The organism is Pantoea sp. X-Soil-ISGK-421, from assembly GCF_059730785.1.
In genome coordinates this window covers 1,893,237-2,123,922 of sequence record NZ_AP035979.1, presented here as the reverse complement: position 1 = coordinate 2,123,922, position 230,686 = coordinate 1,893,237, and the positions used below count along the sequence as shown (strand labels likewise).

Here is a 230,686-nt window from a genome sequence, read left to right as displayed (position 1 = left end):
GCGGCAATAGGCCAGCGGACGAATCACGATATGTTTACCGTCATCGCTCATCAGTTTTGGTGGCATGCCTTTCATCTTGCCGCCGTAGAACATGTTTAAGAACATGGTCTGCAGGATATCGTCGCGATGGTGACCTAACGCGATTTTGGTACAACTCAACTCTGTGGCGGTACGGTACAGAATACCGCGGCGCAGGCGCGAACACAGCGAGCAGGTGGTTTTACCTTCAGGAATCTTATCTTTAACGATGGAGTAGGTGTCTTCGTTAACGATGTGGTATTCAACGCCTTGTTCATCCAGGTAGGCCGGCAGAATATGCTCCGGGAAGCCGGGCTGTTTCTGGTCGAGATTCACCGCCACCAATGAGAAGTTCACCGGCGCGCTCTGCTGCAAATTACGCAGGATTTCCAGCATGGTGTAGCTGTCTTTACCGCCAGACAGACAAACCATGATGCGATCGCCTTCTTCAATCATGTTGAAGTCAGCAATAGCTTCGCCCACATTGCGACGCAAACGCTTTTGCAGCTTGTTGAGGTTGTACTGCTCTTTTTTCGTTACTTCTTGATTTTCTGACATTATTTTCACACTTGAGAGTGAAGGCGAGGGCCGTTAGCGGCTGAAGCAATCTTCAACGGCAATAAACCCTATAAACATGACTGCGTATGGTACGGATTGCGGGCGCGAATGCTAGCCTGAAGTGATCTCTTTTCTGATGATAACTCAATGCGCTTGAGACAAAAGCGCACACTTTGCCAGAACAATCTGGGGATTTATTGATCTGGGCAAATATTTTTCTCACTCGGCCCTGACAGGATGGCGGAAGTGCTTTTTTTACTTTCTTAAGGTGAGGAGTGGCAAATGCAAACGTACGATATGGTTTTTGAAGAGGCATGCCGGCTGGTGGGGCAATGTTATCTGGAGCTCGCTCAGCGTGGTGCCGCACCCGAAAAAGAAGTGTTAGCCAGTGAGTTACGCAATTTGCAGCTGCGCTACCGCGAACTCACCGGAGCACCGAATCGGGCGGTCGAGATGGCCATCGTCCAACTCAAACCCTGTTAAGCCATTAAACAAGCCCGGCCGTTGCGCCGGGCTTGTTCATTTACTCACTCTTCTCGGTTTTTCCCGCTAACTCCGCCAGCCGCTGATAGCGCTGACTGGCGGCTTCAGTCGCATCACGCCATAACTGCGAAGCCTCTTCGGGACGTTGGGTTTGTAATTGGCGGAAACGCTGCTCGTTCAGTAATGCCTGTTCCAGTTCTGAGGTCGGTGGACGTGAATCCAGTGCCAGCGCCGCTTTACCTTGCTCAGCACGCCGAGGATCAAAGCGATAAAGCGGCCAGAAACCGCTGGTGGTCAGCAGGCGCATCTGCTCGTGGCTGTACGCCAAATCGTAGCCATGCTCTTCGCAGGGACTGTAAGCAATAATCAGCGACGGTCCCGGCCAGGCTTCCGCTTCCTGAATCGCTTTCACCGTTTGATTGAGCTGCGCACCCAGCGATATCTGCGCCACATACACATGCCCGTACAGCAGGGTCGACATGCCGAGATCTTTACGCGCCTTGCGTTTCCCTTGTTCGCCAAACTTGGTTACCGCCCCGAGCGGTGTCGCTTTTGAAGCCTGGCCACCGGTATTGGAGTAGCACTGCGTATCCAGCACCAGCACGTTGACGTTTTCACTCAGGCTCATCACGTGATCGAGTCCGCCATAGCCAATGTCATAAGCCCAGCCATCGCCACCAATCAGCCAGACCGACTTCTCCACTAATGCATCGGCCGCCTCGGTTAATGCTTTGGCTTCGGGCTGTGATAACGCTGAGAGCAGGGCGCGCAGCTGTTCAATTTGCTCACGTCGCCGAGAAACAGTGACGCTGTCACTTTTCAATTCATCAACTAACGCCGCCGGTAACTGCGCCGCGCATTGATCCAGCAGTCTGAGCGCGCGCTGTTTATGTTGATCAACACTTAAGCGAAATCCCAAACCAAATTCGGCATTATCTTCAAACAGTGAATTTGCCCATGCCGGACCGCGTCCGTCGGCATTGGTGGTGTAGGGTGTGGAAGGCAAATTGCCGCCGTAAATGGAGGAGCATCCGGTGGCATTCGCAATCAGCAGACGATCGCCATACAGTTGCGTCAGCAATTTGATATACGGCGTTTCCCCGCAGCCCGAGCAGGCACCGGAATATTCAAACAGTGGCGTAATTAGCTGCGAGGTGCGGATATCAATACGTTCCAACTGTTCGACATTGATCTCCGGCAGCGCGAGAAAGGCGGTGTAATTGACCTTTTCAGTCTCCACATGCTCCAGTCGCGATTTCATGTTGATAGCTTTAATTTCCGGATGCTGGCGATCGCTGGCCGGGCACACTTCCACACACAGGTTACAGCCGGTGCAATCTTCCGGCGCCACCTGCAACACGTATTTCTGGCCGCGCATATCGCGCGATTTCACATCCAGTGAGGCGAGCGTAGATGGCGCATCCTCCAGCGCTTCAGGAGCAACTACTTTGGCGCGAATTGCCGAATGCGGACAGGCGGCGACACAATGATTGCACTGCGTACAGAGATCGGGCTGCCAAATAGGCACAGCCTCGGCAATATTGCGCTTTTCCCACTGCGTGGTGCCAACCGGCCAGGTGCCATCTGGGGGCAGCGCCGACACCGGCAGTTTGTCGCCCAAACCAGCCAGCATGGCTGCAGTGACGGTTTTAACGAAATCTGGCGCACAGTCGGAAACTACCGGCGGGCGATACGGACTGTGATCGTCTATCGCCTGGAGCGGTACCTTTTGCAATGCTTGTTGCGCCATCGCCAGCGCTTGCCAGTTCCGCTGCACCAGTTCTTCGCCTTTGCTGCTGTAGCTGCGTGCAATGGCGTTTTGCAGTTCAGTTAGCGCACTGTCACCCGGCAGAATTTGTGTCAGCTGGAAAAAAGCCATTTGCATCACCGTGTTGATGCGTGCGCCCAGCTGACATTCTCGGGCGATACGCGTAGCGTTGATCACATAAAATCGCGCCTGTTTATCGTTGAGCTGGCTCTGCACTTCCTGCGGGAGGCGTGACCACACGATCCCAGCGCTGTAAGGCGTATTGAGCAGAAAAATCCCGCCCGGTTTAAGCTGATCGAGTAGGGAATACTTATCGATGAACTGCAGCTGATGGCAGCCAATAAAATCGGCTTGCTGAATCAAATAGGCAGAATGGATCGGATATTCACTAACGCGCAGATGGGATACCGTCAGGCCACCGGCTTTCTTCGAGTCGTAGACGAAATAGCCCTGCACCTGCCACGGCGTAGCGTTGCCAATAATCTTCAGGTTGTTTTTGCTGGCGCTGACGCTGCCATCGCTGCCTAAACCATAAAACAGTGCCTCGAGCCGCGCGCGATTAGGCACGATATTCGCTTCCAGTGGCAGCGAAAGATGGGTGACATCGTCGTAGATGCCGACGGTGAAACGCGCCGGGGGTTGATCGCGTAGCAATGCGCGAAATACCGCTAATACCGCATCGGGCGCGAACTCTTTCGACGACAAACCGTAGCGACCGCCCATCACCTTCGGCAGCGTTGCACGCTCGCCGCGACTGTAGGCTTCAGCCAGTGCGGTCATCACATCAAGGAACAGCGGTTCGCCGAGCGCGCCGGGCTCTTTGGTGCGATCGAGTACTGCGATACGCCGTGCGGAAGCGGGGATCATTTGCAACAAATGCGCTGCCGAAAAGGGACGATATAAGCGCACTTTCACCAGACCGACTTTTTCACCGTGCTGCAGCATCTCATCAATCGCTTCTTCCGCAGTACCGCAACCCGAGCCCATCATCACTATCACGCGTTCGGCCTGTGGATGACCATAAAACTCAAACGGCTGATAATGGCGTCCGGTATGTTCGCCAAACGCGGTCATCGCTGCTTCAACATGTTGGGTGCAATTGTCGTACCAGCGGTTGGTGGCTTCGCGTGACTGGAAATAAGTATCGGGATTAGCGGATGTGCCGCGAATCGTCGGACGATCTGGCGTTAACGCCCGGGCGCGATGCGCGTTGATCGCCTCGGCGGGCATCAATGCCTGCAAGGTTTCATCGCTAATCGGCACGATCTTATTGATCTCGTGTGAGGTGCGAAAACCATCAAAGAAGTGGATAAAAGGGATGCGGCTGTTGAGAGAGGCGATTTGCGCAATCAACGCAAAATCCTGCGCCTCCTGCACGCTGGAGGCGCAAAGTTGCGCGCAGCCGGTTTGTCTCACCGCCATAACATCGGAGTGATCGCCAAAAATCGATAGCGCGTGCGTCGCCACGGTACGTGCCGCAACGTGCAGAACAAAAGGCGTAAGCTGACCAGCCAGTTTGTACAGCGTAGGGATCATTAATAACAATCCCTGCGAAGAGGTGAACGTGGTCGAAAGTGCGCCGGTTTGCAACGCACCGTGCACCGTAGCAATGGCACCACCTTCAGATTGCATTTCGATCACACGCGGCACATCGCCCCAAATGTTGCGGCGGCCTTCGCCTGACCAGCTATCCGCCAGTTCGGCCATGGTAGAACTGGGCGTGATGGGATAAATGGCAATCACTTCGCTGGTGCGGAAGGCGACAGAAGCCACTGCACCGTTACCGTCGACGGTAATCATAAATCGTCCTTTGCTACGCTGAGAGCCCGTAAAATTTACGGGGGTTATCATTTCAGTTTAGCAAAGCGTTATGATGCGACTTTTTCGTTCGTGTGCTTGCGGGTCTTTAGCGCACCGGTAACTAACATTGGTGATTGTTACATCATCTCAAGTGACTGAACGCCCTTGATTTCCATCACTTTATCATAAATATTGTGCATGGGCGTGCGTCGTGACAATGTCACTTCAACGCTTAACTCACACAGACCAATCTCTTCATCACGATTCACCACCGCGATATGACCGTAGCGCACATTTTCACGCTGCAACACCAGCAGCACCAGCGGTACGCTTTTCGGTTTAAGGTGAACCAGTAGCGTATGGTGCCGCCCAATCAGCCAGTGACTGATGCGACGAAAGGTTTCCAGTACCACCAGCGCTAGCACGGTGCCGTAAATGCCAATTTCATACATGCCGCTACCGATCACCAGACCTATAGCCGCAGTGACCCACAAGCCCGCAGCGGTGGTCAAACCTTTCACCACTTGCTTCTGAATAATGATGGTGCCTGCACCGAGGAAGCCCATGCCGCTCACCACCTGCGCCGCGATACGGCTGGGATCGAGCGCCACATGATCGCTGACTAACATGTCGGCAAAGCCATATTTCGATACCAGCATAAACATCGCGCTGCCGATCCCGACCAAAATATGCGTACGTAAACCGGCTTCTTTGGCGCGTAACTGCCGTTCGAGGCCAATCAGTCCGCCGAGAATGCCGGCCAGTGCGATTCTGATGAGCATATCCGTCAACATCGTTCTCTCCTTAGTGGTTGAAAAACAACTGTTCCGCCGGGCGAAAAGGGCGGAAATATTTCAAACAGGATAATTCTGCTTGCAAACAATGAAATTAAATTTTGTAAAAAGCTGTGTCGCCTATCGATCCCTCACGGCACCTGACATATGCTGGTGCGACTTTTTCGCTCAATCCCCGGAGCCCCATCGATGAAAGCCGCTCTCTTCCTGCTGGCTGGCGCCACGTTGTTACTTTCTGCCTGCAGCAGCAACAGTGATAACGAACCGCCGCAACAAGCTACCGCCGCCCACGTACAACCGCGCGTGGTGATGTCATCAATGGCTGAAGTGAATTGCAGTAATGCTGGGGGATCGTTGGCGTTCTCACGTCAGTTGGACGGTTCGCGCATTGGCATGTGTCAGTTGGCCAATGGTCGTCGTTGTGACGAACAGGCACTGATGGGTGGAAGCTGCGCCCGCTAAGGCAGGCGCAGAAGGGTTAAGCGGTCACCTGATTCGGGCTGTTTTCACCGCGTTCAAGCTGCTGTAAGTTGCTCAGCGTGGTTTCTGCAATCGCGGTGAGCGCTTCGGCGGTCAGGAAAGCCTGATGGCCGGTGAACAGCACGTTGTGACAGGCGGACAGACGACGGAACACATCGTCCTGAATCACGTCATTCGATTTGTCTTCAAAGAACAGATCGCGCTCGTTTTCATAGACATCCATGCCCAATGAACCAATCTTTTGCTGTTTAAGCGCATCAATGGCCGCCTGCGAGTCAATTAAACCGCCGCGGCTGGTGTTAATGATCATCACGCCGTCTTTCATTTGGCTAAACGCTTGCGCGTTGAGCAGATGGTGGTTTTCCGGCGTGAGCGGACAGTGCAGCGTAATCACATCGGATTCGGCGAACAGCGTTTTAAGATCAACATATTCTGCGCCCAGCTCCAGTGCCGCCTGGCTTGGATATGGATCGAATGCCAGCAGGCGCATGCCAAACCCTTTCAGAATGCGCATCGCCGCGATACCGATTTTACCGGTGCCGACCACGCCCACCGTTTTGTTGTGCATGTTAAAGCCGGTTAAGCCATCCAGTGAAAAGTTGGCATCCCGCGTGCGTTGATAGGCACGGTGAATGCGGCGATTAAGCGTCATCATCAGACCAACCGCATGCTCGGCCACCGCTTCCGGGGAATAAGCCGGCACGCGTACCACGTTTAAACCCAGCTCTTTCGCCCTGGCAAGATCGACATTATTAAAGCCGGCGCAACGCAACGCGATGTGTTTAACGCCTAACGCCGCCAACTCTTCCAGCACCTCTTTGCTGGCATCATCATTGACGAAAATGCACACCGCATCGCAGCCCGCCGCGTTCTTTGCCGTGGCGGGCGTGAGCAGGAAGTCAAAAAACTGCAGCTCAAATCCAAAGCTCTCATTGACGTGTTCGAGGTATTTCTGGTCGTAATGCTTGGTGCTATAAACCGCAACTTTCATTGTTTCGCTCCTGAAAAATGCAACGTCGGTATCTCAATAGGATAACGTTTTCCGCGTCATTTTGCTGTTCTTCAGCCAGACTAAGAAGCTAACGCCTTCATTTGCCAGGCATAACATGCCATCATTTGGCTCCTCGTCAGGATTGTGTAAAGAACAGGAACGTTAATTGCCATGACGCGTGGCCTTCGCCGAACACTTGCTGCGCTGCTGGCGCTGATACTGCTGCTATTAGGGTTGCTGCTGACGCTCACGCAGTGGTTACCGCGCCTGGCCGGTATCTGGCTGCCGGAAAATACTCGCGTGGAGCTCAAGGGGACGCCACGCTGGCATCAGGGCGCGCTGCATTTCCCGGCGGTGCGCTATCTGGCGGGCGATTGCGAACTGGCGAATGTCAGCGATGCGGCGCTGGGCTGGCAGCAAAAGCGCTGGCAGCTCAGCGCAGGGGAAGTTCAACTCAACAGCGACTGCCTGCAATCATTGCCACAAACCGAAGCAAGCGGCACACCGCGCAGCCTGGCCGACTGGCAGAAAATGTTGCCCGGCGCCGATGTGCAGCTTAAAAAAATCATCATCCTGCCGTGGCAGCAATATGCCGGCCGTTTAGACCTCACTTTAGATAACGATGCGCAGCGGCTGCATTATCAGGGCGACAATCTCAACGTCGATGCCCGTTTACAGGGCCAGATGCTGCACATTGCCCAATTGCAACTCAGTCATCCTTTACTGCCCAAACCGCTCAATCTGCACGGCGATGTGACGTTGCCAACCTTTGCCGATGGCTTGCCCGTTGCGGGTGAACTCAGCGCCGACCTCAATGTTGCGCAGTGGCCGCAGCCGTTGGCGCTGGCGCTCAACTGGCAGCAACAGCAAGGTACGCTGACGGTTAAACAGCAGGAGGACGATCAGCCGCTGCTGCAACTGCCGTGGCAGGTTGACGATCGGCAAATTCGCATCACGCAAGGCCAGTGGCGCTGGCCGCAGGCCGGTCAGCCGCTGTCGGGTGGCATGGCATTAACGCTGGAAAACTGGCAGCAAGGGCTGGAAAACACGCTGGTCAGCGGGCGATTCAATCTGCTGACCCAGGGGCGCGGTGGCAAGGGCAACCTGGTGTTGAGCGTGGGTCCCGGCAAACTGAGTTTGATCGACAGCGCCTTGCCGTTCCAGTTGACCGGCGAGAGCAAATTTGCCGATCTGCAGCTGTTTGGCAGCATGCCCGGCTTGCTGCACGGCATGCTGACCGATCCGCAATTGATCATGAAGCCGGGCGCGCTACTGCGTTTGCGTGGTCGTTTACTCTCGACGCTGGAAGTGGATGAGGCTCGTTGGCCTTTGGCGGGCGTGACGGTGGCCTCGCGTGGGATTCAGGGGCGCCTGCAGGCGATACTTAAAGCACACGATCCGAGTTTTGGCCGTTTCACACTGCATCTTGATGGACGCGCCACGGACTTCTGGCCGGACAGCGGCGTGTGGAACTGGCGCTATTGGGGTGACGGCATGATCGCGCCGTTAACCGCCAAATGGGATGTGAAGGGCACCGGAAGCTGGCAGGATACCTTGTTAAGCCTTGATACCCTGAATACCGGTTTCGATCAGCTGGCTTATGGCAATGTGCAAGTCGCTAAGCCGCGCCTGACGTTAAATGCGCCGGTGCGCTGGCAGCGCGATGCTCAGCATCCCGCTTTTAACGGCGGCTTCACGTTAAAATCCGGTCAAACGCAGTTCAGCTACGGTGGCTGGCTGCCACCGTCAGAGCTCAACGTTGAAGCCAAAGGCAGCGATCCCAGCCAGTTTATCTGGCGCGGTCAGCTGACGGCGCAGGACATTGGCCCGGTGCGCGTGCACGGCCGCTGGGATGGCGAACGGCTGCGCGGCGAAGCCTGGTGGCCAGCGCAGTCGTTGACGGTGTTCCAGCCGCTGCTGAGCAGCGATTTGAAGATGCGCATTCAGTCGGGCGAACTGCGCGCGCAGGTAGCATTCTCAGCGGCCAGCGAGCAGGGCTTTGAAGCTGGCGGTCACTGGACGGTGAAAAACGGCAGTCTGTGGATGCCGGACAGCGAAATCAATGGCATCGATTTCTCGCTGCCGTTCCGCCTGAAAGATCATCAATGGCAGTTGGGCCGGCGCGGTCCTGTATCCCTGCGCATCGCCGAAGTGAAAAATCAATTCTCATTGCAAAACATCACTGCCGATTTGCAGGGGCATTATCCGTGGCAGGAACGGCAGCCGTTAACACTGAGCAACGTGAATCTTGATCTGCTCGGTGGACACGTCAGCATGCCCGAGTTACGCATGCCGCAGCACGAAGCGGCGCGCGTCTCACTGAAGGAGATCAATCTCAGCAAGCTGGTCACCGCAATTAAACCCAAGCAGTTTGCCATGTCCGGTAAGGTGAATGGTGAGTTGCCGTTGTGGGTGAATAATCCGCGCTGGCTGATTGAAAAGGGCTGGATCGCCAACAGTGGCCCGCTGACGTTCCGTCTCGATAAAGACATGGCGGACGCAATTGTCAGCAATAACTTTGCCGCCGGCGCAGCGCTGGATTGGCTGCGCTATATGGAAATTTCGCGTTCATGGGCCACGCTCGATCTGGATAACGTCGGTAATCTGGTCATGCAATCGGAAGTGAAAGGCGTCAGCCAGTTCAGTAATCGCCGACAGACCGTCAACCTGAACTACCGGCATCAGGAAAATCTGTTCCAGCTGTGGCGCAGCCTGCGCTTTGGCGATAATTTGCAATCCTGGGTGGAGCAAAATGCCACCTTACCCACGAACAAGGATCCCCAACCATGAGCCTCAGGGCATTACTGGTGCTGGCAGCCTGGCTGCCACTGATCGGCTGCGTGCCACGCATTGAAGTTGCCGCACCGAAAGAGCCGATCACTATCAATATGAACGTCAAGATTGAACATGAGATTCACATCAAGGTGGATAAAGATGTGGAAGCGCTGCTGAAGAACCAGAGCGGTCTGTTTTGAGGATAAGCATGATGAAACGCAAGGGGATCGCGCTGATTGTGGCGCTGCTGCTCATGCCCTCGGCTTGGGCACTCACGCTGGATGATGCGCGTCAACAGGGGCGCGTTGGCGAAACGCTTAGCGGCTATGTGGCGGCGCGGCAGCAGGATGATGAAACACTGGCGCTGGTGAAGCGCATCAACGAAGGGCGCCTGCAGCAGTATCAGCGTGTGGCGCAGCAAAACAACCTTACTGCCAGCGAAGTGGCACGCATTGCCGGCGAGAAGCTGGTGAATCGCGCGGGCAGCGGCGAGTATGTTCGCGGCATTAATGGGCTGTGGCTGAAAAAATAATGTGCATAAAAAAGCCGGGCGCTCAGGCCCGGCAAAAGATGGCGTCATGCCCATTATGGGTGGGCATTCATCACGTTCAAAAATGATTACGCAGCAACAATTTGTTTGATGGCATCTTTCGCATCGTTAGCCGCTTTGGTCGCCACTTCTGGGCCATAAGCGATGCCTTCCGCGAACACGAAGTTCACGTCAGTAATACCAATGAAGCCCAGGAACAGTTTCACGTATGGCGTCAGCAGATCGCTGGCCGTATCTTTATGGATGCCGCCACGGCTGGAGAGGATCACCGCGCGCTTGCCGGTCACCAGACCTTCTGGGCCTGCTTCGGTGTAACGGAAGGTCACGCCAGCACGGGCAATCAAGTCAAAGTAGTTTTTCAACTGCGTTGGAATGTTGAAATTGTACATGGGTGCGGCGATAACCACGGTGTCATGGGCTTGCAGTTCAGCAATCAGTTCGTCGGACAGGGACAGCGCTTCCTGCTGACGTGGCGACAGCGGCGCGTCAGACGGACGCAGTGCGCCAACCAGCTCACCATCCAGCACTGGAACTGGCTGAGCGGCTAAATCACGCACGGTAACCGAATCACCTTTAGCGCGTGCCTGGTCAGCGTAGAAGTCAGCCAGTTGATTTGACTGAGAGTAACCAGCGAGGATGCTTGATTTAAGAACTAAAACGTTGCTCATGATATTTTCCTGTGCGTTACGCGGTTGGCTTACCGCTCAATGCTTTACACTGTACGGAGTTAGCCCGCGAGGTAAAAGCGCAATATTTCGAGATCTATGTTCGAAATAATTGAATAACCTCGCACGTGCCGTTCAGGCAGGTGTTCCAATTTGTGCTATGATGCCGACCATTAATTGCTTGAATCCGCCGGAAAATCATCCGGCCGCTGCAACAACAGGTAACGCATCGCTATGTCATCATCCGTCTCTTCACCTTTAGCCTCCCTTTGGCCGCGGCTCGATAATCTGATGCTGCGCGACAGTCAACGTCTGCGACGTCGATTACTGGGCGCAGCGAAGGTGAAAAATCCTGCGGCGCAGCAGGGCATTGTGGCTGAACTGGAGCCGGAATTTGTCGCGGCGGAGCAGCGCATTGCTCAGCGTACGGCGGCGACACCGCGCATTACTTTCCCGGAAAACCTGCCGGTGAGTCAGAAGCAGCAGGACATTGCCGATGCCATCAGTCAGCATCAGGTGGTGATCGTGGCGGGTGAAACCGGATCGGGTAAAACCACACAGCTACCGAAAATTTGCCTGGCGCTGGGACGCGGGGTAAAAGGGCTGATTGGTCATACTCAGCCGCGTCGTCTGGCGGCGCGCACGGTGGCGAACCGCATTGCGGATGAGCTGGAAACCTCGTTAGGCGGTACCATCGGCTACAAGGTACGCTTTAACGATCAGGTAAGTGAAACCACCCAGGTCAAACTGATGACCGACGGTATTCTGCTGGCAGAAATCCAGCAGGATCGCCTGTTGCTGCAGTACGACACCATCATTATCGATGAAGCGCATGAACGCAGCCTGAACATCGATTTCCTGCTTGGCTATCTGCGCGAACTGTTGCCGCGTCGTCCTGATTTAAAAGTCATCATCACTTCAGCGACCATCGATCCGCAACGCTTCTCCCGCCATTTCCATAACGCGCCGGTGATTGAAGTTTCTGGTCGCACTTATCCAGTGGAAGTGCGTTATCGCCCGATGGTGGAAGACGCTGATGACAGCGATCGCGACCAGCTGCAGGCGATTTTTGATGCGGTTGATGAGTTGGGGCATGAGAGTCGCGGCGATATTCTGATTTTCATGAGCGGCGAGCGTGAAATTCGCGATACCGCTGATGCACTGATGAAGCGTGATATCCCACACACCGAAATTTTGCCGTTGTATGCGCGCCTGTCGAATGCCGAGCAAAACCGCGTGTTCCAATCGCACAGCGGACGCCGCATCGTGCTGGCGACCAACGTAGCGGAAACCTCGCTGACCGTGCCTGGCATTAAATACGTGATTGATCCCGGCACCGCGCGTATCAGCCGCTACAGCTTCCGTACCAAAGTGCAGCGTCTGCCGATTGAGCCGATTTCGCAGGCCTCAGCCAATCAGCGAAAAGGGCGTTGCGGACGTGTATCGGAAGGTATCTGTATTCGCCTCTATGCCGAAGATGACTTCCTGAGCCGCCCGGAATTTACCGATCCCGAAATTTTGCGCACCAACCTCGCATCGGTCATTCTGCAGATGACGGCGCTGGGACTGGGCGATATTGCCGCCTTCCCGTTCGTGGAAGCGCCGGACAAGCGCAACATTCAGGATGGCGTGCGCCTGCTGGAAGAGCTCGGTGCTATTACGCTCAGCGAAGACGAAACTTACAAGCTGACGCCTTCGGGCCGCCAGCTCGCCCAGCTACCCGTCGATCCGCGTATGGCGCGCATGGTGTTGGAAGCGCAAAAATTTGGCTGCGTGCGTGAAGCGATGATCATTACCGCTGCACTGTCGATACAGGATCCGCGCGAGCGTCCATCCGACAAACAGCAGGCTTCTGATGAGAAACATCGCCGTTTTGCGGATAAAGAGTCTGATTTTCTTGCCTTCGTGAACCTGTGGAATTACCTGCAGGAGCAGCAAAAAGCGCTCTCCAGCAATCACTTCCGCCGCCTGTGTAAAACCGAATTCCTCAACTATCTGCGCGTGCGTGAATGGCAGGATATCTATACTCAGCTGCGTCAGGTGGTGCGGGAACAAGGTATGCCCGTTAACAGCGAACCTGCGCCGTATCGTGAAGTGCATTGTGCATTGCTGACTGGCTTGCTGTCGCATATTGGTCAGAAAGACAATGAGAAGCAGGAATTTACCGGTGCTCGCAACGCGCGTTTCTCCATCTTCCCGGGTTCCGGTCTGTTTAAAAAACCGCCGAAGTGGACCATGGTGGCGGAGCTGGTGGAAACCAGCCGCTTGTGGGGCCGCGTCGCCGCGCGTATTGATCCGGAATGGATTGAACCGCTCGCGCAGCACCTGATTAAACGCAGCTACAGTGAACCGCATTGGGAAAAAGCGCAGGGCGCGGTGATGGCAACGGAAAAAGTGACGCTTTACGGCCTGGCCATTGTGCAGGCGCGTAAGGTTAACTATAGCCGCATCGATCCCCAACTGAGCCGCGAACTGTTTATCCGTCATGCGCTGGTGGAAGGCGATTGGCAGACGCGTCACGCTTTCTTCCGCAATAACCTGAAACTGCGCAACGAAATCGAGGATCTGGAGCATAAATCGCGGCGTCGCGACATTCTGGTCGATGACGAAACGCTGTTCGCATTCTACGATCGCCGCATCGGCAGCGATATCGTATCGGCGCGCCATTTCGATACGTGGTGGAAACAGGCCAGCAAAGAGAATCCGGATCTGCTGAGCTTCGATAAGCAGATGCTGATCAAAGATGGCGCGGATAAAGTCAGCCAGCTCGATTACCCCAACTTCTGGCAGCAGGGCAACCTGAAACTCAAACTGAGTTATCAGTTTGAACCGGGCGCGGATGCTGACGGTGTAACGGTTCACATTCCACTGCCGTTGCTCAACCAAATCGAAGAGACCGGATTTGAGTGGCAGATTCCTGGCGTGCGTCGCGAACTGGTCATCGCGCTGATCAAATCGCTGCCAAAGCCGGTGCGCCGCAATCTGGTGCCTGCGCCTAACTACGCTGAAGCGTTTCTTGGCCGCGTCAACGCACTGGAATTGCCGTTGCTGGATGCGCTGGAACGCGAATTCCGCCGCATGACCGGCGTCACCATTGACCGTGAAGCCTGGCAGTGGGATCAGGTGCCCGATCACCTCAAAATGACCTTCCGCGTGGTTGACGAGCACAATCGTAAGCTGCAGGAAGGGAAAAACCTGCATCAGCTCAAACTGTTGCTTAAGGGCAAGGTGCAGGAAACACTGTCGAAAGTGGCCGACGATGGTTTAGAGCAGAGCGGGTTGCACATCTGGAGTTTTGGCGATTTACCACAAAGCTATGAGCAAAAACGTGGCAGCTATCAGGTTAAAGCCTGGCCTGCGTTGGTCGATGAGAAAGATAGCGTAGCGATCCGCCTGTTTGATAACGAAGTGGAACAGCAGAAGATGATGTGGCGCGGCCAGCGTCGCTTGCTGCTGCTCAACATCCCATCGCCGACCAAGTATTTGCACGAGAAGTTACCTAACAAAGCCAAGCTTGGTTTGTACTTCAATCCGTATGGCAAAGTATTGGAACTGATAGATGACTGCATCGCCTGCGGTGTGGATAAGCTGATGGCGGAGGCGGGCGGTCCGGCGTGGCAGCAGGAGAATTTCGAACAGCTGCGCGATAAAGTGCGTGCCGATTTGAATGAAACCGTGGTCACCATTGCCAAACAGGTCGAACAGATTCTGACCTGTGTGTTCAACATCAATAAGTTCCTGAAGGGACGCGTGGATATGTCGCTGGCGCTGGCGTTAGGCGATATCAAAGCGCAAATGAATGGCTTAGTGTATCGCGGTTTCGTGACAGGCAACGGTTGGTCGCGTCTCGGTGATACGCTGCGCTACCTGCAAGGGATTGAGCGCCGCCTGGAGAAACTGCCAGTGGATCCTCACAGCGACCGTGCGCGCATGCTGAAGGTGCAGGCGGTAGAGCAGGCATGGCAAGCGTGGCGCAACAAATTGCCGCCGCAGCGTCAGGATGATGCTGACGTACAGGCGATTCGCTGGATGCTGGAGGAGCTAAGGATTAGCTATTTCGCACAGCAGTTGGGTACGCCTTATCCGATTTCGGATAAACGTATTTTGCAGGCGATGGAGCAGTTGAGTTAGGCGATTCGCCTGTTAGCGGGTCGCCATGAATGGCGACCCTACGAAAGCGGGCATCAATATCACATTAAGGAGAAAAAGGTGGGCAGTGGAGTAAAGCGTCCGCCGCAGGGACAAAAACGCCGGGAGAGTTTTTGAACAACGCATAGCGTTGGCCCACAAAGTGGGCGATCCTCAGGGACGAGGCGAGTAACCGGCGGTCGAGGCTACAGGGATGTATTCACGCCGTCTTTACGCAACGCCCGCCTTTTTCGACTGAAACGCACGTTTGAAGACTGCATCTTACTGCGCCAACTCTTCCAGCTTATCTTTAAACGACGGCACCGCAATCGCGCGGTTATCGGCGCGGTAACGATCGGCCGGTGCCGGTGCTGAGCTTTGCACCGCAATTAACTGCCACTCATCGCCGTTCTTCAACAGCAGCGGTGAACCGCTGTCGCCCGGCAGCGTATCGCACTGGTGCGATAACACCGCACGCTGTGCCCAGCCGGTAACCACACAATCGCTGTGCGAATAGAGCGTATCCAGATGATCGGCAGGATACCCCGCCTGTGTCACTTTGCGCTCTGTGGTTTTTAACGCTGCGGTCAAATCGCCACGCGAACCCTCAAACAGCGGAATCGGCACAATGCCGGACGGCGGATTATGCAAAATAACCAGCCCATAATCGTACGGTGCGGCACCCGGTGGCACAATCCAGCCTTCGCCGTCCGCCTGCAACCTGCGCGCTAAAGAGGGTTCAACGCGCGCATCAATATCATGAATCTCGTAGCGCCAGCCTTTCGCGCTGGCCATAAAACGCAGTGCCACCGGTTTATCAAACTTGCCGGGTGGAGCCAGTAAACAGTGTCCGGCGGTCAACGCCAGATGGGCAGAAATCAGCGTGGCAGTGCAGAGATTACCGCTTTCGGTCTCTAACTGACCAATAGCATCCCAGGGCGCGGCGCTTACGTCGCTGATCGCCTGACGGTGATCTTTGCCAAAGAACAACGTTTTGATGTCTTCCGGGCTTGGCCCGTCTTCATCATCGGCATGTGCTGTGTGGTTAAAACTGAAAAGACCAACAAGTAACAGGATAGCCAGGCGCATAGTTCTCTCAATGGCGAGAATAAGTAGAGGTTATTGTCATCACGCTTGAGCGATAACTATAGTCGGTGAGCGGTGAAAAAGGGAGAAATATTGGAGTAATCAGCGCGCTACAACGACTAGATAAAAAAGCTGGCAGCAACTATGCCACAGAGGATCATCACAATCAGAATAATTTCGAAGCGATAGCGACGCACCATTTTTCGCTACTCCAGTAAATAAACACCCGGCATAACCGGGTGTTTTCAATCATCAATACGGTGTTGGCGCTAAAGGAGTGTCTTATTTAGCCGCTTTTTTCACTTTGTGATGCTTTTTAGCAGCCTGGGCTTTCTGTGCAGCTGGCTTGGTTACTTTGTGATGCTTTTTAGCAGCCTGGGCTTTCTGCGCAGCTGGCTTGGTTGCTTTGTGGTGCTTTTTAGCCGCCTGGGCTTTCTGTGCAGCTGGCTTGGTTGCTTTGTGGTGTTTTTTAGCAGCCTGGGCTTTCTGTGCAGCTGGCTTGGTTGCTTTTTTGTGGTGCTTTTTAGCGGCCTGGGCTTTCTGTGCAGCTGGCGCTTTCTTCTCTACTTTCTTGTGCTTTTTAGCCGCCTGCGCTTTTTGAGCAGCAGGTTTCTTATGATGTACTGCTTTGTGTTTCGCTGGAGCAGCAGTAGTTGCTGCAGTGGCAGGAGCAGCTGTAGTTTCAGCAGCGAAAGCAACAGAAGACATACCCATAGCAGCGGCGATCACCAGTGCAAATAATTTTTTCATTGCAAAATCCTCGAACTATTTTTTCATGTGTAGCCCACTGCGGGGCCGGTGAAAACACTATATGAAAAACAATCCAGGCTTTCCGTGAGGCATTGGTATCGGCGTGTAACGGATTGTACAAAGCGGCGGAAAGGAAGTGAAAAGGGCGGCCGCATGGGCCGCCGCGCAGTTTACTCAGACAGATAACGTTGTTCAAGGTGCTGACGGAAATAGTGCGGATTCAGCGCTTCGCCAGTGGCATTGATCAGCAGCTGCTGCGTTGGGAAACGGCTGCCGTGCTGCCAGATGTTCTGCTGTAACCAATCAAACACCGGCTGGAGCTCACCTTGCTGGATCAGCGTCTCGACCTGCGGAATCGCACGTTTCACCGCCTGGAACAGCTGCGCTGCGTACATCGCGCCCAGGGTATAAGTCGGGAAATAGCCAAACGCACCGTCGGTCCAGTGAATATCCTGCATGCATCCGTCGCGATAGTTACCGCGTGTATCAATGCCCAAAGATTGCTGCATCTTCTCGTCCCACAGCGCCGGGATATCATCCACTTCAATCTTGCCCTCAATCAGCGCGCGCTCGATCTCGTAACGTAAAATCACGTGCGCCGGATAGCTCAACTCATCTGCATCGACGCGAATAAAGCCCGGCTTCACGCGCTGCGTCTGACGGATAAAGTTGTTTAACGCCAGCGCAGGCTGATCGCCCATCAGCGCCACCACCTGCGGATGAATATGCTGCAGGAAAGCATTACTGCGTCCCAATTGCATCTCCATAAACAGGCTTTGCGACTCATGAATCGCGGTAGAACGCGCTTGCGCGACCGGCTGTCCGCGCCACTGTTGCGGCAGATTTTGTTCGTAGCGCGCATGACCGGTTTCATGGATCACGCCCATCATGGCGCTGAGGAAGTCGTTCTCGTTGTAACGCGTGGTAATGCGCACATCTTCCGGCACGCCGCCGCAGAACGGATGCGCACTGACATCTAAACGACCGTGATTGAAATCGAAGCCCAGCGTTTTCATCACGCTCAGACCCAATTGTTTTTGTGATTCGATGGCGAACGGACCCACTGGCTGAGCGATAGGCGTTTGCTGCTGCTTCGCCACGGCTTGTTGCAATAGATCGGGCAACCAGGTTTTCAACTCGCCAAAGGTTTGATCCAGCTGCGCGCTGGTCATGCCAGGCTCAAACACATCCAGCAGTGCATCGTAGCGGGAAACGCCCAGCGCATCGGCACGCAGCTGCGCCTCTTCACGACTCAGCTTTACCACGTCTTTCAGATTGGCGGAAAAACCTTGCCAGTCGTTAGCCGGACGCTGCTGACGCCACGCGTGTTCACAGCGCGAACCCGCCAGCGATTTTGCTTCCACCAATGAAGCAGGCAGCAGCGTCGCTTGCTGCCATGCGCGCTGCATTTCGCTTAGGTTAACCTGCTCGACATCATTCAGCGATTCCTGCTGTGCCGCATCAAATAATCCGCCAAGGCGTTTATCGGTCAGCACTTCGTGCATGAATACGCTCAGTTCGGCCATTGCTTCACCGCGTGCCTGGCTGCCGCCCGGCGGCATGGTAGTTTGCATATCGACACCGGCAATGGCGCCTAAATGGCCAAAGCGGGAGAGACGCTGAAAAGTGCGGCTAAGTTCTTGATAAGCTGAAGTCACGTAAAAAGCTCCTTATGACGGTTAGCGTGGCGCAATGTCCCGCAAGGGTAGATCAACCGGCCAGCAAAAGCGAACGCTGGCGCCGCCTAACGGGCTGCTCTCAATGGAGACACTTCCCTGCATGGCCAGCGCAATAGAGTGCACGATCGCCAGACCTAAACCACACCCGCCGGTGGCACGATCGCGGCTGGGATCGAGGCGAACAAAAGGTTCAAACACGCGGGCGCGCTCTTCCTGCGGAATGCCCGGGCCGTCGTCTTCCACCTGCAAACAGCCCAGCGCGCCATCAAACCATAAGCTGACGCGCAGCCGCTGTTGCGCATAACGCAGCGCGTTATTCACCAGATTATCCAGCACGCGTTCCATCAAACGTGTATCAGCGCTGCCAACGTTCTCCAACTGCGGAATATCGAGTGTAATCTGTGTCTGCGGGTTCATGGTTTGCACATCTTCAATATGCACACGCAACCATTGCGCCAGATCGAAGGATTGCAGATGGAGATCAACGCGTGGCCGGTCGAGTCGCGCATAGGTCAGCAGTTCTTCAATCAAACTTTCCAGCTGGCCGACATCGCGGTTCAGTGCAGCGGATTCGGCTTCGGTGAGGTTATCACTCATCTCCAGCCGGTAACGCAGGCGCACCAGCGGCGTGCGCAACTCGTGGGCGATGCCGTCAATCAGCTGTTTTTTGCTGGCAACCAGCGTATTGATGTTTTCGGCCATCTGATTAAAGGCCACACCGAGACTGTGCAGACTGGAGGTGCTTTCAAAATGGGTGCGCACGTCCAGTTCGCCACGGCCAAAGCGCTGCGCGGCTTTTTCTAATCGCTGCATCTCTTGCCAGTGCGGACGCAGCCAGATAAACACCGGCAGCGCCAGCGACATGCCGATAAACGCCAGCAGCGCGATATCCAGAATGCGCATCTGGTGCAGGTAAAAAAGGTAGGGGATCGGGCCAACGGAAAGCACATAATGGCTGCGCGGGATGTGCTGCAAGAAGGTGTATTGATCGTCAATCGCGACAATTTCACCGGCGCGCAGGCGCTTCATGTCCGCGTCACCCAGCTGATATTTGCTCATCGGTTCAATATTCAGATCGAACGACAAATCGAGATCGAGGCTGCGAATGGTTTTGCTCCAGTCGCGCGGTGGGATCTCGCGCAGTTCGCTACGCATCAGGAACAGCGAGCTGGCCATCAAATCGTTCATCGACTGGCGTCCGGCGCGTTCGGCGGTGAATTTGTACACCAGCCCAACCAGCAGCGTCATCACCAAAAAACAGACGAACAGCAGCAAATAGAACTGAATAAAGAGCTTTCTCATGCGGAGCGGGTATCCCAGGCTTGCGGCGCGAACAGATAACCTTTGTTACGAATGGTTTTAATGCGGAAGGGCTCGGTGGCGCTGTCGTAAAGCTTTTTGCGCAGACGTGAAATCGCCACGTCGATACTGCGATCCATGCCATCGTACGTTACGCCGCGCAGGGTTTTAAGCAGTGCGTCACGGTTGAGGATTTGTCCGGCATGATTGGCCAGTTCCCACAGCAGATCGAAATCAGCAGTCGACAGCACAATATTCTCCTCAAACAGCGTCACCTGACGATTGAGCGAGTCAATGGTCAATGAGCCAAAACGCAGCACGCGCTGGGAGCTTTGCATGGCGGGCGCGACGTCTGGTTGGCCGACATGCGCCTGGCGCAGATGCAAACGCAGGCGCGCCAGCAATACAGCGGGTGGCGTGGTTTTGAGGATGTAATCGTTAGCGCCCATTTCCAGCGACAGAATGTGGTTCATGTCGCTGTCGAGCGAGGTGAGCAGCACTATCGGACCTTGCCAGCTGGCTCGCAGATCGCGGCACAATGTCATGCCATCTTTGCCGGGTAACATGATATCCAGCATCACTAAATCGGGGTCGTGAAGGGCGATGGTGGCTTCGGCGCGGTCACCGCGCGTTTCAACAATAACTTCAATATCGTGGCGGCCAAGGTAAGCGGCGATCAGTTCACCCACTTCTGGCTCATCTTCCACATAGACGATTTTGTTCATAATTCACTGTGACGGGTGAGAATCTCAGCAGCATAGCTTTTCCTGGTCCTGAGCTCTACGCTACCGCACGAAATATCCCTGCGTTACTGGTATGTATACCGTGAAATGTGCCATTATTAGCGGCGCGTTGTAGCGCAAGGTTCGGAACCGTAACGAAAAACAGGAGGAGTGCGAGGGTGACTGATAAAGAGCTGGCTTCAGCCGGATACAGTGATCGCATCTGCTTCAATTACAGTGATTTTCTTTCCGCTTCCTGTAAAAAACGCTGGAGTTTTGTCGACGCCATCTACGGCGTAATGCCTATTTTTGGCATGGTGACGCGTAAATCAGCGCACAACCTCCAGGCCAGCGACGATCATCTTAAAGATTTAGCATTACAAATCATTTCAACGCAGGTGAGCGACGAGATTAATATTGCGCGTCTCATCACCTTAGCCGAGCAACAACACATCAGTCGCTTTGATATTCAGCTGCCGTATCCGTTGTCAGCGGAGCAGCTTGACGCTATTCATCAGGAATACCGTAAGCCGCTAAATCTGACACAGCAGGATGACCTGCTGTGCGTTTCTATTCCTGTCCAACCGCATTAATTAGCCAGCTGCCACAACGCAGGCAGTGACGCTGCAATCAAAAACACAATCGCAACGCGTTCCAGTTGTGACAACAATTTGTCGCCACGGCCGCCGCGTCGTGCGTATAAAAACAACAGCAAACCCGGCGCGTACAGCACCACCGAAAGCAGCAGATGCAGCGGGCCGGACGCATACAACAGCCAGATGCCATATGCGCTGGCGCCGATGCCGGTAAACATCGCCCAGGGTTTGTTTTGTCCGCGCACCACCTTAATCAGATACAGACCGACCAGCAGATAAGGCACCAAAATCATTTCTGAGGCGATGGTCAGCAGCGTATTGTAATCCGCACCGGTGACGGCGATTAAAATCAGGCAAACCTGGACGCTTCCATTCGTCAGCCACAACGAGGCTGAAGGTGAATTGTGCCGATTCTGGCGCGCGATGCTGCGCGGAAACGCACCTTGCTGTGCTGCAAGGAACGGTACTTCAGCGGCCATAATTGTCCAACTCAGATAAGCGCCGCACACCGAGATAATCAAGCCGACCGCAATCACCGCATCGCCCCAATCGCCCATCAGGTGTTTCATTAAACCCGCCATGGAAGGATTGCGCATCTGCGCCAGCTCAGCACGCGGTATCACGCCTAATGAGAGCAGCGTCACCAGTAAATAGACCAGTAGCGCGGCAAGCACGGCCATCAGCGTGGCGCGCCCGACATCTCTCTTATTGCGCGCACGTGCAGAAACCACCACCGCGCCCTCTACACCAATAAACACCCATAAGGTGATCAGCATGGTCTGCTTAACCTGCTGCCACAGCGGCTGACCGAGCTCGACGCCGCTGAAATCAAAGCGGAAGCGATCGTAATTGAACGCCAGCAGCGCCAGCACCACAAACAGCAGCAGCGGCACCAACTTGCCCAAGGTTGCCAGCAAATTAATGCTGGCCGCGGTTTGTACCCCGCGCAGCACCAGACAATGCACCATCCACAGCAGCACGGATGCGCCAAGCATCGCTTGCCAGGTATTGCCATCGCCAAATACCACGCGATCCGGCGTGTCGGTAAAGAAACTCAGCGCGGAGAAAACAATCACCAGATAAGAGACGTTGGCAATGACTGCGCAGAGCCAGTATCCCCATGCTGAGCAGAAGCCCATCAGTTCACCAAATCCGGCGCGCGCGTAAGTGAAGATGCCGCCATCCAACTCCGGTTTCAGCCGCGTCAGTAACAGCATGGCAAGAGAAAGGAAGATGATGCCCACGCCCGTGATCAGCCAGCCGATCAGCAGCGCTGCCGGGCCGGCAACCGCCGCCATATTTTGCGGCAGACTGAAGACGCCAGCGCCGAGCATCGAGCTGAGTACTAACGCGGTGAGCGCACTAAGACCTAATTTTTTATCCAAAACGCCCATCCTGAGCAGCAGAGTATGCTGGGTGGTAACGATTCCGCTAGCGTGTCGCGTGGCAATGAGCCAACTTTGAAACGGAATCCCCTAAAACAGGCGGCAGATTTTACGGAGTGCGATACGGGAAGGCAATGCAAGACTATGCAAAATTGTGCAGAGATTATGCAAACAACAGAAGAGGGCGACGGACGCCGCCCTTAATGAGGATTACTTAAACAGATCGGCGGTGACGGTCAGATTGCCGCCGCTCTGGTTCTGCCATTGACGCGTGATGTGATAGTACTTAGCCCCTTTTGCCACTGCGCGTTTGCCGACTGCTTCAGAGATTTCAGTTGGCGTACCGAAGTGGTCGGAGAAGGTAATGGTATCGAACGGCTGCATCTGCGCCGCGGTAATCGCATTCACTTCCTGTACGCTGCGGCCATCAGCGGTTTTCACGGTATAACGCTCACCGGTTGAACTTTGGGTTTCGAAGAAACGACCCACGTTGCGGCTTGGTGTATCCGAAGAGGCTACGCCAGGAATGGCCACTTTCGTTGCAGCTGTACCGCCTGCGGCGAGCGCTGCTTTGCCGGCTTCGGAATCTGCTGGGATCGAATCAGAGGTGTTCTGCACCTTACGCTCTGGTGCATCAGCTTTATAAACGTAAGCGGTAACATATTGGTTGCCGCCGTTGTTCGCATCAACCTGACGAACAATAAAGAACGATGCAGCACCTTTATTTTTGGCAGCCTTCGCAATCGCTTCATTAACGTCTGGCTGGCTTGAGAAGAAACCGTTTACCGACACGGTATCATAAGGCTCAAGGCGATAAGCTTCTGCTTTCGGCAGCTCTCTCACACCGGAGAAGGTACGGTATTTAGTGGCATCATCGGCTTTTGGTGCATTGGCTTTGTACAAATCAGCCGTTACGCGCCAGTTGCCGCCGTTGCCGTTGCTGTCATTAATACCCTGAACATAGAAAGAGTCAGCGCCTTTAGCATCGGCTTGTTTAGAGATGGCATCTGTTGCATCGCCAATGGCATTGAAACGGCCGCTGATATTAATACGTTCGAATGGTTTCAACGCGGCCGCTTGCTCTGGCGTTAACTCTTTAGCAGCGAACGCATTTGCTGCCAGCAGTGATAACAAGGTTGACGCCAGAATGGTGTTCTTCAGCTTCATAAAAATGATCCTTCGCCTTACGCAAAATGAGTACGAAAACGTGCTGGACTCTTGATGTATAACAGATTAGCCGCTGATTATTGCATGTAATAATCAGCCTGTCTCAGCCAATTTAAGCGCATAAGATTGACAATCTCTGCAGTTTATTCATCAGCCTGTCATTTACTTCTGTTACGGCTCTTTTTTGCACAGATAACCGGTTAATCTGGTAACACATAGTGCCATAATAGTTAACGCGTTGTTAATTAAAGGTTTTTAAAAATACTTAATTCGACATGACACGATTTTGCGCAGCAGAATATTTTTTAATTTGTTCCAAATGCAGTTGCAAACCGCGGCATTCAATCGTAGCGCCTGAATATTTGCGTGAATGTCATAAGTAGGCGTTATCGCTGTGGATCGCTGTTCATATTTTCAGTAGGTTATAAAGACTTTGTTACATTGTGCATTTTGCTCATAAAAAGCTGAAACTCTGTTTCAGCTTTTAAGTTTTATGCCTCTTACACAACCTCGTCCTTTAATTGTTGAAAGGAAACAGTATGTTAATTGGGATACCCAAAGAACGGTTAGCCAATGAGTCGCGCGTGGCTGCCACGCCTAAGACCGTTGAGCAACTGATCAAGCTGGGATTCAGCGTAACCGTTGAACAGAGCGCAGGACTTCGCGCCAGCTTTGATGATGAAAGCTTTATCGCCGTGGGCGCCACCATTACCCATACCCATGATGTGTGGCAATCAGACATCGTTTTAAAAGTGAATGCGCCTGACGACCAGGAAATCGAATTAACGCGTGCCGGTAGCACGCTGGTGAGCTTTATCTGGCCTGCGCAGAATCCTGCATTGTTGGAGAAGTTGGCTGCGCGCAACGTCACCGTGATGGCGATGGATTCGGTACCGCGTATTTCACGTGCGCAGGCGCTTGATGCGTTGAGCTCAATGGCGAACATCGCCGGTTATCGTGCCATCGTTGAAGCCGCTCACGAATTCGGTCGCTTCTTCACCGGCCAAATTACCGCTGCCGGTAAAGTGCCGCCGGCAAAAGTGATGGTTATTGGTGCAGGCGTCGCAGGATTGGCGGCAATCGGTGCGGCAGGCAGTTTGGGTGCCATCGTGCGTGCTTTCGATACGCGTCCAGAAGTGAAAGAGCAGGTGCAAAGTATGGGCGCCGAGTTTCTGGAACTGGATTTCGAAGAAGAAGCGGGCAGTGGCGATGGCTATGCCAAAGTAATGTCTGAAGCCTTTATTAAGGCAGAGATGGAACTGTTTGCCGCTCAGGCGAAAGACGTCGACATTATTGTGACTACCGCGCTGATTCCTGGCCGTCCCGCACCGAAGCTAATCACCGCTGAGATGGTGGCTAGCATGAAGCCGGGCAGCGTGATTGTCGACCTGGCCGCACAAACCGGCGGTAACTGCGAATTAACGGTTGCCGATCAGGTGACCCTAACCAGCAACGGCGTGAAGATTATCGGTTACACCGATTTGCCAAGCCGCCTGCCAACGCAGTCCTCACAGTTATACGGCACCAACCTCGTCAACCTGCTGAAGCTGCTGTGCAAAGAGAAAAACGGTGAAATCACCGTAGATTTTGAAGACGTCGTGGTGCGAGGCGTGACGGTGATTCGTGATGGCGAAGTGACATGGCCGGCACCGCCGATTCAGGTTTCCGCCGCACCGAAAGCGCAACCTGCTGCACAGCCGCTGCCGAAGGCCGAAGCGAAACCGGTTTCGCCGTGGCGTAAGTCTCTGCTGCTGGCGTTGGCGGTCGTGCTGTTTGCCTGCCTGGCCAATGTGGCGCCGCCTGACTTCCTGTCGCACTTCACCGTCTTCGCACTCTCTTGTGTCGTCGGCTATTACGTAGTGTGGAACGTGAGTCACGCCTTACACACGCCGTTGATGGCTGTCACTAACGCCATTTCCGGCATTATTGTGGTGGGCGCGGTGCTGCAGATGGGCCACGGCGGTTGGGTAACGATGCTGTCGTTTATCGCTGTACTGATTGCCAGCATCAATATCTTCGGTGGTTTCACCGTCACCCAGCGCATGCTGAAAATGTTTCGTAAGAATTAAGGGGTAGCAACATGTCTGGCGGATTAGTTACTGCAGCATATATTGTTGCCGCGATTCTGTTTATTTGCAGCCTTGCCGGTCTCTCGAAACACGAGAGCTCTAAGCAGGGTAATATTTTTGGCATGAGTGGCATGGCGATTGCGCTGCTCGCAACTATTTTTGGCCCAAATACCGGAAACGTTGCCTGGATTCTTGTGGCGATGGTGATCGGCGGTGCGATTGGCTTGCGCCTGGCGAAGAAAGTTGAAATGACCGAAATGCCGGAGCTGGTGGCCATTCTGCACAGCTTCGTGGGGTTGGCGGCGGTATTAGTGGGCTTTAACAGCTTCATCGATCACGCTCCAGGCCTTACGCCGGTCATGGAAAATATCCATCTCACCGAAGTGTTCCTCGGCATCTTCATTGGTGCAGTAACCTTCACCGGGTCCCTGGTGGCGTTTGGTAAATTGCGCGGCAAGATCTCTTCTTCTGCGCTGATGCTGCCCCATCGTCATAAAATGAACCTCGCTGCGTTGGTGGTCTCCTTCCTGCTGATGCTGTGGTTCGTGCAAACCGAGAGTACTGGCGCGCAGGTGTTTGCGCTGCTGTTGATGACCATCATTGCATTGGTGTTCGGCTGGCATCTGGTGGCGTCTATCGGCGGTGCGGATATGCCGGTGGTGGTCTCGATGCTGAACTCTTACTCCGGTTGGGCAGCGGCGGCAGCGGGCTTCATGCTGAGCAATGACTTGCTGATCGTCACTGGCGCGCTGGTCGGTTCTTCCGGTGCCATCCTCTCCTACATCATGTGTAAAGCGATGAACCGCTCCTTCATCAGCGTAATCGCCGGTGGTTTTGGTACCGACGTGAGCGTGGGTAGCGAGAGCGATGAAGTGGGTGAACATCGTGAAATCACCGCTGAAGAGACTGCAGAGCTGCTGAAAGCCTCTTCTTCTGTGGTGATCACGCCGGGCTATGGCATGGCGGTAGCTCAGGCGCAGTATCCGGTTGCCGAAATTACCGAAAAACTGCGTGCGCGTGGTATCAAGGTTCGTTTTGGTATTCATCCGGTTGCGGGACGTCTGCCTGGCCACATGAACGTACTGCTGGCGGAAGCGAAAGTACCTTACGATGTGGTGCTGGAAATGGACGAGATTAACGATGACTTCAGCGATACCGATACCGTTCTGGTCATCGGCGCGAATGACACCGTTAACCCAGCCGCGCTGGAAGATCCACGCAGCCCCATCGCTGGTATGCCAGTATTGGAAGTGTGGAAAGCGCAGAACGTGATTGTGTTTAAACGTTCGATGAATACCGGATACGCAGGCGTACAGAATCCGCTGTTCTTTAAAGACAACACGCAAATGCTATTTGGCGATGCGAAGGCGAGCGTTGAAGGTATTCTGCGCGCGCTATGATAAAGCAGGAGGGCGATGTGATTCATCGCCCTGAGTAGCAACAAAAAGGGCGGCCATTGCGAGCCGCCCTTTTTTAATCAATCGTCTTCATCTTCTTCGTCATCATATTCAATCGGCGATTTGAAATCATCCGGCTTGATCGCCAGCAAATCACAACGTAAATGGTCAATCACCTGTTCCGCGGTGTTACCGAGGAACGCCGCTGACAGACCGGTACGACCGATGGTGCCAAGCACCACAATCCCGGCATCCAGATGCGAGGAGATATCTGGAATCACTTCCTCTGGCAAACCTTTCGCCACATGGGTGAACTCTTCGCTGATGGAGAATTTCTGACGCAGCGCTTTCATCGCCACTAAATGTTGGCCGCGAATCGCGTCGTTGTAAACGCTAGGATCAAAGTCGGGAAGTTCAATAGCGATGTTGATGGGCGTAATAGGATAAGCGCCGACTAAATGGACTTCGGTGTGATTTACCATTTCAGCCAGCAGCGTGGTTTCACGAATCAGCTTCTGATTAAGTTCATCATGGTGCGGCTCCTCGCTGGCTAAATTGACCGCAACCACCGCTTTGCCGCCTTCAGGCCAGGCCTGATCTTTCACCATCCAGACCGGACAAGGGCATTTACGCAGCAGATGCCAATCCGTCGGGGTGAATATCACCGCTTCCAGACGATCGTGCTGGTGCGCCATTTTCAACACTAAATCATGCTGATGCGCCAGAATTTCCTGGATGATGGCTTCATATGGCCGATTATGCCAAACCACTTTGATTTCAATCTCAACGCCGGCTTCAATATACGCCTGTGCTTGCTGGCGGATCCATTCGGTACGTTGGCTGATTACGCCTTTACGCATGTTGGAGCGCTCATCGGGCGACAACAGCGTGGTCATTTCATATGAGAAGTCGTAGATAGGCAGGAAAGCTTTGATTTTTCCGCCGATACGTTGATTGAGATAAACCGCACGCCGCAGCGCAGGCTGATCGTCCTGCTGGGCATCAATAGCCACCAGAATATTTTGGTACCGGGACATAAGCCGATCTCCTAAAACCAAAGCAAGTTGGAATAAAGATAGCCTAAGTTTGGACAGGGCAGAAGGGGAAAAGTTGTTGCCGGATCAATAAAATAACTTTTATCAACCCGGCAAAGAATTACGCGGCTTGTTCGGTCTGGCCAGCTAATTCTGCCAGCAGAGCATGGTTCTCGATGGTGATATATTTGCCTTTAACCGCCAACATGCCACTTTTCTGGAAGCGGCCCAGCAAACGGCTAATCGTTTCTACGGTTAGTCCCAAATAGTTACCAATGTCGCCACGCGTCATGGTCAGACGGAATTCACGCTGCGAGAAACCGCGCTGGCCGAAACGACGCGACAGATTCCAGACAAACGCCGCCAAACGCTCTTCAGCATTTTTCTTCGACAGCAGCAAAATCATATCCTGATCGCCTTTAATTTCGCCGCTCATTAAACGCATCATCTGCTGGCGCAGCGCGGGCATTTTACCGGAGAGATCGTCAAGCGTTTCAAACGGAATCTCGCACACCATTGCGGTTTCCAGCGCCTGGGCAAAGCTAGGATGTTTTGCCCCCACAATCGCGTCAAAACCGACCAAATCACCTGCCAGGTGGAAGCCGGTAATTTGCTCGTCGCCTTGCTCAGTGATGGTATAGCTTTTGATGGTGCCGGAGCGGATAGCGTAAAGGGATTTCAGTTCATCACCGGCTTTGAACAGCGTCTGGCCTTTCTGGATCGGCTTTTTGCGCTCAATGATGTTATCAAGCTGATCCAGTTCGTGCTCGTTCAGCGTGAAGGGAATACACAATTGACTGATGCTGCAATCCTGGCAATGGATGGCACAACCGCCAGACTGAATACGTCGTATGCTGCGTTTTTCCTGGATCATATAGTTACGCTCGATGATTATTGACTGCGGTCAATTTTAACATTTTTCCCGACGAAGTGAACTCATCCGAGCAGTAAATGTCCTTAAAACCCCACAAATGTCAGGTATTACGCGGTCTGCGACGAATTAACGAAGGGGCATTTATTGATCTGGAACGTTTTGTTGCCAGGTTTACAGCTCCTTACGACTTATTTCAGCGCAAAAAGTGACAGATGTTTTGCCAATAATCCTTTGCTACTATTTTGCTTCAGCGTCGAAAAGGACGCTTAGGCAAACACCAGGCGAGAGGAAACACCATGAACCTTGATGATGAAAACCTTTTCCGTGATGCCATGGGTGACGTAACCCCCTTAAAAAATTGCGCTAACACCCAGTGGCTGCCTGCGCCTTCGCCCAAAGCGTTGCGCTTGCCGCAGGAAAGTGATGAGCAGGAAAATTATCTTACGCGTGGTTTTCTCGACATCATTCCGCTGAGCACGGCGCTGGAACATAAGGTCGATGGCGTTCAGCAGGGCGTGCTGGATAAACTTCGTTTGGGTAAATATCCGCCCGAAGCCAGCCTCAATTTGCTGCGTCAACCCGTAGAGACTTGTCGTCAGGCGCTATTTAGCTTTATGCAGCAGGCTACCAAACATGGATTGCGCAATTTACTGATTATTCACGGCAAAGGACGCGACGATGAGTCGCATGCCAATATTGTGCGCAGCTACGTGGCGCGCTGGCTGCAGGAGTTTGAACAGGTTCAGACTTTTTGTACCGCGCAACCGAAAGACGGCGGCTCTGGCGCGCTCTATGTTGGCCTGCGTAAAACCGAACAGGCGCGCCTCGAAAACCGTGAACGTCATGCTAAGCACAGTCGCTAACTGTGGAATTTTCGAATAGTCGCCATCAAAACTTCGGCGCTCAGACTTAACGGGCTACCGCTGCGGGTAATAATGCCAACCGGCTCGCCGGGGCCCGGCGAGGCAATCGGCAGCGCGCACAACGCATCGTGATTCAAATCTTCCTTAATGGCGCCAGAAGGCACGAACCACACATAGTCGTAGCGCAGTGCCAGCTGACGTGCCAACGATGTTGACGAGGTTTCGATGCAATTTGCCGGTAACGAACAACCTTGTTCATCCAGCATGTGCTGCGCAATGCGGCGCGGTGCGGTGCCTTCCGGCGAAATCACCACCGGCCACTGCATCGCGCGCGACAACATGACGTTGTCACTTAATAGTGGGTGGTCGGGACGCACCACCAGTTTAAGTGATTCGAGAAACAACAATTCATAGGTCAATCCGGCCATCATGTCGCTGTCCGCCATGCGCCCAATCCCGACATCAAATTCCCCCGCACGTAAACCGGCCAACAGCACGTTGTTGTGCAGCGTGGCGACCTGCACCGTGGTATTGGGTTGTTGCTCATGGAAGCGATCGAGAATTTGCGGCAGCATGCCCATCGCAGCCGTAGTCAGCGCACCGAGTCGAATGACCACCGGTCGTCCCGGCTGCACTGCGTTAAAGCTCTGACCAGCATGATTGAGGGCATCCAGCACTTTCACCGCATGAATCAGGAACTGTTCGCCCAGCGTAGTGAGTTGTGCGCCAAGCCGTCCGCGCTCAAACAGCCGTGCGCCCGCCAGCTCCTCCAGTTCATTAAGCGTCTTCGACAGGGCAGGCTGGCTCAGATTGAGTGTTTCTGCGGCACGGCCTAACGTGCCTTGCTGCGCCACCGCCACAAAGGTATGTAAATGACGCAAGCGAATGCGCTGATTGAAAAGGATATTTTTGTCCATACGCTCAACATAATGAGTTGCGCCGAGTGGCGGCAATGGGAAAACATGAATTATGTTAACTTGCCTGCAAAATTATATTAACAAAATCGCGGCAATGCTACGTTTGTGGCTAACACGCTGTATTGATTGGTAATGCTGAAAACAACATTGTTTGTCGTGTCTTCACAGTTATAAGAATCAACTGCTTAAGATGCTAAAAGTTGAATAGTTCTCAATTACAATCAAAAAACCTGCCAGTTATTGTTAACGATGAGCTATGATAAGCGCCGTTTTTTTTACTAAAACTGATGCCCTAAACGGTTAAAAGTGCAGGAGTCGTTACGTGACCAGCGTTGAAGCAGTAGACGTTCGCCAGCTTATCAATAAGAGTGCGCTTAGCAGCTGGCAGAAGCGCTTAATCGCGCTGTGCTTCGTGGTTGTTGCGCTGGACGGCATGGACATTGCACTGATGGGTTTTATTGCGCCCACGCTGAAAGCCAGTTGGGGCGTCACTAATCATCAACTCGGCATGGTGATCAGCGCCGCACTGATTGGGCTGGCGCTGGGAGCGATAGTTGCCGGACCGCTGGCCGATCGTTACGGTCGCCGCGTGATGATCCTCATCAGCGTGCTGTTTTTTGGCCTCTGGACGCTGGCAACAGCGATGGCGCAGAACATTGAACAGATGATGCTTTTCCGTTTTCTTACCGGTTTAGGGCTCGGTGCAGCCATGCCCAACGTTGGCACGTTGGTGGCCGAATATGCGCCGGAACGCCGCCGCTCTTTCATTATTACTGTCGTATTCTGTGGCTTTACGTTCGGCGCCGCCACAGGCGGTTTTGCCGCTTCCTGGCTGCTACCGCGCTATGACTGGCACTCTGTAATGCTGATGGGCGGCGTATTGCCGCTGCTGGTGCTGCCATTTCTCGTGCGCGGCTTACCTGAATCGGTACGTTTTCTGATTAGCCGCCACGCGCCCGCCGCACGTATTCATGCCATCCTCGAGCAGATGTTGCCGGGCAGCGTGCAGCCGGGTAGCCATTATCAAAGTACTGAGCTGCCCACCGCTCGCAAAGGTTCTGTTGCGACGGTGGTGTCGCGCCGCTATTTGTTCGGTAGTTTGATGCTGTGGGGCGGCTACTTTATGGGGCTGTTCCTGGTCTATTTGATTGGCAGCTGGATGCCTTCGCTGATCAGCACGCTGGGCATGTCGGTGACAGAAGCGGCGATTGTCACGGCGATGTACCAAGCCGGCGGCACAATTGGCTCGCTGTTTGCCGGTTGGCTGATGGATCGCATCAACGCCAATCTGGCGCTGGCGCTGATTTACTTCTGCGGCGGCATTGCCATTGTGGCACTCGGTTTTTCACCTGCGCAGGTCGGCCTAATGAGCGCCATCGCTTTCTTCAGCGGCTTCTGCTTCAACGGTGCCAATACCGGTATGAATGCGCTCTCTGCGAGTTATTATCCTACACATGCGCGAGCAACGGGTTCCAGCTGGATGCATGGCGTAGGGCGCATCGGTGCCATCCTCAGTGCATTTGTGGGGGCAGAACTATTAACGCTCGGCTGGTCATTCAGTCAAATCTTCCTGCTGCTGGCCATTCCTGCCGTATTAACCACCCTCATGCTGGTGCTGAAATGCCGCTTTGGTGACCCGTCAAACCTCGCTGAGTGACAAGGCGATCACAGTTCCGCGAAATTGTTACCCGCGGCAAAAGGGTTGATCTACAGTAGCAACAACCCGTTAGCCCAAGGTGATGATAATGCCAAATTTTCTCAGCAGTGATGCGATTCGTACGCTGTTCTCTCAGGCGATGTCGGCGATGTATCAGCAGGAAGTGCCGCAATATGGCACGCTGACGCAGCTGGTTACCGCCGTTAATGAACGTACGCTGGAAGCCAATCCCGAGTTAAAAAATCGTCTCTCAGCGGCAGATGAGCTAAGTCGCCTGAGCGTCGAGCGGCACGGCGCCATTCGCGTCGGCAAGGCCGATGAACTCAGCACGTTACGCCAGATGTTTGCCGTCATGGGCATGGAAGCGGTGGGCTATTACGATCTGTCGCAAGCGGGAGTACCGGTGCACTCCACGGCGTTTCGTCCCATCAACGACCGCGCTTTGCGCATCAATCCGTTCCGCGTATTCACCTCTCTACTGCGCCTTGAACTGATCGATGATACGGCGCTGCGCGAGAAGGCCGCTGCGATTCTCGCCGCGCGCGATATCTTTACACCGGGTTGCCGCGCATTAATCGCTAAATATCAAGAGCAAGGCGGCTTAAACGCTGTAGATGCCGCCACTTTCGTGCAGGAGGCGCTAGAAACGTTCCGCTGGCATGCGCACACCACCGTAGACAGCGCCACCTATCGCGCACTGAGCCAGCAGCATCGTCTGATAGCCGATGTGGTGTGTTTTCGCGGTTGCCACATTAACCATTTGACGCCGCGCACGCTGGATATTGACCGGGTGCAATCGCTGATGCCTTCACGCGGCATCGATCCCAAAACCCTGATTGAAGGCCCGCCGCAGCGTAAGGTGCCCATTCTGCTGCGTCAGACCAGTTTCAAAGCATTAGAAGAAGCGGTGCATTTTAACGATGGCACGCCGGGCACGCACACCGCGCGCTTTGGTGAGATTGAGCAACGCGGCGCAGCGCTGACGCCGAAAGGGCGTGAACGCTACGATCGACTGTTGGCCGAAGCCGGAACCGGCAGTGATAATCAGCATCACCAGCAACATCTCAGTGCGGTATTCGGTGAGTTCCCTGACGACGAAGAGACGTTGCGTGAGCAGGAGCTGGCGTGGTTCCGCTATCGCCTGACTGATAAAGGTGAACATTTGCCGCCTCGCGCGGGCGAAAGCGTCACGCAGTTACTGGCAGAAGGGCGATTAACCGCCGAACCGATCGTTTACGAGGATTTTTTGCCGGTCAGCGCCGCGGGGATTTTCCAGTCGAATTTGGGCGATGTCACGCAAACGCGCAGCGCAGGCAATGCCAGTCGGGCGGATTTTGAAAGTGCGTTAGGCGCAGCGGTGCAGGATGAAATGGCTTTGTATCAACAGATGCAGCAGCGCAGTTTGGCACGGTGTGGCGTAGCGTAAAGGGAAGGTGTGAGCCGGCCTGTGAAGTGGCAGTAACACTTCAGCAGACCGGCTGTTTTTCTTGTCGTTATTGCAAGCGCGAATCACGCACCAGCGTGTACTTCCCAGCACCTAAAAACATAATGGCCAGCGCGCCAAGCAGGTAAAGCGCCTCTGTTTCCAGCGCCCAGGCACCGACATCTGTGCGATGCCAGACGGTGCCCATTTTTACCAGCAGTGTCGCGACAAGCATATTCACGGCAATGATGAATGCCGCAGGGCGCGTCATCAGGCCGATAATCACCATTATGGGTGCCGCTATTTCCCCGATGTAAGCACCGTAAGCGATGAAACCTGGCATTCCTTTGACGGCGAGCATATGCGCAATCCAGCCCACGCCATGCACCACCTTGAACGCCCCATGAAACAGCAGGAGTCCGCCAAACGTCAGGCGTAACAGCAGTTTGCCGAAGTCCGGGTGGTCACACATCCGGTTGAACATCTGGTTAATTCCACCAAACATCGTGTTTCTCCGTCGCGCCAGGTTAACGTGTAACCTTAAAACAAATGGTCTCAATGCAGTTAGCCAAAATATTTGATGGAGTTATTCAAAGAATCGCGCCGCGTTTCGGCTTAATCTGCAAATGCTTTCAGAACATGGACATTCGTCCGAGGCCTGCAAATAATGGAACGATGCATTATCAGGGAAGCCGAGATGAAAAATGAACGACGTCTGAGGATCATGACCGCAGAAGGTGAACTCAGAGGTATGATGGACGAAGATCTTTTTGTCTTCAAAGGAATACCCTACGCAGCAGCACCCACTGGCGCTTTACGCTGGCGACCGCCGCAGCCGGTTCAGCCGTGGCAGGATGTGCGTGATGCCACTCAATGGGGCGCAGCAAGCTGGCAGAACCGGCACTACTGCATCGCGGCTGGCGGCGGCGATCCGGGACATATGAGTGAAGATTGCCTCTACCTGAATATCTGGACCCCGGATGTTGAGCCATCGCGGCCCTTACCGGTTATGGTGTGGTTGCACGGCGGAGGTTTTTCCATTGGTGCGGGCAATCTCGATCCCTATCGCGGTAAAGCACTGGCGGCACAAGGCGTGGTGGTGGTGACGCTCAACTATCGGCTCGGTCACTTCGGTTTCTTCTCTCATCCGGCGCTGGATGCGCAATATCCTGCAGGTCGGGTAATCAACAACTTCGCCTTACTCGATCAAATTGCTGCTTTACAGTGGATTCAGCGCAACATTCCTGCGTTTGGTGGCGATCGTCACAACGTCACACTTTTTGGTGAATCCTCCGGCGCACGCAGCGTGCTGTCACTGTGTTGCTCCCCGCTCTCAGAAGGGCTGTTTCACAAAGGCATCGTGCAGAGCGCGTACAGTCTGCCCGATATCCCGCAAAAACAGGCACAGCAGATCGGTTTGCAAGTCGCTGCGCACTTTGATTTGGCGGAAAACGCCAGCCCTGAACAGCTGCGCGAACTGCCCGCCGATCAATTCTGGCCATTAGAACGCCCGCTGGCGCTGGGGCCGGTGCCAATTAGCGGCGATGCGGTACTGCCGAAACCGATGTTGAATACCTTCATGTCCGGCAAGCAGCATCGCATCCCGTTGATGATTGGCAGCAACAGCGATGAAGCCAGCGTGCTGGACTATTTTGGCGTGGATGCCACAGCGGTGTTGCGGCAGATGCGCAGCAAGAATCGCGTCAGTTATCGTCTGATGAAGTGGCTGTACGACATTCATGATGATGCGCTGCTAGGACGTGCGGTGGCGCGCGATATGGCATTCACGGTATTGCCATTGATCGTGGCTCAGGCGCAACACAACATTGGCATGCCCGCATGGCGTTATTGGTTCGATTACGTCTCTGAAAACGCGCGCGATCTCTATCCGCACGGCACCTGGCACGGCAATGAAATTCCCTATGTCTTTAACACGCTCGATACGCTAACGCCGGCGGCGGAACGCAGTTACAGCGCGCAGGATAAAGCATTTGCTAGCGAAGTCAGTGCCTATTGGGTCACCTTCGCGCGAGAAGCGAGCGAATTCAGCTCGCACCTACCCGCAAAGGTTAATTGGCCAGTCTGGCGACCGGCGGAAGATCTGACATTGGCGTTAGGCGATCAGGGCAAAGCGCAAGCGATCGTGAAGGCGCGATTTATGCGTGGACGGCTGCGGTTATTCCGTTTAATGATGCGCAGCCACGTGAAGCTTTGATAAGCCTGCTAATGGTTCAATTAGGCAAATGAATTTTTAAGCCAAATTCGCGACTATCTTACTGATTAATCATCAAAGTGCTTTTTGCTCACCTGCGCCAGTAAGCAATTATTTAGCTTACAAAACCGTTACATTTTCCCCATCCAATGCCGATAAACGCAATATGCCCGATTTTATCGGGCCTCCTTCGCGTTTCACACCAAGGGATTATGTATGGGTATCTTAAAAAATTTCACCATCCGCACCGTATTGCTCACCATTCTAGGGCTGTTTTGCCTGCTGTGGTGCGCCGTTGGGCTGTTTAGCGTCCACTCCTTAAACGCCCTCGGCGAGGGCAACGAGATTGACCGCCAGCTGGTTAATCAAATGACGGTTTTGAGTAAAGGAAATGACCAATATTTTCGTGTGGTTACGCGTCTTTCACGCGTAATGGAAGGTCGTGCGTCAGGTGCAACAGTTACGGCTGATGCTTTTGCACCGGTGCAGCAAGCGCTAGACAATATGAAAAGTCTACTGGCGCAGTTTAAAACCATGGCGCCAGGCCCGATGGACGCGGAGACCGCTGATAACGTGATTGGTAACTGGCAAAAACTGCTGGATGAAGGTATCGCCCCACAGGTTTCACTGGCGCAGCAGGGCACCGTGGAGGCCTATCGCGCGCAGGCTAATAACGTCACACCACCGCTTAGCCGTGCGTTTGGTGCTAGCGCAGAAGCTTTCAATAAAGCCGCAGGCAGCAAGCTGGATGAGACGCGCGTAACCGTCGATAAGCTCACCAGCATCACTAAAGTGATCATTTTGGTGGCTGTGGTAATCGGTTTGTTTATCCTGCTGTTTACCGATCGCTATCTGGTGGCGATGCTGGTGAAACCGCTCGAGCGCATTCGCAACCATTTCGCCATTATTGCGCAAGGCGATCTCAGCCAGCCGGTGGAAGATTTTGGACGTAACTGCGTGGGTAAACTGGTACCGCTGCTACGTGCCATGCAGGACAGCCTGCGTGAGGCGGTTAGTGCGATTCGCAGCGGAACCGAAAACATCTATCGCGGTGCCGCGGAGATCTCCTCCGGCAACAACGATCTCTCTTCGCGCACCGAAGAGCAGGCGGCCGCGCTGGAGCAAACGGCGGCCAGCATGGAACAGTTAACCGCCACGGTGAAATTTAACGCCGACAATGCGCGTCAGGCCAGTACGCTGGCAGAAACCGCCACCGGCACCGCCCAGCAAGGTGGTCGTCTGGTGGGTGAAGTGGTCACCACTATGCAAGGCATCTCCGGCAGTTCGAAGAAGATAGCCGAAATCACCAGTGTGATTAACAGTATCGCATTCCAGACCAACATCCTGGCGCTGAACGCCGCAGTTGAAGCCGCGCGCGCCGGTGAACAAGGCCGTGGTTTTGCCGTCGTCGCCAGCGAAGTGCGCAATCTGGCGCAGCGCAGTGCAGGCGCAGCGAAAGAGATCGCCACCTTGATCGAAGATTCCGTACAGCGTGTAGAAAAAGGCTCTGAACTGGTGAGCAGCGCGGGCAGCACCATGCACGATATTCTTAAATCGGTGCAGGATGTGAATGAAATTATGAAGCACATCGCCGCAGCATCGGAAGAGCAGAGCAAAGGCATTTCACAGGTTGGCACTGCAGTTACCGAGATGGACAGCGTCACCCAGCAGAACGCCTCGCTGGTTGAGGAAGTTTCCGCCGCGGCCAGCGCGCTGGAGCGCCAAACCCAGGATTTGCAGGCATCGGTGGCGAAATTCCGGCTGTCAGACAGCGCGCCCGTCAGCAAAAATGTTGTCTCTCCAGCAGCCACGGCGCTGCGTCGTCCGGTGTTGGCAGGCGCGGGTAACACGCAGCCAAAAGCCGCAACTGACGAATGGGTCTCTTTCTAAACCTCAGATAACCACGCCACCAGTTCAGGCAGGAACGGTGGGGCATCTTTTTCCGCTCGCTGTAACAGGCTATACGTTGCGCCGGTGACCACACTGGCGGCAAACGGCGCGATCAGTCGCCCATGCGCCAGATCATTCTGGACCAATGTGACATCCGCCACCGTGACACCAAATCCCTGAATCGCTGCGCTAATGGCTAGGTCCATGGTAGCGAAATGCTGGTTACGTGCCATTGGCAGCACCGCAGCACGTTCAGCCAGCCACAACTGCCAGTCGCGGGAATCCTGCGTGGGATGTAGAAAGGTAAACTTTGCTAATTCGCTAATCTGGCTGGGTGGCGTGACGCTGCTGGCCATCACCGGCGTTAAACGCTCTTCAAATAGGCAAATTGAACCCGCTGGCGAAGGGCCAAATACAATCGCCGCATCAAAATTGTCGAGCTGCGAGCCATGATCAAGCGTGGTGGTTAACGTCACATGGATGTCAGGTCGCTGCTGCTCCAGCGCCACTAATCGCGGTACCAGCCAGCGCATCGCGCAGGTTGGCGCCTTCAGGCGAATCGAGGCATTACTGCGACTGGCTTTTTCCGTGGCATTAACCAGCAGCGTAAAGCCCTGCTGCAGCTCGGGCAGCAGCGCCGCACCTTGCTCGGTAAGATGCAACCCACGCGCGTGCCGGGTAAACAGCGCGAAGCCCAGCCAGCTCTCCAGCGTAGCGATTTTACGACTCACCGCGCCTTGAGTGATGCACAGTTCACTGGCGGCACGCGTCAGGTTGAGATGGCGAGCGGTCACCAGAAACGCGTGGATGGCATTGAGCGGCAGAGCAGAGCGGGACATAACAACCTCAAGCTATGATTTTTAATCATGGCTATTATGACAACAATTCGCTTGTCGACTCAAGCGTCACACCGTTGAATAGAAATCTACTTTCGCTACGTGGTTATGCAACCGCAAGAGGCACCGATGACCCTGAATAGCAGTGTAAACATCTCTTCCAAACAGCCCGATGTCGGCACGACGATTTTTAGCGTCATCGGCCAGCTGTCGGCGCAACATAAAGCCATCAATCTGTCGCAAGGCGCACCGAACTTCCCCTGCGACCCGCAACTGGTTGAGCTGGTTAGCCAGGCGATGCGTGACGGTCATAACCAATACGCCTCGATGACTGGCTTACCGGCGCTGCGTGAAGCGCTGGCGCAGAAAGTCCACACGCTGTATGGCCTGCAATATGATGCCGGCAGCGAAGTGTTGATCACTGGCAGCGCCAGCCAGGGCCTTTATATGGCGATTTCCGCGCTGGTTCATGCGGGCGATGAAGTGATCTTTTTTGAACCGGCTTTTGACAGCTACGCGCCAGTGGTGCGTCTGCAAGGCGCCACGCCAATTGGCCTGAAACTGCAGGTGCCTGATTTCGCCATTAATTGGGACGAACTGCGTGCCACGATTACGCCGCGTACCCGCATGATCATCATCAACACGCCGCACAACCCGAGCGCGCAAGTGCTGTCAGCCGCCGATCTGGAACAGTTAGCCGCGTTAACGCGCAACACCGACATTGTGGTGCTGTCTGATGAAGTCTATGAACATATTCTGTTTGATGGCCGCCAGCACTGCGGTATGGCAACACATCCGGAACTGGCGCAGCGCAGCGTGGTGGTTTCTTCCTTCGGAAAAACCTTCCACGTCACCGGCTGGCGCGTCGGTTATGCGCTGGCGCCGGCGGCGCTAATGGCAGAAATCGTTAAAGTGCATCAGTTCATGATGTACGCGGCCGATACGCCGATGCAGGTGGGGTTTGCTCACTATCTGCAAAACCCGCAGAACTATCTGCAGCTGTCGCCGTTTTATCAGGAGAAACGCGATCGCCTGCTGACGTTGATGCAGGATTCGCCATTTAAGCTGCTGCCGAGCGCCGGTTCCTTCTTTATGTTGGCCAGCTACGGACATTTCAGTGACGAAAGTGATAGCGAAATGGTAAAACGTCTCATCGTCGATCACGGTGTGGCCACCATTCCGTTGTCGGCGTTTTATATGGACGGTACTGACAATAAATTAATTCGCCTGTCATTCGCAAAAGACGACGCAACACTTCAGGCCGGTGCAGAAGCGCTCTGCCTGGTCAAAGGGTAACTTAGGGGTAAATATAATGAAAAAATTGAACGCACTGTTTGTCGCTCTCGGCATGCTGACCTCGGCGCACGCGCTGGCGCAGGAAACCTTACGTTATGGTCTGGAATCGCAGTATCCGCCATTTGAGAGCCGCAACGCGCAGGGCGAACTGGAAGGTTTCGATATCGAACTCGGTAAAGCAATTTGTCAGGTGGGCAACTTCGACTGCAAATGGGTGGAGAGCAGCTTTGATGCGCTGATTCCGGCGCTGCAGGCGAAAAAATTCGATGCCATCAACTCCGCAATGAACATTACCGAAGCGCGTGCGAAAAGCATCGACTTCACCAAGCCGATTTACCGCATTCCGACCATGCTGATCGTGAAAGAGGGCGAGAAGCTGTTGCCAACCGCTGAATCATTGAAAGGCAAAAACATCGGTGTGCTGCAGGGTTCTATTCAGGAAACCTATGCTAAGAAGCACTGGGAAGCGCAGGGCGTAACCGTGACCTCTTACCAGGATCAAAACCAGGTTTACAACGACATGGTCGCCGGTCGTCTTGACGGCACGCTGGTGATGTCTGCTGCGGGTCAATCGGGCTTCCTCGAAAAGCCGCAGGGTAAAGGTTTCGCCTTTGCGGGCAAGCCGGTTGAAGATGACACCATTCTCGGCACCGGGATCGGTTTTGGCCTGCGTAAAGGCGATGCCAAACTGAAACAAGAGCTGGATGCGGCCATCACCAAGGTGCAAACCGATGGCACCGTCACTAAACTGGCGGCGAAGTTCTTCCCGGGAATTGATGTTTCAGCCAGCAAATAACATTAAAAAGGTCGTCAGTTATGACGACCTTTTTGGTTTATTTCGCTGCTAAATAACACAACGCTTCGGCCACCTGATATGACTTCACAAATGATGGAATCGGCAAGAACTCAAAGCGTGAATGGAAATTGTGCGCGCCAGTGAAGAAATTCGGCGTCAGTAATCCCTTCGCTGATAGCGCTGCACCATCGGTGCCACCCCGCATCGGGATCACTTTGGGTTCCACGCCAACCTGCTCCAGCGCGGCAAAAATCAAATCAATGGCGCGACGATCTTCACCAATCGCATTACTGATATTGCTGTACGTATCGTTGATGGTGAGCGCTACGTGGCCGGTGGGATAACGCGCGGCAATCTCATCAGCCACTTCCACCAATTGTTGTTTTTTGGCATCAAAACCCTGCAAATCGAAATCACGAATCGAGGCTTTTAATACCGCGCGGCTAGCGTTGGCCTGCATATCGTTAAACCAGATATAGCCTTCGCGACCTTCAGTATGCTCAGGGGTTTTTAAACGATCAAAGCGGGAGATGAAGTCATGCGCCATCAGCAGCGGATTGACCAACACCCCTTTGCCCGACATGGGGTGCGCGGGCACACCGGTAAACACCAACTCAGCAGCGGCAGCGTTAAAGTTTTCATACACCACTTCACCCAGCTCGCAGCAGTCAATTGTCCAGGCGAAATCGACGTTAAAGCGCTGCTCCAAATCAAGCGCTTTGGCGCCGCGCAGGCCAATTTCCTCATCAGGCACAAACGCCACCACGATATCACCGTGATCACCTCGCAGGTTCTCCAGCAGCGTCATCACCACCGTGACCGCGGCTTTGTTGTCCGCGCCGAGCACGCTGGTGCCGTCGCTAAAGATAATCTCCTGACCGAGATAGGGTTTAATTTCTGGGTGTTCCGCCACGCGCAGCCAGATATCTTGCGTGCTGTTGAGGCAGAGATCTTCACCGCGGAACGTCAGGGTTTGTGGGCGGATATCCGGCGACAGGCCGACATCAACGGTATCAATGTGGGTAATAAAGCCGATACGCGGCGCATCAGGGCGATTACCGGGTTTCACCGCGGTGACCGTGGCGTGCTGGTCAATCACAATATCCTGCAATCCCAATTCGCCCAGTTCCTTAGCCAGTAACTCCGCCATCGCATGTTGGGACGGCGTACTCGGCAGCGTGGTTGATTTGGCATCGCTCTGGCTGGAAACCGCCAGATAACGATAGAAACGCTGGGTCAATTGGCTGGCAAGTTGGTCTGTCATCACAATTCCTTATTAGCATTGCGGCGTCTGTAGTACGCGTGATGGTTAAATCATGTTATTTATTAGTCAGATGAACACTAAATAACGAAGCTGGCTCATGGAAGTCAATAAAAAGCGAGGATCATGATGAAAAAAATGATGGCAAATCTCACTCTCACTGCAATCGGATTGGCGGTCGCGGGCGGGGTGTCAGCAAAAACGCTGGTCTACTGTTCTGAAGGATCGCCGGAGAACTTTAATCCCCAGTTGTACACGTCAGGGACCAGCGTGGATGCCAGCGCGGTGCCGATTTTCAATCGTTTGGTTGATTTCACCCCCGGCACCACCGAACTGGTGCCCAGCCTTGCAGAAAGCTGGGATATCAGCCCGGATGGCAAGGTCTATACCTTCCATCTGCGTAAAGGCGTGAAATTCCAGAGCAACAAGCTGTTTAAGCCGTCGCGCGATTTTAATGCCGATGATGTGATTTTCTCATTTATGCGCCAGATGGATGCGAAAAATCCGTACCACAATGTCTCCGGCGGTAACTACGCCAACTTCGAAAGCCTCGAACTGGCGAAGCTGATCACCCACATTGAGAAGGTCGATGACCATACGGTACGCATCACCTTAGCCCACGCTGAAGCGCCTTTCCTCGCCGACTTAGCCTGGTATTTTGCGTCGATTCATTCGGAAGAATACGCCGACCAGATGCTGAAGGCCGGCACGCCGGAGAAGGTCGATATGGAGCCGATCGGTACCGGACCGTTTGAGCTGGTGCAGTACCAAAAAGATTCGCGCATCCTCTACAAAGCCTTCCCGGAATATTGGCAGGGCAAGGCGAAACTCGATCGTATTGTCTTCTCCATCACGCCGGACGCGTCGGTGCGTTACGCCAAGCTGGAGAAGAACGAATGCCAGATTATGCCGTTCCCTAATCCGGCCGATCTGGAGAAGATGCGCACCAATCCAGATTTAACGCTGGAACAGAAATCGGGACTGAATACCGGCTTCCTGTCGTTCAACACCACCAAGGCGCCGCTGGATAACGTTAAAGTGCGTCAGGCGCTGGCGCTGGCCATTAACAAGCAGGCGATCATCGATGCCATTTTTAAAGGCACCGGCACGGTGGCAAAAAACATCCTGCCACCGGACGTGTGGAGTGCGGATAAAGCGTTGAAAGATTACGACTACGATCCGGAGAAAGCCAAAGCGCTGCTGCAGGAAGCGGGGATTAAGACCGGCACCGAAATCGCGCTATGGGCGATGCCGGTACAGCGACCGTATAATCCGAATGCGCGACGTATGGCGGAGATGATTCAGGCGGACTGGGCCAAAGTGGGCATCAAAGCCAATATCGTCAGCTATGAGTGGGGCGAATACCTGAAGCGCGTGAAAGGCGGCGAACATCAAGCGGCGCTGATGGGCTGGACCACGGCGACCGGCGATCCGGATAACTTCTTCGGCCCGCTCTACAGCTGCACCTCGGCGAATGGCGGTTCCAACTCGTCGAAATGGTGTTATCAGCCGTTTGAGAAGATCATTACCGAAGCACGCGCTGAGCAGAATCATGACAAACGCGTCGCGCTTTATCAGCAAGCCCAGCAGATCATGCATGACCAAATGCCCGCGGTCATGATTGCTCACTCAACTATCTTTGAGCCGGTGCGCAAATCGGTGAGTGGTTATCAGGTTGATCCGTTCGGTAAACACATCTTCTATCCGGTGGATATCAAGAACTGAGTTACGGCTTCCAGCGCTGGCGCAGAGGTTCCTCGAGCGCATCCAGCTGCTGCAGCAAATAGGTAAGAAACACATTCAGGGCGGCACTGCGAGGCCGCCCTGATTGCGTCTGTAGCTGCAACGTACGCTGGCTCAGCTGATCAATGCCCACCGAGCGCAAGATCAAACCGTGGGTTTCAGCCTCTTGCAGCACGGTAAACGCGCTACAGATTGTCACTGCCTGCGGCGTGCGCAGTAGAAATTGAAACAGCATCGAGAAGGTATCGCAGGTCATCACCGGTTCAACCAGGCTGCCATTCATATGACTGGCCAGCTCAAACAGTTGTCGCACGGTGGTGTTTTGCTGCGGTAAGGCCAGCGGATAGTGACTCAAATCGGCGAGCGTGACCTGCGGCGCGGTTGCTAACGGATGCGTTTGATGCATGACGATTAATACCGGTGCTGGCCACGAACCCATGACGTCCACGCCACGTTCAGCGTGCAGACTAAACTGCAGCGCCACGTCACACTCACCGTTGCGCAGTGCTTCCGCCACGCCTTGCGTACTCGCTACCTTCACATCAAACAGCACACCCGGATTGTCATGGCGAAAATCAGCGATCAAGCGAGGCATGAGGGTAAACGCCAGCCCATCGGTACAGGCCACGCGGATCAGCGTGCGGCGCACCGCTTTCAGTCCCTTAATCTCTGCCAGCGCGTACTCCATATCCAGCAGATTCTTGCGCACGTGATGCGCGAAGATCTCGCCAGCTTCATTCAACACCATGCCGCGCGCGTGCCGCGCAAACAACGGTACGCCAACGTGGTTCTCCAGCCGCTGAATTTGCCGACTGATAGCCGATACCGCCACAAACAGCTGCTCACTGGCGGCGCTGAGCGAGCCTGTATTAGCCACGGCGAGAAAATAGCGAATTTCACTGCTTAACATGCGAATGCCTCATGGTGGTGCATGCCTCGAAATCGGGCAGGTTAGCTTTGCTTTAAAAGCAAATCTTACTCGATAAATTGATAATTGTGGCAAAGCATTGTTTCCGCAAAGATGCGTTAACGACATAACAATAAAAGACAGGGCAAACATGACAGCACAACAGGCGGTTCAACAGGCCACCGCTTATTTTGACAGCGGGGAGTTTCAGCGTATTTTGGCGCGTCGCGTGGCACAACGCACCGAAAGCCAGCGCGAGGATCGTGACAGCGAATTACAGCGCTATTTGCAGGATGAAATCGGTCCGCAGCTGATTGCGCTTGGCTTCACGTTGCATTTCATCGCCAACCCGGAAGCCGCTCATCGACCGTTCCTCGTGGCGATACGCATTGAAGATCCGGCGCTGCCCACCTTGCTCAGCTATGGCCATGGCGACGTGGTATTTGGCGATGATGAGAACTGGCGCGACGGCTTATCGCCGTGGCAGATGGTTGAAGAGGACGATCGCTGGTATGCGCGCGGCAGCGCCGATAATAAGGGCCAGCACTCTGTCAATCTGGCGGCATTGGAGCAGGTGTTTAGTGCGCGCGGCGGCAGTCTGGGCTTTAACTGCAAAATGCTGTTCGAGATGGGCGAAGAGATTAGCTCACCAGGACTGGCGCAGCTGTGCCAGCAGCATGGCGATCTGTTGCAAGCCGATCTGTTTATTGCCTCTGACGGCCCACGTCTCAACGCGATCCGCCCCACGCTGTTCCTGGGTTCACGCGGTGCGGTTAATTTCAGGTTGACCGTCAATGCGCGTGATAACGCCTATCACTCTGGCAATTGGGGCGGGTTGTTGAGCAATCCGGGGACGCAGTTGGCTAACGCGCTCGCGTCGCTGGTTAATGCACAGGGCGTGTTGCAGGTTGATGCGCTGAAACCCAACTCTTTAACGCCGCAGGTGCGCGACATTCTTGGCGATATCGAGGTGGGCGGCATGCCAGGCGATCCCGATATTGACGTCAACTGGGGCGAGCCAGGATTGACGCCAACTGAACGTCTGTATGGCTGGAACACGCTGGAAGTGTTGTCATTCCTCACCGGCAATCCGGCGCGTCCGATGAATGCCATTCCGGGCAGCGCCACCGCCGTGTGTCAGCTGCGCTTTGTGGTCGGTACCGATTGGGAAAACCTCGCTCAACATGTGCGCGCGCATCTGCAACAGCACGGTTTTGGCTATGTGCAGGTGGAGTTTATGCGCGGATCGCCAGCGACCCGGCTCGATCCCACCGATCCGCTGGTCAATTGGGTGCTGAGCAGCATGGCAGAAACCAGTGGCAAGAAACCGGCGCTGCTGCCTAATCTCGGCGGTTCACTGCCCAATGACGTGTTCTCTGACATCCTCGGCTTGCCAACCTTGTGGGTGCCGCACTCGTATCCGGCCTGCGGCCAGCACGGTGTTAACGAACATATGCTGAAATCGATTGCCCGCGAAGGCCTGCAGATCATGACGCGCCTACTGTGGGATCTCGGTGAGCAGGGCACGGAACTGGTGGCGCAGCATCGGGCGCACATTGGGGGTGGCCAATGAGTACATTGAATACGGCAATGCCACTGAATACGACCAAACCGAACCTTCATAAAACGCTGTTCGCGACCTGTATCGGTAACGCGCTGGAGTGGTTCGATATTGCCGTGTACGGCTTTTTTGCCAGTTACATTGCGCATGCCTTCTTTCCCACCAGCGATCCGTCGGTCTCGATGTTGCTGACCTTTGGCAGTTTTGGCGTATCGTTCCTGATTCGTCCGCTGGGCGCCATTGTGCTGGGCAACTATGCTGACCGCCACGGCCGAAAAAAAGCGCTGCTGCTGTCGATTAACCTGATGATGCTCGGCGGCGCGGTCATCACTTTTATGCCGAGCTATAGCAGCATTGGCCTGATGGCACCGCTGCTGATTTTGCTGGCGCGTCTGGTGCAGGGTTTTTCTGCCGGTGGCGAATTTGGCAGCTCAACGGCATTCCTGGTTGAGCACTTCCCTGAGCGTAAAGCCTTTATTGCCAGCTGGCAGTTCGCCACGCAAGGGGCCAGTACCTTAATGGCGTCGGCGTTTGGTCTGGGATTGACGCAGATTCTTACCGAAAGCCAGATTCAGGATTGGGGCTGGCGTATTCCGTTCGCGTTCGGCCTGCTGATTGGTCCGCTGGGAATTTACATTCGACGTCACGTCCATGAGCCAGCGAGCTTTGCTGAGCACAAACCGGAAGCGGCGCCGCTGAAGAGCCTGTTTGGTCGCCAGAAGGAACTGATGCTACTGGCTATCGGCTTGATGGTGATCTCGACGGCGGTTAACTACATGCTCAACTATGTGCCAACCTATGCCACCAAAAATCTGCACCTGTCGGGCAGCGTGGCGTTTACCGCGACATTGTTGGCGGGCGTGATTTTGACGGTGGTAACGCCAATGATGGGTCTATGGGCCGAGCGCGTGGGGCGCGTGCCGCTGATGTGGGGCTCATTGATCCTGCTGATCGTCACTATTTATCCGGCATTCAAGCTGGTGGTTGAACACACCACGCCAACTACGCTGATTCTACTGGTGTGCTGGATGGCGCTGCTCAAGTCGATCTACTTCTCAACCGTGCCGTCGGTGATGGCGGATTTGTTCCCGATTGGCACGCGAGCCAGCGGGATGGCGATCAGTTATAACGTGGCGGTCACAGTATTTGGTGGCTTCGCACCGCTGATTTGTACGCTGCTGATTAGCGCAACCGGTACCAGTCTGGCGCCGGGGTATTATCTGATGGCGATGTCGGTGTTAAGCGGCCTGGCGCTGCTGCGCAGCCAGAAGCGCATCTCCTGATAACCACCAGGTCGCCTTTAACGGCGACCTGGATTTTCCACCTTACGAAAACTGCAAGTAGGCCACGTGCGTCTGTAAGAACTCGTCTAAACCGTGACGGCCGTCGGCACCACCAATGCCTGATTTTCGCCAGCCAGCATGGAAACCTTGCATCGCCTCGAAGTTCTCGCGATTAATGTAGGTTTCGCCAAACTTCAACTTGCGCAGTGCCACCATCGCGGTGTTGAGGTTCTGGGTGTAAATCGATGAGGTCAGACCGTATTCGCAGTCATTTGCCAGCGCTACGGCTTCATCAAGGGTTTTAAACGTCATCACCGGCAGAACCGGGCCAAAAATCTCCTGCTGCATGATCTCCATATCCTGACGCACGCCCGTGATGATCGTTGGCTCAAAATAGAAGCCTTTGCCGCCAGCACGCTTGCCGCCCAATACCACTTTTCCGCCATCCGCGACGGCGTTCGCCACTTTCTGCTCAACGCGTTCCAATGCGGCCGCAGTGATCAACGGGCCCATATCGATATCATTCTGTTCTGCCGGATTACCAAACTTCACCTGCTGCATGGCGGTGGTCAGCGCGCTGATAAAACGATCGTAAATGCCTTCCTGCACGTAAACGCGCTCAGCACAGTTACACACTTGTCCAGTGTTGATCACACGGGAGCTGACGATGGCTTTGACCGCCAGATCAAGATCGGCGTCATCCATCACGATAGCCGGCGCTTTGCCGCCTAGCTCCAGTGACACTTTGGTCACATTTTTCGCAGCGGCTTCCATGGTGGCAATACCGGCGTTGACGCTGCCGGTGAGGCTCACCAGACCGACCTTCGGGTTGCCTGCCAGCTCCTGACCAATCTCAGGACCATAACCATAAACAATGTTGATCACGCCCTTAGGCAGGCCAATGTCATCAATAATTTGTGCGAATATCGCTGCATTGTTGGGCGTCAGTTCACTGGGTTTAATGACGATGGTATTGCCGGTTACCAGCGCTGGTGCGGCTTTGCGCGCAATCAGGAAGAAGGGGAAGTTCCACGGCAGAATACCGGTGGTAACGCCAATCGCTTTCCTGAACACGAAGATATTTTCGTTGGGACGATCGCTGTTCACGATTTCGCCATCGTAGCGGCGTGCCCATTCGGCCATGTATTCGAGATAATCGGCGGTAAACATGACTTCGGTTTGCGCCAGGCCCTGAGTTTTGCCTCCTTCAGCAACGATCGTGGCGGTTAATTCCGGTTCACGCTGACGAATAGCGACAGCAATTTTGCGCAGCCAGTTGCCGCGTTCAACCGCAGGTAAGGCCTCCCATTCCGGCTGCGCCACCTCTGCGGCATCAATCGCCAGCGCGGCATCGCGTTTACTGCCTTCCGGCACGCGTGACAGTAACGCTTCGGTCGCCGGGTTAATCACTTCTATCCACTTGTCATTGTGATCGGCAACAAACGCGCCATTTATATAATGTTGATGGTGTGTTGTCATATGCAGGTTCTCCGCGATCGGTTTCGTTAAAGATTTGTGAAGTGCAGAGTGAAACAGATCAGGGTGTTGCACCTTTTTGCTATTGCCAAAGCGGTCGGAGGGATGGCAAAGAAGGGAAGAACAGCACGATAGACGCAGCATTCCTGGCGAAATGCCGCGCTTTCAGCGGGTTAACCAAAAAAAAGTGATTGTTAATTTCTTGTCAGGAACCTGGCATCGCCGCGCCGCTGGCAATAAACCACACCAGAAAACTGACGCCAGCGATGATGATGGCAATAGGGAAAAGCAGTCCGATTTTCATAGTCATCCCGAGAGTTAAGCGATCTGCACGATCGCGCGATGGGTTTTCATCATACTGAACAATTGGAATTGGGTTGCATCGTCAACCTGACGGAGATGCTCACCTTTCTGATAATGAATGGCGTGGACATGACCCAGCTGTCGCCAGACCACAATCACCGAAGCGAGCAGAGCGCAATTCTCTTCGCTCTGCACGCAATCCAGCGTGGCGTAATGTGCCTCATCTAATCCATTGATAAAGACGTTCAGCGCGTGCGCTGGCACGATAGCGCGGATGTCATCCAGCATCACACGGCTCACCGATTGTGACAGCAAAAGCCGCAATCTTTTGGTATTCATCTCAATCCTTCGTCCTGATGATTTTCCCAACGTTATACGGATTTAATGCCTGCGGGGAAAGGCTGACAGACGGCTTTGTGTAACTGCCATGTTAACTGTTGCAGTGGCAGTGAATCAAAAACTGTGCTGATCGACACAACATATTAGAAAAATAGGCTGAATAATAAGACACTTATAAAAATTAACGTGTGACCTGCCTGCAAATGCGATTTTGTGATCCTTATGTTGATGACCCACCGAATTTTGCCAGCAACCTCCGCTTTCCGGCAGCCATTCAAAGGCTGATGAAAAGCTGCCCACCGTAGACTGCCGGTAATCGGGAAACCGCCGGTTTCCTGTTGGCCTCAACCTTACGAAGGAATAACAATGAACAGTGCCATTATTGCAGGTATTTTCTGGCATCTGGTGGGTGCCGCCAGTGCCGCCTGTTTTTATGCTCCATTTAAGCAGGTGAAAAAGTGGTCTTGGGAAACGATGTGGTCGGTGGGCGGCGTCATGTCGTGGCTGATTTTGCCTTGGGCCGTCAGTGCGGTGTTACTGCCTAACTTCTGGGCGTATTACGGCAGCTTTAGCTTCTCTCAACTGATGCCGGTGTTTCTGTTTGGTGCCATGTGGGGCATCGGTAACATTAACTATGGTTTGACCATGCGCTACCTGGGCATGTCGATGGGGATTGGTATCGCCATTGGTATCACCTTGGTGGTGGGAACCTTAATGACACCGCTGCTGCAGGGCCGCTTTGTTGAGCTGTTCAGCTCGCCAGGCGGACGTATGACACTGCTCGGCGTATTTGTCGCGTTGATTGGTGTGGGAATTGTTTCGCGTGCCGGTTTGCTCAAAGAGCGCGCGCTCGGCATCAATGCCGAAGAGTTCAACCTAAAGAAGGGGCTGATATTAGCCGTAATGTGCGGCATCTTCTCAGCGGGCATGTCGTTTGCGATGGATGCTGCAAAGCCCATGCATGAAGCCGCCGCGAATCTCGGTATCAATTCACTTTATGTCGCCTTACCAAGCTATGTGGTGATCATGGGTGGTGGCGCGTTAGTCAATCTGGCTTATTGCTTTATCCGCCTGGCAGTGAAAAGCGACCTCTCTGTACGTCGTGATTTCTCGGTTGCCAAACCGATGTTACTCGCCAATATCGCCTTTGCCGTGCTAGGCGGCACCATGTGGTATTTGCAGTTCTTCTTCTATGCCTGGGGACACGCCAAAATCCCGGCACAGTATGATTTCATCAGCTGGATGCTGCATATGAGCCTTTACGTGCTGTGCGGTGGTTTGGTTGGCCTGGTGATGAAAGAGTGGAAGTCGGCGGGTCAACGTCCGGTACGCGTTCTTTCTCTGGGTTGTGTGGTAATCATCATTGCCGCCAATATCGTTGGATTAGGCATGGCGGCCTGATGAAAAGCCTGGCGCTGCTGCTGTGCGTCAGGCTTTGACCTTTTCAGTTGAGGGTTCACGATGCGGCAGGAAACGCTGCCGCCACGCACTGGGTGTCAACCCGGTTTCCCGCGTAAACACCACCGAAAAATAGTTACTGTCATCAAAGCCACAACGTGCGGCCACTTCACTGATTAAGCAATCCTGCGTGCGTAGTAAATACTTAGCCTGGCACAGCTGTAACTGCCGCAAATAATGCCCCACGGTCATGCCGGTTTGCTGGCGAAACAGTTGTTTTAACGCCCGCTCGCTCAACTGATTCTGTTGGCAAAATACGGCCAAATCGAATGGACGGCTGATGGCGCCTTGCAGCGCCGACATCAGCAGATCCAGCTGCTCACCTTCAGGCAATGCCCAGGGTCGATCGGCCGCATAACCGTGACGGCGTAAAATTAGCGCAAGTTGCAAAAACAGCGCTTCGGAGAGTTGGATTGATAACGAATCACTTTTGCGGCTTTCGCGCTCCAACTGGCTAATCACGCCACGCGCCAACGCCATGCCGCGCGTGGTCAAACGCCAGCAGCCTGGCGAATCATCTTCTTGCGGTGGCAATAATTGGCTCCAGTCGAGGCTAAGACGGAAACGATCACGACAGTAAAGAATGTTATCCAGCGCCAAATCGTTGACGCTGTCGTAGCTGTGGCAGTCGTTATCGTGAAGGTAAAAAACGTCGCCGCAGGTAATCAACCATGGACGATCGTTTAATACATGCAGACCGTTGCCACGCCAGACGATAACGATTTCACTAAATTCATGGCGGTGCGGAGGGAAGGAGGGTTGCGGCATACGCTCGGCCACCGCAATCGGCAAATTGGTGGCCGGGAAATAGTCTTCGCGCGTTAAAATCAGCGACATGAGGAAACGCTCCAGTTATAGCATCTGCTGGCGCTCCGCTCTGGGCGCGCAGCCAAATTCTCGCCTGAACAGCGTGGAAAAGTGGTTACTGTCACCAAATCCACACTGATAGGCGATGTCTGTTATGCGCATATCGCTATGGCGCAGTAAATGCCGCGCCTGTAACAGGCGAAGCCGATTAAGGTAACGCTGCGGTGTATTGCCGGTTTGCTGCTTCATCTGGCGGTGCAGGGTGCGCAGCGACAATGAAAAACGATCGGCTAATGCATCCCACACAATCTCTTCACTGTAGTGCTCATTGAGCCAGTCGAGCAACCGATGCAAGCGTGCTTCCTGATCCTGAGATTGATCGTTGTGAGCCGCTTCGCGCAACAACACCAGCAGTTGCAGAAAAAGCTGCTCCTGACGTGCGTGACGTTCCAGTGACCACAACTCATGCTGCTTCATCTGCGTAACGATTTGCAGCGCCTGCGCCATCACTTTGTGATTAATGCGCCAGTGCGAAGCGTAATGGTCCTGTTCTTCGCGCGGCAATAGATCCTGCAAACCCGAAAGAAAACGGAATGCTGACGGACTGCGATACAACACATTGGTCAGACACAAATTTTCCGTTTGTTCATATAGGTGGCGATCGTGATCGCGTACGAAGCACACGCATCCCGCAGATAAGGCTTGCGGCTGACCGTTAAACACATGAATACCTGAACCTTGTTCAACCAACACAATTTCATGGAAATCATGATGGTGCTCGGGGAATGCCTGCTGCGGCACACGCGGTTCAATGGCGATGGCGTAATTCCCTTCAGGGAAGAAATCTGCGCTATGTAGAACGGTCATGATTCGCCTCTTGATTAACTTTACCGTTGCCGAGTCTACGCAGGCGCCAAGCACCTTACCTTGAATTTTCACCTTAGTGACGCAGGAAAATGGCTAATTTTTCAAGATCTCACCAGCGTTTAACGGAAATGCGGCAAGGCTCACAACTCTCTCCTTGTGTGGTTCTGTGAGCTTTCTCACGAACTTCTTTGTCAGTCTGCCAGCGACTATTACGCACTGGCAGTTAGGGGAAGGTGGCTAAAAGCAGAGATTTCTAATCTGTAGCCATCTCATCACAGGAAGAACACGCCATGAGTATGCGTAACATTGTTGCCATTGATTTAGGCGCATCCAGCGGGCGCGTGATGCTCGCACAATGGAGTTCAGCGAATCAGCAGATCAGCCTGCGTGAAGTTCGTCGCTTCACCAATCAGCGCGTGCGCCGTGCAGATTATGATTGTTGGGATTTAGACCGGCTGGAGCAGGAAATTCGTTTGGGGCTGGCCCAGCTAGATGATGAAGGCATTTTGCCGGACAGTATCGGCATCGATACCTGGGGCGTCGATTTGGTCTTACTGGATGCTAACGGCGAGCGTGTCGGCGAAGCGGTGAGCTATCGCGACAAGCGCACAGAAGGACACATGGCTCAGGCCATTAACGACCTCGGCAAAGGTGCTATCTATCAGCGCACCGGCATTCAATTCTTGCCTTTCAACACGCTTTATCAATTGCACGCCCTCCATCAACAGCAACCAGATTGGCAGGCGCAGGTGCAGTATGCGCTGATGATTCCAGACTATCTGCATTATCGCCTTACTGGCCAGATGAACTGGGAATACACCAACGCTACCACCACCCAGCTGCTTAATATCCATAGCGGTGAATGGGACAGTGATTTGCTCGCCTGGGCAGGTGTACCCGCAAAATGGTTCGGCAAACCGACCTCACCGGGCAATACGGTAGGTTACTGGACCAGCGCCAGCGGCAACAACATTCCGGTCATCGCGGTTGCCACGCACGACACCGCGAGCGCCGTTTTAGCAACCCCCTTAATGCAGGATGATGCCGCTTATCTCAGCTCTGGGACCTGGTCGCTAATGGGGATTGAGAGCCTGCAACCCTGCGTCAGCACTGCCGCGCTTAAAGCCAACATTACCAATGAAGGTGGGGCAGAAGGCTATCGCGTTCTCAAAAACATCATGGGATTGTGGCTGCTGCAACGTGTCTGCACCGAGCTGCAAATTACCGATCTCTGCGCGTTGATAGCAGAAGCGGCACAGGAAATTGCCTGTAATGCGCTTATAAACCCGAACCACAGCCGTTTTATCAATCCAGACAGCATGGTTCAGGAGATTCAAAACGCTTGCGCCGAACAGAATATGCCCATTCCGCAGACGCCTGCCGCGCTGGCGCGCACCATTTTTGACAGTTTGGCCTTGCTGTATCGCCAGGTGATGGGTGAACTCGGTCAACTGCGCGCCGCGCCGCTGCGCCAACTGCATGTGGTGGGCGGTGGCAGTCAGAATCCGCTGTTAAATCAATTATGTGCTGATGCCTGTCAACTGCCGGTATTGGCAGGACCGATTGAAGCCTCGACGCTCGGTAACGTCGGCTGCCAGTTAATCGCCTTGGGCGAACTGCGTGACGTTAGCGATCTACGACGCTGCATTAGCCAAAACTTCCCGTTAGAAAAATTTGAACCGTTGAACAACAGCGCCTTTGCTGCCCATCAGGCACGCTTTGCGGCGCTAAGCCAACCTGCTAAGGAACTTGCATATGACTAAGCTGATTGAACAGGCCTTCGAACTGGCCAAACAACGCTACGCCGCAATTGGCGTGGATGTGGAACAGGTAATGGCGCAGCTGGATGGCATTCCGGTCTCGATGCACTGCTGGCAAGGCGATGACGTGCGTGGTTTTGAAAATCCGAACGGAGAACTGACCGGCGGTATTCAGGCCACTGGCAACTATCCGGGACGCGCCCGCAATGCCGATGAGCTGCGCGCTGATGTTGAAAAAGCGATGTCACTCATTCCAGGTGCAAAACGTCTTAACTTGCATGCAATTTATCTGGAGAGCGACAAGCCGGTCGATCGTGATGCGATTGAACCGAAACACTTCAGCAACTGGGTTGAATGGGCCAAAACCCATAAGCTAGGCCTTGATTTCAATCCAAGCTGCTTTTCACACCCGTTGAGCGCGGATGGCTTTACGCTATCACATGCCGACAAAGGCATTCGCCAGTTCTGGATCGATCACTGCAAGGCCAGCCGCCGTATCTCAGCACATTTTGGTGAGCAGTTGGGCACCGCATCCGTCATGAATATCTGGGTGCCGGACGGTATGAAAGACCTCACAGTCGATCGACTGGGACCGCGCCAACGCCTGGCGAGTGCGCTTGATGACGTGATCAGTGAAAAACTCAATCCCGCGCATCATATCGATGCGGTTGAGAGCAAACTGTTTGGCATTGGTGCGGAAAGCTACACCGTGGGTTCCAATGAATTCTGCCTCGGTTATGCCAGCAGCCGCCAGACCGCACTGACTCTGGATGCCGGCCACTTCCACCCAACCGAAGTTATTTCCGACAAAATCTCCACGGCCATGCTCTATGTGCCTCGCCTGCTGCTGCACGTAAGCCGTCCGGTTCGCTGGGACAGCGATCACGTGGTGATTCTCGACGATGAAACACAAGCCATCGCCACCGAGATCGCGCGTCACAAACTGTTCGACAAGGTGCATATCGGCCTGGACTTCTTCGATGCGTCTATTAACCGCATCGCGGCCTGGGTAATTGGTACACGCAATGCCAAAAAAGCGCTGCTGCGTGCGCTGCTGGAACCCACCGATCAGTTACGCAAGCTTGAGAGCGAAGGGGATTACACCGGACGTCTGGCGATGCTGGAAGAACAAAAATCGTTGCCGTGGCAAGCGGTGTGGGAAGCCTGGTGTCTGCGCCACGATGTCCCTGCTGATGCCAGCTGGCTGAGCGAAGTCCGTCATTACGAACAACAAACACTGCGTCAACGTTAAGGGACACACCATGCAAAATATTCTCTCTTCCGCTTTTGTTCAGGGAATGGTTAAAGCGACCAGCGACATGTGGTTGAAGGGCTGGGATGAACGTAATGGCGGCAACGTCAGCCTACGTTTACTGCCGGAAGAAGTTAAAGATTTCACCGGTGATTTCTATGCAGAGCCGCGCTGTATTGAACTGACAAAACCCGCGCCGGCGTTGGCCAATGATTGGTTCCTGGTCACCGGGTCGGGCAAGTTTTTCCGCAATGTACAAATCGACCCGGCCGATTGTCTGGCGCTACTGCAGGTGGATGACAAAGGCTTGTCATATAAAATCCATTGGGGGTTGAGTAACGGTGGCTTGCCAACATCAGAACTGGCAGCCCACTTCCAATCGCACAGCGTGCGCAAACAGATCTCAAATGGCGTTGATCGCGTCATTATGCACTGCCATGCCACCAACTTTATGGCGCTGAGTTATGTGGTGGATCTGGATTCCGCACGCTTCACACGCCTGCTGTGGGAAGGCAGCACTGAATGTCTGGTGGTGTTCCCGGATGGCGTCGGCATTCTGCCATGGATGGTGCCAGGCACTGATGGAATTGGTCAGGCCACGGCTGATGCGATGGCGAACCACAGCATTGTGATGTGGCCGTTCCACGGTATCTTTGGCGCGGGTCCAAACCTCGATGAGACCTTTGGCCTGATCGACACTGCGGAGAAATCCTCCGAAGTGGTGGTGAAAGCACTGTCGATGGGTGGAATCCGTCAAAGCATCACCACAGAGCAGCTGATCGCGTTGGGTGAACGCTTCAACGTCAAGCCGTGGCAAGCGGCTCTGCAGGCGGAACGCAGCGATGTTGCGTAAAGCCTTTGTGATGCAGGTGCATGCACACTGCCACGATGAGTATCTGCGCCGTCATACGCCAATTTGGCCGGAGCTGGCTGAGACGCTGAAGGCGCATGGCGCGCACAATTACGCTATCTGGCTGGATGGTGAACGCAATCTGCTGTTTGCCAGCGTGGAAATTGAGTCTGAAGCGCGTTGGGAAGCAGTAGCAAAAACAGAAGTGTGTCAGCGCTGGTGGGCATCAATGAAGGATTTAATGCCATCTAACCCGGATAACAGCCCGGTGAGCGCGCCATTAACACCGATGTTTTTCCTACCTTAACGCTCGTTCGCCTCACGCGTAGTATTGAGGCCATAAATTCAGGCCGACAGGGAAGTCGGCCTGAATTTTATTGGGTGCTCAATTCACAATATCCCGCGAGAGCGGGCCAGATTGCCATTTGTGTATCCACGATCTGGTCAAGATCGCTGCGATTAGCACCTTCACGAGCACGCACGGACATTCCCTGCAGTAAGCACGCCAGATAGCTGGCTAAGATTGCACTATTGGCACATTGCGGTAACTCGCCGCGCTGCTGCCGGGTATCAAGAAATGCTTTTAACGCGGATTCCTGCGCATGATGCTGCTGCGCCAGCATTTGCGCCACTTCTTGTGAAGCGGAAGAAAGTGCGCTCGAGGTACAAATGAAGAAACAGCCTGCTGGCTTATCACATTCGGTGAAGCACGCGGCAGTTGCACGAAAATAAGCTTCAATAGCCGTTTTCACATCTAATACATCATCATTCAATACTGCGTTACGTTGCGCGCTAAACGTTTCAATATATCGCTGCATCGCCGCACGGAATAAGCCTTCTTTATTTTCAAACTCAGCATAAAGTGTTGGGGCTTTAGCGCCGGTTGCGTTAACCAAATCGGACAACGAAGTGCCTTCATAGCCATGCGCCCAGAACAACATCAATGCCTTGTCCAGGGCATCGTTGCGATCAAACACCTTCGGGCGGCCGCGCGTTTTCCTGTTCACCACATCGTTAACTTCTGTCATTGGGCACCTCAAAGCTAAGTAACACCCAATTAAATTACCGATCATTAAATAAATATGCAAGCGCAGCGCGAAATGAGCCTGTGCGGCTTTATCCGTTCGTGCTTTTGGCTGACGAAAGCACCCAAATGGATAAGTCAAAAAGGGCCGCGAAGCCCATAATCACGCCACTTTCAATTTAAATAACGACCATTAATAAAATGATTGACGCGCGCACCCTTTCGGCAGTAGCATTTAATTAACGGTTGTTAACTTAATTATGACCGACCCCAATTCATCTGTTTAAGAGAGCAAAATTATGAAAAGCATCAAACTGACCCTGGCCGCATTAGCATTGTCTTCAATCGCGTTTGGTAGCATGGCTGCAGACCTGGTAAACGCAGCGCCGCTGAATCAACAACAAGTTGGCGTGATTAGCGCATCAGGCAGCACCAACCTGACCTCGCTGGAGAATCAGCTAGCGGAAAAGGCCAATGCTGCCGGAGCAAAGTCTTTCCGCATCACTTCGACCTCTGGCAACAACAAGCTAAATGGCACAGCAGTAATTTATAACTAAGAGAATGGTGCGGAGTGCGATGAAGCATTCCGTGAGAAGTGATTAAAAGGCTTCAGAAGATACACCTTCTGAAGCCTTTTTTTGTTATCCGTTGGTACGGAGTTGCGGGTAGCGACGGAAGATAGCGATACACCACAACAGTGCGGCAAGGCCAATGATGCCGCCGACGTTACCGACATCAGACATTTGCATATGCAGACTGACCTGGTTGCCCAGCAGCGCACCCGCGCCGATACCGATGTTATAAATACCCGAAAATAGCGACATCGCGACGTCTGTCGCATCCGGTGCCAGCGCTAAAACACGTACCTGCATCGCCAACCCAATCATCATCATTGCCATGCCCCAAACGATGCACAACACGGTGATAGCGGCGGGACGGACTGCGGCAAACACCAGCAAGCCCATACATAGCGTGATCATCGCAATCGCGGCGATCAGCATCGCCGAAGGAAATTTATTCCCCAGCGTACTAAACAACACGCTGCCGATAATTCCCGCCGATCCAAACAGCAGTAAAAGCAGGGTGGTGAAATTATCGTCGGCATTGGCAACAATCTGCATAAAGGGTTCGATGTAGCTGTAAGCGGTGTAATGTGCCGTCACCACTACCGTGACCAAAATGTACATCGCCACCAGCGCTGGGCGGCGGAATAGCATCGGCACGCTGCTCAGTGACCCGGTGTGCTCGCTCGGCAGACGCGGCAGTATGCGCATTAGCAAGATCATCAACACCAGGGCGGAAAGGCCGATCATGCCGAAGGTGGTGCGCCAGCCAAGATATTGACCAACGATACGACCAATCGGCACGCCCAGCACCATCGCCAGCGCGGTACCGGTTGCCAGCATACTCAGTGCCTGCGTTTTTTTCCCCGCCGGCGCCACGCGAATCGCTAGCGAAGCGGTAATTGACCAGAAAACGGCGTGCGCTAAGGCAATACCGATACGTGAGATAACCAGTGAAGTGAAATCCCATGCCACGGAAGAGAGCACATGGCTGGCCACAAACACAATGAAGAGCACCGCTAACAGCAAGCGTCGCTCAATGTTGCGGGTTAGTAACATCAACGGCAGCGACAATAAGGCCACAACCCACGCATAGATAGTCAGCATGATGCCGACGTCAGCAGTTTTCATGTCATAGCTGGCGGCGATATCCGACAGCAGGCCGACCGGTACGAATTCTGTGGTGTTAAATACAAAAGCAGCAATGGCCAGCAATACAACGCGTAGCCAGGCCGTTTTACGGGAAACAGTAGTAGATTGCATGGATTTCAAATCTGTCAGACGGCGAGTGAAAGGGCGAGGTGGCACCCCATAAAGTGACCTGAGTCACAAATTTACGCTATTGTGGAGCATTAATGAGCGGAGGGAAACCGTTTGTCGGGATTTTATTACTGAATATTTTTTATCGCGAAAGTGGTTGTTAATAGCCTGAGGTTATTAGGCTTTCTGCTTACAACGCGAGAGTGACTTAGAGCGATAGCAGTGGGAAAGAGGCGACTGGACCCAACGACGGTTTTGCAGCGTTAAGGTCCAGTCATTATTACATTTAAATTTATTGTTATTGTGTAACGCCTCAGTCGTGCTTAACAAAAGAGCTTAAGCACATGGCCATTCTCAAATCATGATTATCAGAGTCGCACCATGTGTTTTAGTGCCACGCTATTTTGAGTCGTCATGTTTTTTTTTACATTAACCGGACAGCAATGCTCGCAGCCCAGCGCGCTGGCATAAAATTTACGGGCTTGCTGAATGGCGGCATTTGGCGTGTAAAAAGTACCAAGAAAACGGCGTACCTCATCGGCGGGCAAGAACGGGCAACCCGTTGCATGTACTACATGGTTGTCGTTATAGCCGGCGTGCTTATCGACGTAATAATAGCGTTCCATCTAACGTCCTCATTGCTGTGAAATAATAAAAGTCTAACTATTGTTGGAATGGAATGAATTATAGCGATGAATGGACGTTTTGTTTTATCTGGGACTGTGAGATCGGCGCATGGCGTGATTGAGAGAAGAGAACGGGGCACATCAGCCCCGTTTAACAGATGAAAGGTATTACAGTTTTCGGCACTGCAAACGCCAACCGACCAGCAAAGCCATTAATAATAGCAGGCTAATGAATGCGGTTACGCCCATCCAACCGTAACTGTGCCAGAATACGCCGCCCAACGTACCCGCCACGCTGGAGCCAACGTAATAGCTGAACAGATAGAGTGAAGATGCCTGGCCTTTAGCACGACGCGCACGCGGGCCAATCCAGCCGCTGGCAACAGAGTGTGCCGCAAAGAATCCGGCGGTGAACAGCATCATGCCGGGCAAAATTAGCCACAGTGAGTCAAACGCTGTCAGCAGCAATCCCGCTAGCATAATCGCAGTAGCGCCGATCATCACGGGAGCGCGCCCAAAGCGGCTGGTCATCGCACCCGCTTTCGGGGAACTCCATGAACCCGTCAGATAGACCACCGAGAGCAAACCCACCACCGCCTGGCTCAGCGACCACGGCGCGCTTAGCAGGCGATAACCAATATAGTTGAACAGGGTGACGAACGCGCCCATCAGCAGAAAGCCTTCAGCAAACAGCAGCGGCAGACCTTTATCGCGCCAGTGCAGACGGAAATTGATCAGCAAACTGCGCGGACGTAATGAGGCCGGACGGAAATGACGTGACGCGGGCAAAATTTTCCAGAACATCAGCGCGCCCGCCAACGCGAAGCAACCAATGACGCCTACCGCAACGCGCCACGAGAAGAAATCGGTCAATACACCGGTTAACAAGCGTCCGCTCATGCCGCCTATCGAGTTACCGCTAATATACAGTCCCATGGAAAAGGCGATGACGCGCGGATGAATCTCTTCACTTAGATAAGTCATGCCAACGGCCGCAACACCGCTCAGCGATAACCCAATCAGCGCGCGCATCTGCAAAATCCCTTGCCAGCTGCTCATGGTGGCGGAAATCAAGGTACAGATGGCGGCCAGCATTAACGCGGTAACCATTACCGATTTACGCCCAATCGCATCCGACAGCGGACCAGTAAACAGTAAGCCCAGTGCCATTAAGCCGGTCGATAACGAGAGAGAAATGCTGCTTTGCGCCGGGGAAACGCCAAATTGCTGCGAAAGCACCGGCAGAATGGGCTGCACGCAATAGAGCAGGGCGAAAGTAGCAAGGCCGGCGGAAAACAAGGCCAGCGTCACGCGCATAAACTGCGGCGATCCGCGTTCAATCCATTCTGAAGGGGTTGTAGCTGGAGCAGGCTTTACGGATAACTCGTCTTCATCGAGTATCACCGCCTGGGAAGAGCGACTCACGGAACATCCTCGTTTAAGCAATCATGGCGTTACTGTAGGAAAGGGATAATAGGTTGTACAATATATTAATAATCTCAAATAAGACGTTTAAAATATGAATGTAGAGTTGCGCCATTTACGCTATTTCATTGCCGTCGCGGAAGAACTGCATTTTGGGCGGGCCGCGCAGCGACTCAACATTTCGCAGCCGCCGTTAAGCCAGCAAATTCAGCAACTGGAACAGGAAATTGGCGCGCAGCTGTTTACCCGCACCAATCGCAGCGTACAAATCACGCCCGCCGGTGCGCTGTTTTTACAGGACGCGCGAGCCATTTTGCTGCAAGTCGAACAGGCTGCCCGTCGCGCTGCGCGCGTGCATACGGGACAGGAAGGTGAGTTGCGTATTGGCTTTACCTCCTCAGCTCCCTTTACCGGCCTGGTTTCAGATGCGTTGTATCAATTCCGCCAGCGTTGGCCGGAAGTGCACATTCAGATGCAGGAGAACAACACGCGGCAGCAACTGGCGCCTTTGCACGATGATCGACTGGATCTTGGCGTGATGCGCAATACGCCGCTGCCCAACGATTTGCAGCACCGCGTATTACTGCGCGAACCGCTGTGTGCGGTGGTGCATTGGGCGCATCCGCTGGCCGATGCTGAGTCGATTTCTATTCAGGCGTTAACCAATGAGCCATTTGTGTTTTTCGATCCGCAGGGTGGCACCGCGTTATACGGTGAAATCCTGGCGCTGCTGCATCGCTATCAAATTAAACCCTTTATTACTCAGGAAGTGGGCGAGGCGATGACTATTCTGGGCCTGGTGGCAACAGGGCTGGGCGTGTCGATTCTGCCGGCGTCATTCCGTCGGGCGCGTCTGGCCGATGTGGTGTGGATCCCTTTACAGGAGAGTGACGCGATTTCTGAGGTTTGGTTGGTCTGGTCGGCGACGCGAGAACCAACGGCGCAAATGACCAACATGATGTCGTTGATGCTGCAAAACGCGGAGAATTAACCCAACGCATTAAGTTGGGGGCAAAGTTTATGTGCGATAAATCACATTTCTAATCAAATATTTGACGTTCCCAGCCAATCTGCATCACCATAGCTGTTGTTTATTTAGAAGCGCGAAAATAATGGGAGTAGGGCGTGAATCTGTACAGTCAACCTGGTCATATTGATCAGATAAAACAGACCAACGCAGGTGTGGTTTACCGACTGATTGACCTTTACGGCCCGATTTCGCGTATTGAGCTTTCTAAACGTGCCCAGTTAGCACCCGCCAGCATTACCAAAATCGTGCGTGAAATGCTCGATGCTCATCTGGTACAGGAAACCGAATTTCAGGAACCGGGCAGCCGCGGTCGCCCAGCGATTGGTTTGATCCTCGACACTCTCGCCTGGCACTATCTCGCCGTACGCATTCAGCCCGGATTCATTACGCTGACGCTGCGCGATCTCAGCAGCCGTGCATTGCAGGAAGATCGTTTGCCGCTGCATGCCACCGCCGAAAAACCGCTGCTGCAAACCTTGCAGGAGATGGTGAATGACTTCTTTATTCGCCATCAAAGCAAACTGGAACGGTTAACCGCCATCGCCATTACCTTGCCGGGTTTGATCAACGCCGCTTCTGGCATAGTGCATCGTATGCCGGGTTACGACGTTCAGGATATGCCGCTGGCAGAAACCCTGGCGCAGCGCACCGGTTTACCGGTGTTTGTGCAGCATGACATTTCTGCCTGGACGTTAGCCGAAGCGTTGTTTGGCGCATCCAGTGGCGCGCAACACGTGATTCAGATAGTGATTGATGAAACCGTCGGTGCCGGCGTGATCAGCGGCGGACAATTGCTGCATAAAAATGGTCGAACGCTGGTGGAAATAGGCCATACGCAAATCGATCCTTACGGCCAGCAATGCTACTGCGGCAATAACGGCTGTCTGGAAACCGTCGCCAGTATCGGAAGTTTGCTTAATCTCACGGCACAGCGTTTGCCGTCGCAGCCCGACAGTTTATTGCATCACACGCCGTTGACGATCGAAAGCTTATGCGAAGCGGCACAGCAGGGTGATCGCTTGGCTCGCGATGTGATTGCTGGCGTAGGACATCATATTGGCCGCATGCTGGCGATGATGGTAAACATCTTTAATCCTCAACAAATCCTTATCGGTTCGCCGCTAAATAAGGCCGCTGATGTGCTTTTCCCTGCGGTGAGCAGTACCATTCGTCAGCAGGCATTGCCTGCTTACAGCCGTGAAATCCAGCTCACACCAACGGCTTTCAGCGATCCTGGCACCTTTGGTGGCGCTGCACTCATAAAAGATGCGCTCTATAGCGGCCATTTATTGGTAAAACTGTTGCAGGGATAATTAAAGCTCACCTTAAGTTTGTCCTAACGCAATCTGCCCGTGAAAACATTTCCTTAAACTGCCTCCTTCGCACGTTACACATCGCTTTAATGAAGGAGGAAAAGGGTGAAAACGCTTTTTGTCACCGGTACCGACACCGCGGTGGGTAAAACCGTGGTATCTCGCGCGTTATTGCAGTGCTTTGCCAAAGCGAATTTATGCGCTGCAGGTTTCAAACCTGTCGCCAAAAGCGCGCAACTCACACCTGAAGGCTTACGTAATAAAGACGCACTGTTGTTACAACAGGCTTCGGGTCTCACGCTTACTTATCCCGCCGTTAATCCTATCGCTCTGGAAGAGGATGAAATCAGCACCAGCTCGTCGCTAAGCATTGATTATTCATTGCTTAGTCGCAGCCTTAACGATTTGCAGGAGCGCGCCGCTCGCGTGGTGGTGGAAGGCACCGGCGGCTGGCGCAGTTTAATGAATGACTTGCAGCCTTTATCGCATTGGGTGCGTCAGGAGAATTTGCCGGTTGTGTTGGTTGTCGGGATTAAGGAAGGTTGTATCAGCCACGCTTTACTGACCGCCGAAGCTATTGCTCAGGATGGGTTGCAGTTGGTGGGTTGGGTGGCAAACCGTATTAATCCCGGTCTGGCGCATTACGCTGAAATTATTGATGTTCTTAGCAAAAAACTGGGCGCACCTTTATTAGGCGAGTTGCCTTACCTGCCGCGCGCTGAGCAACGAGAATTGAGCGGCTATCTGAATATTGCGCTGCTCAATACGAATGTTTCGCACGACAACAGTGCAAAACCCGCCGCCTGATGAAACAAAAAGCAGCAAATGATCAGTGGCTGAACCTAAGATTTCAGGCTCAGCCATCCTCTTAGCTAAATTATTTCCTTTCATTTTCAATTTATTAACTCGATAATTTTGCTTAAGCCCATCCTCTGGCGTGATTCATGCATCAGCTGCTCTGATGAATATCTTGCCGGAGCACCTGTATGTCGCAATCAGATGAGAAAGGTTTGTTGTATGGGCTGAATGACCGTATTGGTCCATTGCCTGCATTTTGTGCCGCATTGCAACATGTGCTGGCCAGCGTAGTTGGCATCATCACGCCGCCGCTCATTATTGGTTCCGTATTGGGATTACAGGCGTGGATCCCTTATCTGATCAGCATGTCGCTGTTAGTTTCTGGTCTCGGTACGTTCCTGCAGGCACGCCGCTTTATGGGCATTGGCGCAGGCATGATCTGCCTGCAAGGCACCAGCTTTGCTTTTCTGGGCGTGATTCTGTCGGGCGGACTGATGGTAAAAGCGCGTGGCGGATCGCCTGAAGAGATCATGGCGATGATTTTTGGCTGCAACCTGGTCGCGGCGCTGATTCCAATGTTGATTAGTCGTTGCATCGCGCCACTGCGTAAAGTGTTGACGCCGGTCGTCACCGGCACCGTCATCACGTTGATTGGTATTAGCCTGATTAAAGTTAGCATCACCGATTGGGCCGGCGGGCATAACACCACCAATTTCGGTGCGCCTGGCAATCTGGCGCTGGGTGCCTTGACGCTATTGGTCATTATTGTACTTAACCGTTCGCAAAATCGCTGGACGCGGCTGGTTGCCGTCGTGGCCGGTATTGCCGCGGGCTGTATCGCGGCGGCCTTTACCGGTCATCTCAGCCTTAAGCCGATGGCGGATACGCCGTGGCTGGTCTTGCCAGCGCTGTTCCGTTTTGGTTTTGCTTTTGACTGGACCATCTTCATTCCCATCGCACTGGTATCGGTGATTGCCGTGATTGAAGCGGTGGGCGATCTTACCGCGAACTGCATGTTGTCGCGCCAGCCGATTGAAGGCGAAGCATTTGAGCGCCGCATGCAGGGCGGTATTTTCGCCGACGGTATCAGCTGCTTACTCGCCGCCGTTTTCTCCGCATTTCCTAACACCACCTTTGCGCAGAACAATGGCGTTATCCAGATGACGGGTGTCGCCAGTCGTTATGTCGGCATGGTGATCGGCGTGATGCTGGTGCTGCTCGGCATGTTCCCGGCGATTGGTTATTTGCTGCAGCAAATTCCACCGCCGGTGCTGGGCGGCGCCACCATTGTGATGTTTGGTAGTGTGGTCGCGGCCGGTATTCGCGTTATGACGCAAACGCCGCTGGGGCGTCGTGAAATGCTGATTGTTGCCGTATCGTTTGGTATCGGCCTGGGCGTCGAAGCGGTGCCTGAGGTGCTGAAACAGTTCCCCATGCTAGTGAGCAATTTATTTGGTCATGCGGTGACCACCGGCGGACTGCTGGCGATTATGTTGAATATCGTCCTGCCTTCAGAGCGCAGCGAAGCGATAGGGACAGAAACGGCTGAGGAATCGCGTTAACTGAGCGCACGGTATGAATGAGCCGAGGGGCATATGGCAGAGGAGTAAAGCATCCCGCGCCAGGGAAGGCGCGGGCTGAGCCTCAGGGATGATTTATGGCGACTTTACGATCTGCCATATGCCCCTCGGCGACTGCTCGAAGAATTAAGGATTCAACCGCCGGCGCGTACGTCCAGAACTGAGATAGTCCGCAATATAGTCCTGCGATATCTCACCACTGTAGCGGCCTTCTTCATCAACGATTGGCATCCACACCGTGTTGTGTTCATACAGTTTCGATAGCACCACGCGCAGGTTCTCTTCCGCTTTACCCGTCACTTTAAAGGTATGCAGCATCTCTTCGCAGCGGCCAGTGGCTGCACGCGCTTCCCGACGCTTCACAAAACCTAGCGGCTTGCCATCTTCGTCCACTACGGTGACCGAACGCATATCGTTATCATCCATGGTCGCAAAGGCTTCCTGTAATGGCGTATTACGCTGCACGGTAATGGTGGGTTGTTGATCGGTGACATCGCCGGCCTGCACCAGCAACAACCGTTTCAGCGTACGGTCCTGACCAACAAATGAGCCGACAAAATCATTCGCCGGTTTGGCTAACAGCTCATCCGGGCTGGCGCACTGTACAATTTTTCCCTGACCAAATACCGCGATGCGATCGCCGAGTTTTAGCGCCTCATCGATATCATGGCTGACCAGCATCACGGTCTTCTTCAACTGACGCTGCATCTCAAGGAATTCATTCTGAATCACTTCACGGTTAATCGGATCGACCGCGCCAAAAGGTTCATCCATCAGCAATACCGGTGGATCAGCAGCCAGCGCGCGAATCACACCGATACGCTGCTGTTGACCGCCGGACATTTCACGCGGATAGCGATGCAGGAACTTGGTCGGATCGAGCGCCACCATGCTCATCAATTCAGTGGCGCGTTCGCGGCAGCGTTTTTTGTCCCAGCCCAGCATGCGCGGCACCACGGTGATGTTTTCTTCGATGGTCATGTTCGGGAACAGACCAATCTGCTGGATAACATAACCAATATTGCGGCGCAGGGTGACGGTGTCTTGTCCGCTGGTATCTTCACCGTTGATCAATATCCTGCCGCTGGAGGACGGGATCAGGCGGTTAATCATCTTCAACGTCGTGGTTTTGCCACAGCCAGAAGGGCCGAGCAGCACGCACATTTCGCCTGCAGGTACTTCAAGGCTGACGTTATCCACGGCATTGAGTGACGTGCCGTTCTTTTGCGTAAAGGTTTTCGTCAGGTTTTCCAGTTTTATCATTATCGAATCCCCTTAGGAGTCAGCGCCGACTGCAAACGGTGCAGCAGCCAATCAAGCACAATCGCGAGCAAACAAATCATTAAGGCGCCGGCAATTAACATGCGCACATCGCTGCCGCTGATGCCGTCGAGCAGTTGCAGGCCCAAACCGCCGGCACCAATCACTGCAGCAATCGCCATTACACCTACGTTCATCACCACCGCCGTACGAATACCACCGAAAATCACCGGCAGTGCCATTGGAATTTCCACCCAGCGCAAACGTTGCCAAAAGGTCATGCCAATGCCGCGACCCGCTTCACGCAGGCCCGGTGACAAATTCTCCAGCGCGGTGTGGGTGTTACGCACAATCGGCAGCAGCGAGTAGAGAAACACGGCCGTAATCGCGGGAAGGGCACCGATGCCCTGACCGATCATCGAAAACAGCGGAATCATCAAGCCGAACAATGCAATGGTCGGAATGGTGAGTACAATGGTGGCGATGCCGAGCACCGGCGTAGCCAGCCACTTAAAGCGCACAATCAAAATGCCCAGCGGCACGCCAACGATAATGGCGAAACCAACCGCGACCAGCACCAGCCACGTATGTTGCCAGGTCAGCGTCATCAAGGTGTGCCAGTTATTCATGATGTAATGCAAGGTATCCACAGCGCCTCCTTACAGCATGTTCTTAGATTGAAGGAAATCACGCGCCACCTGTTGCGGCGACTGGTGATCAATATCGACACGCTTGTTCATCTCGGTGATCGCTTCGTCGTTAATCAGCGCTGAAAGCTGATTGAGTGCCGCATCTAAACCTGGATGGCTCGCCAGCACATCCTGACGCACCACAGGCGTGACGTTGTAACTCGGGAAGAAGTGCTTATCATCTTCTAACACTTTGAGTTCAAACCCTTTCACCCGTCCATCCGTGGTGTAGATCAAACCCGCATCAACAAAGCCATCGCGAATTGCGTTGTAGACTAAGCCGGGATCCATCTGGCGAATCTGCGGACGATCGAGTGGCATGTTGTAGGCTTTCTGCAACGGCTTCAGGCCATCTGAGCGACCCGAGAACTCCAGATCCAAACCGAGTTTCCAGTTGTGGTCCGGGTCGTTCTTGCGCACCTCTTCCAACTTCGCTACCAGTTGCGACATGGTATTGATGCCTTCTTTGTCCGCACGATCGCGTTGCATGGCAAACGCATAGGTATTGTTCATGGGTGCCGGATTGAGCCAGACCAAGCCTAATTTCGCATCCAGCGCTTTTACCGTTTTATAAGCGTCTTCCGTCGACATCGGCTTATTGATGTGATTAAAGATGATCAACGAGGTGCCGGTATACTCCCACATCATATCAATCTGTTTGTTGATCATGGCGTTACGGCTAATGGTGGTGGCGATATTGGTCTTCGGGATCACCTGAAAACCTTTCTTCTCCAACCAAATTACCGTCATCGCTGACAGAATATGCTGCTCGGTAAAGCTCTTGGTTGCCATGGTAATCGGCGTTGCAGCAGCGACGCTGTGGCTAATTGCCAGCGTCGCGGTCAGTGCCAGCGCAGTATGTTTTACCCAGCGCGCCAGCTTGTTGGCAGTGGCCATCACAAAACTCCTTGTGTTAAGCCGCAGAGTGCGGGCTGAGATAACGTCCCAATGCTGCGAGCAGCATGTCGAGTACCAGCGCAACCAAAGCAGTCGCAACTGCGCCGAGGATTAGCGTAGGGAAGTCGTTAAGGTAAATACCGGGGAAAATCAGCTCGCCAAAGCTACTGGCGCCGATCAGGAATGCCAATGGCGCGGTGCCGACGTTGATCGCGGTGGCAATGCGCACGCCCGCCAGAATCACCGGCAGTGCATTGGGGATTTCCACCTGACGCAAACGCTGAAACTTCGTCATTCCGATACCGTTGGCAGCTTCGATCAGTGACGGCGGTACCGCGCTCAAACCGGCAAACGTATTGCGCACAATCGGCAGCAGCGAGGCGAGGAACAGGGCAATCAGCGCTGGACGATCGCCAATACCGACAATCACCATCGCCAGTGCCAATACCGCCAACGGCGGTAGGGTGTTACCGACGTTAAAGATTTGCATCACATATTCAGCCCAGCGACGGGCGAATGGACGACTTAACAAAATACCGCTGGGAATGCCCACCAGCAGCGCAAAGAGCATTGACCAAAACACTAAAAACAGATGCTGCTGCCCGAGGTAGATCAAATCTTCCCGGCGATCGCGCAGCGTATTCAGCCCCAGCCCCCATACCAGCAGGGCAATCACCGCGACAATCGCGAGCAATGCCAACCCAGCGCGGCGGGCGAGCGATGCATTTTGCATAGCAAGTGTCTCCCTGATTTGAAAAATCGTTCGATATGGTTATGTCATTTCCGGGATGGCGGCGCAGTGCAAAAAAGAACACATACGAAAATCCTTCACCCCTTTAAATTGCAGTTAAAATGACTGTTAGCAGATGCTTTTTTAGTGAATAACTGGAAAGCACCGCTTAGACCTATAGCAATGCTTGACGATAAGCGCCAGTTTTTGCGGCAAAATCAGACAGATAGAAATAATAAAAAACCGCATTCAACCCGCATGGAATAAGGCATCATCTGACAATAAAAAATATTCATCGAAATAAGTGACGGCGTAACATACAGGCGCACGCAGAGGAAACTGGTCCAGTGAATTTTCAGCTAGCCTTGTAATAAATTAGGGAGACGTATGACTGAAACTGCAGAATTGAACACGCAACACCGCCACTGGGTTCTCGTCGGCTGCATGCTCGCTATGTTTATGGCGGCAATTGAAGTCACCATCGTGGCCACCGCGATGCCGACTATCATTGCCGATCTTGGCGGTTTTTCGCAGTTCGGCTGGGTATTTTCCATCTATTTGCTGACGCAAGCAGTGAGCGTACCGTTGTATGGCCGATTGGCTGACATGTGGGGCCGCAAACGGCTGCTGTTTATTGGCGTTTCGCTATTTTTGATCGGATCAATTCTGTGCGGATTCGCCCACAGCATGACGTGGTTGATCCTGTTCCGTGCCTTTCAGGGCTTAGGCGCTGGCGCGATTATGCCGCTCACCTCCACCATCGTGGCTGACGTTTATTCGCCGCGCGAGCGAGCGAATGTACAAGGCTGGCTTTCCAGCGTCTGGGGCGTCGCGGCGATTATCGGTCCGCTGAGCGGCGCGTGGCTGGTGCAGCACTTTAGCTGGTCAGTCATCTTCTGGGTTAACGTGCCGATTGGCGCGATCGCGATGCTGCTGCTGGCGCGTTTTCTTCCCACGCGTGAGCAAAATCAGCAAACCACGCTCAATCTCACCGGCAGCTGCTGGCTGATGATTAGCGTGACCGCGTTGTTAGTCGCGCTGTTGCAGGCAGAGGTGCTCGGCTTCTGGCTGCTGCCGTTCCTGCTGCTGGCGCTGATCGCGGCATGGCGCTTAAAGCATCATGAACAGCGCGCCGATGCACCGCTGTTCCCGCTGGAAATCTGGCGCAGTCGGCTCATCGTTGCTGGCAACGTCGGCAACCTGATTATCGGTGCCAGCATGATGGGTATCAGCGCCTTTCTGCCAACGTGGATTCAGGGCATTACCGGCGGCACGCCGCTACAGGCGGGCAGCGCACTGGCGATGATGTCGATTGGCTGGCCGCTGGCGAGCACCTTAAGCGGCAGATTGATGCTTATCACCTCGTATCGCTTCACCGCACAGATGGGCGCATTGTTGCTGATTACCGGCAGCGCATTACTGCTGTTGCTGCGTAGCGATAGCTCAATCATGCAGGCAGGATTTACCGCGTTTGTGATTGGTACCGGCATGGGCATGACCAGCACGACCTTTCTGGTGTCGGTGCAGAACCATGCGCATTACGATATTCGTGGCATTTGCACCGCATCAATCATGTTTAGCCGCATGATCGGTTCGGCAATTGGCACGGCGTTATTAGGCGCGGTGCTGAACCTGAATCTGTCGCTGCGTCTGCCGCAGGCGGAAGATCCGATGCAAAAGATCATGTCACACGAAAGTCGCCAGGCGCTGCCAGAAGCGACGCTGCATGATTGGACCGGGCAAATCGCCACCTCATTGCATTGGGTATTTGTAGTGTCGTTGCTGATTGCGCTGTTAACACTGTGGGTCGCGTGGATGATGCCGCGGCAAAGGCCGGAAGTAGAGTAAAAGCAGGGCGGCTATCAAGCCGCCCGAAGGGTTACTGCGCTGGCGTATCCTGAGAGCTGCCTGCGCCGTCTGGCACGCTGCTGTCACCATCACGGCCATTTTTCTTGTAGACGATTTTCTGTGTGTCGTTTTCACAATGACCCACCACCTGTCCGCCCACCTGATCGGCCTGATCATTGGCCACGATATCCAGCGTGAAGTCAGATTCGGCGACGCCGTTGTTAATGATTTTTTTGCTGATATCCGCTTTGACACTTTCACAAGAAGCCTGCGCCAATACCGGTAGCGCGAGCATCGCCATCAGCAGAACTGCATTACGTTTTTTCATCATTCACTCCTTTGGTCAGAATTCCTGTAAAAACTATAGCAGTGATGGCGGATTAAGGTGCAAGCGGGCGTCCGGTCCGGCGATCAAGACAACGCAGCGTGTTGGGTTCCCAATAAGCATTCACGTTGTAGCTTTTCTCGCAGGAGTCGCGGGTATCAAAGGCTTTGTCCGCTTTATCGAACTCTTTCTCCACGCGCGTATTCACTTTATTACGCAGGTTTTTGGTATCGTTCCACTGCTCTTTGCTCTGGCGCGCGGCTTCATTGCTCGATGCGCTGCTGCCATCTTCAATGATCAGGCGATCGGTTTTGGCAGAAGCCAGCGGCGCAGCCAAAAACAGACTTGAAGTCAGCACGGTCGCCAGCAGGGCGGAAAACAGTTTTTTCATCGTCATTTCCTTCAGTTAACACCAGCACAGCCGGGATCGCGGCTGTAACAACTATGGGCGCTAGTATATCATCGCTGCTTATTTGCTCACCAGTGGTGAGCGCTTTGTTTAGCTTAGAGAGAGATTTTCTATGCTGGTTAAAACCGCCTTGCTGTTTTTTATCACTGCGATTGCGGAAATTGTTGGCTGTTTCCTGCCGTGGCTGTGGTTAAAGAAGGGCATGACGGCCTGGCTGCTGGTGCCGGCGGCGGCGAGTCTGGCGCTGTTCGTCTGGTTATTGACGCTGCATCCCGCAGCCAGCGGACGCGTCTATGCGGCCTATGGTGGCGTTTATGTGCTAACGGCGCTGATATGGTTACGCGTGGTGGATGGTGTGAAGTTAAGTACGTGGGATTGGGTCGGCGCGTTGGTTGCTTTTAGCGGTATGCTGATCATCGTTGCTGGCTGGAGCCGTGTTTAATGCGTTCCGTGAAATCGTAGGGTCGCCATTTATGGCGATCGGGTGCGCATTACTGCGCACCTTACAAAATCGCATTAACCTTTATGCACCTTCAAACCTGCAGTGGTTTGCGTTACCGGCATAATCTCCAGCGTATTGATGTTGACGTGCTTTGGCAGCGTGGTGACCCAATAGACCGCTTCAGTGACATCGTCTGCTGTCAGCGCGGTAGTGCCTTCATACACCTGTTCCGCTTTGCCATCATCGCCTTTAAAGCGCACATTGGAGAATTCAGTGCCACCCACTAAACCGGGTTCAATATCGGTCACGCGCAGCGCGGTGCCGTGCAGGTCGGTACGCAGGTTCAGGCTAAACTGACGGACAAACGCTTTCGTCGCGCCATACACGTTGCCACCCAAATAAGGCCAGCTGCCCGCAATCGAACCGATATTCACGATGTGGCCGACGTTGCGCTCTACCATGGCAGGCAGCACGGCGCGCGTCATGTACACCAAACCTTTATTGTTGGTGTCGATCATATTTTCCCAATCTTCAATATTGGCTTTGTGCGCAGGTTCCACGCCCAACGCCAGACCGGCATTGTTCACCAGCACATCAATATCGCGCCATTCAGCGGGCAGGGAAGCGATCACTTCATCGATGGCCGCGCGATTACGCACATCCAATTGCACGGTATAGAGATTGTCGCCCAGCTCCTCTTTCAGCTCTTTTAAACGCTCAGCGCGACGGCCGCTGGCGATCACTTTGTGACCTGTAGCAATGAAGCGGCGGGTGATACTTTGACCAAAACCAGCGGTTGCGCCAGTAACAAAAATAATCATCTCACTGTTCCTCAAACGATTTCAGGTTATCAGCCACACCTTAGCATTAACCTCTAACCCGTGCTCATGAAAACCAAATGCAGCTTGTTGCAGGATTTTTCCTGCACGTTAGCAGTGCAACAGCGCACCACAAAGACGCACATCTGCGGGCGATAAACACACTATGCCCGGCAAAAGTTTCCTCGCTATAACATCGCAACCGTTTGCTAATCCAGGCAACCGGTTGCGCATACGATTGCCAGCAAGCTTGACACATAAATCAGCCGAATCAACCTATTATATTGAATTTAAACAGTATTATTTCTTCTTTGCATTGGCATGCACTTTGCAAACTATCTTTAAGGCAATTACCTGCACATAAAAAAGTACCAAGGAACCGTTATGCCTTACGCACCCGAAACGCTGCTGCGCGCCAGCTTCTTTGATTTCACCGATCTGGCCGCGCAGCCGGATGACATCGCTGCCAATGCGCGCTATCTCGAAGATGGGTTATTAACGCTGCGGGACGGCAAAGTGGTCAGCCTCGAAAGCTGGCAGATTGCAGAAGGCCGTGTGGATCCCACGCGCGTCACCGATCTGCGCGGCAAACTGATCGTGCCCGGCTTTATCGATACCCATATTCATTACCCGCAAACCGAAATGATCGGCGCCTTTGGCGAACAGCTGCTTGAATGGCTCAACCAGTACACCTTCCCGGTGGAAAGCCAATATCACTGTCCTCATCATGCGGCTAAGATGTCGGCGTTCTTCCTGCATCAGCTGTTGTCTAACGGCACGACGACTGCGTTGGTGTTTGGCACTGTCCATAAGCAATCGGTCGATTCACTGTTCAGCGCGGCGCAGCAGCTGGATATGCGGCTGATTGCCGGTAAAGTGATGATGGATCGCAACGCGCCTGAAGACCTAACGGAAACGCCAGAAGAGAGCTATCAGCACACGCGAGAACTGATTGAACGCTGGCATCAACGTGGTCGCCTGAGCTATGCACTCACGCCGCGCTTTGCGCCAACGTCCTCGCCGGAACTGCTGGATAAAGTGCGACAGCTACGCGAGGAGTTTCCTGATGTGTGGATGCATACGCATTTAAGTGAAAACCAGCAGGAGATCGCGTGGGTAAAAGCGTTATTTCCAGAGCGCGAAGGCTATCTCGATGTCTATCATCACCACCAACTCACCGGCAAACGCAGCGTGTTCGCGCACTGCCTGCATCTGGAAGACAAAGAGTGGCAATGCCTGCATGACACCGATTCATCGATTGCCTTCTGCCCAACCTCAAACCTGTTCCTTGGCAGCGGCTTATTCAACATCAAACGCTGCTGGCAGCAGGGCGTGCGCATGGGCATTGGCACCGACGTTGGCGCGGGTACCACCTTTAATCTGCTGCAAACGCTGGGCGAAGCCTACAAAGTCGGTCAATTACAGCAATACAAACTCAGCGCCTGCGAAGCGCTCTATCACGCTACGTTAGGCGGGGCGCATGCATTGGATCTCGATGATGTGATTGGCAACTTTAACTGCGGTAAAGAGGCCGACTTTGTGGTGCTCGATCCGGCAGTGTCGCCGCTGCAGAAGCTGCGCAACGCCAACAGCAAAGACATCTGGGAGCGACTATTTGTAATGATGACGCTGGGCGACGACCGCAACATCGCGCAAACCTGGGTGAGCGGCAAGCCGGTCTGGCAGCGTGAAAGTGAGGAGCAAATCGCATGATTCAGTTCTTACTCAACAATCGTTTAATCACCGAACTCGCACTTGATCCCAACCTCACCGTGCTCAACTATCTGCGCGGTCAGTTGCAGCGCCGCGGCACCAAAGAGGGCTGTGCGTCCGGCGATTGCGGTGCCTGCACCGTTACGCTCGGAAAAGTGGTGAATGGCAAGATGCAATATCAAGCGGTCAACAGTTGTTTAACGCTGGTGAGCAGCCTGCAAGGCAAGCAGTTGATCACGGTAGAAGACCTTAAACAGGGCCGCGAGTTGCATGGCGTGCAGCAAGCGATGGTCGATTGCCACGGCTCGCAATGTGGTTACTGCACGCCAGGTTTCGTGATGTCGCTATTTACCTTGCAAAAAAACAGTGATGGCTGGAATCGTCATCAGGCGGAACAGGCATTAGCCGGCAATTTATGCCGCTGCACCGGTTATCGTCCAATCATGGATGCAGCGCAGCAGGTCTGTGAACAACCTCATTCGGATGTATTCAGTACTGATGCAGAATCGTTAGTGCAGCGGTTACAGGCGCTTTGCAGCGAGGAAGTACAGATCATTGAAGCCGATGGCAGTCGTTGCTATGTGCCGAAAACAGTAGCGCAACTCGCCGATCTCTATCAGCAACATCCCGAAGCCCAGCTGGTGGCTGGCGGCACCGATCTGACACTGCAAATTACCCAACAATATAAGCGCCTGCCGCTGCTGATTGCGCTGGAGCAGGTAGATGAGCTGAAGGCTTGTCATGAAGATGAAACGCATCTTTTTCTCGGTGCCGCCGCGTCGTTGCACCATTGTTATCAGTTCCTGGCGCAGCACATCCCGGCATTTAGCACCATGCTAGAGCGTTTTGCCTCACTGCAAATTCGTAACCAAGGCACTATCGGCGGCAATATTGGTAACGCATCACCCATTGGCGATTGTGCGCCCATGTTGCTGGCATTGAACGCCATATTGGTTTTACAGCAGGGCGAAAAACTGCGGGAAGTCCCACTCGATCAATTCTTTACCGCGTATCGTCAAACGGTATTGCTGCCTGGCGAATTTATTCGCACTATCGCCATTCCTAAAGTGACAGTGTCACCAAGCTTCACCGCGTGGAAAGTGGCTAAACGACTGGACGACGATATTTCCGCGGTGTTCGCCGCCATCAATCTGCACCTCAAAGACGAGGTGATAGAAGAAGCACGCCTGGCCTTTGGCGGCATGGCGGCCACACCGAAACGTGCGCTGGCGGCTGAAGCAGAATTGCTCGGCCAGCCACTGAATCTAGCCAGCATCGAAAAAGCCTGTGCTGCGTTGGCTGTTGATTTCCAGCCGCTGAGCGACTTCCGTGCCAGCGCTGATTATCGTTTGCAGGTAGCACGCAATCTGTTGCGACGCTATTACGCCCAGGCGTCTGGCGAGTTGACCATTACGGAGGTGTCGCGCTATGTCTCATAATCGCCCGGAATTGAACGAGACGCTGCTGAAAACCCAGTTCGCCACCGCTATGCAAACGGGCGTGGGCCGCAGCAACAAGCACGAAAGTGCCGATAAACATGTCTCCGGTGAAGCGCTGTATATCGACGACAAGCCCGATTTGCCAGGATTGCTGCATCTCTGTCCGCGCCTCAGCGAGCATGCGCACGCACGCATCACCAAACTGGATGTTCAGCCGTGTTACGCGGTGCCGGGCGTGGTCAGCGTGCTGACCTGGCGCGATGTGCCGGGCCTCAACGATGTTGGTCCTCTTGAGCCAGGCGATCCACTGCTGGCGCAGGAGTACATCGAGTATGTTGGTCAGATCGTGATCGCCGTTGCGGCTGATTCGCCTGATGCGGCGCGTGCTGGCGCAGCGGCGGCAATTATTGAATATGAAGCGCTTCCGGCAGTGCTCGACGTGCGTGACGCGCTGGAACAACGCTTCTTTGTGCAGCAACCGCACATCCATCAACGCGGTGATGCTGAAGCCGCGCTAGCGCGCGCACCGCGCCGCATTCAGGGCGAGTTTCACATTGGTGGGCAGGAACATTTCTATCTGGAAACCCAAACAGCGCTGGTGATCCCTGGTGAAGATGACAGCTTGCAGGTTTTCTCTTCCACGCAAAACCCTACGGAAGTGCAAAAGCTGGTGGCGGAAGTCATGGGCATCACCATGAATAAAGTCACCATTGATATGCGACGCATGGGTGGCGGCTTTGGCGGTAAAGAGACGCAGGCGGCGGGTGTGGCTTGTTTATGTGCGATTGCCGCGCGCCAGCTGCGCAAACCGGTGAAAATGCGCCTGGCGCGCCGCGATGACATGCAGATTACCGGCAAACGTCATCCGTTTTTTGTGCGTTACGATGTCGGCGTCGATGATGATGGCCGCTTCTGCGGGGTGAAAATCGATTTGGCCGGCAACTGCGGCTATTCACTTGATCTTAGTGGATCGATTGTTGATCGCGCGATGTTCCACGCCGATAACGCCTATTACCTCGGCGATGCGCTGATTACCGGCTATCGCTGCCGCACGCATACCGCCTCGAACACCGCTTATCGTGGCTTTGGCGGCCCGCAAGGCATGGTGGCGATAGAGCAGATCATGGATCACGTCGCACGTGAAGTGGGTCTGGATCCGCTTGAACTGCGCAAGCGCAATTATTACGGTAAAACCGAACGCAACATCACCCATTACCATCAGCAGGTGGAAGACAATCTGCTGGATGAGATGACCGAGCAGTTAGAAACCAGCAGTGAATATGCGGCACGCCGCCGCGAAATCAGCACCTTTAACGCCGGTAATCGTTTTATGAAGCGCGGATTGGCGCTGACGCCAGTGAAATTTGGCATCTCCTTTACCTCCAGTTTCCTCAATCAGGCAGGCGCGCTGATTTTGATTTATACCGATGGCACGGTGCAACTCAACCACGGCGGCACCGAAATGGGCCAGGGCTTAAACACCAAAGTGGCGCAGATTGTGGCGGAAGTGCTGCAGATTGATATTAGCCAGATTCAGGTCACCGCCACCGATACCGGGAAAGTGCCGAACACGTCACCCACGGCGGCTTCCAGCGGTGCCGATCTCAACGGAAAAGCGGCGCAAAACGCCGCGCAAATCCTGCGCGATCGCATGACGGAGATGTTGTGTCAGCAACATCAATGCTCAGCAGAAGCGGTGAACTTCAGCAACGGCATTGTGCGCGTTGGCGACAAACATTTCACGTTCGCTGAGGTGGCGCAGCAAGCATGGCTTAATCAGGTACCGCTTTCGGCTACCGGCTTCTACAAAGTACCCGGCATTCATTACGATCGCGTCGCCGGACGCGGTAAGCCGTTCTATTACTTCTCCTACGGCGCGGCCTGCTGTGAAGTTTTGGTGGATACGTTGACCGGCGAATACCGTTTGCTGCGCGCCGATATTTTGCATGACGTCGGCGCGTCGCTGAATCCGGCCATCGATATCGGCCAGGTTGAGGGCGGTTTTGTGCAGGGCATGGGCTGGCTGACCAGTGAAGAGTTGGTGTGGAACGACAAGGGCAAATTGCTCACCGATGGCCCAGCCAGCTACAAAATTCCAGCGATCAGCGATGTACCCCGTGATTTACGCGTCACGCTGGTAGAGAACCGCAAAAATCCGCAGGACACGGTGTTCCACTCCAAAGCGGTGGGCGAACCGCCCTTCATGTTAGGCATCGCCGTGTGGTGCGCGTTGCAGGATGCAGTTGCCAGCGTCGATAACTATCGTCGCCATCCGCAACTCGATGCGCCAGCCACGCCGGAGCGGGTGTTCTGGGGGATTCAGCGCTTATCAGGAGCGGACCATGATTTATCATGACTGGATCAGCGTGTTACACCGCCTGCGCGAAAAGCGCGAAAGCTGTGTGTTAATCACCGTGCTCAGCGAGCGAGGCTCAGTGCCACGCGATCGCGGCAGCAAGATGGTGGTCAGCGCCAACGACACCTTCCTGACCATTGGTGGCGGCCACCTCGAATATCAATGCATCGCGCAGGCGCGTGAGATGCTACAGCAGCGCTGCACACAGCCGCGTAGTGAAGAGTTTGCACTGGCTGCGCGTCTTGGCCAATGCTGCGGTGGTCACGCCACGTTGTTGTTTGAGCCGCTGATGCAGCAGCAGCCTGAAATTCAGGTGTATGGCGCAGGCCACGTTGGTCAGGCGTTAGTGAATGTGCTCGCGACCTTGCCGTGCCACATTACGTGGATTGATAGCCGCGCCGCGCAGTTTCGTGCGGTGCCGCCCGGCGTGACGGTGCGTCAGGTCGAGGATCCCATCGACTGCGTGCAGGAAGCCGCGCCCGACAGCTACTTTGTGGTGATGACCCACGATCATCCGCTCGATCTGGCGCTCAGTGAAGCAATCTTGCGACGGGGGGATTTTCGCTATGCCGGTGTTATCGGCTCCGCCACTAAAGCCCAGCGTTTTCGTTATCGCTTAGAAGGCAAAGGTATTGCAGCAGATTCCCTCGCACGTCTGCGCTGTCCGATTGGATTAGCGGATGTGAAGGGCAAGTTGCCGGCGGAAATTGCCGTGGCGGTAGCGGGGGAAATCATCAGCGTTTATCAGCAGCAGGCGATAAGTTGTTGAGTGACGAGGAAACTGCCAGGATAGAAACATCCCGCCGCCGCCGTGCGGCGTTGCTGATTATCAGGAGCGATAATGAATTCACGAGCCAATCCTTTTTTTACCGCCAGCACCTTGCCGTATCAAACCCCGCCGTTTGACCAGATTCAGGAAGAGGATTTTCTGCTAGCGCTGCAAGCGGGTATTGAAGAGAAACGTCGTGAAGTGGCGGCGATCGCCAGCAATCCTGACGCGCCAACCTTTGCCAATACCTACGAAGCGCTGGAGCGCAGCGGCCAGCTGTTGCAACGCGTTAATCTGGTTTTTGGCGCGATGACCTCCGCCAACACCAGCGACCGTCTGCAGGAAATCGATGAACTGATTACGCCGCAGCTCACCGCGTTAAACGATGAAATCTGCCTTAACAGCCAGCTGTTCGCTCGCCTCGATACGGTTTACCAGCATCGCGGCTCACATTGCCCAGATGCCGAAGCGATGCGTCTGGCGGAAGTGACCTGGCAGCATTTCCAGCTGGCAGGCGCCAGCCTGAGCGAAGCGGATAAAACCCAGCTACGCGCCTGCAATCAGGAGCTGGCGAGCCTCAGCACCCGATTCGGCAATAAGTTGCTGGCCGCCACCAAAGCCGGTGCTTATGCGGTGAGCGATGTTGCGGCGCTGGCCGGATTAAGTGAGGAGGAGTTAGCGCATGCCAAAGCGGCAGCCGAAGCGCGCGGTTTACACGGCGAATGGCTGATTGCGCTGCAAAACACCACGCAGCAACCGGCGCTGCAATCGCTGGAAGTGCGCGCCACGCGTGAAGCGCTGTTCCAGCGGGCGTTGACGCGCAGCGAGCAGGGCGATGATCACGACACGCGCGACATCGTATTACGCATGGCGCAACTGCGCGCGCAGCAGGCGAGTTTGCTCGGCTTCAAAACCTATGCCGAGTGGAGTATGCAGGATCAGATGGCGAAAACGCCGGAGGCCGCCTTTGCCTTCATGCGCAATATCGTGCCTGCCGCGCGGGCACGCGCGGAACGCGAAGCCGCCGATATTCAGCAAGCGATTGAAGCCGCACATCATAGTTTCCCACTGCGCGTCTGGGACTGGAATTTCTATGCCGAACAGGTGCGTAAGGCGCAATACGCGCTGGATGAGAGCCAAATCCGCCCGTACTTTGAGCTGAACAACGTGCTGGAGAAAGGCGTATTCTGGTCGGCCAGCCAGCTGTTTGGTATTCGCTTTAGCCCGCGCCACGATCTGCCGGTTTATCATCCGGACGTCAACGTTTACGAAATTTTCGATGCTGATGACACGCCGCTGGCGCTGTTCTACACCGATTTCTTTAAGCGTGATAACAAAAGCGGCGGCGCGTGGATGAGCAATTTTGTCGACCAAACCACGCTGCTTGGCACCAAACCGGTGATTTACAACGTCTGCAACTACACCAAGCCGCAGGCTGGCCAGCCCGCGCTGCTGAGCTGGGATGAAGTGATCACCCTGTTTCATGAGTTCGGTCATGCGCTGCACGGCTTGTTCGCCACCCAGCGCTATCCGAGCTTGTCGGGTACCGCCACGCCGCGCGACTTTGTCGAATTCCCGTCGCAGATTAATGAGCATTGGGCCAGCAACGAGGCGGTGTTTGCCAACTATGCGCGTCACTATAAAACCGGTGAGGCGATGCCTGCCGAGTTGCGTGACAAGATGGTGCGCGCCTCGAAGTTCAATAAAGGCTACGACATGACCGAGCTTCTGGCGGCGGCGCTGCTGGATCTGCAATGGCATTCGTTAACCACACAGGACAATCCGCAGGACGTCAGCCACTTCGAGTTGCAGGCGCTGGCCGCCGAAAACATTGCGCTGGCGGCGGTTCCACCACGCTATCGTTCAAGCTATTTCCGCCATATCTGGGGCGGCGGCTATGCAGCCGGTTATTACGCCTATATCTGGACGCAAATGTTGGCTGACGATGGCTATCAGGCCTTTGTCGAGCGCGGTGGATTGACGCGTGAAAACGGCCAGCAGTTCCGTGAACATATTCTGTCACGCGGCAACAGCACCGATTTGCAGCACCTGTGGCTGGCGTGGCGCGGCAAAGAGCCGGAAATCGGCCCAATGCTGAAAAACCGTGGTCTGGAGGAAGCGTAACGATTCTTTATAGGGGCGCCATTCATAGCGTAATGCTCGTCAGTTAAGCAGCGCATTGGCTCTGCGGGGGGTTACCTGGTCGCCATGAATGGCGACCCTACAGGCGTTACAGCGATGGTGATTCAGAAATACGCATTGATGCTGCAGCGTGGGTGTTGAGGCGACATCCGAGCCCGCTGAACGAGTGAAGGATTCCAGGGCGAGTCGCAGGGATGCGGCGAGAGGCGGCGCTGAGCAGGAGCGAATCGCCGCCGGTCCGTCAGGAATCGTGAGCGAGTGAAGGAACCGCGTAGCGGCGGGCTGGGCTGGCGCAGGGCCGCGGAGTGCAGAGGGCGCGGCCTGGCGCCCTCTGCTCGGTCGCCGCACGGCATAGCTGAAACTGCCCCAGCCGATAGCGAACGAAAGTCGCTCGGCGCTTAGCTTAACTGATCGGCACTACGCCATTCATGGCGACCCGGTTCACCCGAGCGGCCCGCCTTCAATCGTATCGCACATACCGGCCAGCACGCGCTCGCCGGTTTCGTTTTTCAAGTCCGCATACCACGCCGCCGTCACCGCCGCGTCTTTCGCGTGGGTGACATCGCAGCGTTTGCGCGCTTTTAGCACCAAATCTTTGGTGCGATCGACGCGACGTGTTTCATAGCGCAGTAGCGCATCCTCAATCCCCAGCGAATGCGACGCCAGCGTCTGCGCCAGCACAATCGCATCTTCCATCGCCGCACAACCGCCTTGCCCAATATCCGGCGTGGTGCTGTGCGCCGCATCGCCGAGTAACGCAACGCGACCTTTAACAAAACGGCTAAACGGTTCGATATCGTGGATTTCCACGCGGTTAGTGGTTTCGGGATTGAGGCGTTCAATCAGGCGCTGCACCGGGGCGGCCCAGCCGCTGAAGTAGCCCTTGAGATCGCTTTTCAGCGTCGCGCGATCTTCCGGCAAGCCTTTTGGAAGCGGCACATCGAAGAAGAAGTAGAAGCGATTATCGCTGACCGGCATCAGCGACACGCGTTTGCCTTCGCCGACAAAGGTGGTCCACTGATCGGCGGGCGCAATCGCTTCATCAATCGTCACCAATCCGTTCCAGTTTACGTAACCGGCGTAACGACGCTCTACGGTCTCACCGAGCACATAGTGGCGAATCACTGAGTGCGTACCATCGGCAGCAACCAGGAAATCACCCTCGGCCTGGCTACCATCATCAAACCAGGCGGTGACGCCATGCTCGGTTTGCTCTACCTGCGTAACGCGTTTGCCAAAGCTGATGCGCGAACGTCCGTAGGTATCGATCAGCATCGCCTGCAATTCGGCGCGCGCCACAGGATAGGGGTATTCACCCACCTGTTGCACCAGCGGTTTCATGCTAAAGCGGGTGAGCGTGCTGCCGCTATGCGCATCGTTGTAGGCCATAAATGCCATGTTGCCGCCCAGCGCGCGCAAGGGCTCTTTCATGCCTAATGCATTGAGACATTTCACGCCGTTGGGCCAGATGGAGATTGCGGCACCCACCGGCTTCATCTCTTTCACTGCTTCAAACACCGCCGTATCAAAACCCGCTTTCTCCAGCGCAATCGCAGCACTCATACCGCCAATGCCCGCGCCAATCACAATCGCTTTCATATCCGTCTCCTTTGCTATGCATTGGAGATTGCAACTTTTGTACCAGGTTGTGTGACTGGCCAGAATGCATCTAACTCATTGATAATAATAAATCATGTCAGTATCACAGGCTGTTGCGCTGCACTAACATGGCGCAGCGCACTGCACTGCAGCAGGGCAATTTGTGCGCGCGTGTGAATCGAATGTTTCAACATGGTAATTGGCTACGCAACAGCCATACTCTTTACACCCTTTCTGCGAGGAATCATTCATGAAATGGATAATGGTTTTTGCCTTGCTGTTCAGCGCCAGCGTGCTGGCACAGCCGGAATGGCAGCCCGAGCGAAAAGCGCCGCTGGTGCAATTCACCCCGGTAGCTGCGAAGTGCGATGTGTCGTCGTGTAAGCAAAACTGCTATGTGCAGCAATCACAGTGTAAAAATGATAATAACGGCGGCTGTGGCTCGCTAGCACAAATTTGCGTGCAAAAATGTACCAGCCAGTGTCGTTAAAGGTGATGCCGCGACGCATGCGTCCCGGTCAGCGAAGACTGTTGTCCTCTTTAATGCGGCGGTCGAGTGCGAAGGGCGCAGAGGTGGCTTGTGCAAAAAGGGCAGTGGCAGCGGGATGCCCGGGATTAAGGATGGCGTTGTCTTCGCCGGTGAGAATGCTCGGTACCGTCAACAGCAAAGGAAAGCCACCTTGCAGATTGAGGAACGCGGCACCAATCGCCTGCGTCTCTTCCTGCTGCTGATACGTTTCCCAATTGACCGGCAACTTACTGCTGTCCAGCGCCATGATTTCACGCTCAGGAATCGGCAGGGTAAAAATCACAAAGCGGCTCTTCTCCAGCATGGCTTTACCGGCGTGCACCACCAGTTCTAGCGTGGCGAGCGCCTTCGAGCTGCTGAGATAAACGGTCTTAATGCCCGGCGGATTCCAGCGTCCACCCCATTTTTCAGCGCCAGCGCCGCTAAACGCATCGCTGGCGTACTCTTCTTTCACTAAACGATAAAACAGTCGGTAGGGCGCATCCGGTTCCTTCCGTGGCGTCATTACACAATTACTCCATGTTCCAGGCGGCCAATCAGCGTTAACACCGCATCGCAGCCCGCAGGCGTGCTCAGCATCTCCATGGGCAATGCATCATCCAGTGCCAACGCAGGTTGATACATCCAGTGCATAGCAGCGTCAACGTCACCGGCAAATAATTGCAGCACGGCATCCAGAATTTCGAACACCTGATACACCCGTGCGCCTTGCTCCACGGAGAGCTGCGACCCGGCTTTCTCACGGCGGCGATACGTATTGCGATCGATCGAGACCATTTGGGCAACATCCAGCGGCGTCGCTTTCAGTACCGTTGCCGCGCGCTCAACGATGCCGACGTCCAATCCTTCGGTGATCAGTTGGTGTGCTTTCAGCGGATTACGCGGCAACCCCATTTGATCCATAAAAGAGCGATGGACGTGTTGGATCAGCGTGGGATCGAAGACGCGCGCAGCATTGCCGTGATTGAATGGCGATGCAGTTGTCATAACAACCTCCTGATTAATGTTCATTTGAACATTTTGATAGCTCAAGTGTACATTACCGCGCAGAGGTTGTCATTTTTTGTACGCCCGGAAAACTCACCGGCTGCTAGTCAACAATAAATAATGTTGCCCCGTTCACGGTTGAAGATCGGTGCGCTTCTGCATTGTCCGCAACCTGATAACTGACACCCGGCGTGAGCGTGAAGGAACGACCATCATCCAGTTCGGTCACCATTTCCCCTTCGAGACACAGCAGAATATGGCCTTTGCTGCACCAATGATCCGCCAGATAGCCCGGTGAATACTCCACCATCCTCACCCGAATATCACCAAAGTGCTGAGTGCGCCAAAGTGCAAAGCCTTTATCGCCGGGATGGGTTTCAGGCTCGACGTCATTCCAGGTGGTGATGCCGAAAGGAAGCTGATTGATCTGCATGCGGATATCCTTAAAGAGGTAAGACGTCCATGATTAGCAGCGAGAGGGCAATTAAGCCAGTAAAATCAACTCACTTCTTCGCACAGTTCGCTGATGATCCCTGTAGCGTTATGGGTGACTCACATGACGCGGTTCTTCCGGAAAAACCGTGGGATTAAGACCGGTGAGTCCGTGCAACCGCGCCAGATTGGCGCAGCCGCGTTGCAGTTGCTGCGCGCATTCGCTGTCGCTCCACCCGAGTGTCATTGCCATTATCTGGGCGATCTCCTGCACCAGCGGCGCGCTAAGTTCACCACAAATCGCCAGCGCGGTACGGCGCACCAGCAAATCCTCCAACTGACACACCTGTTCATGCTCAATCAGGTAGCGCAACTCGAGATCGCTGTAAGCGGCGTGATGCCATCCCTGGCTCATGCCGCGCTTTCGCCGATGTCGTGTCGGCTCATCCGGGCCGTCACTCTGCGCTCGGCGCTGCGGATGGTGCCCAACACCGCCGCCTGTGAATGCAATATCTGGTCTGGAATTTCGCTGGCTGAAGGTTTATGCGAACCTGGTCGCCATGAATGGCGACCCTACAGCCGTTACAGCGATGATGATTCAGAAATACGCATTGATGTTGCAGCGTGGGTGTTGAGGCGACATCCGAGCCCGCTGAACGAGTGAAGGATTCCAGGACGAGCCGCAGGGATGCGGCGAGAGGCGGCGCTGAGCAGGAGCGAATCGCCGCCGGTCCGTCAGGAATCGTGAATGAGTGAAGGCACCGCGAAGCGGCGGGCTGGGCTGGCGCAGGGCCCGGAGTGCAGAGGGCGCGGCCAGGCGCTCTCTGCTCGGTCGCCGCACGGCAGTACTGAAACTGCCCCAGCCTGTGGCGAACGAAAGTGGCTCATTGCTTAACTGTTCGGCATTAGAACACATAGTGCGAGGCATTTTTCAGCAGGCGGTCACGCTCGGTAACCGACTCTTTGACCAGCGTAAATTCGCCGGTTTCAAGATAACGCAAACCGCCGTGGATCATGCGCGATAGCGCACCGCTGGCGGCTTGGCACCAGTCACCTTTTTCCACCAAAATCGCCGGAATCCCCTGCAACGCCAGCTCACGAAAAGTACTGATGCCGTTGATGCCGCCCCCGACAATCAACACCGGCGTAGACGACCGCAGGCGCAGGGCGTTCAGCCGGTGTTCGCGGGTTTTAATGTTATCCATGAGATGCTCCAGTTCCAGTACGCCTGCATGAGATCGTAGTCGCTGGAGCAGTATTAGAGGACGGAAGATGAACTAATTGTTATGCAAACCATCCGTGGTTGTGATTGTGTTCACTTAAAGGGTGTTATTGGTCTATAAAACCGAGCTTGAAACGTTGCAGTGCTCAAGCAACTCAGCGCATCGGTAATGTCTTTTGCAAAACAGGAATGAATTCATGCTCATCACTTTTAGCGGATTACCCGGCACCGGCAAAAGCACCATTGCACGGCTATTGGCGCAGCAGCTTGGTGCGGTTTATTTACGCGTGGATACCATCGAACAGGCGCTGCGATCGGGAGAAGAGAGCGAGAATTCTATCGGCCCGGAAGGGTATTTCGTCCTCTACGGATTGGCGCGCGAGAATTTGCTACTCGGTTCCACCGTCATTACCGACTCGGTAAACGACTTGCAACTGATCCGTAATGCTTATCGCGATATCGCATTGTTAAGCGGCTCGCCGCTGCTGGAAGTCGAAGTGATCTGTTCCGATCGCAACAAACATCGCTTTCGCGTCGAAAATCGCGTTTCCGATATTAAAGACTTGAAGCTGCCGGACTGGCAGACGGTTGAGCAGCGAGAGTACCAGCCATGGGAACGCGATCACCTGCAGCTTGATAGCGCAATCCTGTCGGCCCAGCAGTGTGTGGGTGCCATTCTACAAGTGATCCCCCTTTCACTTGAAACTCAACAGCGCGTTTAAATGTGAGCAGCGTCATTGTTTAAGTGTTTCATGATTGTTAAATACTCCGCTTTTGTTATGAATGAATAGTAATTAAGTTTCGAATGAAGCATTCAGGTTAACAAATCGGAGCATCTCATGAATCACACTTTCACTTCATTGCAACAACCCGATGATTTCAAACACAACGTTCGTCAGATGAAAAGAGCGCTGAGAGAGCAGATCGGCGATGTCGAAGGTCTGTTTGAACAAGTCAAAAGCAAAATCGTGAGTGAAATCGCCGCTGCTCGCGCGGAAGAGGCGCGAAACGGCAGCGCGTGGCCACAAATAAGCCAGGATGATATCGCCGCAGGACGCATCAGTGATGAGGTGAAGGATCATATTCGTCGACGCGGATGCGTGGTGGTTAAGCAGACTTTCCCGCGCGATCAGGCGCTGGCCTGGGACGCGTCGATGCTCAAGTATCTTGATGACAATGATTTCGACAACGTCTACAAAGGGCCGGGCGATAACTTCTTCGGCAACCTCGACGCATCACGTCCGGAAATCTATCCGATTTACTGGAGCGATGCGCAGATGTCAGCGCGCCAAAGCGATGCCATGGCCCAAACGCAATCTTTCCTCAATCGCCTGTGGAAGTTTGAATCACGTGGCACGCGCTGGTTCGATCCTGATGTCAGCATCATTTATCCCGATCGTATTCGCCGTCGTTTACCGGGCACCACCTCAAAAGGCCTCGGCGCGCACACCGATTCGGGCGCGCTGGAGCGTTGGTTATTGCCCGCTTATCAGCAGGTGTTCAGTAAAATCTTCACCAACCAGTTTGATCAATACGATCCCTGGGATGCGGCGCATCGCACCGAAGTGAATGAGTATCAATCGGGCACCACCACCAAGTGCTCGGCATTCCGCACTTTTCAGGGCTGGACCGCGCTGTCGGATATGCAGATTGGTCAGGGCTTACTGCATGTGGTGCCGGTGCCAGAAGCGATGGCCTATATGCTGCTGCGTCCGTTGTTGCAAGATGTACCGGAAGATGAGCTGTGCGGCGTTGCGCCGGGTAAAGTGCTGCCCGTTTCCGCGCAATGGCATCCGGAACTGATTGCAGGATTGTGTTCTATTCCCGCGTTGCAAGCGGGGGATTCGGTCTGGTGGCACTGCGATGTGATCCACTCGGTCGCGCCGGTAGAGGATCAGCAAGGCTGGGGCAACGTGATGTACATTCCCGCCGCGCCGCTGTGCGAGAAAAATGCGGCATACGCGACAAAAGTGGCGCAGGCGCTGTCCACGGGTGCGTCGCCAGGCGATTTCCCGCAGGAGGATTACGAAACGCAATGGCGCGATCGTTTCACCCTCGACGCGTTAAATGCCAATGGTCGCCGCAGTCTGGGCTTGGGTTAAATTTCTGGTAAGCTTGGCAAAAATTTCACAACAGCGGGTGTTATGAACGCACGTCATCAGCAGATTATCCACTTGGTTAGCGAGCGCGGCAGCGTCAGCGTCAATGAGCTGGCGCACATCACTGGCGTCTCGGAAGTGACGGTACGCCAGGATCTCAATCACCTGGAGAAAGGTGGCTTTCTGCGCCGCGTGCACGGCTCTGCCGTGGCGCCAGAAAGTGATGACGTGGGCGCGCGAATGCAAACCCGCTTCGCGGTGAAAAAGCGTCTGGCCGAGTACGCGGCATCGTTGGTGAACAGCGGTGAAACGGTATTTATCGAGGGCGGCAGCACCAACGCCTTACTGGCGCGTGAACTGAGTGAACGCAACGATATCACCATTATTACCGTGAGCCATTACATTGCGGGCTTGATGCGCGAAAAGGGCGGCGATGTCATCATCCTTGGCGGTCTGTTTCAGAAAAGCAGCGAGTCGGTAGTGGGGCCGCTGACGCGTTTATGTATTCAGCACCTGAATTTCCACAAGGCGTTTATCGGGATTGACGGCTGGGATGCGATCACCGGCTTTACCGGCCGCGATATGCTGCGCTGTGACGTGGTGAATGCCATCATGGAAAAACCCACGCACACTATCGCATTAACGGATTCTTCTAAGTTTGGCCAGATTCATCCGTTTGCGCTGGCCCCCACGCAGCCATTTAAACAGGTGATCACCGATGCCGGGCTGGCGCTTGTTTATCAAAAGGCGCTGCAGGAGAAGGGCGTGGAAGTGAGTTTGGTGTCGTAAAAAACGTAGGGTCGCCATTTATGGTGTAATGCTTGTCAGTTAAGAGATGAAACCCTATTACCGAGCGCACATATTGTAGCGGCGCAATTCATTGCGCGATAAATCGCGCGGCTACGGAATGTGCGGTGATTAGATACGGTGCTTAACTGTTCGGCATAACGCCGTTTATGGTGACCCATTAATCAGCTCACCATTACCCCACCAGCGCCAGTGCCGTCACTTCATCGGTAATCAACCCCGTTACCAGCCCACTGGCCAGCACCGCGCGAATGGCATCGATTTTACTGCTGCCGCCCGCCAGGGCGACAATCTCAGCGCGATGCGAAAGATCGAGATCCACCGACAAAGTGCGTGCCGTCAGGTTGGTGCGGATCATCTGTCCGTTGGCATCGAAGAAGTGACCCAGCAGTTCGCCGACCGCGCCGGATGAGGAGATATCATTGATCTCCGCTTCATCAATCATGCCCGCTTCAACCAACTGAGCGGCGGGCTCCACGGTACCAATTCCCACCAGTTTGACTTCACTCTGCGCCGCCATGGCAAACACTTCGCTCACGCCGCGCTGCGCCAGTAGCACGTCGCGGTCTTCCTGAGTATTCGCAAAAAAAGGTACCGGCATCATGTAAGCCTGCGCACCGGTTTTCTCAGCAATGCGATGCATTACATCGTGGGGATTGAGCGCGTAGTTGCGGGTTAAACAGCCGAGCAGTGAGACAAAGCGCATATGTGGTGCATCGATACGCGGCAATTGGTGGATGGCGGCGGAAAGGGTGCGGCCATGTCCCAGACCCAGCGTGGTAGAGGGCGACGCGCTGAGCAGGTTACGCAGGTAATCCGCGCCCGCCATGCCCAATGCGCGCACCGGTAAACCTTCTTCACCGAGATCGGGCGCGACATGACAAAAGTTCAGGGCGAATTTCGCACGCAGCCGATCTTCTAACGCGACGCAGGCGACGATATCGCCATCAATCGACACTTTCACCGCGCCTTCTGCCACCATGCGCGCAATCATACGGTGCGTTTTCACCGACGGCAGCCCGAGTCGTTTCGCCACTTCCGCCTGCGTTAAACCGCCGACGTAGTGCAGCCAGGCGGCGCGCAGCGCCAGAGATTCGTCGCGTTCAGTCGAGGTTGGTGCCGGTTTCATTGTTTGTACATCCTGTTAATTAGACAAATGCAGATCCTGCACGCCGGTATCAATATGTCCGGCCCAGAAGGCGACGCTCTCGGCGATCTCGGCCACCACCTTGCTGTCGGTTGGCTCGCGTTCTTTAAAACTCAGTTCAAGGCAGATTTCATTATCCTGCGCACCGCCGCGCGCCAGTGCATCTAACAGCGGCTGCGGCTGAATGCGGCCGCCGGTATTGTACTGCAAGGTAAACGGTCTGTGTCCGCCTTTGTCCAGCATGCTCTGTTTAATATGAATAATCGGCGAGTAACGCGGCACCGCTTCCGCCCACGCGTAGGGATCGTAATCGCGCGGGTCAGCGGACGTGACATCACCGTGATCGATATCCGCCATCATCCACATCGGCAGCGCCAACGAGGCTGCGCTCAAACGCTGCTGCAGCGCTAAGCACGCCGGAATAGTTTCACCAAACTCGCGGCCCACGCTCATCGGTTCCCAAAACAGGTATTTCAATCCGGCGGCTTTGGCATGTTCGGCAACGTCGGCCCAGCAATCCATTGCGATATCGATCAGCGTCTCACGGCGCGCAACATCGTTGAAATCCTGCTGAGTGAAGATGGCAAACTGCGATCCCACCGCGTCACCGCCCAGTTCCGCCGTGATATCCGCGAAGGTTTTAAACCAGTCAACGTAATAACGGCGCACTTCAACGTCAGGATGGCCAAAATGGTTGAGACGGCCATAAGGCCCGGTCATGCCGGACGTCACACGCACGCCGGTTGAACGCAGCGCCTGCTGCATCCGGCGCGTCATGCGCGTGATGGTCGCCGCGGGCCAGCCGGGATTAATGAATTCGTGTGTTAGCTGCAGATCACGAATACGGATTTGCTGCGCCACGGTGGTAATCAAATCGTGCGGATCGGCAAAGCGGTTCACTAGCGGGTTGGTGTTCAGTGATAGCGTTAACGGCATGATTCACCTCTTATCCAGCATGCGCACGCAGCGGCGCGGGAGCAGCAAAGGTGGCGTTGAACCACTGTGTGAAAGCCTGTTGCTGTGCATCATCGAGGTGCAACTTGTGCTTGGTGCGGCGCCACAGTACATCTTCGGCCTGTTGTGCCCACTCGTTTTCTACCAGATAGCGCACCTCGGCTTCGTACAGTTGCCCACCAAAGTGACGGCCAAGATCGTTCAGCGCAGTGGCGTGACCGATCAGCTTATCGATACGCGTGCCGTACAGTCGCGCATAGTGTTTACGCAGCGGCTGCGGCAGCCACGGCCAGCGCGCTTTGACCTGTTCTAAGAAACTGTCGAAATCGGCATGAGGCATATCGCCGCCCGGTAACGTGGCGGCACGCGTCCAGTCCGCGCCCATATTGGGGAAGAATGGTGCCAGTTTCTGTACTGCGTGTTCGGCCAGCTTGCGGAAGGTGGTGATTTTGCCGCCAAAGACATGCAGCAGCGGGGCATTTTGCTGATTGTCGAGATCAAACACGTAATCACGCGTCACCGCCGAAGGATTGCCTTTACCGTCATCAAACAGCGGACGCACGCCGGAGAAGCGCGTGATCACATCGCTGGCGCGCAGTTTCACCTTGAAGTAGCGATTCACCACGTCGATAAGATATTGCTGCTCGCTGTCGTCGGCGGTCACCGCTTCCGCTTTGCCTTGCCACGGAATGTCGGTGGTGCCGATCAGCGCTTTGTCGCCTTCGTACGGGTTAATAAAGATCACGCGCTTATCGGTGTTCTGCACCAGATAAGCCTGCTGACCTTCCCAGAATTTCGGCACGATGATGTGCGAGCCCTTGACCAGCCGCACGTTGCGACTGCTTTTGGTGTGCGTCACCTGATTGACGATATCCAGCACCCACGGCCCGGCGGCGTTCACCAATACTTTGGCAAACACGGTGCGCGGCGTACCGCTGGCATCCTGCAGGGTAATTTCCCACTTGCCGTGATGACGTGTCGCCGCCACGCAGCGCGTGCGCGGCAGAATAGCGGCGCCGCGCTCGGCGGCATCCAGCGCATTCAGCGTCACCAGCCGCGCATCATCAACCCAGCAATCGGAGTATTCGAATCCTTTGCTGTAATTGTCCAGCAGCGGAGCACCTTCGGGATCGCGCTGTAAATCCAGCGAGCGCGTGCCCGGCAGTTTCTGACGGCCGCCGAGGTGGTCATAGAGAAACAGGCCGAGGCGCACGAGCCACGCCGGGCGATCGGTTGGGCTGTGCGGCAAGACAAAACGCATCGGCCAGATAATGTGTGGCGCGGCGTTGAGCAGCACTTCACGCTCGATCAGCGCTTCACGCACCAGACGAAACTCGTAATACTCCAGATAACGTAACCCGCCGTGTACCAGCTTGCCGGAACGCGATGAGGTACCCTGCGCGAGGTCATCTTTCTCACACATCATTACCGATAAGCCGCGGCCGGCCGCATCACGCGCAATACCGGCACCGTTGATACCGCCGCCAATCACAAACAGATCCAGCATGTGTTCACTCATGATTTACTCCTCAAAACTGTTTTAGCGCGTGCCAGGCGGCAGGCAGATCGTTACGCATCTGCTGATAGGTGTGGAAAAGCGGGTCATAGCGCTGCATCAGTTCGCTAGCGGGCGCTTCTGGCGCATCCAGTAGCGGCATAACCCAGGTTTTGACGCAGCTCTCCATCGACGGATAAGCGCCAATCGCCACCGCCGCCATCATCGCGGCACCGGCCGCGCCGGCTTCGTCACGCTGGCTGATGCGCACCGGCGCACCAATGCAGGCAGACAAAATCTGGCGTAACGGCTGCGAACGCACCGCGCCGCCGGTTAAACGGATTTCGCCCGGTAAACTGCCCATCGCCTGATAACAATCGCGTGCCGCAAAACCGATGCCTTCAATGACCGCCCGCACCAGATCGCCAAAATTGTGGGTGTAACTCAGGCCGGTAAAACTGGCGCGCGCCTCGGCATTGACAAACGGCCCGCGCTCACCAGCAATCGAAATATAAGGGTGATAGAGCAGGCTGCCGGGTTGCGCCGCATTGAGCCAACGATCGATATGGCTCACCAAACGGGCATGATCGATTTCGCAACCAAAGCTGTTAAGCAGTTCGCTGGCGAGATTCAGCAACCAGTCGAGATTGAGTGTTGATGCCATGTTGGTTTGCACCTGCGTGACATATCCCGGCCAGGGTAGCGGAATCACGTAGCCGGTTTGCGCCGGATTAAGCCACACGTCGTCAATGGTGACGCTGCGCAGATGCACGCCGGTTGATCCAACAATGGAGCAAGCGGTATTGGCTTCGCCGGTGTGCACACCCGCGCCAAGCGCGGTCATCGCCATATCGACATAGCCGAGGCAGACAGGTGTACCGGCACGTAAACCGGTGGCCTGCGCTGCTTCAGCGGTTAACGCATGGGTGGTTTCGGTGCCTTCAATAATCTCCGGCAGCAGATGGCGACGCTGTTCCAGCCCCAACGCGGCAATCACCTGGTCGTCATAACGCTGGTGGCGGAAGTTACCAAAGGTAAAGCTGGCCTCGGAAGGATCGGTGGCGCGAATGCCAGTGAGGTTGAGGTAGAGCCAATCTTTGCAGTGCAGCGCCACTTCGCTGTTGGCTAACAGCTCGGGATAAAAGTGATCCATGTGCGCCAGCTGCGCTCCCTGCTGGCAGGTGTTGAGCCCGGTGCCGGTGGCGCTGAAGCGTGCGGCGGCTAACGGATGCTGATTGAGTTTTTCTACCGTCGGCGCCGCACGCGCATCCAGCCAGATCCACGCATCGCCAACCGGCTGATTGTGCGCACCTACCAGCCAGCTGCCGTCGCCTTGTGCGGTGACGGCTACCGCCACAACACGCGCGGCGAGGTTGTCGATGCGCTCACTCAGATTGCGAATCGCCGTGACCGCATCCTGCCAGGTTTGACTCATTGACTGCTGCGCTGCGCCGCCTTCGCTGCGGTAATAACGGTTGCGCACCGATGCGCATGCCAGTTGCGTGCCTTCCAGATCAAACGCCACCGCTTTAACCACCGAGGTGCCGGAATCCAGACCCAGAATGATATCGCCACTGTCCACATACACCTCCGAAAGAAGAAGAGTTCAGTTCAGCGTCGCTACCGCCTAAAGCTGTTAACGACCTGTGATGAATTTGCTAAATAATGTCTTACACCACTTCTCACTGAGATAACATATCAGCTGTATTATTTTTCGATAAAACCAATAAATTTCACTCTGGATAGCGAAGGCGATCACGAATTAGGTGTTAAAACCTCACGATGAGAAATGATGAAACAGGTTAAAAAGGCTTGTGGAGCGAGGCTAAATGCAGTTTGTGACGTGACCGACATCATTTAAGCGATCCAGATCGCTGTCCTGAAAAAATTGCGCGACACCTGTTGACAATTTAGTCACATCAGCACAATTCTCATCACACAAGTTATCACACTTATAACATTATCAGCGCGAATATCGCAGCTGATGTCAGTGAGAGGTCATGTTATGTCCGATGTCTCAATCCAGGCCCAGCAAATCTCACGTAAGCGCGTCCGGCGCTATACCGCCATCGGCGTGGTGGTGATCGCGGTAATCGCCGCGATGGCACTCGACACGAAAGTCGTCAAAATGGGCTCCGCCGACGACGTGCAGGAGCAGGGCTTCTCGCCCGACAGTTATGGTCAGAAAACCTTCCCAACGATTCAGCAGGATGTGATGTCACGCGCAGTCGAGGCAAAAATCGTAGCCGACGCGCTGCAAACAAATCAGCAGGAAGCGGTGCAAAAATATGGCGTGGGCGCACCGCTGCCGGTATTCGCCATTAAGTTCGCAGGCGTGGTGCAAGCGGGCCAGATGGGCATCTTTCCGCTGAAAATCGATGGCTTACCGGCAGATATGCAAGTGCGGCTACAAACCGGTCCGGCGATTACCGGCACCGACCTGCGAGACGCCAGCGGCAAGATTCAGTTCGGCGATTTCACTAATCAAATCGACTATCAAAATGCCGGTTCGGCGATCAATCGCGCAATGAAAAGCGCGGTGCTCGACAAGCTGGATCGTGATGCGTTACCGGGCAAAACCGTGCAGGTGGTTGGCGTGTTCCGCTTGCTTAACGCGAAGAACTGGATGGTGACGCCGGTCAGCATGGAGGTGAAATGAAACCGTTCAATGTCAATCCCGCCTTGCTCAAAGGTGAAGTGATCCTGCAGGCGCGCAACATCAGCAAAATCTACGGCTCCACACACGCGCTGAAAGGCGTCAATTTCGAAATTCGCCGCGGCGAAGTGACCACGCTGTTTGGTGAGAACGGCGCGGGTAAATCGACGCTGATGAAAATTTTGTCTGGTGTAATTACGCCAACAACCGGGGAAATCTTATTACACGGCGAGGAGAAAACCTTTCGATCCGCCACCGAAGCGCGTGACTGCGGCATCTCGATTATCCATCAGGAGCTCAATCTCGCGCCGAATATGAACGTGCGCGACAACATCTTTATGGGGCGCGAAATCATGAAGCCGGGCGGCGTCGATTATGCCGAAGAAGCGCGCGTGACGGCGCACCTGATGGCCGCGCTGGAAGAGGAGATCGATCCGCTGACGCCGGTAGAGAACCTGCGTCTTGGCCAGCAGCAGATTGTGGAGATTGCGCGCGCGCTGTCGGTCAATTCGCAGATTCTGATTATGGATGAACCGACCTCGGCACTAAGCGCAGCGGAAGTGGCGGTGCTGTTCCAGGTGATCCGCGATTTAACCAGTCAGGGTGTGGCGATTGTCTATATCTCGCATCATCTGGAAGAGGCGCTGGAAATTACCGATCGGGCAGTGGTGCTGCGCGATGGCGTGATGACCGCTTATGCCAAACGCGATGAGATCGATCTGGAGTGGATCGTGCGCAACATGGTCGGCGATCATTTTGATCTGGGTTCGCCGCCACAGGGTTACGACTTTGGGCTACCGGCGCTCACGGTGCAGGATCTGACGCTGAAAAGTAAAACCGGCATACGGCTGGTGGATAACTTATCGCTGGCGGTACAAGCCGGAGAGATCGTCTGCATTTACGGCCTGATGGGGGCGGGCCGCACCGAGCTGCTGGAGTGCATCGCCGGACGCCTGCATCAAAGTAGCGGCCACATTCTGTTGCAGGACACCGAGATCTCCTCGCTCAACATTTCCCAACGCATTGAAATTGGGCTGGCGCTGGTACCGGAAGATCGGCAGCGCGATGGCCTGGTGCAAACCATGTCGGTGGGCGAGAACCTGTCGCTCGCCAGCATCGGCGACTTTGTGCGCGGGCTGGTGCTCTCCAGAAGCCGGGAAAAACAGCTGGTCAATGACAGCATTCGCAACGTCACGGTGAAAACCGCCGGCGGTGAAGCGGCGATTGGCTCGCTCTCCGGCGGTAACCAGCAAAAAGTGGTGATTGGCAAAATGCTCGCCACGCGTCCGAAAGTGATTTTGCTGGATGAGCCGAGCCGCGGTATCGATATCGGCGCGAAAGCGGAAGTGTTTCGCCTGTTAGCCGAGAACGCCAAAAAGGGGCTGGCGGTGGTGTATACCACGTCGGAAGTGGGTGAGTGCCTGAGTATTGCGCATCGCATTGTGGTGATGAGCAAAGGGCGCATCTCTGCCATCTTCGACGCGAGCGTCAGTAAAGAACGCATTATGGCCGCTTCAGGCGAGTCTCTGGTGGCATGACATGAAAAGTGGAGCAAAAGGTATGAGTGACAGAACACAAACGCTGGATACGCCGCCGGTGATAACCAGGAAAAAGAGCGACAAGCAACTGAATGTGGCGCGTCTGCTGCTGGAAGGGCGCGCATTTATCGCGCTGCTGGTGATTATCGCCACCTTCTCCTTCCTGTCGCCTAACTATTTTACCGGTGCCAACTTCCTCACCATGGCGTCACATGTGGCGATCTTCGGCTTACCGGCGATCGGCATGCTGCTGGTCATTCTTAACGGCGGCATTGATTTGTCGGTGGGATCCACGCTCGGTCTGGCCGGCGTGATGGCTGGATTTATGATGCAGGGCATCAATCTGGAAGCGCTCGGCGTGGTGCTCTATCTGCCAGTGTGGGCGGTGGCGATCTTAACGCTGGTGGTGGGTGCGCTGGTGGGCCTGGTGAACGGCGTGCTGATCGCTTGGTTCCGCGTCCCGGCCTTCGTCGCCACGCTGGGCACCATGTATGTGGCGCGCGGTATTGCGCTGCTGATCACCAACGGCCTGACCTACAACAAACTCTCCGGTAGCGACGCGCTGGGGAATACCGGCTTCGACTGGCTCGGCTTTAATCGCATCTTCAACATCCCGGTTGGCGTGTTGGTGCTGGGCGTGGTGGCGCTGGCCTGTGGTTTCCTGCTCAGCCGTTCGGCATTTGGTCGCTGGCTTTATGCGTCCGGCGGTAACGAACGTGCGGCCGATCTGTCGGGTGTGCCGGTGAAACGCATCAAAATCAGCGTCTATGTGCTATCCGGCGTCTGCGCCGCCTTGGCGGGACTGGTGCTCTCCTCACAGCTCACCTCGGCGGGGCCAACCGCCGGTACCACTTATGAACTCACCGCGATTGCGGCGGTAGTGATTGGTGGCGCGGCCTTAACAGGTGGACGCGGCAACGTGCGCGGCACGCTGCTTGGCGCATTTGTGATTGGTTTTCTCTCTGATGGCCTGGTGATTATCGGCGTCTCTGCTTACTGGCAGACGGTGTTCACCGGTGCCGTGATCGTGCTGGCGGTATTGCTCAACACTCTGCAATACGGACGGCGCGCTCGCTAACTCACGTGCGCTGTTTCAGCAGCGCGCGGATATCCGTAAAACCTGTACCCCTAATAATAACGGAGCACCAACTATGTTCACAAAACGTCTCTTCATCGCGGCCGCAGCTATGGCCATCACCATGTTTGCTGCACCCACCTGGGCAGATAACGGGTTAATGACCATCATCGTTAACGATCCTTCCAACCCTTACTGGCTGACAGAAGGTCAGGTAGCGCAGAAGGCCGCTGAGAAGCTTGGCTACAGCGCCAAAGTCAGCGCCCACAAAGGCGATACCAACACTGAAAGCCAACTGATTGATACGGCGATTACCAACAAATCAAAAGCGATTATTCTCGACCCGGCGAATGCTGATGGTTCGGTCGGTTCGGTGAAAAAGGCCATCGCCGCCAACATTCCGGTATTTATCATCAACGCCGAGCTCAACCAGAGCGGCCTCGCCAAAGCGCAGTTGGTCTCTAACAACGCGCAGGGCGCGGCAGTCGGTGCGATGGAGTGGGTGAAGCAGGTGGGCGATAGCGCTAATTATGTTGAGCTGGTGGGGCCGCCGTCGGATAACAATGCCGCCACCCGCGCCAATGGTTTTGATACCGTGCTGACGCAATATCCCACGCTGAAAAAAGTGGGACAGGAAGTGGCTAACTGGGATCGCACCCAAGGCTTCAACAAAATGCAGTCGCTGCTGCAGGCCAATCCCAACATCAAAGGTGTGATCAGCGGCAACGACGAAATGGCACTGGGCGCGATCGCGGCGCTTAAAGAAGCCGGTAAGCTGAATCAGATCAAAGTGGGCGGTTTTGACGGTTCGCCGGATGCAGTTGACGCAGTGAAAGCCGGTACGCTGGCCTATACCGTAATGCAGCCGGTGGCGCAGTTCGCACAGAAAGCGGTTGAGCAGGCGGACAGTTTCCTGAAAACCGGCAAAACCGGTGCGGCCTCCGAGAAGCAGCTGTTTGACTGCATTCTGATCACCAAAGAGAATGCGGGCAACTTCGCTTCGCCGTTTGTGTTGAAGCAGTAAGTTAAACCTGGTCGCCATAAATGGCGACCCTACAACAGACCTATGCGGATTTTGTAGGGTGCGCATTTATGCGCACCAGGACAATTTGCCAAAACATGGTTTAAACGCTGTAATAAGTGCCGAACCCGCTTTTCGCTTCACACCGGATGAAATATGGCGCACAACCCGCAGGACTCTTCCCTTAATGTGTTTATGGCCGAAGCCTTACCCAGCGATAGCCGTCAGGCGCGCCAACTGGCGCGTCGCCAGTTAATCGCCGAAGCGGTGATGGCCGAAGGGGCGATCCGCATCGAAGATATCACCGAACGCTTCGGTATCAGTTTGATGACCGCGCATCGTGATATCGACGAAATGGTAGAACGTGGCTTACTGCACAAATCGCGCGGCGTGGTGTCTGCTACGCCAACCAGCCTGGTTGAATCCAGCGATATCTATCGCGCCACGCGTCAGCTGGAAGAGAAACAGGCGATTGCCGATGTGGCCGCCACCTATCTCGAACCGGGTCAGGCGATTTTCCTTGATGATTCTACTACCGTGCTGCAAATGGCGCGGCTGCTCTCGGCACGCGCACCGCTAACGGTGATCACCAACTCTCTGACCTTAATGAACGAGCTGCGTAACGGCCGCGATATCACCCTGATGGGGCTGGGCGGACAGTTTTATCACTGGTGCAATGCGTTCATGGGCCGCATGACACGGGATGAAATTGCCAGCCTGCGCGCCGACGTGTTTTTCGTCAGCATGTCAGCGATCATCGACGATGCAGTGTTCCACCAATCCGCCGAAACGGTAGAGACTAAGCGCGCGATGTTTGACGCCGCGCAGAAGCGTATTTTGATGATGGATAACACCAAGTTTGAACGTCGAGCGTTGCATCGCTTTGCTCATCTGAGTGAATTTGATGTGGTGATTGTCAATCAGGGCACGCCGGTGCCTATTTTGCGTCGTATGCAGGATTTAGGCGTGAATGTCATCGTTGCACCGATGAAAACGCACAGCGCCTCCATTCTCTAGGGGCGCCATTTATGGCGACCGATATTTACATCCGATAATTTACGTTAATTTAAATAACTACAAACTTGATTGCTTTTTTTAGTTTCTTTAACACTCTTGATAAATATTCAGGGGTTTCCTGGCTATTAATTTCCCAAACTGCTCTAAGTTTATATTTCGGCCCTATTTCAGAATGATGAGGTATCTGATGCTGATTAAACTTAAACGCACACGAACGCATGATGAGGACAGGAATCTGGCAATGTGGCTCGCCACTGCTGCCGGCGTGCTCAATGCGATCGCCTTGGGGGCGTTTGGCTTTTTCCCCTCACACATGTCAGGGAATACCTCACAATTATCCAGCGAAGTGTCGAACGTTAATTTCCGCGATATCACCTTTTTGGCCACTATCCTGTTTGCCTTTGTTTGTGGTGCGGTCACGGCGAGAATAGTGGTGATCAGCGGTTTAGCGAATGGCAATCGGATTATATTCTGCCAAATACTGTGGGCTGAAGGGCTTGCTTTAATCGTGTTATCGCTGTTTGAAATGTTCTTTTATTCATCGGCTAATAATCGCGAAGTCATTGTGATTCTGGGCTTCCTGATGGGCGTACATAATTCAACGTCAACGCAATTATCCAATGGCCGCGTACGTTCAACCCATATTACCGGCACGCTGACAGATGCGGGGATATCCCTGGCATCCGTAATAGCCGCGCTGTTTCGCCGCGATCCGTCGAAAAACATCTCGGGCCAGAAACGTCAGTTATGGACGCATCTGACCACGATTTTCTCCTTCCTGATTGGCGGTATTGTCGGTTTGCTGATGTTTAAACATCTCGGTTTTAAAGCCATGGCGATGGTGGGTGGCATATTAGTGATTGTTGCCACGCTGGCGATGGTCAGAACCGTGGTGCGCGTAAAAAACAACCGTTCGCTGGCGTTAAAACCTTCCAGCAAATGATTCTGCCAGCGCCAGTAACGCCGCATGAACCGGACCGCTGGTAATGCTCGGGATAACAGAGGCATCGACAACGTAACCATTCTCCAGGCCGTGAATGCGCAGACGGCCATCCACCACTGAATCGCTGGCGGTTTTCCCCATCTGGCAGGTGCCGACTGGATGATGATGGGTGATCACCGCGCGGGCGATAAAGTCATTCAGCGCGGCATCATCCTGAATCTCCGCACCTGGCAGCCACTCTTTTTCCCGCCACGCATCTAAAGCCGCATCGCTACCAATCTGACGGGCGATTTTCAACGCTTTCAGGAAGGTTTGGCGATCGTAGTCCGTTTGCAAATAGGCGGGATCGATCAGCAATTGATCGCGGCTATGCGCGCCAGTCAGGCGAATCTGGCCGCGACTGGTGGGCCGCGTTACGCCGCACAGCAAGGTATAAGTGGTACCGGGTTGCGGTTGCGGGAAACTTTCGGCCACTGAAGGTGCGCAAACGCAACCTAATACCACATCGGGTTGAGCATCGCGTTCGCGGATATCCGCCGCATTGAGATACATCAGTGATTCCGAGTGCTGCAAGCGGGTTGGGGCGATCGGTTGCCGAGCCAGCCAGACGTTACCCGCCGCCAGCAGGTGATCATGTAGATTCTTGCCGACCTGATGCAATGGAATCTGGCAGTCAATGCCAGACTCAGCCAGTTCGCTGGCGCTGCCAATGCCCGAACGCATCAACAAGGCTGGAGAAGCCAAAGCGCCCGCTGACACAATCACGGTGCTGGCGCTTAAGGTCAATGCTTCACCGTTACGGTGGCACTCCACAGCGTGAATACGGTGGTCATCAATCAGCAGCTTTTCGACCTGAATATTGAGCAGGATACTGAGATTAGTCCGCTCACGCGCGGGTGTCAGCCAGGCATCGGCGGCAGATACGCGTTTGCCGTGGCGAATGGTCAGCGAGTTGGCCGCTACGCCGCACAGCTGCCCGCCATTGTGATCACCCAACCAGGGCACACCCTGATTCAGTCCTGCCTGCATATAACTTTTTACCAGCGGATGAACATCTTCATCAGGCAGCCAGACATCAAGCGGGCCGGTATCGCCATGTACAGCGCTGGCACCCTGAGAAAAGCGCTCACTTTTAATAAACCACGGCAGTAAACCTTGCCATGACCAATGATCATCGCCGGTGGCGTGTGCCCAGGCGGCAAAATCGTCTTGATGACCACGCACATGCGCCATCGCATGCAGGCAGCTGGAACCGCCCACGACGCGCCCGCGCGGCCAGGGGTGAATACGATGGGCGGTACCCGCTTGCGGTACGGTGGCATATTGCCAGTCGTAAGATCGTCCCTGAATCTGCGGCCACATGGCCGGATTAGCGATGTCAGGATCGGTCGGCCACGCGCCCGCTTCCAATAGAGCCACCTGGCAATCCGGATTTTCTGAGAAACGTGATGCCAATACTGAACCTGCCGAACCCCCGCCAATAATCAGCACATCGTAATGCATTGCTTTTCTCCCCGGTTAAAACGCTCAGGCGTAATCCTTCTTCGAAGGCGCAAAGCCCAGGCGACTGATGATTTTTTGCTGAACCACTGCAAGGTGCTGCCACATGGCGCGCTCGGCACCGTCGGAATCACGGTTGGCGATGGCATCCGCGATTTGATGATGTTCACGATCGCGCTGTTCAATACGCTCCTGCGTGGTCTCTTCGTCGCTTTCGGCGAAGCGCAGACGGCTGTCGCTGGCAACCTGATTGAGTAATACAAACAGTTCACTCACCAGGCTATTGCGAGAACCCACGGCAATGGCGCGGTGAAAACGCTGATCGGCTTCGCTGGGCGAGATATCGTTGGGCGTGCTGGCCGCGGCTTTTATCGCGGCAATTTCTTCCGGCGACGCGCGCAGGGCAGCAAGACGCGCTAACGCCGGTTCAAGCATCATACGCATCTCCATCACTTCCAGCGGATTGGTGGAGCGCACCAAGTCACTGCCAATAAAGGTGCTGACCGGATCGACCGAAGCCGTTACGGCAACCGGCTGGGTTCTGGGCTTACCGGAGGTGATACGACGTCCCGGGCGCGCGGGAGGAATATCACCGCGATCGCGCATCATCTGTAGTGCAAGGCGCAGCAGATGACGCTTTACATTGAGTTTTTCTGCCAGCACGCGCTCAGCAGGTAATCCACCCTTCGCGGATTTAAGTTTGCTGATTTGCGTGACCAGCTGTTCCAGCTTCTCCTGCTGCTTCTCTTTGACTGGCGAGCGTTCGGTCTGCGAAACGTTATTGGTTGTCATGGGCGTTCCTGTCATTGTTCTTTTCCGCTATAACCGGAGTAGGGATGTTGATGATCTTTGCCATGCAACCAATAAAAATGGTTATTGTAATAATTATGAGCAAAAACAGATCACTAAATTCTCAACTCGTCATTATCTGACGCAGTAGAATCACGATTTCCCCATCATAACCGAAAAAAAAGCGCGCACAAAACCATTTATTAATTGGTTGATTTTTAAGGTTGAGAAACACAGTATGTTAACGTGCGCCGCGTACGTAAGGCGCGCCTAACGCCGCAGGCAAGCTAGCGCGACGTCCGAACAACAGCAGCACCAACATGACAGCAATAAACGGCAACATCTGAATCACATCAGTGGGTACATCGATGCCCAATACCTGCAAGGCAGTGGTCATCGATAAGCAGCAACCAAACAGCAGCGCACCGGCCAGCACCCATAATGGTTTGCCGCGCGCCAGCATCGCCAGCACAATTCCGATAAAACCGTTGCCTTGTGTCATAAAGGGGACAAAGATCCCCGCGCCAATTTGTGACATAAATGCGCCGCCTAGCCCCGCAAACATGCCGGTGATCACCACCGCAATGGTGCGGGTGCGTAACACGTTGATACCTGCGGCATCCAGCGCAGCCGGTTTATCGCCGGCCGCCTGGAGATACAGTCCGGCGAGAGTGGATCGATAGATCCAGGCAAACAGCGGTACCGTAAGCACGGCCAGATAGACAACCAGCGGCTGATTAAACAGTACCTGACCAACCAGCGGAATCTGATGCAAACCGGGAATTGCCCAGCTATCGACGTTACCCAAACGGGGATACGTACGGCTGAACTGGAAATAGTGCAGCAGGGCGGTGGCGCCTTCTGCGCCAAGCGTAATGGCAATTCCTACCACAATTTGATTCAGCCGCCACCAGACGCACAGCAGCGCCATCAATGCGCCGGTCAATCCACCGCCGAGTGCACCGGCCAGCAGGCCGAACCCCATCGACTGACTTTGCCAGGCAACATAAAAGCCAAGATAACCCCCGCACAACATCATGCCTTCGAGGCCGATGTTCAGCACACCCGCTTTCTCGGAAAGCTGCTCGCCCAATCCCGCCAGCAACAGCGGTACGCCCGCGATGACCGCGCCGAGCAGCAGTGATGTCAGGAAGCCAACCGTAAACAGATCCATGTGCTACCCCTTTTTCTGGCGTTGACGCTGTTCAACGCATTCGGTTAACCCCAGTACCAGCATCAAGACGGCAACCGTCACCAGGGTGAAATGGTTCGGAATATCCATGCGCCGGGCGGCGCTTTCGCTGCCGATGGAGAGCATTGAGAACAGGAAGACAAACGCAATGGTGCCAAAACCGTTAAAGCGCGCCAGAAACACCAGAGGAACCACCACCAATCCGTAAGCGGGATTCCAGTCGGCACGTACGTTGCCTTGAACGCCCATGATCTCTACCGCGCCGCCTAATCCTGCCAGCGCCGCCGACAGGGCAAACACCGCCAGCGTCAGTAGGCTCACCGGGATTCCGGCATGAATTGCCGCCTGCGGATTGGCTCCCACCACGCGGAGTTGCAGGCCGAAAGCGCTGCGCGTCATCATCCAATGCACCGCTAAAATCGCCACTAAACCAATCAGTAAGCCAGAGGAGATATTGCTGCCAAACAGCGCCGGTAAGCGATCCTCCCACGGCAAGGTGCGGGTCTGGGGCACGGTCGTGTTGGGATCAAAAAACACCAGCTTCACCAGTACGTTGGCCAGCGATATCCCCAAAAACGACATCATCATAGTGGTGATGATCTCATTGATGTTTTGCCACGCCTTCAACAGGCCCGGCAACAGCGCCCAGATAGCGCCGACCACCACGGCGGCAAGCATCGCCAACAGCAGCGTAAGCCAGACCGGTACGCCCCAGCCAATCAGTGCGGGAGCCAGCGCGGAAGAGGTGACTGCACCGAGCAGAAACTGCCCGTCACCGCCGAGATTCCACAGCCCGGCGCGAAACGCCACAATCAGGCTGGCGGCGATCAGCAGCAGCGGCCCCATGCGCGTCAAGGTGGCAGCCAGACCGGACGGCGTGAACAGCCCTTTACGCACAATATAGGCGTAATATTCCAGCGGGTTAACGCCCATCAGCAGCAGCAGGCTGCCGGTGATCGCCAGCGCAATCAGCAACGGCAGCACGGAATAGGCCAGACGCATCAGCCAGACTTTCGTCCACGAAGGCAGCACCACCGCTGGCGATGACAAGCCGGTTTGTTCGGATTGACTGTTCATCAATGTACTCCACTCATCAGTTCACCCACGCGCGAGCGGGCGCGGGGATCGTTTTCGACCACGCCAACAATCTGGCCTTGTGACATCACCGCGATGCGGTCGGAGAGTTCCAAAATCTCTTCCAAATCGGTGGAAATCAGCATCACGGCGCTGCCGGATTCAGCGGTTTCGCGGATTCGCCGGCGCGTTGAGCGAATATTTTGTAAATCGAGGCCGTAGGTGGGTTTGGAGAAGATGACCGCGCGCGGCGTGCCGCCCAACTCGCGTGCCAGCACCGCTTTTTGAATATTGCCGCCCGAAAGCTTACCAATCGGGGTATCCGTTTGCGGTACGCGAATGTCGTACTCGCGAATGCGCACGCGACTCCACTCGGCGATGGCAGCGGTTTGCTCAATGCCGTTGCGCCAGAAAGGGGGATCGCCGATCTGCTTGAGCAGCAGATTGGTGGCAACCGGAAAAGTCCCCACCGTCCCTTCGCCCAACCGATTATCGGTGACATAGCGCAGACCGCGTCGCCGCCGCTCACCAATCGAGTCGCTCTCAATGGACGTGCCATCCAGCCAGATGCGGCCGCTACTGAGCGGTCGCTGTCCGGCAATCGCCTCAGCCAGCTGTTTCTGCCCGTTCCCATCAATACCGGCCACGCCGATGATTTCTCCGGGCCGAATGCGCAATTCAATGCGGCTCACCGGCATCAGCGCGTCATTAACCTCCAGCGCATGGATTTCCAGCACCGGCCTGGCATCGTGCTGACAGCTACTGCTGCGCTCGCGGTGTTCGGCTTCACGACTCTGAGCCGCATCAAGATTAAACATCAGTTGCACCACCCGACGCGTGGCTTCTTCGCGGCTTAACGCACGCAAGCTATCGGGGGTGATTTCGCCCACTTTGCGGCCAAGGCGCAGCACTGAAATGCGGTCGCCCCAATCCAACGCTTCATTTAATTTGTGGGTGATAAACACCACCGCTAACCCTTGCGCCACCAGACGTCGCATGAGCTGCCCCAGTTCGTTGGCATTCTGCGGTGTAAGCATCGCGGTGGCCTCATCCAGAATCAGCACCCGGCTGCCGCGGAGCAGCGTGCGCACGATTTCAGCCTGCTGCTGCTCGCCGAGTGACAGCGAACCGGCGGTCGCATAAGGATTGACCTGCACGCCAATCTCTTTGCTGACACGCGCAATTTCCTGGGCAAAACGCGCGCGCGGCGGGCGCTTCCACCAACGTTCGCCCAGCACAAAGTTATCGACCACCGAAAGGGAAGGCACCATCATAGAGTGTTGAAACACCGTGCCGATACCCAAGTCCAGCGCCCGCTGTGGCGAGTGAATGCTTTGCTGCTCGCCAGCCAGCGTGATGCTGCCTTCATCAGGCTGCAACAGGCCGGCGAGCATACTCACCAGCGTCGATTTTCCCGCGCCGTTTTCACCCAGCAACACATGAACTTCTCCCGGCCACAAGGCGAAATCGACCTGATCGTTGGCGACAATGCCGGGAAATCGTTTGGTAATCTGCTTAACCGACAGCACGGGCGCGATATCACTCATAATGGGCTCCGGTAATTGAATCGATTTAGTATTTTCCGCTGTTCAATAAATCATGCAGCGATTTAGCATCATATTCCGCCGGCACTTTTATTGTGCCGGCAATAATTTGTTGCTTGATTTGTTCAACGCTCTGCCAAATATCCACAGGAATATGATCGGTCTTTAATAAGCTGATGGAACCATCGGCTAATGAGGTTTTGTAGTTGTGGCTGCCATATTTATCGGCTTTTAAATCGGTAATCATGGCACTAAATACCGGCGTGAGGTTCCATAACACCGAACTTAATAAATTGCCTTTATCTATTTTTGATTTATCGCCAATCACGTCGATGAAATAGACTTTTCCGCCATCGGCGGCTTTGGCGGTTTCAACTGCCTGCAACATGCCAAAGCTGGAACCATTACCCTGACCAAAGATGATATCTGCACCGGCGGCAATCACCGACGCGGTGACGCGTTTGCCGCCCGCCGCATCGCTATAAGCGGCAGGGCCGATCACCGCGTAACGGATTTTAATCTGCTCGTTAGTTGCGCGGGCACCGCGAATAAAAGCATTTGATTGCGCATTCCATGAAGGCGGTTCGCCCGAGACCACCATGCCGAGCGTACCGCTGCGGCTCATTTTCGCCGCCAGCACGCCCGCCAGATACGCGCCTTCATGGCCACTGACGGTGTAATCAGCCACCAAACCGGATTTCAGTGCAGCTGGACTGTCAGTCACTGCCACTGGCACGTTGTTCTGCGCACCAATCTCTGGCGCGGCTTGGTTATAGCCGCTGGCGTGCGCAATCAACAGCTGAGCGCCATCGTCGATCAAATCGCGCATCGCCGGACGCACATCGCCGTAACCCAAATTCTCTGCCACCATCACTTTCACACCCTGTTTTTCCCCGGCGGCTTTAGCGGCATCAATGCCTTGCTGGTTCCAGCCAAAATCTGTTCCCGGCTCGGGAGAGAGTATCGCAATGGATTTAATATCGGCAGCCTGGCTGCTGGCGCAATAAAATAAACTGATAAACAGCGCGGAGCGAACTAATTGCCAACTTCTCATCAGGGCATTCCTCATTAATTATTGTTGACATCAGGTTAAATTAAATAAATATTCACTTTGTTAACTCATCACTTTAATTACGACGAGATCAATGATGCGAATTCAGTGGCTATTAAGTTTTGCTGTTATTATTTCCGCTCCGCTGTGGGCACAGGAAACGCTGCATGTGGCAAGGGGAACGCAAGGACTGGATAAGTTTGTTATCGCCATTAATAACCAAGGCAAACAAGCGTTGTCGTGTGAGGTGGCGACCGCCCATTGGTATTCGGTGGCATTGGGGGAGGTTACGCCTGGCAAATCCCTGCACACCACGCTGTGGAAAAACAGCGGCAGCGGCGAGGTGTTTATCCTTAATCAGCATCAGGATCGCATGCCAGTACAGCGATTTTGGTGCGGCCAGCAGGGTGCCAGTTGGCAGACGCGCTATCAATTTACGCTGCCCGATCGTCGCCAGTTGCGGCCGCACTCGCTTACCTTTGCCTGTCGCGCTGGAGATAAAACCACGCAATGTCAGGCTTCCCGTTGATGTTGTATACTGTTTTGCCGCCATTCTCTCCTCCGCACAGATGATTAACGGAATGCACAGTGTAATCACAGGGTTGCGTTGTTACGCGCACCACCCTTACACCGGTGCATTTCATTAAGCTATTCACACAACCAATATGCAACCAATATTTTTGGTTGAACCATATCATTTGGTTATCACTCGTCTGCAGGTCATACTAATTTCCAGTGACGGAAAGCGGCACAGGGGATATCCATAAGATTCAAACATTAAACCAAAAAGATTTATATCTATTAATATCAACGCATTAATCATAGGCCACATCGGCTTTCACCGCTGTTATTTCAGCATTTTACGCAGTCAATTCCACGATTAACCATTCACCCTGCAACCAATTTTAATGGTTGAAATGTTTGTGCTGTTATGTTTTTCTGGCATCACCGGGATCGCCAACACCAGAGGAAACCCGGAAACGGTTGAGTAATTGGTTTAACTGTTCGACCCGTCGTGAAGAGGTCTTTGCGGCGTGACAGATTCTCAAACTCAGGGGGTAGCCAGTGGAAGCGATGTTGAAAGGCGTAGCACAACAAAAACTGAAAACCGGCGCGGAGTTCAAAGCTTCGTTAGATGATGGTCGCCAGTTATGGGTTAACGGCAAAAAACTGGAGAAAGTCACGGATGAGCCGGCGCTTGCTGCGGGTGTCGACCTATTGGCATCGATGTTTGATGACCAGTTCACCGCAGAACATGCCGACGCCACCACCGTCACCGACAGCGTGACTGGCGATGTCTACAGCCGCTCCTGGCAAATCCCTCGCACCATTAGCGAATTGCAGGATCGTCGTAAGATGATTGAGTACACCTCGCTAAAAACCGGCGGCACCTTTGGTCGTCCGCCGGATTTGGCTCCGGCAATTGCGGTGGGTTTATATGCCTACCTGCCCACCTTTAAAGCTAAAAAATCCACCTTCGATGGCTGCCAGCCGGATTTCGCTGAAAACATCGAGCGCTATCTCGCTTATGGTCGCGACAATAACCTTACTGCCTCCGAAAGCCTGACCGGTCCGCAAACCGATCGCTCCTCACCGAAAGCGGGTGAAGCATCACTGCTAAGGGTGAAAAGCATTGAACGCGGCGGCATACGCGTCTCCGGTGCAAAAACCGTCGGCTCGATTGCGGCGCAGGCCAATGAGATCTTCTTTACCAACCTAGGCGGCATCCAGGAAACGCCCGCGGAAGCCTGTATTTGGGGTTCCATCCCCATTAATTCCGACGGCATTCGCATGATTTCACGTGAAATGGTGTCGCATCCGCAAGCCGATCCCTTTGACCATCCCATCGCGCGACTGGGCGAGGAGGCCGATCAGTTCATCATCTTTGATAACGTGTTTGTGCCGACTGACCGTATTTTCAATCTCGGCGATCCTACGGCCATGCAATATTACGGCCCGGTTTGTACCTTTGCCCACTGGCATGTGCTGACGCGTCTCGCAGTGAAGGCCGAGCTGTTTGTCGGGGCCGGACAATTGGTGCTGGATGTGCTCGGCACCGGTCGCATTCCTGCGGTGCAGGCGATGCTCGGGGAACTGATTGAGTATGCGCAGACGCTGCGCGCCTTCGTCTATGCCGCCGAAGCCAAAGCGCAAATGACCGAGGGCGAAGTGATGGCTCCGGATGTCGGCATGCTAACGGCGGGGCGCCTCTATTCGATCCAGCACTATCCACGCATCATCCATATTTTGCAGGAGATGTGCGGACAGGGTTTGGTGATGCGCTTTGGCAAAGCCGCGTTCGACAATCCAGATATTGGCCATTACCTGCACGATTTGTTGGTGGGTCACGGTGCCAGCGCGATGGAGAAAGAGCAATTAATGAACTTTATCTGGGATATGACCACCAGCTCCCTGGCAGGGCGCGTGGCGCTGTTCGAAAACGTAAACTCCAGCCCGGCACCGCGCCTGCGTGCGCGCCTGTATGAAGAAGTAAAACGCGATGTCTTTGTTGACCAGGTGAAGAAGCTCGCCGGTTTGGCGTAATGCAGCCGCAGGGTCGCCCTGTTTGGCGGCCACACGTCACTGACGGGTAACGGAGAATCGCATGTTTAACAATTATGCAGACTATGACGGTCTGGGACTGGCTGCGCTGATTCGTCAGCGGCAGGTCAGTGCAGAAGAGGTGCTGGAAACCGCGATCGGCCTGTGTGAACAGGGTAATCCTACGCTGAATGCGGTGGTGCATCCCGCATGGGAACAGGCGCGCCAGCAGCTGCGGCAGGGTTTACCCGATGGTCCGTTTGCTGGTGTGCCGATGCTGATCAAAAACACCGGTTTTGAGGTCAACGGCCAGCCTTTATCCAGTGGTTCGCACTTATTCAGTGACGTGGTCTCTTCGCAGGACAGCACGCTGATTGCGCGTTATCGCCGGGCGGGATTGCTGCTGCTCGGCAAATCAAACACCCCGGAGTTTGCCTTGAGTTTTACCACCGAGCCTCTGGCTTACGGTGCTACGCGCAATCCCTGGGATCTCTCGCGAACACCAGGAGGATCCTCCGGCGGCTCGGCGGCGGCGGTCGCTGCCGGATGGATGCCGCTGGCCAATGCCTCTGACGGAGCCGGTTCCACACGCGTTCCGGCGTCACATTGCGGCCTGTTTGGTTTTAAACCCAGCCGCATGCGCAATCCGCTTGGCCCGGTAGCGGTTGAAGCGATTGCGGGGATGTCGACGCCACACGCCGTGAGCTGGTCGGTCCGCGATAATGCCGCGCTATTGGATATCAGTTCGGGCGCAGATCGCGGCGATCCTTATGCTGCTCCCGCCAGCCCACACAGTTACCTTCAGGCCGTAAGCCAGGCGCCGCGCCCGCTTCGTATTGGGTTGATTAGCCGTTCGCCGTTGGGGAATCCCATCGATCCCGAGATTTTGCAGGCGGTTAACCAAGCGGCCAACTTATGCAGCACGTTGGGCCATCAGGTTGAACCGGCTGAATGTCGCTACGATGCCGAAGCCTTGATGCGCGCCTGGCGCATTATTTTGGGCGTCAACGTTGCCAATGGCATGAACAGTTTTGCCGCAGCGCGCGGCATCAGCGATCCGCTGTCGCGCGTAGAGCCGGTTAACCAGCAGTGGATCAGAGAAGGGCTTAACTGGCGCGGTACCGACTATTTGTGGGCGGTAAACCAACTACACGCCTGCGCCCGCGCCATGGGACAGTTCTTCAGTCAATACGACATTCTGCTGTCGCCGGTCACCAGCGAAGTCGCGCCGTTACTGGGTGTAATGCACGGTGATACCGAGGATCTTGATGCTTTCTATCAACACTTCTGGCAGCACGGTCCCTTTACCTGCGTATTCAATGCCGCTGGCTGCCCGGCGATGAGCGTTCCGCTAGGTATGTCGAGCGCGGGATTACCCATCGGCGTCCATTTTGGCGCGGCATTTGGTGATGAAACCACGCTGTTTTCGCTCGCCGGTCAACTCGAACAGGCGCAGCCCTGGTTCCATCGTCGCCCCCCCTTTAACAGGAGTTCCCATGTCTCTGTCTGAGCAGGCCATTCTGGCGCTAACGGCCCGTGAAGTGGCGTCCAAAGTGCAATTGGGTGAATTAACCGCCAGCGCGGCAATTGAAGTGCGTCAGGCACATATTGCGCGCCGCGAACCGGCTATTTTAGCGTGGGAAACCTTAGCCAATGACCAGGCATTACAAGCGGCACAAGCGCTTGATGCACGACGAGAAAAAGGCGCACTCGCGGGCGTGGCGATCGGGGTTAAAGATGTGATTGATACCGTCGACCTCGCGACCGGCTACGGTTCGGCGCTGTACCGCGGATTTCGTCCCGCGTGGGATGCCAGTTGTGTGGCAATGGCGCGCCGCGCTGATGCCGTGATCATGGGTAAAACCGTCACTACCGAATTTGCCATGGCCAGCCCGAATCAAACCCGTAATCCGCATAATCCCGCACACACGCCGGGCGGTTCATCGAGCGGTTCCTGCGCGGCCGTCGCCGCTAATATGGCGCAGGTGGCTTACGGTACGCAGACTTCTGGTTCGATTATTCGTCCGGCCTCTTATTGCGGGGTGGTGGGATACAAACCGAGTTTCGGCACCATTAATAGCACCGGTGCCAAAGTGCTGGCGCATTCGCTGGACACCATTGGTGTGATTACCCGTAACGTGCGTGATGCAGGCTTTGCCAGCGCGGTGTTAGCCAGCCAACCAGCGTTGAACGTGGCAGAGGCGTCTGCAGCTCCGCGCATTGCCGTGTTCCGTTCTTCAAACTGGGCGCAGGCGCAGAGTGAATCACAATCGGCGGTGGAGTTTGCTGCCTCGCAATTGGCCGCTGCCGGCGCGCACGTGAGTGATATCGCCACGCCGCCCCATTTCGAGCACCTGTTCGCCATGCACGATGCGGTGATGGGGTGGGAAGTGGCGCATGCGCTGGCATTCGAGCATCGTCGCAGTGAAATCAGTGATGTCACCCGCCGTTTTCTCGATTTCAAAGCGAAATCCACCTTTGCGCAGTATCAGCAGGCGCAAGCGGCACTCAGCGAGTGGCGTCACAGGATGCAGAGTCTGATGGCTGATTTCGACCTGATTTTGACGCTGGCCGCGCCCGGTGAAGCACCAGCAGGATTAGCCGCTACTGGCGATCCGGCCTTTAACCAGGTCTGGACGCTGCTGCATACGCCGTGCATTACCGTCCCGGCCACGCGTGGCCCCAAAGGCTTACCGGTAGGCATTCAACTGGTGGGTCGCATTGGCGACGATGCGCGTCTGCTGCACGGCGCAGCGTGGATCGAAGACCATTTAGCGGTTAATCAGGATTTTACAGGGGTGGTATGAAACTCACTGCGTCAGCTGTTTCGCCTTCACGCAGTAATCAACTGATTCAGTGGGGCGGCCTCTTTGTGCTGGCTGCTGCCATTTCTCAGTTGCTGACGCTGATCAACTTCCCGGCTGCCGCACTGTTAGGTTCCATGCTGGCCGGCGTCTGTTTTGCTGTGAGCGGCAATGAGCGCCGCTTATGGCGGCCGGTGTTTCTGCTGGCGCAAGGGGTGGCCGGTTGCTTGATTGCCACCAATTTAACGCCCGTGATTTTGCTCTCGGTCATCAGTAACTGGCCGATCTTATTGCTGTCGGTATCCGCCACGCTGTTATTTTCATTTTCGATCAGTTGGGCACTTCGCTATTTCGGCAATGTGTCGGCAGAAACGGCGATATGGGCCGCTATGCCCGGTATGTCGAGCGCCATGGTGATAATTGCTTATGAACGTAACGCCGATGGACGGGTGGTGGCGTTGGTGCAATACATCCGACTCGCTTCAGTGGTGTTGGCCGTAACGCTGGTATCCCATCTTTTCGCGACGCCCGCCACCGTGATCAGCAGTGCGAGCTTGTTCAGCTTTACACCAATTGCCCTCAGCGCCTTAGGCAGTACGCTGGCCATTGCCGCACTTGGGCCGCTGGCAACGCGTTACCTCCGTTTTTTACCGGCGGCAGCGATGATGGTGCCGCTGATCGTAGGCGCGCTGCTGAGCGCTAGCGATGTCTATCATATGACGCTGCCCAGCTGGGTGCTGAATCTGGCGTTTGCCGCCATCGGATTGGAGGTGGGACTTAAGTTCACGCGCGAAATTCTGCTGCGCCTGATTCGCATGATACCGCTGGCGCTCCTGGCTTCACTGGCGTTGATTGCACTCAGCGCACTCTTTTCACTGCTGCTCAGCTATTTGATGAACGTCGATCTCCTGACGGCGTTTCTGGCGACTGTGCCAGGCAGCATCGACTCCGTGGCGATTGTGGCGATTGCCAGCCACGTTGATGTGACCTTTGTACTGGCGTTACAAACCGTGCGCATGTTTGTGGTGGTATTGGGCGCGCCTTTTTTTGTGCGGCAACTGCGCCGGTTACCCGGCTGGGAACGAGAGGAACTGAAATGACAACCAATGAAATACCCCTGGAAGAGCAGTTTAAAAGTGCCATGCGTCAGTTAGCTACGGCGGTAAACATTATTACTACCGGCAAAGGAGAAGGGCGCCGTGGGATGACCGCCTCGGCGGTGTGTAGCCTGACGGTGACGCCACCGATGGTGCTGATCTGCGTCAACCATTTTGGCGAAGCGCATCGTGCCATGCTGGAGAACGGGTCCTTTTGCGTCAACGTGTTAAATGCCGACCAACGCTTTCTGGCGGATATCTTTGCCGGTCAGGCGGGCGTCCCTCCCAGTGAGCGCTTTCATCATGCAGACTGGAGCGAACTCGCCAGCGGCGCACCGGCGCTGGATGATGCCTTAGTGAATCTCGACTGCCGCATTGCAGAACGCGTGCAGACCTCCACACATAGCGTATTTTTTGGTGCAGTTGAAGCGATTCGCTTTGGTCATGCACATCCACCGTTACTGCATTTTGATCGTCAATATTTCTCTCTGGCGGCGCCTGGCATCGCCTGAATCTCATCTGCACGAGGAGCATAAGATGGCTGTAAGTGATAGCGACTTAGTAAAAGGTTGGCAGCATGTTTTGAACTTGTGTCAATTAAAGGCGGGCGAGCAAGTCACCATTCTCACCAGCACCGATTCGCATCCTCAGGTAGTGAATACCTGCGAAATTGCCTGTGGGTTATTGGGGGGTGTCGTCACGCGTTTGATGCTGCCACCGATGAACGGCGAAAAGGCGCTGAGCCCGGATAAATCGGGTTATGTAGGTAAAACGGCACTGGAAACCAACACCGTGGCGCTGAATGCGCTAAAAAGCAGCGATCTGATTATCGATACAATGCTGCTGCTGTTTTCGCCAGAGCAGGAAGAAATTCTCAAAGCCAATACGCGCATGCTGCTGGCGGTTGAACCGCCGGAAATTCTGTTGCGTTTGCTGCCCACTCTGGCCGATAAACAGCGTGCATTGGCTGCAACCCAACAGCTGCAGCAGGCGAAGACCATGACGGTTACCTCAACGGCGGGTACCCACTTTAGCTGCGCTTTGGGCGATTATCCGGTGTTAACCCAGTATGGCTTCTCCGATGCGCCGGGTAAGTGGGATCACTGGCCAAGTTGCTTCATCGCCCGCTGGCCAAATGAGGGCAGCTCAAATGGTAAAATTGTTATTGATAGCGGCGATATCCTGTTGCCGTTCAAACGTTACGCGCGTGAGCCGGTCACGTTGATTATCGAGGAAGGTTACATCCGCAGTATTGAGGGCGGCTTTGACGCGGAGTTTATGCGTAATTTTATGGATTCATTCAACGATCCAGAAGCCTACGCCATGGCACATGTAGGCTGGGGATTAATGACGCGCGCCCACTGGAGCACACTAGGCTTGTACGATCGTCAAGCCACCATCGGCATGGATGCACGTGCCTTCGCCGGAAACTTCCTGTTCTCCAGCGGCCCGAATACCGAAGCGGGCGGAACGCGCGATACCCCGTGCCATCTTGATATCCCTCTAAGAAACTGTTCGCTGTCGCTGGATGGCGTGCCGATGACCATCAACGGCAACGTCATGGCCGAAGATCAGCGTTAAACAAGTCACCAGGTGCGCATCCGTGCGCACCTGACATTAAGCACGATTCTCTGCGCGCCAGTACCACCATTAAATAAGAATTTTTACCTTCCGCCTGATACCAAAACACCTTAAATTCACGCCGACGAGCAGTGCCAGTCATTACAGATTGGGTATTTTAACAACAATCAAATAAACACTTTTGCATGCCATAAAATAATGGCAGTGAGGCTTTGTATGCTTTTAAAACGCAGCTGTAAAATTGCTATGGTTATGTTGGTGATGTTTTCTGTGACCGCCTGCGGTATGTCGCATCGTGGCCGAAACACCGCGATTGGCGCTGGCGTCGGTGCGGTAGGCGGGGCGGTTTTAACCGGCGGCAGCACCTTCGGCACGCTCGGCGGCGCAGCCATCGGTGGTTTAATTGGTCATGAAGTGAGCCGTTAATTTAATGACGGCCACATGATAAGTGTTGGCAAAAATAAAGTAATGGACGTATTTAATTACCGCGTTAAATGATTCACTTGTAAAAAAGTCGCTCAAGGGCGGCTTTTTTTCCCCTGTTAGCCGTCTGTTCCCACCGCTTAAGAAATATAATGCCGTGCAAGGTCGATGATTAAGTGACGAATTTCGCGGTTGTTGACGTATCTTAATTCAACCCTTCTCGACACATTTCCAGGCCACTTTAAGTAATGAGTGTTTCAACCGGCATCTCAATGAAAATTCTGGCTGCACTCAGTTCAACGCTGATGCTTGCCTGTGTTAAAGGCCTCGGCGGAAACGTGCCCGTCGGCGAAGTCATCTTTTTCCGTTCGTTTCTCGCCATGCTTCCTTTACTGCTTTGGCTGCGACTGCAAGGAGGGGTGAAAGAGGGGATAAAGACCTCAGACGTCAAAGGACATTTTTTGCGTGGGCTAGCAGGAACTGGCGGCATGTACCTGAGTTATCTCTCTCTACTCTATATTTCCCTGGCCGATGCCACGGTGCTTAACTACGCAGCACCGCTTTTTACCGTTATTCTTGCAGCTATTATTCTGCGCGAAAGGGTGAAATTTTATCGTTGGATAGCGGTGCTAACAGGGTTCGCGGGCATTGTGGTGATGCTTTCTGGCCTGATCGCTTTTTCCGGTTCCTCAATCAGTTTTGCTTCTTCTGCAGGCGTGATGCTGGCAATGCGAGCGTGCCGTCCGGATAATCAAAAGCAAGGATTTTCTCTCCGGCAATGCGTGAGTTTTCCTCCGTAGGTTCTACAAGATATATGATTTTATCGTACTGAAAAGTCAGTGATTTTGAGAGCGTGCGCAGTGTCTGCCAGGCGAAGACATCGTCCAGCTCCGGACCACTCTCTGTAACAGTTCGATGCAGGTTTTTGGGGTATTTTGCCGGTCTGGCAAAGCGGCGGTTGAAGTCGCTGATGAACGTTTCAATCCAGGCGTTGGCGTTATCAATGCCGATGATGTTCTCCAGCCGCATCTCCTTAACCAGCCGATCCTGCAGCGTCAGGTTAGCGCGTTCGACCCGGCCTTTGGCCTGTGAGCTGTTGGCACAGATAAGATCAATGTTCAGCTCGTGCAGCGCGCGTCCGAACTGCGTCATGCCAGTACGTCGTGTTTCGGCCTGGCTGACGCGAAATACTGCGTGCTTATCGCTGTAAAACGCCACCGGCTTGCCGTGTTTATCGATGTAATCGCGCGTGGCCATCATGTAATCAAAGGCTGATTCACTCTGGCAGAAGCGCAGGTGCATCAGACGACCGGTTGCGTCATCAATGTAAACCAGCAGACAGCATTTTGGTGCGCGGCCTTCGAACCAGTCATGGTGAGAGCCGTCGATCTGGATAAGTTCGCCGAGACAGTCACGCCGGTGACGAGGCTGATAAACTCGAGGCTGACGGCGAGCGTGCGGGATCCAGAGTCCGTCAGCAGTCATCCAGCATCGTAGTGTTTCAACTGAGATCGCAATCCCGTGACGCTGCTGGAGCTTTTCTGCGGCAAGTGTGGGGCCGAAACCGACGTAATTTTCGCGTAGCAGCGTCAGTATCTGGCAGCGCAGCGCATCATTAATCCGGTGGGTGCCAGGTTTACCGCGACGCGCGTTCGTCAGCCCGGCAGCGCCGAACTCGCGATAGCGTTTCATCAACCGCTGAACCTGACGTTCAGTGAGCTGCAACTGTGAAGCAGCATCACAACGACGCAGGCGTTTTTCGATAACAGCCTGAATCACGGGAAGACGGTGAAGTTCTTTGTTCGACATGGTCACCAGCATCAGCAGAGATCTCCCAGAAAAGATGGCAAAAGCGCCGTATCTGGGTGACATTATGAACTAGCTAAAAAGTGACATTATCAAATAGCACCTACACCAAAGGGCGCATAATGTATATTATGTTAAATGAAGTGTCTAAACGCGTACTCAAATCACCATCAGCTCATCACCTGCTTTCTGACAACTATCCAACAACAATCCGTAAACCGCTATAACCCGGTTACCGGACTGTTGAACGAAATTTGTGGCAACAACGTCGTTATCTGCGCCCTTTAATCACTGATGCCTTCCAGTTGAAATCGCTCACTTCACTTTCTTTCAACGATTCAGGTTTCTTCCGGCGCGTCGGTGTTTTCCTGGCCTTTTCAGCCAGCGCTTTCTCTTTGGCCAGTTTCGTCGTCATAATTTGCTGCCGGGCTTCCGCCGTGAACTCTTTCTCTTTCTTTGCATCCGGCTCTTTGCCGGTGCGCTGGCGATACTTCTCCATCAACCCTTTAAACGCTTCCTCTACTGCAACGCGTTCACTCAGATTGAATTGATCGATGGAAATCATTTTCTTGTCGTTCATAGCGTACCGTCCAATAGTGATTTTCTGGCAACAAGTGTACAGCATTTAACGGCAATGAAGATCGCACCATTGCCGCCTGCGTGGCTTTCTTGTAACCTTTGCCGTCAACATTTTAAGGATTTCCTATGAACGATCATCGCTCCAACGATCCCTTGCACGGCATTACGCTTGAGATGCAAATTAATGCGCTGGTCGCCCATTACGGTTGGGCCGAACTGGGTAAGCTTATTAATATCAACTGCTTTAAAAGCGATCCTAGCGTTAAATCGAGCCTGAAATTTTTGCGCCGTACGCCTTGGGCGCGTGCCGAAGTTGAGGCACTGTATCTGGATTCGCTGGATGATTTTGCTGGCGATAAGCCAGATGATTCAGCGCCAAACCCCTGGACAATCGGCCGGGATAAGTAATTTTTGCCGATAAACCAGGCAGCGCTACGTGAATTCTCAGCTGTTATTCCCCTGCTCTTTTTACAGAATTCACGTAGCGACGTCATCTTAACGTCCCATATTTCCGCTGTGCTGTACTTCTCATCACTTCCTAACCTTGCCAACGTCATCACATTTTCCAATGGCTGATCGTATTGTAACTTTCTATTCTGCATGACAATATCGCTACATGTATATACATGTACCACCAAGAGAGTTCACCTCACACTAACAATAATTCCCCACTTTTAGACGCTTCAGCGAGGAAACTATGTCAGCCGAATCACCTGCAGCAGATTACGCCGGCGCAGAGAAACAGCGCCTGTCAGAAACGCGATCCATTGATTTCATTCCTCCGAGCGAACGCCACGGACATCCTTTTAGCCAGTTCACCCTGTGGTTTGGTGGCAACCTGCAGATTACCGCCATTGTGACCGGCGCGCTGGCCGTGGTATTGGGCGGTGACGTAGTGTGGTCGATAATCGGCTTGCTGGTTGGGCAAGTGATTGGCGCGGTGATTATGTCACTGCATGCGATTCAGGGCCCCCGCCTCGGACTGCCGCAAATGATCACCAGCCGCATGCAGTTTGGCGTTTATGGTGCGGTGATTCCGTTAGTGTTGGTTTGCATCATGTATGTCGGATTCTCTGCCAGCGGCACAGTATTGGCCGGACAGGCGCTCGCCAGGCTGATCAATACCAGCAATGCTTTAGGCATGATCCTTTTCAGTGCGATTATCGTCGTCATCGCGGTGCTGGGATATCGCGTGATTCACAAGCTCGGTAAAGTGGCCAGCGTAATTGGCGTCCTCGCCTTCGTTTACCTGTTTGTCACGTTGCTCTCAACCCATGATCTTTCCGCGTTGTGGCAAAACCAGCATTTCACGGTCGCTAACTTCTTGCTTGCCGTTTCGCTGTCGTCGTCATGGCAGATTGCTTTTTGTCCGTATGTCTCTGACTATTCGCGCTATTTACCGGCGAATGTCTCGGCAAAGAAACTGTTTAGCTGCGTGTTTTTTGGCACCGTTTTAGGTACACAGGCATCAATGACGTTAGGTGTCATCGTTGCAGCCATTGCCGGCAAGGCTTTTTCTGGCAACGAGGTTGGCTATATTGTCAGTTTAGGCAGCAGCGCAACTATGGCGATGGTGATCTATTTCGCCATTTGCTTCGGCAAAATCACCTTTACCACGTTAAACGCCTACGGCAGTTTTATGTCGCTCACCACCATCGTTTCTGGTTTCCGTCAGAAAACGGCGTTGAGCCGTGGTGGTCGCATTGTTTTTGTCGTCTTGATGGTGACGATTTCTTGCGTCATTGCGCTGATTAGCGAACCGGCTTTCCTGAAATCCTTCACCCATTTCCTGCTGTTCTTACTGGCCTTTTTTGTGCCGTGGAGTGCCATTAGTCTGACGGATTTCTATTTGATTACCAAAGGAAAAGTTGATGTGCCGGCGCTTTCACAACCCAATGGACGTTATGGCCGCTGGAACTGGGCAGGCATTATTGTTTACTTCTGTGGCGTGCTGGTACAGTTGCCATTTATTGATAACCCGCTGCATCACGGTTCGTTAACCTGGATTTTTGCCGGTAATGATGTGTCGTGGGTGATTGGCTGGTTTGTCACCGCGCTTCTGTGGTTAGTCGCTAGCAACGTCGATCGTCGTGGGATGTGAACGCAATCTTTACGCTCAAATATGTGACACCGTCACGCAAGCTGCATTAATGAATAGCGCTCACAAGTGCTTGCAACTTTGAGCGCATTATCATTTAGCTAACCCGCCGCTACACTTTAACCATGCTGCACTTACATGGAGATAAAGATGAACGATCAATTTGACGGCAATGGCATTTTCCCCAAAGGGCCTAAAAACGATGCATTTGCGCAATATTTTACCGGGACCAGCTATCTGAGCATGTTGACGACAGAAGGCGTCAATATCGGCAATGTGGTGTTTGAACCGGGCTGCCGCAATAACTGGCATATCCATCATGGTGGCGGGCAGATTTTGCTGGTTACTGGCGGAACGGGTTGGTATCAAGCGTGGAATCAGCCAGCGCGTCAGTTAGTGGCTGGCGATGTGGTCAACATTCCGGCGGGATTGAAGCATTGGCATGGCGCATCGGCGGATAGTTGGTTCGCACACATCGCTATCGCAGTACCAGCTGAGGGCGCTTCCAACGAGTGGCTTGAACCGGTTTCTGATGAAGAATATAAGCAACTATAGGTTCTGCTGCGGATCACTTGCTTCGTAGGGGCGCAATGAATTGCTCGAAATCGCCCCCCTACGAATAAATCAATAACTCACCACGGTCACCCAATTGGCATCACCGCCAGCTGGAGCTTCGCCAACTCGCTTCAGCGCCCCGCTTTCGGCATTAATTTCATAGCTGCCGGTAACCGCACTTTTCTCGCCGCTGGCAATCAGCCAACGTCCATCATCGGTAATCGCCATACCACGCGGCTGTTTCTCGACTTGCCAGCTATCAATCAACGTCAGTTTACCGTCAGCCTTATTCACACGATATCCGCTAATCGTGCTGCTGGTGCGCTCGCTGACATACAGGAAACGTCCATCCGGCGTCAGGCGAATGTCGGCTGCCCAGATACGTGGCGTGGTGTCGCTGTAGCCCGGCGGACGCTCTTTGCCATGTTCAAGTTGGTATTTTTCAGCCACGGCATTCGGTGTCTCCGCCACTTTCACCAGTTCTCCACTGGCTTCTCGACGGAACTGGGTAATGATGCCGCCCATTTCGCCGATGTTGTAGAGGAAGTGATTATCCGGCGATAACACGGAATGGCGCGGCCCATTCTCAGCAGCCGTTTTGACGTAACCGTTCCCCAGCGACGTCAGTTCACCCTCAGCACTAAGTTTCAATTGCAGCACGCGATCGGTGCCGAGATTACCGACATAAGCGTTGTTACCGCTCGCATCAACAATGACTGAGTGCGCCGCATGCCCGGTTTTATAACTGCCGATCGGCGGCGCATTCACCTTGCCGTCGTTATTGAGTCTGTAAACCTGTACTACATCGCCATCATAGGACGCACCAAGCAGAAATCGTCCCTGCGGATCCGTACTGATGTAGGGATAACTGGCCGCGGCAGCCACACGGTTCAATTGGCTCAGGTCGCCGGTTTTGCTGTCGATATTCCAGCTCACCAGTTGCAGCGGTGTACTGCGAATCGCGGCGTACAGATGCTTATGATCGGCGCTCAATGCCATCGGCATCACTTTACCAGCGGCTTGAGTGTGTCCCAGCAACTGTAACGCACCGGTTTGCTCGTTCAGCGCGTAGCGCGCAATGGTGCCATCATTAGCTTCTGACACGTAAACAAAGGTTTGCGCCATCAACGGTGCGCTGGCGGCCATCGACGCCAATAGCGTCACCGCGCGTAGTCGTTTCTTCATCCTGCTTCCTTAGCGCACTAATGACGGACGTTTGGCATCATAGCGCCAGTTATCAATCAAAAATTGCATTCCCAACGCGTCGTTACGATTTTTATCCGGCAGCGCGTTATAGAGCGCATGCGCTTGTTCGATGCGATCCATATCCAGCTCAATGCCTAATCCCGGCCCCGGCGGCAACTCCAGATAGCCATCGCGGATCTGCGGAGGTTGACGCGTAAGCTGCTGACCGTCCTGCCAAATCCAGTGAGTATCAAACGCGGTTTGACGGTCGCCCGGTGCAGCTGCACCAAGGTGCGCGACCATTGCCAGCGAAATATCAAAATGATTATTGGAGTGGCAACCGGTGGTCAGCCCCCATTCATTGCATAACTGCGCCACCACGTTGGCGTTACGCATCGTCCAGAAGTGCGGATCGGCGAGAGGAATATCAATGGCATTCAGTTGCAGCGCATGATGCAGTTGACGCCAGTCGTTGGCGATCATGTTGGTGGCGACCGGCACGCCGGTGGCGCGGCGGAACTCCGCTAAGGTTTCCCGCCCGGAATAGCCCTGTTCTGCGCCGCAAGGATCTTCAAGATACGGCACCTTTCCAGCCAGCTGCTTGCCAAAGCGAATCGCCTCATCCAGCGACCAGCTGGCATTAGGATCCACGGTTACGCGCGCTTCAGGGAACCGTGCGAGCAGCGCTTCCACCGTTGCCACTTCCTCTTCACCTGTTTGCACGCCGCCTTTGAGCTTGAAGTCGCGGAAGCCGTATTGCTCAACCGCCGCTTCGGCCAGTCGCACCACGGCATCGCTGTCCATCGCCGCCTCATGACGCAGACGGAACCAGCCATCTTGCTCCTGCTCTCCCGAGCGATAGTTCATATTGGTGCGCTTGCGATCGGCGATGTAAAACAAATAGCCCAGCACCGGAATGCGATCGCGCTGTTTACCGCTGGCCAGCAGATCCGCCACCGGCAGGTTAAACAGCTTTCCTTGCAGATCCAGCAGCGCCGCTTCTATGCCCGCTGCGGCGTTGTAAAATTTCTCCGGATTCATCTGCGGAATATGAATATCGTTGGTATGCGAGGTTTGCAGCTGGCGCGCGTCGCTGCTGAACAATTGGCTTAGCGTGGCGTTAAGGCGCAGCAACGAGCTGCCTTCAATCATCGGTCGAAATTGCTCCAACAGCTGCAACGTCGATGCATGACACGGCGTTTCGCCGACACCGGTATGTCCGGCGGAATCGGTTAAAATCACGATGATGCGCGTGAAATAGCAGTTATGGGCGCCACCAATGTTCAATAGCATGCTGTCGTAGCCGGCAACCGGCACGATGCGCATCGATTTAATGACTGGACTGTCTGACATGGTTTCTCTCCGTGTGACCGAATGCGGGTGGAACAGGTTTGCGACGCAACAGCAAATAAAGTCCGGTAACTGCTGACACGCTGGTCAGGGCATAAAGTCCGCCGGTGGTGCTGCCGGTGTGCATTTCAAGATAGCCGAATACGGTTGGCGCAAAGAAGCCACCGAGGTTGCCAATCGAGTTGATTAGCGCAATGCCGGGAGCGGCAATGGATGCCGGTAATTCGCTTTGCGGTTGCGGCCAGAAGAATGCCGCGCTCACTTTGGACCCAATGCAGGCCACAATCATCGCCACAAAGCCAAACCATGGCGTGCCAAGCGTGGCCATAAAGGTACCGCACGCGGCGATCAGCATAGCGATGCCGAGCCCTTTATCCAGCTTATTGCGATAGCGATCGGTGGCTTTACCCAATAGAAACAGCGCGACGATAGCGAACAGCCACGGAACGGCGGTCAACAGTCCGGTTTCAAAACTGTTGAAGCCCTGAATGCGCTGAATGATTTGCGGTAGCCAGAACACTAACGTGTAGCCGGTCATGGTCATGGTGAAGAAGATCAGGCAGTAAGACAAAAGATTGCGATCGGTGATCAAGCCCCAACGGCCATGGCTAACCGCATGCTCCTCGCGAACCTCATCTTCCAATGCCAACTGTTGCGCCAGCGCCTGTTTCTCCGCATCGCTCAGCCACTTCGCGCTGTCCGGTTTAGAGACCAGCACAAAGGCGGCCAGTAAGCCGATCACGATCGATCCACCGCCTTCCATAAACATCACCCATTTCCAACCCGCGATGCCGCCAACATCATGCATCATCAAAATGGCGCCGGTGAGCGGACCAGAGAACAGAAAGGCGCTGGCTGTGGCACTCAGCACCATCGCGGTGGCGCGTCCTCGCCAGGCGTTCGGCACCCATTGACGGAAGTAAAACAGCACGCCGGGGAAGAAGCCCGCTTCCGCTACACCGAGCAGGAAGCGCAGCAGATAGAAATGCAGCGGCGTACTCACGAAACCGGTCAGCACGACCACCATGCCCCACGTAATCATAATGCGCGTGAGCCACACACGTGCGCCGAGTTTCTTCAGCATCATGTTGCTCGGCACTTCAAACAGCGCATAGCCGATAAAGAACAGTCCTGCGCCTAAGCCGAAAGCAGCAGCGCTGATACCCGCATCAGTTTGCAGTTCGGCTTTAACGAAGCCAATGTTTGCCCGGTCAATTTGATTAACGATTAACATCAACGCCAGCATTGGAATGATGCGGCGGAAAAACTTACCGATGGCTGAGGCAATATGCGCGTCATGATCGGGTGATAATTCATATTGTTGTTGTGTCATGCGTCACCTGTAGGGATAAAAGCATCCCTATAGATATACGCAGCAGACGGAGCCTGCGGGTATGTGGCATTGCCCGAGACCGCTTAGGCAAACGCCCTATGATTGTTAAAATTCATGATGTTATATTAATTCGCGTCGAAAAGTTTACGCCTGGTTTGTGCGCTGGCTCACGACGGGATGCACCCTTCGCGTTACCTATTAACGTAAGGAATCCGTTTTTCGTTTTTTGGCGCGTTTAACATCCGTTTTTAAAAATAAATTATTAGTTGCCACACTGCGTGTCAAAGAACGACCAATTGACTCTCGCATTTCAGGAAAGTCTGCGTATATTGCATTGCGATTTAAATCATCATTGATAACATCAGCAAACTGCTCCATCACCATGGCGGGTTTAACGATTTTCAATTCCCGTGCGAGTTTAATCAGACTGTCTCTATCAGGAAATTTTTTGCTTTTATTTAACTTCAGGGCCAACTCATTATCGGTAGTTGGATAGATATGTGTATTTACCACATCATATAATGGCGATAACTTGGCTGTGCTAGGGTTGGTTGCAGAATATAATAAAGAGAAATTTTTTAAATGCGCATCACCATTTCCCACCATGCAACTAAACAATACATAACGCCAGTAAAGTTCTACTTGAGACTGATCGCGAGTAAAGAGACTCACGATCTTACCCCCCGTTTCATAGGACCCATTATATTTATGATCGGCTGACTTGCCTGAAAGCACACAAAAATCTTCCATCGCCAACCGTTTATCATTCTGAATATCAAACCGTTCCATGATAAACAGCTCTTTATTATCTGAGAGCCAAAAATCAGCGACGGGTAACCCACACAACCTGGCTAACGACATGCAGATAAACTCATTCTCTGCCAGACGCGGATACTCCTCATCACCGGTTTTCGCTATCAAATTAGGATAAAGAACGGTGCCGCGACTCTCTGTACTGATCATGACTTTCGGTTGAACGCCAGAAATCGAGGTCTGCAATAAATATTTATTTAGCAGATATTGAAATGCACTCTCTTTAAGATCCCAATGAAGTAAATCATCTAATTTTTCCGGCGATGGACACGGCAGCTCAATATCACTCTTGTAGGATAGCGCACCAATACCGGTATCCTGCTGTAAAGCCAGGAACAGCATGTCGCTAACATGACCTACATAACGCCGTAAACGCTCAGCAATATGATAACGAACATAGCCTTCCGGAATGTTCATCTCAAAAATATTAAATAAGCGGCTGGAATTATAGCTTAGGCGGTTTGCGGGTTGCATGGTCATCGAAGCAGCGTGGACATCAGAACCCGCATAGCTAAAATTATAACTGCCGTGTTCGTGCAGCAATCTGCCACTTAATTCGCCACCGCTGTAGACATCAATATGACGAATCGGTCGAGCAAGCTGGTTAAAATCAGTCATCATCAAACAACATCTCCAGTTCATCCATCTGTGGTAAGCCCGCTGACTGCACAGACAACACCAACTCAAGCGCATTAAGATACAAAGTGAGCGCTTTGAGGGAACCTGAATAGGCGCCGTTTTCAATCTGTGAAATAACCGTGCGATGAACGCCTGCACGCGTTGCGGCATCGGCTTGAGTCCAGCGGTTAGCCTTCCGCCTTTCCCGGCATTTGGCTCCTATTGCTTGCAAACCAGGCAACATACCCTCTCCAGTGTTGTTATATGATAACAATGACTGCATTATCACCATAATGTTTCTATATGACAACATTTAGTTCAGCTTAAGTGATCTTGTTTCCTTTTCCTCGTCTACACTTGCCTCACGTGAAAACGCTAATAGAGGTAAAAATGTCGCAATCTAATCAACGTAATCAAGCTTGGCTATTAGCCTCACGCCCTGATGGTGAACCGGTAAAAGAGAATTTCCGCCTGGTGGAGCAGCCGATTCCTGACGTGAAGGAGGGCCAGATCCTGCTGCGCACGCTTTATCTTTCACTCGACCCGTATATGCGCGGACGCATGGATGACAGCAAATCCTATGCTGCACCCGCTGAACTCGACCAGCCGATGGTCGGCGGCACGGTGAGTGAAGTGGTGGAATCTAAACATGCAGATTTCCAGCAAGGCGATGTGGTTCTTGCGCAAAGCGGCTGGCAAAGCTATGCGGTTTCGGACGGAAACGGTGTGGCGAAACTGGGCGATCTGCCCCATCCTTCCTGGGCGCTGGGCATTCTCGGTATGCCGGGTTTCACTGCCTATATGGGCTTGATGGACATTGGTCAGCCTAAACAGGGTGAAACCTTAGTGGTTGCCGCGGCAACCGGCCCGGTCGGTGCCACGGTTGGTCAGCTTGGCAAACTTCAGGGCTGCCACGTTGTAGGCGTCGCTGGTGGCGAAGAGAAGTGTCGTTATGCGATTGAGAAACTCGGTTTCTCTGCCTGTATCGATCACCACCGCGAAGACTTTGCCGAACAGCTGGCCGCCGCCTGCCCGGACGGCATCGATATCTACTTCGAAAATGTCGGCGGCAAAGTGTTCGATGCGGTATTCCCATTGCTGAACACCGCGGCGCGCGTGCCGGTATGTGGCCTGGTTTCGGGCTACAGCAGCCGCGAATTACCGCCGGGCCCGGATCGCACCCCCCAAATCATGGGCGGTATTCTTAAGCGTCGCATTCGTATGCAGGGTTTTATCATCTTCCAGGATTATGGCGATCGTTACCCTGAATTCCTTAAAGCGATGACGCCGCTGGTGGAGCAGCAAAAAATCCACTACCGCGAGCACATGATCGACGGACTGGAAAACGCACCACAGGCGTTTTTCGATATGTTGAACGGCAAAAACTTCGGGAAAACCGTGGTAAAAGTCGCGCTGTAGGGTAAAAAGTTAAAAATTCATCATTTAGCACAGCCGCAAGTCCAGTAAGGCTTGCGGCGTTTTTTTGCGCTTCGCTTGTTCAAATATTGTTAAGAACTTTGCAGAGATTACTGGTAATCCATACAGATAAGGTTCAGGATGGTCACTCATCCTGGATTAGCACCCACGGCAATTCACCCTCAATCTGAGGGCACGTTATGAATTTTTACTCAACAGAAACCGTTTGCGCCTTAACCGGTGCCAACCGCGCTAATTTGCGTCGCTGGTTGCGCGGTGGATTAATTTCTGAGAATCACGTTAATAAGGATTGGAGCCGACATCAGGTTGATGAAGTGCTCGCCATGATGGCATTAACCGCGGGTGGCGCCACGTTGTGGCAAATCTATCAGGGCAGACATTGCGGACTTGATTACTCATCATCGGGCTGGGTGGCACGCCGCGGCGATCTGTTACGTCAGCTGGAACTAGGTTCTGACCGCGAACTGGCACGCACCGTGCGCAATCTGTCGGGCGATTACAGCAGTGACGATTTCGTCAATGTGCTGATGAAACCGCTCAATCGTTGGCTGCGTGATGATACGCGTCGCGGCGCATCGCGTCGGTTAACGCGCTTTCACGAAGCAATCGTTCATCACAGCGACTGCGTAAAACGCGCTTCATCGCGTCAACAGCAGATGCCGCTGTTGCTTGAAGTGGTAAGCACAGGTGATGAGACGGAAGTGTGGCTGGAAGCCATTCGCCTGACCGGACAAGGATTCTGCGTCGATGTGGATCAAACCTCACAACCGATGCGGTACGACTCAGAAAGCCGCCACAATCATCATTTGTTATGGTGTGGTGCCGGGATCAGCGAAGAGCGAATGACGCAGTTTCAGCGCGGATTACGTTCTGGTAAAGCCGTAATGCTCAGCGGTCCCGATCGCAGCATCCACCCTGCCGTCGCTCAAGCCAGGGTCGCTTAGCCGGTGCATTATGCACCGGCCCGTTTCCGCTTACTTTTTCCCGCACTTTACTTATTCGAAAGACGTCGTTAGCCAAGGCAACAACGGTTAAATCTGGTCCTTCCCTCTTCTGTTACGCTCTCGCCTCCCAATCAGGAGGATCCATGAGTTCATTAATCGATATTTTCACCAGTCATAAAAGCGAGCGCAGTTTTACCGACCATCCCATTGAGGATGCGGTGCTGGATCGCATCATTTCGGCCGCGTATCGCGCCCCAACCTCGGTGAACTCGCAGCAGGTTTCTTTGGTGGTGACGCGCGATGCTGAAAAACGCGCACAAATCTCACAGATTGCCGGCGGCCAGCCGTGGATTGCCAAAGCGCCGGTGTTTATTACGCTGGTGCTGGATATGCATAAATCGCGTTTGGCGATGAACGCTATCGACCGCGAGCAGGTTGCCCAGCAGAGCATTGAAAGCATTGTGTCAGGCTCAACCGATGTGGGTATTGCGTTGGGTTCTATCATGGCGGCAGCGCGCGCGGAAGGCCTGGGCATTGTACCGATTGGCGGCATTCGTCGTGAACCACAGGCGTTGGTCAGCTTACTCGATTTGCCGGCATACACCTTCCCGGTGGCGGGCGTTGTGATTGGTCATGTCGATCAACCTGCGCATCAGAAGCCGCGTTTGCCGCTGGCAACCTTCCGTCATGAAGAGCGTTATCAACGTGATGGACTGGAGCAGCACATTGCTGCTTACAATCAGGAGATGGTGCAGCATTGGAAGAATACCGGACGTGAAGATGGCGAGAGCTGGAGCGAAAGCGTGAGCGGCTATTATCATAAGATCTATTTCCCGCATGTGTTGGACGCGCTGAAAAAGCAGGGATTTGGCACCGACAAGTAACCTTGATTCCCCGCGCAGATGGCGCGGGGAAATGAAATTAGCGCCCTTTCTTCTTACGTCCCGGCTGGGCAAAACGCTGACGATTGGCCGGCTTTGCGCCCGCTTTCTCGCCTGGTTTTGCTGCGCTCGCTGCCGATTTTTTTGCGGCTGCCGCAGGTTTCTTCTTCGCCTGAGTCTTCTGCGTTTTTTGGTCCTCGGATGATGAGTCTTCAATCAATTTGAAGAGGTCGATCAGTTCATCATCAGTGAGATCGCGCCACTCGCCGAGCGGAATCCCTTTCAGGCTGACGTTCATGATGCGCGTACGCTCAAGTTTGGTGACCTCAAAGCCAAAATGCTTCGTCATACGACGAATCTGGCGATTCAGCCCCTGAACCAGAATAATGCGGAAGACAAAGGTCGACTCTTTTTTTACTTTGCACTTCTTTGTCACGGTGCCGAGCATCGGCACGCCCGCGCCCATTCCGGCAATGAACTCATCGGTGATCGGCTTATCGACGGTGACCACATACTCTTTTTCGTGGTTGTTACCCGCACGCAGGATTTTATTCACCAGATCGCCGTGGTTGGTGAGAAAAATCAGTCCCTGCGAATCTTTATCCAGACGACCAATCGGGAATACGCGCTTGCTGTGATTAACGAAATCCCCGATGTTGTCACGCTCACCCTCCTCCATGGTGGTGATAATGCCAACCGGTTTGTTGAGCGCAATCAGGACTAAATCTTCTTCGTCACGCGGCTCAATCAGCTGACCGTTCACTTTTACTTCATCCCCCGCAAACACCTGCGCACCGACGGCAGCGCGTTTACCGTTAATGAAAACGTTGCCTTGCTCGATGTAACGATCGGCATCGCGGCGTGAGCAGATACCGCTCTCGCTGATGTACTTGTTCAGGCGTGTGGATGAGTTAGGCAGCATGGTTCCTCCGAAAAAAAACGGACTATACAGCAACCTTAGGCGTTGGTTAAGCATCGCGACAATCATCAGCATTTCTCTCACCACGATGTAACAGCACACTAACAATGTGGTTGTTGTCATTGGATCGATCAGCGACAATCCGCACCCATCGTTTTTTCTTATGACAGAGTGATTCCGCAATGACAAAACAGCCATCGGTGACGTGGATTTCATCCGTGCGCACCTTTCTGGCCCGCCTGTGGCCCCCTCCGTTACCGGGAGGCAAAAAGCAGAGGGTCATTGCCAGCATTGGCGCGGGATTAGGTCTGATGATTACCAGCTTGACCAGTCACTGGTTGCTGGGAGAAGTAAATCTATGGTTTGTCGCCCCGATGGGCGCTTCGGCGGTCTTGCTATTTGGCCTGCCGAATAGTCCGCTGGCGCAGCCGTGGTCAATTGTGGGCGGCAATCTGGTGGCGGGTGTCATCGGCGTCACTACCGCGCTGCTTGTTCCCCATCCTGCAATGGCATGCGGCATCGCGGCATGCTTGACGATAGCGCTGATGTTCCAGCTGCGCTGTCTGCATCCACCGAGCGGCGCGGTGGCGCTGACAGCAATTCTGGGCGGTAATGGCGTCCAGCAACTGGGTTATCACTTTATTCTGACGCCGGTATTGTTGAATTCGGTGTGTCTGGCATTGCTGGCGCTGGTGTTTAACAATCTCGCCGGCCGCCGTTACCCGCATCCACTGGCGACAACGGAGACCAAAGCGCCGCTCGTGGTGATTGACGTGCAGATTACGCGTGAAGACCTGCATCAGGCACTGGAAAGCGGTGAAGTGCTGGATATTGATGAGGATGATTTGCAGCAGTTGTTGCAGCGCGCCGAAGAGATTGCGATTCATCGTCAGCGCGGGCAAATGCCAGCATCATAACCATCAGTGGCATACGCTCGCACGTATTGTAGCGGCGCAATTTAGCGCGCAATAAATTGTACCGCTACGGAATGTGCGATAAGTGAATTCAGAACTTAACCGATCGGTATTACGCCAGTGATGGTGCCCAGCTGACTTCCCCGCCATAACCCGTCACGCGTAGCGATTCGCCCTCTATCTCAACCACCGCAAATGGCACCTCGTCGGCCCCATCCAGCATTCCTTTGAGCGTATAAAAGCCTGTTTGACCGATACGCGCAAAGCCGCCGCGGTGATCGTGTCCAGAGAAACACCCATGTATGTTGTAACTAGAAAGCAGTTCTGCCAGCACACTGCCGTTGAGCAAGTTGTGGCTATTATGCGGTGCCAGCGGATAATGGCCGAACACCACCACCTTTTCCCTTTGCTGCTGAGCCTGTTGCAACTGTTGTTCAATCCACATCAGCTGCTGCTTGCCTACCGCGCCGTTCCAGGGTTTCGCCTGCGGCTGCTGGCGCTCCGTCAGGTCCACCAGCATCGCCTCCGCCTGCGCGCGATCGTCACCGTTCTGCATGTTGCAATAGAGACTGATATCGTTGCCGTCATAAACAATAAAACGCCAGCCCTGCAATCCAAAGGCGTAATAGCTTTTCGGCAGCGCGGCGGCCTCATTGAGATGTTGCGCGATGGTCTGCGCATCGTGATTGCCCAGCACCACCGCATGCGGATGCTCGAGGCGATGGTAAATCGGTAATATCGCCGCGTAGCTGCTCCACTGGCGATCAACTAAATCACCCAGCGTGACGACAAAATCCAGCGGCTGCTGATTCAACACCTCAATTGCCTGCGGCAGCTTACGCAGCGCGTGGCGATAGTAGAGATTTTTAGCAATATCGGCGTCGATGTCAGCATATTGCGGATCGGCAATCAAACCAAAACGTAGCGTGCCACCGAGCGGTGCGCGACGCACATCAGGCAAGGCATAGAGTTCGGCGACATCGCCCAGCAGTTCACGCTGTAATGGGGTCAGCGGATGCGGATAAGACACGAAAAGCACTCCTTAGCGAATACCGGCACGCATAAACGATTGAATGAACTGACGCTGGAAAATCAGGAAAAGAACCAGCAGCGGCAAAGTGGTCATCAAGGTGGCCGCACCAATCAACGCCCATTGCACGCCCTGCTCTGGCGCCGAGAACAGTTGCAAGCCGACGGTCAGCGGCCGCACGTTGACGGAATCGGTGATCACCAGCGGCCAGAGGAAATCATTCCAGTGAAAGCTGATCGACACCAGTGCAAACGCCACATAGATCGGCTTGGCCAGCGGGATGTAAATCTTACGCAGAATGTAAAAGCGGCTGGCGCCTTCTACAATCGCCGCCTCTTCCAGCACCAGCGGAATGGCTTTGAAGGTTTGCCGCAGCAGGAAGATGGCGAACGCCGAGGAGAAATACGGCAGCGCGATGCCGGTGAGCGTATCGCGTAAACCCAGCGCACCAATGGTTTGGTAGTTGTTCAGCATCAGCACGTCGGGACTGATCATCAGTTGCAGCAGAATCAGCGCAAAGATGGCACCCGAAAATTTCAGACGAAAGCGTACTAACGCATAAGCGGCCATGGTCGCCAGAATGAGTTGCACCACCACAATCATCAGCACCAGCAAGCTGGTATTGAGGAAGTAGCGACCAAATGGCGCGGCGTGCCAGGCATTCACAAAGTTCTGTAAGGTTAGCGGTGAAAAGAGCGAGAAGTTCGCCTGATCGGATGCCGGATGAATCGCTACCCAAAACGCCACCAGAATCGGTAAAAACCACAGCAAGGCGGCAAGCCCAATAACCGTATTCAGGCACAGACGACCAAAAGTGATTGTCGGCTTCATTGGTAATGGGCTCGCTTGTCCAACAGGTTGAATTTCAGCAGCGCAATAGCGGCAAGGATCACCAGCAACACCACCGTCATGGCGGCAGCCGCGGGCATATCCCAGAAGCTAAAGGCGGTACGATAAATATAAAACAGCAGCAAGCTACTGCTGTTATTCGGTCCACCATTGGTCATGGCAATCACCTGATCGACAATGCGGAAGGCATTCATCGAGGCATTGATCAGCACAAACAGCGTGGTGGGCATCAGCAGTGGCCACTGCACGCGACGGAAGAAATAGCGGCGCGAGGCCCCTTCTATCTGCGCGGCTTCGCTGAGGCGCGGATCGATCTGCTGCAAAGCGGCGAGATAAAAGATCATAAAGAAGCCCGCTTCGCGCCACACTGAAACCGCCATCAGACAGTACAATGCGCTGCCCGGTTCGCCGAGCCAGTTAATGGCCGGTAGCGAAAACAGCGCCAGCAGCTTATTCAGTAACCCAAGCTGCGGCGTATAGAAGAACAGCCACAAATTGGCGATGGCGATCATCGGCAGCAGCGAAGGAATAAAGAACACAGAGCGCACCAGCGCATTGGCACGCATATGGCGATTGACCGCCAGCGCCATCAGCAGCGCCAGCGTTACCGCCAGCGGAATAGTGATCAGCGCGTAGCGCAGGTTATTCCACAGCGACTGGATGAAGATATCGTCATCTAACAGCGCGAGATAGTTATCCAGCCCAACAAAATGCGCGGGACGACCGTTACGCGCTGCGCTGAACAGGCTTTCCCACACAGTCGCGACCGCCGGATAGTGCGTGAACAGCAGCAAAAAGCTCAGTGCCGGCAAAATCAGCAGATAACCATACAGCTGCATCGACCATAACCGGGAAGGACGAACCGGCGCGACGGTGAGAATCGTGCTCGTCATTATTGGTAAGGCTTCAGCAGACGATCGGCTTGCTTCTGCGCGCCTTCCAGCGCTTCGGCTGGCGTTTTCGCCTGCGTCACCGCAGCTTCTACCGCGTGATTGAGCGCATCCTGAATCTGCACGCTGTTATAGGTAGAGAGTTCCGGTTGGGCATACTTCAGCTGTTCACGCGCCACCAATGCCTGCGGAACGTCTTTGACGTAATCCTTCATCACCGTGGTATCCCAGGCCGCTGGAGACGTCGCAACATAACCGGTGGCGATACTCCAGCGCGCCGCCTGCTCTGGCGACGTTACCCAACGGATAAATTCCATCGCCGCTTTCTGCTGTTCTGCCGACGCATTTTTGAAGACATACAGGTTGCCGCCGCCTGTTGGGCTGCCGCGCTGGGTTTTTTCCGGCAACATGGCTACGCCGAACGGAAATTTCGCGTTATCACGCACGTTGGTCAGATTGCCGGTCGTCGTCACCATCATCGCGGTTTTGCCGCTGATGAAGTCCTGCGGTGTGGTGCCCCACGCAATTGCGCCTTTTGGCGAGACTTCCTCTTTCTGGCCGAGATCGGTCAGCCACTGCAGCGTTTCAACGTTGCCCGGCGTATTGAAGTGAACCGCAGTGCCTTTGCCGTTATCCAGACGACCGCCATTGGTGGCGGACAAGCCCTGGAAGTTCCAGTAGCCGTTTGGCGTAGACGGAATCTCGATGCCCCACTGGCTAACGCCATTGGCATCCTTGATAGTGAGTTTCTTACTGAACGCCACCACCTGCTGCCAGGTGGCCGGCGGCGTATCGGCATTCAAACCGGCTTTTTCAAACGCCTGTTTATTCCAGTACATCACCACGGTCGAACGCTGGAACGGTACGCCCCACACTTTGCCATCAATGTGGCGCAGAAACGCCGGATAGAAACTCTCGATCCATTTTTTGCCTGCATCGCCCTGCGCCAAATCGCTGGCCGCCACAATCGCACCGGCATCAATCAGTGAATAGGCTTCGATATCGCCAATCACCGCCAGCTGCGGCGCGTTGCCACCGCGAAATGCGGTCAGCGCTTTAGTTACGGTGGTGGCGTAGTCACCGGTATACACCGGCTGGATGCTCACGTCTGGATGCCCTTGCTGGAAATCCGCCACCAGCGCATCAACGGTATGACTGACTTTGCCCCCCACCGCGATCGGATAATACATTTGCAGCTTGACCGGTTCGGCAGCGAACGCCGACGCAGTAACGGCGAGCACTACAGCAGAAAGACGTGAATATCGAATCGCAGACATGATTTTCCCTTGGGCAAATGACAACGGTTAAACGGCATATTTTTTCTGTGAGGCAAACATTTGACGCTCGGCATCCGCACAGCGCTTCCCGCTCTCGCTGTAAAACAGATATTGACGCGCGGCGGACCACTGCAATCCCACTTCACTGCCATCGGTGAAGCGCTGCATGCCAGGCACTTTGACCGTCAGCGGTGCGCCGAAGTCGGCAAGCATGCACACCAGCAAAGTATCAGCCCCCATATATTCAGCACTGATCACCCGCGCGGTCAGTGCCGCCTGTTCTGCAGCGATCAGCTGGATATCTTCAGCACGTAATCCAAGACTCAGCGGCGCGTCGCGGTATTCCACCACCGGCGCGGTGAGGGGCAGCAAATAGTGATGCGCGCCGTGCTGCTGCAGCGGCAGGATATTCATCGGCGGTGCGCCAATGAACTGCGCGGCAAATACGCTGGCAGGATTGTTATAGAGATCGTCCGGCGTGCCGTGCTGTTCGATGTGGCCATCGTTGAGCAGGATAATGCTGTCGGCCATGCTCATCGCTTCGGTCTGATCGTGCGTGACGTACAACATGGTCAAGCCGAGTTTTTTCTGCAGCGCGCGAATTTCACGGCGCATGCTTTGACGCAGCTTGGCATCGAGATTCGACAGCGGTTCATCCATCAAACACAGCGTGTTATTGGCGATCACCGCACGGCCCAGCGCCACACGCTGCTGCTGCCCACCGGAAAGCTGCGACGGCAAACGCTCCAGCAGCGTATCCAACTCCATTAACGTGCTGACGTCTTCGAGGCGTTGGGCAAATGATCGTTTCTCCTCGCCGCGCGCTTTCAAACCAAACAGCAGGTTCTCGCGTACGTTGAGGTGCGGAAATAGCGCATAAGACTGAAACACCATCGAAAGCTTGCGCTGGGACGGCGGCAGATGGGTAATATCGGCGTGTTTAAAATGGATTGCACCGCGATCGGCGGTTTCCAGTCCGGCGATGGTGCGCAGCAGCGTCGATTTGCCGCAGCCCGATGGGCCGAGTAGCGCAACGAAGCTTCCTTCTGCCGCGTCAAAGCTGATGTCATCGAGGGCAATTTTCTCGCCCCAGGCTTTAGTGATGTGATGTAGCGAAAGGTGGCTCATGCATCCGCAATCCAGAAATCAGAATGGCGGTAAGCTAGCGGAAGGAAATGAAGGATTTATGTCATTGCGGTGACTGCGCGGTTAAAGGATGCGCAATAAATTGCGCCGCTACGGATGTATGCACGTATTTGTAGCGGCGCGATTCATCGCGCTAATTTGTTTTTTACTGATTAAAATAGTGCTGCTTGAGTATCGCAGCGCCATCATCAATCGCTTTCATCAATATCTTTTCACTGGTGACCGCATCACCCGCCTCTAACGCTTCCAGCAGACGATCGTAATTATGATGCCCCTTTACCACCTCGGCGGGCTGCGGATAAAGATAGTTAAAGCACGGACCAATCTGCACCCAAAGTTGCTCAATCAGTGCTTCGAGCGTGGGCATTTGCGCAAAGCGGTAGAGCGTAAAACGAAACGCGCGATTGGCTTCTAACGCCGCTTCCGCATCCCCACTTTGCTTGGCTTGCATGTAGCGCGCGCAGAGTTTTTTCAGCTCGGAAATCTGTTTTTTCCCCACAAATGGCGTCGCCGCTCTCACCGCTAAACCTTCAAGCTGCTTACGAATCAGGGTGATTTCTTCAAAGCGCTGGCGCGACATATCGGGAACCAGAAAAGCCGCAGCCGGCGTGGCATCCAGCGCACCCGCAGAAACCAGACGTAATAATGCTTCGCGTACCGGCGTGATACTGGTGCCAAGCTGCGCCGCCAGATCGCGCGTCACCAGCCGTGCGCCAGGTTTTAACTTGCCGACTATCAGCGCGCTGCGCAGTGACGATTCTACCTGCGCGGTCAAACTCATGCGCTGCGCTTTATCCATTTCGATCATTCGTTGAGAGCCTTTTACTGAAATTCGCAAATGGTAAGTTATTTTTAATGTTTTATTGCCAATCTGCCAGATTATAGGATATATCATGTATTACAAATAAGCACAGTCTTGATTCTGGCAGTATCCACTCTTTTCACTACCTTGCCGCTGGCAAATTTGGGAAATGTTATGAGACTACCTGCAGTGAAGTTTGCCACCACCGCGTTGCTATTTGCTCTGATGCCAACCGTACAGGCCGCAGAACTCACCATTGGCCAACCCACGTCTGCCACGGCGATGGATCCCGGCTTTCTGAAAGAATCTGCCACGCTGGTGGATAACCTCTTCGATACCTTAGTGCGCCGCGCCGATGACATGTCATTACAGCCGGGCTTAGCCACTGAGTGGAAAGCGATTAACGAAACCACCTGGCAATTTACCCTGCGCCAGGATGTGAAATTTACTGATGGCGAGCCGGTGAATGCCGAAGCGGTGAAATTCTCTCTCGATCGTATTTTAGACCCCGCCAATCACGCGCCGACCATCTCCTATATCCGCACCATCAAATCGGTGGAAGTGATCAACGATTATCAAGTGCAGATCCATACCAACGGCCCGGATCCATTGCTGCCGACACGCATGAGCCGCTATCCGGCTTACATTGTGCCACCCGCCTATGTGAAAAAAGTGGGTGCCAGCGAGTTTGCACGTAAACCGGTGGGCAGCGGTGCCTATAAGCTCGATAGCTTCATCCCGGATGAAAAAGTGGTGATGGTGGCGAACGAAACTTACTGGCGCGGTAAACCGGCCATCGACCGCGTCACCTGGCGCCCAATTCCTGAAGCCACCGCGCGTCTTACCGCGCTGCTGACCGGCGAAGTGCAGCTGATTGAAAGTGTACCTGCCGATTTAGTGCCGGCGCTGAAAAATCGCCCGAACGTCGAGCTGGAACAAGTAAAAGGCGGCGGGCTGACGATTTATCTCGGCCTTAAAGAGGATGAGAAGCCGCTGAGTGATGTGCGCGTACGTCAGGCGCTGTCGTTAGCCTTGAATCGCCAGGCTTATACCCAGCAGCTGCTGCACGGTTTCGGCACGCCAACCGGCACCATGGCAGGCGCTAATGACTTCGGTTATCTGGCGGTTCCGGCTACCGCGCAGGATGTGGCGAAAGCCAAATCCCTGCTGGCAGAAGCCGGTTACGCCAACGGCTTTACCCTGCGCTTCCAGGCACCGCGCCGTTACATCGCCAGCGCCGACGTAGCACAAGCCATCGTGCAGGATTTAGCGGCAATTGGCGTGAAAGCCGAACTGGACGTGCCGGAATGGTCGGTTTATACCCAGCAGGTCGCGTCACAGAAGCAGGCACCGATGTACATGCTGGCGTGGGGCTCCACCCAAACTTTAGATGCCGATGCCGCGCTGTTCCCGATTCTGCGCAGCGGCGAGCCCTATTCCACCGTCCATGATGCGGAGCTGGATAAGCTGCTCGACCAAAGTCGTCAAATTGTTGATCCCGTTGCGCGCAAAAAAGTGTTAGAGCAGATTCAGCAACGCGTCGCTGAACAGCAGCCGCTGCTGCCGCTATACCGTGAAGACACCTTGTATGCGCACAGCACGTCGCTCAACTTCAAAGGCCGCGTCGATGCCCGCATCCCGCTGTTTGACCTGAGGCTGAAATGATTTCACCAGGCACCGTGCTGCAGCGCCGTCCGCGCCGCCTGATTTATGGCGATGCGGTGATCGGCAGTGTCTTGCTGATCGTGGTGATTGCCGCGGCGCTGCTCTCTCCGTGGTTGCCGTTGCCTGATGCATTAAGTAATAACCTCAATGAGATGTTCCTGCCGCCGGGCAGTTCCGGCGCGCAGGCCACGCATTGGCTCGGCACCGATCAACTGGGCCGCGATTTGCTGGCGCGAATACTCTCCGGCACGCGCTTGTCGCTGCTGGTGGTATTGGTCGCGGCAGCAATTGGCGCGGTGATTGGCGTCGCGCTCGGCATGATCGCCGGTTACGCCGGGGGTTGGGTTGATGCGCTGATCATGCGCCTGATCGATATCCAGTTGGCGGTGCCGTTTATTCTGTTAATTCTGCTGGTGATTGCGCTGATGGGCGCATCGCTCACCAACATCATCGTGATTATGGGCTGCACCAGTTGGGCGATATACGCCCGCGTGGCACGCGCCAAAACCTTAGAAATTCGCGAACTGGAATACATTCAGGCGGTGCGCGCCATGGGCTTTTCCCCACTGCGCGTGCTGTTGCGGCATATTCTGCCCAATCTGCTAACACCGCTGGTGGTGCTGCTGACGCTGGATATCCCGCGTTTAATCGTGCTCGAAGCCTCGGTGGGTTTTCTCGGCATGGGCATTCAGCCACCCACGCCAACGCTGGGCAATCTGATTGGTGAAGGCCGCTCTTACATGCTGCTGTCGCAATGGCTGGTGCTCTATCCCGGTTTGGTGATTGCGGCGCTGGTGATTGGCTGCAACCTGCTCGGCGATGCGCTGTTACGTCGCACGCATACAAGGTTGGATTGAGATGCTGAATATTCTGCTTAATCGCCTTGGCCAATCGGTTTTAGTCTTGCTTGGCGTGTCGCTGCTGATTTTTTTCAGCCTGCATATGACGGGCGATCCGGCGGCGCTGATGATGCCGCCCGGTTCCAGCCAGCAAGAGATTGCTACCTTTCGTCACAGCATGGGCTTTGATCGTCCGCTGCTGTGGCAATACAGCCATTACCTCGGCGGCGTGCTGCACGGCGATTTTGGTGAATCGCTGCGTTACAGCCAGCCGGTGCTGGCGCTGATCGCCGAACGTTTACCCGCAACCGCGCTGCTAGCCGTCAGTGCGCTGGCGTGGAGTTCGCTGCTGGGTTTGTTGCTCGGCATTATTAGCGCCCTGCGACCACACAGCCTGTGGGATTTGCTGTGCCGCCTGCTGGCCTTCTCCGGCCAGGCGATTCCGGTATTCTGGCTCGGACTGCTGCTGATTCTGCTGTTTAGCCTGAAGTTACAGTGGCTGCCGTCCAGCGGTTACGGCACCTTCGCCGCGCTTGTGATGCCGGCGCTAAGCCTCGGCGCGTTTTACATGAGCGCCGTGGCACGCCTGACGCGCGCCAGCCTGCTGGATGTGCTGCAACAGGATTATATCCGGACCGCGCGCGCCAAAGGGCTCAGCGCCTGGCGCATCGTGGTGCGCCATGGTTTGCGTAACGCGTTGATTCCGGTAATCACCGTGCAGGGCATGTATTTCGCCTCGCTGCTCGGCGGCGCACTGGTGACTGAGATTATTTTTGCCTGGCCGGGCATTGGTCGTCTGGCGATTCAGGCGATTCAAAACCGCGATTTCCCGCTGGTGCAGGCGATTGTATTGCTCGCCGCAGTGGTGTTCGTGGCAATCAATTTGCTGATCGACCTGCTCTATCTGGTGCTGAACCCGAGGATTCGTTTATGAGTCGCCTTGATGCCACCTTAAATCTGCTGAGTGAACTGACGCGCTGGCCGAGTGTGGCCGGTCAGCTCTCTGCGCAGCGCGGTCTGGCCGCCTGGCTGGAACAGTGGATGGTGGCGCATCTCGCGGCGACAGTGATTTTTCCGGTCGCGTCGCAAAATGGCGACGCCCCGCCGCTGGTGCATGTGCGCATCGATAACGGCAGCGACAAAACCGTGGTGCTGTACAACATGTACGATGTGATGCCTGCGGATGAGGCCGGTTGGGATGTGTCGCCGTTTGTCGGCGGCGTGTGCGAGTGGCCTGAACTCGGCCAGGTGTTTGTCGGACGCGGTGCTGAAAACAACAAAGGCCCGGTCGCCGCTTTGCTGATCCTGCTGCGCGAACTGCAGCAGCGCCAGCAGCTCGACTTCAATATCGAAATCCTGCTCGAAGGTGAAGAGGAAGTCGGCAGCGGCGCGCTACGCCGCTATTTAGCGCAACAACCTTGCCCGATTGCCCCCGCGGAAGCCGTGTTGTTTCCGTCACTGTGCGAATACGGCGGCGGCGCGCCACGCGTTTACCTCGGCTTTACCGGACTGGCCAGCGGACGCCTCAGCGTCACCGGTGGCGCGTGGGGCGGGCCGTCGTCGGCAATTCATGCCAGCAATGCCGGCTGGATAGCCAATCCGGCGTGGCGCTTAGTCAACGCGCTGAATGCCATTGCGCCTGCTGAACACAGCGGCGTGCTGGCATGCGAACCAACGGACGATGAGGCGAATGCCCTGCTAACCAAAGTCGCCGCAGAATTCAGCATTGATGATGAACTGCACTTCCGTCGCAGCCAGCGCCTGATGATCGAAGGCGACACGCTGAGCTGCCTGCAAACGCTGCTCGGTAGCGCGGTCTTAACGCTGGCTGAACTGCACAGCGATCCGCCGGGCGGACGCGGCGTGATTCCGTTCCGTGCCAGCGCTGAATTGGCGTTCCGCATTCCGCCGGGCTTCGATCAGGATGCGATGATTGAAGCCGCGCAGCAGCGCCTGGCGCAACCTGATTTAGCCGGCAGCGAACTGCAACTGTTCGATCGCTATCCCGGCGTGCGCTTTAGCCGCAGCGCCAGCGGCGTCGATGCCTTGATCGCCAGCTATCAAACGCTGGGCGCGGCACCGCAAATCTGGCCGTGGGCGCCAGGTTGTGCGCCCGCTTACGCCTTCGCGGCCGTCGCGCCCGCCTTTCTGATTGGCGGATTAGGCCACGGCGGCAACGCGCACGCCGTGAATGAGTTTGTCACGCTGGCAGGACTCGAACGCTTCCAGCAATCCATGAGCTTATGGCTCAACGCATTCAATGATTCGGCCATTGGCCGGGTCGCGCCACACCAGGGAAACACCGCAGTACACAAAAATAAAGGTCGTAAATAATGAAATCAGTAGAAGAGTTTGAACGCGTTCCGCTCGGCTTCTTCCCCACGCCTCACGAGCCGCTGCCGCGGCTCAGTGAGGCACTTGGGATTACGCTGACGATAAAACGTGATGACTACAGCGGCTTCGGCGGCGGCGGCAACAAAGTGCGCAAGCTGGAGTATCTGATGGCGGAGGCCTGCAAAACAGGCGTGAATGTGGTGATCACCACCGGCGGGCATCAGTCGAACCACGCCCGCATGGTGGCCGCCGCGGCGCGCAAGTTTGGTATGCGCCCTGTGCTGGTGCTGCGGGGCAATCCGCCCGCCAGCTGGCAAGGTAATCTGCTGCTGGACAAGCTGTTTGGCGCCGAGGTGCAGTTCCTCGATCCCGACGGCTATTTCTCGCAAATTGAAGGCGCAATGCAGGCGCACGCTGATGCAGCTATTGCGCAAGGTGAAATCCCGATGATTATTCCGCTGGGTGGCGCGACGCCACTCGGCGCATTGGGATATGTGCGGGCGGTGGAAGAGATGACGGCGCAGTTGGCACCCAGCCAGACGCCCGCACCCGATTTCATCGTTGCGCCCACCGGTTCCGGCGGCACGCTGGCAGGCTTGCATGTGGGTACGCGTCGCTATTGGCCCCATACTCAGGTCATTGGTGTAAGCGTTAGTGCCAAAGCCGACTGGTTCCAGCCGCGCATTGCTGGCATGGCGCAGGATTGTGCCGATCTGCTGCAATGGCCGCAGCAGTGGCAGCCGGATGATATCTGGATAGAAGATAGCTATGTCGGTCAGGCGTACGGCGTGCCATCGGACGGCGGCATTGCCGCCATCTATAAACTCGCCCAGTTGGAAGGCGTGCTGCTGGATCCGGTCTACACCGGCAAAGCGATGCACGGCCTGTTCGCACTGGTGGAGCAAGGGCGCATTCCGCAGGGTTCGCGCGTTACCTTCGTGCATTGTGGTGGTTCTCCGGCGCTCTATCCGTTCGCCGACCGACTGCTGGAGCAATAATGGAAGCCTTATTGCGTGTATTGGATGAAGCCACTGTCGCGCAATTGGGTGGCGGTGATGTTGCTCTGGCGCTGGAAGACGTCAAAACGGTGATCCGCCTGATGCGGCTTGGTGAAGCACAGATGCCCGCCGAAAATCACATCGACCTTGGTACGCCACTCGGTAAAGCCTATGCCTTACCGGCGCGCGTCGGCGGAATTTACAATGCCGCTGGCGTGAAGTGGACCGCACATCGTCCGCAGCGACCTGATGTATTGCCCGCCGCATTAGCGTTAACCTTGATTAATGATGCGCAGAGCGGCATTCCGCGTGGTTTATTGGCCAGCGGCGCATTAACGGCTGCCCGCACCGCTGCGGTGAGCGCGCTGGCATTACAGCTGGCCGCGCCGCGTCCGGTGAAACGTGTGCTGCTACTCGGCGCCGGTCTGCATGCTCAGGCGCATCTCCGCATGCTGCAGCAGCTGTTTCCGCAGCTGGAACAGATTGGCGTGTGGAATCGCTCGCCATTCAAACTTAGCGCGTTGCGCGAAGTGCAGATCGAAACCGATCTGCCACTCGCCTTAGCACAGCCTTATGACGCAATACTGACCTGTACCAGCGCAGACCAGCCGATTGTCGATGCCACAGCAGTGCGTCCCGGCAGAATTATTGTGCAGGTCGGCTATCACGAAGTCAGTTTTGCCGCGATTAAAGCCAGCAGCAAAGTGATGGTCGATGCGTGGGGTGATTTCGCCCAGCGTAGCGCCAAAAGCCTGTTCCAGATGTTCCGCGCCGGTGAGTTTCGTGAGCAGGATGTAGCAGCCGACCTCGCGGCGCTGCTGCTGGATAACTGGCGGCCACAGCACGATGACAGCGTCTATTTTTCCTCGTTTGGCCTCAACGTCTTTGATATCGCCCTCGCCGCGCGCGTCTTGCTGGCAGCCGAGCACGACGAACTCGGTTCGCTACAGCCGCTGTTTTCAGGAGTTCTGCATGATCATTGATGTGCTATCACTGCATCAGCGCCTGGCATGCGGCGAAGCGTTTCTGTTGATCGATGTGCGCGAATTTGCCGACTGGCAACGCGGCACATTACCCGGCGCACAGCACTGCAACGTCTACGACTATTTTATTGAGGATGGCAGCGAGCAAGGTTTAGCGATGATGGCAGCAGAAGCCGCCACCGCGCTGCAACCGATGTTTACCGCCTATCCCGGTGCCACGCCGGTGTTTTTCGAACAGCAGGTTGGCATGCGTTCACCACGCGGTGCGTGGTTCGCATGGCTGCTCAAGCGTGAGGATGCCCTGATTCTGGATGGCGGCGTTGATGCATGGATCGCCGCGGGATATGACCTCAGTCCGGGATTGGGCTTGAGCCGCACCGTGGCGCATCCACCCACAGTTAGCGCCCCTGCGTGGAATAACGATGTGGTTTGCAGCCGTGAACAGGTTTTAGCGGCGGATGGCGTGGCGATAATCAACGTTGATGCGCGTCGTCCCAGCGAGTTCGATGGCAGCTTTGCACATGCCTGCTGTCAACGCGCTGGACGCATTCCGCACGCACAGCTGCTGTTTTGGGAAGAGGTCATCGCCGACGGCCATTACTTAACTGCGCAGGAGATTGCTACACGCGCCGAGGCCGCTGGATTAAGTAAGCACGCGCAGTTGCAGGTCTATTGCCATCGCGGTGCCCGCGCCGCCACGGTATGGGCGGCGTTAACGCTGGCGGGCTATGCACATGTCTCGGTGTATGTCGGTTCCTGGCATGAATGGGCCGAGCATCTCGATCTGCCGCTGTTACACGGCCGCTAACCGCAGCGCCAGCGCCTGCTGAATGTCGGGCGCGGCGGCGAGCAGTTGACGGGTGTAATTGTCCTGCGGATGATTAATTACGCTGGCGGTCGCACCCGATTCCACAATCTTGCCGTGATACATCACCACCACGCGATCGCATAACTGGCGCACCGCGCTGAGATCGTGGCTGATGAACAACACTGATAATCCCAGCGTATGCCGCAGCGTATTGAACAGCGCGAGAATCTGCCCGCGCACCGATAAATCCAGTGCCGCCACCGCTTCATCCGCCACCAGCAGCTTCGGTTCCATCGCCAGCGCGCGCGCAATGGCAATACGCTGACGCTGCCCACCTGAAAACGCGCCCGGCAGGCGTCCGGCATGTTCGGCTTTCAATCCCACTAGCGTCAGCAGTTCTTTGACCCGCTCATCCACCGCGGCACCTTTGCGTAGCTGCCAGACGCGCAGCGGTTCGGCGATCTGCTCTCCGACCGGAATTTTGGGGTTCAGGCTGGCATAAGGATCCTGGAAAATAATTTGCGTATGGCGACGTAAGGTATGGAGCTGACGCCCTTGCAGGTGCTGACCTTCAAAGTGTACCTCACCGCCATCTGCCGCAATCAGGCCAATGGCCGCGCTGCCCAGCGTGGTTTTGCCGGAGCCAGATTCACCAATCAGCCCGACAATTTCGCCCTGCGCAATCGACAAATTGGCCGGATACAAAACGGTTTGTCGTTTGGCCGGCCACAGCGGCATGCGGCGCGGCAACGGATAGCTTTTACTGATGTCACGCAGCACCAATAGCGGCGGCTGTACCACCGGCGCGACCGCTTCCGGCATCTGCGGCGCCGAGGCAGCAATCAATTTCCGCGTGTAGGGATGGGTGGGCGCGCCCAGCGTATTGAGTACCGCGCCCTGTTCAACCAGCTGCCCTTGCTTCATCACGCAAACGCGGTCGGCGTAGCGCGCCACGACGGAGAGATCGTGGGTGATCAATAAGATCCCCATGCCCATCTCTTGTTGCAGCGCCTGCAGCAGCGCCAGAATTTGCGCCTGAATGGTGACGTCTAGCGCGGTGGTCGGTTCATCGGCAATTAACAATTCAGGCTGACCGCTGATGGCGCTGGCGATCATCACACGTTGCCGCATTCCGCCCGACAGCTGATGAATATATTGCCGCGCACGCTGCGCCGGATTGACGATGCCGACGCGATCCAGCAGCGCAATCGCTTCCTGCTGCGCCTGTTTCCAGCTGAACTGACGATGCCGCACCAGCACTTCGGCAATCTGCTCACCAATACGCAGCGTGGGATTCATGCTGGTCATGGGTTCCTGAAATACCGTGGCGATGCGGCAACCGCGTAGTTGCTGGGTGGTGCGCGCATCAAGCGTCTCGCCATTAAACACCACACGACCGCCACGCTGTTGCACGCCCGCAGGCAGTAAATTCATCAATGCCAGTGAAGTTAAGGTTTTGCCGGAACCCGACTCGCCAACCAGCGCCAGGATTTCTTTGCGCTCGAGATGAAAGGAGATGTTATCCACCAGCAAGCGGCGATCGTGCGTGTGCAGTGAGAGATTTTCAACCGAGAGCAAGCGTGCGTCTTTCATCTGGCAGGATTCTCAACAAGGAAAAATACAGGATATATCCTGTACCTGGCGCGAACAAGATCGTTAGGTTATGCCACTTCGCGTTATGGAATAAGGCTGATTGCTGGCAGGCAAAGCGCGAAGGCGCCTCACCCCAGCCAAATTGACACGACATTGACCGCTACTGCGACAAACTCAATATGGTACGAATGTTCTGCGCGGTCGTCGCAATAATATCTATCGCACCCGTGCGCAGTGCGCCAAGGATCGCCATCGCTTTGGTGTTCTCGGCGGCAATAGCGATCACGCAAGGGATTTTACGTAACTCATCAATGCTGAGTCCAATAACACGATCGTTCATCACGGTATCAACGTGTTGTCCCTGAGCATTAAAAAAGTCATAGCCGGCGACATCCCCGGTTACGCCCTGATTAACGCTGGCGTCGATGATTTCATGCGGCGTAAACCAGCCGAGTTTCACCATATAACTGTTTTCATTCATGTCGCCGATGCCCACCAACGCCACATCCGCTTTACGCGCGCGGTCCAGCGTCTCTTTGATGGTGCCGTTTTGCATAAAGGCATCACGCAGCCCACGGTTCTCAACATAGGCGGGCGCATACAGCGTTTCGCTGATGCCACCGAATTTCTTCGCCATACGGCGGCTGATGTGATCCGCGTTGATGGCATCGCCGGGACGGTGCGTGCCGCCAATGCCGCTAATGAACAGGCAATTCCGCGTCTGGACCTGACCGGGATAATCGGCGACAGCGGCGACGTTGCGCCCTTGCCCCACGGCGACAATCGCGTCGTCTTTCAACGACTGCGCTAAATGTGACGACACCAGTGCAGCAACCTGACGACGTTGCTCCTCCTGATCGGGCTGATCAAGCGCAATGAGCGCACGTTGCAGTTGGGGGAACCGATTTTTCAGCTGTTGTTCGAGGCGGGTGCTGAATACAGGATGGTAACGCACATTGATTTCGACAATGCCCTCTTCACGAGCACGTTTCAGCAATCGGCCGACTTTAATACGAGAAATCCCAAACTTACGCGCAATCTCCTCCTGGGTGATTTCGTCCTGATAGTAGGCGACGGCAATTTCCGTCAGCAGCTCGGAGTCCTGAGAAAGCGTGTTTTTTTCCATCCGTAACCTGTCTTGTTTGGGTGTTATGTGAAGATGCTGCAAGCGTACCACGTAGGGTGCGCATTTATGCGCACCTGGCCGCCATCAATGGCGACCCTACAAAATACCGGCTTAATGTGACTTTGACAGGGAGTTATATCATTGATACGACTCGCTTCGCCAGACAACAGCGCCGCGAGTCGGTCGAGCGTCACGCTTAGCGTTTGATGGCGTCGATTTTCAACATACGGGCAATCACAATATCCAGCTCTTTCTGATCGAAGATTTGCTTCCAGTCTGGCTTCACAATCTTCTCACGACCGTATTCCATGGCGATCATGCAGGCATCCGAGAACGGGTTGGTGGCGCGGAACGCCACGGCCAGCGCGATCTGAATATGGCCATACAGCATCGCTTTGGCCGCTTCTTCCGGCACGCCGCTGTGTTTTACGGTTTCATCCAGCGCTTCTTTCATAAATGCGCCGACCATACAGGCCACGGTTTCCACCAGCGTCGGTTCCAGATACGCCAACTGCGTTACGGTCACCCAATGCACTTGCTCAACCGGGCCGTACATCACGCTGATCACGTTGCTTAGCTCGGCTTTCTGCTCATCAGAACCGGTTTCATACGACGCTGCCACATGCTGAATGGCTGCAATACCGCCGAACGCATCGGCATGTTCTTCTTTGGTGTAACGCTCAAGGAACACCGACGGATGGCAAGGATGCGCCACCGCGTATTCAATGCCATCACGATGCGCGATCAGGTTTGCATACGCCGCCGCCGGATCCAGCGTCAGCAGAATCGCGCCCGGTTTCATCTGCGGCACCACGCCTTCAGACACTTTGCCCAGGACGATATCGGGCACCGCCAGGATTACCACGTCACTCAATGGCACCACTGACGCGGCGTCAGAGAGTTCGCGACCTTGTGCGCTGACCTGCTCTTGCGCCTTGGGTGAATTCTCACAGTAAAATACCTGGTAAGCGCTTTTCTGGAAGTTAGCAGAAATACGCATACCCATTTTGCCGCCCGCGCCAATCACGGTGATGGTTTTCAGTTGCTCGCTCATAGTGTTACTCCTGATCTTGTTTACTGCGTAAGAATTCAACGGTGCGGCGAGTCCATTCGGCTTCTCGCTCGCAGGTTACGGCGGCATCGTCTTGCCACGGCAACCAATGTTCGACGATTTGGTTAATGCCTTTATCCGCCGGGCGCACGCTGGCGATCATCCGGTCGTAATCCAGCAAGCCTTCGCCCATCGGGCAGCCGGCAAAGGTAAAGCCGACCCAGCCATCACGGCGCGTGAAAGCAAAGTCTTTGATGTGCAGATTGCCGACGCGCGCAGCGGTGTTGGCAATCACCTGCTCTGGCAATTCGAGTCCGGCGACACAGTTAGCGGGATCGAGACATACACCGAGCCACGGCGACAGAAACGTATTGATCACCGACATCATCGCGCCGCTGTTCACCTGCTCGTATGTCTCCAGACAGAGACGCACCTGCTGACGCGCAAAATCTGGCAACACGTTGGCAATTAGCTCGGCGGCCTCGTCAAGCGATGGACGGTGATCGGCGGTGTAGAACATCGAACGTATTACGCGCGCATCAAGGATTTCCGCCATATGCAGATAACGACGCAGATGCTCAGTACCGAGGCCGCGCGTGCCGAGTTCCAGCGTGATGCCCAGCGCATCGGCCTGATGACGCAACGCCAGCAGTTGTGTGTCAGACCAGCTTTCAATCGCCGGATAGTCGCAGATTTGAAACACTGACACATCGAGATCGGCGGTCTGCTGCAGCATCTGCTCCAGCGTCAGCGGATGAGGTACTTTCGACGACATGCGCCAGAAAAAGGCGTAGGTGCTGAGTCCGATACGGCTCATTAACGGCGCTCCTGAACCAGCTCACTGGCTTCATCAATAATGTGGGCCAACGCCTTCGGATCGTGGGCAAAGCGCCCAAGGAACAAGCCATTCACGTCCGCGCCAAGGCGCTGAATCAGTCCCGGGCCGGCACTGCCGCCGTAAATGACTTTCAGGCTGATACCAGGCGGCGTGGCGAGCTGCTGCAATCCGGCGCACACCGTGCGGATGTAGCTGTCTGGTGCTGGTTGCGGCGCACCGATCGCCCATTGCGGTTCGTAAGCGAAGAACACTTCACCTTTTAATCCCTGCTGCGCAGACTCGGCCAGCGCTTCGGCAAGCTGCTGCTCGCACAGCGCTATCGCCTGCTGCGGTTCCGCCTGCTGCTCTTCGCCGATGCACAGCACCGGCGTTATGCCGTGGCGCAGCGACATCGCCACTTTAGCGGCGATTTGTGTCTTGTCTTCATGGAAGTGACGACGGCGCTCAGCGTGACCAATTTCTGCCAGCGAGCAGCCTAGTTCCTGCAACATACTGGCGCTAACCTCACCGGTCCAGGCGCCGTTCTCTGCCTGACAAACATTCTGACCGCCGAAGCGCACCGGCGTATGCGCGAAAATCTCGGCAACTGCAGGAATGGCTGGATAAGCCGGTAACACAAACAATCCGACGTCGCCGCTTTTCACCGCCTGATGCTCGGCTAATGCCGCCACATCGCGACACCATTGCAACGTTTGTTGATAGCCGAAGTACATTTTCAAACTGACGCCGAGCCAGATTTTTGGCTGAGACATGCTTCAAGCTCCTTGTTCAGATGCACTGTGTTCTTTTAGCAGATCGCCGACAGTATTGACGATTAACGCCAGCGAAATGGCCCCGGCATCCGGCGTGCCGACACTTTTTTCTGCCAGCGGACGCGCACGCCCCATTTTCGGTACCAGTTGGGCAGTGTCCTGTGCGGCTTTATCGGCCACCTGCGCTGCTGCTAACCAGGCGTCGGTTAACGAGGCACCTGCGGCAACCGCCTCATTGAGGGTGTCGCTGAAGGGCACCAGCACATCAACCATGGTTTTATCGCCGACGCGCGCTTTACCAAAGTGCATAATGCCTTCTTTCGCCTCACGTACACCGGTTGCCACACGCTGTGCGTCTGGCACCTGACGATCGCCCAGCGCGGTACCGAGCGCAGTGAGCGCCACCCCCCACAACGCGCCAGATGTGCCGCCGGCTTTATCCGCCCAGGCATCTGCCGCACGGCACAGCAAACTGCCCGCACCGGCGCCACGCGCGGCGACTTCACGCGCTTTCTCTACCGCGCCCAACACGCCACGTTCCATGCCAATACCGTGGTCGCCATCACCGGCCACCGCATCGATATCACCAAGACGCTCAGCGTTACGTTGTAACATTTGCGCCACTGATTCGAGCAGCTGCAGCACGCGTACCGCGCTCTCTTGCGATTCGGCCGTTGCTGCTGGCAAGGCTTCTTCAGTGCTTTCAACAAGCTCAGCGGCGCTCAACGGTTCGGCAACCAATACGCTACCTTTGCGGTAAGCTGGCGTATTGGTCGGCGCGCGCCACAAGGTCTCCAGCTGATCGTCCAGCCACATCAGCGTCAATGATGCACCGGCCATGTTAAAACTGGTGACAAACTCACCGACGTCTGGCTCAACCACCTGCAGCCTGGCAGCCTCAAGCAGTTGTGCGACACGACGGTAGACGACAAACAGCTCTTCATATTTCACCGAGCCTAAGCCGTTGAGGATCACCGCCACCCGCTGACCGTCGGCCTGTGGAATATCGGCTGGCCGTTCATTGAGCAAACGCTCCACAAAGATCTCTGCCAACTCATCCGCGCTCGGCATGTCGGTCTCTTTAATCCCCGGCTCGCCGTGAATCCCCAGACCCAGTGCCATACGCCCTTTTTCCACTTCGAACAGCGGATGTGAGGCACCCGGCAGGCTGCAACCAGAAAATGCCACGCCAAAAGTGCGCGTGCGGTGATTGGCGTGCTGCGCCAGTTGCAGTACCTGTGATAAATCGTGACCCGCTTCGGCGGCAGCGCAGGCGGCTTTGAACACGCACAGATCGCCAGCCACACCACGACGTTTCTCCAGCTCATCTTTACCCGCGCTGGAAATATCGTCCGTCACCGCCAGCACTTCGCAAGCAATGCCTTCTGCCCGCAGGCGCTCACACGCCTGGCCGAAGTGCAGCACATCCCCGGCGTAGTTACCGAACATCAGCAACACGCCCGCACCGTTATGCGCCGCACGTGCCACGTTGTAGATCTGCTGCGCCGACGGTGAAGCGAATAAGTTACCCATCGCCGCGCCGTGTGCCAGACCTTGTCCAACCAACCCGGCGAATGCCGGATAGTGGCCGGACCCGCCGCCCACAATCACCGCCACCGTATTCGGCTGACTGCGGGTGCTGCGCACCACGCCTCCGGCAACCTGACGGACTTTATCGGCATTAGCGGCGACAAAGCCTTCAATGAGCTCAGCGGCAAAGGCTGAAGGTTGGTTAAACAGGTACGTCATATTAATGCTCCTGAGCTAAAGAGGTCGGCTGCGACGGCGAGCGACGGCGGTTAAGTAACAGCATGAGTAAGGCTGACAGCAGCATGAATCCACCCACCACAAACATCGGCAAGGCATAGCTGTTGGTCGCGTCATGCAGCGCACCGGTGATGTAGCCTGCTGAGAAGCCCGCTACGTTTCCTACGGTATTGATCAGTGCAATCGCTGCGGCGGCAGATGCGCCGGTCAGGAACTGCGTCGGTAAGGTCCAGAAGTTTGGCAATGCGGCGAAGACCGCGCTGGCGGTAATCGCAATCACCATGATGGTGGTGAAGGGCGAATCCATATACAGCGCCAGCGGTACGCTGATGCCGCCTGCCAGCGCCGGGATAGCGATGTGCCAGGTTTTGCAGCCGCGACGCGTGGCATCTTTCGACCAGAAGAACATCACTGCCGCTGCGATCAGATACGGTACGCCGGTAATCAGTCCTTTCTGCATCACATTGAAGGTGGTGCCAAACTGCTGCTGGAAGCCGGCGATGATGGTTGGCAGGAAGAATGCCAGCGCATACAGGCCGTAAATAAAGCCGAAGTAAATCAGGCACAGCATCCAGACGCGGCCATTGCCCATCACCGAACGCAGGCTGTGCTTTTGATGGCCCTGCTTCTGCTGATGTTCGGCTTCCAGTTCTGTCGTCAGCCAGGTCTTCTCTTCAGCGGTCAGCCACTTAGCCTGACGCGGCGAGTCCACCAACCAAAACAGCGCGGCGATGCCAATCAGAATCGCGGGAATCGAGACACCCATAAACATCACGCGCCAGCCTTCCATGCCAAACAGGCCGTGCTGCTGAATCAGTGACGCGGCTAATGGCGCACCGAACACCACCGTCAGCGGTTGGGCAAGATAGAACAGCGACAGGATTTTGCTGCGATGGCGGCCCGGCACCCACATGCTGAGATAGAGAATCGCACCAGGGAAGAAGCCAGCTTCGGCGATACCCAGCAGCAGACGCAGCGTATACAAACCTTCCACACTGCTCACCCAGGTGAACAGCAGCGAGACAATGCCCCAGCTGATCATGATGCGCGCCAGCCAGCGGCGAGCGCCGAACTTATGCAGCGCCAGGTTGCTTGGCACTTCCAGCAGGATGTAGCCAATAAAGAAGATGCCCGACGCCAGACCAAACTGCAGCGCGGTGAGGCCAAGGTCTTGCGTCATGCCATTGGGGCCGGCAAACGAAATCGCGGTGCGATCGAGGAAGTTGATGAAGAACATCAGCGCCACGAACGGCACCAGGCGCCAGGAGATTTTTCTGATGGTGGATTGCTCCACCGCCGTCATTGTTTGTTGGTTCATAACGCACCTCCACGACGTGCGTGAGTGATCATTTCTTTATGTGGTGTTGACCAAACGCCAAAGGAGCGCTGGCTGCAGGAGTACTGAGAGGTACGGTGTAAATGACACATGTTCGAGTCCTCGATGGGTCTTCTTGTACATTGGTATAGTCATGCGAACATATGAACACTACACGGATAATTGTGCATCTCTCAACTGCAACACGCGAAAGTGTGAGCAGGCTCATGAGATTTGATTTTGGTCAGTTTATCGGATTATTACGCCCATAAGCGCGGGCAGCGGCCCTCTCACGGGGATCAGGAAGGGTTTCATATGCGATTCCGGCTGCAATTCATATGAACAACCATTGAACATATGATTGATTTTATGGCACGCTAACCATGAACATCTTCTCGCCTGCTGAACAAACGTGCAGGCGTCATTGCAAACCCTGCTGGAGAACGACGATGAAAACGATCGCAATTGGCGCCGATGATGCGGCTATCGAATTGAAAAACGTGATTAAAAAGCTGCTGGAAGAGAAAGACTATGTGGTAACGGATTACACCAATGACGCGCAAAACGACCGTCCGATGTACCCGGATGTGGCATTTGCTCTCGCCACGGCCATTCAGAAAAACGAATTTGAGCGCGGCATTCTGCTGTGTGGCACCGGCATCGGTGTGGCGATTGTCGCCAACAAGGTAGAGGGCGTGCGCGCGGCGCAGTGTCACGACACCTTCTCTGCCGAGCGTGCTCGCAAGAGCAACAATGCGCAGATCATGACTATGGGCGCACGCGTTATCGGGCCTGAGCTGGCGAAAAATATCGTCAATGCCTGGCTGGCATCGGAGTTTGAAGGTGGTGGCTCAACCGCCAAAGTTGAGAAGATCGGTTACTACGAACAAGTATCCCACGCTAAATAAGCGCCGACGTCGCACCTCTGGAGAACTGTATGTCTACACGCCGGGAAAGAGCCAACGCCATTCGCGCTTTGAGCATGGATGGCGTACAACACGCCAATTCGGGGCATCCGGGCGCCCCGATGGGCATGGCGGATATCGCTGAAGTCTTGTGGCTCGATTTTTTGCAGCACAACCCCCGCAATCCCAACTGGGCTAACCGTGATCGCTTTGTGTTGTCGAACGGTCACGGCTCAATGCTGATTTACAGCCTGTTGCACCTGAGCGGTTATGATTTGCCGCTAAGCGAATTAAAAAATTTCCGTCAGCTGCACTCTAAAACGCCAGGCCACCCGGAATACGGCTACACCGCGGGCGTTGAAACCACCACCGGCCCGCTGGGCCAGGGCATCGCTAACGCGGTCGGTTTCGCCATCGCTGAGCGCACGCTGGCGGCGCAGTTCAACCGTCCGGGTCATGACATCGTAGACCATAACACCTACGTGTTTATGGGCGACGGCTGCATGATGGAAGGCATTTCGCACGAGGTGTGCTCCATCGCCGGCACCCTGAAGCTGGGCAAACTGGTGGCCTTCTATGACGACAACGGCATCTCCATCGACGGTCACGTCGACGGCTGGTTCACCGACGACACCGCCAAACGTTTTGAAGCCTACGGCTGGCACGTGGTGCGCGGCGTGGACGGCCACGACGCCGACGCGATTAAGAAAGCGGTGGAAGAAGCCAAAGCGGTGTCCGACAAGCCTTCGCTGCTGATGTGCAAAACCGTGATTGGCTTCGGCTCGCCGAACAAAGCCGGTACGCACGATTCGCACGGCGCGCCGCTGGGTGCCGATGAAATTGCGCTGACCCGCAAGCAGCTGGGCTGGAACCACGGTCCGTTTGAAATCCCGTCAGACATCTACGCGCAGTGGGACGCCAAAGAAGCCGGCCAGGCGAAAGAGTCCGCGTGGGACAAAAAGTTTGCCGCCTACGCCGCTGCGCATCCGGCGCTGGCCGCGGAGTTCAAGCGTCGCGTCAACAACGCGCTGCCAGAAAACTGGGCCAGCGAGTCGCAGAAGTTCATTGAGCAGCTGCAGGCCAACCCGGCGAAAATCGCCAGCCGTAAAGCCTCGCAGAACGCCATCGAAGCCTTTGGTAAAATCCTGCCGGAATACCTGGGCGGCTCCGCTGACCTTGCGCCAAGCAACCTCACCATGTGGTCCGGCTCGAAGCCCATCAACGAAGACGCGGCGGGCAACTACATTCATTACGGCGTGCGCGAGTTCGGTATGACCGCGATTGCCAACGGTCTGGCGCTGCACGGCGGCTTCCTGCCGTACACCGCCACCTTCCTGATGTTCGTCGAGTACGCGCGCAACGCCGCACGCATGGCCGCGCTGATGAAAATCCGTCAGATTATGGTCTACACCCACGACTCCATTGGTCTGGGCGAAGATGGCCCGACGCACCAGCCGGTTGAGCAGATGGCCAGCCTGCGCGTGACGCCAAACATGAGCCTGTGGCGCCCGTGCGACCAGGTTGAATCGGCGGTGGCGTGGAAATACGCTATCGAACGCGTTGACGGCCCGTCGGCGCTGATCTTCTCGCGTCAGAACCTGGCGCAGCAGGATCGTACCGCTGAGCAGCTGGCTAACGTGGCGCGCGGCGGTTACGTGCTGAAGGACAGCAGCGGCACGCCGGAGCTGATCCTGATCGCCACCGGTTCGGAAGTGGAACTGGCGGTGAGCGCTTATGAGCAGCTGACGGCAGAAGGCCGCAAGGTGCGCGTGGTCTCCATGCCCTCCACCGACGCCTTCGACAAGCAGGACGCGGCGTACCGTGAATCCGTGCTGCCGAAAGCGGTGGCGGCGCGCGTGGCGATTGAAGCGGGAATCGCAGATTACTGGTTCAAATACACCGGCCTGAACGGCGCGATCGTCGGCATGACCACCTTCGGTGAGTCAGCGCCGGCGGATCAGCTGTTCAAAGCGTTTGGCTTCACCGTTGAAAACGTGGTTAAAACGGCGAAATCGATTCTGTGAGAGTGAAGCGGCGTCCCGGCGGGACGCCCTTCTTACTGCGCGGTAATACGAATGATTTTTTGCGTCATGCACATGGCGGAATCAAACGGGCTGGTATTGCGCACGATTTTTACCATGACGCTGGCGCCAACCCAAAGCTGATACAGGCTTTCCGCCACACGACCTGGTTTATCATCGATAGCCAGCGAACCTTCTTCAATCCCCGCTTCTAACGCTTCCGCCAGTCGCGCGATGATGCCTGCAGTGCCTGTCTGTAACGTGGCTCGCATGCTGTCAGATAAGTCAGCGACTTCCGCGCCCAGCTTCACCGCCAGACATTTGCCCTGGCAATCGGAGAACGATTGCGATTCACGCCATAGCTGCCAGTAGTTCATCAGGCGCTGCGCCATGGTGAAGCCCGGCTGGCTTAAGGTGCTATCAAGCTCGGCCAGATAATCCTCAAAATAGCGCGCCAGCATCGCGACGCCAAAAGCTTCTTTTGAGTTGAAGTAGTGATAAAACGAGCCTTTCGGCACACCGGCATCGGTGAGGATTTCATTTAATCCAACCGCAGAAAAACCCTTGCCAGCCATAATGCGTTGGCCGGTGGCAAGGATGTGATCGCGGATTTCATTGCTGTGCAATTGAGATGAAGTAGTCATAGCGTTAGATTACCAAATACTAGACCAGTCGTCTATGCGACACTCAGGCATTTATCACTGAGATAAGCTGTATGCCGCTTTTACGATGAAGGCCGCAAGCCCTCTGGGCTGTGACATAAAAATCGCAGGGTTACGTTTAATTCCGTCACGGTACTGTTGGCGCATTCCGCCCTAACCGTTCCCGCTGCGAAATCAACGCGCAATTTTCCATTGCCACCACCGCCCAGCGGGGTTTTGCCTTCATAGCACTTTTATTGAGCCAGTTGCTTAATCAATTGTTGCGCCGTCTCTGCTGAAGAGGTTGGATTTTGACCGGTAATCAGCAGGCCATCACTGACCACATAGGAACTCCAGTCCGCGCCTTTTGAATAAACACCGCCCTTCGCAATCAGTTCGTCTTCCACCAGGAAAGGCACGACCTGAGTCAAGCCGACCGCCTCCTCTTCACTGTTAGTAAAGCCGGTGACTTTCCGTCCTTCAACCAGCGGTTTCCCTTCTGGCGTTTTGACGTGACGCAGCACGCCCGGTGCATGACAGACCAAGGCGACGTGTTTATTTGCGGCCAGGAAACCTTCGATCAGCGCGATGGAATGCTGATCCTCGGCTAAATCCCACAGTGGGCCGTGGCCGCCTGGGTAAAACACAGCGTCGAAATCGGCTGGGGATACGCTGTCCAGACGAACGGTGGAGGCGAGTTGCGCCGTGGCTGCGCTATCCGCTTCAAAGCGATGCGTTTGCTCTGTCTGGAAATCGGGCTCATTGCTTTTAGGATCTAACGGTGGGTTGCCGCCTTTCGGTGATGCCAGCGTAATTTCTGCGCCGGCATCTTTGAAGGCGTAGTAAGGCGCGGCCAGTTCTTCCAGCCAGAAACCGGTTTTACGTCCGGTGTTACCCAATTGGTCGTGTGAGGTTAGCACCATAAGAATCTTCATTGTAAATCTCCTGCTTAATGGATGTTGACACCTTAACTAGACCAGTCGTCTAGCGCTTGAGTTCAAACTAACAGCTAATAGACCAGTCGTCTAGCATTAAGATTATTTTTTACTGAAATGAAATGCTCCCCCTGTTTCTTACCTTTCGATCAGCTTAAGCGTAATCTATCCCGCTTGCCCTTTCTCATGGAACTGGAGGAATGATGTCCACCTTACGTTTGTTAATCTCTGACTCACACGATCCCTGGTTTAACCTTGCAGTAGAAGAGTGTATTTTTCGCCAGATGCCGACAACACAGCGCGTACTGTTTCTCTGGCAGAATGCCGAAACGGTGGTCATCGGGCGTGCCCAGAATCCGTGGAAAGAGTGCAATACGCGGCGGATGGCAGAAGACGGCATTAAATTAGCACGACGCAGCAGCGGCGGCGGTGCGGTATTTCATGATTTAGGCAACTGCTGCTTCACCTTTATGGCTGGCAAACCGGAATACGACAAATCGGTGTCCACGGCGATTATCCTGCGTGCGTTAGAGCAGCTTGGCATCCCAGCGGAAGCCTCTGGCCGCAACGATATCGTGGTGAACGTTGATGGCGAGGTGCGCAAAATCTCCGGTTCTGCCTACCGTGAAACGCCGGATCGCGGCTTTCACCACGGTACATTTTTAATGGATGCCGACCTTTCGCGTCTCGCCGATTACCTCAATCCGGACATCAAAAAATTACAGGCGAAAGGGATTTCCTCGGTGCGTTCGCGGGTGGCCAACATAGCCGATTTGGTGCCAGGCATCAGCTTTGATGCGATTTGCCGCGAGGTGATTGCCGCCTATTTCGCTTACTACCAGGAACAGTGCGAACCGGAGCATATCTCGCCCAGCGCCTTGCCTGACCTGCCCGGTTTTCAACAGCAGTTTTCTCGTCAAAGCAGCTGGGAATGGAATTTTGGTCACGCACCGGACTTCTCACATCTGCTAAATGAGCGCTTTGTCTGGGGCGGTGTAGAGATTCACTTTGATGTGGAGCGCGGCGTGATTTCTCGCTGCCAGATTTTCACCGATAGCCTGAATCCCTCGCCATTAGAAACGCTGGCGTTACGCCTGCAAGGTGCGGTGTATCGCCCGGAAACCATGCTGGCGCACCTGGAGCAATTGAAAGCGGAATATCCTGAGCAGCTTAATGAACTGAGCCAGCTGGAAAGCTGGCTAGTGAGTAGCGTGAGCTAAAACGTGGGCCACGATTAATTGCATAACGTGTGTCAGTAATCATCCCGCGCGGGCATTGTAGCGGCGCAATGTTTGCGCGATTAATCGCGCTGCTACAGTGTGTGCGCTCATTGAATGCAGCGCTCAACTTTTCTCTGACTGCACAACCAAATCAGGTTCCTTGCCCACCAATATTAACGTCAGGCTGAAAGACAGGATAAGGGCAATGGCGACGCCGGAAACGGCCCAGATAAAATACGGCCCGATATAGGCAGGCAAACTAAATATACTGGAAAGAATGTAACCATATAAACGGACACCAAAAAACCCAATAAATGCAGAAGCCAGCGCACTGGAGACCGTAGCAGCGATAAAGGCTTTTTTATAGCGCGTTAATACCCCAAACAGCGCCGGCTCGGTGATACCTAATAACGCTGAAATCGCGGCTGAAAGGGTAACCACTTTATCCTGACGATGTTTAGTTAATGTCCAGATGGCAAATGTCGCGCCCGCAATCGACATATTTGCCATAAACATCATCGGCATCAACATGTCATAACCACGATCGCTGAAGTTCTGTAGCGCAATCGGTGTCATCGCATGATGCATGCCGGTCAGCACCGCAACCGGGCGAATGGCACCCACAATCAATCCTGCAAAGCTGGCTGAGATACTGAATAAGCCTTCAATAAACAGCGCCAGACCTTTACCGAGCCAAATACCCATCGGGCCAATCACCACTAACGCGGTCAGTGCCGTAAGGAACAGCGTTAAGGTTGGGGTAAATACGGTTTTCAACACCTCAGGCATAATACGGTCCACCCCGCGGTGGATATAGCTGAGTGCCAGAATAGAGAAGATCACCGGGATAACGCTGGAGGCATAATTGAACACCGAAACCGGCAGCACGCCCATTAACCAGAATGCACTTACTGCGCCCTCCTGATGTGCCGCCAGCGATTTGGCCGCGTCAATTAAAGAGGGATACATTAAACAAGCCGCCACAGCAGCGGCTAAATACTCGTTGGTTTTGAAGATTTTGGCGGCGGAGACCGCTAAAAAGAACGGCAGGAAATAGAACACGCCGCTGGCAATTAAATCAATCACCATCACCGTGTCACTTTTGGCCGAAACCAGCTGTAACGCCACCAATCCGGCCAGCAAACCTTTGATCATCCCTGCGCCAGCAATGGCGGGAACAATCGGACCAAATACGCCCGATACGGTATCCATAAACAGCGATATCAGACTTTTGCGCGCTTTCTCGTTTTGCGCGGGCTGCACATCATCGTTATTCAAGGCCGGAACGATTTGCTCATACCAGCTATTGACCTTGGGACCGATAATAATCTGAAATTGTTCGCTCTGCATTTGCGCGCCCAGCACGCCGGGCAAGGTTTTAATTTCGCCCTGGTTAACTTTATTGTCATCAATAAGGTCAAAGCGCAAGCGCGTCATGCAATGCCAGACTTTATTGATATTATTTTTCCCACCCACTAAGTGAATTATATTTTTTATTACTTCCTGCGTTCCCATACTTGCTCCTGAGGGAAGAAAAACAGCCTGATGAAATCTGCACTGGATGGTAATAAATGCCATCAAACAAAACAAACCAATAAATCATGACTGCGATCACAAAACCCGCCGCAACAGGCACTTTAAGTTTTATAATGCCGAATTGGTCTGTTTTTTTACGGTAAACAATCTATTTATCTGACCAATATTTATTATCTGAAAAAGGGTTTGCGTCTCAATAAAAACCCGGTAATGTTACGCCAAAAATAGCTTATCAACATGCCTTGATATTGCGTGCAGTCACTGCACGACAGGAGTATTTCTCGTGACCCCAACCCTTATTAAAACTATTGAGTGTTTTATTACTCGCCCCGATCGCCATAATCTGATTACCGTACGTGTCACTACCAATAAAGGAATTACTGGTCACGGCTGCGCTACCTTTCAACAGCGTCCCTTAGCGGTTAAAACCATGGTGGATGAGTATCTGTCACCCTTATTAATTGGACGCGATGCCAACAATATTGAAGACCTGTGGCAGATGATGAACGTTAACGCCTATTGGCGTAACGGGCCGGTCACCAACAATGCCATTTCGGGCGTTGATATGGCGTTATGGGATATTAAATCGCAGTTAGCCGATATGCCGTTATATCAACTGTGGGGCGGTAAAGCGCGCGATGCGATTGCAGCTTACACACACGCCAGCGGGGAAACGCTGGAGGAACTCTATACCTCAGTTGATAACGCATTAGAGCAAGGCTATCGCCATATTCGCTGTCAGCTGGGTTTTTACGGCGGGACGCCTAAAGCACTCAATGCCCCGGAAAATTGCACGTCCGGCGCTTATTACTCGCAGCAAGAGTACATGGCCAATACGGTCGAGATGTTTCGTGCGTTAAGAGAGAAATACGGTCATCGCTTTGAAATTCTGCATGACGTGCATGAACGCTTATTCCCACAGCAGGCCATTCAGCTGGTAAAACAGCTTGAGCCGTATATGCCCTATTTCCTTGAAGATGTGCTTCCTCCCACACAAACCGGCTGGCTGGAGCAGCTGCGTCAGCAAAGTGCGGTGCCGTTAGCGTTAGGCGAATTATTTAATAACCCAGCGGAATGGCACGCGTTAATTGTGAATCGTCGCATCGACTTTATTCGTTGTCACGTTTCGCAGATTGGCGGCATTACGCCGGCGTTGAAACTGGCTGCGTTATGTCAGGCATTTGGCGTGCGGCTGGCATGGCACGGACCGGGCGATATGACGCCAATTGGCGTAGCGGTCAATACGCATCTGAATATTCATCTGCACAATGCGGCGATTCAGGAATTTATTCCGCGCTCAGCGCTGACGGATGCCATTTTCCCTGGCGCGCCGGAAATTAGAAAGGGCTATCTCTATCCGCCGCAAGCATCAGGTATTGGGGTCGACTTCGATCAAGCGTTAGCGGAAAAACATCCGGTGGTTTATCGTCCGCATGAATGGACGCAAAGTCGCCTGCCAGATGGCACCATTCACACACCGTAAGTTAGCGCTGTTGCTGGCGGAAACGCAGATTATCCGGGTTATGCGGAATCAGATAGGTGCAGGTGTAGTTAATATCAACGATGTCGCTGATTTCATACACCTGCCCGCCCTGCAAAATTCCACGATTAATAATGTGCATCGCCGGACTGCCTTTTTTACAACCCAGTAGCGTCGCCTGTTCGCGGTCAATGCTAATCGCGCGATAGCTGGTGAGTAAATGTGAGATTTGGTAGCCTTTGGACAATACATATTGCTGTATCGAGCGCTCAATCATGTCACCGTTAAGATCGGTAAATAAGGTAGCTGGCATACGCGATATTTCAATTTGAACCGCCACATTATCGACATAGCGCAGGCGGGAAAACTCCCAGATAAAGGCGTCGTCGTTAATGGCGAATATTTGTTGCTCGTCACTGTTCGGGCGTCTTTTACGCAGGCTGATTGAACGGTAATGCATCTGATCAAAGCGCTTTTCAGTGATCGAATTATAAACCAGCGGGTTATTACGCACCGTCTCGTTAATCCAGATGCCTGATCCTTGCACAATACGCACCGCCCCAATACTGACCAGCTTCTCCAGCGCTTGACGGATAGTGAAACGCGATACGCCATACTCTTCGGCCAGCTGGCGTTCAGGCGGTAATTTGCGCGGTGCGGAAGTCTCTTCCTGATAAATTTTGCTCAGCAAATCCTGGGTAATGAACTCTTTCTTTTTCATTGAATTACCCTCCTCCAGAGTTTAAGCGAACGATGATAACACGATGTTATGTGGAGGAATTGCCTGGTGCGCATGAATGCGCACCCTACGAAATTATCGCAGGGTCGCTATTCATGGCGTAATGCTCATCACTTGAGCCTGCGCTGAGCGGTGTACTGACACCGCAGAGGTTCCGCCCGCCAAATATCAGGCAGTTTCACAACGCGTTATGCAGGCGTAACAGCGATGATGGCTAAATAATGTGCATCATTGCTACAGCGTGGGGGTTGAGGCGACATCCCAGCCCGCTGAGCGAGTGAGGGATTCCAGGGCGAGCCGCAGGGATGCGGCGAGAGGCGGCGCTGAGCAGGAGCGAATCGCCGCCGGTCCGTCAGGAATCGTGAGCGAGTGAAGGCACCGCGTAGCGGCGGGCTGGGCTGGCGCAGGGCCCGGGAGTGCAGAGGGCGCGGCCAAGCGCTCTCTGCTCGGTCGCCGCACGGCAGTACTGAAACTGCCCCAGCCTGTGGCGAACGAAAGTGGCTCATTGCCTAACTGATCGGCATTACGCTATTCATGGCGACCTCACTCGCCCTTCTGCACCAGAAACGCAATCAGCATTGCATCCCTCTCTCCCGTCAGCGCTGGCAAGGCCGCGGCATCGCTCACAGAATCGCCTTTGTGCAACCGTTCATTATCAATACGCACAATCCCGTCCAGGATGGTGATCCAAGTGGAATAACCTGCACGCTGTGGCGCCTCCACCTGTTTGCCGCGCTCCAGTTTCAGGTCATAAATGTATACCGCCTGATTCAGTGCCAGCGGTGCCGCGCTGCCGTGCGGCCCTGCCAGCAACGTCCATGCGTTTACCGCCGCACCGTCCACGCGAGTAAAAGTATTGACCTGCGGAACACCGCCGGTTTGCGCTGGACGAATGGTCGCCTGCAGCATTTCGGTTGCGACAAAAGGTGCAGACTCGGCAACACGCATCCCGCTACCGGCACTCAGCAGCAACGCACGTTTAGCGTTGAGGGAATGCGTTTCACCCTGCTCGGTGCTGTGCAGCAACGAACCGCGCCAAACGTAGCTGAAAATCTCACTATCCTGATGCGAATGCAGCGGGATAGTAGCATCCAGTTGCAGCGTCATTTGATCGACGATCGCCAGCGCTCCAAACGCTTCATCGGGACGCTGGCGACGAATGGTAAAAGGACCGTATTCAAACAATTGATCGCGTTGAGCGCGCAGGATGTTCATCGTGTTATGCCTCGATAAATTCTCTTTGTCCTCCATCATAGTGGTCTGGAAAAGCATGAACAGCAGGCAAAACTGCTCGCTTAAATCAAAAAAACTGAATAACGCTCAAGTGCTGAAATAATAAGGTGTTGGTAATGTTTTTATTCATCGCCAGCACAGATTTAATTGCGTAAAATAACCGCTCAATCTTGTGAGGGTAATAATCATGAACCGCAGCGAACAGATCCTGGCCGCCGCCGAACAATGCATGCGGCAAAAAGGTTTTCACCAGACGTCGATTCAGAATATTGCCCGTCAGGCCGACGTCAGCATCGGTTTAATTTATAAATATTATAAAAATAAAGACGCGATCATTGAGGCATTAGTCACCAGTGTGGTACAGCGGATGATCATCCTGCTGAATGCCGACTTTGAACGTATCGCGCATATGAAAGGGCACTATCACGAAGCGGAAGATATTGTGCCGGCGGCAGTGGAAAACAGTATTATTCTGCTGATGGAAGTGTCGTCTGAAGCCACGCGCAATAATCGCATCCAACAAATTATGTTCGATGCCTGGCATGAGCTCAAAAATAACTTTATCGCTCAGGAGCACGCGCTGCATCCCGAGCAGGAGGCCAATGCCATTCACACCCGTTTATATGTGATGTCGCTGATTATTGACGGCATCATTATTCGCCGCTGCATGAAGCAGCGCGACATTGCGCCGGGCTTTATGCCATTTTTCAATGCGGTGGTGAATGACGTCTATCCGCACGGTGCGGTGTAGATTCAGCCGAACAGATGCTGGCTGAGAATGCCGTTCACCCGCAGCATTTCATTGTGATCAAGGTCGCTATCGCCGAAGGCGCGACAGGCTACGCCATCCACCAGCAGCAATAAAAACTGAATGCGATTGGCGTGCTGTGTTGGGTCGATATCAGGTTGTTGCGCGGTAAAAATAGCCTCTAACTCAGCAAGTAATAATTGCTCTTGCTGAGCAAGAATGGCACGCACTGATTCATTACGCGACGCCTCAGAATACACTTCCAGTAATAATTTCCGGTCCTGACTCGGCCAATGCTGCCAGAAAGGCGAATCGGCATTGATAATATCCTGCGTCGATTGTTGCGACGGTAAATATTGTACTAAAAACAGGCGCCAATTCTGCGCGATGCTTTTTATTGTTTCCGTCACAATAAGCTCTTTACTGCTAAAGTAACGATATATTTGCCCTGCCCCTAACGCTGATTCGCGACTAATGTCCGCCATGCTGGCGCCATGAAATCCGGAACGGCTAAAACAAACTTTGGCTGCAGAAATAACTTGCTGCTGACGCTGTAAGAGAAAATCGTCATGTTCAGAGTGAATCACATTGGCTCCGAAAAATAATTTATCGCTTTAATCGCTTTATCATACGCGATGCCTATCCGGTGAGAAACCCAGACAATGTTTCCAATTCTTGCTTGCCCGATCGCAGGCGTTGTAGCGGCGCAATGTATTGCGCGATAAATCACGCCGCTACAAAATGTGCCATTATTGCGTGCGCATTATTTCAGATTCTTTCAACGCCGTGCCGCCGCCCATCACTTTATAGAAGGTGATCAAATTCAGGTAGTAGGCTTGCTGCGTACTCACCAGACTGGTTCGGGCGCTGTACAGCGTGCGCTGCGCAGTCAACGCATTCAGATACGTATCAACGCCGTTGCGATAACGCAGATCCGCCAGATGATAATAGGTTTGCGAAGCCGCTACATTATGCTGTTGACTGCTGAGCTGATCGTTGATGGTACCGCGACGCGCCAGCGCATCCGCCACTTCCTGGAAGGCGGTTTGCACCGCTTTCTCATACGCCGCCACGTAATACTCTTTCTGTGCTTTGGTGTATTTCAGGTAAGAAACGTTGTAGCCGCCCTGGAAAATCGGCAGCGAAATGCTCGGTGCAAACGACCAAATGCCCGCTCCGTTTTTAAACAACGTCGACAGATCGGCACTGCCAACGCCACCGCTGCCCGTCAGCGTAATGCTCGGGAAGAAGTTGGCACGCGCCGCGCCTATACTGGCGTTGGCAGACTTAAGATTATGCTCGGCTTGCAACACATCAGGACGATTCAGCAACGCATCCGACGAGACGCCCGCCGGCACCTCACGCAAGGCGTTACCAATCGACTCAATGCTGTCAGGCAACAGATTATCCGGCACGCTGCGACCCACCACTAAATCCAGCGCATTTTTATCCTGCGCCACCAGCGTGGTGTAGCTGGCGACATCGGCCTGCGCGGAGTGATAGGTGGTTTCCGCAGAGGAGACATCCACCATCGAGGCGATTCCATTCTCCATCTGCTTACGCGTGACCTGCCACGATTGTCGCGCGCTCTCGGCGGTCTCTTTGGCAATCGCCAGATTGCTGCGATCGGCGGCGAGCTGCAGCCAGTAATCCACGGTGTTGTACAACACCGTCAGGCGGGTGCTGCGTGCACCCTGCAGCGTGCCGAGATAGGTTTCATACTGCTCGCGCGTCAGGCTCTGGTTTTTGCCAAACAGATCGAGTTCAAACGCACTGACGCTGCCTTCCGCCGAGTAGCTGTTGCTGATGGCGGTTTGATTGCCTTCGCCTGTCAACGCGCGTGAACGCGTACCGCTCACGCCGGCGCTGAGGGCCGGGAACAGATTGGCGCGCTCTTCGCCGTATTGCGCATGCGCGGATTTAACGCTGGCTACCGCTTCACGCAAGTCGCGGCTGCTATCCAGCGCCATCGCCACCACCTGACGCAGTTTCGCGTCGAGCACATAATCCTGCCAGCTCAGGTCGCGGTAGTTGCTGGCTTGCGTGCCCTGCAATGAACGATAGGCGTCACCGCTCGGCATCTGGCTGCTGACCGCGCCTTGCGGGCGGTCATAGTGCGGATCGAGCGACACACAACCCGACAGCAGCGCGGGAACCAACACCATTAAGAGTTTTGCAGACATGTTATTCCCCTGCCTTCGCCACAGATGCATGATTATCGTCATGCGGAATTGTCGGGAAGACGCGACGCACGAGAACAAAGAACAGCGGTACGAAGAAGATCGCCAGCAAGGTGGCGGTCAGTGTGCCGCCAATGATACCGGTACCAATCGCAATACGGCTATTAGCGCCCGCGCCGGTGGACATCGCCAACGGTAATACGCCTGCGGTAAATGCCAGCGAGGTCATGATGATGGGACGCAGGCGCATTGATGCCGCGTGCGTCGCCGCTTTGACCAGGTTTTCCCCTTTGCGGTAATTGTCTTCGGCGAACTCGACGATCAGAATCGCGTTCTTCGCCGACAAGCCAATGATGGTTAACAGCGCCACCTGGAAATAGACGTCGTTTTCCAATCCGCGCAGGCTGATCGCCAGCAACGAACCGATCACGCCCAGCGGCACCACCATCATCACCGAGAACGGCACCGACCAGCTTTCATACAACGCCGCCAGGCACAGGAACACCACAATCAGCGAGATGCCATACAGTGACATCGCCTGGTTACCGGAGAGTTTTTCCTGATAGGACAAGCCGCTCCACGCAAAAGTGGTGCCCGCTGGCAACTTCGCCGCCAGTTTTTCCATCGCGCTAATCGCATCCCCGGAACTCTTGCCTGCCGCCGCCGAACCTTCGATCTCATAGGACGCCAAGCCGTTATAGCGTGACAGCACATCCGGGCCGTACGCCCACTCCGAGGACGCAAATGACGCAAACGGCACCATAGTGGTATTGCTGTTGCTATCACTGCCGCGCACATACCAGTGATCGATATCTTCTGGTTTGCTGCGGAACGGCTGATCGCCCTGGATGTAGACCTTCTTCACGCGGCCTCGATCGGTGAAGTCGTTGACGTAGCTGCCGCCAATCGCCGCACTGAGCGTGTCGTTGATGTCGCTAATGGTAAGACCCAGCGACTGCGCTTTTTCATCGTCGATATTGACCTGCAGCTGCGGCAAATCCGGCAAGGTGTTGGCACGCACCGCACTGAGCAACGGATCCTGATTGGCTTCGGCAATCAGCTGATTGCGCATCTGCAGTAACTGGTCGCGCCCGGTGCTGCCACGCGCCTGCAGCTCAAAGGTGAATCCGTCTGACTGCCCTAAACCGGATACCGCGGGCGGCGACAGCACGAAGATCTGCGCATCACGAATGCTGGCCAGGTTCGCCATTGCACGCGCGGCAATCGCATCGGCACTGTTTTCTGGACCTTTACGCTCACTCCAGTTCTTCAGCGAGATAAAGCCAATCCCGGCGTTCTGGCCGCTGCCGGCAAAGCTGAAGCCGTTCACCAGCATGCTGACGTTGACGTTGTCTTTTTCTTTGGTGGCGAAATAGTCCTGCACCTGACGACGAACCGCGCTGGTGCGGTTTTCCGTCGCGCCCGGCGCCAGCTGATATTGCACCATGATGTAACCCTGATCTTCGGTCGGCAGGAAACCGGTCGGCAACCGCATATACATCACCGCGCAACCGATCAGCAGCACCGCATAGAGCAGCAGATAGCGCACCGACCTGTGCAATACATGGCCCACGCCGTTGTGATAGCGCGCCTGCACGCGCTCGTAGCTGCGATTAAACCAGCCGAAAAAGCCCTTTTTGCCGCCTTCTTCGTTGTGCGGCTTGAGCAGCGTGGCGCATAACGCTGGCGTCAGGGTTAGCGCCACAATCACCGACAGCACCATCGATGAAACAATGGTGATGGAGAATTGACGATAGATAACGCCGGTTGAGCCGCTAAAGAACGTCATCGGCAGGAACACCGCCGACAGCACCAGCGCGATACCAATTAGCGCGCCGGTAATCTCTTTCATCGATTTCTCGGTGGCCTGACGCGGCGGTAAACCCTCTTCGCGCATTACACGCTCGACGTTCTCCACCACCACAATCGCGTCATCCACTAACAGTCCGATGGCGAGCACCATGCCGAACATGGTTAAGGTGTTGATCGAGTAGCCGAACAGCGACAGCACGCCAAAGGTTCCCAGCAGCACCACCGGCACGGCAATCGCCGGAATTAGCGTAGTGCGGATGTTCTGCAGGAACACGAACATCACGATCACCACCAGAATCACCGCTTCGATCAGGGTTTTCACCACCTCTTCAATCGAGATTTTCACGAAGTCGGTGCTGTCGAGCGGATACGCCACTTCATAGCCCGGCGGCATGCTGCTGCGGAACTCGTCGATGGTGGCTTTCACCTGTTCGGCGGTTGAAAGCGCATTGGCGCCGGACGCCAGCTGTACCGCGATCCCTGAAGCCGGATGACCGTTTGCCAGCACGTTAGCGCTGTAATCCTCATCACCCATTTCGACGCGGGCCACATCGCTAAGATGCACCACTGAACCGTCGCTTTGGCTTTTCAGCACGATATTACGGAACTGTTCCGGCGTTTGCAGACGTGAACGCGAACGCACGGTCGCCACCAGCTGCTGCTCTTTGCTGGCCGGTTGTGCGCCCAGCTGACCGGAGGAAACCTGGGTGTTCTGGCTCTCCAGCGCGCTTGTCACATCGGATGGCATCAGCGAATAAGAGGCGAGTTTGGCGGGATCGAGCCAGATGCGCATGGCGTATTCGGCGCCAAATACCTGCACGCTACCGACGCCCGGCACGCGCGCCAGCGTATCTTCCATATTGCTGACCATGTAGTCAGCCACATCGGCCGAAGTGCTTTTGTTGGTGTTATCGTACAGCGCCAGAATCAGCAGGAAGTCGCTTTGCGCCTTCTCCACCGTCACGCCTTGCGCGGTGACAGAGGTCGGTAAGCGGCTTTCGGCCTGCTGCACTTTGTTCTGCACCTGCACCTGCGCAATATCCGGATCGGTGCCCTGCTGGAAAGTGACGTTGATTTTTACCTGGCCGGTCGAGGCGGTGCTGGTGGAGTCGAAATAGAGCAAGCCGTCGAGGCCGGTGAGTTGCTGCTCGATCACCTGCGTGACGCTGCTTTCCAGCGTTTCCGCCGACGCACCGGTGTAAGTGGCCTGAATACTGATCTGCGGCGGTGCGACGTCGGGATACTGCGCAATCGGCAGGCTTTTAATGCTGAGCACGCCAAACATCATGATGCAGATGGCGATCACCCAGGCGAATACCGGGCGGCGAATAAAGAACTGAGCCAACATAATTACTGGCCTCCGCTGCTGGCGCTGTTCGGCGTCACTTCAACCGCTTTCACCGTCATCCCGGCCTGCACTTTGGCGGTGCCTTCGACAATCAGTTTGTCGCCGCGGTTTAAACCGCGGGTGACGAGCCAGGTGTTGCCGATAACACGATCGGTCACCACTTCCCGGCTCTGCACTTTGTTATCTTTATCCACCACCAGCGCCGTGGCGTTGCCTTTAGCATCACGCGTGATGCCCTGCTGCGGGGCCAGAATCGCCTCGTTTTTAACGCCGTTGGTGACGCTGGCGCGCACATACATGCCCGGCAACAATTCATGCTGCGGATTGGGGAAGATGGCGCGCAACGTAACGGTTCCGGTGGCTTCATCAACCGCGACTTCGGTCAGTTCCAGCTTGCCGGGATGATCATAATGGCTGCCGTCTTCCAGTTTTACCGTCACTGGCACCGCATCGCTACTCTGCTGGAGGGAAGCCTGCTGACGTTTCAGTTTCAGCAGTTGCACGCTGGATTGCGTGAGGTCGACATAGATCGGATCGAGCGCACGGATGGTCGCCAGCGCCGTGGTTTGCGCCGAGGTTACCAGCGCGCCCGGCGTCACCGACGAGATGCCGATGCGGCCAGAAATCGGCGCTTTGATTTGCGTGTAGTTGAGGTTGATGCGGGCGCTTTCGACTGCGGCGCGATATTGATCAACCGACGCCACATTCTGTTGATAGGTTGCCAGCGCATCGTCAGCATCCTGACGTGATACGCCGTTCTCTTTCACCAGTGCGGTATAACGCGCGGATTTTAACTGGCTGCTTTTAACTAACGCCTGCGCATTTTTCAACTGCGCAACGGCCTGGTCGTAACTGGCCTGATAGCTGGCCGCATCGATTTGATAGAGCACCTGGCCGGCTTTAACTTCATCGCCTTCGGTAAACAGACGCTTCTGGATGATGCCATCCACTTGCGGACGCACTTCCGACACCATGCTGCCCACCACGCGTCCGGTGAGTTGGCTCTCGAGCGTCACCGACTCGGTTTGCAGCGTTTTCACGCCAACTTCGGTGGTCATATCGCCCGTTGGTGGGGCGCTATTCTGGTCGCAGGCGGCGAGCAATAACACCAGCCCGGCGATGGCCGTACGCTGAAAATTCTTCATGAATAATCCTGTAGTGAACGTTCATTCTCAATCTTGAGTTTACCAAATCGCAGATACGGGCGTATGTCAGGAAAATGAAAAGAGATCTCCTGAAAAGCGGCAGCAGAATAGCTTCCTCTTTGATTGAAGATTTTTTAGTGGTTAAATCGCGATAGGTTACAACGTGTTGCCAAATATAATGAGCAACAGCAGCAAATGCAAATGATTATTATTTACGATATGGGTGAGCGTTAGCCCGTTGCGCGGTCTTGCATGAACGTCGTAGGGTCGCCATTCATGGCGACCTTAATCCAGGTGCGCATTAATGCGCACCCTACAAAATAACAAACCAGCACGCACTGAAGCTTCATAGCGTCCCCGGCCAGCGCACTCGGCGCGGCTTAACTGAAAAGCATCCAGCCAGCAAATGCGACCTTAATCCAGGTGCGCATTAATGCGCACCCGACGAAAGATCACGTACCACCTTTAACGCCAGCTGCGGGCTGGTTAAGGGCTGACTATCCGGGCTAAACAGCCTGGACGCCGCCGTCATGGAAACCTGGGCCAGCGCCACATGATCCGCGCCCTGCTGTTTGCCGTCTACCACCGCTTGCGCAATCATTTGCAGATACGCCTCCTGCTGACCCGCCTTAAACGCCGCCCATGCACCAGCAATCAGCTGCACATCAGGATGCTGTTCCACTGGCAGCGTCGCTGGGCAAAACAGTGCGCGCGTCGCCGCCAGCGTAGATTCCGCCGCACACAGCACCAGCGATTTTCCCGGCAATCGCTGTACTTCATCGGCCAGCATGCGATCGGTGCGATACACCGGGCAATCATGTCCCTCAGCGTTAAAACCATCGGCAACCGGCCCCAGCGTCGAGCAGGTAATCAGAATCGCGTCGAACCACGGCGTCAGGCTGTGTAACAACTGTTCCAGCTTGTGCTGTTGCGGCGCGGTCATGCCTCCCGCCAGCTCGGCTTCGGCCAGCAAATGCGGCATCACAATATGACTCAATGAGCCGTTGCTCATGCCCAATGAGTGTGCGGCGTCATCAAAAATAGCGATGTTACTGGCGGCGGTATGCAAACAGGCGATGGTCATAAAATCCCTTATTAGTGGCGTCTATCATTGAGAATCACTATATCCTGGCGTAGAAACAAAAAAAGGCGCCGCAGGGGCGCCTTCGTCTATTGTGTAACGATTACTTCAAACGGAATGCCACGACGCTGTCACCCGCCTGGGTGCCGAGCGAACCGTGACCGCCTGCTGCAATCACCACGTACTGCTTGCCGTCTTTGCCCATAAAGGTAGATGGCGTGGCTTGTGCGCCAGCACTCAGCTCGGTCTGCCACAGCAGTTCGCCGGTGGTGCTGTCGTAGGCACGGAAGAAGTTATCCGCGGTTGCACCGTGGAACACCAAATCCCCTGCGGTCAGCAATGGACCACCGTGCGCTACCATGCCCATCGGGAAACCGATTGGGAAGCGGCCAGGCAAGAAGCTGGTCTTCAGGTTTTTGGTCACGCCCACGCGACGCAGCCATTCGGTTTTACCGGTCTTCAGATCCACGCCCACCATGCGGCCCCAAGGTGGGGCAACACAGGGAATGCCCAAGCCTGACGCCAACTGCTGGATGTGAATCGCGTAATCACCGTGGAAGTTTTCGTTCCAGTATGGCGTGCCATCTTTGGTGAACAGGCGCTCGGTGGCGGTCTGCTCGCTGCGTTTGATCAGGTTGTACTTGTAAGCCAGACGCACGGGCGCGGCAATCAGCATTTGACGCTGCGGATCGACCGCGACAGAACCCCAGTTGAACACACCAATGTTGCCAGGGAAGATCAGCGAACCGCCTTCGGTCGCTGGCGTCCACGGATTGCCGTCATAGCGCAGGCTACGGAAATCCATGCGGCATGACATTTGGTCAAACGGCGTGATGCCCCACATTGACTTCTCAGTCAACGGCTGCGGGATGAAGTTCAGGCTGGAAACCGGCTGGGTCGCCGCAAATTTCTCACCCGCGACGCCACCTTCGGTGGAAACCTTCACCTGGTTCACCGGATACACCGGCTGGCCGGTCAGGCGGTTCAGCACAAACAGGTTGCCGGTTTTGGTCGGCAGGATCACCACAGGCTGCTTCTGACCCTGATAATCGATGTCCACCAGCGAAGGCTGTGACGGATTATCGCGGTCCCACAGATCGTGGTTAGAGCTCTGATAGCGCCATTTGAAAGCACCGGTTTGCAGATCAAGTGCCACCAGCGCATCGCGGAACTTCTCGGTGTTGCTGTTCGGATCGCGTTCAATGCCCACTTCATCCGGTGAAGCGTTACCAAACGGCACATACACGACGCCGTTTTTCAGGTCAGCACTCAGCGTACCCCACGCCACTGGCGTGTCCTGCGGGTAGTTTTGACCGGCAGCGATTGGCGCGGTGTTTTCCGGGTTGGCCGGATCAAAGTTCCATACCAGACGACCGCTTTGCACGTCATACGCACGAATCACGCCCGACGGGTTGCCGCTGTTGAAGCCGTTGTCCATCACGGAACCGCCAACGATCACCAGCTTGCCTGCCACCAGCGGTGCGGCGGTTTGCATCAGCGCATGTGGACGCACTTCACCCATGTTGGCATGCAGATCAACCACACCGTTCTGACCGAAATCAGCACACGGTTTGCCGGTATCGGCATCCAGCGCGATCAGTTGCGCATCAGTGGTCGCATTGAAAATACGCTTACGGCAGATGGCCGGCGTCGCTGCGCTATCCTGCGCGGCCACCGGCGTTTCTTCGTAGTAGCTGACGCCGCGACAGGTTTGATGCTGCTGCAGGTAAGAGCGATCTTTATTCGGTGTGAATTTCCACTTCACCGCGCCGGTTTCCGGATCAAGCGCATGCACTTCGTTATGCGGCGTACAGAAATACAGCATACCGTTGGCTTTCAGCGGCGTGGCTTCGAAGGTGTATTCGGTGGCATCCGCATCCTGGCGCAGATCGCCTGTGTGATACGTCCATGCAACTTCGAGGTTTTTGACGTTCTCTTTACTGATCTGATTCAGCGCCGAGAAACGCAGGCCGTCGGACGATCCGCCGTAAGCGGTCCAGTCGTTAGCCGCGCCCTGCTCGCTGTTCTGCGTGCGGGCGTTGCTGATGGTGCCTTGCTGTGGAACCGGATCGTAGAAGCACAGACCAATCACCACCACAATCATGATAATGACGGTGCCGCCAAGGAAGCTGTGGAAACGGCGTTCGCCACGGTACAGCGGTTTCACCACCCACGGCATCGCCAGCCACAGGCCGATCACGCCGAACAGGTCACCGCGTGGGATCCACTGCCATTTATCAAAGCCCACTTCCCAGATAATCCAGGCGAGCGTAATCCACATCAGCACCGCATACAGCGCCAGCGCACTGCGCTGGTTGCGGAACAGTAAAATTGCGGTGATGAGTAATCCCACCGCCATCAGCGCATAGAAGGCGCTGCCGCCCAGCATTAACAGCTTGCCGCCCATATACAGCAAGGCAATCGCCAGAATCGCGAGCACGATACTGGTTAGTTTGTTAACCATGCTAATCCCTCAACCATTTTCATCGAAAAACCTCAAAAATAACCCCACATAAAATCAACAGAATTTTAACTTACGTTACCGTTTAGTAAAAACCCGTTGCGAGGTGTGTCGTTAGCTCCGCTAATGAATGTAGTTTGGCTAATGGCTGCTAGCTACCGCCTCGCTCAATGTGTGACTGAAATCACGTTTCATTTTCGTTGAGAGAATTAATCATTAGTCAGGAAAATTCGCATTTTTTGATAACGCAAAATGGCGAGGATGCGCGATTGGGTGGCTTTTGCGCCTCAGACATAACCTTGTGCGGATTTGTTACTACGCCCGTTGCTGGAGAAAACTTACGCTGTTTTCTTTTTACCCGGGAAACGTTATGAAAATCACTTTATTAGCCAGCTCATTGTTGCTCCTCGCGGTGACGTCTCACGCCGCCACAGACGAACTGATCGTGGGCGATCAAAAAGGCAATGCCCGCGCGGTGATGTCCGCCGCCGGGGAGCTCAACAATGTGCCTTATGCAATCAAATGGTATGAGTTCCCCAACGCAGCACCGCTGCTGGAGTCGCTCAACTCACAGCATCTGGATGCCGGTTTGGTCGGCGATGGTCCGCTGTCGTTTGCCGTAGCCGCAGGTGCGCAGATCCGCGCTATTCAAGCATCGCAATATCTCGGCAATGCCGTTGTGGTGAAAAACAATAGCGCCCTGCACAGCATCGCCGACTTAAAAGGCAAAAAAGTGGCGACGGTGAAAGGATCGTCCGGGCAAAACATGGTACTGAATGCGCTGCATGAAGCAGGCTTGCCTGACGATAGCGTCAGTTTTGTCTTCACCACGCCGTCGGAAGCCACGCTGGCGCTGGATAATGGTGCGGTGGATGCGGTGGCAACCTGGGAACCTTATGTGTCTTTTGCCGTGGCACAGTCCGGCGATCGCATTGCCATCGACGGTAAAAATTCCCCGGTTTCAAACTATCTGGTAGCAACCGATAGCGCTATCGCTAATAAGCGTGAGCAGCTCGCCGACTTCCGTCAGCGCCTGATCCGTGCACGCGCCTGGGGCGTGGCACATCCCCAGGCCTACGCCAGCGAGATCGCCAAACTGCTGCGTTTGCCAGATGAGGTAGCGCTGAGCAAAGTGCAGCGTGAAAACAACGCGCCGGTTGAGGATTACGCTTTGGTGGAAAAACGCCAGCAGCGGGCCATTGATACGTTCACCCGCGGCGGCCTGATCACACCCGGCCTAAAAGCTGACAAACTGGTAGACGCCTCCTTCTTTAACGCCAACGGAGCCGCCAAACCATGATGAACCTGGCACTCTACCTCGACTCCGGAATTCATCAGGGCGGCTGGCGTCATGCCGATTCGGCTGCAACCGGCGGCAGCAACTGGCCGCTGTACCGCAAAATTGCCCAGCGCGCCGAAGCCGCGAAGCTGGATATGATTTTTGTCGCTGACAAGCTGGCAATTGATGATGTTTACGGCGGTCATCTGGCGCACACCGTTCAGCATCGTCAGGTGGGCTGGTCTGAACCCTTAACATTATTAGCCGCACTGGCGGCGGTTACAGACCATATCGGCCTCGGCGGCACCGTTTCCTCCTCCTATTCGGTGCCTTACACCACGGCGCGACAGCTGGCGAACATTGACCATATCAGCGGCGGACGCGCAGCGTGGAACGTGGTTACCTCGCTGAGCCACGCCGAAGCGCGCAACTTTGGTCGCAGCGAACACTTCAGCCATGAAGATCGCTATCGCCGCGCGGCCGAATTTATCGATGTCATGAAAGCGCTGTGGGACAGCTTTGAAGAGGACGCGCTGATACTGGATAAAGCGCAGGCGCGCTTTGCCGACCCGGCACGCTTCCATCGGCTCGATCATCAGGGGGAATCTTTCGATGTGCAGGGCCCGCTTAACCTGCCGCGTCCACCGCAAGGTCATCCGGTAGTGATTCAGGCTGGCGTGTCGGAAGCCTTTATCGATCTGGCAGCGCAACAGGCGGAAGTGCTGTTTGTGGTGCAACCCAATCGGGAACGTGCGCAGCATTTCTACCACATCCTGAAACAGCGTGCGCTGCAGTATCAGCGTCAGCCCGATCAACTACGTATTCTGCCCGGCATGGTGCCGATTGTCGGCAACACGCAGCGCGACGCAGAGGAGCGTGCAGAGTATCTGAAATCATTGATCACTGTGGAATCGGGCCTGAGCTTTGTCTCGGCCAGCATGAATATCGATCTGTCGCAGTATCCGATTGATGGTCCGGTACCCGATCTGCGTGAAAAAATCACCGGCAGCAAAGGCCGTTTCCAATATGTGATTGCCAGCGCCATTGAGCAGAAACTGACGCTGGGTGAAATGGCGAAACGCTACGCCGAGAGCTTATCGTTCCCGGCCCCCACCGGCACCGCCGACACGATCGCGCAGCAAATGACTGACTGGTATCAGCATCAGGCCTGCGACGGTTTTGTCATTCTGCCCACCTATATTGACGAGAACGAAGACCGCTTCCTCGAACAGGTGGTACCGCGCCTGCAGGCCGCGGGTGTATTCCGCTCTGAGTATCAGCCAGGCACGCTGCGCGATCGTTTAGGCTTAGTAAAGCCGGAAAATCGCTTTCACCGTTCATCATCAATTGAAATAACTTAATTAATCATTAACACGCCGCTGCGATTATTCCTGGCAACCTTTATTGCAGCGGCGAGAATAAGCGTGCTTTTATTGCATTTTTATTTCCGCTGTCTTTATTTAACCTTCTTTAAATTGATTAGCCATTGCGGCGCAATGACTTTTTGGGAGTTTCCTCAGCCTGTTTACGCTGATGTAGCGTGATATAAATCACGTAACTGCTCTGCGGCAAGGCCGCTAATAAAAAGAAGGTGATGATGATCAGCGCAGATTTCTTTTATCGTAAATTACGTTTTCCTTTTAAACTCACACACGCTGCTTTTAAGTTTCCGGTTGCCAATGCGCGAGCCCGACAATATCAGGTAATGTCACCTGAGCAGACCATTGACTTGCTGCTCAACAACGACGTGCTGTCGGTAAGCCGCTATGGCGATGGAGAACTGGAAATGACCTTATTTAAAAATATCGGTTTTCAATCTTTCGATGAACGTCTCTCTCTTCGCCTGAAAGAAATTTTGCGGCGCGGAAGTCAGCCGAAAAATACCTGTTTATTGTGTATGCCCGATGCCCTTTCGAGGCACTGGGAATATGCGATTTGGTTCGGCCCTTTTCTGGTTTTTTCATAAAGCGTTTTATTTTCGCCATTATGAAGCGTTATTAAAGAAAGATTACCGCTACGGCAATACCTCCGTTACGCGTCCCTATCATGATTATAAAGATAAGCAGCAGGCAGAACGCGTGTTTAATAAGTTCAAACAGCTGTTCAGCGATAAAAAAATATTAGTCGTGGAAGGTAGCGGCACGCGTCTCGGCATCGGTAACGATCTGCTCGCGGGTGCGCGGGATATTAAACGCATCACCACGCTGAATCGTAACGCCTTCTCGGTTTACAACGATCTCTACAGCTCAGTACTGGCGCACGCACGCGATTACGATATGGTACTGATGTCGCTCGGCCCCACAGCAACGGTGCTGGCTTACGATCTCAGTCAGCATGGCATTCGCTGTATTGATACCGGGCACATTGATATTGAGTACGAATGGATGCGCAGTGCCGCGCGTGACAAGGTGCAGGTGGCCGGTAAGAACGTCAATGAAGTGGGTGTTTTACTCAGTGACGAGGCGCGCGATGCCGATGAACATTATCGCCAGCAGATCTTGCTGCATGTTGGGCTACCGCAGGAGGCGGTGCTGTCGGCGATGGTTATTCATCCGCCGTTGGTATAATCCGCCGCGCAAGCAATCGCAAAAACAGGGTAATTTGAGTTTGCTTGAGAATACTTGCGACGATAGACGGCGTTTACACCGCTTTTAGCGGCTGTGCCGCTGGCAAAATGCGCGGAGATCGGAAGACTGAAAATCCGCCAGATTGGCCATCAGCTTCTCCAGCGGCCAGTTCCACCAGGCAATCGCCTGCAGCTGCGCGGCAATATCCGTAGCGAAACGCGCACGGATGACTTTGGCTGGCACACCACCCACAATGGTATAAGGCGGCACATCTTTGGTGACCACTGCACCGGCAGCCAGCACCGCACCATCACCCACCGTCACGCCCGGCAGCACTATCACGCCATGACCTATCCACACATCATTGCCAATCACCACGCGTTCGGCACGTCGGGCAGCAAAGAAGTCATTATCACGCGCCGCCTGTGCATCATAGTATTCCGGGCAATAGGTAAAACGGTGCTGCGAGGCGCGATCCATCGGGTGATTGGGCGCGCCAATCCGTACATGATTGGCAATGGCGGTAAAGCGGCCAATCTGCGCATCGGCGACACAGCAGTGTTCTCCCAGATAGGAAAAGTCGCCCAGTTCGCTGTATTCAATGTAGGTTTCGGCCAGCACTTCACATTGCGCGCCAATCTGGGTTTCGCGCATGCGCACGCTGGGATCGATAACGGTATGTTGCAGTTTTGCCGGTTGCACAGCAGCGAGTGCCATAATCAACGCTCCGTAGTGGTCAGATGTCTGGATGACGGGTTGCCACTGGGCAACCGCGAGCCATAACTCTACAGCGGCAAAATGACAGTAATGCTATTGTGCCCATCTGCGATTGGCGATTTGAGGAAAGGGAATGAGAACACCGTGGTCAATACTGGCGCTATTGTGGTCAGCCGGATCGGCGTCCGCCGCACTGCCCGCTGACATCAAAGCCGGTGATATTGTGCAAGTGCAGTTAGCGCAACTCCATCCGACGCAGGCCGCAATTGGCTATCGTCAGCTGGATTACAAGCAGCATCGTTATGAAGCCGAACCGAAAAAGCTGTTTGATGATTATTGCGAAAGCATGGGGCAAAAAGGCGTCGACACATTTGATGGCAAATCGCGTCTCTCACAGCCCAGCAGCTTTCGCTGCAAAGCGCCGGTCGGCAGCGCGCCAGGCCCGATGAAAACCGCAGTGATTGCGCCGGATAATGTGCTGTACCTCACCGATGGTCATCATACTTTCAGCAATTTCGCCGATATTGCCGGTCTTAACACGCCGGTACAGGTGCGCATCACCGATGATTTCCGCAACCTGAAAACCATGTCCGCCTTCTGGCAAAAAATGGAAGCAGCACATCTGACGTGGCTGGATACGCCGTCTGGCAAAATTCAACCGGATGCACTGCCGAAAGAGCTGGGTCGCCAGCATATGCAGAATGATGAATACCGCTCGCTGGTCTATTTTGTGCGCGATATTGGCTTTGAGAAAGAGCAGAATCCGCCGCCGTTCCTGGAATTCTTCTGGGGAAAATGGCTGGAAACGCAGCTTCCCCTGAAGAACTTTGACCTCAATAATCGCAGCGGTTACGCCAAAGCGCTGGAAATCATCGCAGAGAAGATGACCAGCGTGCCGAAAGACACGGTCATTGCTCAAGGGGATAGCGGCCCGCTCACTGCGGAGCGCCTTGGTGCGCGCAAGAAAGTGAACGAGAAGAAGCTGGATAAGCTGGTCTCCGACAACGGCAAATTGACGTGGGCCTTCGCGCACTAATGTCTTTGCAGGCGGAGGTGCTCTCCGCCGTTAGGCGCGGTTGCAGTTGCAGATGAAAAGCATTCTCAATTAAGCTACGGCTCTTTGCCGCCTGGGCGCGCTTTTCTCTGGAACATCCCAATGAACGCTACGCCAGCACCAATAAAAATTTTGGTGGTTGACGATCACCGCAAAATCCGTGAACCGCTTGCCACTTACTTGCGTCGTCAGCACTTTTCTGTGGTAACCGCAGAGGATGCCGCCTCACTTTGGACGCTGCTACGCACCGCGACGTTCGATCTGATTGTGCTGGATGTGATGCTGCCCGACGGCGACGGCATGCAACTCTGTCAGCAAATTCAACGCCATTATAAAACGCCGGTGATCCTGTTAACCGCGCGTGATGCTCTGGATGATCGCGTGACGGGCCTTGAACTGGGCGCCGATGATTACGTGGTTAAACCTTTTGAACCGCGTGAGTTGCTGGCGCGGATACACACGGTGCTGCGACGTGCCGATCGCCGGCCTAATCTGACGAGTGAAAAAACGTCCCCTGCGGTGCAACCCGTTCACTTTTCCACGCTGATATTCAATCCCGCCTCGCGTCGGGTAAGCAATCAACAGCAGCAAAGCGTTCGCCTCAGCACCATGGAAGCCAAACTGCTGTCGGCCTTTCTCGCCGATCCGTATCAGGTGTTGAGTCGGGAAGCGTTGATGGATCGCTGCGTCACGCCGGGCAACGAGGTGTTTGATCGTGCCATCGATCGTCAAGTGAGCCGCCTGCGAATCAAACTGGAGCAGGTTCTGCCCGGCAGCGTGCTGCTGGATACGGTGTGGGGCGAAGGCTATCGCTTCACCGCTGAGGTACAAACGGTGCTACCGATCACATGCTAAGCACGCTATTGCCAAGGCGCATGATGAGCCAGCTTGCCGGGCTGATGATTGTGGCTTTGCTGCTGGCCAATCTCGCTGCCGTTGCGGCTACGCAGTTGCTGGGCAATTTACTCACGCCTTCTACCCGCAATATTGCCGTCGAGCGCGTGGTGCTGGCCTACCACGAAAGCCTGGCGGGCGCAGAGAACGTTGCGTTAACGCGCGCGGACGGTGCCCGTTTTTGGCTGGCGCAGCGTCCGGAAGTGCAGGACATTGCGCTGCGCGATGAGGAGCAACGTCTGCGTGACTCACTGGTTAATCAGTTAAAATTAACCACGTCGGCCAACGTCACCCTGCAACTCGAAAGTGCTGATGGCGGCCTGGCGCGCAGGCATATTTTTAGCGCGGCGCGCCATGAGCCGTTGCGCCTGCGCGTCACCATTGCCCTGCCGGATGGTCGCTACTTTAATAGCGTGCAATCGGTTATGCCCGCTTATGAATGGACGCAGCTACTGTCATTTTCCCTGCCTATCGTGAGCGTGCCATTGCTGCTGCTCAGCCTGTATTTTATCTATCGCGTGGTCAGACCGATTCGGCGCTTAGCCAGCGCTGCCGATGCCATTAGTCGTGGCGAATGGCGCACCACGTTGCCGATCACCGGGCCGCAGGAATCGCGGGAATTAACCCAGGCTTTTAATCTCATGCAGCTTAGGCTGGCGCGTCACCTGGATAGCCGCACGCGCATGCTGGCCGCGATGAGCCACGACCTCAACACGCCGATCACCGAATTACGCTTGCAGGTGGAGTTGATGCCAGAGGGTGATGCGCGTGATGACATGCTGGAAAGCCTGAATGAACTGCGCGCCATGGTGCATGAAACCTTGCATTTTATTCGCGGGGAGGTGCAACACGCGCTGCCGCAGCGCTGCAATCTCAGTCAGATGCTGGCCGATTTAACCCGCCGTTACCTGCTGCTGGGGAAAGCCGTCACCTGGCAAGGTGAGCCGGATATTGAGCTGATGTGTCGTCCGGTGGCGATCAAACGCGCGCTGAGTAATCTGATTGAAAACGCGTTGCAGTATGGCGGCGATGCCGTGCTAACGCTGACGCAACTGCCGGGCTGGGTGCAAATTGAGGTGCTGGATCAGGGCGCGGGCTTGTCGGCTGAACAGCTGGAGCAAGCCTGCGAACCCTTTGTGCGTTTCTGCGACACACCGCGCACTGAGAATACCGCGGGCGGCGGTTTAGGCCTCGGATTAGCCATCGCACAATCGAATATTCATGCGCACGGCGGGGAACTGACGCTGGCGAATCGTCCCCCGGCCGGATTATGTGTCACCGTTATGCTGCCGGATGGCATCAGAAGCTGAGCGTCACGCCACCCCAGAAAGTGCGGCCGTAATTGACCGTACCATAGGTTTCATCATCCAGTCGTTTGTCGCCGATATTGTAGATGGCGCCGTTCAACGTCAGGTTGTGCGTCAACTGATGTGATATACCGAGATCGGCAGTAAGGTAATCCGGCGCCGCGTCTTCCGTGACGCTAGTACCGTACTCTTTGCCGTAATAGTTAGCGGCAGCCCACAGCTGCGTGGCTTCGGTGACATGCCATTCGCTGCGCAGGCTGGCTTTGTGTTTTGGCGTCAACGCCAGCGGTGCGCCACGATTGCTGCCACTTTTCTGCTCGGAATCGAGCCAGGTATAGTTCCCTTTCAGCGACACATCCGAGGTAATTTTCCAGCTACCGGTCAACTCCACGCCGCGGATTACTGCTTTGTCGATGTTAACGCGATCCATGATGATGTAGCCGTTCCACAGCTGATCGGTGGTCACGGTCGACAGCTTGTCTTTAAAATCGTTGTAGAAAAAGGTCGCGCTGGCCGAAAGATCGTCGCGGTTCGACCACATCGCCGACAATTCATAGTTGGTGCTGGTTTCCGGCTTGAGATTTGGATTACCCAACATCGCAAAGCGATTGCGGCGCAGTACCGCATAATCTTCGATCACCGCACGAATTTCCGGCGCTTTGAAACCACGCGCTACGCCACCTTTCAGCGTCCATTCATCGCTGACATACCAGATGCCGTAAATGCGCGGGCTGTAGTGGTTGCCATATTGCTCATGATTATCGAGACGCAAGCCGCCCGTCAGCGAGAAGGATTCCAGCATGCGCCACTCATCTTCGAGGAACAGCGCACGCTGCACCACGCTATAGCGATGATTGACGCGCGTGCCGTCGCCCTGATTCCAGTCCTTCAGCGCATTTTCCTGCCACTGCGCGCCAGCGGTAGTCGTGTGATAGGCGGTTGGCATCACCAGCTTGGCATCCAATACGCTGTTTTTGATGGTCGGTTTGCGGCCAAAGACATCGGATTGTGACGGGCTGGCGAGCCCTTCGCGGCTGGTCTCTTCCTGAGAAAACGCCAGCGTCGAGGTTGCCCATCCCCAGCGCCCTTCATGCGCCAGCGACCAGTGGTCGCGATTATTCTTCTGTTCACGCGTCGCCCAGTTGGCGCTTTCACCTTCGCCGTTTTTCAGGCGGCTCACGCCCCCTTCCAGCGTAATGTCGTGCTGAGCGTTTGGCGTAAACACGAGGCGTGCGGTGATATCACGATGATCGGCTTGGGTATAGCCGTTGGTATTCTGCACGTCATCATCACCCTGACGATTCAGATAGCGTCCCCACAACTGCAACCCGAGACGATCGGCAATCAGCGGACCATTCAGGTAGAACTGATTGTTACTGGCGTTGCCCTGATCCTTGTGCTGGCGCACCGCATAATCCCACGACAGCGAGCCGTTCCACTGCGGCGTGACTTTACGCGTAATGATGTTGATCACGCCGCCAATCGCATCGGAGCCATACAGCGATGACATCGGTCCGCGGATCACCTCAATACGTTCAATGGCCGAAGCAGGCGGAATGAAGCTCTGCTCATAACCGCCGTTGCCGTTAACGCGCGAATCGCGGCCGCTTTGGCGCACGCCATCCACCAGAATGAGGGTGTAATCGCCCGGCATGCCACGAATCGAGATATCGCTTTCATTGGCACCACCGATCACCGCAACGCCTTCCACCTCTCGCACCGCATCGGCCAGATTATTAATCGAGCGCTTACGCAGATCGTCGCCGTTGATCACCGTCACCGAGGCCGGTGCATCTTCCAGACGCTGTTCAAAACCGGAAGCGGTCACCACCATGGTTTCAGCGGTGTTGTCATCATCAAGGGCTAGCGCCGTGGCAGGCAGCAGCATTGCCATGCAGGCAACAGAAAGGGGTTTAACAGCAAAAGTCGGTTTACGCATGTTCAATTAGGGATGTAGTTGAAAACGCGAATCATACTCATGCGCATCGGTGAAAGTTGGACAATGTTGGACAACTTTCCTGTGAGAAAATGAAACGGGCGCCCACTGCACGCCCATTAAAGAGGTTTACACCAACTCGCAGTTTTTTACGTCCGCAGACGGCGCCAGGAGGTTTTTATCAAAGGGGCGCAGTTCCGTAGCCTCACGAATCCGCATCGGCCAGTCGGGATTGGCCAGCGCACTCTTGCCAATCGAGACATAATCCGCGCCCTGCTCCAGCGCCTGTGCCGCCGTGCGGGCATCACTTAATGCACCATTGGCGATAATCGGCATATTGGGTGCCGTCTGACGCGCAATTTGCACCAGCGACAGCGGCGAATCGGCAAACGCGGGCTGCAGCGCGTCATATTCTGTCAGGTGCAGATAATCCACGCCGGCCTCAGCGATCGCGGCGAATACCTGACGTGCGCCCGCTTCGCCTTCCCGCCATTTGTGATGGAAATCATTCACTTTGCCCTGCGAGAGGCGAACGCCCACGGTAACATCCTTACCCACGCGCTGGCGCACCGCCGCGATGACTTCCAGCGTTAGAGACAACCGGGCAACAATATCTCCGCCCCAGCGATCGCGGCGCTGGTTGGTGTAATCGGTAAAGAACTGGTCAAGCAGATAGCCGTTTGCGCCGTGAATTTCGATGCCATCAAAACCCGCTTCGTCGACGGCCCGCGCAGCAGTTTGCGCAAAGTTGTCGATCACCTGCAGGATCTGTTCTTCATCCATTTCACGTGGCAGCGGATAGGCACCATGACCGTGATAGAAACCCAATTGTTCTCCACGCGGCTGCACCGCTGATGGCGCTAACGTATCCGGTCGGTAGATATTGCCCTGAGAAATCGCACCGGCATGCATCAACTGCGCAATGATTTTTCCACCACGTTGATGCACCCGATCGGTGATCGCCCGCCATCCGGCACGCTGTTTGGCGTTGATCAGACCCGCCTGAAACGCATAGGTTTGTGACCAGGCTTCATCGATATAGATGCCTTCAGTGATGATGGCGCCAAATCCGCCGCGCACGAAGCGCTGATAGTATTGCTGCATACGCTCGCCCGGCACCCCATCGACACTGGCGGAGATGCGCGTCATCGGCGCCACCATGATGCGATTCTTCAACGCCAGCTGGTTCAGTGTCCCGCACTGAAAAAGATGTTTATCACTCATATTGCTCTCTGGATGCGGATTATCTACAGAGCGCAGTATATTCTGTCACTATGAGGCCAAAAATGGCCAATGATGATACGTCTGCATAACGGAAATCGTTACAATGAATTCAAAGGATGTTGAGGTGTTCCTGATGGTCACCCAGACGCGTAGCCTGACGCAGGCGGCGCGGCGAATGAACACCACGCCGATGACGGTATCGCGCCGGCTCGCTTCACTGGAGGAAGATCTTGGCGTGCGTTTGTTGCATCGCACCACCCGCGCCATCGCCTTGACGGATGAAGGCGAAGAGTTTCTGCCCTACGCCAAAACGCTGGCCGAGACCGAACAGAGCGCGCGCAATCTGTTCTCGCCGGATAAACAGGGCGCCACCGGCCAGCTGCGCATCACCGCGCCTTCAGGCTTTGGTCGCCGTACCATTATTCCTTTGCTGCCCGCGCTAATGGCGGAAAATCCCGAACTCAAGATCGATTTTCAGCTCAGCGACAATGTCACCGATATTGTTGGGCTCGGCTACGATGTTGCCATTCGTATCGCACCGCTGCGGGACTCACGTTTAGTGGCGCAGCGACTGGCGGATAATCCACGCGTGCTGTGTGCCTCACCAGACTATTTAGCGCGCTGCGGCACGCCACACATGTTGGCCGATTTGCATCAGCACAACTGCCTGCGTTTATCCGGCGTGCCGCAATGGAGTTTTATGATCGACGATCATATTTCCAGTATCAGCGTTGAAGGCCGTTTCAGCGGCAGCAATGTGGAAGGCGTACGCACCTTATGCGTATCGGGCAGCGGCATCGCGCAACTCTCGGCGTGGGATGTGCAGGAAGAGTTAGCGGCGGGTGAACTGCGTGAGATTGCCTTACGAGATGCACAACCGCAGTTGCTTGGCGTCTGGGCGCTGTTTCCCACTGCCCGCCATCTGCCAACCCGTGTCACGGTATTCCTGAATGCCTTGAAACAGGCGATGCAAACGCGCGCGTGAACATTCAGATAATGCGTACGGCGAACGGGGTTATAGTGGCGCATTCCTTACGATCACGGAGGCCACCAGTGAAACCTGAAATCCATACGCTCGCTTCGACAGAAATCTACCGCAACCGCTGGTTGACCTTGAAAGAGGATAAAATTCAGCGTGCCGATGGCAGCGAAGGCATCTATTCGGTGATTGAGAAGAGTGATTTTGTGGTGATTTTGCCGGTTGAGCACGATCACATTTATGTGGTGGAGCAATTCCGTTATCCCCTTGGCGAACGCACCCTCGAGCTGCCACAGGGAAGCTGGGAGCTCGTGCCCGATGCCGCGCCTGAAGATCTTGCCGCCGGCGAGTTGTTAGAAGAAACCGGACTGATTGCCGGGCAGCTCGATTACGTGGGTTATCAAAAGTTAGCGCAAGGCTACTCCGCGCAGGGCTATCACATTTATCTGGCGCGCGAGTTAACGTATCAGGGGCAAAAGCTTGATGCAGAAGAAGTGGGATTGACTGCAAGGAAAATCACCCTCGCTGCGTTTCTTGAACTGATCCTGGCAGGAAAGATCAGCGATGCGACATCGGTCACTGCGTTTTTGTTGGCGCGGGCGAAAGGATTAATTGATTGATCTAGTTACCTTTTTTCATGGTGCACATGAATGCGCACCCTACAAAACCCCAACTACCTGGCGCACACCTTGTAGCGGCGCAATTTATTGCGCGATAAATCGCGCCGCTACGGAATGTGCGGTGATTAATATGGGGTTTAACTGATCGGCATTACGCCATGTATGGCGACCCATCACAAGCATTACACTGCTGCAATCTCTGCCAACACCGCTTCTGCCTGCGCGTTATTGACCGCTACGCCATCAATAAATAGTTGGCGCTGTTCACCCGGCGGCAGCGTAACCCTCAGTGCTTGCCATGCCGGCTGGAAGCGGCCATTGCGCTGGAAGTTAAGGTGAATCGATGACGCATCACTGCGCATTTCCCAGTTCAGCCACAGCGCGTTGCCCTGCTGGTAACCCCAACTTTCGCCATCATCCTCAAACAGTACGCCGTTGCTGACGCCCTTACCTTTGATTGGGAACAGGTGCAGCGTGCGACAATCATCCGACGCTGTATCGACATGGCGCAGGCGCTCGCTGAGCGGCAAGCCCGCACCGGCGCGCACCAGCATCGGCTGGGTTTCCAATGGCGCATCCAGTGTGATCCACTGACCGCCGCTGTACCATTGCTGACTGGCAAAATCATACCAGCCGGTTTGGTTGTCGGGCAGCCACAGACGACGCGCGCGCTGACCGGGCTCGACCACGCTGGCCACCAGCAGATCGCGGCCCAACATAAACTCGTCGCACTCGGCAAACGTCTGCGCATCCTGTTCATGATCGAGGAAGGTGGGACGCAGCATCGGCTCATCGTCAGCATGCGCCTGCCACAGCAGCGTGTAGAGATAAGGCAGCAGACGATAACGTAGCTCAATGGCGGCGTGGATCGCTGGCGTGGCCGCCGGATACATCCAGGGCTCATTAACGGTGCGATCGTCATTCCAGGAGTGAATGGTGAAACGCGGATGCATCACGCCGTTCTGCACCCAGCGCACAAACAGTTCTGCGTCTGGCTTATCGCCAGAGAACCCGCCAACATCATGTCCCACGTTGTACAAGCCGGATAGGCTCATGCCCAATCCCATGCGGATGTTGTAACGCAGCGTGGTCCAGTTGGTGCGGTTATCGCCGCTCCAGGTTTGCACATAGCGCTGCATCCCGGCACAACCTGAACGTGAAATCAGGAACGGCCGCTTCTCCGGCGCAAAACGCTGTTGCGCTTCCATTGAGGCGCGCATCATTAACAGTGGCATGACTGGGCGAATGTGTTTGATGGCAATGGGCGTGCCGAAACCGTGGCAGCGCGCTTCGCCATCCCACACTTCATATTCGTTGTTATCGTTCCAGGTGGAATCGATGCCCTTTTCCAGCAGCTGTTTGGTGACATTTTCCTGCCACCAGGCGACAGCTTGTGGATGGGTAAAATCAAGATGTGACCCTTCGTCATCCCAGAACACCGAACGCTCCGGCGCATCCTCTTCAGAATCGCGAATGAACAGACCTTGCTCCGCCACTTCGTTGTAACGCGGATGATCCTGCAACAAGCACGGTTTGATATTGGCGGCGAGGCGCAAGCCTGCGTCGTGAAATGCCTGACTCATCACTTCGGGCTGCGGTACTTTGTCGTAATTCCAGTTGAACACGTAACGCTTGTTGTTAATTGAGGTATAGCCGGATGAAAGCTGGAACGAATCGCACGGAATATCATGCTCTTCACACAGGCGAATGAAGTTCATCAGCTGGTTTTGCGCATCCGGCGCATCGGTGTAATGCATGGTCGACCCGCTGTAACCAAGACTCCATTTCGGGCCGAACAGCGTTTTACCGGTCAGCCGCACGAAGGCTTTGGTGATATCCAGCACCTTGTTACCGACAAACAGGTAATAGTCGATATCACCGCTTTCGGCCTGCCAGCGGCGGTACGGCTGGTGATAATTATCGAGCTCATTACCCAGGTCAAACCAACTGCTGCTGAGGTTATCGTAATAAAGACCAAAACTAACGTTGTCGCGGCGTGTGATGGTAAACGGCACATGCTTATACAGCGGATCGGTGGAGGCCGCGTTGTAGCCCATCGCATCCAGGTTGCGCATCTCATAGCGTTGCCCGTTGCGCTGCAAATCGCCGCTTTTTTCACCCAGTCCGTAATAGCGATCGTCATTCATGCGGCACTGATAGTGCGCCACGCCATCGCCGTGCGCGTTAATTTGATAAGCGCTGGTGGGACGGTCGCAGGTCAGCAGTTGCCATACGCCGTGGCTGTCGCAATATTGCCACTCCAGCGCCAGCGGCTGATGCACAATCACCCGCAGCTTATCGGTGGCCACCACCAGCGTGTCACCCTCTTCTTCCAGCGTGAACGACGGCAAGGCGAAGCCCGCCAGGCTGTCGCGCTGACGCCCTTCCCACGGCACATCGCTTTCTGGTGCGATGCTCCAGGTGCGATCGAGGCTATAGGCGCCCTGACGTTTAATCGCCACGCGGAACAGGCCCGCATCCAGCACATACAGGCACAGCGTGTGTTTGCCATCGACGGTTAACGCCACATGGTGCGCATCGGAATCGGCTAATGACCAATTTTTTAACGTTTTCATCGTTACCTACTTTTTCATGCGCGCTGTGCGCGACGTTCAGCAATAAAAGCAATCAGGAAGACTGCGCCAATCAGGTCAAAGAAGCCCATGGCGACAAATAGCGGATTAAATCCAATGGTGTCGGCGGTAACACCGATCAGCAGTGAGAACAGGAAGCTGGAGATCCAGGCGAACGAGCCGCGCATACCGTTGACGGTGGCCATCTGGCCTTTATCAAACTTCTCCACCACCAGCGCGCTCAGCATGCAGGAGATGATCTGATGACCAAAACCACCAATTGAGATCAGCGCAATCGCGACGTAAGGATCTTTGGTGACCGCCACCAGCGCTAACGACAGCATCAGGAAAGCGCCGGTTACCGAACTCGCCACCACCGAATTGACCTGGGTGAAGCCAAACATTTTGGTGTAGAGCCGCGTCAGGTAGCCGCTGGCCGCACTGCCTAAATCTGCGGCGAGAAACGGCAGCCAGGCGAACATGGCGATCTGTTTCAGATCCATACCCAGCTCTTTAGCCAGATAAAGCGGTACCCAAAAACTCAACACGCCCCAGGCGGGCTCGGCCATAAATGCGGGAATGGCGATACCGTAAAAACGTTTGTTTTTCGACACGGTTTTCAGCGCGGTAAAGAACGGCAGTTTCACCGCGGGTGGCTCGTTGTCCTGACGAATAAATTCCAGCTCTGAGGCCTGCAAATTGGGATGCTGTTCGGGATCGCGATACAGCAGCCACCACAGCACCACCCAGCCCAGCGCCAGGCAGCCGGTAAACAGAAACGCGCCCTGCCAGCCAAACGAAGCATGGGCAAAGTAGATAATCGGCGGTGCCAACATCGCGCCAAGCGAGAAACCCACGCCCGCCCAACCGGCGGCGATGGGACGCTCTTTTTTCGGGAACCATTCGCCAATCACTTTGGCGTTAGCGGGCGTTGCCGCCGCTTCTGCGCCGCCCATGACAAAACGCAGGATAGCCAAATGCACCTAGCTGGCCGCGCCAGCGTGGCACAAACAGGCGACAGCCCAAACGGTGGCGCAGATCAGGAAGCCGACTTTTAGACCGATGACGTCGATCAGCCAGCCACAAATCGGTTGGAAGAAGGTATAAGCCAGCTGGAATGCGCCGACGATCCACGAATATTGTTCGGTAGTGATGTTGAGGCTGGTTTTGAGCTCGGGGGCCAGCAAGCCCAATGAGTTGCGGGTGATGTAGTTGACCGTGACGCCAGCTAAGAACAGCACCAACACCCACCAGCGTAAATTGCGCAACGTGCGCTTGGTGCCTGCGGCAGTTATCCCTGGATTTAAACTGCGATTCATCGGGTTCTCCATTAGTGAGTCATTTCTAACCATCCGCCAGGAGTGAACCACAGTCGCCAAAAGTGGTCGCCAGCTTAATCTCGCAATTGTGATCTGGTTAACCAAAATCACTCACCAGGTTGACTTATCCCCACAAAGAGCAGAGTTTTGCCCCTTAATCGCGTGATCAGTGTTTGATGCAACACGCTGACAAAGAATATTGGTCAACCCATTCTAAATGAGGTAACAACATGAAGCAGACCTGGCGCTGGTATGGCCCCAACGATCCCGTTTCTCTTGCCGATGCGCGCCAGGCGGGCGCAACCGGCATCGTCACCGCACTGCATCACATCCCCAACGGCGAAGTGTGGACAGTAGACGAAATCATGCAGCGCAAGGCGCTGGTGGAAGCTGCAGGATTGGTGTGGTCGGTGGTGGAAAGCGTGCCGATTCATGAAGAGATCAAAACCGGCAGCGGCCGCTGTCAGCACTGGATCAGCAACTATCAGCAGTCGCTACGCAATCTGGCGCAGTGCGGCATCAAAACCGTGTGCTACAACTTCATGCCGATTCTCGACTGGACGCGTACCGATCTCGAGTATCTGCTGCCGGATGGCGCCAAAGCGCTGCGCTTTGATCAGATTGAGTTTGCGGTTTTTGAACTGCACATTCTGCAACGTCCCGGTGCGGAGCAGGATTACACCACGGAAGAGATTGTCCAGGCCGCCGAACGCTTTGCCAGCATGAGTGAAGCGCACCGTAACCGCCTGATGCGCAACATCATCGCCGGTTTGCCGGGTGCTGAAGAAGGTTACACGCTGGATCAGTTCCGCGCCCAGCTGGCGCGCTATGACGGCATTGGCAAAGCCGAGCTGCGTGAAAATTTTGCCACTTTCCTGCGCGCCATTGTTGCGGTTGCTGAAGAGGTGGGCGTGCGCATGGCGGTGCACCCGGACGATCCGCCGCGCCCCATTCTTGGCCTGCCGCGCATTGTTTCCAACGCTGACGATCTGCAGTGGATGATCGATACCGTCAGCAGCCCTGCCAACGGTTTCACTATGTGTACCGGCTCGTACGGCGTGCTGGCAGAGAATGATTTAGCTGGCATGGTCAAGCGCTTCGGCCCGCGCATTTACTTCGCGCACCTGCGTTCCACTCAACGGGAAGATAATCCAAACAGCTTCCACGAGGCCGCGCATTTGGGTGGCGATGTCGATATGTTTGCAGTGATCAAGGCGATTGCCGAAGAGGAGCAGCGGCGCAAAGCCGCAGGCCAGGAGGATTTGATTCCGATGCGCCCCGATCACGGCCACCAGATGCTGGATGACCTGAAGAAAAAAACCAATCCCGGCTACTCGGCAATTGGTCGACTGAAAGGTTTGGCTGAAATTCGCGGCGTCGAACTGGCGATTCACCGCGCCTATTTTGCTCAGGAAGCTCAATAATGCGCTTTATGGATGAAGATTTTCTGCTGCAGAGCGACATCGCGCGACGTTTGTACCACGACTTTGCCGCAGATATGCCGATCTACGATTATCACTGTCACCTCAATCCGCAGGAGATTGCTGAAGACCGTCGCTTCGCCAACCTCGGCCAAATCTGGCTGGAGGGCGATCACTACAAATGGCGCGCCCTCCGTGCCGCGGGCGTGGATGAGTCGTTGATTACCGGCAAGAACACCAGCGACTACGACAAGTATCTCGCCTGGGCGCAAACGGTGCCAAAAACCCTCGGCAACCCGCTCTATCACTGGACGCACCTGGAACTGCGTCGGCCGTTTGGCATCACCGATACGCTGTTTGGCCCGGATACCGCGCCTGCTATCTGGCAGCGCTGCGCGGAACAGCTGGCGACGCCGGCGTTTTCTGCGCGCGGCATCATGCGCCAGATGAAGGTGCGCATGGTGGGGACCACCGACGATCCGGTTGATTCGCTGCACTATCACCGCCAAATCGCCGCTGACAGCAGCTTTGATATTGATGTCGCGCCGAGCTGGCGTCCGGACAAAATCTTCAAAATCGAGCTGGAGGGTTTTGTCGACTATCTTGCTCGTCTGGAAGCCGCGGCCGATGTCGCCATTGACAGCTTCGATGCGTTACGCCGCGCGCTGTTGCGTCGCCTTGATCACTTCTCTGCCCACGGTTGTCGCGCATCGGATCACGGTATCGAAACCCTGCGCTTTGCGCCGGTGCCGGACGACAGCGTGCTCGATACGATTATGGCGAAACGTCGCCGTGGCGATCTGCTGGAGGAAACTGAAATCGCCCAGTTCAGCAGCGCGGTGTTGGTGTGGCTTGGCAGTGAATATGCGCGGCGCGGCTGGGTGATGCAGCTGCACATCGGCGCGATCCGCAATAACAGCACACGCATGTTCCGCCAGCTTGGGCCAGATAGCGGGTTTGATTCGATTGGCGATAACCCTATTGCCTGGCCGCTGGCGCGCCTGCTGGATGCGATGGACATCAACGATCAACTGCCGAAAACCATCCTCTACTGCCTTAATCCACGCGATAACGAAGTGCTGGCCACTATGGCAGGCAATTTCCAGGGCGCGGGCCTTGCCGGCAAAGTGCAGTTCGGTTCTGGCTGGTGGTTCAACGATCAGCGCGACGGCATGTTGCGTCAGCTGGAGCAGCTGTCGCAAATCGGTTTACTCAGCCAGTTTGTCGGCATGCTGACCGATTCGCGCAGCTTCCTCTCCTACACGCGCCACGAATACTTCCGCCGTATTCTGTGCAATCTGCTGGCGCAGTGGGTAAAAGAGGGCATTGTGCCGCATGATGAGCCGATGCTCGGCAGCATGCTGCGCGATATCTGCTTTAACAATGCCGAACGCTATTTCGCGCTGAACGCCCGGTGATTACGGCCTGGTGACTGCACACCGTGACCAGGCCGCTTCTTATTCGCTATGCTATAGTGCGCGTCTCTGAGTGAGGCTGTATCAGAGGTTGTGAACCCTTTAACACACAGAAAAGAGCACGATGAAAACTCAAACTTCAGCACAGCGCCCTTATCAGGAAGTCGGGGAAATGCTCCGCCAGATGATCACGGAGAAGCAGTATGCCGTGGGCGAACGGCTGCCGCCGGAGCGCGAACTCGCGGCGTTGCTGGATGTGACGCGCACGCTGGTGCGTGAAGCGCTGATCATGCTGGAACTGGAAGGATTAATCGAGGTGCGTCGCGGTGCCGGCATCTTTGTGATTCACGATTCGCCGCAGCAAGCGGTTTCACTTCACAAGGCCAGCAACGATGCCGGACCGTTTGAAATGTTGCAGGCGCGTCAGCTGCTGGAGAGCAATATCGCCGAGTTTGCCGCGCTACAGGCCACGCGCGAAGACATCATAAAGATGCGTCAGGCGCTGGAGCTGGAAGAGAAAGAGTTGGCTTCAGGATCGGTCAACCAAAGTGAACACGGCGACCGCAATTTCCATCTGGCCATTGCCGAAGCCACCCATAATAGCATGCTGGTTGAGCTGTTTAAGCAATCCTGGCAATGGCGCGAAGATAACGTGATGTGGAGCCAGCTGCATCGTCATCTGGTCAACAACGATTACCGCAAACAATGGCTCGACGATCACAAAAAGATCCTCGCAACGTTGATCAAGAAAGACGCGCGCGCCGCCAAACTGGCGATGTGGCAACACCTGGAAAACGTGAAACAACGTCTGCTGGAATTTTCAGACGTTGATGATATTGATTTCGATGGTTATCTGTTTGAATCCTGGCCGCTGTACGCGACCCGCAATCCCAACAGTTGATGCGGTTGGTCGCCAGCAAATTAAAGGTAAAGCCATGCTACGGGAAAACTTCAACGATCTGATTTATTTAGTGATGGTGGCGCGCGAATGCAGCTTCACGCGCGCTGCGGCCAAATTAGGCGTGTCACAATCGGCGTTGAGCCACTCGATCCGCGGTCTTGAAGAGCGATTAAATACGCGTTTATTAACGCGCACCACGCGCAGTGTCGCGCCGACCGAAGCCGGTGAAAACCTGATTCAAAGCGTGGCACCGATGATGGCCGATATTGAGAAAGCGCTGCTGCAACTGAGCGATAATCAGGGGAAGCCGTCGGGGAATATTCGTATTACCGCCGGCGAACATGCACTGTCTTCCACTTTGTGGCCGTTGCTAAAGCCATTTTTGCAAGCCTATCCGCAAGTAAATGTCGAACTCTCTGTCGATAACACCTTAACCGATATTGTCAGCGGGCGTTTCGATGCCGGGGTGCGCTTAGGCGAGAGTATTGAGAAAGATATGGTGGCGGTGCGCATTGGCCCGGACTGGAAAATGGTGGCGGTGGCATCGCCTGACTATCTGCAAAAAAACGGTATCCCGCAGACGCCTTATGAATTGCAAAATCATAACTGTATTAATATGCGTCTTCCCACGCTCGGCGGATTATACAGTTGGGAATTCAGCAAAGATGGCAAAGATATTCGCGTTAAAGTTGAAGGGCAGCTGATCTTTAATAATCTGGCCTCACGAATTGATGCAGTGCTTTCCGGCATGGGCATTGCCTATGTACCCGAAGATACCGTCAAACAATACATTGCCAATGGCGAACTGCAATCCCTGCTTGAAGACTGGTGCGAACCTTTTAGCGGATATTATCTGTATTATCCGAGCCGCAAACAGCACACCGCCGCATTTGAGAAATTGATTGAAGCGATAAAATATAAGGGAATGAATTAATACTCTCAAGCAGGCACGCATGAATGCGCGCCTTGTTAATCGTAGGATTGCCATTGATGGCGACCAGAATAGCCTTCTTACTTCTCCACGCTTAACGCCAAATCTTTCGCCAAAAAGAACGGTCTCAGATAAGCCACGCTGTTCGACAACGGCAAGATTTCATCGCTCAGCTGAATACCGATCGTTTCCCGCAGATAACGGCGGCGGGTTTCGATGCGCTGCCATAGCGCCGGATAATGGGTGCGGATACTGGTTTGTAGCGCCGTATCGGCCAGCACCACGCACTCTTCGGCGCTGGCCCCGTTATAGCCGGGCACGGACGGGATGATATCAATCTGCAGCATCATGCCGCTTTTCAGCAGTTCAGTGGAAGCGTGATAAATCGGCGAAGACATCCACTCTTCATCCGCCACCAGATGTCCCGGATTGAGATGCCAGCCGAAACGGGCTTTGGGCAAAATTTGTTCGATCAGCGCATACAGCGCGCCACCGCTCATGCCGCAACGAATATTTTCCAGCCAGCCGACCACTGCGGAGAAATAGGGTTTGGCGATGCGCTCTAGATAATCTTGCTGGTCTGGCGGCAGTTCGCTTTGTTCGGCAATCACAAAACCGCTACGGCTGGAAAGGCCGCCTTTGTAGGCGGTCGTCAGAGAGAGTGGATCGCCGCGCTGTACCTGTTTGTAGCTGGGATAGAGATTCGCCTTGTCGAAACGGCTGCCGGTGGCCGCGATAGTCACCACCGTATTGTTCTGCCCTTCCGCGGTGAGCAACGCGCCCAACTCGGTTTCACGCACGCCAACCTCAATGGCATTCAGCGCATCCAGCATACAATTTGACGCGAGATTGGCACCGTATTCGTAATGCGCAATTTCATTGGCATTGCAGGTGGTGCGTGCGCCGTTATCGCCGATAAACAGGTGGACGGCATTTTCTACAACGGCGTCGTCTTTGAGCGTGCGCGTGATCGCTTCCACAATGAAGTACGGTAAATCAAACATTGTGCGCCCCTTGCCGGCGGCTGGCGTGAACATTTTCCAGCCAACCAGCCCGACTTTATTGCGGGTATCCAGGCCAGCGTCTTTGAAAAGACTTTCCAGCGGCGCTTCATTATCCATCGGCTGGTTGGGCAGCGAGAAGTACGGCGTATGCACCAGCGTGGCAGGGATGCGGGAAAAGCGTGCCATCTTGAGATTTTCATTGCCTAGCACCAGCGTGCAATCTCCGCTTTTATCCAGCAGCAGCAGCCCTTCTTCGAAACGCGGGATAAAGCCGCTGAGATATTCGAAATTGCCGCCGTGCTCCTTGTCGGCATAGATCACCAGCGTGTCAAAACCTTCACGCTGCATGCCCGCCAGCAGCGCGTTTTTGCGCTGCAAAAGCGTGTCATCCGAGAGAGAAACCGGTTCAACATCGCTGAATTTCACCGGCGCGGAGATCGGCCCGAACGTGATTGCCATGATGCACTTCCTCGCATTAAGAATGAGATGAGGATAGTAGCGTTTTTAGCGCAGCAGTTTTTGATCCAAACGAAAAAAGGCGGAGGGGTGAGCTCCGCCTTGTCTCAAGTTCCGATCAGTGTGCCTGACCGGTCAGTTGCATAAGGGCAACGATGATTTGAAGAATGATGCGGACGATGTCCAGCAGCAATCGAACAATTTCAATCACTTTCCTTCTCCTCTGAGAGGAGCGCGCCTTTCAGCTGCCGAGGCTTTGACTCCACCCGCCGACCGCCTAAGCACAATTGTGAGGAGTGCTGAGCGGCTCTCATTGTGAAAGCCACAGGCCAGCACCACCTGAAACCTGCCGGGATTTGACTATCCGCGCCCCTGGAGTCATCAGCAAAACAATGAGGCTTCGCTCGTCACTCAACACCTGTATAACCATACAGTATTATTGCAAAACTTGAAATATCTCGCCGCACATTTTATCATCGGCTTTGTGAGGAGTGCTGAGCACCCCGTTCGCGACGCGGTTACCCGCCGAATAGCGAACATAAAAAAAAGGATTTGGCTTAACGCCAAATCCTTTTTTATTGCCTGCGATGGCTTATCGGGCGGAACTGATTCGCCAGACGCTATTTCCCGCATCATCCGCAATCAACACGCCGCCTTGCTGGTCGGTGGCTAAGCCCACCGGTAAACCACGCACCTGCTTCTGATCGTCAGTAAGAAAACCGGTTACCACTGGCTGCGGCTGTCCCACCGGTTTACCGTTTTCGAATTTCACCCACACAACCTGATAGCCGTTGAGCGGCGTGCGGTTCCAGCTGCCGTGCTCGCTGATAAATGCCCCGCCGCGATACTGCGGCATATTATCCGCACCGTAGAACAACAGGCCGAGTGGTGCAACGTGCGAGCTCAGGGCGTAATCCGGTTTGATCGCTTTCGCCACCAGATCCGGCCGTTGCGGCTGCGCGCGCTCATCAACGTGCTGGCCATAATAGCTGTACGGCCAGCCGTAGAAGCCTTTGTCCTGCACCGACGTCATGTAATCCGGCACTAAATCAGAACCGATTTCGTCGCGTTCATTCACAATCGCCCACAGCTTGCCGCTCTGCGGCTCCCACTGCAATCCAGTTGGATTGCGCAGGCCGCTGGCATAAATCCGGCTGGCACCGCTGGCCGCATCCACCTCCAGCACCGCCGCGCGGCGATACTCTTCGCCAATGCCGTTTTCCGTCACGTTGCTGTTGGATCCCACGCCAACATACAACTTGCTGCCGTCCGGACTGGCGAGCAGCGATTTGGTCCAGTGATGGTTAATCGGTCCACCCGGCAGTTCGGTCACTTCCACCGGCGGCGTGCGGATCTCAGTTTGTCCGGTTTCATAGGGGAATTTCACCAGACTATCGGCATTCGCCACATACAAGGTATTACCCACCAGCTGCATACCAAACGGCGCCGTCAGGTTATCAATGAAGCGATGTTGTTCCCATTTACCGTTAACGTTACGCAACAAGGTAATGCGATTTCCCCCCTCGCCGCCTTTGCCAGACGCTTTCTGCACAATGCCCATGATCAGCTGTTTAGGCGCGGTGGTCGGTTTAGGCATGCCATTGGATTCCGCTACCAGCACATCATTGTTAGGCAGCACCAATACCTGACGTGGATGCTGCAAGTTATCGGCGATCTTTTCGATCTTCAACCCATCCGCCACTTGCGGCATCTCTCCGGCTTTCCACGGCGTACCTTCCGGCACCTGCATCGGCGGCATAAAGAAGTTCTGCGCCTGCGGCAGTTCAGGATTCGGCCCAATTTGCTTTTGTGGCTCAATCAGCGCCCCGTCGTTACAGGCGCTCAGCAACATCGCGATGGCTACCGCGCTGAGTAGGTGTTTCATACGCGACCTCCTTGTGTGCGACGTTCGCGCAGCACCAGCTGCACGTTCGCGATCAGCAGCAGCGCCACCACCAGCGTCGACAGCGTTATGCCCATTGGTACCACGGCATACGCATCGCGGCTGTGAATAAAGGCATTGACCACCGCCAGCACGATCGCCAGCAGCGACAGCCAGAAATGGGTTTTCTCATTCGGCCGCGCGCCGCGGAATAAATAAACCAAACTGATTAAACGTGGCAGGATGGCCAGCAACAGACCGAGAGTGATCAGCCAACTGGCGGATTTGGTCCACATGATGACGAAGGTTTGCAAATAGAGGATATCGAAAAACCAGGCGGCAACAAAAAAGCCCAGCGGCAACGGTTCCAGCAGCGTATACAACGTCACACCGAACACCGATCTTCCTGAGGTATGAAACATTACTCTCTCCCTTTTACCGTATTATCATCAGAGGCTGCACGCGTTTCGCTTTTTTGAAACAACGTGCAACCACCTGTGAAATATTAGTAAAGATAAACAGTAACGTTTAACACTTATCTAACATGCTCAAACTTAAGACTTATCTGCCGGCAGGGTTACCCAATAACCGGGCTGATACGGCAGTGGCAGAAACTTTTCATGAAACTCACGGAACGTGGCGTCCGGATCGAGATCGGCAAACAGTTCAGGATGCAGCCACTTCGCCAGCGCCTGGATCGCGACAAACTGATACGGGCTGTCGTAGAACTGGTGCCAGATGGCATGCGCGTTACCGTTATGCGCCACCGGCAGCGTTTTGAAAGCATCACGCATCATGAGCAGTTGCAAACGTGCCGTCGCTTCTTTGACATCCGCACCCGGCCCCACGCCAACCCATTTGCCGACGGTGTTGTAGTTTTTCCAGTTCGCGCCTGTGACCACCACCACATCCGGACGGCTGGCGATGATCTGCTCTGGATTGAGCGTGCCGAAGGTGCCCGGAATCAGATCTTTGGCAATATTACTGCCACCCGCCAGTTCAACCATCTGACCAAAGTTCTCGTTACCAAACGACATGCAGCACTCATCTGTGTAACCGCCAGCGCGGTCAATCATCACTTTCGGGCGCGTGCCGTTAAAGTTCTTCAGGCGATCGGTCACCTTTTCGATTTGCGCACGACGGAACGCGACGATCTGTTCCGCGCGCTGCGGATTGTTGACCAATTCGCCCATGATGCGAATGCTTTGCTCGGCATGTTCCATCGGCTTCTCGCGGAAGTCGATAAATACCACCGGCACGCCCACCGCTTGTAACTTCTCGATCAGCTTACCTTCATCGGTTGCCGCTTTAGATTCGAGGTTCATCAGCACCAAATCGGGCTTCAACGTCAGCGCCTGCTCGACGTTAAAAGTGCCATCTTTCGCACCACCAAAGGTCGGCAGCTTTTTGATCTGCGGATATTTCTTTTCATACGCCATATAGCCGTCGTAATCGGCTTTGTGGAAATCATCACGCCAGCCAACCACGCGCTGGAACGGCGCGGCGGTATCAAACGCCGCCAACAGATACATCTGACGTCCTTCACCCAGAATGATGCGTTTGGACTCCTCTTTCACTTCAACCTGTCGTCCCGCCACATCAGTAATTGTTTTAGCAGAAGCGTGACTCGCCACCGCCAGTAGTCCCAGTGCAAACAGCCATGTTTTCATTCGATCTACCCGTAATGAGAATGATTATTATTAAATTTCACGGCGTCACTATTACCTGGCTGACGGAAAATGAAAAGCCCTCGAGACACATTTTTTTACATTCAGCCGCGTGATCACCACTGTGCAATCGCTCACAAAACGCCCCTCATTCGTGAAAACGCTCACAGCATGCCAGGCAAATGCACAATTAATCGCCGTTCTATCCCGCGCTTTGGCTAATGCGTAAACAAAATGTGAACGCTAAATTACAAAATGAAACGGCGTTTTATTTTTTATGTTAATGCCCAGTTTGGGCATGCCAACGAATTGACGGAGGAGTTACCGTGAAAATCAGTGCCATTGATGTCACCCTGTTTAGCTACCCTACGCGCCGCGTCTCTGACAGCGCCGGGCATTCCCATCCGGGCGCAGAGACCGATGCCCAAATGGCGCTGCTCACCCTCACCAGCGAAGATGGCGATTGCGGCTATGCCTTCGCCCCTGCAGAAGTGATTCGTCCGCACGTGGTTAACGCCTTCTTCCGTAAAGTGCTGATTGGGCAAAATGCTTTTGATCGCGAACGCTTGTGGCAGGATTTGGTGCACTGGCAGCGCGGTAGCGCCCATCAGCTCACTGAACGCGCGTTATCCGCAGTGGAACAGGCGCTGTGGGATTTGATTGGCCGCAAACTCAAGCAGCCGGTGCATAAGCTGCTCGGTGGCTATCGTGAGAAAATTCCGGCTTACGGCAGCACTATGTGTGGCGATGAGCTGGAAGGCGGATTATCCACTCCCGACGAATATGCGCAGTTTGCTGAAAAGCTGGTGGCACGCGGTTATCAGGCCATCAAATTGCATACCTGGATGCCGCCGGTCTCGTTCGCCCCTAGCCCACAAATGGACATCAAAGCCTGTGCCGCGGTGCGTGAAGCGGTCGGTCCGGACATTGCCCTGATGCTCGACGGCTATCACTGGTACAGCCGCAGCGATGCGCTCACCATTGGTAAAGCGCTGGAAAAACTCAACTTCGCCTGGTTCGAAGAGCCGATGGAAGAGGAAAGTATGGCGTCGTACGCCTGGCTGGCGGAAAACCTCAGCATTGACGTACTCGGCCCGGAAAGTCTCGGTGGCAAGCATCATAGTCGTGCCGATTGGGTACGCGCCGGTGCCTGTGACATTCTGCGCGCCGGAGCCAACGGCGTCGGCGGCATCTCCGCCACCATGAAGGTCGCCAGCCTCGCCGAAGCCTTCGGCATGGATTGCGAAGTGCATGGCAATGGCGCCGCCAGCATCGCGGTAGTCGGTGCCATCCGTAACTGCCGCTGGTACGAACGCGGTCTGCTGCATCCGTTCCTCGATTATGAACAGCCGCCCGCCTATCTCAACTCGCTAGTCGACCCGATGGATGCAGACGGTTTCGTCCATCTGCCAACGCGCCATGGCCTTGGGGAGGACATCAATTTCGCGTGGATTGAGACGCATACGCTTAATCGCTGGTAAGCGCCAAACACAAGCAGTACGGCAAAAAACTATAAACCTCTGACCTGCTGGACTTTGCTTATGAATCTAGTACACCGATGCAGAGCGTGGTGCGCCGCGCTGCTGCTGCTCACCTGCAGCCCGTCATTACTGGCGGCCACGCCGGACGACCAGCTGATCGTGGGCATGAACATGAACAACTTACTCACGCTCGATCCTGCCGCCATGACTGGCAACGAAGTGGTCGGCATTGTCGTCAATCTCTACGACGGTTTAGTCGAGTTGGATCCGCAGCAGCTCACCAGCGTGCGACCCGCGCTGGCGGAGCACTGGGAGATCAGCCCCGACAACCGACAACTGACCTTCCATTTACGTGACAATGTCACCTTCCACTCCGGCAATCCACTGAGCAGCGCCGATGTGATCTGGTCGATGCGCCGCGTGCTGCACCTCAATCTGGCGCAGGCGTCGGTGTGGAAATCTTACGGCTTCAGCAAAGAGAACGTGGACCAAATGATCACCGCGCCGGACGCGCGCACGGTGGTGATTCGCCTGCCTAAGGCCAACGATCCTAAGCTGGTGCTTTACTCACTGGCGGCGCTCGGCAGCATGGTGGTGCTTGACAGCAAAACCGTGCAGGCGCAAGCAGTGAATAACGATTGGGGTAATCGCTGGCTCACCACCCACGAAGCGGGTTCCGGGCCGTTTCGCCTTGATGTGTGGCAGGCCAAAGATGTGCTGCGCATCAGCCGCGATGCCAACTACTGGCGCGGTGCGCCTAAGCTAACGCGCGTGGTGTTCCGCCATCTGCAGGAGTCGCAAACCTTGCGCCTGATGATGGAGAAAGGCGACCTCGATATTGCCAGCAACATGGCGATCCCCGATGTGAAGGCGTTGCGTCACGACCCTGACCTCACCATCGATGCGGTACAAAAAGGCACGATTTATTACCTGGCGATGAGTATGAAGGACGATCACTTCGCCCATCCGCAGGTGCGCGAAGCGCTGCGTTATCTGGTGGATTATCAGGGAATTAACAAAACGCTGATGGCCGGCTACGGCACGCTGCATCAGCGGCCAATTCAATCCGGCATGCCGGCGACGCTGCCCGATCCTGGCTATAAGCTGGATGTGCCACGCGCCAGGGCACTGCTCGCCGCTGCGGGGTATCCCAACGGCTTTGATACCACGCTCCGCGTGTTGGCCGATCAGCCGTTCCTCAATGTCGCCATCGCCATTCAGTCCACGCTGATGCAGGGCGGAATTCGCGCCAAAATCATCACCGGTACCGGCAACCAGATTTACGGTGCCATGCGCGAGCGGCAGTTCAACCTGCTGGTGGGACGCGGCGGCAGCGGCGTGGAGCCGCATCCGCACTCCAGCCTGCGCGCGCTGGTGTATAACCCCAATAACGCCGACAGCGCGCGACTCACCAATTTTCAGGGCTGGCGCACCGGTTTCTATGATGCGCAATTGAACAGCATGATCGATAAAGCGCTGCTGGAGCGCGATGTAAAACAGCAGCAGCAGGATTATTTCGCTATCCAACAGCGCTACGACCAGCTGATCCCGGCGCTCATGCCGATCTCACAAATGACGGATTCGGTGGTGGTGAACAATCGGGTGCAGGATTACGTGCCGCATCCATCGGCCACCACCTTCCTGCGTGACGTATGGAAAACGCCAGACAGTCTGGCAGGAGGTGCGCAATGAAGCTGACAAAAAGTCACTGGCGACGCTTGCGTAGCCGCACCGTACAGGTGGCCATCACCCTGTTTGGCCTGCTGCTACTGACCTTCTTTATCGGTCGCGTGATGCCGCTTGATCCGGTGCTGGCGATAGTCGGGCCAGATGCCGATCACAATACTTATCAGCAGGTTTATCATCAACTCGGCTTCGATAAACCGCTGTGGGTGCAGTTTGGTATCTATCTGCAAGGCCTGCTGCACGGCAATCTTGGGCTGGCGCTGCTGACCGGACAACCGGTGATCAACGACATCCTGCGCGTCTTCCCGGCCACGGTGGAGCTGGCGACGCTGGCGATTGTGATTGGTACCGGCCTTGGCGTCCCGCTCGGCGTATGGGCTGCCGCGCGCCGCAACAGCGTGATTGACTATCTGGTGCGTATTATCAGCCTGGCGGGCTATTCAACGCCGATCTTCTGGGTGGGTATGGTCGGCCTGCTGCTGTTTTATGCCCATCTCGGCTGGGTCGGTGGCGCCGGCCGCGTCGATTTCAGTCTGGATGGCATTGTGCCGCGTCGCACCGGTTTTCTGCTGATCGATGCTTTGCTGGTGGGCAACTTCACGGTGTTCAGCAATGCGCTCAATCATCTGATTCTGCCCGCGTCCCTGCTCGGCTTTCACTCGCTGGCTTATATCAGCCGCATGACGCGCAGCTTTATGCTGGCGCAACTGTCGCAGGAGTTTATTTTGACGGCGCGGGTGAAAGGTCTCAGCGAATGGCAAGTCATTTGGCAGCATGCGTTCCGCAATATTTTGGTGCAGCTGCTGACAGTGGTGGCGCTGGCGTACGGCTCGCTGCTGGAAGGCGCGGTGCTAATTGAAACCGTGTTCTCGTGGCCCGGTTTTGGTTCCTATCTCACCGGCAGTTTGATGCTCGGCGATATGAATGCGGTGATGGGCTGCGTACTGGTGGTCGGCCTGATTTTCGTGCTGCTCAATCTGCTCTCTGACCTGCTCTATCAGGTGTTCGATCCGAGGACCAAAGTATGACGATTTCTCTTGATACGCCACTAGCCAGCCAGACGCGCGAACGGCTGGCGCGCTGTCGCCGCACCGGTGCACGTATTGGCCATTTTCTCTGGCAAATGGCGCGCAACCCGTTAACCGCAATTGGCGGCGGCATCATTTTGCTGCTGCTGGTGGTCGCGCTATTTGCCCCCTGGATCGCGCCCTATCATCCGCTGATTCAGGATCTCAATAATGCGCTGACGCCGCCCAACGCGCAGCACTGGTTTGGCACCGATGAATTTGGTCGCGATATCTTTAGCCGCCTGGTGTGGGGCGCGCGCATCACGCTGTATATCGTGTTGTTGGTGTCGATCACGGTTGGCCCGCTAGGTCTGCTGCTCGGCGTCACCGCCGGTTACTTCGGCGGCAAAGTCGATAGCGTATTAATGCGCGTCACCGACATCTTCATCTCCTTCCCCAGCCTGGTGCTGGCGCTAGCGTTTGTCGCCGCGCTCGGTCCGGGACTGGAACATGTCGTCATCGCCATCACGCTCACCGCCTGGCCGCCGATTGCCCGACTGGCACGTGCTGAAGCATTGTCGCTGCGTCAGGCCGATTTTGTCTCGGCAGTGCGTTTGCAAGGCGCGTCATCGCTGCGCATTTTGTGGAAACACATTGTGCCGCTGTGCCTGCCGTCGGTGATTATCCGTATCACCATGAACATGGCGGGCATCATTCTTACCGCTGCCGGGCTGGGTTTTCTCGGTTTGGGCGCGCAGCCACCGGATCCGGAATGGGGTGCGATGATCGCCAGCGGCCGCACCTACATGCTTGAGTGTTGGTGGGTGGTGACGGTGCCGGGTCTGGCGATTCTGATCAATAGCTTAGCGTTCAACTTCTTAGGAGATGGCTTACGTGACATCCTCGATCCCCGCAGCGAATAGCGCTGCTCCGTTGCTCGACGTGCAGGATTTACAGGTCAATTTCGTCAATGGCCGCCTGGTAACGCCCGCGGTGCGGGGCATCTCCTTCCAGTTGGGTAAGGAGAAACTGGCGATTGTGGGCGAATCCGGTTCGGGCAAATCCACCGTGGGCCGCGCGCTGTTACAGCTGCATCCGCGCAGCGCACAGGTCACGGCACAGCGCATGCAGTTTGGTGACGTGGATCTGCTGCGCGCCACGCCGAAACAGATGCGTGCCATTCGCGGCAAACGCATCTCAATGATTATGCAGGATCCGAAATACTCACTAAATCCAGTGGTACGCGTGGGTGAGCAGATTGCCGAAGCCTGGCGCAGTCATCATCCCGGCCAGCGTGACGTTGCGCGGCAACGGGCGATGGAAATGCTTGAAGTGGTACAGGTGCGCGATCCGGGGCGTATCTATCAATGTTATCCGCACGAGATTTCTGGCGGTCAGGGACAACGGGTGATGATCGCCATGATGCTGATTACCGATCCTGAATTGCTGATTGCCGATGAACCCACTTCGGCGCTGGACGTTTCAGTGCGTTTGCAGGTGCTGGCACTGCTGGACGATTTGGTGAAACAGCGCGGCCTGGGGCTGATTTTTATCAGTCACGACATCAATCTGGTGCGGCGTTTCTGTGACCGCGTGCTGGTGATGTATGCCGGCCGCGTAGTGGAATCATTAGCCGCCAGCGAGCTTGACCACGCCCAACATCCGTATACGCAAGGCTTACTCGCCGCGCTACCGGACATGGATCAGCGGCGCGCGCGTCTGCCCGTGCTGCAACGTCAGGCCAGCTGGCTACAACCCTAAGGAGCGACGATGAACGAGATGATCCGCGTAAATAATCTCAACCTCAGTTTTGGCGAGGAGGAGCGGCGTAATCAGGTGCTGTTTGACGTCAATTTGTCGATTCGTCAGGGCGAGATTTTTGGTTTGGTTGGCGAGTCGGGCTCCGGCAAAACCACGGTGCTGAAGTGCCTCGCCGGGCTGTTTACCCATTGGCAGGGCGAACTGGCTATCGATGGCGTGCCGCTGGAGCATCGTATCGCTCGCGAACGCTGCCGAAGCGTGCAGATGGTGTTTCAGGATCCCTACGGATCGCTGCATCCGCGCCATACCCTTGGCGACATTCTTGAGGAGCCGCTGCAGATTCACGGTATCGGCCAGCGCCAGCAGCGGGTAATCGCCATGCTGGAAAAGGTCGGCCTGAACCGTGCGTGGCAGACCCGCTATCCGCACCAGCTTTCGGGCGGGCAACGTCAGCGCGTCGCGATTGCCCGGGCGCTAATCCTCGAACCGCGCGTGCTGCTGCTGGATGAACCGACATCGGCGCTGGATGTGTCCGTGCAGGCCGAGATCCTCAATCTGCTTAGCGATTTGCAGCAGCAGGAGAAGCTCACCTATTTGATGGTCACGCACGATCTCGGTGTGGTCGCGCATCTGTGCCATCGCGTGGCGGTGATGCAGCATGGCAAAGTGCTGGAGACGCTGGATGTCGATGCGCTGGTAAACAATCGCGCGCAAGTGGCGTATACGCAGATGCTGGTGGATGCGAGTCGGCAGGATAACGGGGTTTTAGCGTAAGGGCGCCATGGATGGCGTAGTGTTCGTCCTTTAAGAGATAAAAATCCTAATTACCGAGCGCACACATTGTAGCGGCGCAATTCATTGCGCGATAAATCGCGCCGCTACGAAATGAGCGGTGATTTGATGCTGCGCTTAACCGATCGGCATTACGCCATTTATGGCGCACCCTTTCGACAAATAGCGTGGGAACCTTACTGCGTCAGTTCATGGACACTTCTTATTCTGCCTGAACGCATTCATCCGCTAATACACGCCAAAAGCCGCCATTCGCCGCGCCCACTCTTTTCAGGCGGTGAAGTGACTGTAAAATCTTAAGATTACGTTCAACTGTCCTGCTACTCACGCCCAGTTTTAGCGACAGTTCAGCAATCGTCATCTCAGGTGAATGATGCAGAGCAGAGAGTATTTTTTCGGCGGTTTTAGAAAGTTTAACCGTTTTTTCTCCGACATTTTCTCCGACATGTTCTCTGCCGCAATTTAGACAGCATGTGATGGGGAAAATGAGATTTAAAATGCGGCAGGATGAAAACAACAACGCCAGGTTTCCCTGGCGTTGTTAAAAGCGTCTGATTTACTGCGTCAGTTCACGGACAAAGCGAGCAATTTCCTGATTCTGGCCATGCTCAAACAGCGCGTGCTGTAGACGTGGTCCGCTCAGCGCGGTTTTTACCAACTCAGGATCAATGGCGCGCAGCGAATCGAGGTAATTCTCTTTCAACAGCGCCGCTTTTACTTCGTTCAACAAGCCTGCGTTACGTACCTGCGGCTCTTTACGCTCCGGCGGATAGCCGTGTCCTTTTTCGCCGGTGAAGGCTTTCTCGAAGATAAAGCGCAGGTTGAGTTCCGCACCCCAGCCAAAGCCTTTGGCGAACGGCAGCGACAGTGCGTTACCGTTGTTAATTTGTGCAAACAGGTAGGCATCGGCGGGATCAATGCAGTAACCACACACCACGCCCGGATGCAGGTTAAGCGACATCAGCGCGCCCTGCCCGGTGCCGCAACCGGCAACCACAAAGTCCACCGCTTTGCTGTTCAGCAGCACGTTGGCCATGATGCCGAGGTGAATGTAGGTGAGATGGTGGTCCTGTTCGTCGCTCATGCCGACGTTAAACACCTGATGCCCGAGCGGTTGCGCCACAGACTGAAGCTCTTTCAACACCGTTGCGTTCTTCGCAGCCTGGCTGTTTTCCATCATCAAAGCGATTTTCATGATCCATCCTCAGATTAAATTGAAACACTGTTTCATTTTAATCAAAGATCGTTAAAATGCAGCCTCTAATTGCCTTTTTGACTGTGAGTTAAGTCACACATTCGCGATGCAACCTGCAAGGAGAAACCATGTTTATCTATAAAAGCGCAACCCAACTGGACGATTTAGGCAACGGCGTAACACGCCGAATTCTGGCGCATGGCGGCACTATGATGGCGGTGGAAGTCACTTTTGAGAAAGATGCCATCGGCCCGCTGCATCACCATCCGCATGAACAGCTCACCTACGTGCTGTCCGGACGTTTTGCCTTCACCATTGATGGCGTGACGAAAGAAGTCAGCGCCGGCGATACGTTGTATAAAGCGCCGAACATTGTGCACGGCTGCGTGTGTCTGGAAGCGGGCGTATTGCTGGATACCTTTACGCCGCAGCGCGAGGATTTCCTGGCGGCACCGTAACGTACCGCCAGTAAGATTAGCGGGAAGCCCACCAAAGTCGTAGCTTCAGACCCCAACCGCTGGTCCAGCCACTGCTGGTGCTGATGACTTTACCCTGATACAACACGATAAAGGTCGGCGTGGCCTGGATAGCCCAGCGCTGGCCGATCGCCCCGCTCTCATCATTGATCGCCACACCTTGCAGCCCTTTCTTCTCAAGCCAGGTCGCCACGCGCGCATCACTGCCGGAACGCAGCGCTACGCTGACCACCTTAGTGCCCGCCTTGCTCATCGCCGCCACGGTTGGCGTGGTAAGTTTGCACACGCCACACCACGTCGCCCAGACGTACACCAGCAGTGGTCGATCATGACTGAGTTCAGCCAGATTCACCTCGCCTTGCAGCGAGGTCAGCGGCTGTTGTGCCAAATCAGCAGGCAGCTGCGGCGCGCGCAGCCAATCCATGCCCCACAACACCGCTGCGACAAGCAGCACCAGCAACAGCGCCTCACGCAGCCAGCGCTTTAATCGCCTCATTGCTTCGCCTGCAACGCGCCTTTCACGGCGGCGTCCAACTGCGCGTACGGCACCGCGCCGCTGATCATCTGATCACCAATCAACGTGGCTGGCGTGCCCTGTACGCCGAGTTGCTGGGCCAGCGTCAGGTTGCCGTTGATGGTATCAAGGCTCACTTTGCTTGGCGCTTTCAGCGTGATTCCGGTTTTCGCCAATGCAGCTTCAATGCTGGCCTGATCATGGTTGCCCTTTTTCGCCATTAAACGTTCATGCAATTTGAGGAAGTTCGTCGGCTGCTGTTCCCACACGGTGAGCGCCAGACGTGCCGATGTCAGCGAGGTTTCAGAACGATACGGCAGCGGTTTAATCACCACCGCCACTTGCGGATAGGTTTTCAGCAGCTTTTCAATATCAGTTTCAAATTTCTTACAAAACACGCAGTTGTAATCGGTGAAGTAGACCAGCGTCAGCGCCGGCTTGTCAGCACCAATACGTGGTGAACCGGCGTCATTGAACAGCGCATCGCGGTTTTTCTCCACCATCTGCGCCACCACATTTTGCTGCTGTTGCGCCGCTTCTTTATCGAATGCATCAGCCGCTTCCGCCAGAATCGATGGATTCTGCACCAGAGTTTCACGGATCAGCTGTTTAATGCGCGCTTCCTGTTCAGGGGTAAAAGGCGCCGCCGCCAGCGCCGGCACAGCAAGGAACATCAGTGGCAGTAACAGGGATTTCTTCATTATTTTTTCGCCTCAGAGAGAGTGGAGATCACCGCTTCACGACTCAGCAGCGGTGACAAAATCTGGCCTTGCGGCAGTGCCGGGCCATAAATTTGGTTAAAAGGGATCGCTACGCGATCGCGGCGTTGCAGGAATTCACCGATCGCCGGATCGGGTTGCGTCCAGTCGCCGCGCAGCAGCACCACGTCATCGGCCTTGAGCGCCGCACGCACATCGGGCTGATTCAATACGCGGGATTTATTCACTTTGCAGGTAATGCACCAGTCAGCGGTGACATCGACAAACACACGTTTATCCTGTTCGAGCGCCTGATGAATCGCCGCTTCGGTCAGTGGCTGCCAGTGCAGCGTCTCCTCTTCCGGCGAGATACGCGTCATCAGGAACAGTGCGCCAGCCAGCGTCAGGGTGATAAACACCACGCCCGCCTGCTGCAACGCCCGGCGTTTCACCAGCCAGCCACACAGCACCAGCAGTAACAATCCCGCCAGCCCCGCTGCGAAGGTGCTGCCCCAATGTGGCACCAGCAAGGTCACCAGCCAGAACGTGGCGATCAACATAAACAGGCCGAGCACGGTGCGCAGATGCACCATCCAGCGCCCCGGACGCGGCAGGCAGCGTGCCATGCCCGGCAGTGCCGCTACCAGCAGCCACGGCAAACTCATGCCGACGCCGAGTGCGACAAACAGCAGCCACAGCTGCGGCAGCGGTGCCGTCAGCGCATAGGCTACCGCGGTACCGAGGAACGGCGCGCTGCACGGCGTGGCGAGCAGAGTGGCAAATGCGCCCTGGCCGAAGTGACCCAGCAAGCCGTCGCCGCCCTGCGTCGCCAGTTGGGTATTCAGACGGGACGGCAAGCGGAAATGCAGCAGGTCAAACAGGCTGGCGCTGAACAGGAACATCACCAGCACCATCACCAGCAGGAAGCCGCTGCTCTGGAACTGAATGCCCCAGCCAAGCGCCTGACCACTGAGCCGCAATCCCGTCATCAGCAGCGCCAACAGCAGGAAGGAGAAAATGATCCCGGCGCTGGACGCGAGAAACTGCTGGCGCGTCTGACGCTGCGTTTGCCCCTGCTGCTGTACCAGGCTGCTGAGCTTGATCGCCAGCACCGGTAACACGCACGGCATCAGGTTGAGAATCAAACCGCCAAGCAGCGCCAGCAGTAACACCGACCCTATAGTTTGCGCCGCAGCGCCTGACACCAGCGTTTGCGCGCCAATATGTATTGCGCTTTGCTGCGCAATGCCAGCATCGGCAACCACCAGCGACAGCGTTTTGCCGCGCAGATCCGGTGCCGTTTCGCCCCATTCGTCCGTTACCGCCACGCGCGCATTGAGGATGTCGCCATTCACGCTGATGTGCGGTGCGGCCAGCATGCTGCCCGGGGGATAATCGAAGAACAATTCCGGTTTTTGCCAGCCGCCTTGACGCTGCGCGCGGATCTGCAGCTCGCCATTCACAAAGCTGGCGTCTAATTGATCGGTCAAGCCGCTCGCCGCCGGGATTCGCCCCATCGCTTCGGCAAAATCGCGGGCAAAACGGGTGTCAGCGGGCTGCCTCAGATCGAGGCTGAAAGGGAAGTCGGTGAGGATGCAGACATCGCTACAGGTTGAGAGCGTCAGCGTACCTGCAAGCCGTGGGCTCGACACGTTCGCCAGTGCGATTGGTAGCGTGATATCGCCTTTGTAGCCTTGCGTGGTCAAGCCGCTAACGTCAAAACGCTCGGGCGCAGGCCAGAACCATTGCGCGTTGACATCAGGCGTTTGCCAGCGGATTTCAGGCGCTACGCCACCTTCACCTGGCGTACGCCAGTAGGTTTTCCAGCCGGGTTGCAGGCGAATGTCCAGCAGCAGTTGCTGATTATCGTTGTGGCTGGCGCTACGCAGGCGCACTTCCGCGTGGCTATTTTGCGCATTGCGCAGCCAGCCGCTATCTGCTGCCTGCACGGTGATGGCGCAGCTCGCCAGCAGGAGCAGCACGCTCCTGATCAATACATACATGTGAATTCTCCAGTGAATAACAGGGTTTACGCGATGCAACGCGCAGGTGTTATTCCCGGAAGACGCAGAAGGTCAGATGCCGCCGTCGCAGAGGCGGAAACAGCGGTGCGCGGCGGTAACCGACGGACGTGGTGGTTTGTCTAAAGGTGGCGATCAGCGCTAAAAGCAACAGCAGGAAAGGCAAGGCGGTATCGAGGATTGGCGCGGCGGCACTCAGCGATTTGGCGCTCAGAGCACAAGGCTTTTCGCTGCCGCCGGCATCGTCACTGCTGTTAGCGTGTGCGGACGCGCTGACCTGCGCTACAGGCGCAGAAGGCAAATTGAAGCTGCGCTGGACGAGACAAAAGGCCAGCACCAGACAAACCAGTGCCAGTATCCATTTTGCGCGTGATAGCGAAATCGTCATGCCGCAGCCTCAGAGAAAAGTGCGGGCATTTTAAGCATCTACAGCAGAAACACCAAGCTTTGCAGTGTAAACTTTTGTCTTTGTGGGGCGGTGCGGGTTTAACGTAGGGTCGCCATCTAGGGCGTAATGCAGGTACACATGAATGCGCGCCCTACGAAACCCAGTTTCGTAGACGTTGGGTCGCCATTGATGGCGACCTGAATAATCACAGAATGCGGCTACACAATATCATCCACGACGCCGCCATCAACGCGCAGCGCAGCACCGGAGGTGGCTGACGCCTGTTTCGAGCAGACATACACCACCATATTCGCCACCTCTTCAACCGTGGCAGCGCGCTGGATCAACGAACCTGGACGCTGGGCCATGACAAACTCTTTCGCCAATTCTTCCAGCGGCTTACCGGTGCGTTTCACCTCATCTTCCATCATCGCGGCAAAGCCATCGGAGAGCGTTGGGCCCGGCAACACGCTGTTCACCGTCACTCCGCTGCCCGCTGCCACTTTCGCCAGACCGCGCGCCAGCGAGAGCTGTGCCGTTTTACTCACGCCGTAATGCAGCATATCGGCGGGAATGTTCAATGCTGACTCCGATGAGATGAACACCACACGGCCCCAACCGCGCTTCACCATCTCCGGTAATAGTGCCCGCGACAGGCGCACGCCGGACATCACGTTGGTTTGCCAATAGGCATCCCAGGTTTCATCATCCACGTCATAAAAATCTTGCGGACCGTAAATCCCGGCGTTATTGACCAGAATATCGATCGGCGGCAATCCATTAAGCAGTTGCTTAACGCCCTGCGCACTGCCGAGATCGGCGACAGCAGTATGAATTTTCGCCCCCGCCACCAGACCGTTAAGCTTCTCGCGCGCCCGGCTGACCGATGCTTCACTACGTCCGTTTAGCACCACTTCCGCTCCGCTGGCGGCCAAACCTTGTGCAATGGCAAAACCGATGCCGCCGGTAGAGGCAGTTACCAGGGCAATTTTTCCGTGTAAATCGATATTCATGAAGGTTTCCTCTGTGAGCGTAATCACAAAAGCCTGGTTGATACTGACGAATATGCATTGACAAATCATGCGGTTATTGTCACGGCAAGGGATTAACCTCTGCCTGAACTGCACGCCGTCCCGACCACCCTGCCACCGCAAACGCTATTATTAACAATAGCAACAACACCGGAGCGAAACTGCCGATACCGAGATTTTGTAGCAACACGCCGCCCAACATGCCGCCAGCCGCAATTGCTACATTCCATGCCGTCACCAACATGGATTGTGCGACATCAGTCGCTTTATCCGCGCGCATAACCATAGCGGTTTGAAACAGCGTGGCCGCACCGCCAAAAGCCAATCCCCACAACCCGACCGCCAGCCATATTCGTAGCGCACTGACCACATTCAGTTGCAGCAGCAGCGCCGCAATGATGAAAAGGCCGATGCTCATCATCGTGAGCGGCTGTAAAAATCGATCCACTAACAGGCCGGTGATGGTGATACTGATCAGCGAGCAGATGCCAAACAGCAGTAATATTGCGTCGGTGCGCGCCATCAAGCCCTCAGATTGCAGGAAGGGAGAGATGTAGGTGTAGAGAATGTTGTGTGCCACCACGAAGCACAGCACTAGCGCCAGCACGCTGCGTACGCCGGGCAAACGTGAAACGGTGCTGAGAGACATACGTTGTCGGGCCGGTTGCCCAGGCTGCTCCGGCGCCGTGAGACGCAGCACCCACATCAACAATAGCGACAGCCCGCTCAGCGCCATAAAGCTCAGTCGCCAGCCGATGATATTACCGACAAAAGTCCCGAGCGGGACGCCGATCGAAAGCGCCAGCGGCGTGCCTGCCATCGCAATAGCAATGGCCTTGCCTTTTTTCTCTGCTGGCGCCATAGCCGCCGCGTAGCCCGCCAGCAACGCCCACAACACCCCCGCAGCAGCGCCCGCGACGCCGCGCGCGATCAGCAGCAAAACGTAATTGTTAGCCAAGGCGGTGATCAGATTCGCTGCGGTAAAACCGGCCAAGGTGAACAACAGCAGACGCCTCCGCCGCACGCCTTGTAACAGTGTCATCAATGGGATGGCAGCCAAAAATGAGCCCACCGCATACACCGTTACGCTTTGCCCAGCGGCAGCCGCCGAAATGGCCAGGTCCTGCGCCATCGGCGTCAGCAATCCAGCGGGCAGCGCCTCAGTAACGATGGTGACAAATGCCGCCAGGCTCAGCGCCAGCAGCGGGATTAAGGGTAACTGCGCGCGCATTGCTTCCTCCCTGATGGGTGATAAATTATTTCCCCATGCCGCGCGACCATCACCTCGACACCCATTAATCGCTGCTCGTCCAGCGCCTGCTGTATCACCGCCTGAAGTAACTTCTGCATACTTTTCTCTTCTGAATAATGAATCGCTTCACAGTAGTCACTTCTCTATTGCGGAAAAAGCGGGGTATATTTCTCGACTTAACGGACATATATGTCCGCAATGGTGAGTTAACATGGACAGTCTGAACAGTTTTGTGGTTTTCGTGCAGGTGGCTGAGACCCGCAGCTTTGTTGCTGCGGGTCGGCATTTAGGCCTATCCGCCTCGGCGGTGGGCAAAAGCATTGCGCGGCTGGAGGATAAACTTGGTGTGCGGCTGTTTCATCGCAGCACACGCAGCATCACGCTTACCGCTGAAGGCTCGCTGTTTCTGCAGCGCAGTCGCCGTATTCTGGCCGAGATTGAAGCTGCTGAAAGTGAATTGTCGCAGGCGGCTGGGCGTCCAGCGGGGCGTCTGAAACTGAGTTTGCCGATTGTTGGCTCGCTGATCTTGCCGGTGTTAGGTGATTTTATGCGGGCATATCCGGATATCCAGCTCGATCTGGACTTCAGCGATCGCGTTGTCGATGTGATTGCCGAAGGTTATGACGTGGTAATGCGCGGCGGCCCGCCAACCGACTCACGGCTTTCGGCACGCAAACTGGGGTATGCCTACTCTATCGCGGTGGCATCGCCGGAGTATCTGGCGCGTCATGGCGAACCCAAAACACCCGAAGAGCTGGCACAGCATGCTTGTCTACACTATCGCTTCAACACCACCGGCAAACTGGAGCGCTGGGTGCTGCGCGGCTATGAAGATGAAAAGGAACTGACGCTGCCCACCACCATGATTTGTAACAACATCGAGACCCGCGTCTGCTTCGCTTTGCGCGGTCTGGGGATAGCCATGCTGCCAGACTTTTCAATTCGCGAAGCAGTAGCACAAGGAACGCTGCGCGAGGTATTAGGCGAATTCGCCTGCCATCGCAACGTATTCCATTTGTTGTGGCCGGCCAGTAAGCATCCGTCGCCAAAAGTGCGCGCGCTGATTGATTTCCTCAGCGCGCGGGTATTTCAGCCCGATGCCGACCAAGCCGGTTGAACGTTGACCGGCAGTCGCAGTTGCCGCTGCAACCAGGCGCAAGCTGCCGCTTCATCCGGATGACGTGCATTCAGCTGCATTACCGGACCCAGCGCCATCGGCTGCGCAGTTTCTGCCAGCTTACGCAACTCCGGCAGATACTCGGCGCCCGGATGACCTGGCATGCGATCGGTTAAACGCGCTTGATAGCGCGCCACCGCATCATCCGGCGTGATCGCCAGCCACAGCTCCAGCACCCGCGTCACGCCCGCCTGCTGCAATCCCTGCTGCAACACCTCTTTCGGCTGAAAGCCAAACCAGGCATCGATAACATAGATGCAGCGCGTCGGGGCTTGCGCCACTACTTTCCAGATCGCCTGATACGCCGCACAACCCAACTGGCGATTACGCAGGCGATCCACCGGCGCAAAGCTGGCCATAAACGGCTCTTTCAGGCTATCCAGCGTCAGCACAGGAAAGCCGAACTGTTCCGCTAGTGCGCGCGTCAGGGTGCTTTTGCCCGAGGCCGGAATGCCATTCACCAGCACCACTATCTTCTCTTCAGTGTCGGTTGTCATAGGATGTCTATCACCTCCGCGGCACTGCTGGCATTGCGTAAGCGTACCAGCGTTTCCTCATCTTCCAGCAGGGTGACAATCGCGCGAATGCCCTCTTCAATGTGGGCGTTGCTGTCTCGCGCGCCGAACATAATCACGATGTCAGCTTTGTCGCTGCCGTCAAATGAGATCGGCTCATCCAGCACAATCATACTGAAACAATCTTTCAGCACCCCGGTTTCCGGCCGCGCATGAGGAATGGCGATGCCCTCCTCAAACACGTAATAGGCGCCATGCTCCAGCGTGTTAGCGATCACCGCTTCCGGATAACTGGCCTTGATGTAGCCGCCGTTTACCAGCGGCAGCGCGGCCAACGCAATCACCTCGCGCCAGTCCCTGGCGCTGATCCCCACCTGAATCGCACTTGCCTCCTGCAGCAGCTGTTTAATACTCATACTGCCTCCTTAAAATGATTTGCGAATGGTGTTGCGCAATTCATCGATCTTGACGAACAGCGGATCAATTTCCTGACGAAAGCGGCTGCTTTTCGCAAAGATATTTAATGCGCGATTATATTCCAGCATTAATTGTTTCTGCGTGTCTTTCGCCTGCGGATTATTTGCCAACTGTTGTTCCAGCTCGCTTATTTTACCGCTGATGGTTTCAGCCTGAAGATCTATTTCCTGTGAATCCTGGATCTTATTATCCGAGCCCTTTTTCAAGAATCCAAACATAGCGTCTCCTGCCCCGAATGGCGCCGGGCACCTCAGGTTATTACATCATGGGTGAATCGAAATTAGCGGAACAGCTGAATCTTTTCGACCAGAACATTGGTCACGGCATCGTTGGCCGGTACAAGGAAATTACGCACGCTGTCGTTGACCTTGCCCTTCTCAAACGTCTGCTTGCAGTTGGCTACCCACTGCACATTCATCTCCGTACCGACATTCACTTTCTCAATGCCGCTGCGTACCGCGAGGCGCATATCTTCATCGCTGACGCCGGTACCGCCGTGCAGCACCAGTGGGGTTGCGGTGGCATCTGTGATATCCGCCAAACGCTGATGCTGAATATGCGCTTTACCCGTGTACAAGCCGTGGACAGTACCAATTGAGATAGCCAGCATATCGACACCGGTTTCCTCAACGAAGCGTTTAGCATCATCCACGGTAGTGAACGCCGTTTCGCTCATCGCCACCACTTTGCCATCTTCTGAACCGCCAATTGCTCCCAGTTCCGCTTCAACAGAAACATGCAGCGGGCGTGCCATATCAATAACACGGCGTGTATTGGCGATGTTCTCTTCAATCGGCAAATGTGAGCCGTCATACATAATTGAACTGAAGCCCGCATCCAATGCGGTCTGAATGGCGTTTAAATCAGAACAGTGATCAAGGTGCAAACAGGTCGGTACATTACGACTTTCCGATAATGAACGAATCGCATCGACTAATAATTTATGTCCGAGATATTTCGCTGTACCGGTTGAGATCTGAATCATTAATGGACTATTGGTTTTCTCTGCCGCGGTAAAAAAGGCGGGCAGCATTTCCAGGCAGTGTAAATTAAAGGAACCCAGCGCTTTAAAATCACGTTCTTTAGCCACCTGTAACAGATCGGTAAAGTTATAAAGTTTCATGGAGCTTTTCCTCATGGGATTTAGATTTCGTGGATTTTCCGTTAACAAACCAGGCGATAAGGGTAATAAAGGCAATAAACAGCGCGACGAACAGCCAGTTATTTTGGAATGCGTGGCCGAGCACCAGGCCGGTACTGATCACATCGGAATCACTGAAGGTGACGCCGGTAAAACCGTAGCTTTCCAGCATCGGCACCAGAATCGCTGGCAGGAAGGTGATGAACAGACCGTGAACGAAACCGCCGATCATCGCACCGCGACGACCACCGAGCGCATTACCAAACACCCCTGCGGTACCGCCAGCAAAGAAGTTAGTTAGCAGCCCTGGCAGAATCATCGCCAGACCAAACATCGGGAAAACCAGCATGCCAACAACCGAACCCAGCGTGGTCGCGAGGAAGCCGACAATCACCGCGTTCGGGGCATACGGGAACATCACCGGGCAGTCGAGCGCTGGTTTAGCATCCGGCACCAGACGCATAGCAATACCGCGGAAGGCTGGCACCAGTTCATTGAGCAACAGACGTACGCCGCTGTACAGTACGAACACACCGCACACGAACTGAATTGACTGCATAAAGGCATACATCAGGTAATTCATGCCGTTGCTGTATTGGCCGATAAATTCCGGACCCGCGGCGACCGCAGGAATCAGGTACATCGGCACCATCACCACCGCCATCGACAGATAGGTGTCCTGCAGGAATTTAAAGTTGTCGGGCAGTTTGAGATCTTCAGTGGAGCGCGAACCTTTGCCCACCACTTTCGCCACCGCCGCCGTCAGCAGATAGCCGATGGTGCAGAAGTGGCCGAGCGCCACATCGTCGGAATCCGTAATGCGACGCACCACGGGTTGCGCCAGCGCCGGCATCACCACCGCCATAATGCCGCCAAAAATGCCGCCGGTAAGGATCAGAGGTAAACCTGTCAGCCCCGCTTTATAGCCAATCACCGCACCGATCGTCGCCATCCACAGCAGCGCCTGACCCGTCAGGAAGATGTATTTGAACGGTGTCAGACGCGCGATGATGATGTTGACGATAAAGATCACCAACAGCGTCAGCGCCACTTCTGAACCCAGCTCGCGGTTTGCTAACCCGGCAATGGCGGCAACGTCAGTGATATAACCCTGCATGCCAAAACCGTGGGTAAAAATGGTGTTCAGGAAGGTCAGCGTACCGACAATTATGTTGATACCGGCCATCATAATTAAGAAACCGAGCAGGGTTTTAAAAGTGCCTTCCACCACCTTACCCGCCGATTTTTTTTGCAGCAGCAGACCAATCAGGGCAATAAAGGCGATCAGTATTGACGCCTGCCCTAATAAGTCTTTTACCAGGAAGTCGATCACACTATTCATGGTTAGCAACCTTTAAGTTACGTTCTTTCATAAACGCCACGATTTTCTCTTCAATTTCCGCTTTGTCTGTCAGCTTGTTGAGAATAATCACCCGCTTGATCTGCTCCGGGCTGGCATCGGCATTTAACACATCAGCAAATGCTTTCTGAGTTAAAATCATGTCGGATTTAAAGGCGTTGGCTTCAGAAATGGTGGTGTGATCGATATCCGCATCGATTTCGAGTTTCTTTAATACCGACTTGGCGCTCATCTCAATCGCAAAGCTTGAACCCAGACCACATCCACAGACACATAATATTTTCAGCATGGCTATTTCCTCACAGAATTTGCAGTTGTTTAGCGAGTTTATAATGATGCCCTTCAGTATCGACCAGGCGTTTTTTCATGCTTATTAAATCAATCGGAATCGGTCGATTACTACCATTAATAATGACCGCTTTATTGCGCATTCCCGACTGAATACAACGCGCGACTTCACTGGCCATAATGGTGCCCTGATATATCTCTTCACAGGTGGGATCGCCATTACGCAGGCCATAACCGATGATTGTTTTACGAATACGTACACCAATTAACGGTTCAATTTGTTTAATTAAGGTATCGATGGCGCCCTGAAAGCCCGGCGAATATTCGCGGGTATAGCCTTCTGAGCACAAAATAATCACGCTGTTCTGTGCCGCCAGCCGCTGCGTGATGCGCGTGGCCAGTTCTTGTGGCGCAATCTGGCATTCGGGAATCAGCGCAAAATCCGCATTAGATTTAATCGCCGACTGCAAGGTTAATTCACCGCAATATCCCCCAAGCAGTTCCACCATAAATACGCGGCCGGTTAACGCACGGCCGGTATTGCGTAATTTTGCCACCTCTTTTAATACCTGCTCACAGGCAGTGGAAAAACCGATGCTGTAATCACTGCCAAAGACGTCGTTATCAATGGTCATGCCGACGCCAAAACAGTTGACGCCAAATTCACTCAGCGTGTGCAGAAATTGTAATGACCCATCACCGCCGGCCATAATTAATACATCGATGCGCAACGACTTAAGATGTTTAGCGATCATTTCATATTCAGGGCGAATTAATTTCCTGCTGGTTCGTCCTGACTGCATAACCGGAATAGAAGCGATAGCGTAATCCACTAAATCACGTTGAGATATTTCCTGATGATTGTTTTCCAGCAAGCCTGGAATGCCGCCATTGAATAACACCATTTCGGCCTGGGTTAGGCGTGATATCTGATACACAAAGTTATTAATCCCGGTTACATCACCACCGCTGATCACTATGCCAATTCTCATTGTCATCATCCTTTATGCTGTGCGTCTGGAATTCATTCTTCCGTTTAACCGAGTTGTTATTTGCAACAGACATCACACTTTTGCCATGTATTTACCAATGATGATCATTGACAGCATCTTAATTAGGTTTAATTTTGTGACTTAAATCACATGGCACTTATACGCTCAAATTAAAAATAAGGGTAGAAATCATATGCTTATATTTATTTTACGCAGTAAAACCAATGGCGCTAATTAACGCCCTTCCCGCTCTTTTTCTTTCGATCTATTTTGTGATTTCCCGCGCACTTTTATCGGTTTCTGACGATTATTCCGCAAAAGTTAAAGGGATAATGATTACGTGCGTTATTTACGTGTCAGGTCCAGTGAGTGATTGACTCAATGCAGCTGCGCTTGTCCAATACCGTGGCTGATAAAGAATAAAGAATAAAGAAGAGAGAAGATGAGTATCCAGAATGACATGTTGCGTAAGTTGGCTGACGTGGTGGGCGGCAAACAGCTATTAACCCATGCGGATGATAAAGCCTGGTACTTAAAGGGGTTCCGCATCGGGCGTGGCGAAGCGCTGGCAGTGGCGTTACCGCAAACCCTGTTGCAGCTGTGGCAAACCCTGCAGGTGTGTGTGGCGCACGATGCGATCGTTCTGATGCAAGCATCAAATACCGGCGTCACCGGCGGTTCAACACCCGACGGCAATGATTACGACCGCGATATTGTGATCATCAGCACCCGCCAACTCAAAGGCGTGCAGGTGATCGATCAGTCGCGTCAGGTGATTGCCTTTCCCGGCACCACCTTGACCGAACTTGAGCACACCTTGCAACCGCTGGGCCGCGAGCCGCATTCGGTGATTGGTTCGTCCTGCATCGGTGCCTCGGTGGTTGGTGGCATTTGTAATAATTCTGGTGGTTCGCTGATTCGGCGCGGCCCTGCTTTTACCGAAAAATCACTGTTCGCCCGCATTCACGATGATGGTCGTTTAGAGCTGGTCAACCATCTCGGCATCGAGTTGGGCGAGACGCCGGAAGCGATGCTGGAAAACCTGACGCAGCAGCGCTATCAAACCGGCGATCAACCCGACTGGCAAGGGAAAATCTGGGCCGATGATTACGCCGACCGCCTGCGTGATGTGGCAGCCAACTCCCCAGCGCGTTTTAATGGCGATCTGCGTTACCTGCACGACAGCGCTGGCAGCGCCGGTAAAGTGGTGGTGTTCGCCGTGCGCTTACCCACCTTTGAAGCCAGCGCCGGCAGCGATACCTTGCACCCACGATGAAAGCGTGCTGGTGTCACTGCGGCGTTTCCTGTTAACCCGAATGAGCGACCTGCCGCTGCAGGCAGAATATATCCATCGCAACGCCTTCGATTTAACCGTGCGCTACGCCAAACATATGTATCTGGCGATCCGCAAACTCGGCCCGCAGGCGATCCCACAGATGATGGCGAATAAAGCCAAATGGGATGTGCGCGTCAGTCATCTGCCGTTCCTGCCGCGCAATTTTGTTGATCGGGTGCTGCAATGCTTTAACCAACTGACACCGAGCTTTATCGCGCCGCGCATCATGGATTATCGCAGCGAATATCAGCATCATCTGATGATCAAAGTAGAGTCGCCGCAAACCGCCGAGTTACAGGCATTGTTGCAGCAGTTCTTCGCTGACCAGCAAGGCGGTTTTTTCCATTGCGATGCCCGCGAAGCGGCAGATGCCTTTTTGGTGCGTTTCGGCGTGGGTGGCTGCACCATTTCCTACTGCGATGCGCTGGGATACAACCCCAACGAGCGGCTGGTGGCCTTTGACGTGGCGCTGCGCCGTAATGATGACGCGTGGCGCTTAACGCTGCCGGATCATCTGGCGGCGCAGGTGCAGGTTGATTCATGTTGCGGTCACTTTTTCTGTTTCGTGAATCACCAGGATTACGTGCTAAAACCGGGCTACGACGCCAAAGTGTTTAAAGAGGAGGTGAAGCGGTATCTGGCGCAGCGCGGCGCGAAATATCCAGCCGAACATAATGTCGGGCATCTTTATCAGGCTTCATGCGAGCATGTTGAGCACTGGAAACAGCTTGATCCCACTAACAGTTGTAATCCAGGGATTGGCAAAACCAGTAAGAAGAAGTTTTGGTCGTAGATTTGCACGAACTGTAGCGGCGCGATTTATCGCGCGCTTTCGACGTTGCCAGATGAGGCACTGCGCCCATCAAGGCATTGCGCGATAAATCGCGCCGCTACGAATCAGGGCTAATTATTTGGCATACGCTTCAGTGGAAATCGTCAAGGTCACATCATCGCTCACGGCGGGCACATATTTATCCAGTTTGAAGTCTGAACGCTTAATCACGCCGCTGGCATCAAAACCAATCGCCTCTTTCTTCACCATTGGATGCATACCTTGCTGATTCAGCGTGGCATGTAACGTCACCGGCTTGGTGATGCCTTTCAACGTCAGGTTACCTTCCACGTCGAACTTGTTATCGCCCTTCGCCACCACTTTGGTGCTGTGAAATACCGCTGAAGGATATTTCGCGGTGTCGAAATACTCCGCGCCCAGGAACTCTTTGGTCAGCGCCGGTACATGGGTATCAATTTGCGTAATCGGCAGGGTGACATCAACGCGCGACTGCTGTGGCTGATCCTTATCAAACACGATGGCGCCTTTGCTGTTAGGGATGTCGGCGGTGGGATGTGAGAAGCCAAAGTGCGTCCAGGTAACGATGACCGAGGTGTGCGCCGGGTCGAGATCATAATGCATTGCTGCAGCCTGTGACAAAGGGGCGTATAGCGTAGCCGCCGCCAACAGTGGCAGCGCAAGGCGAGTAACGTTTTTCACTAGCTGTTCCTTTTAGATCGGGATAATCCAATGAGTTTCGCCTGTTAACCGGCAACTAACCAGTGAAGAGATTTGCTGGTGACTGTCAAATATATTCAAAAATATCAGTAGGAAACTGTTCAGGTGCGATACAGTTTATCCTGTCTCTTTTTTCACCAGAATCAACCAGCGATGCCGTTCTCGCAGCAGGAGATAATGAAGTTTCGCCAGTTGCGATAGCGTCAGCGCCTGAATCGCCGCGTGATTGAGCGTTGCTAAGCCTTGCTGCTTGCGCAGCGTTTCAATCGCCTGTTCGCCATTGTCTTTGCCTGCGCATTGCGCCAGTAGGCTGGTCTGCCGGGTCTTCAGCATCTCTGGCGTTAGCGCGGCGATCTCCGCCATACTTGCACGCATAAATTGCTTGCAGTGGCTAAGCAGTGCGCGCCACGCAATGTCCGGCGATTGCAGCGCCAGCACTAATCCATCGACATCCGCCACCCGTTGATAGCGCGCGGAAACCACGTATCCAATCTGTTGATCCACCCGCAGCCGCTGGAAAAAACGCGTTTCCAGCATCATCGCCAGCACCCGTAACGTTGCCAGGCTGGCATCGTCAGCGTGCGGCAACGGCATAAACAGCAGCAGCGCGTGATCGTGCCCGTCGCAGTTGATGGGCACAATGCCGCGCTGTAGGCGCGCGGGTTTTGCATAGCGCGCCAGTTCGGGCGTGAAGTCACTCAGCAAATGCGCCACGCGCTGGCGTAATGCGCTATCTACGCCACACCACGCCGCCAGCCATTGCGGCTGTTCCCTCGGCCGCAGCAAGCGGGTCGGCAATGCCGCCAGCAACTGACGAATCACGATGGAAGGATTTGATGCGGCGGGTTGCTGCAGCACGGGTGCATCTAACGCCAGCAAGGCCTGATGCACGCTCAGCAAAGCGCGATCGGCGGCTGCAGGCAAATTGAGTACTAACTGCCAGCTGCCCTGTTTTTGCTGCCAGCTCCCGCTGCCACCTGCATGGCGTAACTCCGCCAGCACCGGGCGCAACAGGCGCTGGCGAGACTGCGCTTCTTCTTCGCTCAATGTCTGATAAAACGCCGGACGCAGCAGCAGCGTCTCAACCTGACTTATCGGCGCGATTAACGGCAGCGGCTGCGCCACAGGCGGCAGTCGGGGTAAAGTCATCGTTGTTGAGCTGGGGAAGAAACCAAAGGTTGCGGGCCTGGTGACGGCAAGGGGCTGTGGCAGCCAATCGGCTAGCTGTAGCGTGAATCCTTGCGTCTGATAAGGCTCGCCGCTGTGCTGCTGCTGAGTAAGCAATCGCGTGCGCGGTTGGTCCTGCAACGCGGCGACAAAATGGCTGAAGTTATCAGGCAGTGCGCATCCAGGTGCGAAGCCAAGCGCCTGCCCACACAGCTGTTCCAGCGGCGACAAGGCGGCAAAATCTTGCTGCACCAGCTGCGCGTAATGCTGCAACTGCGATGCCTGGCACTGCGCCACCGCTGCCAGATGCTGCCAAAAGTGATATTCAATGCGCTGCGCCGCTGTCGATGAAAGCTGCTGAGCGCTGAAACGCAGCGTCAGCAAAGCGCGTTGACCCTCTCGCCACAGCCATTGCACCTCAAGCGCATCGCAGAGTTTTTCATTCCGCAGCTGCGCCATTAAGCTGCCCGGTGCTTCATCCTGCCAGAAAGCACGGATTAGGGTGACGTTGTCACGCAATGCCCGTTCATCACCCTGCAAAAGCAGCGTGATCGAAAAGTTTTCGTCACCCGGCAGAGATAGAATTTGGTCGCCTGGCAATAGCCTCGGTTCAAGCACCTCGGACGTTTCGCCGCCAGCTAAAATCCTGCCGCCCACTCTCTGTGCGAGCTGCGTCAGTTCATCCAACGTTTGCGGGCCTTGAAGCCAAAGCTCAATGTTATTAGTGCGATAGAAACGATAATGGAATTCACGTAAAGCAGATTGCAGTTCCGTGACATTGTCACCAAAAGCAGCGCGATTGCCGACGCGGAAACGTTTGAAACGCCCTTGCAGCTTATCGAGTACGGCTGCTTCGCTCAACGTTTCGCCATGGTTTTGCAGCAGTTGATATTCGGCGTCAATCACCGCCGTTTCCTGCTGAATGGCCGATGAAGCCAGCAAGGGTGCCGCCAGCATATCGCACAGTCGCTGAGCGCCAGCCGATAGCGCCGCTGCCGGCAGCTGGCAGAAATAGGCGCTGCGGCTTAATTGCGTGGTGGCATTCACCTGGCCGCCCTGCTGCTGCACCCATGGCATCAGGCGATCATCGCCGCTGAAATTTTCACTGCCGCAAAACAGCAGATGCTCCAGCAGATGCGCTAAACCCGGCCAGCGATCCGGCTCATCCAGGCTGCCCGCACGCACGCGCGCCAGCACCGCCGCCTCGCGCGCGCGCGGTTGATGATGCAAATGACAGCGCAAGCCGTTGGCGAGCGTAATCTGGCGCGCGTTCATCAGGTGACGCGTTGCTTAAAGATCAGTTCGGAGTTGCTGCGATTGCGGAACTGCAGCTGCTGAATTTTGATGTCGCTGCAATTGGCTTGACGCCGTGCTTCGAGGATCTTGCCGTGATGCGGCGATTTGCTGCAGACCGGATCGGTATTGTCTGCATCGCCCGTTAGCATAAAGGCCTGGCAGCGACAGCCACCAAAGTCTTTTTCTTTCTCATCGCAGGAGCGACAGGGTTCCGGCATCCAGTCAAAACCGCGATATCGGTTGAAACCAAACGAGTTATACCAGATGTCGTCGAGGCTGCGTTCCAGCACCGACGGGAACTCGACCGGCAGCTGACGCGCGCTGTGGCACGGCAACGCGGTGCCGTCCGGCGTGACGCTGAGGAAGATCGATCCCCAACCGCCCATGCAGGGTTTTGGACGCTCTTCGTAGTAATCCGGCGTGACAAACAACAGATTGGTGAGGTTGCCAGTGGCGCTCATGCGCTGACGATAATCCGCCACCACCGCTTCGGCATTGGCGATCTGTTCGCGCGTCGGCAGCAATCCTTCACGATTAAGCTGCGCCCAGCCGTAGAACTGGCAGGTGGCCAGCTCGACATCGTCGGCTTCCAGTTCGATACAGAGATCGATGATTTTGTCGATCTGATCGATGTTGTGGCGATGCAGCACAAAGTTCAGCACCATCGGATAGCCGTGCGCTTTCACCGCTTTTGCCATCTCCAGCTTCTGCTGGAAGGCCTTCTTCGATCCGGCCAGCGCGGCGTTCAGCGTTTCATCACTGGCCTGGAAACTGATCTGGATATGATCGAGCCCGGCGTCAGCAAAGGCGTCGAGTTTTTTCGCCGTCAGGCCAATACCGGAGGTGATCAGATTGGTGTAGAAACCGAGATCGCGCGCGGCGCGGATCAGCTCCGGCAAGTCTTTGCGCGTTAGCGGTTCGCCGCCGGAAAAACCGAGCTGCACGCTGCCCATGGCGCGCGCCTGGCGAAACACCTCAATCCACTGTTCGGTGGTTAGCTCTTTCTCCTGCTGGGAAAAATCCAGCGGATTGGAGCAATACGGACACTGCAGCGGGCAGCGATAGGTCAGTTCTGCCAGCAGCCACAGCGGCGGCGTTACGCTTTTACTCGGGTTCACGACACTGTATCCATTTTTGTTCGATGGCAGATTGCAGGAACTCTTTAACATCATCACCGACGCCGCCCGCTTCCGGGAAACGCGCATCCAGCGTGGCAACAATCGCCGCCACATCCTGTTTGCCATCCACCAGTTCAAGAATCGCCGTGGCGGTTTCGTTCAGCTTGGCCATGCCTTCAGGATAGAGCACGACATGGCTCTCTTGCGCCGCTTCCCACTGCATGCGGTAACCGCGACGGAAAGCAGGAATCACATTATCTTTCATAGTGTTATACCAATCTTGTGCTGTGCCAGGACACCTGATCGGTGACCGTATGATAAGGCGGACGTTGCAGCGCATATGCCATGGTCATGGCATCCAGCATGGTCCAGAGAATATCGAGCTTAAACTGCAGGATCTCCAGCATGCGGTTCTGCTGCTCGGCGGTGGTGAACACCTCAAGCGCCAGCGCCAGTCCATGTTCGACATCGCGGTTCGCCTGGCTCAGGCGGCTGCGGAAGTAGAAATAGCCTTCCTCTTTGATCCACGGATAGTGCTGCGGCCAGCTGTCGAGACGTGACTGATGAATCTGCGGCGCGAACAGTTCAGTCAGCGAACTGCACGCGGCTTCCTGCCAATTGGCACGACGCGCAAAGTTCACGTAAGCATCCACTGCAAAGCGCACGCCCGGCAGCACCAGCTTTTCGGACAGCAACACTTCGCGATCCAAACCCACTGCTTCACCCAACTGCAGCCAGGCTTCAATGCCGCCTTCGTTGCCGTTGCTGCCGTCGTGATCGAGGATACGCTGCACCCATTTTCGGCGCGTCGCCGCATCCGGGCAGTTAGCCATGATCGCCGCGTCTTTCAGCGGGATATTGGTTTGATAATAGAAGCGGTTCGCCACCCAGCCCTGAATCTGCTCACGCGTCGCGTTGCCGTTGTGCATGGCAATGTGGTACGGATGGTGAATGTGGTAGAACGCGCCTTTGTCGCGCAGCGCCTGCTCAAACGCGGCGGGCGATAACGCTTCAGTAATGATCACGATGCAATCTCCTGCAGATGAATCGCCATACCATCCCAACTCACTTCAATGCCCTGCTGCGTCAAATAGTCGCGCTGCGATGATTGCTCATTAAGGATCGGATTGGTGTTGTTAATGTGAATCAAAATCTTGCGCCTGGCCGGTAGCGAAGCCAGCAACGCCATTAAGCCTTGTTCTTCGGCCAGCGCCAGATGCCCCATCGCTTTGCCGGTATTTTTACCCACGCCGGTGGCGAGTAATTCGTCGTCCTGCCATACCGTGCCGTCAATCAACAGGCAATCAGCCTTTTGCAGCCACGGCATAATCACCGCATCGGGCTCGCCGAGTCCCGGCGCGTACAGCAGCGTTTGGCCGTTCGCGGTGTTTTCAATAAACAGCGCCACGTTGTGGCCCGGCAGCGGCCGATCGCGATAGGGCGAATACGGCGGCGCGTTACTGAGAATCGGAATCGCGGTGAA

Annotated in this window: 205 protein-coding genes and 4 pseudogenes (2 of these 209 only partly in view); 95 read left to right on the top strand and 114 right to left on the bottom strand. The window is 54.9% G+C overall.

Annotated elements, in window-relative coordinates; translation table 11 throughout:
• Nucleotides 1-576: the 5' portion of a tRNA 2-thiocytidine(32) synthetase TtcA gene (ttcA, locus tag AC6I8K_RS09880; RefSeq protein WP_497826646.1), read on the bottom strand. 360 nt of this gene lie to the left of the window's left edge; 576 of the gene's 936 nt are visible here — the first part of the coding sequence; the start codon lies at nt 574-576; its stop codon lies off the left edge, out of view.
• A gap of 282 nt (nt 577-858) precedes the next feature.
• On the opposite strand from ttcA, the gene AC6I8K_RS09875 reads away from it, so the two are divergent.
• Nucleotides 859-1,059, top strand: a complete 201-nt coding sequence (locus tag AC6I8K_RS09875) for a DUF2767 family protein (RefSeq protein ID WP_064738771.1) — start codon at nt 859-861, stop codon at nt 1,057-1,059.
• Nucleotides 1,060-1,099: 40 nt separating this feature from the next.
• Here AC6I8K_RS09875 and nifJ read toward each other — a convergent pair whose 3' ends face one another.
• Together nifJ and AC6I8K_RS09865 are read right to left on the bottom strand one after the other, a co-directional pair.
• A complete protein-coding gene (nifJ, locus tag AC6I8K_RS09870) occupies nt 1,100-4,627 on the bottom strand; it encodes a pyruvate:ferredoxin (flavodoxin) oxidoreductase (protein ID WP_497826645.1) in 3,528 nt (1,175 codons plus the stop codon).
• Nucleotides 4,628-4,764: 137 nt separating this feature from the next.
• The gene (locus tag AC6I8K_RS09865) at nt 4,765-5,421 is read right to left on the bottom strand and encodes an MgtC/SapB family protein (RefSeq protein ID WP_008106437.1); all 657 of its coding nucleotides are present in this window, start codon (nt 5,419-5,421) and stop codon (nt 4,765-4,767) included.
• 189 nt (nt 5,422-5,610) lie between these two features.
• On the opposite strand from AC6I8K_RS09865, the gene AC6I8K_RS09860 reads away from it, so the two are divergent.
• Nucleotides 5,611-5,883, top strand: coding sequence for a putative hemolysin (locus AC6I8K_RS09860; protein WP_061718809.1), 273 nt, complete (start codon nt 5,611-5,613; stop codon nt 5,881-5,883).
• 16 nt (nt 5,884-5,899) lie between these two features.
• Here AC6I8K_RS09860 and AC6I8K_RS09855 read toward each other — a convergent pair whose 3' ends face one another.
• Complete coding sequence (locus AC6I8K_RS09855; RefSeq protein ID WP_497826644.1) at nt 5,900-6,892, bottom strand: 2-hydroxyacid dehydrogenase; 993 nt, start codon at nt 6,890-6,892, stop codon at nt 5,900-5,902.
• Nucleotides 6,893-7,063: 171 nt separating this feature from the next.
• Here AC6I8K_RS09855 and AC6I8K_RS09850 point away from each other — a divergent pair, with 171 nt between their 5' ends.
• From AC6I8K_RS09850 to AC6I8K_RS09840, 3 genes are read left to right on the top strand one after another with little or no spacing between them, the layout of a single operon-like run.
• Nucleotides 7,064-9,682, top strand: coding sequence for a YdbH family protein (locus AC6I8K_RS09850; RefSeq protein ID WP_497826643.1), 2,619 nt, complete (start codon nt 7,064-7,066; stop codon nt 9,680-9,682).
• Entirely contained in the window at nt 9,679-9,867 is a 189-nt protein-coding gene (locus tag AC6I8K_RS09845) for a YnbE family lipoprotein (protein WP_008106429.1), read from the top strand. Before AC6I8K_RS09850 ends, AC6I8K_RS09845 begins: the two co-directional genes overlap by 4 nt.
• A gap of 11 nt (nt 9,868-9,878) precedes the next feature.
• Nucleotides 9,879-10,199 carry a YdbL family probable chaperone protein gene (locus AC6I8K_RS09840; protein ID WP_497827239.1) on the top strand — a complete coding sequence of 107 codons (321 nt, stop codon included), beginning with the start codon at nt 9,879-9,881 and terminating at the stop codon, nt 10,197-10,199.
• A gap of 86 nt (nt 10,200-10,285) precedes the next feature.
• On the opposite strand, the gene azoR is transcribed toward AC6I8K_RS09840, so the two are convergent.
• On the bottom strand, nt 10,286-10,885 hold the full coding sequence (azoR, locus tag AC6I8K_RS09835) for an FMN-dependent NADH-azoreductase (protein ID WP_483817454.1): 600 nt from the start codon (nt 10,883-10,885) through the stop codon (nt 10,286-10,288).
• 231 nt (nt 10,886-11,116) lie between these two features.
• Between azoR and hrpA the strand changes: the two genes are divergently transcribed.
• On the top strand, nt 11,117-15,013 hold the full coding sequence (gene hrpA, locus AC6I8K_RS09830) for an ATP-dependent RNA helicase HrpA (RefSeq protein ID WP_497826642.1): 3,897 nt from the start codon (nt 11,117-11,119) through the stop codon (nt 15,011-15,013).
• Nucleotides 15,014-15,292: 279 nt separating this feature from the next.
• Here hrpA and AC6I8K_RS09825 read toward each other — a convergent pair whose 3' ends face one another.
• The 6 genes from AC6I8K_RS09825 to rstA all read right to left on the bottom strand — a co-directional run bounded on the left by AC6I8K_RS09825 (nt 15,293) and on the right by rstA (nt 20,549).
• The gene (locus AC6I8K_RS09825) at nt 15,293-16,099 is read right to left on the bottom strand and encodes a trypsin-like serine peptidase (protein WP_064738762.1); all 807 of its coding nucleotides are present in this window, start codon (nt 16,097-16,099) and stop codon (nt 15,293-15,295) included.
• Nucleotides 16,100-16,215: 116 nt separating this feature from the next.
• A complete protein-coding gene (ydgU, locus tag AC6I8K_RS09820; protein ID WP_455843913.1) occupies nt 16,216-16,296 on the bottom strand; it encodes a small membrane protein YdgU in 81 nt (26 codons plus the stop codon).
• Nucleotides 16,297-16,378: 82 nt separating this feature from the next.
• Nucleotides 16,379-16,846 (bottom strand): acid resistance repetitive basic protein Asr, encoded by a 468-nt coding sequence (asr, locus tag AC6I8K_RS09815; RefSeq protein WP_483817452.1) that lies wholly within the window; start codon nt 16,844-16,846, stop codon nt 16,379-16,381.
• Nucleotides 16,847-17,016: 170 nt separating this feature from the next.
• A complete protein-coding gene (locus tag AC6I8K_RS09810; RefSeq protein ID WP_497826641.1) occupies nt 17,017-18,504 on the bottom strand; it encodes a carboxypeptidase M32 in 1,488 nt (495 codons plus the stop codon).
• Nucleotides 18,505-18,525: 21 nt separating this feature from the next.
• Nucleotides 18,526-19,827, bottom strand: a complete 1,302-nt coding sequence (rstB, locus tag AC6I8K_RS09805) for a two-component system sensor histidine kinase RstB (protein ID WP_497826640.1) — start codon at nt 19,825-19,827, stop codon at nt 18,526-18,528.
• Nucleotides 19,824-20,549 (bottom strand): two-component system response regulator RstA, encoded by a 726-nt coding sequence (gene rstA / locus AC6I8K_RS09800; protein WP_064738758.1) that lies wholly within the window; start codon nt 20,547-20,549, stop codon nt 19,824-19,826. The genes rstB and rstA overlap by 4 nt, the downstream gene beginning before the upstream one ends.
• Before the next feature lie 176 nt (nt 20,550-20,725).
• Here rstA and AC6I8K_RS09795 point away from each other — a divergent pair, with 176 nt between their 5' ends.
• A complete protein-coding gene (locus AC6I8K_RS09795; RefSeq protein ID WP_483817449.1) occupies nt 20,726-21,139 on the top strand; it encodes a hypothetical protein in 414 nt (137 codons plus the stop codon).
• Here the strand turns inward: AC6I8K_RS09795 and AC6I8K_RS09790 are convergent.
• Together AC6I8K_RS09790 and ydgH are read right to left on the bottom strand one after the other, a co-directional pair.
• Entirely contained in the window at nt 21,136-22,527 is a 1,392-nt protein-coding gene (locus tag AC6I8K_RS09790; protein ID WP_497826639.1) for an amino acid permease, read from the bottom strand. The two genes, AC6I8K_RS09795 and AC6I8K_RS09790, sit on opposite strands and share 4 nt — an antisense overlap.
• A gap of 210 nt (nt 22,528-22,737) precedes the next feature.
• Nucleotides 22,738-23,694, bottom strand: a complete 957-nt coding sequence (gene ydgH / locus AC6I8K_RS09785; protein WP_497826638.1) for a DUF1471 family protein YdgH — start codon at nt 23,692-23,694, stop codon at nt 22,738-22,740.
• Between the two features lie 539 nt (nt 23,695-24,233).
• Between ydgH and pntA the strand changes: the two genes are divergently transcribed.
• On the top strand, nt 24,234-25,763 hold the full coding sequence (gene pntA, locus AC6I8K_RS09780) for a Re/Si-specific NAD(P)(+) transhydrogenase subunit alpha (RefSeq protein WP_483817447.1): 1,530 nt from the start codon (nt 24,234-24,236) through the stop codon (nt 25,761-25,763).
• Between the two features lie 11 nt (nt 25,764-25,774).
• Nucleotides 25,775-27,163: a Re/Si-specific NAD(P)(+) transhydrogenase subunit beta gene (gene pntB / locus AC6I8K_RS09775; protein WP_064738754.1), complete on the top strand. Its 1,389-nt coding sequence runs from the start codon at nt 25,775-25,777 to the stop codon at nt 27,161-27,163.
• A 77-nt stretch (nt 27,164-27,240) separates the two neighbouring features.
• On the opposite strand, the gene uspE is transcribed toward pntB, so the two are convergent.
• Both uspE and fnr read right to left on the bottom strand, forming a co-directional pair.
• Nucleotides 27,241-28,197 carry a universal stress protein UspE gene (gene uspE / locus AC6I8K_RS09770; protein WP_497826637.1) on the bottom strand — a complete coding sequence of 319 codons (957 nt, stop codon included), beginning with the start codon at nt 28,195-28,197 and terminating at the stop codon, nt 27,241-27,243.
• A gap of 118 nt (nt 28,198-28,315) precedes the next feature.
• On the bottom strand, nt 28,316-29,068 hold the full coding sequence (fnr, locus tag AC6I8K_RS09765) for a fumarate/nitrate reduction transcriptional regulator Fnr (protein WP_008106391.1): 753 nt from the start codon (nt 29,066-29,068) through the stop codon (nt 28,316-28,318).
• Between the two features lie 296 nt (nt 29,069-29,364).
• On the opposite strand from fnr, the gene smrA reads away from it, so the two are divergent.
• Nucleotides 29,365-29,931, top strand: a complete 567-nt coding sequence (smrA, locus tag AC6I8K_RS09760; RefSeq protein ID WP_483817444.1) for a DNA endonuclease SmrA — start codon at nt 29,365-29,367, stop codon at nt 29,929-29,931.
• Here the strand turns inward: smrA and AC6I8K_RS09755 are convergent.
• Complete coding sequence (locus tag AC6I8K_RS09755) at nt 29,928-30,848, bottom strand: LysR substrate-binding domain-containing protein (protein ID WP_483817443.1); 921 nt, start codon at nt 30,846-30,848, stop codon at nt 29,928-29,930. The genes smrA and AC6I8K_RS09755 overlap by 4 nt on opposite strands.
• 322 nt (nt 30,849-31,170) lie before the next feature.
• Here AC6I8K_RS09755 and AC6I8K_RS09750 point away from each other — a divergent pair, with 322 nt between their 5' ends.
• Together AC6I8K_RS09750 and hglS are read left to right on the top strand one after the other, a co-directional pair.
• Nucleotides 31,171-32,505, top strand: a complete 1,335-nt coding sequence (locus AC6I8K_RS09750; protein WP_497826636.1) for an MFS transporter — start codon at nt 31,171-31,173, stop codon at nt 32,503-32,505.
• Nucleotides 32,506-32,593: 88 nt separating this feature from the next.
• Nucleotides 32,594-33,931 (top strand): 2-oxoadipate dioxygenase/decarboxylase HglS, encoded by a 1,338-nt coding sequence (gene hglS / locus AC6I8K_RS09745; RefSeq protein ID WP_497826635.1) that lies wholly within the window; start codon nt 32,594-32,596, stop codon nt 33,929-33,931.
• Between the two features lie 67 nt (nt 33,932-33,998).
• On the opposite strand, the gene AC6I8K_RS09740 is transcribed toward hglS, so the two are convergent.
• Nucleotides 33,999-34,433, bottom strand: a complete 435-nt coding sequence (locus tag AC6I8K_RS09740; RefSeq protein ID WP_497826634.1) for a DoxX family protein — start codon at nt 34,431-34,433, stop codon at nt 33,999-34,001.
• Nucleotides 34,434-34,625: 192 nt separating this feature from the next.
• Between AC6I8K_RS09740 and AC6I8K_RS09735 the strand changes: the two genes are divergently transcribed.
• Together AC6I8K_RS09735 and AC6I8K_RS09730 are read left to right on the top strand one after the other, a co-directional pair.
• The gene (locus AC6I8K_RS09735; protein ID WP_497826633.1) at nt 34,626-36,143 is read left to right on the top strand and encodes a carboxylesterase/lipase family protein; all 1,518 of its coding nucleotides are present in this window, start codon (nt 34,626-34,628) and stop codon (nt 36,141-36,143) included.
• Nucleotides 36,144-36,356: 213 nt separating this feature from the next.
• Nucleotides 36,357-38,030: a methyl-accepting chemotaxis protein gene (locus AC6I8K_RS09730; RefSeq protein WP_483817438.1), complete on the top strand. Its 1,674-nt coding sequence runs from the start codon at nt 36,357-36,359 to the stop codon at nt 38,028-38,030.
• On the opposite strand, the gene AC6I8K_RS09725 is transcribed toward AC6I8K_RS09730, so the two are convergent.
• The gene (locus AC6I8K_RS09725) at nt 38,027-38,869 is read right to left on the bottom strand and encodes a LysR substrate-binding domain-containing protein (protein ID WP_497826632.1); all 843 of its coding nucleotides are present in this window, start codon (nt 38,867-38,869) and stop codon (nt 38,027-38,029) included. The genes AC6I8K_RS09730 and AC6I8K_RS09725 overlap by 4 nt on opposite strands.
• A gap of 126 nt (nt 38,870-38,995) precedes the next feature.
• Here AC6I8K_RS09725 and AC6I8K_RS09720 point away from each other — a divergent pair, with 126 nt between their 5' ends.
• Nucleotides 38,996-40,162: a methionine aminotransferase gene (locus tag AC6I8K_RS09720; RefSeq protein ID WP_497826631.1), complete on the top strand. Its 1,167-nt coding sequence runs from the start codon at nt 38,996-38,998 to the stop codon at nt 40,160-40,162.
• A gap of 16 nt (nt 40,163-40,178) precedes the next feature.
• A complete protein-coding gene (locus AC6I8K_RS09715; protein WP_497826630.1) occupies nt 40,179-40,958 on the top strand; it encodes a transporter substrate-binding domain-containing protein in 780 nt (259 codons plus the stop codon).
• 37 nt (nt 40,959-40,995) lie between these two features.
• On the opposite strand, the gene pepT is transcribed toward AC6I8K_RS09715, so the two are convergent.
• The gene (pepT, locus tag AC6I8K_RS09710) at nt 40,996-42,222 is read right to left on the bottom strand and encodes a peptidase T (protein WP_483817435.1); all 1,227 of its coding nucleotides are present in this window, start codon (nt 42,220-42,222) and stop codon (nt 40,996-40,998) included.
• A gap of 126 nt (nt 42,223-42,348) precedes the next feature.
• On the opposite strand from pepT, the gene AC6I8K_RS09705 reads away from it, so the two are divergent.
• Nucleotides 42,349-43,944, top strand: a complete 1,596-nt coding sequence (locus AC6I8K_RS09705) for an ABC transporter substrate-binding protein (protein WP_497827238.1) — start codon at nt 42,349-42,351, stop codon at nt 43,942-43,944.
• Between the two features lies 1 nt (nt 43,945).
• Here the strand turns inward: AC6I8K_RS09705 and AC6I8K_RS09700 are convergent, their stop codons facing one another.
• Nucleotides 43,946-44,872, bottom strand: coding sequence for a LysR family transcriptional regulator (locus AC6I8K_RS09700; RefSeq protein WP_497826629.1), 927 nt, complete (start codon nt 44,870-44,872; stop codon nt 43,946-43,948).
• 148 nt (nt 44,873-45,020) lie between these two features.
• On the opposite strand from AC6I8K_RS09700, the gene AC6I8K_RS09695 reads away from it, so the two are divergent.
• Nucleotides 45,021-46,442, top strand: coding sequence for a M20 family metallopeptidase (locus AC6I8K_RS09695; RefSeq protein WP_497826628.1), 1,422 nt, complete (start codon nt 45,021-45,023; stop codon nt 46,440-46,442).
• Nucleotides 46,439-47,713 (top strand): MFS transporter, encoded by a 1,275-nt coding sequence (locus AC6I8K_RS09690; RefSeq protein ID WP_064738739.1) that lies wholly within the window; start codon nt 46,439-46,441, stop codon nt 47,711-47,713. The genes AC6I8K_RS09695 and AC6I8K_RS09690 overlap by 4 nt, the downstream gene beginning before the upstream one ends.
• 42 nt (nt 47,714-47,755) lie before the next feature.
• Here the strand turns inward: AC6I8K_RS09690 and aldA are convergent, their stop codons facing one another.
• The 3 genes from aldA to AC6I8K_RS09675 all read right to left on the bottom strand — a co-directional run bounded on the left by aldA (nt 47,756) and on the right by AC6I8K_RS09675 (nt 49,831).
• Entirely contained in the window at nt 47,756-49,192 is a 1,437-nt protein-coding gene (aldA, locus tag AC6I8K_RS09685; RefSeq protein WP_497826627.1) for an aldehyde dehydrogenase, read from the bottom strand.
• Nucleotides 49,193-49,394: 202 nt separating this feature from the next.
• A complete protein-coding gene (locus tag AC6I8K_RS09680) occupies nt 49,395-49,493 on the bottom strand; it encodes a YoaK family small membrane protein (RefSeq protein ID WP_155726380.1) in 99 nt (32 codons plus the stop codon).
• A gap of 14 nt (nt 49,494-49,507) precedes the next feature.
• Complete coding sequence (locus AC6I8K_RS09675) at nt 49,508-49,831, bottom strand: hypothetical protein (RefSeq protein WP_064738737.1); 324 nt, start codon at nt 49,829-49,831, stop codon at nt 49,508-49,510.
• A gap of 366 nt (nt 49,832-50,197) precedes the next feature.
• On the opposite strand from AC6I8K_RS09675, the gene rhaT reads away from it, so the two are divergent.
• The gene (gene rhaT, locus AC6I8K_RS09670; RefSeq protein WP_497826626.1) at nt 50,198-51,232 is read left to right on the top strand and encodes an L-rhamnose/proton symporter RhaT; all 1,035 of its coding nucleotides are present in this window, start codon (nt 50,198-50,200) and stop codon (nt 51,230-51,232) included.
• Between the two features lie 27 nt (nt 51,233-51,259).
• Here rhaT and rhaR read toward each other — a convergent pair whose 3' ends face one another.
• Together rhaR and rhaS are read right to left on the bottom strand one after the other, a co-directional pair.
• Nucleotides 51,260-52,126 (bottom strand): HTH-type transcriptional activator RhaR, encoded by an 867-nt coding sequence (rhaR, locus tag AC6I8K_RS09665; RefSeq protein WP_497826625.1) that lies wholly within the window; start codon nt 52,124-52,126, stop codon nt 51,260-51,262.
• A 15-nt stretch (nt 52,127-52,141) separates the two neighbouring features.
• Nucleotides 52,142-52,963 (bottom strand): HTH-type transcriptional activator RhaS, encoded by an 822-nt coding sequence (rhaS, locus tag AC6I8K_RS09660; RefSeq protein WP_064738734.1) that lies wholly within the window; start codon nt 52,961-52,963, stop codon nt 52,142-52,144.
• A 290-nt stretch (nt 52,964-53,253) separates the two neighbouring features.
• On the opposite strand from rhaS, the gene rhaB reads away from it, so the two are divergent.
• From rhaB to rhaM, 4 genes are read left to right on the top strand one after another with little or no spacing between them, the layout of a single operon-like run.
• Nucleotides 53,254-54,726, top strand: coding sequence for a rhamnulokinase (gene rhaB / locus AC6I8K_RS09655; RefSeq protein ID WP_497826624.1), 1,473 nt, complete (start codon nt 53,254-53,256; stop codon nt 54,724-54,726).
• Nucleotides 54,719-55,975 carry an L-rhamnose isomerase gene (locus AC6I8K_RS09650; protein WP_064738732.1) on the top strand — a complete coding sequence of 419 codons (1,257 nt, stop codon included), beginning with the start codon at nt 54,719-54,721 and terminating at the stop codon, nt 55,973-55,975. The genes rhaB and AC6I8K_RS09650 overlap by 8 nt, the downstream gene beginning before the upstream one ends.
• A gap of 10 nt (nt 55,976-55,985) precedes the next feature.
• Nucleotides 55,986-56,828: a rhamnulose-1-phosphate aldolase gene (gene rhaD, locus AC6I8K_RS09645; RefSeq protein ID WP_064738731.1), complete on the top strand. Its 843-nt coding sequence runs from the start codon at nt 55,986-55,988 to the stop codon at nt 56,826-56,828.
• Nucleotides 56,818-57,132, top strand: a complete 315-nt coding sequence (rhaM, locus tag AC6I8K_RS09640) for an L-rhamnose mutarotase (RefSeq protein WP_497826623.1) — start codon at nt 56,818-56,820, stop codon at nt 57,130-57,132. The genes rhaD and rhaM overlap by 11 nt, the downstream gene beginning before the upstream one ends.
• Before the next feature lie 67 nt (nt 57,133-57,199).
• On the opposite strand, the gene AC6I8K_RS09635 is transcribed toward rhaM, so the two are convergent.
• On the bottom strand, nt 57,200-57,853 hold the full coding sequence (locus AC6I8K_RS09635; RefSeq protein WP_497827237.1) for a TetR/AcrR family transcriptional regulator: 654 nt from the start codon (nt 57,851-57,853) through the stop codon (nt 57,200-57,202).
• Nucleotides 57,854-58,148: 295 nt separating this feature from the next.
• On the opposite strand from AC6I8K_RS09635, the gene bhsA reads away from it, so the two are divergent.
• Nucleotides 58,149-58,406 carry a multiple stress resistance protein BhsA gene (gene bhsA, locus AC6I8K_RS09630; RefSeq protein WP_064738728.1) on the top strand — a complete coding sequence of 86 codons (258 nt, stop codon included), beginning with the start codon at nt 58,149-58,151 and terminating at the stop codon, nt 58,404-58,406.
• An 84-nt stretch (nt 58,407-58,490) separates the two neighbouring features.
• On the opposite strand, the gene AC6I8K_RS09625 is transcribed toward bhsA, so the two are convergent.
• From AC6I8K_RS09625 to ynfM, 3 genes are all read right to left on the bottom strand, one after another.
• On the bottom strand, nt 58,491-59,675 hold the full coding sequence (locus AC6I8K_RS09625; RefSeq protein ID WP_064738727.1) for a sugar transporter: 1,185 nt from the start codon (nt 59,673-59,675) through the stop codon (nt 58,491-58,493).
• Between the two features lie 365 nt (nt 59,676-60,040).
• Entirely contained in the window at nt 60,041-60,298 is a 258-nt protein-coding gene (locus AC6I8K_RS09620; RefSeq protein WP_064738726.1) for a hypothetical protein, read from the bottom strand.
• Between the two features lie 168 nt (nt 60,299-60,466).
• Complete coding sequence (ynfM, locus tag AC6I8K_RS09615; protein WP_497826622.1) at nt 60,467-61,723, bottom strand: multidrug efflux MFS transporter YnfM/SxtP(Kp); 1,257 nt, start codon at nt 61,721-61,723, stop codon at nt 60,467-60,469.
• 94 nt (nt 61,724-61,817) lie between these two features.
• On the opposite strand from ynfM, the gene AC6I8K_RS09610 reads away from it, so the two are divergent.
• The 4 genes from AC6I8K_RS09610 (at nt 61,818) to AC6I8K_RS09595 (ending at nt 66,426) form a co-directional block, all read left to right on the top strand.
• Nucleotides 61,818-62,714, top strand: coding sequence for a LysR family transcriptional regulator (locus AC6I8K_RS09610; RefSeq protein ID WP_064738724.1), 897 nt, complete (start codon nt 61,818-61,820; stop codon nt 62,712-62,714).
• Between the two features lie 134 nt (nt 62,715-62,848).
• Nucleotides 62,849-64,066, top strand: coding sequence for a sugar metabolism global transcriptional regulator Mlc (mlc, locus tag AC6I8K_RS09605; protein WP_483817423.1), 1,218 nt, complete (start codon nt 62,849-62,851; stop codon nt 64,064-64,066).
• Between the two features lie 105 nt (nt 64,067-64,171).
• The gene (bioD, locus tag AC6I8K_RS09600; RefSeq protein ID WP_483817422.1) at nt 64,172-64,873 is read left to right on the top strand and encodes a dethiobiotin synthase; all 702 of its coding nucleotides are present in this window, start codon (nt 64,172-64,174) and stop codon (nt 64,871-64,873) included.
• A 179-nt stretch (nt 64,874-65,052) separates the two neighbouring features.
• Nucleotides 65,053-66,426, top strand: coding sequence for a nucleobase:cation symporter-2 family protein (locus AC6I8K_RS09595; protein WP_497826621.1), 1,374 nt, complete (start codon nt 65,053-65,055; stop codon nt 66,424-66,426).
• Between the two features lie 144 nt (nt 66,427-66,570).
• On the opposite strand, the gene osmV is transcribed toward AC6I8K_RS09595, so the two are convergent.
• The 4 genes from osmV to AC6I8K_RS09575 are packed head-to-tail and all read right to left on the bottom strand — an operon-like array spanning nt 66,571 to nt 70,023.
• On the bottom strand, nt 66,571-67,707 hold the full coding sequence (gene osmV, locus AC6I8K_RS09590) for an osmoprotectant ABC transporter ATP-binding protein OsmV (RefSeq protein WP_064738720.1): 1,137 nt from the start codon (nt 67,705-67,707) through the stop codon (nt 66,571-66,573).
• Nucleotides 67,707-68,354 (bottom strand): osmoprotectant ABC transporter permease OsmW, encoded by a 648-nt coding sequence (gene osmW, locus AC6I8K_RS09585; protein ID WP_064738719.1) that lies wholly within the window; start codon nt 68,352-68,354, stop codon nt 67,707-67,709. Before osmW ends, osmV begins: the two co-directional genes overlap by 1 nt.
• Before the next feature lie 9 nt (nt 68,355-68,363).
• Nucleotides 68,364-69,290, bottom strand: a complete 927-nt coding sequence (locus AC6I8K_RS09580) for a glycine betaine ABC transporter substrate-binding protein (RefSeq protein ID WP_497826620.1) — start codon at nt 69,288-69,290, stop codon at nt 68,364-68,366.
• Nucleotides 69,291-69,306: 16 nt separating this feature from the next.
• Entirely contained in the window at nt 69,307-70,023 is a 717-nt protein-coding gene (locus AC6I8K_RS09575) for an ABC transporter permease (RefSeq protein ID WP_064738717.1), read from the bottom strand.
• Between the two features lie 384 nt (nt 70,024-70,407).
• Between AC6I8K_RS09575 and AC6I8K_RS09570 the strand changes: the two genes are divergently transcribed.
• Nucleotides 70,408-71,868: an MDR family MFS transporter gene (locus tag AC6I8K_RS09570; RefSeq protein ID WP_483817419.1), complete on the top strand. Its 1,461-nt coding sequence runs from the start codon at nt 70,408-70,410 to the stop codon at nt 71,866-71,868.
• A 31-nt stretch (nt 71,869-71,899) separates the two neighbouring features.
• On the opposite strand, the gene AC6I8K_RS09565 is transcribed toward AC6I8K_RS09570, so the two are convergent.
• Together AC6I8K_RS09565 and AC6I8K_RS09560 are read right to left on the bottom strand one after the other, a co-directional pair.
• A complete protein-coding gene (locus AC6I8K_RS09565; protein ID WP_064738715.1) occupies nt 71,900-72,196 on the bottom strand; it encodes a DUF1161 domain-containing protein in 297 nt (98 codons plus the stop codon).
• Nucleotides 72,197-72,248: 52 nt separating this feature from the next.
• The gene (locus tag AC6I8K_RS09560) at nt 72,249-72,584 is read right to left on the bottom strand and encodes a DUF1283 family protein (protein WP_064738714.1); all 336 of its coding nucleotides are present in this window, start codon (nt 72,582-72,584) and stop codon (nt 72,249-72,251) included.
• 130 nt (nt 72,585-72,714) lie between these two features.
• Here AC6I8K_RS09560 and AC6I8K_RS09555 point away from each other — a divergent pair, with 130 nt between their 5' ends.
• Nucleotides 72,715-73,044 carry a YnfA family protein gene (locus AC6I8K_RS09555; protein ID WP_073991656.1) on the top strand — a complete coding sequence of 110 codons (330 nt, stop codon included), beginning with the start codon at nt 72,715-72,717 and terminating at the stop codon, nt 73,042-73,044.
• 74 nt (nt 73,045-73,118) lie between these two features.
• On the opposite strand, the gene ydfG is transcribed toward AC6I8K_RS09555, so the two are convergent.
• Entirely contained in the window at nt 73,119-73,865 is a 747-nt protein-coding gene (gene ydfG, locus AC6I8K_RS09550; protein ID WP_064738713.1) for a bifunctional NADP-dependent 3-hydroxy acid dehydrogenase/3-hydroxypropionate dehydrogenase YdfG, read from the bottom strand.
• 381 nt (nt 73,866-74,246) lie between these two features.
• Between ydfG and guaD the strand changes: the two genes are divergently transcribed.
• The 5 genes from guaD to dcp all read left to right on the top strand — a co-directional run bounded on the left by guaD (nt 74,247) and on the right by dcp (nt 82,263).
• A complete protein-coding gene (gene guaD, locus AC6I8K_RS09545) occupies nt 74,247-75,575 on the top strand; it encodes a guanine deaminase (RefSeq protein WP_497826619.1) in 1,329 nt (442 codons plus the stop codon).
• Complete coding sequence (gene xdhA, locus AC6I8K_RS09540) at nt 75,572-77,014, top strand: xanthine dehydrogenase small subunit (RefSeq protein ID WP_497826618.1); 1,443 nt, start codon at nt 75,572-75,574, stop codon at nt 77,012-77,014. Before guaD ends, xdhA begins: the two co-directional genes overlap by 4 nt.
• On the top strand, nt 77,004-79,370 hold the full coding sequence (xdhB, locus tag AC6I8K_RS09535) for a xanthine dehydrogenase molybdopterin binding subunit (RefSeq protein ID WP_497826617.1): 2,367 nt from the start codon (nt 77,004-77,006) through the stop codon (nt 79,368-79,370). The genes xdhA and xdhB overlap by 11 nt, the downstream gene beginning before the upstream one ends.
• A complete protein-coding gene (gene xdhC, locus AC6I8K_RS09530) occupies nt 79,357-80,139 on the top strand; it encodes a xanthine dehydrogenase accessory protein XdhC (protein ID WP_497826616.1) in 783 nt (260 codons plus the stop codon). The genes xdhB and xdhC overlap by 14 nt, the downstream gene beginning before the upstream one ends.
• A gap of 72 nt (nt 80,140-80,211) precedes the next feature.
• Nucleotides 80,212-82,263, top strand: a complete 2,052-nt coding sequence (gene dcp / locus AC6I8K_RS09525) for a peptidyl-dipeptidase Dcp (protein WP_497826615.1) — start codon at nt 80,212-80,214, stop codon at nt 82,261-82,263.
• Nucleotides 82,264-82,722: 459 nt separating this feature from the next.
• Here the strand turns inward: dcp and hpxO are convergent, their stop codons facing one another.
• Nucleotides 82,723-83,880 carry an FAD-dependent urate hydroxylase HpxO gene (gene hpxO, locus AC6I8K_RS09520; RefSeq protein WP_064738707.1) on the bottom strand — a complete coding sequence of 386 codons (1,158 nt, stop codon included), beginning with the start codon at nt 83,878-83,880 and terminating at the stop codon, nt 82,723-82,725.
• A 250-nt stretch (nt 83,881-84,130) separates the two neighbouring features.
• On the opposite strand from hpxO, the gene AC6I8K_RS09515 reads away from it, so the two are divergent.
• Nucleotides 84,131-84,370 carry a hypothetical protein gene (locus tag AC6I8K_RS09515; RefSeq protein WP_497826614.1) on the top strand — a complete coding sequence of 80 codons (240 nt, stop codon included), beginning with the start codon at nt 84,131-84,133 and terminating at the stop codon, nt 84,368-84,370.
• Nucleotides 84,371-84,398: 28 nt separating this feature from the next.
• Here the strand turns inward: AC6I8K_RS09515 and AC6I8K_RS09510 are convergent, their stop codons facing one another.
• The 5 genes from AC6I8K_RS09510 to AC6I8K_RS09490 form a co-directional block, all read right to left on the bottom strand.
• Nucleotides 84,399-84,914: an RES family NAD+ phosphorylase gene (locus AC6I8K_RS09510; RefSeq protein WP_483817412.1), complete on the bottom strand. Its 516-nt coding sequence runs from the start codon at nt 84,912-84,914 to the stop codon at nt 84,399-84,401.
• Nucleotides 84,914-85,396 (bottom strand): Xre family toxin-antitoxin system antitoxin, encoded by a 483-nt coding sequence (locus AC6I8K_RS09505; RefSeq protein ID WP_064738704.1) that lies wholly within the window; start codon nt 85,394-85,396, stop codon nt 84,914-84,916. Before AC6I8K_RS09505 ends, AC6I8K_RS09510 begins: the two co-directional genes overlap by 1 nt.
• A gap of 103 nt (nt 85,397-85,499) precedes the next feature.
• Complete coding sequence (locus AC6I8K_RS09500) at nt 85,500-85,829, bottom strand: DHCW motif cupin fold protein (RefSeq protein ID WP_483817411.1); 330 nt, start codon at nt 85,827-85,829, stop codon at nt 85,500-85,502.
• Between the two features lie 108 nt (nt 85,830-85,937).
• Nucleotides 85,938-86,243, bottom strand: a complete 306-nt coding sequence (locus AC6I8K_RS09495) for a glycerol-3-phosphate dehydrogenase C-terminal domain-containing protein (RefSeq protein ID WP_497826613.1) — start codon at nt 86,241-86,243, stop codon at nt 85,938-85,940.
• A gap of 490 nt (nt 86,244-86,733) precedes the next feature.
• Nucleotides 86,734-87,033, bottom strand: a complete 300-nt coding sequence (locus AC6I8K_RS09490; RefSeq protein WP_497826612.1) for an FAD-dependent oxidoreductase — start codon at nt 87,031-87,033, stop codon at nt 86,734-86,736.
• A 214-nt stretch (nt 87,034-87,247) separates the two neighbouring features.
• Between AC6I8K_RS09490 and AC6I8K_RS09485 the strand changes: the two genes are divergently transcribed.
• From AC6I8K_RS09485 to AC6I8K_RS09475, 3 genes are all read left to right on the top strand, one after another.
• Nucleotides 87,248-87,772: a P-loop nucleotide/nucleoside kinase family protein gene (locus AC6I8K_RS09485; protein WP_497826611.1), complete on the top strand. Its 525-nt coding sequence runs from the start codon at nt 87,248-87,250 to the stop codon at nt 87,770-87,772.
• 117 nt (nt 87,773-87,889) lie between these two features.
• Complete coding sequence (locus AC6I8K_RS09480) at nt 87,890-89,152, top strand: DUF1479 domain-containing protein (RefSeq protein ID WP_497826610.1); 1,263 nt, start codon at nt 87,890-87,892, stop codon at nt 89,150-89,152.
• Between the two features lie 42 nt (nt 89,153-89,194).
• Entirely contained in the window at nt 89,195-89,938 is a 744-nt protein-coding gene (locus AC6I8K_RS09475; RefSeq protein ID WP_497826609.1) for a DeoR family transcriptional regulator, read from the top strand.
• A gap of 193 nt (nt 89,939-90,131) precedes the next feature.
• Here the strand turns inward: AC6I8K_RS09475 and AC6I8K_RS09470 are convergent, their stop codons facing one another.
• From AC6I8K_RS09470 to AC6I8K_RS09455, 4 genes are read right to left on the bottom strand one after another with little or no spacing between them, the layout of a single operon-like run.
• Nucleotides 90,132-91,085: a sugar-binding transcriptional regulator gene (locus AC6I8K_RS09470; RefSeq protein WP_064738698.1), complete on the bottom strand. Its 954-nt coding sequence runs from the start codon at nt 91,083-91,085 to the stop codon at nt 90,132-90,134.
• A gap of 15 nt (nt 91,086-91,100) precedes the next feature.
• Nucleotides 91,101-92,039, bottom strand: coding sequence for a sugar phosphate isomerase/epimerase family protein (locus tag AC6I8K_RS09465; protein ID WP_483817405.1), 939 nt, complete (start codon nt 92,037-92,039; stop codon nt 91,101-91,103).
• Nucleotides 92,040-92,049: 10 nt separating this feature from the next.
• A complete protein-coding gene (locus tag AC6I8K_RS09460) occupies nt 92,050-93,576 on the bottom strand; it encodes a glycerol-3-phosphate dehydrogenase (RefSeq protein WP_497826608.1) in 1,527 nt (508 codons plus the stop codon).
• A gap of 10 nt (nt 93,577-93,586) precedes the next feature.
• A complete protein-coding gene (locus AC6I8K_RS09455; RefSeq protein ID WP_497826607.1) occupies nt 93,587-95,134 on the bottom strand; it encodes an FGGY-family carbohydrate kinase in 1,548 nt (515 codons plus the stop codon).
• A gap of 423 nt (nt 95,135-95,557) precedes the next feature.
• Here AC6I8K_RS09455 and AC6I8K_RS09450 point away from each other — a divergent pair, with 423 nt between their 5' ends.
• The 6 genes from AC6I8K_RS09450 to AC6I8K_RS09425 all read left to right on the top strand — a co-directional run bounded on the left by AC6I8K_RS09450 (nt 95,558) and on the right by AC6I8K_RS09425 (nt 101,802).
• Nucleotides 95,558-96,211 carry a DUF2291 domain-containing protein gene (locus tag AC6I8K_RS09450; protein ID WP_497826606.1) on the top strand — a complete coding sequence of 218 codons (654 nt, stop codon included), beginning with the start codon at nt 95,558-95,560 and terminating at the stop codon, nt 96,209-96,211.
• A complete protein-coding gene (locus tag AC6I8K_RS09445; protein WP_497826605.1) occupies nt 96,208-97,746 on the top strand; it encodes a sugar ABC transporter ATP-binding protein in 1,539 nt (512 codons plus the stop codon). Before AC6I8K_RS09450 ends, AC6I8K_RS09445 begins: the two co-directional genes overlap by 4 nt.
• A gap of 22 nt (nt 97,747-97,768) precedes the next feature.
• Nucleotides 97,769-98,824, top strand: coding sequence for an ABC transporter permease (locus AC6I8K_RS09440; RefSeq protein ID WP_483817400.1), 1,056 nt, complete (start codon nt 97,769-97,771; stop codon nt 98,822-98,824).
• A gap of 73 nt (nt 98,825-98,897) precedes the next feature.
• The gene (locus AC6I8K_RS09435; RefSeq protein ID WP_497826604.1) at nt 98,898-99,845 is read left to right on the top strand and encodes a D-ribose ABC transporter substrate-binding protein; all 948 of its coding nucleotides are present in this window, start codon (nt 98,898-98,900) and stop codon (nt 99,843-99,845) included.
• A 153-nt stretch (nt 99,846-99,998) separates the two neighbouring features.
• On the top strand, nt 99,999-100,859 hold the full coding sequence (locus AC6I8K_RS09430; RefSeq protein ID WP_497826603.1) for a DeoR/GlpR family DNA-binding transcription regulator: 861 nt from the start codon (nt 99,999-100,001) through the stop codon (nt 100,857-100,859).
• 187 nt (nt 100,860-101,046) lie between these two features.
• Nucleotides 101,047-101,802, top strand: a complete 756-nt coding sequence (locus tag AC6I8K_RS09425; protein WP_497826602.1) for a YoaK family protein — start codon at nt 101,047-101,049, stop codon at nt 101,800-101,802.
• Here the strand turns inward: AC6I8K_RS09425 and AC6I8K_RS09420 are convergent.
• From AC6I8K_RS09420 to AC6I8K_RS09395, 6 genes are all read right to left on the bottom strand, one after another.
• Entirely contained in the window at nt 101,782-103,305 is a 1,524-nt protein-coding gene (locus AC6I8K_RS09420) for a GMC family oxidoreductase (protein WP_497826601.1), read from the bottom strand. The two genes, AC6I8K_RS09425 and AC6I8K_RS09420, sit on opposite strands and share 21 nt — an antisense overlap.
• Nucleotides 103,306-103,329: 24 nt before the next feature.
• Nucleotides 103,330-104,094: a FadR/GntR family transcriptional regulator gene (locus AC6I8K_RS09415; RefSeq protein WP_497826600.1), complete on the bottom strand. Its 765-nt coding sequence runs from the start codon at nt 104,092-104,094 to the stop codon at nt 103,330-103,332.
• 238 nt (nt 104,095-104,332) lie between these two features.
• Nucleotides 104,333-105,265, bottom strand: coding sequence for a putative B6 ABC transporter permease subunit 1 (locus tag AC6I8K_RS09410; protein WP_497826599.1), 933 nt, complete (start codon nt 105,263-105,265; stop codon nt 104,333-104,335).
• A 3-nt stretch (nt 105,266-105,268) separates the two neighbouring features.
• The gene (locus AC6I8K_RS09405) at nt 105,269-106,360 is read right to left on the bottom strand and encodes a putative B6 ABC transporter permease subunit 2 (protein ID WP_497826598.1); all 1,092 of its coding nucleotides are present in this window, start codon (nt 106,358-106,360) and stop codon (nt 105,269-105,271) included.
• Nucleotides 106,360-107,904 carry a putative B6 ABC transporter ATP-binding protein gene (locus AC6I8K_RS09400; protein ID WP_497826597.1) on the bottom strand — a complete coding sequence of 515 codons (1,545 nt, stop codon included), beginning with the start codon at nt 107,902-107,904 and terminating at the stop codon, nt 106,360-106,362. The genes AC6I8K_RS09405 and AC6I8K_RS09400 overlap by 1 nt, the downstream gene beginning before the upstream one ends.
• 25 nt (nt 107,905-107,929) lie before the next feature.
• Complete coding sequence (locus AC6I8K_RS09395; protein WP_497826596.1) at nt 107,930-108,955, bottom strand: putative B6 ABC transporter substrate-binding protein; 1,026 nt, start codon at nt 108,953-108,955, stop codon at nt 107,930-107,932.
• Between the two features lie 91 nt (nt 108,956-109,046).
• Here AC6I8K_RS09395 and AC6I8K_RS09390 point away from each other — a divergent pair, with 91 nt between their 5' ends.
• From AC6I8K_RS09390 to AC6I8K_RS09350, 9 genes are all read left to right on the top strand, one after another.
• The gene (locus AC6I8K_RS09390) at nt 109,047-109,481 is read left to right on the top strand and encodes a hypothetical protein (protein WP_497826595.1); all 435 of its coding nucleotides are present in this window, start codon (nt 109,047-109,049) and stop codon (nt 109,479-109,481) included.
• A 545-nt stretch (nt 109,482-110,026) separates the two neighbouring features.
• Nucleotides 110,027-111,496 (top strand): 4-hydroxyphenylacetate 3-hydroxylase N-terminal domain-containing protein, encoded by a 1,470-nt coding sequence (locus tag AC6I8K_RS09385; protein ID WP_483817891.1) that lies wholly within the window; start codon nt 110,027-110,029, stop codon nt 111,494-111,496.
• Nucleotides 111,497-111,557: 61 nt separating this feature from the next.
• Nucleotides 111,558-113,003: an amidase gene (locus AC6I8K_RS09380; protein ID WP_497826594.1), complete on the top strand. Its 1,446-nt coding sequence runs from the start codon at nt 111,558-111,560 to the stop codon at nt 113,001-113,003.
• Complete coding sequence (locus tag AC6I8K_RS09375) at nt 112,990-114,300, top strand: amidase (protein ID WP_497826593.1); 1,311 nt, start codon at nt 112,990-112,992, stop codon at nt 114,298-114,300. Before AC6I8K_RS09380 ends, AC6I8K_RS09375 begins: the two co-directional genes overlap by 14 nt.
• Complete coding sequence (locus AC6I8K_RS09370; RefSeq protein ID WP_483817387.1) at nt 114,297-115,397, top strand: AbrB family transcriptional regulator; 1,101 nt, start codon at nt 114,297-114,299, stop codon at nt 115,395-115,397. Before AC6I8K_RS09375 ends, AC6I8K_RS09370 begins: the two co-directional genes overlap by 4 nt.
• Nucleotides 115,394-115,906: a flavin reductase gene (locus AC6I8K_RS09365; protein ID WP_497826592.1), complete on the top strand. Its 513-nt coding sequence runs from the start codon at nt 115,394-115,396 to the stop codon at nt 115,904-115,906. Before AC6I8K_RS09370 ends, AC6I8K_RS09365 begins: the two co-directional genes overlap by 4 nt.
• A 25-nt stretch (nt 115,907-115,931) precedes the next feature.
• A complete protein-coding gene (locus AC6I8K_RS09360; protein WP_483817385.1) occupies nt 115,932-116,975 on the top strand; it encodes a 2,5-dihydroxypyridine 5,6-dioxygenase NicX family protein in 1,044 nt (347 codons plus the stop codon).
• 216 nt (nt 116,976-117,191) lie between these two features.
• Entirely contained in the window at nt 117,192-117,401 is a 210-nt protein-coding gene (locus tag AC6I8K_RS09355) for a YMGG-like glycine zipper-containing protein (RefSeq protein ID WP_007888377.1), read from the top strand.
• A 245-nt stretch (nt 117,402-117,646) separates the two neighbouring features.
• Nucleotides 117,647-118,198 carry a DMT family transporter gene (locus AC6I8K_RS09350; RefSeq protein ID WP_497826591.1) on the top strand — a complete coding sequence of 184 codons (552 nt, stop codon included), beginning with the start codon at nt 117,647-117,649 and terminating at the stop codon, nt 118,196-118,198.
• Here AC6I8K_RS09350 and AC6I8K_RS09345 read toward each other — a convergent pair.
• Together AC6I8K_RS09345 and AC6I8K_RS09340 are read right to left on the bottom strand one after the other, a co-directional pair.
• Nucleotides 118,128-119,207, bottom strand: a pseudogene (locus tag AC6I8K_RS09345) (ISNCY family transposase); the annotation flags it as partial. The gene AC6I8K_RS09350 and the pseudogene AC6I8K_RS09345 sit on opposite strands and share 71 nt — an antisense overlap.
• A gap of 268 nt (nt 119,208-119,475) precedes the next feature.
• Nucleotides 119,476-119,784 (bottom strand): hypothetical protein, encoded by a 309-nt coding sequence (locus AC6I8K_RS09340; protein WP_064738682.1) that lies wholly within the window; start codon nt 119,782-119,784, stop codon nt 119,476-119,478.
• A gap of 125 nt (nt 119,785-119,909) precedes the next feature.
• Here AC6I8K_RS09340 and AC6I8K_RS09335 point away from each other — a divergent pair, with 125 nt between their 5' ends.
• From AC6I8K_RS09335 to AC6I8K_RS09325, 3 genes are all read left to right on the top strand, one after another.
• On the top strand, nt 119,910-120,191 hold the full coding sequence (locus AC6I8K_RS09335) for a VF530 family protein (protein ID WP_064738681.1): 282 nt from the start codon (nt 119,910-119,912) through the stop codon (nt 120,189-120,191).
• A 289-nt stretch (nt 120,192-120,480) separates the two neighbouring features.
• Nucleotides 120,481-121,884 (top strand): purine-cytosine permease family protein, encoded by a 1,404-nt coding sequence (locus AC6I8K_RS09330; RefSeq protein WP_483817381.1) that lies wholly within the window; start codon nt 120,481-120,483, stop codon nt 121,882-121,884.
• A 147-nt stretch (nt 121,885-122,031) separates the two neighbouring features.
• Entirely contained in the window at nt 122,032-122,436 is a 405-nt protein-coding gene (locus tag AC6I8K_RS09325) for a cupin domain-containing protein (RefSeq protein WP_483817380.1), read from the top strand.
• A 69-nt stretch (nt 122,437-122,505) separates the two neighbouring features.
• On the opposite strand, the gene AC6I8K_RS09320 is transcribed toward AC6I8K_RS09325, so the two are convergent.
• The 5 genes from AC6I8K_RS09320 to AC6I8K_RS09300 form a co-directional block, all read right to left on the bottom strand.
• The gene (locus AC6I8K_RS09320) at nt 122,506-123,621 is read right to left on the bottom strand and encodes a lactonase family protein (RefSeq protein WP_497826590.1); all 1,116 of its coding nucleotides are present in this window, start codon (nt 123,619-123,621) and stop codon (nt 122,506-122,508) included.
• Between the two features lie 9 nt (nt 123,622-123,630).
• Nucleotides 123,631-124,974 (bottom strand): enolase C-terminal domain-like protein, encoded by a 1,344-nt coding sequence (locus tag AC6I8K_RS09315; RefSeq protein ID WP_497826589.1) that lies wholly within the window; start codon nt 124,972-124,974, stop codon nt 123,631-123,633.
• Entirely contained in the window at nt 124,952-126,304 is a 1,353-nt protein-coding gene (locus tag AC6I8K_RS09310) for an MFS transporter (protein ID WP_497826588.1), read from the bottom strand. Before AC6I8K_RS09310 ends, AC6I8K_RS09315 begins: the two co-directional genes overlap by 23 nt.
• Before the next feature lie 198 nt (nt 126,305-126,502).
• A complete protein-coding gene (locus AC6I8K_RS09305; RefSeq protein ID WP_497827236.1) occupies nt 126,503-127,738 on the bottom strand; it encodes a type II toxin-antitoxin system HipA family toxin in 1,236 nt (411 codons plus the stop codon).
• Nucleotides 127,728-127,979, bottom strand: a complete 252-nt coding sequence (locus AC6I8K_RS09300; protein WP_064738674.1) for a helix-turn-helix domain-containing protein — start codon at nt 127,977-127,979, stop codon at nt 127,728-127,730. The genes AC6I8K_RS09305 and AC6I8K_RS09300 overlap by 11 nt, the downstream gene beginning before the upstream one ends.
• Nucleotides 127,980-128,125: 146 nt before the next feature.
• Here AC6I8K_RS09300 and curA point away from each other — a divergent pair, with 146 nt between their 5' ends.
• From curA to AC6I8K_RS09285, 3 genes are all read left to right on the top strand, one after another.
• Complete coding sequence (gene curA / locus AC6I8K_RS09295) at nt 128,126-129,154, top strand: NADPH-dependent curcumin/dihydrocurcumin reductase (protein ID WP_483817375.1); 1,029 nt, start codon at nt 128,126-128,128, stop codon at nt 129,152-129,154.
• A 197-nt stretch (nt 129,155-129,351) separates the two neighbouring features.
• Nucleotides 129,352-130,116, top strand: coding sequence for a hypothetical protein (locus tag AC6I8K_RS09290; RefSeq protein WP_497826587.1), 765 nt, complete (start codon nt 129,352-129,354; stop codon nt 130,114-130,116).
• Between the two features lie 143 nt (nt 130,117-130,259).
• Complete coding sequence (locus tag AC6I8K_RS09285) at nt 130,260-131,000, top strand: nitroreductase family protein (RefSeq protein ID WP_497826586.1); 741 nt, start codon at nt 130,260-130,262, stop codon at nt 130,998-131,000.
• A gap of 37 nt (nt 131,001-131,037) precedes the next feature.
• Here the strand turns inward: AC6I8K_RS09285 and rluF are convergent, their stop codons facing one another.
• Entirely contained in the window at nt 131,038-131,919 is an 882-nt protein-coding gene (rluF, locus tag AC6I8K_RS09280; protein WP_064738670.1) for a 23S rRNA pseudouridine(2604) synthase RluF, read from the bottom strand.
• A gap of 179 nt (nt 131,920-132,098) precedes the next feature.
• Between rluF and AC6I8K_RS09275 the strand changes: the two genes are divergently transcribed.
• Nucleotides 132,099-132,833 carry an HPP family protein gene (locus AC6I8K_RS09275; RefSeq protein WP_497826585.1) on the top strand — a complete coding sequence of 245 codons (735 nt, stop codon included), beginning with the start codon at nt 132,099-132,101 and terminating at the stop codon, nt 132,831-132,833.
• A gap of 109 nt (nt 132,834-132,942) precedes the next feature.
• On the opposite strand, the gene AC6I8K_RS09270 is transcribed toward AC6I8K_RS09275, so the two are convergent.
• The 6 genes from AC6I8K_RS09270 to AC6I8K_RS09245 all read right to left on the bottom strand — a co-directional run bounded on the left by AC6I8K_RS09270 (nt 132,943) and on the right by AC6I8K_RS09245 (nt 138,830).
• On the bottom strand, nt 132,943-133,860 hold the full coding sequence (locus AC6I8K_RS09270) for a metallophosphoesterase (protein ID WP_497826584.1): 918 nt from the start codon (nt 133,858-133,860) through the stop codon (nt 132,943-132,945).
• Nucleotides 133,861-133,872: 12 nt separating this feature from the next.
• Nucleotides 133,873-134,691: a carbohydrate ABC transporter permease gene (locus AC6I8K_RS09265; RefSeq protein WP_497826583.1), complete on the bottom strand. Its 819-nt coding sequence runs from the start codon at nt 134,689-134,691 to the stop codon at nt 133,873-133,875.
• Nucleotides 134,688-135,602 carry a carbohydrate ABC transporter permease gene (locus AC6I8K_RS09260; protein ID WP_497826582.1) on the bottom strand — a complete coding sequence of 305 codons (915 nt, stop codon included), beginning with the start codon at nt 135,600-135,602 and terminating at the stop codon, nt 134,688-134,690. Before AC6I8K_RS09260 ends, AC6I8K_RS09265 begins: the two co-directional genes overlap by 4 nt.
• On the bottom strand, nt 135,602-136,876 hold the full coding sequence (locus AC6I8K_RS09255) for an ABC transporter substrate-binding protein (RefSeq protein ID WP_497826581.1): 1,275 nt from the start codon (nt 136,874-136,876) through the stop codon (nt 135,602-135,604). Before AC6I8K_RS09255 ends, AC6I8K_RS09260 begins: the two co-directional genes overlap by 1 nt.
• A 27-nt stretch (nt 136,877-136,903) precedes the next feature.
• The gene (locus tag AC6I8K_RS09250) at nt 136,904-138,004 is read right to left on the bottom strand and encodes an ABC transporter ATP-binding protein (RefSeq protein ID WP_497826580.1); all 1,101 of its coding nucleotides are present in this window, start codon (nt 138,002-138,004) and stop codon (nt 136,904-136,906) included.
• A gap of 163 nt (nt 138,005-138,167) precedes the next feature.
• Nucleotides 138,168-138,830 (bottom strand): GntR family transcriptional regulator, encoded by a 663-nt coding sequence (locus tag AC6I8K_RS09245; protein WP_064738663.1) that lies wholly within the window; start codon nt 138,828-138,830, stop codon nt 138,168-138,170.
• Nucleotides 138,831-138,998: 168 nt separating this feature from the next.
• Between AC6I8K_RS09245 and AC6I8K_RS09240 the strand changes: the two genes are divergently transcribed.
• The 7 genes from AC6I8K_RS09240 to AC6I8K_RS09210 are packed head-to-tail and all read left to right on the top strand — an operon-like array spanning nt 138,999 to nt 146,451.
• The gene (locus AC6I8K_RS09240; protein WP_483817369.1) at nt 138,999-140,489 is read left to right on the top strand and encodes an ABC transporter substrate-binding protein; all 1,491 of its coding nucleotides are present in this window, start codon (nt 138,999-139,001) and stop codon (nt 140,487-140,489) included.
• The gene (locus AC6I8K_RS09235) at nt 140,486-141,346 is read left to right on the top strand and encodes an ABC transporter permease (RefSeq protein WP_064738661.1); all 861 of its coding nucleotides are present in this window, start codon (nt 140,486-140,488) and stop codon (nt 141,344-141,346) included. Before AC6I8K_RS09240 ends, AC6I8K_RS09235 begins: the two co-directional genes overlap by 4 nt.
• Nucleotide 141,347: 1 nt before the next feature.
• The gene (locus AC6I8K_RS09230; protein ID WP_064738660.1) at nt 141,348-142,262 is read left to right on the top strand and encodes an ABC transporter permease; all 915 of its coding nucleotides are present in this window, start codon (nt 141,348-141,350) and stop codon (nt 142,260-142,262) included.
• Nucleotides 142,259-143,662, top strand: coding sequence for a M20 family metallopeptidase (locus AC6I8K_RS09225; RefSeq protein ID WP_497826579.1), 1,404 nt, complete (start codon nt 142,259-142,261; stop codon nt 143,660-143,662). The genes AC6I8K_RS09230 and AC6I8K_RS09225 overlap by 4 nt, the downstream gene beginning before the upstream one ends.
• On the top strand, nt 143,662-144,660 hold the full coding sequence (locus tag AC6I8K_RS09220) for a 1-aminocyclopropane-1-carboxylate deaminase/D-cysteine desulfhydrase (protein WP_064738658.1): 999 nt from the start codon (nt 143,662-143,664) through the stop codon (nt 144,658-144,660). The genes AC6I8K_RS09225 and AC6I8K_RS09220 overlap by 1 nt, the downstream gene beginning before the upstream one ends.
• Nucleotides 144,660-145,643, top strand: coding sequence for an ornithine cyclodeaminase (locus AC6I8K_RS09215; protein WP_497826578.1), 984 nt, complete (start codon nt 144,660-144,662; stop codon nt 145,641-145,643). Before AC6I8K_RS09220 ends, AC6I8K_RS09215 begins: the two co-directional genes overlap by 1 nt.
• The gene (locus AC6I8K_RS09210) at nt 145,633-146,451 is read left to right on the top strand and encodes a sulfurtransferase (RefSeq protein WP_497826577.1); all 819 of its coding nucleotides are present in this window, start codon (nt 145,633-145,635) and stop codon (nt 146,449-146,451) included. Before AC6I8K_RS09215 ends, AC6I8K_RS09210 begins: the two co-directional genes overlap by 11 nt.
• On the opposite strand, the gene AC6I8K_RS09205 is transcribed toward AC6I8K_RS09210, so the two are convergent.
• The 7 genes from AC6I8K_RS09205 to AC6I8K_RS09175 all read right to left on the bottom strand — a co-directional run bounded on the left by AC6I8K_RS09205 (nt 146,437) and on the right by AC6I8K_RS09175 (nt 154,896).
• The gene (locus tag AC6I8K_RS09205; RefSeq protein ID WP_483817364.1) at nt 146,437-148,044 is read right to left on the bottom strand and encodes a dipeptide ABC transporter ATP-binding protein; all 1,608 of its coding nucleotides are present in this window, start codon (nt 148,042-148,044) and stop codon (nt 146,437-146,439) included. The genes AC6I8K_RS09210 and AC6I8K_RS09205 overlap by 15 nt on opposite strands.
• Before the next feature lie 160 nt (nt 148,045-148,204).
• Nucleotides 148,205-149,170 carry a sugar-binding transcriptional regulator gene (locus AC6I8K_RS09200; RefSeq protein ID WP_064738654.1) on the bottom strand — a complete coding sequence of 322 codons (966 nt, stop codon included), beginning with the start codon at nt 149,168-149,170 and terminating at the stop codon, nt 148,205-148,207.
• 196 nt (nt 149,171-149,366) lie between these two features.
• Nucleotides 149,367-150,224 carry a phosphogluconate dehydrogenase C-terminal domain-containing protein gene (locus AC6I8K_RS09195; RefSeq protein WP_483817363.1) on the bottom strand — a complete coding sequence of 286 codons (858 nt, stop codon included), beginning with the start codon at nt 150,222-150,224 and terminating at the stop codon, nt 149,367-149,369.
• Between the two features lie 4 nt (nt 150,225-150,228).
• Nucleotides 150,229-151,038, bottom strand: a complete 810-nt coding sequence (locus AC6I8K_RS09190; protein ID WP_497826576.1) for a sugar phosphate isomerase/epimerase family protein — start codon at nt 151,036-151,038, stop codon at nt 150,229-150,231.
• Nucleotides 151,038-151,811: a triose-phosphate isomerase family protein gene (locus AC6I8K_RS09185; protein WP_497826575.1), complete on the bottom strand. Its 774-nt coding sequence runs from the start codon at nt 151,809-151,811 to the stop codon at nt 151,038-151,040. The genes AC6I8K_RS09190 and AC6I8K_RS09185 overlap by 1 nt, the downstream gene beginning before the upstream one ends.
• Before the next feature lie 3 nt (nt 151,812-151,814).
• Complete coding sequence (locus tag AC6I8K_RS09180; protein WP_497826574.1) at nt 151,815-153,560, bottom strand: dihydroxyacetone kinase family protein; 1,746 nt, start codon at nt 153,558-153,560, stop codon at nt 151,815-151,817.
• A 1-nt stretch (nt 153,561) separates the two neighbouring features.
• A complete protein-coding gene (locus AC6I8K_RS09175) occupies nt 153,562-154,896 on the bottom strand; it encodes an MFS transporter (protein ID WP_497826573.1) in 1,335 nt (444 codons plus the stop codon).
• A gap of 446 nt (nt 154,897-155,342) precedes the next feature.
• Between AC6I8K_RS09175 and AC6I8K_RS09170 the strand changes: the two genes are divergently transcribed.
• Together AC6I8K_RS09170 and tkt are read left to right on the top strand one after the other, a co-directional pair.
• Nucleotides 155,343-155,801, top strand: coding sequence for an RpiB/LacA/LacB family sugar-phosphate isomerase (locus AC6I8K_RS09170; RefSeq protein ID WP_064738648.1), 459 nt, complete (start codon nt 155,343-155,345; stop codon nt 155,799-155,801).
• Between the two features lie 29 nt (nt 155,802-155,830).
• Entirely contained in the window at nt 155,831-157,822 is a 1,992-nt protein-coding gene (gene tkt, locus AC6I8K_RS09165; protein WP_497826572.1) for a transketolase, read from the top strand.
• Nucleotides 157,823-157,854: 32 nt separating this feature from the next.
• Here the strand turns inward: tkt and AC6I8K_RS09160 are convergent, their stop codons facing one another.
• Together AC6I8K_RS09160 and AC6I8K_RS09155 are read right to left on the bottom strand one after the other, a co-directional pair.
• Nucleotides 157,855-158,463, bottom strand: coding sequence for a TetR/AcrR family transcriptional regulator (locus AC6I8K_RS09160; RefSeq protein WP_064741182.1), 609 nt, complete (start codon nt 158,461-158,463; stop codon nt 157,855-157,857).
• 251 nt (nt 158,464-158,714) lie between these two features.
• Entirely contained in the window at nt 158,715-159,395 is a 681-nt protein-coding gene (locus AC6I8K_RS09155; RefSeq protein ID WP_483817358.1) for a type 1 glutamine amidotransferase domain-containing protein, read from the bottom strand.
• A 203-nt stretch (nt 159,396-159,598) separates the two neighbouring features.
• On the opposite strand from AC6I8K_RS09155, the gene lplA reads away from it, so the two are divergent.
• Nucleotides 159,599-160,615 carry a lipoate--protein ligase gene (gene lplA / locus AC6I8K_RS09150; RefSeq protein ID WP_497827235.1) on the top strand — a complete coding sequence of 339 codons (1,017 nt, stop codon included), beginning with the start codon at nt 159,599-159,601 and terminating at the stop codon, nt 160,613-160,615.
• Between the two features lie 123 nt (nt 160,616-160,738).
• Here lplA and AC6I8K_RS09145 read toward each other — a convergent pair whose 3' ends face one another.
• Nucleotides 160,739-162,130, bottom strand: coding sequence for a PTS transporter subunit EIIC (locus AC6I8K_RS09145; protein WP_497826571.1), 1,392 nt, complete (start codon nt 162,128-162,130; stop codon nt 160,739-160,741).
• Between the two features lie 304 nt (nt 162,131-162,434).
• On the opposite strand from AC6I8K_RS09145, the gene AC6I8K_RS09140 reads away from it, so the two are divergent.
• A complete protein-coding gene (locus AC6I8K_RS09140; protein WP_497826570.1) occupies nt 162,435-163,634 on the top strand; it encodes an enolase C-terminal domain-like protein in 1,200 nt (399 codons plus the stop codon).
• A gap of 1 nt (nt 163,635) precedes the next feature.
• Here AC6I8K_RS09140 and AC6I8K_RS09135 read toward each other — a convergent pair whose 3' ends face one another.
• On the bottom strand, nt 163,636-164,352 hold the full coding sequence (locus AC6I8K_RS09135) for a GntR family transcriptional regulator (RefSeq protein WP_497826569.1): 717 nt from the start codon (nt 164,350-164,352) through the stop codon (nt 163,636-163,638).
• A gap of 561 nt (nt 164,353-164,913) precedes the next feature.
• A complete protein-coding gene (locus AC6I8K_RS09130; protein ID WP_497826568.1) occupies nt 164,914-165,585 on the bottom strand; it encodes a pirin family protein in 672 nt (223 codons plus the stop codon).
• A 205-nt stretch (nt 165,586-165,790) separates the two neighbouring features.
• Here AC6I8K_RS09130 and AC6I8K_RS09125 point away from each other — a divergent pair, with 205 nt between their 5' ends.
• Complete coding sequence (locus AC6I8K_RS09125) at nt 165,791-166,354, top strand: TetR/AcrR family transcriptional regulator (RefSeq protein ID WP_497826567.1); 564 nt, start codon at nt 165,791-165,793, stop codon at nt 166,352-166,354.
• 2 nt (nt 166,355-166,356) lie between these two features.
• Here the strand turns inward: AC6I8K_RS09125 and AC6I8K_RS09120 are convergent, their stop codons facing one another.
• The 6 genes from AC6I8K_RS09120 to AC6I8K_RS09095 all read right to left on the bottom strand — a co-directional run bounded on the left by AC6I8K_RS09120 (nt 166,357) and on the right by AC6I8K_RS09095 (nt 176,381).
• The gene (locus AC6I8K_RS09120) at nt 166,357-166,938 is read right to left on the bottom strand and encodes a TetR/AcrR family transcriptional regulator (RefSeq protein ID WP_064741174.1); all 582 of its coding nucleotides are present in this window, start codon (nt 166,936-166,938) and stop codon (nt 166,357-166,359) included.
• Nucleotides 166,939-167,100: 162 nt separating this feature from the next.
• Nucleotides 167,101-168,534, bottom strand: a complete 1,434-nt coding sequence (locus tag AC6I8K_RS09115; protein WP_497826566.1) for an efflux transporter outer membrane subunit — start codon at nt 168,532-168,534, stop codon at nt 167,101-167,103.
• A 1-nt stretch (nt 168,535) separates the two neighbouring features.
• A complete protein-coding gene (locus tag AC6I8K_RS09110; protein ID WP_497826565.1) occupies nt 168,536-171,691 on the bottom strand; it encodes an efflux RND transporter permease subunit in 3,156 nt (1,051 codons plus the stop codon).
• A gap of 2 nt (nt 171,692-171,693) precedes the next feature.
• Entirely contained in the window at nt 171,694-172,836 is a 1,143-nt protein-coding gene (locus AC6I8K_RS09105; RefSeq protein WP_497826564.1) for an efflux RND transporter periplasmic adaptor subunit, read from the bottom strand.
• Between the two features lie 430 nt (nt 172,837-173,266).
• Entirely contained in the window at nt 173,267-173,920 is a 654-nt protein-coding gene (locus AC6I8K_RS09100; protein WP_483817348.1) for a glutamate racemase, read from the bottom strand.
• 100 nt (nt 173,921-174,020) lie between these two features.
• Nucleotides 174,021-176,381, bottom strand: a complete 2,361-nt coding sequence (locus AC6I8K_RS09095; protein ID WP_483817347.1) for a membrane-bound PQQ-dependent dehydrogenase, glucose/quinate/shikimate family — start codon at nt 176,379-176,381, stop codon at nt 174,021-174,023.
• A 367-nt stretch (nt 176,382-176,748) separates the two neighbouring features.
• Between AC6I8K_RS09095 and AC6I8K_RS09090 the strand changes: the two genes are divergently transcribed.
• From AC6I8K_RS09090 to AC6I8K_RS09080, 3 genes and pseudogenes are all read left to right on the top strand, one after another.
• Nucleotides 176,749-177,678, top strand: a complete 930-nt coding sequence (locus tag AC6I8K_RS09090) for an aliphatic sulfonate ABC transporter substrate-binding protein (protein WP_497826563.1) — start codon at nt 176,749-176,751, stop codon at nt 177,676-177,678.
• Nucleotides 177,675-179,018: an NtaA/DmoA family FMN-dependent monooxygenase gene (locus tag AC6I8K_RS09085; protein WP_483817345.1), complete on the top strand. Its 1,344-nt coding sequence runs from the start codon at nt 177,675-177,677 to the stop codon at nt 179,016-179,018. Before AC6I8K_RS09090 ends, AC6I8K_RS09085 begins: the two co-directional genes overlap by 4 nt.
• A gap of 236 nt (nt 179,019-179,254) precedes the next feature.
• A pseudogene (locus tag AC6I8K_RS09080) lies at nt 179,255-180,224 on the top strand (GT-D fold domain-containing glycosyltransferase).
• Between the two features lie 84 nt (nt 180,225-180,308).
• On the opposite strand, the gene AC6I8K_RS09075 reads toward AC6I8K_RS09080, so the two are convergent.
• On the bottom strand, nt 180,309-180,941 hold the full coding sequence (locus tag AC6I8K_RS09075) for a DapH/DapD/GlmU-related protein (protein WP_497826562.1): 633 nt from the start codon (nt 180,939-180,941) through the stop codon (nt 180,309-180,311).
• Between the two features lie 133 nt (nt 180,942-181,074).
• On the opposite strand from AC6I8K_RS09075, the gene AC6I8K_RS09070 reads away from it, so the two are divergent.
• From AC6I8K_RS09070 to AC6I8K_RS09060, 3 genes are all read left to right on the top strand, one after another.
• On the top strand, nt 181,075-181,977 hold the full coding sequence (locus AC6I8K_RS09070) for a ParB/Srx family N-terminal domain-containing protein (protein ID WP_497826561.1): 903 nt from the start codon (nt 181,075-181,077) through the stop codon (nt 181,975-181,977).
• A 120-nt stretch (nt 181,978-182,097) separates the two neighbouring features.
• Nucleotides 182,098-182,850, top strand: a complete 753-nt coding sequence (locus tag AC6I8K_RS09065) for a response regulator transcription factor (RefSeq protein WP_497826560.1) — start codon at nt 182,098-182,100, stop codon at nt 182,848-182,850.
• A gap of 20 nt (nt 182,851-182,870) precedes the next feature.
• Complete coding sequence (locus tag AC6I8K_RS09060) at nt 182,871-184,199, top strand: ATP-binding protein (protein ID WP_483817341.1); 1,329 nt, start codon at nt 182,871-182,873, stop codon at nt 184,197-184,199.
• Here AC6I8K_RS09060 and AC6I8K_RS09055 read toward each other — a convergent pair.
• Nucleotides 184,189-186,135: a TonB-dependent receptor domain-containing protein gene (locus AC6I8K_RS09055; RefSeq protein ID WP_497826559.1), complete on the bottom strand. Its 1,947-nt coding sequence runs from the start codon at nt 186,133-186,135 to the stop codon at nt 184,189-184,191. The genes AC6I8K_RS09060 and AC6I8K_RS09055 overlap by 11 nt on opposite strands.
• 126 nt (nt 186,136-186,261) lie before the next feature.
• Nucleotides 186,262-187,356: an oxidoreductase gene (locus AC6I8K_RS09050; RefSeq protein ID WP_497826558.1), complete on the bottom strand. Its 1,095-nt coding sequence runs from the start codon at nt 187,354-187,356 to the stop codon at nt 186,262-186,264.
• A gap of 103 nt (nt 187,357-187,459) precedes the next feature.
• On the opposite strand from AC6I8K_RS09050, the gene AC6I8K_RS09045 reads away from it, so the two are divergent.
• A complete protein-coding gene (locus AC6I8K_RS09045; protein ID WP_497826557.1) occupies nt 187,460-188,341 on the top strand; it encodes a LysR family transcriptional regulator in 882 nt (293 codons plus the stop codon).
• Nucleotides 188,342-188,409: 68 nt separating this feature from the next.
• The gene (locus tag AC6I8K_RS09040; RefSeq protein ID WP_064741159.1) at nt 188,410-188,955 is read left to right on the top strand and encodes an NUDIX hydrolase; all 546 of its coding nucleotides are present in this window, start codon (nt 188,410-188,412) and stop codon (nt 188,953-188,955) included.
• 182 nt (nt 188,956-189,137) lie between these two features.
• On the opposite strand, the gene AC6I8K_RS09035 is transcribed toward AC6I8K_RS09040, so the two are convergent.
• Both AC6I8K_RS09035 and AC6I8K_RS09030 read right to left on the bottom strand, forming a co-directional pair.
• Nucleotides 189,138-191,531: a glycoside hydrolase family 31 protein gene (locus AC6I8K_RS09035; RefSeq protein ID WP_497826556.1), complete on the bottom strand. Its 2,394-nt coding sequence runs from the start codon at nt 191,529-191,531 to the stop codon at nt 189,138-189,140.
• A gap of 14 nt (nt 191,532-191,545) precedes the next feature.
• A pseudogene (locus AC6I8K_RS09030) lies at nt 191,546-192,847 on the bottom strand (MFS transporter).
• Between the two features lie 230 nt (nt 192,848-193,077).
• On the opposite strand from AC6I8K_RS09030, the gene uxuA reads away from it, so the two are divergent.
• The 4 genes from uxuA to AC6I8K_RS09010 all read left to right on the top strand — a co-directional run bounded on the left by uxuA (nt 193,078) and on the right by AC6I8K_RS09010 (nt 197,518).
• Nucleotides 193,078-194,271: a mannonate dehydratase gene (gene uxuA, locus AC6I8K_RS09025; RefSeq protein ID WP_497826555.1), complete on the top strand. Its 1,194-nt coding sequence runs from the start codon at nt 193,078-193,080 to the stop codon at nt 194,269-194,271.
• Nucleotides 194,268-195,686: a glucuronate isomerase gene (gene uxaC, locus AC6I8K_RS09020; RefSeq protein WP_483817886.1), complete on the top strand. Its 1,419-nt coding sequence runs from the start codon at nt 194,268-194,270 to the stop codon at nt 195,684-195,686. Before uxuA ends, uxaC begins: the two co-directional genes overlap by 4 nt.
• Before the next feature lie 121 nt (nt 195,687-195,807).
• Nucleotides 195,808-196,584 carry a Uxu operon transcriptional regulator gene (gene uxuR / locus AC6I8K_RS09015; RefSeq protein WP_497826554.1) on the top strand — a complete coding sequence of 259 codons (777 nt, stop codon included), beginning with the start codon at nt 195,808-195,810 and terminating at the stop codon, nt 196,582-196,584.
• Nucleotides 196,585-196,618: 34 nt separating this feature from the next.
• A complete protein-coding gene (locus tag AC6I8K_RS09010) occupies nt 196,619-197,518 on the top strand; it encodes a LysR family transcriptional regulator (RefSeq protein ID WP_064741153.1) in 900 nt (299 codons plus the stop codon).
• Between the two features lie 77 nt (nt 197,519-197,595).
• Here the strand turns inward: AC6I8K_RS09010 and AC6I8K_RS09005 are convergent, their stop codons facing one another.
• The 4 genes from AC6I8K_RS09005 to AC6I8K_RS08990 all read right to left on the bottom strand — a co-directional run bounded on the left by AC6I8K_RS09005 (nt 197,596) and on the right by AC6I8K_RS08990 (nt 202,527).
• The gene (locus AC6I8K_RS09005) at nt 197,596-198,978 is read right to left on the bottom strand and encodes a M24 family metallopeptidase (protein WP_497826553.1); all 1,383 of its coding nucleotides are present in this window, start codon (nt 198,976-198,978) and stop codon (nt 197,596-197,598) included.
• Nucleotides 198,979-199,567: 589 nt separating this feature from the next.
• Complete coding sequence (locus AC6I8K_RS09000) at nt 199,568-200,860, bottom strand: PQQ-dependent sugar dehydrogenase (RefSeq protein WP_497826552.1); 1,293 nt, start codon at nt 200,858-200,860, stop codon at nt 199,568-199,570.
• On the bottom strand, nt 200,857-201,279 hold the full coding sequence (locus AC6I8K_RS08995; protein WP_497826551.1) for a DUF2231 domain-containing protein: 423 nt from the start codon (nt 201,277-201,279) through the stop codon (nt 200,857-200,859). The genes AC6I8K_RS09000 and AC6I8K_RS08995 overlap by 4 nt, the downstream gene beginning before the upstream one ends.
• A 132-nt stretch (nt 201,280-201,411) precedes the next feature.
• Nucleotides 201,412-202,527, bottom strand: coding sequence for an ABC transporter substrate-binding protein (locus tag AC6I8K_RS08990; RefSeq protein ID WP_064741149.1), 1,116 nt, complete (start codon nt 202,525-202,527; stop codon nt 201,412-201,414).
• 323 nt (nt 202,528-202,850) lie between these two features.
• On the opposite strand from AC6I8K_RS08990, the gene AC6I8K_RS08985 reads away from it, so the two are divergent.
• Genes AC6I8K_RS08985 through AC6I8K_RS08960 form a run of 6 tightly spaced genes read left to right on the top strand, consistent with a single transcriptional unit; the run spans nt 202,851 to nt 209,233 of the window.
• Nucleotides 202,851-204,005, top strand: a complete 1,155-nt coding sequence (locus tag AC6I8K_RS08985) for a mandelate racemase family protein (protein WP_497826550.1) — start codon at nt 202,851-202,853, stop codon at nt 204,003-204,005.
• A 60-nt stretch (nt 204,006-204,065) separates the two neighbouring features.
• Nucleotides 204,066-205,697, top strand: coding sequence for an ABC transporter substrate-binding protein (locus AC6I8K_RS08980; RefSeq protein ID WP_497826549.1), 1,632 nt, complete (start codon nt 204,066-204,068; stop codon nt 205,695-205,697).
• On the top strand, nt 205,694-206,719 hold the full coding sequence (locus AC6I8K_RS08975; protein ID WP_064741146.1) for an ABC transporter permease: 1,026 nt from the start codon (nt 205,694-205,696) through the stop codon (nt 206,717-206,719). Before AC6I8K_RS08980 ends, AC6I8K_RS08975 begins: the two co-directional genes overlap by 4 nt.
• Nucleotides 206,716-207,621 (top strand): ABC transporter permease, encoded by a 906-nt coding sequence (locus tag AC6I8K_RS08970; protein ID WP_176972282.1) that lies wholly within the window; start codon nt 206,716-206,718, stop codon nt 207,619-207,621. The genes AC6I8K_RS08975 and AC6I8K_RS08970 overlap by 4 nt, the downstream gene beginning before the upstream one ends.
• The gene (locus AC6I8K_RS08965; protein ID WP_064741226.1) at nt 207,593-208,459 is read left to right on the top strand and encodes an ABC transporter ATP-binding protein; all 867 of its coding nucleotides are present in this window, start codon (nt 207,593-207,595) and stop codon (nt 208,457-208,459) included. Before AC6I8K_RS08970 ends, AC6I8K_RS08965 begins: the two co-directional genes overlap by 29 nt.
• Before the next feature lie 18 nt (nt 208,460-208,477).
• Nucleotides 208,478-209,233 carry an ABC transporter ATP-binding protein gene (locus AC6I8K_RS08960; protein ID WP_497827234.1) on the top strand — a complete coding sequence of 252 codons (756 nt, stop codon included), beginning with the start codon at nt 208,478-208,480 and terminating at the stop codon, nt 209,231-209,233.
• Nucleotides 209,234-209,453: 220 nt separating this feature from the next.
• Here AC6I8K_RS08960 and AC6I8K_RS08955 read toward each other — a convergent pair whose 3' ends face one another.
• Together AC6I8K_RS08955 and AC6I8K_RS08950 are read right to left on the bottom strand one after the other, a co-directional pair.
• Nucleotides 209,454-209,771: an HTH domain-containing protein gene (locus AC6I8K_RS08955; protein WP_497826548.1), complete on the bottom strand. Its 318-nt coding sequence runs from the start codon at nt 209,769-209,771 to the stop codon at nt 209,454-209,456.
• Nucleotides 209,772-209,807: 36 nt separating this feature from the next.
• Entirely contained in the window at nt 209,808-210,446 is a 639-nt protein-coding gene (locus AC6I8K_RS08950; protein ID WP_064741143.1) for an RpiB/LacA/LacB family sugar-phosphate isomerase, read from the bottom strand.
• Between the two features lie 128 nt (nt 210,447-210,574).
• Between AC6I8K_RS08950 and AC6I8K_RS08945 the strand changes: the two genes are divergently transcribed.
• Nucleotides 210,575-210,904, top strand: a complete 330-nt coding sequence (locus AC6I8K_RS08945; RefSeq protein ID WP_497826547.1) for a cupin domain-containing protein — start codon at nt 210,575-210,577, stop codon at nt 210,902-210,904.
• 16 nt (nt 210,905-210,920) lie between these two features.
• Here AC6I8K_RS08945 and AC6I8K_RS08940 read toward each other — a convergent pair whose 3' ends face one another.
• The 6 genes from AC6I8K_RS08940 to AC6I8K_RS08915 form a co-directional block, all read right to left on the bottom strand.
• Entirely contained in the window at nt 210,921-211,418 is a 498-nt protein-coding gene (locus AC6I8K_RS08940; protein WP_483817327.1) for a protein disulfide oxidoreductase, read from the bottom strand.
• The gene (locus tag AC6I8K_RS08935; RefSeq protein WP_497826546.1) at nt 211,415-212,137 is read right to left on the bottom strand and encodes a DsbA family protein; all 723 of its coding nucleotides are present in this window, start codon (nt 212,135-212,137) and stop codon (nt 211,415-211,417) included. Before AC6I8K_RS08935 ends, AC6I8K_RS08940 begins: the two co-directional genes overlap by 4 nt.
• Nucleotides 212,137-214,137 (bottom strand): protein-disulfide reductase DsbD family protein, encoded by a 2,001-nt coding sequence (locus AC6I8K_RS08930; protein ID WP_497826545.1) that lies wholly within the window; start codon nt 214,135-214,137, stop codon nt 212,137-212,139. The genes AC6I8K_RS08935 and AC6I8K_RS08930 overlap by 1 nt, the downstream gene beginning before the upstream one ends.
• A gap of 49 nt (nt 214,138-214,186) precedes the next feature.
• On the bottom strand, nt 214,187-214,543 hold the full coding sequence (locus AC6I8K_RS08925) for a hypothetical protein (protein WP_064741138.1): 357 nt from the start codon (nt 214,541-214,543) through the stop codon (nt 214,187-214,189).
• Between the two features lie 218 nt (nt 214,544-214,761).
• Complete coding sequence (locus tag AC6I8K_RS08920) at nt 214,762-215,556, bottom strand: SDR family NAD(P)-dependent oxidoreductase (RefSeq protein ID WP_483817324.1); 795 nt, start codon at nt 215,554-215,556, stop codon at nt 214,762-214,764.
• 79 nt (nt 215,557-215,635) lie between these two features.
• Complete coding sequence (locus tag AC6I8K_RS08915) at nt 215,636-216,805, bottom strand: MFS transporter (protein WP_497826544.1); 1,170 nt, start codon at nt 216,803-216,805, stop codon at nt 215,636-215,638.
• A 232-nt stretch (nt 216,806-217,037) separates the two neighbouring features.
• Between AC6I8K_RS08915 and AC6I8K_RS08910 the strand changes: the two genes are divergently transcribed.
• Complete coding sequence (locus tag AC6I8K_RS08910) at nt 217,038-217,943, top strand: LysR family transcriptional regulator (RefSeq protein WP_483817323.1); 906 nt, start codon at nt 217,038-217,040, stop codon at nt 217,941-217,943.
• On the opposite strand, the gene AC6I8K_RS08905 is transcribed toward AC6I8K_RS08910, so the two are convergent.
• From AC6I8K_RS08905 to AC6I8K_RS08875, 7 genes are all read right to left on the bottom strand, one after another.
• Complete coding sequence (locus tag AC6I8K_RS08905; RefSeq protein ID WP_497826543.1) at nt 217,916-218,500, bottom strand: P-loop nucleotide/nucleoside kinase family protein; 585 nt, start codon at nt 218,498-218,500, stop codon at nt 217,916-217,918. The genes AC6I8K_RS08910 and AC6I8K_RS08905 overlap by 28 nt on opposite strands.
• On the bottom strand, nt 218,497-218,934 hold the full coding sequence (locus AC6I8K_RS08900) for a PTS sugar transporter subunit IIA (protein ID WP_009128206.1): 438 nt from the start codon (nt 218,932-218,934) through the stop codon (nt 218,497-218,499). The genes AC6I8K_RS08905 and AC6I8K_RS08900 overlap by 4 nt, the downstream gene beginning before the upstream one ends.
• A gap of 9 nt (nt 218,935-218,943) precedes the next feature.
• Nucleotides 218,944-219,213, bottom strand: coding sequence for a hypothetical protein (locus AC6I8K_RS08895; RefSeq protein WP_497826542.1), 270 nt, complete (start codon nt 219,211-219,213; stop codon nt 218,944-218,946).
• Between the two features lie 62 nt (nt 219,214-219,275).
• Nucleotides 219,276-220,118: a class II fructose-bisphosphate aldolase gene (locus AC6I8K_RS08890; RefSeq protein ID WP_064741134.1), complete on the bottom strand. Its 843-nt coding sequence runs from the start codon at nt 220,116-220,118 to the stop codon at nt 219,276-219,278.
• Nucleotides 220,105-221,478 carry a PTS sugar transporter subunit IIC gene (locus AC6I8K_RS08885; RefSeq protein ID WP_008110085.1) on the bottom strand — a complete coding sequence of 458 codons (1,374 nt, stop codon included), beginning with the start codon at nt 221,476-221,478 and terminating at the stop codon, nt 220,105-220,107. The genes AC6I8K_RS08890 and AC6I8K_RS08885 overlap by 14 nt, the downstream gene beginning before the upstream one ends.
• Nucleotides 221,471-221,785 (bottom strand): PTS sugar transporter subunit IIB, encoded by a 315-nt coding sequence (locus AC6I8K_RS08880; RefSeq protein WP_008110086.1) that lies wholly within the window; start codon nt 221,783-221,785, stop codon nt 221,471-221,473. Before AC6I8K_RS08880 ends, AC6I8K_RS08885 begins: the two co-directional genes overlap by 8 nt.
• A 10-nt stretch (nt 221,786-221,795) precedes the next feature.
• Nucleotides 221,796-222,776 carry a 6-phosphofructokinase gene (locus AC6I8K_RS08875; RefSeq protein ID WP_497826541.1) on the bottom strand — a complete coding sequence of 327 codons (981 nt, stop codon included), beginning with the start codon at nt 222,774-222,776 and terminating at the stop codon, nt 221,796-221,798.
• A gap of 442 nt (nt 222,777-223,218) precedes the next feature.
• Here AC6I8K_RS08875 and dld point away from each other — a divergent pair.
• A pseudogene (gene dld, locus AC6I8K_RS08870) lies at nt 223,219-224,905 on the top strand (D-lactate dehydrogenase).
• Between the two features lie 114 nt (nt 224,906-225,019).
• On the opposite strand, the gene AC6I8K_RS08865 reads toward dld, so the two are convergent.
• From AC6I8K_RS08865 to pqqB, 6 genes are all read right to left on the bottom strand, one after another.
• Nucleotides 225,020-225,604: a YceI family protein gene (locus AC6I8K_RS08865; RefSeq protein WP_483817313.1), complete on the bottom strand. Its 585-nt coding sequence runs from the start codon at nt 225,602-225,604 to the stop codon at nt 225,020-225,022.
• A 135-nt stretch (nt 225,605-225,739) separates the two neighbouring features.
• Nucleotides 225,740-228,064: a pyrroloquinoline quinone biosynthesis protein PqqF gene (gene pqqF / locus AC6I8K_RS08860; protein ID WP_497826540.1), complete on the bottom strand. Its 2,325-nt coding sequence runs from the start codon at nt 228,062-228,064 to the stop codon at nt 225,740-225,742.
• On the bottom strand, nt 228,064-229,203 hold the full coding sequence (gene pqqE, locus AC6I8K_RS08855; protein ID WP_497826539.1) for a pyrroloquinoline quinone biosynthesis protein PqqE: 1,140 nt from the start codon (nt 229,201-229,203) through the stop codon (nt 228,064-228,066). The genes pqqF and pqqE overlap by 1 nt, the downstream gene beginning before the upstream one ends.
• Nucleotides 229,190-229,468, bottom strand: a complete 279-nt coding sequence (gene pqqD / locus AC6I8K_RS08850; RefSeq protein ID WP_064741118.1) for a pyrroloquinoline quinone biosynthesis peptide chaperone PqqD — start codon at nt 229,466-229,468, stop codon at nt 229,190-229,192. The genes pqqE and pqqD overlap by 14 nt, the downstream gene beginning before the upstream one ends.
• A 4-nt stretch (nt 229,469-229,472) precedes the next feature.
• Nucleotides 229,473-230,228, bottom strand: a complete 756-nt coding sequence (gene pqqC, locus AC6I8K_RS08845; RefSeq protein ID WP_064741117.1) for a pyrroloquinoline-quinone synthase PqqC — start codon at nt 230,226-230,228, stop codon at nt 229,473-229,475.
• Nucleotides 230,225-230,686, bottom strand: partial view of a pyrroloquinoline quinone biosynthesis protein PqqB gene (gene pqqB, locus AC6I8K_RS08840; protein WP_483817311.1) — the 3' end only. It continues 465 nt past the right edge of the window; 462 of the gene's 927 nt are visible here — the last part of the coding sequence; its start codon lies beyond the right edge, outside the window — the gene reads right to left on this strand; its stop codon occupies nt 230,225-230,227. Before pqqB ends, pqqC begins: the two co-directional genes overlap by 4 nt.

Excerpts from the sequence above, each read along its gene's own strand:
- AC6I8K_RS09300 (WP_064738674.1), bottom strand. The coding sequence starts at position 127,979 with ATGTTGCCTGGTTTGCAAGCAATAGGAGCCAAATGCCGGGAAAGGCGG.
- AC6I8K_RS09755 (WP_483817443.1), bottom strand. The coding sequence starts at position 30,848 with ATGGACAAAAATATCCTTTTCAATCAGCGCATTCGCTTGCGTCATTTA.
- AC6I8K_RS09675 (WP_064738737.1), bottom strand. The coding sequence starts at position 49,831 with ATGAATACCAAAAGATTGCGGCTTTTGCTGTCACAATCGGTGAGCCGT.
- AC6I8K_RS08905 (WP_497826543.1), bottom strand. The coding sequence starts at position 218,500 with ATGACAACCGACACTGAAGAGAAGATAGTGGTGCTGGTGAATGGCATT.
- AC6I8K_RS08915 (WP_497826544.1), bottom strand. The coding sequence starts at position 216,805 with ATGCGCGCGCAGTTACCCTTAATCCCGCTGCTGGCGCTGAGCCTGGCG.
- AC6I8K_RS09100 (WP_483817348.1), bottom strand. The coding sequence starts at position 173,920 with ATGACCATCGCCTGTTTGCATACCGCCGCCAGTAACATCGCTATTTTT.
- rhaD (WP_064738731.1), top strand. The coding sequence starts at position 55,986 with ATGCAAAATATTCTCTCTTCCGCTTTTGTTCAGGGAATGGTTAAAGCG.
- AC6I8K_RS09360 (WP_483817385.1), top strand. The coding sequence starts at position 115,932 with ATGGCTGTAAGTGATAGCGACTTAGTAAAAGGTTGGCAGCATGTTTTG.
- AC6I8K_RS09330 (WP_483817381.1), top strand. The coding sequence starts at position 120,481 with ATGTCAGCCGAATCACCTGCAGCAGATTACGCCGGCGCAGAGAAACAG.
- xdhA (WP_497826618.1), top strand. The coding sequence starts at position 75,572 with ATGATTCAGTTCTTACTCAACAATCGTTTAATCACCGAACTCGCACTT.
- AC6I8K_RS09445 (WP_497826605.1), top strand. The coding sequence starts at position 96,208 with ATGAAACCGTTCAATGTCAATCCCGCCTTGCTCAAAGGTGAAGTGATC.
- AC6I8K_RS09575 (WP_064738717.1), bottom strand. The coding sequence starts at position 70,023 with ATGCAAAATGCATCGCTCGCCCGCCGCGCTGGGTTGGCATTGCTCGCG.
- AC6I8K_RS09840 (WP_497827239.1), top strand. The coding sequence starts at position 9,879 with ATGAAACGCAAGGGGATCGCGCTGATTGTGGCGCTGCTGCTCATGCCC.
- hrpA (WP_497826642.1), top strand. The coding sequence starts at position 11,117 with ATGTCATCATCCGTCTCTTCACCTTTAGCCTCCCTTTGGCCGCGGCTC.
- AC6I8K_RS09200 (WP_064738654.1), bottom strand. The coding sequence starts at position 149,170 with ATGGAAAAAAACACGCTTTCTCAGGACTCCGAGCTGCTGACGGAAATT.
- AC6I8K_RS09570 (WP_483817419.1), top strand. The coding sequence starts at position 70,408 with ATGACTGAAACTGCAGAATTGAACACGCAACACCGCCACTGGGTTCTC.
- AC6I8K_RS09430 (WP_497826603.1), top strand. The coding sequence starts at position 99,999 with ATGGCGCACAACCCGCAGGACTCTTCCCTTAATGTGTTTATGGCCGAA.
- guaD (WP_497826619.1), top strand. The coding sequence starts at position 74,247 with ATGCCTTACGCACCCGAAACGCTGCTGCGCGCCAGCTTCTTTGATTTC.
- AC6I8K_RS09475 (WP_497826609.1), top strand. The coding sequence starts at position 89,195 with ATGAACGCACGTCATCAGCAGATTATCCACTTGGTTAGCGAGCGCGGC.
- AC6I8K_RS09355 (WP_007888377.1), top strand. The coding sequence starts at position 117,192 with ATGCTTTTAAAACGCAGCTGTAAAATTGCTATGGTTATGTTGGTGATG.
- AC6I8K_RS09135 (WP_497826569.1), bottom strand. The coding sequence starts at position 164,352 with ATGAAAAAGAAAGAGTTCATTACCCAGGATTTGCTGAGCAAAATTTAT.
- AC6I8K_RS08920 (WP_483817324.1), bottom strand. The coding sequence starts at position 215,556 with ATGAATATCGATTTACACGGAAAAATTGCCCTGGTAACTGCCTCTACC.
- AC6I8K_RS09045 (WP_497826557.1), top strand. The coding sequence starts at position 187,460 with ATGAATTCAAAGGATGTTGAGGTGTTCCTGATGGTCACCCAGACGCGT.
- AC6I8K_RS09730 (WP_483817438.1), top strand. The coding sequence starts at position 36,357 with ATGGGTATCTTAAAAAATTTCACCATCCGCACCGTATTGCTCACCATT.
- pntA (WP_483817447.1), top strand. The coding sequence starts at position 24,234 with ATGTTAATTGGGATACCCAAAGAACGGTTAGCCAATGAGTCGCGCGTG.
- rluF (WP_064738670.1), bottom strand. The coding sequence starts at position 131,919 with ATGCTGCCTAACTCATCCACACGCCTGAACAAGTACATCAGCGAGAGC.
- AC6I8K_RS09680 (WP_155726380.1), bottom strand. The coding sequence starts at position 49,493 with ATGAAAATCGGACTGCTTTTCCCTATTGCCATCATCATCGCTGGCGTC.
- AC6I8K_RS09055 (WP_497826559.1), bottom strand. The coding sequence starts at position 186,135 with ATGCGTAAACCGACTTTTGCTGTTAAACCCCTTTCTGTTGCCTGCATG.
- AC6I8K_RS09625 (WP_064738727.1), bottom strand. The coding sequence starts at position 59,675 with ATGCAATCTACTACTGTTTCCCGTAAAACGGCCTGGCTACGCGTTGTA.
- AC6I8K_RS09855 (WP_497826644.1), bottom strand. The coding sequence starts at position 6,892 with ATGAAAGTTGCGGTTTATAGCACCAAGCATTACGACCAGAAATACCTC.
- uspE (WP_497826637.1), bottom strand. The coding sequence starts at position 28,197 with ATGTCCCGGTACCAAAATATTCTGGTGGCTATTGATGCCCAGCAGGAC.
- AC6I8K_RS09370 (WP_483817387.1), top strand. The coding sequence starts at position 114,297 with ATGAAACTCACTGCGTCAGCTGTTTCGCCTTCACGCAGTAATCAACTG.
- AC6I8K_RS09315 (WP_497826589.1), bottom strand. The coding sequence starts at position 124,974 with ATGTCAGACAGTCCAGTCATTAAATCGATGCGCATCGTGCCGGTTGCC.
- AC6I8K_RS09105 (WP_497826564.1), bottom strand. The coding sequence starts at position 172,836 with ATGAAGAATTTTCAGCGTACGGCCATCGCCGGGCTGGTGTTATTGCTC.
- AC6I8K_RS09440 (WP_483817400.1), top strand. The coding sequence starts at position 97,769 with ATGAGTGACAGAACACAAACGCTGGATACGCCGCCGGTGATAACCAGG.
- AC6I8K_RS09490 (WP_497826612.1), bottom strand. The coding sequence starts at position 87,033 with ATGGATAACATTAAAACCCGCGAACACCGGCTGAACGCCCTGCGCCTG.
- AC6I8K_RS08890 (WP_064741134.1), bottom strand. The coding sequence starts at position 220,118 with ATGAAACTTTATAACTTTACCGATCTGTTACAGGTGGCTAAAGAACGT.
- AC6I8K_RS09095 (WP_483817347.1), bottom strand. The coding sequence starts at position 176,381 with ATGGTTAACAAACTAACCAGTATCGTGCTCGCGATTCTGGCGATTGCC.
- rhaS (WP_064738734.1), bottom strand. The coding sequence starts at position 52,963 with ATGACCGTTCTACATAGCGCAGATTTCTTCCCTGAAGGGAATTACGCC.
- AC6I8K_RS09065 (WP_497826560.1), top strand. The coding sequence starts at position 182,098 with ATGAACGCTACGCCAGCACCAATAAAAATTTTGGTGGTTGACGATCAC.
- AC6I8K_RS09400 (WP_497826597.1), bottom strand. The coding sequence starts at position 107,904 with ATGAGTGATATCGCGCCCGTGCTGTCGGTTAAGCAGATTACCAAACGA.
- AC6I8K_RS08970 (WP_176972282.1), top strand. The coding sequence starts at position 206,716 with ATGACGATTTCTCTTGATACGCCACTAGCCAGCCAGACGCGCGAACGG.
- AC6I8K_RS09305 (WP_497827236.1), bottom strand. The coding sequence starts at position 127,738 with ATGATGACTGATTTTAACCAGCTTGCTCGACCGATTCGTCATATTGAT.
- rhaR (WP_497826625.1), bottom strand. The coding sequence starts at position 52,126 with ATGTCGCTGATTTTAACGCGCGAAGACTATTTCCCGGCCACCAATTTG.
- AC6I8K_RS09205 (WP_483817364.1), bottom strand. The coding sequence starts at position 148,044 with ATGAAAGACGCACGCTTGCTCTCGGTTGAAAATCTCTCACTGCACACG.
- AC6I8K_RS09450 (WP_497826606.1), top strand. The coding sequence starts at position 95,558 with ATGTCCGATGTCTCAATCCAGGCCCAGCAAATCTCACGTAAGCGCGTC.
- AC6I8K_RS09160 (WP_064741182.1), bottom strand. The coding sequence starts at position 158,463 with ATGACTACTTCATCTCAATTGCACAGCAATGAAATCCGCGATCACATC.
- AC6I8K_RS09510 (WP_483817412.1), bottom strand. The coding sequence starts at position 84,914 with ATGACGCCACGGAAGGAACCGGATGCGCCCTACCGACTGTTTTATCGT.
- fnr (WP_008106391.1), bottom strand. The coding sequence starts at position 29,068 with ATGATCCAGGAAAAACGCAGCATACGACGTATTCAGTCTGGCGGTTGT.
- AC6I8K_RS09255 (WP_497826581.1), bottom strand. The coding sequence starts at position 136,876 with ATGTCTGCGATTCGATATTCACGTCTTTCTGCTGTAGTGCTCGCCGTT.
- AC6I8K_RS09170 (WP_064738648.1), top strand. The coding sequence starts at position 155,343 with ATGAAAACGATCGCAATTGGCGCCGATGATGCGGCTATCGAATTGAAA.
- AC6I8K_RS09425 (WP_497826602.1), top strand. The coding sequence starts at position 101,047 with ATGCTGATTAAACTTAAACGCACACGAACGCATGATGAGGACAGGAAT.
- AC6I8K_RS08940 (WP_483817327.1), bottom strand. The coding sequence starts at position 211,418 with ATGAGGCGATTAAAGCGCTGGCTGCGTGAGGCGCTGTTGCTGGTGCTG.
- AC6I8K_RS09210 (WP_497826577.1), top strand. The coding sequence starts at position 145,633 with ATGATCATTGATGTGCTATCACTGCATCAGCGCCTGGCATGCGGCGAA.
- AC6I8K_RS09375 (WP_497826593.1), top strand. The coding sequence starts at position 112,990 with ATGTCTCTGTCTGAGCAGGCCATTCTGGCGCTAACGGCCCGTGAAGTG.
- AC6I8K_RS08885 (WP_008110085.1), bottom strand. The coding sequence starts at position 221,478 with ATGAATAGTGTGATCGACTTCCTGGTAAAAGACTTATTAGGGCAGGCG.
- AC6I8K_RS08935 (WP_497826546.1), bottom strand. The coding sequence starts at position 212,137 with ATGAAGAAATCCCTGTTACTGCCACTGATGTTCCTTGCTGTGCCGGCG.
- AC6I8K_RS09235 (WP_064738661.1), top strand. The coding sequence starts at position 140,486 with ATGATTTCACCAGGCACCGTGCTGCAGCGCCGTCCGCGCCGCCTGATT.
- AC6I8K_RS09070 (WP_497826561.1), top strand. The coding sequence starts at position 181,075 with ATGAGAACACCGTGGTCAATACTGGCGCTATTGTGGTCAGCCGGATCG.
- ydgH (WP_497826638.1), bottom strand. The coding sequence starts at position 23,694 with ATGAAGCTGAAGAACACCATTCTGGCGTCAACCTTGTTATCACTGCTG.
- AC6I8K_RS09110 (WP_497826565.1), bottom strand. The coding sequence starts at position 171,691 with ATGTTGGCTCAGTTCTTTATTCGCCGCCCGGTATTCGCCTGGGTGATC.
- AC6I8K_RS09240 (WP_483817369.1), top strand. The coding sequence starts at position 138,999 with ATGAGACTACCTGCAGTGAAGTTTGCCACCACCGCGTTGCTATTTGCT.
- AC6I8K_RS09195 (WP_483817363.1), bottom strand. The coding sequence starts at position 150,224 with ATGAGCGAGCAACTGAAAACCATCACCGTGATTGGCGCGGGCGGCAAA.
- AC6I8K_RS09610 (WP_064738724.1), top strand. The coding sequence starts at position 61,818 with ATGAATGTAGAGTTGCGCCATTTACGCTATTTCATTGCCGTCGCGGAA.
- uxuA (WP_497826555.1), top strand. The coding sequence starts at position 193,078 with ATGAAGCAGACCTGGCGCTGGTATGGCCCCAACGATCCCGTTTCTCTT.
- AC6I8K_RS09405 (WP_497826598.1), bottom strand. The coding sequence starts at position 106,360 with ATGAACAGTCAATCCGAACAAACCGGCTTGTCATCGCCAGCGGTGGTG.
- AC6I8K_RS09230 (WP_064738660.1), top strand. The coding sequence starts at position 141,348 with ATGCTGAATATTCTGCTTAATCGCCTTGGCCAATCGGTTTTAGTCTTG.
- AC6I8K_RS09220 (WP_064738658.1), top strand. The coding sequence starts at position 143,662 with ATGAAATCAGTAGAAGAGTTTGAACGCGTTCCGCTCGGCTTCTTCCCC.
- osmV (WP_064738720.1), bottom strand. The coding sequence starts at position 67,707 with ATGATAAAACTGGAAAACCTGACGAAAACCTTTACGCAAAAGAACGGC.
- AC6I8K_RS08895 (WP_497826542.1), bottom strand. The coding sequence starts at position 219,213 with ATGTTTGGATTCTTGAAAAAGGGCTCGGATAATAAGATCCAGGATTCA.
- AC6I8K_RS08945 (WP_497826547.1), top strand. The coding sequence starts at position 210,575 with ATGTTTATCTATAAAAGCGCAACCCAACTGGACGATTTAGGCAACGGC.
- AC6I8K_RS08875 (WP_497826541.1), bottom strand. The coding sequence starts at position 222,776 with ATGAGAATTGGCATAGTGATCAGCGGTGGTGATGTAACCGGGATTAAT.
- AC6I8K_RS09850 (WP_497826643.1), top strand. The coding sequence starts at position 7,064 with ATGACGCGTGGCCTTCGCCGAACACTTGCTGCGCTGCTGGCGCTGATA.
- AC6I8K_RS09385 (WP_483817891.1), top strand. The coding sequence starts at position 110,027 with ATGTTGAAAGGCGTAGCACAACAAAAACTGAAAACCGGCGCGGAGTTC.
- aldA (WP_497826627.1), bottom strand. The coding sequence starts at position 49,192 with ATGACAACACACCATCAACATTATATAAATGGCGCGTTTGTTGCCGAT.
- AC6I8K_RS09350 (WP_497826591.1), top strand. The coding sequence starts at position 117,647 with ATGAGTGTTTCAACCGGCATCTCAATGAAAATTCTGGCTGCACTCAGT.
- AC6I8K_RS09695 (WP_497826628.1), top strand. The coding sequence starts at position 45,021 with ATGACAGCACAACAGGCGGTTCAACAGGCCACCGCTTATTTTGACAGC.
- AC6I8K_RS09860 (WP_061718809.1), top strand. The coding sequence starts at position 5,611 with ATGAAAGCCGCTCTCTTCCTGCTGGCTGGCGCCACGTTGTTACTTTCT.
- AC6I8K_RS09620 (WP_064738726.1), bottom strand. The coding sequence starts at position 60,298 with ATGGAACGCTATTATTACGTCGATAAGCACGCCGGCTATAACGACAAC.
- lplA (WP_497827235.1), top strand. The coding sequence starts at position 159,599 with ATGTCCACCTTACGTTTGTTAATCTCTGACTCACACGATCCCTGGTTT.
- AC6I8K_RS08995 (WP_497826551.1), bottom strand. The coding sequence starts at position 201,279 with ATGTTTCATACCTCAGGAAGATCGGTGTTCGGTGTGACGTTGTATACG.
- hpxO (WP_064738707.1), bottom strand. The coding sequence starts at position 83,880 with ATGAAAGCGATTGTGATTGGCGCGGGCATTGGCGGTATGAGTGCTGCG.
- AC6I8K_RS09865 (WP_008106437.1), bottom strand. The coding sequence starts at position 5,421 with ATGTTGACGGATATGCTCATCAGAATCGCACTGGCCGGCATTCTCGGC.
- AC6I8K_RS08880 (WP_008110086.1), bottom strand. The coding sequence starts at position 221,785 with ATGCTGAAAATATTATGTGTCTGTGGATGTGGTCTGGGTTCAAGCTTT.
- AC6I8K_RS09325 (WP_483817380.1), top strand. The coding sequence starts at position 122,032 with ATGAACGATCAATTTGACGGCAATGGCATTTTCCCCAAAGGGCCTAAA.
- rhaB (WP_497826624.1), top strand. The coding sequence starts at position 53,254 with ATGAGTATGCGTAACATTGTTGCCATTGATTTAGGCGCATCCAGCGGG.
- AC6I8K_RS08930 (WP_497826545.1), bottom strand. The coding sequence starts at position 214,137 with ATGTATGTATTGATCAGGAGCGTGCTGCTCCTGCTGGCGAGCTGCGCC.
- AC6I8K_RS08950 (WP_064741143.1), bottom strand. The coding sequence starts at position 210,446 with ATGAAAATCGCTTTGATGATGGAAAACAGCCAGGCTGCGAAGAACGCA.
- AC6I8K_RS09130 (WP_497826568.1), bottom strand. The coding sequence starts at position 165,585 with ATGAACATCCTGCGCGCTCAACGCGATCAATTGTTTGAATACGGTCCT.
- AC6I8K_RS09010 (WP_064741153.1), top strand. The coding sequence starts at position 196,619 with ATGCTACGGGAAAACTTCAACGATCTGATTTATTTAGTGATGGTGGCG.
- pqqF (WP_497826540.1), bottom strand. The coding sequence starts at position 228,064 with ATGAACGCGCGCCAGATTACGCTCGCCAACGGCTTGCGCTGTCATTTG.
- AC6I8K_RS09495 (WP_497826613.1), bottom strand. The coding sequence starts at position 86,243 with ATGAGCCAGGGATGGCATCACGCCGCTTACAGCGATCTCGAGTTGCGC.
- AC6I8K_RS09390 (WP_497826595.1), top strand. The coding sequence starts at position 109,047 with ATGATGCGAATTCAGTGGCTATTAAGTTTTGCTGTTATTATTTCCGCT.
- ydfG (WP_064738713.1), bottom strand. The coding sequence starts at position 73,865 with ATGATTATTTTTGTTACTGGCGCAACCGCTGGTTTTGGTCAAAGTATC.
- AC6I8K_RS09285 (WP_497826586.1), top strand. The coding sequence starts at position 130,260 with ATGAGTTCATTAATCGATATTTTCACCAGTCATAAAAGCGAGCGCAGT.
- asr (WP_483817452.1), bottom strand. The coding sequence starts at position 16,846 with ATGAAAAAATTATTTGCACTGGTGATCGCCGCTGCTATGGGTATGTCT.
- AC6I8K_RS09310 (WP_497826588.1), bottom strand. The coding sequence starts at position 126,304 with ATGACACAACAACAATATGAATTATCACCCGATCATGACGCGCATATT.
- rstA (WP_064738758.1), bottom strand. The coding sequence starts at position 20,549 with ATGAACAAAATCGTCTATGTGGAAGATGAGCCAGAAGTGGGTGAACTG.
- AC6I8K_RS09465 (WP_483817405.1), bottom strand. The coding sequence starts at position 92,039 with ATGCCGTTAACGCTATCACTGAACACCAACCCGCTAGTGAACCGCTTT.
- AC6I8K_RS09500 (WP_483817411.1), bottom strand. The coding sequence starts at position 85,829 with ATGCAGATCAATCAGCTTCCTTTCGGCATCACCACCTGGAATGACGTC.
- AC6I8K_RS09845 (WP_008106429.1), top strand. The coding sequence starts at position 9,679 with ATGAGCCTCAGGGCATTACTGGTGCTGGCAGCCTGGCTGCCACTGATC.
- AC6I8K_RS09365 (WP_497826592.1), top strand. The coding sequence starts at position 115,394 with ATGACAACCAATGAAATACCCCTGGAAGAGCAGTTTAAAAGTGCCATG.
- AC6I8K_RS09395 (WP_497826596.1), bottom strand. The coding sequence starts at position 108,955 with ATGAGAAGTTGGCAATTAGTTCGCTCCGCGCTGTTTATCAGTTTATTT.
- AC6I8K_RS09290 (WP_497826587.1), top strand. The coding sequence starts at position 129,352 with ATGAATTTTTACTCAACAGAAACCGTTTGCGCCTTAACCGGTGCCAAC.
- AC6I8K_RS09740 (WP_497826634.1), bottom strand. The coding sequence starts at position 34,433 with ATGTTTGGTGGAATTAACCAGATGTTCAACCGGATGTGTGACCACCCG.
- AC6I8K_RS08900 (WP_009128206.1), bottom strand. The coding sequence starts at position 218,934 with ATGAGTATTAAACAGCTGCTGCAGGAGGCAAGTGCGATTCAGGTGGGG.
- AC6I8K_RS09555 (WP_073991656.1), top strand. The coding sequence starts at position 72,715 with ATGCTGGTTAAAACCGCCTTGCTGTTTTTTATCACTGCGATTGCGGAA.
- ydgU (WP_455843913.1), bottom strand. The coding sequence starts at position 16,296 with ATGGTGCGTCGCTATCGCTTCGAAATTATTCTGATTGTGATGATCCTC.
- xdhB (WP_497826617.1), top strand. The coding sequence starts at position 77,004 with ATGTCTCATAATCGCCCGGAATTGAACGAGACGCTGCTGAAAACCCAG.
- AC6I8K_RS09715 (WP_497826630.1), top strand. The coding sequence starts at position 40,179 with ATGAAAAAATTGAACGCACTGTTTGTCGCTCTCGGCATGCTGACCTCG.
- AC6I8K_RS09190 (WP_497826576.1), bottom strand. The coding sequence starts at position 151,038 with ATGAGCCGTATCGGACTCAGCACCTACGCCTTTTTCTGGCGCATGTCG.
- rhaM (WP_497826623.1), top strand. The coding sequence starts at position 56,818 with ATGTTGCGTAAAGCCTTTGTGATGCAGGTGCATGCACACTGCCACGAT.
- AC6I8K_RS09650 (WP_064738732.1), top strand. The coding sequence starts at position 54,719 with ATGACTAAGCTGATTGAACAGGCCTTCGAACTGGCCAAACAACGCTAC.
- AC6I8K_RS09505 (WP_064738704.1), bottom strand. The coding sequence starts at position 85,396 with ATGACAACTGCATCGCCATTCAATCACGGCAATGCTGCGCGCGTCTTC.
- AC6I8K_RS08980 (WP_497826549.1), top strand. The coding sequence starts at position 204,066 with ATGAATCTAGTACACCGATGCAGAGCGTGGTGCGCCGCGCTGCTGCTG.
- AC6I8K_RS09275 (WP_497826585.1), top strand. The coding sequence starts at position 132,099 with ATGACAAAACAGCCATCGGTGACGTGGATTTCATCCGTGCGCACCTTT.
- AC6I8K_RS09005 (WP_497826553.1), bottom strand. The coding sequence starts at position 198,978 with ATGGCAATCACGTTCGGGCCGATCTCCGCGCCGGTGAAATTCAGCGAT.
- AC6I8K_RS09480 (WP_497826610.1), top strand. The coding sequence starts at position 87,890 with ATGAATCACACTTTCACTTCATTGCAACAACCCGATGATTTCAAACAC.
- AC6I8K_RS09250 (WP_497826580.1), bottom strand. The coding sequence starts at position 138,004 with ATGAGCCACCTTTCGCTACATCACATCACTAAAGCCTGGGGCGAGAAA.
- AC6I8K_RS09380 (WP_497826594.1), top strand. The coding sequence starts at position 111,558 with ATGTTTAACAATTATGCAGACTATGACGGTCTGGGACTGGCTGCGCTG.
- AC6I8K_RS09335 (WP_064738681.1), top strand. The coding sequence starts at position 119,910 with ATGAACGATCATCGCTCCAACGATCCCTTGCACGGCATTACGCTTGAG.
- smrA (WP_483817444.1), top strand. The coding sequence starts at position 29,365 with ATGAACCTTGATGATGAAAACCTTTTCCGTGATGCCATGGGTGACGTA.
- AC6I8K_RS09485 (WP_497826611.1), top strand. The coding sequence starts at position 87,248 with ATGCTCATCACTTTTAGCGGATTACCCGGCACCGGCAAAAGCACCATT.
- rstB (WP_497826640.1), bottom strand. The coding sequence starts at position 19,827 with ATGAGAAAGCTCTTTATTCAGTTCTATTTGCTGCTGTTCGTCTGTTTT.
- AC6I8K_RS09735 (WP_497826633.1), top strand. The coding sequence starts at position 34,626 with ATGAAAAATGAACGACGTCTGAGGATCATGACCGCAGAAGGTGAACTC.
- AC6I8K_RS09090 (WP_497826563.1), top strand. The coding sequence starts at position 176,749 with ATGAAAATCACTTTATTAGCCAGCTCATTGTTGCTCCTCGCGGTGACG.
- AC6I8K_RS09690 (WP_064738739.1), top strand. The coding sequence starts at position 46,439 with ATGAGTACATTGAATACGGCAATGCCACTGAATACGACCAAACCGAAC.
- AC6I8K_RS09050 (WP_497826558.1), bottom strand. The coding sequence starts at position 187,356 with ATGAGTGATAAACATCTTTTTCAGTGCGGGACACTGAACCAGCTGGCG.
- nifJ (WP_497826645.1), bottom strand. The coding sequence starts at position 4,627 with ATGATTACCGTCGACGGTAACGGTGCAGTGGCTTCTGTCGCCTTCCGC.
- AC6I8K_RS09635 (WP_497827237.1), bottom strand. The coding sequence starts at position 57,853 with ATGACAGAAGTTAACGATGTGGTGAACAGGAAAACGCGCGGCCGCCCG.
- AC6I8K_RS09460 (WP_497826608.1), bottom strand. The coding sequence starts at position 93,576 with ATGAGTGAACACATGCTGGATCTGTTTGTGATTGGCGGCGGTATCAAC.
- AC6I8K_RS09435 (WP_497826604.1), top strand. The coding sequence starts at position 98,898 with ATGTTCACAAAACGTCTCTTCATCGCGGCCGCAGCTATGGCCATCACC.
- pepT (WP_483817435.1), bottom strand. The coding sequence starts at position 42,222 with ATGACAGACCAACTTGCCAGCCAATTGACCCAGCGTTTCTATCGTTAT.
- AC6I8K_RS09580 (WP_497826620.1), bottom strand. The coding sequence starts at position 69,290 with ATGGCCACTGCCAACAAGCTGGCGCGCTGGGTAAAACATACTGCGCTG.
- AC6I8K_RS09515 (WP_497826614.1), top strand. The coding sequence starts at position 84,131 with ATGAAATGGATAATGGTTTTTGCCTTGCTGTTCAGCGCCAGCGTGCTG.
- uxuR (WP_497826554.1), top strand. The coding sequence starts at position 195,808 with ATGAAAACTCAAACTTCAGCACAGCGCCCTTATCAGGAAGTCGGGGAA.
- AC6I8K_RS09415 (WP_497826600.1), bottom strand. The coding sequence starts at position 104,094 with ATGACAACCAATAACGTTTCGCAGACCGAACGCTCGCCAGTCAAAGAG.
- AC6I8K_RS09420 (WP_497826601.1), bottom strand. The coding sequence starts at position 103,305 with ATGCATTACGATGTGCTGATTATTGGCGGGGGTTCGGCAGGTTCAGTA.
- curA (WP_483817375.1), top strand. The coding sequence starts at position 128,126 with ATGTCGCAATCTAATCAACGTAATCAAGCTTGGCTATTAGCCTCACGC.
- pqqD (WP_064741118.1), bottom strand. The coding sequence starts at position 229,468 with ATGAAAGATAATGTGATTCCTGCTTTCCGTCGCGGTTACCGCATGCAG.
- azoR (WP_483817454.1), bottom strand. The coding sequence starts at position 10,885 with ATGAGCAACGTTTTAGTTCTTAAATCAAGCATCCTCGCTGGTTACTCT.
- AC6I8K_RS08990 (WP_064741149.1), bottom strand. The coding sequence starts at position 202,527 with ATGAAAACATGGCTGTTTGCACTGGGACTACTGGCGGTGGCGAGTCAC.
- AC6I8K_RS09560 (WP_064738714.1), bottom strand. The coding sequence starts at position 72,584 with ATGAAAAAACTGTTTTCCGCCCTGCTGGCGACCGTGCTGACTTCAAGT.
- rhaT (WP_497826626.1), top strand. The coding sequence starts at position 50,198 with ATGAACAGTGCCATTATTGCAGGTATTTTCTGGCATCTGGTGGGTGCC.
- AC6I8K_RS09245 (WP_064738663.1), bottom strand. The coding sequence starts at position 138,830 with ATGATCGAAATGGATAAAGCGCAGCGCATGAGTTTGACCGCGCAGGTA.
- AC6I8K_RS09825 (WP_064738762.1), bottom strand. The coding sequence starts at position 16,099 with ATGCGCCTGGCTATCCTGTTACTTGTTGGTCTTTTCAGTTTTAACCAC.
- AC6I8K_RS09155 (WP_483817358.1), bottom strand. The coding sequence starts at position 159,395 with ATGAAGATTCTTATGGTGCTAACCTCACACGACCAATTGGGTAACACC.
- AC6I8K_RS09075 (WP_497826562.1), bottom strand. The coding sequence starts at position 180,941 with ATGGCACTCGCTGCTGTGCAACCGGCAAAACTGCAACATACCGTTATC.
- AC6I8K_RS09115 (WP_497826566.1), bottom strand. The coding sequence starts at position 168,534 with ATGTCTGCAAAACTCTTAATGGTGTTGGTTCCCGCGCTGCTGTCGGGT.
- AC6I8K_RS09705 (WP_497827238.1), top strand. The coding sequence starts at position 42,349 with ATGAAAAAAATGATGGCAAATCTCACTCTCACTGCAATCGGATTGGCG.
- dcp (WP_497826615.1), top strand. The coding sequence starts at position 80,212 with ATGAATTCACGAGCCAATCCTTTTTTTACCGCCAGCACCTTGCCGTAT.
- AC6I8K_RS08975 (WP_064741146.1), top strand. The coding sequence starts at position 205,694 with ATGAAGCTGACAAAAAGTCACTGGCGACGCTTGCGTAGCCGCACCGTA.
- AC6I8K_RS09700 (WP_497826629.1), bottom strand. The coding sequence starts at position 44,872 with ATGTTAAGCAGTGAAATTCGCTATTTTCTCGCCGTGGCTAATACAGGC.
- xdhC (WP_497826616.1), top strand. The coding sequence starts at position 79,357 with ATGATTTATCATGACTGGATCAGCGTGTTACACCGCCTGCGCGAAAAG.
- AC6I8K_RS09875 (WP_064738771.1), top strand. The coding sequence starts at position 859 with ATGCAAACGTACGATATGGTTTTTGAAGAGGCATGCCGGCTGGTGGGG.
- AC6I8K_RS08925 (WP_064741138.1), bottom strand. The coding sequence starts at position 214,543 with ATGACGATTTCGCTATCACGCGCAAAATGGATACTGGCACTGGTTTGT.
- AC6I8K_RS09125 (WP_497826567.1), top strand. The coding sequence starts at position 165,791 with ATGAACCGCAGCGAACAGATCCTGGCCGCCGCCGAACAATGCATGCGG.
- AC6I8K_RS09265 (WP_497826583.1), bottom strand. The coding sequence starts at position 134,691 with ATGAAGCCGACAATCACTTTTGGTCGTCTGTGCCTGAATACGGTTATT.
- AC6I8K_RS09060 (WP_483817341.1), top strand. The coding sequence starts at position 182,871 with ATGATGAGCCAGCTTGCCGGGCTGATGATTGTGGCTTTGCTGCTGGCC.
- AC6I8K_RS09340 (WP_064738682.1), bottom strand. The coding sequence starts at position 119,784 with ATGAACGACAAGAAAATGATTTCCATCGATCAATTCAATCTGAGTGAA.
- AC6I8K_RS09595 (WP_497826621.1), top strand. The coding sequence starts at position 65,053 with ATGTCGCAATCAGATGAGAAAGGTTTGTTGTATGGGCTGAATGACCGT.
- AC6I8K_RS09260 (WP_497826582.1), bottom strand. The coding sequence starts at position 135,602 with ATGACGAGCACGATTCTCACCGTCGCGCCGGTTCGTCCTTCCCGGTTA.
- AC6I8K_RS09225 (WP_497826579.1), top strand. The coding sequence starts at position 142,259 with ATGAGTCGCCTTGATGCCACCTTAAATCTGCTGAGTGAACTGACGCGC.
- AC6I8K_RS09000 (WP_497826552.1), bottom strand. The coding sequence starts at position 200,860 with ATGAAACACCTACTCAGCGCGGTAGCCATCGCGATGTTGCTGAGCGCC.
- AC6I8K_RS09725 (WP_497826632.1), bottom strand. The coding sequence starts at position 38,869 with ATGTCCCGCTCTGCTCTGCCGCTCAATGCCATCCACGCGTTTCTGGTG.
- AC6I8K_RS08960 (WP_497827234.1), top strand. The coding sequence starts at position 208,478 with ATGATCCGCGTAAATAATCTCAACCTCAGTTTTGGCGAGGAGGAGCGG.
- AC6I8K_RS09720 (WP_497826631.1), top strand. The coding sequence starts at position 38,996 with ATGACCCTGAATAGCAGTGTAAACATCTCTTCCAAACAGCCCGATGTC.
- AC6I8K_RS09175 (WP_497826573.1), bottom strand. The coding sequence starts at position 154,896 with ATGAACCAACAAACAATGACGGCGGTGGAGCAATCCACCATCAGAAAA.
- AC6I8K_RS09180 (WP_497826574.1), bottom strand. The coding sequence starts at position 153,560 with ATGACGTACCTGTTTAACCAACCTTCAGCCTTTGCCGCTGAGCTCATT.
- AC6I8K_RS09145 (WP_497826571.1), bottom strand. The coding sequence starts at position 162,130 with ATGGGAACGCAGGAAGTAATAAAAAATATAATTCACTTAGTGGGTGGG.
- AC6I8K_RS09565 (WP_064738715.1), bottom strand. The coding sequence starts at position 72,196 with ATGAAAAAACGTAATGCAGTTCTGCTGATGGCGATGCTCGCGCTACCG.
- AC6I8K_RS09470 (WP_064738698.1), bottom strand. The coding sequence starts at position 91,085 with ATGAAACCGGCACCAACCTCGACTGAACGCGACGAATCTCTGGCGCTG.
- AC6I8K_RS08910 (WP_483817323.1), top strand. The coding sequence starts at position 217,038 with ATGGACAGTCTGAACAGTTTTGTGGTTTTCGTGCAGGTGGCTGAGACC.
- AC6I8K_RS09185 (WP_497826575.1), bottom strand. The coding sequence starts at position 151,811 with ATGTCTCAGCCAAAAATCTGGCTCGGCGTCAGTTTGAAAATGTACTTC.
- AC6I8K_RS09320 (WP_497826590.1), bottom strand. The coding sequence starts at position 123,621 with ATGAAGAAACGACTACGCGCGGTGACGCTATTGGCGTCGATGGCCGCC.
- hglS (WP_497826635.1), top strand. The coding sequence starts at position 32,594 with ATGCCAAATTTTCTCAGCAGTGATGCGATTCGTACGCTGTTCTCTCAG.
- AC6I8K_RS09215 (WP_497826578.1), top strand. The coding sequence starts at position 144,660 with ATGGAAGCCTTATTGCGTGTATTGGATGAAGCCACTGTCGCGCAATTG.
- tkt (WP_497826572.1), top strand. The coding sequence starts at position 155,831 with ATGTCTACACGCCGGGAAAGAGCCAACGCCATTCGCGCTTTGAGCATG.
- AC6I8K_RS09410 (WP_497826599.1), bottom strand. The coding sequence starts at position 105,265 with ATGGATCTGTTTACGGTTGGCTTCCTGACATCACTGCTGCTCGGCGCG.
- pntB (WP_064738754.1), top strand. The coding sequence starts at position 25,775 with ATGTCTGGCGGATTAGTTACTGCAGCATATATTGTTGCCGCGATTCTG.
- AC6I8K_RS09035 (WP_497826556.1), bottom strand. The coding sequence starts at position 191,531 with ATGAAAACGTTAAAAAATTGGTCATTAGCCGATTCCGATGCGCACCAT.
- bhsA (WP_064738728.1), top strand. The coding sequence starts at position 58,149 with ATGAAAAGCATCAAACTGACCCTGGCCGCATTAGCATTGTCTTCAATC.
- AC6I8K_RS09085 (WP_483817345.1), top strand. The coding sequence starts at position 177,675 with ATGATGAACCTGGCACTCTACCTCGACTCCGGAATTCATCAGGGCGGC.